At 64.7% G+C, this 187,088-nt stretch carries 174 protein-coding genes, 6 tRNA genes and 3 pseudogenes (1 of these 183 only partly in view); 104 read left to right on the top strand and 79 right to left on the bottom strand.

Annotated features, from left to right (window positions below; genetic code table 11):
• The first annotated feature begins 1,144 nt into the window (after nt 1–1,144).
• Nucleotides 1,145–1,294, top strand: a complete 150-nt coding sequence (locus L5014_RS07085; RefSeq protein ID WP_167066521.1) for a hypothetical protein — start codon at nt 1,145–1,147, stop codon at nt 1,292–1,294.
• Between the two features lie 351 nt (nt 1,295–1,645).
• Nucleotides 1,646–2,236: a chorismate mutase gene (locus L5014_RS07080; protein WP_274389264.1), complete on the top strand. Its 591-nt coding sequence runs from the start codon at nt 1,646–1,648 to the stop codon at nt 2,234–2,236.
• A 40-nt stretch (nt 2,237–2,276) separates the two neighbouring features.
• Here the strand turns inward: L5014_RS07080 and L5014_RS07075 are convergent, their stop codons facing one another.
• Both L5014_RS07075 and L5014_RS07070 read right to left on the bottom strand, forming a co-directional pair.
• Nucleotides 2,277–3,440 carry an exonuclease domain-containing protein gene (locus L5014_RS07075; RefSeq protein WP_238462854.1) on the bottom strand — a complete coding sequence of 388 codons (1,164 nt, stop codon included), beginning with the start codon at nt 3,438–3,440 and terminating at the stop codon, nt 2,277–2,279.
• A gap of 295 nt (nt 3,441–3,735) precedes the next feature.
• Nucleotides 3,736–3,939 carry a cold-shock protein gene (locus tag L5014_RS07070; protein WP_027817418.1) on the bottom strand — a complete coding sequence of 68 codons (204 nt, stop codon included), beginning with the start codon at nt 3,937–3,939 and terminating at the stop codon, nt 3,736–3,738.
• Between the two features lie 398 nt (nt 3,940–4,337).
• Between L5014_RS07070 and L5014_RS07065 the strand changes: the two genes are divergently transcribed.
• The gene (locus tag L5014_RS07065) at nt 4,338–4,547 is read left to right on the top strand and encodes a hypothetical protein (RefSeq protein WP_238462853.1); all 210 of its coding nucleotides are present in this window, start codon (nt 4,338–4,340) and stop codon (nt 4,545–4,547) included.
• Between the two features lie 542 nt (nt 4,548–5,089).
• Nucleotides 5,090–6,238, top strand: coding sequence for a porin (locus L5014_RS07060; protein ID WP_238462852.1), 1,149 nt, complete (start codon nt 5,090–5,092; stop codon nt 6,236–6,238).
• A 116-nt stretch (nt 6,239–6,354) separates the two neighbouring features.
• Here the strand turns inward: L5014_RS07060 and greB are convergent, their stop codons facing one another.
• Nucleotides 6,355–6,915, bottom strand: coding sequence for a transcription elongation factor GreB (gene greB / locus L5014_RS07055; protein WP_238462851.1), 561 nt, complete (start codon nt 6,913–6,915; stop codon nt 6,355–6,357).
• A gap of 172 nt (nt 6,916–7,087) precedes the next feature.
• On the opposite strand from greB, the gene L5014_RS07050 reads away from it, so the two are divergent.
• Both L5014_RS07050 and L5014_RS07045 read left to right on the top strand, forming a co-directional pair.
• Nucleotides 7,088–7,164: transfer RNA gene (locus L5014_RS07050), tRNA-Arg, on the top strand.
• A gap of 79 nt (nt 7,165–7,243) precedes the next feature.
• A tRNA-Arg gene (locus L5014_RS07045) sits at nt 7,244–7,320 on the top strand.
• A gap of 75 nt (nt 7,321–7,395) precedes the next feature.
• Here L5014_RS07045 and L5014_RS07040 read toward each other — a convergent pair.
• From L5014_RS07040 to L5014_RS07020, 5 genes are all read right to left on the bottom strand, one after another.
• Nucleotides 7,396–7,884, bottom strand: a complete 489-nt coding sequence (locus tag L5014_RS07040) for a phage protein NinX family protein (RefSeq protein ID WP_238462850.1) — start codon at nt 7,882–7,884, stop codon at nt 7,396–7,398.
• A 276-nt stretch (nt 7,885–8,160) separates the two neighbouring features.
• Nucleotides 8,161–10,527 (bottom strand): RelA/SpoT family protein, encoded by a 2,367-nt coding sequence (locus tag L5014_RS07035; RefSeq protein ID WP_238462849.1) that lies wholly within the window; start codon nt 10,525–10,527, stop codon nt 8,161–8,163.
• A 110-nt stretch (nt 10,528–10,637) separates the two neighbouring features.
• Nucleotides 10,638–10,841 (bottom strand): DNA-directed RNA polymerase subunit omega, encoded by a 204-nt coding sequence (gene rpoZ / locus L5014_RS07030; RefSeq protein ID WP_006400783.1) that lies wholly within the window; start codon nt 10,839–10,841, stop codon nt 10,638–10,640.
• Between the two features lie 40 nt (nt 10,842–10,881).
• The gene (gene gmk / locus L5014_RS07025; RefSeq protein WP_238462848.1) at nt 10,882–11,604 is read right to left on the bottom strand and encodes a guanylate kinase; all 723 of its coding nucleotides are present in this window, start codon (nt 11,602–11,604) and stop codon (nt 10,882–10,884) included.
• 95 nt (nt 11,605–11,699) lie between these two features.
• Nucleotides 11,700–12,638 carry a YicC/YloC family endoribonuclease gene (locus L5014_RS07020; RefSeq protein ID WP_238462847.1) on the bottom strand — a complete coding sequence of 313 codons (939 nt, stop codon included), beginning with the start codon at nt 12,636–12,638 and terminating at the stop codon, nt 11,700–11,702.
• A gap of 260 nt (nt 12,639–12,898) precedes the next feature.
• Here L5014_RS07020 and rph point away from each other — a divergent pair, with 260 nt between their 5' ends.
• The 8 genes from rph to L5014_RS06980 all read left to right on the top strand — a co-directional run bounded on the left by rph (nt 12,899) and on the right by L5014_RS06980 (nt 18,996).
• Entirely contained in the window at nt 12,899–13,639 is a 741-nt protein-coding gene (gene rph, locus L5014_RS07015; protein WP_238462846.1) for a ribonuclease PH, read from the top strand.
• Nucleotides 13,632–14,294 (top strand): RdgB/HAM1 family non-canonical purine NTP pyrophosphatase, encoded by a 663-nt coding sequence (gene rdgB / locus L5014_RS07010; RefSeq protein WP_238462845.1) that lies wholly within the window; start codon nt 13,632–13,634, stop codon nt 14,292–14,294. The genes rph and rdgB overlap by 8 nt, the downstream gene beginning before the upstream one ends.
• A 44-nt stretch (nt 14,295–14,338) precedes the next feature.
• Nucleotides 14,339–15,508: a radical SAM family heme chaperone HemW gene (gene hemW / locus L5014_RS07005; protein WP_274389282.1), complete on the top strand. Its 1,170-nt coding sequence runs from the start codon at nt 14,339–14,341 to the stop codon at nt 15,506–15,508.
• 65 nt (nt 15,509–15,573) lie between these two features.
• Nucleotides 15,574–15,663 (top strand) — tRNA-Ser (locus L5014_RS07000).
• A gap of 298 nt (nt 15,664–15,961) precedes the next feature.
• Complete coding sequence (locus tag L5014_RS06995; protein WP_238462843.1) at nt 15,962–16,174, top strand: hypothetical protein; 213 nt, start codon at nt 15,962–15,964, stop codon at nt 16,172–16,174.
• A 155-nt stretch (nt 16,175–16,329) separates the two neighbouring features.
• Nucleotides 16,330–16,866 (top strand): TonB C-terminal domain-containing protein, encoded by a 537-nt coding sequence (locus L5014_RS06990; protein ID WP_238462842.1) that lies wholly within the window; start codon nt 16,330–16,332, stop codon nt 16,864–16,866.
• 482 nt (nt 16,867–17,348) lie between these two features.
• Nucleotides 17,349–18,665, top strand: a complete 1,317-nt coding sequence (locus L5014_RS06985; RefSeq protein WP_238462841.1) for an MFS transporter — start codon at nt 17,349–17,351, stop codon at nt 18,663–18,665.
• 151 nt (nt 18,666–18,816) lie between these two features.
• Complete coding sequence (locus L5014_RS06980; RefSeq protein WP_238462840.1) at nt 18,817–18,996, top strand: hypothetical protein; 180 nt, start codon at nt 18,817–18,819, stop codon at nt 18,994–18,996.
• Between the two features lie 26 nt (nt 18,997–19,022).
• On the opposite strand, the gene L5014_RS38580 is transcribed toward L5014_RS06980, so the two are convergent.
• Nucleotides 19,023–19,148, bottom strand: coding sequence for a hypothetical protein (locus L5014_RS38580; protein WP_274389283.1), 126 nt, complete (start codon nt 19,146–19,148; stop codon nt 19,023–19,025).
• Between the two features lie 295 nt (nt 19,149–19,443).
• The gene (gene waaC, locus L5014_RS06975) at nt 19,444–20,451 is read right to left on the bottom strand and encodes a lipopolysaccharide heptosyltransferase I (RefSeq protein ID WP_238462839.1); all 1,008 of its coding nucleotides are present in this window, start codon (nt 20,449–20,451) and stop codon (nt 19,444–19,446) included.
• Nucleotides 20,452–20,696: 245 nt separating this feature from the next.
• Here waaC and L5014_RS06970 point away from each other — a divergent pair, with 245 nt between their 5' ends.
• Complete coding sequence (locus L5014_RS06970) at nt 20,697–22,178, top strand: chloride channel protein (protein WP_238462838.1); 1,482 nt, start codon at nt 20,697–20,699, stop codon at nt 22,176–22,178.
• A gap of 251 nt (nt 22,179–22,429) precedes the next feature.
• On the opposite strand, the gene L5014_RS06965 is transcribed toward L5014_RS06970, so the two are convergent.
• From L5014_RS06965 to map, 6 genes are all read right to left on the bottom strand, one after another.
• Nucleotides 22,430–22,744, bottom strand: a complete 315-nt coding sequence (locus L5014_RS06965) for a hypothetical protein (RefSeq protein WP_238462837.1) — start codon at nt 22,742–22,744, stop codon at nt 22,430–22,432.
• A 310-nt stretch (nt 22,745–23,054) separates the two neighbouring features.
• On the bottom strand, nt 23,055–23,309 hold the full coding sequence (gene minE / locus L5014_RS06960) for a cell division topological specificity factor MinE (protein WP_028215841.1): 255 nt from the start codon (nt 23,307–23,309) through the stop codon (nt 23,055–23,057).
• A gap of 14 nt (nt 23,310–23,323) precedes the next feature.
• On the bottom strand, nt 23,324–24,139 hold the full coding sequence (minD, locus tag L5014_RS06955) for a septum site-determining protein MinD (RefSeq protein WP_213293515.1): 816 nt from the start codon (nt 24,137–24,139) through the stop codon (nt 23,324–23,326).
• A gap of 86 nt (nt 24,140–24,225) precedes the next feature.
• Nucleotides 24,226–25,185, bottom strand: coding sequence for a septum site-determining protein MinC (minC, locus tag L5014_RS06950; protein ID WP_238462836.1), 960 nt, complete (start codon nt 25,183–25,185; stop codon nt 24,226–24,228).
• A 181-nt stretch (nt 25,186–25,366) separates the two neighbouring features.
• Nucleotides 25,367–25,903, bottom strand: coding sequence for a GNAT family N-acetyltransferase (locus L5014_RS06945; protein WP_238462835.1), 537 nt, complete (start codon nt 25,901–25,903; stop codon nt 25,367–25,369).
• A gap of 154 nt (nt 25,904–26,057) precedes the next feature.
• Nucleotides 26,058–26,843, bottom strand: coding sequence for a type I methionyl aminopeptidase (gene map, locus L5014_RS06940; protein ID WP_238462834.1), 786 nt, complete (start codon nt 26,841–26,843; stop codon nt 26,058–26,060).
• Nucleotides 26,844–27,045: 202 nt separating this feature from the next.
• On the opposite strand from map, the gene L5014_RS06935 reads away from it, so the two are divergent.
• Complete coding sequence (locus tag L5014_RS06935) at nt 27,046–27,864, top strand: hypothetical protein (RefSeq protein ID WP_238462833.1); 819 nt, start codon at nt 27,046–27,048, stop codon at nt 27,862–27,864.
• Between the two features lie 74 nt (nt 27,865–27,938).
• Here the strand turns inward: L5014_RS06935 and L5014_RS06930 are convergent.
• The 3 genes from L5014_RS06930 to L5014_RS06920 all read right to left on the bottom strand — a co-directional run bounded on the left by L5014_RS06930 (nt 27,939) and on the right by L5014_RS06920 (nt 30,905).
• Nucleotides 27,939–28,029 (bottom strand) — tRNA-Ser (locus L5014_RS06930).
• A 181-nt stretch (nt 28,030–28,210) separates the two neighbouring features.
• The gene (gene serS / locus L5014_RS06925; protein WP_238462832.1) at nt 28,211–29,503 is read right to left on the bottom strand and encodes a serine--tRNA ligase; all 1,293 of its coding nucleotides are present in this window, start codon (nt 29,501–29,503) and stop codon (nt 28,211–28,213) included.
• Between the two features lie 58 nt (nt 29,504–29,561).
• On the bottom strand, nt 29,562–30,905 hold the full coding sequence (locus tag L5014_RS06920) for a replication-associated recombination protein A (protein ID WP_238462831.1): 1,344 nt from the start codon (nt 30,903–30,905) through the stop codon (nt 29,562–29,564).
• Nucleotides 30,906–31,159: 254 nt separating this feature from the next.
• On the opposite strand from L5014_RS06920, the gene cytX reads away from it, so the two are divergent.
• Nucleotides 31,160–32,482, top strand: coding sequence for a putative hydroxymethylpyrimidine transporter CytX (gene cytX / locus L5014_RS06915; protein WP_238462830.1), 1,323 nt, complete (start codon nt 31,160–31,162; stop codon nt 32,480–32,482).
• A gap of 183 nt (nt 32,483–32,665) precedes the next feature.
• Here cytX and bioB read toward each other — a convergent pair whose 3' ends face one another.
• The 10 genes from bioB to L5014_RS06865 form a co-directional block, all read right to left on the bottom strand.
• Nucleotides 32,666–33,748, bottom strand: coding sequence for a biotin synthase BioB (gene bioB / locus L5014_RS06910; protein WP_238462829.1), 1,083 nt, complete (start codon nt 33,746–33,748; stop codon nt 32,666–32,668).
• Nucleotides 33,749–33,798: 50 nt separating this feature from the next.
• Nucleotides 33,799–34,533 carry a dethiobiotin synthase gene (gene bioD, locus L5014_RS06905; protein WP_238462828.1) on the bottom strand — a complete coding sequence of 245 codons (735 nt, stop codon included), beginning with the start codon at nt 34,531–34,533 and terminating at the stop codon, nt 33,799–33,801.
• Nucleotides 34,530–35,750 (bottom strand): 8-amino-7-oxononanoate synthase, encoded by a 1,221-nt coding sequence (bioF, locus tag L5014_RS06900; RefSeq protein ID WP_238462827.1) that lies wholly within the window; start codon nt 35,748–35,750, stop codon nt 34,530–34,532. The genes bioD and bioF overlap by 4 nt, the downstream gene beginning before the upstream one ends.
• On the bottom strand, nt 35,750–37,105 hold the full coding sequence (gene bioA, locus L5014_RS06895) for an adenosylmethionine--8-amino-7-oxononanoate transaminase (protein ID WP_238462826.1): 1,356 nt from the start codon (nt 37,103–37,105) through the stop codon (nt 35,750–35,752). Before bioA ends, bioF begins: the two co-directional genes overlap by 1 nt.
• Nucleotides 37,106–37,654: 549 nt before the next feature.
• The gene (locus tag L5014_RS06890; RefSeq protein WP_238462825.1) at nt 37,655–39,064 is read right to left on the bottom strand and encodes a dienelactone hydrolase family protein; all 1,410 of its coding nucleotides are present in this window, start codon (nt 39,062–39,064) and stop codon (nt 37,655–37,657) included.
• Nucleotides 39,065–39,627: 563 nt separating this feature from the next.
• The gene (locus L5014_RS06885) at nt 39,628–40,080 is read right to left on the bottom strand and encodes a YchJ family protein (protein WP_238462824.1); all 453 of its coding nucleotides are present in this window, start codon (nt 40,078–40,080) and stop codon (nt 39,628–39,630) included.
• Nucleotides 40,081–40,145: 65 nt separating this feature from the next.
• Nucleotides 40,146–40,823: an SDR family oxidoreductase gene (locus tag L5014_RS06880; RefSeq protein WP_238462823.1), complete on the bottom strand. Its 678-nt coding sequence runs from the start codon at nt 40,821–40,823 to the stop codon at nt 40,146–40,148.
• A 92-nt stretch (nt 40,824–40,915) separates the two neighbouring features.
• Nucleotides 40,916–42,109 carry an acetyl-CoA C-acetyltransferase gene (locus L5014_RS06875; RefSeq protein ID WP_238462822.1) on the bottom strand — a complete coding sequence of 398 codons (1,194 nt, stop codon included), beginning with the start codon at nt 42,107–42,109 and terminating at the stop codon, nt 40,916–40,918.
• Between the two features lie 58 nt (nt 42,110–42,167).
• Nucleotides 42,168–44,006, bottom strand: a complete 1,839-nt coding sequence (gene aceK, locus L5014_RS06870; RefSeq protein ID WP_238462821.1) for a bifunctional isocitrate dehydrogenase kinase/phosphatase — start codon at nt 44,004–44,006, stop codon at nt 42,168–42,170.
• A 51-nt stretch (nt 44,007–44,057) separates the two neighbouring features.
• Nucleotides 44,058–44,483, bottom strand: a complete 426-nt coding sequence (locus L5014_RS06865) for a MerR family transcriptional regulator (protein ID WP_238462820.1) — start codon at nt 44,481–44,483, stop codon at nt 44,058–44,060.
• A 228-nt stretch (nt 44,484–44,711) separates the two neighbouring features.
• Between L5014_RS06865 and L5014_RS06860 the strand changes: the two genes are divergently transcribed.
• On the top strand, nt 44,712–45,782 hold the full coding sequence (locus L5014_RS06860) for an MBL fold metallo-hydrolase (RefSeq protein ID WP_238462819.1): 1,071 nt from the start codon (nt 44,712–44,714) through the stop codon (nt 45,780–45,782).
• Between the two features lie 82 nt (nt 45,783–45,864).
• On the opposite strand, the gene lolA is transcribed toward L5014_RS06860, so the two are convergent.
• Both lolA and L5014_RS06850 read right to left on the bottom strand, forming a co-directional pair.
• A complete protein-coding gene (lolA, locus tag L5014_RS06855) occupies nt 45,865–46,575 on the bottom strand; it encodes an outer membrane lipoprotein chaperone LolA (protein ID WP_238462818.1) in 711 nt (236 codons plus the stop codon).
• A 64-nt stretch (nt 46,576–46,639) separates the two neighbouring features.
• Nucleotides 46,640–48,964, bottom strand: coding sequence for a DNA translocase FtsK (locus tag L5014_RS06850; protein WP_238462817.1), 2,325 nt, complete (start codon nt 48,962–48,964; stop codon nt 46,640–46,642).
• A 397-nt stretch (nt 48,965–49,361) separates the two neighbouring features.
• Here L5014_RS06850 and trxB point away from each other — a divergent pair, with 397 nt between their 5' ends.
• A complete protein-coding gene (gene trxB / locus L5014_RS06845; protein ID WP_238462816.1) occupies nt 49,362–50,354 on the top strand; it encodes a thioredoxin-disulfide reductase in 993 nt (330 codons plus the stop codon).
• A gap of 151 nt (nt 50,355–50,505) precedes the next feature.
• The gene (locus L5014_RS06840) at nt 50,506–51,270 is read left to right on the top strand and encodes a Smr/MutS family protein (protein ID WP_238462815.1); all 765 of its coding nucleotides are present in this window, start codon (nt 50,506–50,508) and stop codon (nt 51,268–51,270) included.
• Nucleotides 51,271–51,380: 110 nt separating this feature from the next.
• On the opposite strand, the gene L5014_RS06835 is transcribed toward L5014_RS06840, so the two are convergent.
• The 4 genes from L5014_RS06835 to L5014_RS06820 all read right to left on the bottom strand — a co-directional run bounded on the left by L5014_RS06835 (nt 51,381) and on the right by L5014_RS06820 (nt 55,699).
• Complete coding sequence (locus tag L5014_RS06835; RefSeq protein WP_238462814.1) at nt 51,381–52,499, bottom strand: ABC transporter ATP-binding protein; 1,119 nt, start codon at nt 52,497–52,499, stop codon at nt 51,381–51,383.
• Between the two features lie 25 nt (nt 52,500–52,524).
• Nucleotides 52,525–53,382, bottom strand: a complete 858-nt coding sequence (locus L5014_RS06830) for a carbohydrate ABC transporter permease (protein WP_238462813.1) — start codon at nt 53,380–53,382, stop codon at nt 52,525–52,527.
• Nucleotides 53,372–54,313: a carbohydrate ABC transporter permease gene (locus L5014_RS06825; protein ID WP_238462812.1), complete on the bottom strand. Its 942-nt coding sequence runs from the start codon at nt 54,311–54,313 to the stop codon at nt 53,372–53,374. The genes L5014_RS06830 and L5014_RS06825 overlap by 11 nt, the downstream gene beginning before the upstream one ends.
• A gap of 138 nt (nt 54,314–54,451) precedes the next feature.
• Nucleotides 54,452–55,699, bottom strand: coding sequence for an ABC transporter substrate-binding protein (locus L5014_RS06820; protein ID WP_238462811.1), 1,248 nt, complete (start codon nt 55,697–55,699; stop codon nt 54,452–54,454).
• Between the two features lie 564 nt (nt 55,700–56,263).
• Here L5014_RS06820 and zwf point away from each other — a divergent pair.
• The 3 genes from zwf (at nt 56,264) to L5014_RS06805 (ending at nt 60,399) form a co-directional block, all read left to right on the top strand.
• Nucleotides 56,264–57,730 (top strand): glucose-6-phosphate dehydrogenase, encoded by a 1,467-nt coding sequence (zwf, locus tag L5014_RS06815; protein ID WP_238462810.1) that lies wholly within the window; start codon nt 56,264–56,266, stop codon nt 57,728–57,730.
• A gap of 64 nt (nt 57,731–57,794) precedes the next feature.
• The gene (gene pgl, locus L5014_RS06810) at nt 57,795–58,496 is read left to right on the top strand and encodes a 6-phosphogluconolactonase (RefSeq protein ID WP_238462809.1); all 702 of its coding nucleotides are present in this window, start codon (nt 57,795–57,797) and stop codon (nt 58,494–58,496) included.
• On the top strand, nt 58,477–60,399 hold the full coding sequence (locus tag L5014_RS06805) for a bifunctional transcriptional regulator/glucokinase (RefSeq protein ID WP_238462808.1): 1,923 nt from the start codon (nt 58,477–58,479) through the stop codon (nt 60,397–60,399). The genes pgl and L5014_RS06805 overlap by 20 nt, the downstream gene beginning before the upstream one ends.
• A gap of 138 nt (nt 60,400–60,537) precedes the next feature.
• Here the strand turns inward: L5014_RS06805 and L5014_RS06800 are convergent, their stop codons facing one another.
• A complete protein-coding gene (locus L5014_RS06800; protein WP_238462807.1) occupies nt 60,538–61,773 on the bottom strand; it encodes a Bcr/CflA family multidrug efflux MFS transporter in 1,236 nt (411 codons plus the stop codon).
• Between the two features lie 301 nt (nt 61,774–62,074).
• Between L5014_RS06800 and L5014_RS06795 the strand changes: the two genes are divergently transcribed.
• From L5014_RS06795 to L5014_RS06770, 6 genes are all read left to right on the top strand, one after another.
• Nucleotides 62,075–62,578: a hypothetical protein gene (locus tag L5014_RS06795; protein ID WP_238462806.1), complete on the top strand. Its 504-nt coding sequence runs from the start codon at nt 62,075–62,077 to the stop codon at nt 62,576–62,578.
• A 304-nt stretch (nt 62,579–62,882) separates the two neighbouring features.
• Nucleotides 62,883–64,172 (top strand): glutamate-1-semialdehyde 2,1-aminomutase, encoded by a 1,290-nt coding sequence (hemL, locus tag L5014_RS06790; protein ID WP_238462805.1) that lies wholly within the window; start codon nt 62,883–62,885, stop codon nt 64,170–64,172.
• 108 nt (nt 64,173–64,280) lie between these two features.
• Entirely contained in the window at nt 64,281–65,441 is a 1,161-nt protein-coding gene (gene ribD, locus L5014_RS06785; RefSeq protein WP_238462804.1) for a bifunctional diaminohydroxyphosphoribosylaminopyrimidine deaminase/5-amino-6-(5-phosphoribosylamino)uracil reductase RibD, read from the top strand.
• Nucleotides 65,442–65,485: 44 nt separating this feature from the next.
• The gene (locus L5014_RS06780; protein ID WP_238462876.1) at nt 65,486–66,121 is read left to right on the top strand and encodes a riboflavin synthase; all 636 of its coding nucleotides are present in this window, start codon (nt 65,486–65,488) and stop codon (nt 66,119–66,121) included.
• Nucleotides 66,122–66,410: 289 nt separating this feature from the next.
• A complete protein-coding gene (locus L5014_RS06775; protein ID WP_238462803.1) occupies nt 66,411–67,511 on the top strand; it encodes an acyltransferase family protein in 1,101 nt (366 codons plus the stop codon).
• A gap of 334 nt (nt 67,512–67,845) precedes the next feature.
• Nucleotides 67,846–69,675: an ABC transporter ATP-binding protein gene (locus tag L5014_RS06770; protein ID WP_238462802.1), complete on the top strand. Its 1,830-nt coding sequence runs from the start codon at nt 67,846–67,848 to the stop codon at nt 69,673–69,675.
• A gap of 90 nt (nt 69,676–69,765) precedes the next feature.
• Here the strand turns inward: L5014_RS06770 and L5014_RS06765 are convergent, their stop codons facing one another.
• Both L5014_RS06765 and L5014_RS06760 read right to left on the bottom strand, forming a co-directional pair.
• Nucleotides 69,766–70,071 (bottom strand): HigA family addiction module antitoxin, encoded by a 306-nt coding sequence (locus tag L5014_RS06765; RefSeq protein ID WP_238462801.1) that lies wholly within the window; start codon nt 70,069–70,071, stop codon nt 69,766–69,768.
• 11 nt (nt 70,072–70,082) lie between these two features.
• Nucleotides 70,083–70,223, bottom strand: a pseudogene (locus L5014_RS06760) (type II toxin-antitoxin system RelE/ParE family toxin); the annotation flags it as partial.
• Between the two features lie 295 nt (nt 70,224–70,518).
• Between L5014_RS06760 and ribBA the strand changes: the two are divergent.
• The 4 genes from ribBA to L5014_RS06740 all read left to right on the top strand — a co-directional run bounded on the left by ribBA (nt 70,519) and on the right by L5014_RS06740 (nt 73,972).
• On the top strand, nt 70,519–71,679 hold the full coding sequence (gene ribBA / locus L5014_RS06755) for a bifunctional 3,4-dihydroxy-2-butanone-4-phosphate synthase/GTP cyclohydrolase II (RefSeq protein WP_238462800.1): 1,161 nt from the start codon (nt 70,519–70,521) through the stop codon (nt 71,677–71,679).
• Between the two features lie 54 nt (nt 71,680–71,733).
• Nucleotides 71,734–72,246 carry a 6,7-dimethyl-8-ribityllumazine synthase gene (gene ribH, locus L5014_RS06750; RefSeq protein WP_238462799.1) on the top strand — a complete coding sequence of 171 codons (513 nt, stop codon included), beginning with the start codon at nt 71,734–71,736 and terminating at the stop codon, nt 72,244–72,246.
• On the top strand, nt 72,243–72,677 hold the full coding sequence (gene nusB, locus L5014_RS06745; protein WP_238462798.1) for a transcription antitermination factor NusB: 435 nt from the start codon (nt 72,243–72,245) through the stop codon (nt 72,675–72,677). Before ribH ends, nusB begins: the two co-directional genes overlap by 4 nt.
• A gap of 101 nt (nt 72,678–72,778) precedes the next feature.
• Nucleotides 72,779–73,972 (top strand): pyridoxal phosphate-dependent aminotransferase, encoded by a 1,194-nt coding sequence (locus L5014_RS06740; protein WP_238462797.1) that lies wholly within the window; start codon nt 72,779–72,781, stop codon nt 73,970–73,972.
• Nucleotides 73,973–74,117: 145 nt separating this feature from the next.
• On the opposite strand, the gene L5014_RS06735 is transcribed toward L5014_RS06740, so the two are convergent.
• Nucleotides 74,118–75,341: a transglycosylase SLT domain-containing protein gene (locus L5014_RS06735; protein WP_238462796.1), complete on the bottom strand. Its 1,224-nt coding sequence runs from the start codon at nt 75,339–75,341 to the stop codon at nt 74,118–74,120.
• A 557-nt stretch (nt 75,342–75,898) separates the two neighbouring features.
• Here L5014_RS06735 and L5014_RS06730 point away from each other — a divergent pair.
• Together L5014_RS06730 and L5014_RS06725 are read left to right on the top strand one after the other, a co-directional pair.
• Nucleotides 75,899–77,512 carry a UbiD family decarboxylase gene (locus tag L5014_RS06730; protein WP_238462795.1) on the top strand — a complete coding sequence of 538 codons (1,614 nt, stop codon included), beginning with the start codon at nt 75,899–75,901 and terminating at the stop codon, nt 77,510–77,512.
• A gap of 130 nt (nt 77,513–77,642) precedes the next feature.
• A complete protein-coding gene (locus tag L5014_RS06725) occupies nt 77,643–79,115 on the top strand; it encodes an NAD-dependent succinate-semialdehyde dehydrogenase (RefSeq protein WP_238462794.1) in 1,473 nt (490 codons plus the stop codon).
• 162 nt (nt 79,116–79,277) lie between these two features.
• Here the strand turns inward: L5014_RS06725 and L5014_RS06720 are convergent, their stop codons facing one another.
• Nucleotides 79,278–79,586 carry a hypothetical protein gene (locus L5014_RS06720; RefSeq protein ID WP_238462793.1) on the bottom strand — a complete coding sequence of 103 codons (309 nt, stop codon included), beginning with the start codon at nt 79,584–79,586 and terminating at the stop codon, nt 79,278–79,280.
• A gap of 101 nt (nt 79,587–79,687) precedes the next feature.
• Between L5014_RS06720 and L5014_RS06715 the strand changes: the two genes are divergently transcribed.
• Nucleotides 79,688–79,918, top strand: a complete 231-nt coding sequence (locus tag L5014_RS06715; RefSeq protein WP_238462792.1) for a hypothetical protein — start codon at nt 79,688–79,690, stop codon at nt 79,916–79,918.
• 74 nt (nt 79,919–79,992) lie between these two features.
• Here L5014_RS06715 and L5014_RS06710 read toward each other — a convergent pair whose 3' ends face one another.
• A complete protein-coding gene (locus L5014_RS06710; RefSeq protein WP_238462791.1) occupies nt 79,993–80,154 on the bottom strand; it encodes a hypothetical protein in 162 nt (53 codons plus the stop codon).
• Between the two features lie 486 nt (nt 80,155–80,640).
• Between L5014_RS06710 and L5014_RS06705 the strand changes: the two genes are divergently transcribed.
• From L5014_RS06705 to trmB, 4 genes are all read left to right on the top strand, one after another.
• Nucleotides 80,641–80,961, top strand: a complete 321-nt coding sequence (locus L5014_RS06705) for an EthD family reductase (RefSeq protein ID WP_238462790.1) — start codon at nt 80,641–80,643, stop codon at nt 80,959–80,961.
• 84 nt (nt 80,962–81,045) lie between these two features.
• A complete protein-coding gene (locus L5014_RS06700) occupies nt 81,046–81,609 on the top strand; it encodes a YggT family protein (protein ID WP_238462789.1) in 564 nt (187 codons plus the stop codon).
• Nucleotides 81,610–81,688: 79 nt separating this feature from the next.
• A tRNA-Gly gene (locus tag L5014_RS06695) sits at nt 81,689–81,763 on the top strand.
• A 236-nt stretch (nt 81,764–81,999) separates the two neighbouring features.
• Nucleotides 82,000–82,818 (top strand): tRNA (guanosine(46)-N7)-methyltransferase TrmB, encoded by an 819-nt coding sequence (trmB, locus tag L5014_RS06690; RefSeq protein WP_238462788.1) that lies wholly within the window; start codon nt 82,000–82,002, stop codon nt 82,816–82,818.
• Between the two features lie 97 nt (nt 82,819–82,915).
• Here trmB and L5014_RS06685 read toward each other — a convergent pair whose 3' ends face one another.
• The 3 genes from L5014_RS06685 to L5014_RS06675 form a co-directional block, all read right to left on the bottom strand.
• Nucleotides 82,916–83,764, bottom strand: a complete 849-nt coding sequence (locus L5014_RS06685; RefSeq protein ID WP_238462787.1) for an undecaprenyl-diphosphate phosphatase — start codon at nt 83,762–83,764, stop codon at nt 82,916–82,918.
• A gap of 94 nt (nt 83,765–83,858) precedes the next feature.
• Nucleotides 83,859–84,374 carry a DUF1439 domain-containing protein gene (locus tag L5014_RS06680; protein WP_238462875.1) on the bottom strand — a complete coding sequence of 172 codons (516 nt, stop codon included), beginning with the start codon at nt 84,372–84,374 and terminating at the stop codon, nt 83,859–83,861.
• A 187-nt stretch (nt 84,375–84,561) separates the two neighbouring features.
• Nucleotides 84,562–84,849 (bottom strand): YkgJ family cysteine cluster protein, encoded by a 288-nt coding sequence (locus tag L5014_RS06675; protein WP_238462786.1) that lies wholly within the window; start codon nt 84,847–84,849, stop codon nt 84,562–84,564.
• Between the two features lie 233 nt (nt 84,850–85,082).
• Here L5014_RS06675 and hemN point away from each other — a divergent pair, with 233 nt between their 5' ends.
• The 6 genes from hemN to L5014_RS06645 all read left to right on the top strand — a co-directional run bounded on the left by hemN (nt 85,083) and on the right by L5014_RS06645 (nt 89,809).
• Nucleotides 85,083–86,468, top strand: coding sequence for an oxygen-independent coproporphyrinogen III oxidase (hemN, locus tag L5014_RS06670; RefSeq protein ID WP_238462785.1), 1,386 nt, complete (start codon nt 85,083–85,085; stop codon nt 86,466–86,468).
• Nucleotides 86,469–86,574: 106 nt separating this feature from the next.
• Nucleotides 86,575–86,659, top strand: a tRNA-Leu gene (locus tag L5014_RS06665).
• A 318-nt stretch (nt 86,660–86,977) separates the two neighbouring features.
• A complete protein-coding gene (locus L5014_RS06660; RefSeq protein ID WP_238462784.1) occupies nt 86,978–88,036 on the top strand; it encodes an integrase in 1,059 nt (352 codons plus the stop codon).
• 88 nt (nt 88,037–88,124) lie between these two features.
• Nucleotides 88,125–89,123 carry a hypothetical protein gene (locus L5014_RS06655; protein ID WP_238462783.1) on the top strand — a complete coding sequence of 333 codons (999 nt, stop codon included), beginning with the start codon at nt 88,125–88,127 and terminating at the stop codon, nt 89,121–89,123.
• A 134-nt stretch (nt 89,124–89,257) separates the two neighbouring features.
• Nucleotides 89,258–89,569 (top strand): hypothetical protein, encoded by a 312-nt coding sequence (locus tag L5014_RS06650; protein WP_238462782.1) that lies wholly within the window; start codon nt 89,258–89,260, stop codon nt 89,567–89,569.
• A 57-nt stretch (nt 89,570–89,626) separates the two neighbouring features.
• Complete coding sequence (locus tag L5014_RS06645) at nt 89,627–89,809, top strand: helix-turn-helix domain-containing protein (protein ID WP_238462781.1); 183 nt, start codon at nt 89,627–89,629, stop codon at nt 89,807–89,809.
• 44 nt (nt 89,810–89,853) lie between these two features.
• Here L5014_RS06645 and L5014_RS06640 read toward each other — a convergent pair whose 3' ends face one another.
• The gene (locus tag L5014_RS06640; protein ID WP_238462780.1) at nt 89,854–90,123 is read right to left on the bottom strand and encodes a hypothetical protein; all 270 of its coding nucleotides are present in this window, start codon (nt 90,121–90,123) and stop codon (nt 89,854–89,856) included.
• A gap of 379 nt (nt 90,124–90,502) precedes the next feature.
• Here L5014_RS06640 and L5014_RS06635 point away from each other — a divergent pair, with 379 nt between their 5' ends.
• From L5014_RS06635 to L5014_RS06565, 15 genes are all read left to right on the top strand, one after another.
• On the top strand, nt 90,503–90,778 hold the full coding sequence (locus L5014_RS06635) for an XRE family transcriptional regulator (RefSeq protein ID WP_238462779.1): 276 nt from the start codon (nt 90,503–90,505) through the stop codon (nt 90,776–90,778).
• Nucleotides 90,779–90,955: 177 nt separating this feature from the next.
• Nucleotides 90,956–91,177, top strand: a complete 222-nt coding sequence (locus tag L5014_RS06630; protein WP_238462778.1) for a hypothetical protein — start codon at nt 90,956–90,958, stop codon at nt 91,175–91,177.
• Nucleotides 91,170–91,388, top strand: coding sequence for a hypothetical protein (locus tag L5014_RS06625; RefSeq protein ID WP_238462777.1), 219 nt, complete (start codon nt 91,170–91,172; stop codon nt 91,386–91,388). Before L5014_RS06630 ends, L5014_RS06625 begins: the two co-directional genes overlap by 8 nt.
• On the top strand, nt 91,385–91,840 hold the full coding sequence (locus tag L5014_RS06620; RefSeq protein WP_238462776.1) for a hypothetical protein: 456 nt from the start codon (nt 91,385–91,387) through the stop codon (nt 91,838–91,840). Before L5014_RS06625 ends, L5014_RS06620 begins: the two co-directional genes overlap by 4 nt.
• Nucleotides 91,833–92,225, top strand: a complete 393-nt coding sequence (locus L5014_RS06615) for a hypothetical protein (RefSeq protein WP_238462775.1) — start codon at nt 91,833–91,835, stop codon at nt 92,223–92,225. The genes L5014_RS06620 and L5014_RS06615 overlap by 8 nt, the downstream gene beginning before the upstream one ends.
• Nucleotides 92,218–95,184, top strand: coding sequence for a DUF927 domain-containing protein (locus L5014_RS06610; protein WP_238462774.1), 2,967 nt, complete (start codon nt 92,218–92,220; stop codon nt 95,182–95,184). The genes L5014_RS06615 and L5014_RS06610 overlap by 8 nt, the downstream gene beginning before the upstream one ends.
• Before the next feature lie 288 nt (nt 95,185–95,472).
• Entirely contained in the window at nt 95,473–96,012 is a 540-nt protein-coding gene (locus tag L5014_RS06605) for a hypothetical protein (RefSeq protein ID WP_238462773.1), read from the top strand.
• Nucleotides 96,009–97,025, top strand: a complete 1,017-nt coding sequence (locus L5014_RS06600; RefSeq protein WP_238462772.1) for a hypothetical protein — start codon at nt 96,009–96,011, stop codon at nt 97,023–97,025. Before L5014_RS06605 ends, L5014_RS06600 begins: the two co-directional genes overlap by 4 nt.
• Nucleotides 97,022–97,396 (top strand): single-stranded DNA-binding protein, encoded by a 375-nt coding sequence (locus tag L5014_RS06595; RefSeq protein WP_238462771.1) that lies wholly within the window; start codon nt 97,022–97,024, stop codon nt 97,394–97,396. The genes L5014_RS06600 and L5014_RS06595 overlap by 4 nt, the downstream gene beginning before the upstream one ends.
• A 10-nt stretch (nt 97,397–97,406) precedes the next feature.
• Nucleotides 97,407–98,297, top strand: coding sequence for a baseplate hub protein (locus L5014_RS06590; protein WP_238462770.1), 891 nt, complete (start codon nt 97,407–97,409; stop codon nt 98,295–98,297).
• 51 nt (nt 98,298–98,348) lie between these two features.
• Nucleotides 98,349–100,385 (top strand): lytic transglycosylase domain-containing protein, encoded by a 2,037-nt coding sequence (locus L5014_RS06585; RefSeq protein ID WP_238462769.1) that lies wholly within the window; start codon nt 98,349–98,351, stop codon nt 100,383–100,385.
• A gap of 84 nt (nt 100,386–100,469) precedes the next feature.
• Complete coding sequence (locus L5014_RS06580) at nt 100,470–101,219, top strand: oxidoreductase (protein ID WP_238462768.1); 750 nt, start codon at nt 100,470–100,472, stop codon at nt 101,217–101,219.
• Nucleotides 101,220–101,303: 84 nt separating this feature from the next.
• The gene (locus L5014_RS06575; RefSeq protein ID WP_238462767.1) at nt 101,304–101,966 is read left to right on the top strand and encodes a DNA-binding protein; all 663 of its coding nucleotides are present in this window, start codon (nt 101,304–101,306) and stop codon (nt 101,964–101,966) included.
• 4 nt (nt 101,967–101,970) lie between these two features.
• Entirely contained in the window at nt 101,971–102,168 is a 198-nt protein-coding gene (locus L5014_RS06570; RefSeq protein ID WP_238462766.1) for a hypothetical protein, read from the top strand.
• Nucleotides 102,165–102,515, top strand: coding sequence for an HGGxSTG domain-containing protein (locus L5014_RS06565; RefSeq protein ID WP_238462765.1), 351 nt, complete (start codon nt 102,165–102,167; stop codon nt 102,513–102,515). The genes L5014_RS06570 and L5014_RS06565 overlap by 4 nt, the downstream gene beginning before the upstream one ends.
• A 330-nt stretch (nt 102,516–102,845) precedes the next feature.
• Here L5014_RS06565 and L5014_RS06560 read toward each other — a convergent pair whose 3' ends face one another.
• The 3 genes from L5014_RS06560 to L5014_RS06550 form a co-directional block, all read right to left on the bottom strand.
• Nucleotides 102,846–103,373 (bottom strand): hypothetical protein, encoded by a 528-nt coding sequence (locus tag L5014_RS06560; protein WP_238462764.1) that lies wholly within the window; start codon nt 103,371–103,373, stop codon nt 102,846–102,848.
• A 183-nt stretch (nt 103,374–103,556) separates the two neighbouring features.
• Nucleotides 103,557–103,940: a hypothetical protein gene (locus L5014_RS06555; protein WP_238462763.1), complete on the bottom strand. Its 384-nt coding sequence runs from the start codon at nt 103,938–103,940 to the stop codon at nt 103,557–103,559.
• A 13-nt stretch (nt 103,941–103,953) separates the two neighbouring features.
• Nucleotides 103,954–104,940, bottom strand: a complete 987-nt coding sequence (locus L5014_RS06550; RefSeq protein WP_238462762.1) for a hypothetical protein — start codon at nt 104,938–104,940, stop codon at nt 103,954–103,956.
• Nucleotides 104,941–105,613: 673 nt separating this feature from the next.
• Between L5014_RS06550 and L5014_RS06545 the strand changes: the two are divergent.
• Both L5014_RS06545 and L5014_RS06540 read left to right on the top strand, forming a co-directional pair.
• Nucleotides 105,614–105,953: pseudogene (locus L5014_RS06545) on the top strand (Arm DNA-binding domain-containing protein); the annotation flags it as partial.
• Between the two features lie 125 nt (nt 105,954–106,078).
• Nucleotides 106,079–106,426, top strand: coding sequence for a hypothetical protein (locus L5014_RS06540; RefSeq protein WP_238462761.1), 348 nt, complete (start codon nt 106,079–106,081; stop codon nt 106,424–106,426).
• 162 nt (nt 106,427–106,588) lie between these two features.
• Here L5014_RS06540 and L5014_RS06535 read toward each other — a convergent pair whose 3' ends face one another.
• The 4 genes from L5014_RS06535 to L5014_RS06520 all read right to left on the bottom strand — a co-directional run bounded on the left by L5014_RS06535 (nt 106,589) and on the right by L5014_RS06520 (nt 108,705).
• The gene (locus tag L5014_RS06535) at nt 106,589–106,801 is read right to left on the bottom strand and encodes a hypothetical protein (protein ID WP_238462760.1); all 213 of its coding nucleotides are present in this window, start codon (nt 106,799–106,801) and stop codon (nt 106,589–106,591) included.
• Nucleotides 106,798–107,163 (bottom strand): hypothetical protein, encoded by a 366-nt coding sequence (locus tag L5014_RS06530; protein ID WP_238462759.1) that lies wholly within the window; start codon nt 107,161–107,163, stop codon nt 106,798–106,800. The genes L5014_RS06535 and L5014_RS06530 overlap by 4 nt, the downstream gene beginning before the upstream one ends.
• 5 nt (nt 107,164–107,168) lie before the next feature.
• On the bottom strand, nt 107,169–108,158 hold the full coding sequence (locus L5014_RS06525; protein ID WP_238462758.1) for a hypothetical protein: 990 nt from the start codon (nt 108,156–108,158) through the stop codon (nt 107,169–107,171).
• A 334-nt stretch (nt 108,159–108,492) separates the two neighbouring features.
• The gene (locus tag L5014_RS06520; RefSeq protein WP_238462757.1) at nt 108,493–108,705 is read right to left on the bottom strand and encodes a hypothetical protein; all 213 of its coding nucleotides are present in this window, start codon (nt 108,703–108,705) and stop codon (nt 108,493–108,495) included.
• 214 nt (nt 108,706–108,919) lie between these two features.
• Here L5014_RS06520 and L5014_RS06515 point away from each other — a divergent pair, with 214 nt between their 5' ends.
• From L5014_RS06515 to L5014_RS06505, 3 genes are all read left to right on the top strand, one after another.
• A complete protein-coding gene (locus L5014_RS06515) occupies nt 108,920–109,252 on the top strand; it encodes a hypothetical protein (protein WP_238462756.1) in 333 nt (110 codons plus the stop codon).
• A gap of 261 nt (nt 109,253–109,513) precedes the next feature.
• The gene (locus tag L5014_RS06510; RefSeq protein ID WP_238462755.1) at nt 109,514–110,050 is read left to right on the top strand and encodes a hypothetical protein; all 537 of its coding nucleotides are present in this window, start codon (nt 109,514–109,516) and stop codon (nt 110,048–110,050) included.
• Nucleotides 110,051–110,193: 143 nt separating this feature from the next.
• Nucleotides 110,194–110,904, top strand: coding sequence for a hypothetical protein (locus L5014_RS06505; protein WP_238462754.1), 711 nt, complete (start codon nt 110,194–110,196; stop codon nt 110,902–110,904).
• A gap of 475 nt (nt 110,905–111,379) precedes the next feature.
• Here the strand turns inward: L5014_RS06505 and poxB are convergent, their stop codons facing one another.
• A complete protein-coding gene (poxB, locus tag L5014_RS06500; protein ID WP_238462753.1) occupies nt 111,380–113,098 on the bottom strand; it encodes a ubiquinone-dependent pyruvate dehydrogenase in 1,719 nt (572 codons plus the stop codon).
• Between the two features lie 275 nt (nt 113,099–113,373).
• On the opposite strand from poxB, the gene L5014_RS06495 reads away from it, so the two are divergent.
• Nucleotides 113,374–114,081 (top strand): pseudouridine synthase, encoded by a 708-nt coding sequence (locus tag L5014_RS06495; protein WP_238462752.1) that lies wholly within the window; start codon nt 113,374–113,376, stop codon nt 114,079–114,081.
• A 154-nt stretch (nt 114,082–114,235) separates the two neighbouring features.
• Nucleotides 114,236–114,424, top strand: a complete 189-nt coding sequence (locus L5014_RS06490) for a hypothetical protein (RefSeq protein WP_238462751.1) — start codon at nt 114,236–114,238, stop codon at nt 114,422–114,424.
• Between the two features lie 34 nt (nt 114,425–114,458).
• On the opposite strand, the gene L5014_RS06485 is transcribed toward L5014_RS06490, so the two are convergent.
• Nucleotides 114,459–115,520, bottom strand: a complete 1,062-nt coding sequence (locus tag L5014_RS06485) for an NAD-dependent epimerase/dehydratase family protein (RefSeq protein WP_238462750.1) — start codon at nt 115,518–115,520, stop codon at nt 114,459–114,461.
• 118 nt (nt 115,521–115,638) lie between these two features.
• On the opposite strand from L5014_RS06485, the gene L5014_RS06480 reads away from it, so the two are divergent.
• Together L5014_RS06480 and L5014_RS06475 are read left to right on the top strand one after the other, a co-directional pair.
• Nucleotides 115,639–116,670 carry a CDP-6-deoxy-delta-3,4-glucoseen reductase gene (locus L5014_RS06480; RefSeq protein WP_238462749.1) on the top strand — a complete coding sequence of 344 codons (1,032 nt, stop codon included), beginning with the start codon at nt 115,639–115,641 and terminating at the stop codon, nt 116,668–116,670.
• Between the two features lie 401 nt (nt 116,671–117,071).
• On the top strand, nt 117,072–118,256 hold the full coding sequence (locus L5014_RS06475; protein ID WP_238462748.1) for an acetylornithine transaminase: 1,185 nt from the start codon (nt 117,072–117,074) through the stop codon (nt 118,254–118,256).
• 110 nt (nt 118,257–118,366) lie between these two features.
• On the opposite strand, the gene L5014_RS06470 is transcribed toward L5014_RS06475, so the two are convergent.
• From L5014_RS06470 to L5014_RS06445, 6 genes are all read right to left on the bottom strand, one after another.
• The gene (locus L5014_RS06470; protein ID WP_238462747.1) at nt 118,367–119,083 is read right to left on the bottom strand and encodes an ABC transporter ATP-binding protein; all 717 of its coding nucleotides are present in this window, start codon (nt 119,081–119,083) and stop codon (nt 118,367–118,369) included.
• Nucleotides 119,083–119,859, bottom strand: a complete 777-nt coding sequence (locus tag L5014_RS06465; RefSeq protein ID WP_238462746.1) for an ABC transporter ATP-binding protein — start codon at nt 119,857–119,859, stop codon at nt 119,083–119,085. Before L5014_RS06465 ends, L5014_RS06470 begins: the two co-directional genes overlap by 1 nt.
• A 23-nt stretch (nt 119,860–119,882) precedes the next feature.
• Entirely contained in the window at nt 119,883–121,052 is a 1,170-nt protein-coding gene (locus L5014_RS06460; protein WP_238462745.1) for an ABC transporter permease subunit, read from the bottom strand.
• Nucleotides 121,053–121,067: 15 nt separating this feature from the next.
• Nucleotides 121,068–122,018, bottom strand: coding sequence for a branched-chain amino acid ABC transporter permease (locus tag L5014_RS06455; protein WP_238462744.1), 951 nt, complete (start codon nt 122,016–122,018; stop codon nt 121,068–121,070).
• 988 nt (nt 122,019–123,006) lie between these two features.
• Nucleotides 123,007–123,966 carry a 4-hydroxy-3-methylbut-2-enyl diphosphate reductase gene (ispH, locus tag L5014_RS06450; RefSeq protein WP_238462743.1) on the bottom strand — a complete coding sequence of 320 codons (960 nt, stop codon included), beginning with the start codon at nt 123,964–123,966 and terminating at the stop codon, nt 123,007–123,009.
• Nucleotides 123,967–123,971: 5 nt separating this feature from the next.
• Entirely contained in the window at nt 123,972–124,427 is a 456-nt protein-coding gene (locus L5014_RS06445) for an FKBP-type peptidyl-prolyl cis-trans isomerase (RefSeq protein WP_238462742.1), read from the bottom strand.
• A 161-nt stretch (nt 124,428–124,588) separates the two neighbouring features.
• Between L5014_RS06445 and radC the strand changes: the two genes are divergently transcribed.
• The 4 genes from radC (at nt 124,589) to nadB (ending at nt 127,888) form a co-directional block, all read left to right on the top strand.
• On the top strand, nt 124,589–125,392 hold the full coding sequence (radC, locus tag L5014_RS06440) for a RadC family protein (RefSeq protein WP_238462741.1): 804 nt from the start codon (nt 124,589–124,591) through the stop codon (nt 125,390–125,392).
• Between the two features lie 279 nt (nt 125,393–125,671).
• Nucleotides 125,672–125,905 carry a 50S ribosomal protein L28 gene (gene rpmB, locus L5014_RS06435; RefSeq protein WP_027794135.1) on the top strand — a complete coding sequence of 78 codons (234 nt, stop codon included), beginning with the start codon at nt 125,672–125,674 and terminating at the stop codon, nt 125,903–125,905.
• 10 nt (nt 125,906–125,915) lie between these two features.
• Nucleotides 125,916–126,083: a 50S ribosomal protein L33 gene (gene rpmG / locus L5014_RS06430; RefSeq protein ID WP_027817504.1), complete on the top strand. Its 168-nt coding sequence runs from the start codon at nt 125,916–125,918 to the stop codon at nt 126,081–126,083.
• 203 nt (nt 126,084–126,286) lie between these two features.
• A complete protein-coding gene (nadB, locus tag L5014_RS06425; RefSeq protein WP_238462740.1) occupies nt 126,287–127,888 on the top strand; it encodes an L-aspartate oxidase in 1,602 nt (533 codons plus the stop codon).
• Nucleotides 127,889–127,995: 107 nt separating this feature from the next.
• Here the strand turns inward: nadB and nadC are convergent, their stop codons facing one another.
• The 5 genes from nadC to purN form a co-directional block, all read right to left on the bottom strand.
• Entirely contained in the window at nt 127,996–128,910 is a 915-nt protein-coding gene (gene nadC / locus L5014_RS06420) for a carboxylating nicotinate-nucleotide diphosphorylase (RefSeq protein ID WP_238462739.1), read from the bottom strand.
• A complete protein-coding gene (gene nadA / locus L5014_RS06415; RefSeq protein ID WP_238462738.1) occupies nt 128,910–130,040 on the bottom strand; it encodes a quinolinate synthase NadA in 1,131 nt (376 codons plus the stop codon). The genes nadC and nadA overlap by 1 nt, the downstream gene beginning before the upstream one ends.
• A 276-nt stretch (nt 130,041–130,316) precedes the next feature.
• Entirely contained in the window at nt 130,317–131,513 is a 1,197-nt protein-coding gene (locus L5014_RS06410) for a DesA family fatty acid desaturase (protein ID WP_238462737.1), read from the bottom strand.
• A 515-nt stretch (nt 131,514–132,028) separates the two neighbouring features.
• On the bottom strand, nt 132,029–133,420 hold the full coding sequence (locus L5014_RS06405) for an RsmB/NOP family class I SAM-dependent RNA methyltransferase (RefSeq protein WP_238462736.1): 1,392 nt from the start codon (nt 133,418–133,420) through the stop codon (nt 132,029–132,031).
• Nucleotides 133,417–134,109, bottom strand: a complete 693-nt coding sequence (gene purN / locus L5014_RS06400; protein WP_238462735.1) for a phosphoribosylglycinamide formyltransferase — start codon at nt 134,107–134,109, stop codon at nt 133,417–133,419. The genes L5014_RS06405 and purN overlap by 4 nt, the downstream gene beginning before the upstream one ends.
• 176 nt (nt 134,110–134,285) lie before the next feature.
• Here purN and L5014_RS06395 point away from each other — a divergent pair, with 176 nt between their 5' ends.
• The 6 genes from L5014_RS06395 to dut all read left to right on the top strand — a co-directional run bounded on the left by L5014_RS06395 (nt 134,286) and on the right by dut (nt 141,654).
• A complete protein-coding gene (locus tag L5014_RS06395; protein ID WP_238462734.1) occupies nt 134,286–135,281 on the top strand; it encodes a bifunctional riboflavin kinase/FAD synthetase in 996 nt (331 codons plus the stop codon).
• Nucleotides 135,282–135,452: 171 nt separating this feature from the next.
• The gene (gene ileS, locus L5014_RS06390; RefSeq protein ID WP_238462733.1) at nt 135,453–138,305 is read left to right on the top strand and encodes an isoleucine--tRNA ligase; all 2,853 of its coding nucleotides are present in this window, start codon (nt 135,453–135,455) and stop codon (nt 138,303–138,305) included.
• Nucleotides 138,305–138,823, top strand: a complete 519-nt coding sequence (gene lspA, locus L5014_RS06385) for a signal peptidase II (RefSeq protein WP_238462732.1) — start codon at nt 138,305–138,307, stop codon at nt 138,821–138,823. Before ileS ends, lspA begins: the two co-directional genes overlap by 1 nt.
• 51 nt (nt 138,824–138,874) lie before the next feature.
• Complete coding sequence (gene coaBC / locus L5014_RS06380; RefSeq protein ID WP_274389259.1) at nt 138,875–140,104, top strand: bifunctional phosphopantothenoylcysteine decarboxylase/phosphopantothenate--cysteine ligase CoaBC; 1,230 nt, start codon at nt 138,875–138,877, stop codon at nt 140,102–140,104.
• A 67-nt stretch (nt 140,105–140,171) separates the two neighbouring features.
• Nucleotides 140,172–141,176, top strand: coding sequence for an LLM class flavin-dependent oxidoreductase (locus L5014_RS06375; protein WP_238462731.1), 1,005 nt, complete (start codon nt 140,172–140,174; stop codon nt 141,174–141,176).
• Between the two features lie 31 nt (nt 141,177–141,207).
• The gene (dut, locus tag L5014_RS06370) at nt 141,208–141,654 is read left to right on the top strand and encodes a dUTP diphosphatase (protein WP_238462730.1); all 447 of its coding nucleotides are present in this window, start codon (nt 141,208–141,210) and stop codon (nt 141,652–141,654) included.
• Between the two features lie 64 nt (nt 141,655–141,718).
• Here the strand turns inward: dut and L5014_RS06365 are convergent, their stop codons facing one another.
• The 3 genes from L5014_RS06365 to clpS form a co-directional block, all read right to left on the bottom strand.
• Entirely contained in the window at nt 141,719–143,131 is a 1,413-nt protein-coding gene (locus tag L5014_RS06365) for an amino acid permease (protein WP_238462729.1), read from the bottom strand.
• Between the two features lie 258 nt (nt 143,132–143,389).
• Entirely contained in the window at nt 143,390–145,681 is a 2,292-nt protein-coding gene (gene clpA / locus L5014_RS06360) for an ATP-dependent Clp protease ATP-binding subunit ClpA (RefSeq protein WP_238462728.1), read from the bottom strand.
• Nucleotides 145,678–145,992, bottom strand: coding sequence for an ATP-dependent Clp protease adapter ClpS (clpS, locus tag L5014_RS06355; protein ID WP_238462727.1), 315 nt, complete (start codon nt 145,990–145,992; stop codon nt 145,678–145,680). The genes clpA and clpS overlap by 4 nt, the downstream gene beginning before the upstream one ends.
• A gap of 664 nt (nt 145,993–146,656) precedes the next feature.
• Between clpS and cspD the strand changes: the two genes are divergently transcribed.
• Complete coding sequence (cspD, locus tag L5014_RS06350; protein WP_017776809.1) at nt 146,657–146,863, top strand: cold shock domain-containing protein CspD; 207 nt, start codon at nt 146,657–146,659, stop codon at nt 146,861–146,863.
• Nucleotides 146,864–146,921: 58 nt separating this feature from the next.
• Here the strand turns inward: cspD and L5014_RS06345 are convergent, their stop codons facing one another.
• On the bottom strand, nt 146,922–148,583 hold the full coding sequence (locus L5014_RS06345; protein WP_238462726.1) for a multicopper oxidase family protein: 1,662 nt from the start codon (nt 148,581–148,583) through the stop codon (nt 146,922–146,924).
• Between the two features lie 715 nt (nt 148,584–149,298).
• Here L5014_RS06345 and L5014_RS06340 point away from each other — a divergent pair.
• Nucleotides 149,299–149,880 carry a lipid-binding SYLF domain-containing protein gene (locus L5014_RS06340; protein WP_238462725.1) on the top strand — a complete coding sequence of 194 codons (582 nt, stop codon included), beginning with the start codon at nt 149,299–149,301 and terminating at the stop codon, nt 149,878–149,880.
• Between the two features lie 90 nt (nt 149,881–149,970).
• Here L5014_RS06340 and icd read toward each other — a convergent pair whose 3' ends face one another.
• On the bottom strand, nt 149,971–151,227 hold the full coding sequence (icd, locus tag L5014_RS06335; protein ID WP_238462724.1) for an NADP-dependent isocitrate dehydrogenase: 1,257 nt from the start codon (nt 151,225–151,227) through the stop codon (nt 149,971–149,973).
• A gap of 369 nt (nt 151,228–151,596) precedes the next feature.
• Here icd and L5014_RS06330 point away from each other — a divergent pair, with 369 nt between their 5' ends.
• The 5 genes from L5014_RS06330 (at nt 151,597) to L5014_RS06310 (ending at nt 156,678) form a co-directional block, all read left to right on the top strand.
• The gene (locus tag L5014_RS06330; RefSeq protein ID WP_238462723.1) at nt 151,597–152,193 is read left to right on the top strand and encodes a pseudouridine synthase; all 597 of its coding nucleotides are present in this window, start codon (nt 151,597–151,599) and stop codon (nt 152,191–152,193) included.
• Nucleotides 152,194–152,538: 345 nt separating this feature from the next.
• Nucleotides 152,539–152,748: a hypothetical protein gene (locus tag L5014_RS06325; RefSeq protein WP_238462722.1), complete on the top strand. Its 210-nt coding sequence runs from the start codon at nt 152,539–152,541 to the stop codon at nt 152,746–152,748.
• A gap of 210 nt (nt 152,749–152,958) precedes the next feature.
• On the top strand, nt 152,959–153,486 hold the full coding sequence (locus L5014_RS06320) for a DUF192 domain-containing protein (RefSeq protein ID WP_238462721.1): 528 nt from the start codon (nt 152,959–152,961) through the stop codon (nt 153,484–153,486).
• Between the two features lie 473 nt (nt 153,487–153,959).
• Nucleotides 153,960–156,068: an elongation factor G gene (fusA, locus tag L5014_RS06315; protein ID WP_238462720.1), complete on the top strand. Its 2,109-nt coding sequence runs from the start codon at nt 153,960–153,962 to the stop codon at nt 156,066–156,068.
• Nucleotides 156,069–156,156: 88 nt separating this feature from the next.
• Nucleotides 156,157–156,678, top strand: a complete 522-nt coding sequence (locus tag L5014_RS06310) for a cupin domain-containing protein (protein WP_238462719.1) — start codon at nt 156,157–156,159, stop codon at nt 156,676–156,678.
• Nucleotides 156,679–156,699: 21 nt separating this feature from the next.
• On the opposite strand, the gene L5014_RS06305 is transcribed toward L5014_RS06310, so the two are convergent.
• Together L5014_RS06305 and L5014_RS06300 are read right to left on the bottom strand one after the other, a co-directional pair.
• Entirely contained in the window at nt 156,700–157,788 is a 1,089-nt protein-coding gene (locus L5014_RS06305; protein ID WP_238462718.1) for a BsuBI/PstI family type II restriction endonuclease, read from the bottom strand.
• A complete protein-coding gene (locus tag L5014_RS06300) occupies nt 157,785–159,374 on the bottom strand; it encodes an HsdM family class I SAM-dependent methyltransferase (protein WP_238462717.1) in 1,590 nt (529 codons plus the stop codon). Before L5014_RS06300 ends, L5014_RS06305 begins: the two co-directional genes overlap by 4 nt.
• Before the next feature lie 388 nt (nt 159,375–159,762).
• On the opposite strand from L5014_RS06300, the pseudogene L5014_RS38985 reads away from it, so the two are divergent.
• The 6 genes and pseudogenes from L5014_RS38985 to L5014_RS06275 form a co-directional block, all read left to right on the top strand.
• A pseudogene (locus L5014_RS38985) lies at nt 159,763–160,245 on the top strand (DUF4917 family protein); the annotation flags it as partial.
• Nucleotides 160,246–160,421: 176 nt separating this feature from the next.
• Entirely contained in the window at nt 160,422–162,086 is a 1,665-nt protein-coding gene (locus L5014_RS06295; RefSeq protein WP_420800026.1) for an ABC transporter substrate-binding protein, read from the top strand.
• A gap of 139 nt (nt 162,087–162,225) precedes the next feature.
• The gene (locus tag L5014_RS06290) at nt 162,226–163,275 is read left to right on the top strand and encodes an ABC transporter permease (protein WP_238462715.1); all 1,050 of its coding nucleotides are present in this window, start codon (nt 162,226–162,228) and stop codon (nt 163,273–163,275) included.
• Between the two features lie 43 nt (nt 163,276–163,318).
• Entirely contained in the window at nt 163,319–164,185 is an 867-nt protein-coding gene (locus L5014_RS06285) for an ABC transporter permease (protein WP_238462873.1), read from the top strand.
• On the top strand, nt 164,182–166,497 hold the full coding sequence (locus tag L5014_RS06280; RefSeq protein WP_238462714.1) for a dipeptide ABC transporter ATP-binding protein: 2,316 nt from the start codon (nt 164,182–164,184) through the stop codon (nt 166,495–166,497). The genes L5014_RS06285 and L5014_RS06280 overlap by 4 nt, the downstream gene beginning before the upstream one ends.
• Nucleotides 166,498–167,064: 567 nt before the next feature.
• A complete protein-coding gene (locus tag L5014_RS06275; RefSeq protein ID WP_238462713.1) occupies nt 167,065–167,997 on the top strand; it encodes a hypothetical protein in 933 nt (310 codons plus the stop codon).
• 328 nt (nt 167,998–168,325) lie between these two features.
• Here the strand turns inward: L5014_RS06275 and L5014_RS06270 are convergent, their stop codons facing one another.
• Nucleotides 168,326–169,183: an aldo/keto reductase gene (locus tag L5014_RS06270; RefSeq protein ID WP_238462712.1), complete on the bottom strand. Its 858-nt coding sequence runs from the start codon at nt 169,181–169,183 to the stop codon at nt 168,326–168,328.
• A gap of 238 nt (nt 169,184–169,421) precedes the next feature.
• On the opposite strand from L5014_RS06270, the gene L5014_RS06265 reads away from it, so the two are divergent.
• Nucleotides 169,422–170,168, top strand: coding sequence for a GntR family transcriptional regulator (locus tag L5014_RS06265; RefSeq protein WP_238462711.1), 747 nt, complete (start codon nt 169,422–169,424; stop codon nt 170,166–170,168).
• Between the two features lie 7 nt (nt 170,169–170,175).
• Here L5014_RS06265 and L5014_RS06260 read toward each other — a convergent pair whose 3' ends face one another.
• Both L5014_RS06260 and L5014_RS06255 read right to left on the bottom strand, forming a co-directional pair.
• Complete coding sequence (locus L5014_RS06260; protein ID WP_238462710.1) at nt 170,176–171,768, bottom strand: CoA transferase; 1,593 nt, start codon at nt 171,766–171,768, stop codon at nt 170,176–170,178.
• 108 nt (nt 171,769–171,876) lie between these two features.
• Nucleotides 171,877–172,254 (bottom strand): DUF2917 domain-containing protein, encoded by a 378-nt coding sequence (locus tag L5014_RS06255; protein ID WP_238462709.1) that lies wholly within the window; start codon nt 172,252–172,254, stop codon nt 171,877–171,879.
• A 267-nt stretch (nt 172,255–172,521) separates the two neighbouring features.
• On the opposite strand from L5014_RS06255, the gene L5014_RS06250 reads away from it, so the two are divergent.
• From L5014_RS06250 to L5014_RS06240, 3 genes are all read left to right on the top strand, one after another.
• A complete protein-coding gene (locus L5014_RS06250; protein WP_238462708.1) occupies nt 172,522–173,976 on the top strand; it encodes an aminotransferase-like domain-containing protein in 1,455 nt (484 codons plus the stop codon).
• A 196-nt stretch (nt 173,977–174,172) separates the two neighbouring features.
• Nucleotides 174,173–175,558 (top strand): multidrug transporter subunit MdtD, encoded by a 1,386-nt coding sequence (mdtD, locus tag L5014_RS06245; protein WP_238462872.1) that lies wholly within the window; start codon nt 174,173–174,175, stop codon nt 175,556–175,558.
• Nucleotides 175,559–175,892: 334 nt separating this feature from the next.
• Nucleotides 175,893–177,161: an EAL domain-containing protein gene (locus L5014_RS06240; protein WP_238462707.1), complete on the top strand. Its 1,269-nt coding sequence runs from the start codon at nt 175,893–175,895 to the stop codon at nt 177,159–177,161.
• Nucleotides 177,162–177,231: 70 nt separating this feature from the next.
• Here the strand turns inward: L5014_RS06240 and L5014_RS06235 are convergent, their stop codons facing one another.
• Nucleotides 177,232–178,500 carry a sigma-70 family RNA polymerase sigma factor gene (locus tag L5014_RS06235; protein WP_238462706.1) on the bottom strand — a complete coding sequence of 423 codons (1,269 nt, stop codon included), beginning with the start codon at nt 178,498–178,500 and terminating at the stop codon, nt 177,232–177,234.
• 212 nt (nt 178,501–178,712) lie between these two features.
• Here L5014_RS06235 and clpP point away from each other — a divergent pair, with 212 nt between their 5' ends.
• Entirely contained in the window at nt 178,713–179,357 is a 645-nt protein-coding gene (gene clpP / locus L5014_RS06230) for an ATP-dependent Clp endopeptidase proteolytic subunit ClpP (RefSeq protein WP_238462705.1), read from the top strand.
• A gap of 66 nt (nt 179,358–179,423) precedes the next feature.
• Here clpP and L5014_RS06225 read toward each other — a convergent pair whose 3' ends face one another.
• Nucleotides 179,424–180,062, bottom strand: a complete 639-nt coding sequence (locus L5014_RS06225) for a TetR/AcrR family transcriptional regulator (protein ID WP_238462704.1) — start codon at nt 180,060–180,062, stop codon at nt 179,424–179,426.
• Between the two features lie 62 nt (nt 180,063–180,124).
• Between L5014_RS06225 and L5014_RS06220 the strand changes: the two genes are divergently transcribed.
• Nucleotides 180,125–180,700 carry an isochorismatase family protein gene (locus L5014_RS06220; RefSeq protein ID WP_238462703.1) on the top strand — a complete coding sequence of 192 codons (576 nt, stop codon included), beginning with the start codon at nt 180,125–180,127 and terminating at the stop codon, nt 180,698–180,700.
• Nucleotides 180,701–180,829: 129 nt separating this feature from the next.
• On the opposite strand, the gene sodB is transcribed toward L5014_RS06220, so the two are convergent.
• Together sodB and xseA are read right to left on the bottom strand one after the other, a co-directional pair.
• Nucleotides 180,830–181,408 carry a superoxide dismutase gene (gene sodB / locus L5014_RS06215; protein ID WP_238462702.1) on the bottom strand — a complete coding sequence of 193 codons (579 nt, stop codon included), beginning with the start codon at nt 181,406–181,408 and terminating at the stop codon, nt 180,830–180,832.
• A gap of 276 nt (nt 181,409–181,684) precedes the next feature.
• A complete protein-coding gene (gene xseA, locus L5014_RS06210) occupies nt 181,685–183,055 on the bottom strand; it encodes an exodeoxyribonuclease VII large subunit (protein WP_238462701.1) in 1,371 nt (456 codons plus the stop codon).
• Between the two features lie 615 nt (nt 183,056–183,670).
• On the opposite strand from xseA, the gene lpxK reads away from it, so the two are divergent.
• The 5 genes from lpxK to L5014_RS06185 all read left to right on the top strand — a co-directional run.
• Nucleotides 183,671–184,723, top strand: coding sequence for a tetraacyldisaccharide 4'-kinase (lpxK, locus tag L5014_RS06205; RefSeq protein ID WP_238462700.1), 1,053 nt, complete (start codon nt 183,671–183,673; stop codon nt 184,721–184,723).
• Nucleotides 184,704–184,952: a Trm112 family protein gene (locus L5014_RS06200; protein WP_238462699.1), complete on the top strand. Its 249-nt coding sequence runs from the start codon at nt 184,704–184,706 to the stop codon at nt 184,950–184,952. Before lpxK ends, L5014_RS06200 begins: the two co-directional genes overlap by 20 nt.
• Nucleotides 184,953–184,954: 2 nt before the next feature.
• Entirely contained in the window at nt 184,955–185,758 is an 804-nt protein-coding gene (kdsB, locus tag L5014_RS06195) for a 3-deoxy-manno-octulosonate cytidylyltransferase (RefSeq protein WP_238462698.1), read from the top strand.
• 181 nt (nt 185,759–185,939) lie between these two features.
• On the top strand, nt 185,940–186,602 hold the full coding sequence (gene adk / locus L5014_RS06190; protein WP_238462697.1) for an adenylate kinase: 663 nt from the start codon (nt 185,940–185,942) through the stop codon (nt 186,600–186,602).
• Between the two features lie 164 nt (nt 186,603–186,766).
• Nucleotides 186,767–187,088 carry the beginning of a 3-hydroxyacyl-CoA dehydrogenase gene (locus tag L5014_RS06185; protein ID WP_238462696.1) on the top strand. It continues 437 nt past the right edge of the window, so 322 of the gene's 759 nt are visible here — the first part of the coding sequence; its start codon is at nt 186,767–186,769; its stop codon lies off the right edge, out of view.

The raw sequence follows: 187,088 nt of genomic DNA, 5'->3' as shown, positions 1-187,088 counted from the left end.
CTCCTCGATGCTCAGCACGTCCTGCATGGGGTCTTCTCCGGGCAAAAGCCAGAGTAAACGCGTCATGGCGCGGGTTTACAACTTTTGTGACAGGCGTTTTTACATTTCATGCGATTGCCCTGACCACACCTCAGGCAATCCCTCACTTCTCGCGCAGAAAGTCGCTTAAGACGCGCAGCTTGGGCTGCAATTGCGCGCGCCCTGGCGTGTACAGGTAGAAGCCAGGAAACGACGGGCACCAATCTCGAAGCATGGGCACGAGGCGTCCGCTATCGAGCTGCGCGCGAACAGAAGCTCGTGATCGCCACCAAGCATTCGTACAACGCGCAAACGGGCAATCCCAACGCGGGGGGCAATCATCGCAAGCACCTGCTGCGCGCGCTCGAAGGCTCGCTCAAGCGCCTCGGCACCGATTAGTCGAAGAGTCGCTTGGCGCGCTCGACTTCACGCTCGCGCCCGAACTGGTCGCGTGCCTGGACGTGGCATCCGAGCCGGCACGCCCGTTCCCTTATTACGTGTTCGCGGACGGCCGTCAGGCGCGCATTCAAGGCGAGGCGAACGTGCGTGCGGTGCCGGTGAACCACCCATCTGCAGCATGTTCCGGCTCCGACGACGCAATCCTGACGGAAGAACAGGCTGCATCAATACGCCGCGCTTATACCCAATCATTTATGTGAGTGCTGACATTAACTCGCCGCAAAATGCAGACATATGACAGAGACCGATTCGGCAGAGACGAACGCTTACGCCGTTTTAATTCTGTTTAAGGTTCTGGGGTCAAGCTCGGGCGATAATTAACTGATATAGACAGGTAACGGAACGCAGTCGAGTACGCAGGGGGCGGCAAGCAACGAACGCCAAGCCTGCCGCGCCTGTGTGGCCACGACCGGCTAGCTGATAGGAATGCAAGATGCGTCGCGACAGTGACCGGCGATGCCACAGGCGCTCGCGAGCCCCAAATCCAGGCGACAAACGAACGGGCGCCAATGAAGCGTAGCTAAATAATTATATTCCGGCGCAGTTAATAAGTTGTCCCGATGTGCGAATAAAGCAACACGCACACTGGAAAAACTCCTTTGCGTTGGCAGGCACTAGCGTGATTGAAGGGCGGAGCCGGATAATTGCCTTACATAGGAGAAAGATCATGGACGCCAAACCACCAAGGATTCCGACCCCGGACCAAGTCTTCAGCCCGGATCCGGAACCGGTGGCCGTCGAGTTTCTCGGTGATGAATTGCCCGCTCACGTTCGGGCATTTCTCGACGAGCAACGCAAGGCACACGAACAGCAGTGACGGGGCAGCGCACCGGCGCTAGACGTACAAAACGAACGGCAGGCCCGAGCGGGTATCTCCGCACGTTTTTGCGCGCTTTCAATCGCACCATCGAAATGATGGCGCGGGTGTCCGGTTGCGTGCAAAACGACGAGGAGCCTCAATTCGCTTGACGCACGCGCGTTCGAGGAAACGCGCGTGCGGTTCGCGTATGGCACTGCGCAATCGCACCGACAATTCAGATCGCTTTCCGCCGAACTGAACTGCTTGCGGCAGCCCCTGCCGTTGCAGCGTTGACGAATAAGCCAGCAAGCGCTTCATAACCGGCTATCCTTCGCTTTTTCCTCTTCGGCCAGCCGGCCTGCTCTCTCAATGAAATCCGCTTTTCGCGCACTCGCGTCCTGTGCCGCCGCACTTCTCATCATGTTGCCGGCTGCCTCGGCACGCGCCGACGGCGACGACACGGCGCTCACCAACCTCGTCGCACTGGTTTCACAGCGTCTCTCGCTGGCAGAGCCCGTCGCACACTGGAAATGGATCAACCACAAACCGATCACGGATACGCCGCGCGAAAACGCGCTGCTCGCCGACGTCCAGAAGCGCGCCGCGGCCGCGGGCGTCGATCCGGTGTTCGCACGGACGTTCTTCCGCGATCAGATCGATGCGAGCACGCAGATGCAACAAGCGCTCTTCGCGGCCTGGCAGTCGTCACAGGCGCCCGCAGGTCCGGCACCCGATCTCGCGACCGTTACGCGCCCGCAACTCGACCGCCTCACGGCGCAGCTAATCATCGCACTTGCGCGCGTGCGACCCACGCGCGCGGCAGACGACTGTCCGGCACGCGTAGCGCGGGCAGTGGCGAACTGGAAAGAGTTGACGCGTTTCGACTCTGCGCGCACTAACGCCATGACGCGCGCGCTCGGCCATGTTTGCGAAGGCGGCGGCGCAAGCGGCACGGTTTAAACCCACCGGACGCCCGTCCCTCAAGGGACATTCGGGCCGTTCAGGCCAGATTCGTCAGCCCGTCGACGACCAGGTTCTGCAAGGGCAATACGCGCAAGCCCTTTTCGAGGCGGCTATGCAAGATGCGCCACGTCGAAAGTTCGAACGGCGCATCGGCAGCCGCCGACGCAGCAACGAGACTGGCCGCCTGCGTCGCGCTTGCGGCCGCACCGAGGTAGCACCAGCGATCGATCACGTGCAACACGGGCTGACCATGCGGGACATCGTGCTCCTCGACCAGCACGGCACCGTCGAACGGCCAGGGCGCGTCCTCCGGATCGTGCTTCGATACACGCGGCACGCGGTTGAACGATGGCCGCAATTGCGCGATCCATCGCGCCTCGACGAAAAGCGCCCCCAGTTCTCCCCCCGTCGCCTGCCATTCGACGCGCCGGATCTGCTGCGCCATGCGCTGCTCACGCGCCGAGCGACGCTCGCCTGACAGATGCGAGCGCACGCGCTGACGCACGCGGACACTGCGCCCGACATAAAGCGGTACGTCGCTTTCGCCGAAGAATGCGTAGACACCATGACCTGCCGGTGCGGTATCGATGAGATCGTCGGTGATATCGCCCGCGAGCCGGTGCCGGCGCGTGAGCCGCTCAACCTGCGCGGCAAGCATTTGCGCGGGCACGAGGCCCGGCAAGCGTTGCCAAAACTGCCAGAGCAGATCGGCGTCGGCGAGCGCGCGGTGACGATCGGCCGGCACGAGCGCGTGGCGCTCCACTAGTGCGTCCAGACCGTGACGCTTCTCGGCCGGAAACAGGGCCCGCGACAGGCGCACCGTGCACAGCACATCGGGGCTGAACGTCAAGCCGGCGCGCTCGAACTCGGCACGCAGAAAGCCGCGATCGAAACTGGCGTTATGCGCGATGAAGAGCTTGCCCGAAAGCCGCTCGAACAGCGCGGGCGCGATTTCGGCAAACGTGGGCGCTCCCCGCACCATTGCGTCGGTGATGCCGGTGAGCTGCTGAATAAAGGGCGGTATTGCCTGCTGAGGATCGACCAGCGAACTCCATCGCGTGGCCTGCCCATCCCTTACCTCGACAACCCCGACCTCGGTAATGCGGTGTTCGCCCACCGAACCGCCCGTCGTTTCGAGATCAACAAAAACCAGCGGGCCGTCGCCGGACGGAAGTTCGGCGTTCAAGAGGATGTCGGACATGGTGAAGCGGCAAGACGAGAATGAGAAAATCGCCCAAGTATGCACCGTTTGGGCAAATCGCGCAGAGGGTTTACGCTGTGTCGGGTTTACGCTGCATGGCTTTCCTGGCAGCGGGTTTTATCTGCACTAGCGGAGGGATTTTTGAATTGGGGTTTTCCCGCCAATCACATGAGTTTCACAAAGATCGCCCGATATTATTACGCGATTCTTTATACGCCGAAAATAAAAAAGCCCTGGGGTCACCAGGGCTACTAGCCACGGGGAGCAGACACACAGGCCCGCTCGCGCGCCGCGCTTACAGCGGCTGAATGTTCGCCGCTTGCTTGCCCTTCGGGCCGACCTTGACGTCGAACGAGACGCGCTGGTTCTCCTTCAGCGACTTGAAGCCTTCCGAACGAATCTCCGAGAAGTGCGCGAACAGGTCGTCGCCGCCGGCGTCGGACGTGATGAAGCCAAAGCCCTTTGCATCATTGAACCATTTGACAATACCGGTTTCCATCTTTCAGTTTCCCTAGAAATATAATGACGCGGGCGATACCCTCACGTCGAATGCCAACTGACTCACCTTTCTGCGTCCCGCAATGGATTTGAAGCTGAAAGGAAATTCAGAATGGTCGTTATACGGGGAACGTCAATCGACAGTCAAGCGATTTTTTTATAACCGCAATCCCATTTCAACGATAAGGCAGTGCGCGTCAAAAATCGTGCAAATATATATGCATGTGAAATGAATATGCGTGGTGTGGCTTTTTTACTGACCAATGGGAGAGTCGTCGCCGGATCGGGAAAAACTACTTGTCTGTAACAAAACGTGTCAAACGTAAGTGTTTTTACTGGTTGTTCGAGTAATACATTCAATCCATGATGAATACCGTTAGCGTGCAACGGGAGGCAACCATGCTGACGGCACTACGACGGTGGATTCATTGGCTCGTACAGATCGACGGCACCGATCCGGCAACCGGAACAACGGGCGACGTCGCGGCGTACGGTTCGTGGCACGGCGACCATTGGCACAACCTGCTGTGTTCCCCTATGGACGCCCGACACTATGTAATGGAAGACTGGAGCCTGCAGCCTGAGCCGCCGGAAGAGCCCACCAGATAAGCGCTACATGCGGGGTCCCGCACGCGGCAAGCGGAGTGCAGGCAAAAAAAGAGCGCGGTTATGAGCCGCGCTGACAAAGGTTTGGAGATCTTTTTCGTCAACGAAAAAGTCTGCTTCGAAAAGCAGCCATTACAGTATAGCCGCTGCGCCGCCGGGTCATTAACTTCACGGCGCACAATCATCTGTTACGTGAGCGACAATAATCACGATTGACCAGTTTGGCGTTGTTTTTTGCAATCAATTGGTGTAGCGATCGCACAACGCCGTTTGGTTGACACCCTACCCCGCCCAACCTGAATCCCGCTGAAAGCCCCAACCAGCAAGGCTTAACGCGAGCCTCAATATCATTTCGGATTTCGCAATACTTTATTGCGTGAATCGGAATACCCCCTTTCCGAGCACCCTCTCTACACTCTGCCTGTCCGGAAACCGCTTCGACGGATTAACGCGCCACGCGAGTATTGCCTCTCGCTGCCTTTCGCGTGGACGGTTTCCCAAACAGGGTTCAACGAAACCCACCTCTGTTCTCGGAGTTTACAAAGATGAAAAAGACTCTCATGGTCGCTGCCCTCACGGGCGTTTTTGCAACGGCTGCGCACGCGCAAAGCAGCGTTACGCTGTACGGCCTGGTCGACGCTGGCATCACCTACGCAAACAACTCCGGTGGCCACAGCCTCTGGAAGGCATCGAGCGGCACGGTCAACGGCAGCCGTTGGGGCCTGCGCGGTGCTGAGGACCTCGGCGGCGGCCTGAAGGCTATCTTCACGTTGGAAAACGGCTTCAACATCATGAACGGCACGGCTAGCCAGTCGGGTCGCATGTTCGGCCGTCAAGCGTTCGTCGGTCTGGCAAGCGACCAGTTTGGCGCGGTCACCCTCGGTCGCCAGTACGACTCCGTGGTCGACTACCTCGCTCCGCTGTCGAACACCGGCACGCAATACGGCGGCACGATCGCTGCTCACCCGTATGACAACGACAACCTGAACAACTCGGTTCGTCTGAACAACACGATCAAGTACTCGAGCGTCAACTACGCTGGTTTCAAGTTCGGCGGCACGTACTCGTTCTCGAACAGCAGCGAATTCGCGAACAACCGCGCATACAGCGTTGGCGCGTCGTACAACTGGGGTGGCCTGAACGTTGCGGCTGGCTACCTGCATATGAACAACGACGTCAACAACCTGCAACTGGGCTCGGCCAACTCGGGCGCGCAAACGGGTGAATACACGTTCGCAGCAGGCCGTCAAAGCACGTTCGGCGGCGGCGTGAACTACACGTTCGGTCCGGCAACGGCTGGCTTCGTCTATACGCAGACGCAACTGGGCAATGCAGTTCGCATCTCGCCGACGCAATCGGGCACTGCGGCTGGCCTCGGCTTCAACTCGGGCAGCGCACGCTTCCAGAACTTTGAAGGCAACGTCCGTTACGCTCTGACCCCGGCCCTGAGCCTGGCTGGCGCGTACACGTACACCCGCGCGAACTTCGGCGGCGGCGTGAACCCGAACTACAACACGGTCGCACTGCAGTCGGACTACGCACTGTCGAAGCGCACCGACGTCTACCTGCAAGGCGACTGGCAGCACGTGTCGTCGAACCAGGAACACATCGGCGCTTACCTGAACGGCGTGGGCTCGGCATCGACCCGTCAAGACCAGGTCGCTGTGACGGTTGGTATGCGTCACCGCTTCTAAGCAGCACCGCGCAGGCCTCACTGGCCTGCTGTGCAGCTGAAAAGGCGCCGCTTGCGGCGCCTTTTTTCATTTCTGCGCGGCGTTCAACGCACCCAACTTCGCGCCCTCGCTAGCCCTCACGCACCCGACGCGGGATAGCGCACGTCCAGCACGTCGACAGGTTCAGGCCCGGCAGGCGTATGCAGCGTCACCTGATCGCCGATCCTGGCCTTCAGGAGCGCGCGCGCAATCGGCGAGACCCAACTCACGTGGCCGTGGTCGAGATCGACCTCGTCGATCCCTACGATCGTGACCGTATGAGATTCACCGTCCTCGGTGCCGTAGTCGACGGTCGCGCCGAAGAACACCTGATCCACGCTTTCCTGGCGGCTGCTGTCCACCACCTCGGCCAGATCGAGCCGCTTGGTCAAGAAGCGGATGCGCCGGTCAATTTCGCGCAGCCTGCGCTTGCCGTAGATGTAATCGCCGTTCTCTGAGCGATCGCCGTTCGAGGCGGCCCACGAGACGAGCTTGACCACCTCGGGCCGCGCCTCGTCGATCAGATGCAGCAGCTCGCTGCGCATGCGCTCGTAGCCCGCGGGGGTGATGTAGTTCTTGGTTCCCGCAGGAATTTCGGGATGACCGGCTTCGAGATCATCGTCGTTGTCGGTCGATTCTTTGACAAATGCCTTGTTCATGATGGTTCGCTTCACTACACGTTGCTTGCGACTACCGCCCAGATGCGCAGCCCGGATTCGCAGCACAGATTAGGTTGACCCTTCTCTCAGGTTACACGAAGCGCGTCCGCAGACAAATCGCGATAAGGGCCTTCCCTTTTTTGAAAACGTTGCTATAATCTCACTTCTGCGTGCGGCTGTAGCTCAGTTGGATAGAGTACTTGGCTACGAACCAAGGGGTCGTGGGTTCGAATCCTGCCAGCCGCACCAACTTTTTCGAGTTTTGCTCAAGCAACATCAGTGCAAAATCTCAGGTAGTACATTGCAGTAAGTAGTATCGTTTTAGCGTGCGGCTGTAGCTCAGTTGGATAGAGTACTTGGCTACGAACCAAGGGGTCGTGGGTTCGAATCCTGCCAGCCGCACCACCTCTCGAAGGGCCTTCCTGAATCAGGAAGGCCCTTTGTTTTTCCAGCATCCTCTTTGTAGCGTCCATCAAGCGTCTAGCGCGGCGGCGCACCGATATCGCCAATCTGCGCATCCGGGCGCGGCACATCCTCCACATTGCCAATCGCACTCGGCTCCCCCACTGGCGCCATATTCGCGCCCAGCACGGCCTGCGGCTGACGCAGCACCTCCTCTACCGTATCGCCAAAGCGGCTCTTCACGAACGCACGCAGCAATGCCTCACGCGTTGTCGCGCCGCGCGCTTCGACTTTGCCATGCGCACCCTCGAACTGCGCCACGCAACGCGCCGGCTCGCCGGTATGCCCCTCGCTCAGTTCGAAACGCCGGGCGCGGTCGAGCACGACGCCAGCAGCCTCCCACGACGTGGACGGTTCAAAGCGCCCATCCCACGGTCGGCCACGGTCATTACCGCGCACCGCAACGGTTTCGCCGCTATCAGTGAAATAGATCTCCCGCACGAAGTCCGGCAGGCTGCGCGCCACCCAGTAATCGAGCGCGAGGCCGCTCAGGTCAGCTACGTTCATTGCGTGCCCTCGTTTCCGGTTGATAGCGGTTCGTAGGAGGTGCCAAAGGCGCAGCACACAGGGGCAACGCCGGACGGCCGCAGAAGATCGGGCCGGAAGGACAACCAAGCGACAACAAAGCGACAACAAAGCGACAACTAATCGACAACAATGCGAACGACACAAGCGAACGACACGGCAACCAGCGGCACAGCCCCGCAGAGCCGATGTACCGCCGCGTCAGGCAACGAGAGGGGCGATGCCGGGAGCAACCCGCTATAGGGGCCGCCCGTGCCGTCAATAGTCGGCGCGCTCGCGCTCGATGCGCATGCCACCCTCGTGGCGATGGTGCCCTTCGTCGCTGGGACGCTCGCGCGTGATGCGCATGACGTCCGGATTCGTGCGCACGCGACGCATGACGTTCGCGAGGTGCACGCGGTCGCTCACCTGGATCACGAAGCGCAGCATATTCGACTCCTGCGCGAGGTCGTCGTCCATGGCGATGTGCACGATGTTGGCGTCGGCGGACGTAATGTCGGCGGCCACGCGGGCGAACACGCCCTTCGTGTTCTTCACGAGCACCTTCACGGCGACGTCGAAGAGACGTCCCGGCTGCGGCGCCCACGCCACGTCGATCCAGCGACCCGGATCGCGCCGGTGTATGCGCTGTGCGACGCGGCAGTCGGTGGTATGGATCGCCATGCCCAGGCCGATGCCGATATAGCCCATGATGTCGTCGCCCGGAATCGGGCGGCAGCAGGCCGAGAGCTGCACCGACATGCCCTCGGTGCCGGTGATGACCACGGGCGGCGCTTGCGGCGCGCTCGGGTCGCGCGGCGGATGCTGGTTATCGTCGTCGTCGGCGTCCTGGCCGCTCATCAGCACTTCGATGCGCTTGGCCATGACCGCCGCCACGCGCCGGCCGAGGCCGATGTCGGCGAAGATCTCCTGACGATTCTTGTTGCCGGTCCACAGCACCAGCTTTTCCCACACTTCCGGCGTGACTTCCGCAAGCTGGTAGCCATAGCCCTTGAGCGCCTGATCGACGAGGCGCTCGCCAAGCTGCACCGACTCCGTGAGGCGCATCGTCTTCAGGTAGTGACGGATGGCCGAGCGCGCCTTGCCGGTGCGCACGAAGCCGAGCCACGCGGGATTCGGCTTGGAATACGGCGCGGTGATCACCTCGACGATGTCACCGCTCTTCAATTCCGTGCGCAGCGGCAGCAACTCGTTATTGATCTTCACGGCGACGCACTGGTTGCCCAGGTCGCTATGGATCGAATACGCGAAGTCGAGCGCCGTGGCGCTGCGCGGCAGCGCCATGATCTTCGACTTCGGCGTGAAGACGTAGACGGCATCCGGGAACAGGTCGATCTTGACGTGCTCCAGGAATTCGCTGGAGTCGCCCACCTCGCTCTGGATGTCGAGCAGCGACTTGAGCCACTGGTGCGCGCGCTTCTGGACGTCGTTGAGATCGGCGCCGCCGTTCTTGTAGAGCCAGTGCGCGGCCACGCCCGCTTCGGCGATCTCGTGCATCTTGCGCGTACGCACCTGGAACTCGATGGGCGCGCCGAACGGGCCCACCAGCGTGGTGTGCAGGGACTGATAGCCGTTCACCTTCGGAATGGCGATGTAGTCCTTGAACTTGCCCGGCACGGGCTTGTAGAGCGCATGCAGCGCGCCGATGCAGGTGTAGCACTCGAGCGGCGACTCGACCACCACGCGAAAACCGTACACATCGAGCACCTGCGAGAACGACAGCTGCTTGTCGCGCATCTTCTTGTAGATGCTGAAGATGGTTTTCTCGCGACCGGTGACTTCGGCATCGAGCTTCGCTTCGGCGATCGCACGCTGCACCGATTCCAGAATCTTGCTCACCACTTCGCGGCGATTGCCACGCGCGGCCTTGACCGCCTTTTCGAGCGTGGCGTAGCGATTCGGATTGAAGTTCGCGAAGCTCAGGTCCTGCAGTTCGCGATAGGTGTTGTTCAGGCCCAGGCGGTGCGCGATGGGCGCATAGATATCGATGGTCTCGCGCGCCACGCGGCGGCGCTTCTCGGGCGGCACCGCCCCGAGCGTGCGCATGTTGTGCAGCCGGTCGGCAAGCTTAACGAGAATCACGCGTACGTCGCGCGCCATCGCGAGCAGCATCTTGCGGAAGTTTTCCGCCTGCGCTTCCTCGCGATTGCGAAACTCCATCTTGTCGAGTTTCGAGAGACCGTCGACCAGTTCCGCGACCTTCGCGCCGAAGCGCTCGGCAAGCTCGGCCTTGGTCACACCCTGGTCTTCCATCACGTCGTGCAAAAGCGCGGCCTGGATCGACTGGGCATCGAGCTTCCAGCCGGCACAGATTTCCGCAACGGCGACGGGATGGGTGATATAGGGTTCGCCGCTCTGACGATATTGCCCGAGGTGGGCTTCGTCGCTGAAGTGAAACGCCGCTTTGACTTCCTTGATTTCCTCGGGTGTGAGGTAACCGGAAAGCGCTGCGGTCAGATTGGCGATGGAAACGACACCGTGCTTGCGAGGCTGCTCCGGTGTTGCGGTCGGCCCGAACAGATGGCGAAACGACTGTTCGAGGACCGCGTCGATGTAATTGCGCGCGGGGCTCGCAGTCTCGGCTTCCTGGTCCACCTCAGTGGCCGGCGAGGGCGTGGTGCTCATGTTCCCCTCCGTATCAGGTCAGGCGTTGACGGTTGCCGCGCGGCGCAAATTACATGACAAATGGGTACGACAAGGTACTGCCGGGTACAACGTAGTACGGCGAGGCGCCGTTAGACGGGCACCTTTTTCAGCATTTCCAGACCGACCTGGCCGGCCGCGATCTCGCGCAGCGCGACGACGGTAGGCTTGTCGCGGCTTTCGATCTTCGGCGTGTGGCCTTGGGCGAGCTGGCGTGCGCGATACGTTGCTGCGAGCGCCAGTTCGAAGCGGTTCGGAATTTGTTTCAGACAATCTTCGACGGTGATGCGGGCCATGTCGGGTTCCTTCTCATTCTCAGCAGGTTCTTATTCTACCTTATGTGCCCGATGCGCCGGGCTGCGGCTGGTGAATGCCGAGCTGCACGAAGAGCTCGGTATGCCGCGCGTATTGCGACGTGAAACGCTGACGCGTCGCGCTTACGATGTTACGCAGATCCTGCAGCGCGCGATCGAAGTTTTCGTTGATCACGACGTACTCCGCGTCGCTCGCGTGCGCCATCTCGCTACCCGCTGCAAGCAGGCGTCGCGTGATGACGTTGGGCTCGTCTTCGCCGCGCTTTCGCAGGCGCTCCGCGAGCGCGTCGAGCGACGGCGGCAAGATGAAGATTTCCACTGCATTGCGGAATTGCTTCTTCACCTGCTGCGCACCTTGCCAATCGATTTCGAGCAGGACGTCATGGCCGATTTTCATCTGCTCTTCGATCCACACGCGCGACGTGGCGTAGTAGTTGCCATGCACTTCCGCGCTTTCGAGAAACTCGCCCTCTGCGTGACGCGCGAGAAAATCGTCGACGGTCGTGAAGTGATAATGCTCGCCGTCGCGCTCCTTCGAGCGCGGTGCGCGCGTGGTGTACGAAATCGACAAACAGATCGCGCTGTCTTCTGCGAGCAGCGCGTTCACGAGCGTGGATTTGCCCGCGCCCGAGGGCGCCACCACCATGAAGAGATTGCCCGGATAGACGCCCGCGTACGGATTGCGCGGCTTCGTTTCGGCCTTGCCACCGCTATGGCCGCTGAGGCTGCTGGTCTGATCGGTCATGTTCGTTGCTTCCTGAATTGCTACTTTATTGCTGCCTGACTTCTACTTGAATTGCTACTTTTGCCGCGTTGTTTCAAACGCGCAGCGCGCTTTGTTTATTCGAGGTTCTGCACCTGCTCGCGCATCTGCTCGATGAGGAGCTTGAGCGTCATCGAGGCATCGGCGAGCTCCTTCGCTGCCGCCTTCGAACCGAGCGTATTCGCTTCGCGATTGAGCTCCTGCATCATGAAGTCCAGACGCTTGCCCACGCGCCCGCCCTTCTCGATCACGTGACGCGTTTCGGTCAGGTGCGCGGTGAGGCGCGAGAGTTCTTCGGCGATGTCGATGCGAATGCCGTACATCGTCACTTCCTGGCGGATGCGTTCGGAAATTTCCTCGCGCGAAACATTGCCGATGGCGCCGTTGCCGTTCGCGCTTTCGGGCGCGGCAATGCCGAACGCTTCCTGCAGCCGCTCGACGATCTTCTGCTGATGCTTGACGATCAGATCCGGCACGAGCGGCGTGATCTTCGCGACGATCGTTTCCATTTCCGTGACGTTCGCGAGCAGCACGTTGGCAAGCTGAGCGCCTTCGCGCGCACGCACATCGATCAGGTCGGCGATCGCCTGCTTGCCGCAGCCGAGCACCGCGTCGCGCAGCACGTCGGGCGCCACGCCGCTTTCCGCCAGCACGCCCGGCCAACGCAGGATCTCGCCGGTGCGCAAACGACCCGAATCGGGAAACGCTTCGAGCACGGCGCGCTCGAGCGTCGCAAGCTGTTCGAGCGCGTCGCAGTTAAGCGCGCCCGCGTTGGCGGCCTGCTCGCTGCGCTGGATGTTGATGCGGATATCGACCTTGCCGCGCGACAGCTTCGTCATCAGCATTTCGCGCAATGTGGGCTCGCACACGCGCACGTCTTCGGGCATACGGAAGTTCAGGTCGAGAAAACGCGAATTCACGGTGCGCAGTTCGACGGAGACACTGGCACCGCCCGTGCCCGATGCCGCTACGAGCTCGCGCGTGGCGCTGGCATAGCCGGTCATGCTGTAAATCATGGTTCGTCTCGCGATAAAGCCATGGCGGCGCGCCTCGTAAAAAGCGCGGGTCACGGCAAAGGAAATCGAGGCGCCCGGCGTGGACGCGTGCAGGCGATGACGCGGGGCGGAGAATCGCTATTATCCCATTTTTGGAAACGCCACTGCCGTGCGAGACCGGCACCCTGCTCGCCCGTCGGTGCGTACCCATCGTCCATCGCGCGAAGGCGGTAAAATTGCGGTTTCCCCTTCCTGTTTCGTGCCCTCGCGCACGCCCGACGATGACCCAATCCATCCAGCGCCCCTCCGGCCGCACCGCCGACCAGCTTCGCGACGTCCGCATCACCCGCCATTACACGAAGCACGCCGAAGGTTCGGTCCTCGTCGAATTCGGCGATACCAAGGTGCTGTGCACGGCGAGCGTCTCCGAAAGCGTGCCGCCGTTCCTGCGCGACAAGGGCCAGGGCTGGCTCACCGCCGAATACGGCATGCTGCCGCGCGCCACGCACACGCGCAGCGACCGCGAAGCCGCACGCGGCAAGCAAACGGGCCGCACCCAGGAAATCCAGCGCCTGATCGGCCGCGCGATGCGTGCCGTGTTCGACCTCGAATTGCTCGGCGCGCGCACCATCAACCTCGACTGCGACGTGCTGCAAGCCGACGGCGGCACGCGCACGGCGAGCATCACGGGCGCGTTCGTGGCAGCGCACGACGCGGTCACGAAGCTGCTCGCGACGGGCCGCATCGAGCGCTCGCCGATCACCGACTACGTGGCCGCGATCTCGGTGGGCGTCTACGAAGGGGTACCGGTGCTCGATCTCGACTATGCCGAAGACTCGGAATGCGACACCGACATGAACGTCGTCATGACGGGCTCGGGCGGCATGGTCGAAGTGCAAGGCACCGCCGAAGGCGCACCGTTCTCGCGCAACGAACTGAACGCGCTGCTGGACCTCGCGCAGGGCGGCATTGCCACGCTGATCGAAAAGCAAAAGGCCGCGCTGGAGATCACGCATGGCTAATTTGCCCGATACGGGTGCGGGCGTGCAGGGCGCCGCTGCGCCGGGCGTCGACACGCTCTCGCGCGTCGTGCTCGCCTCGAACAACGCGGGCAAGCTGCGCGAGTTCGCGGGGCTGCTGGGCGCGGCGGGCATCGAACTCGTGCCGCAAGGCGCCTTGAACGTGCCCGAAGCCGAAGAGCCGCACGTTACGTTCGTCGAGAACGCGCTCGCCAAGGCGCGCCATGCTGCGAAGCTCACGGGCCTGCCCGCCCTCGCCGACGATTCGGGCCTGTGCGTGCGCGCCTTGGGCGGTGCGCCCGGCGTCTATTCGGCGCGCTACGCCCAACTCGCGGGCGGCGAAAAGAGCGACGCAGCGAATAACGCGCTGCTGGTTGAAAACCTCAAGGCGCACGCCGACCACCGCGCCTACTACTACTGCGTGCTGGCACTCGTGCGCCACGCGGACGACCCCGAGCCGCTGATCGCCGAAGGCCGCTGGCACGGCGTCGTGCTCGATGCACCGCGCGGCGAAAACGGCTTCGGCTACGACCCGTACTTCTACATTCCGGGCCTCGAAGCCACGGCTGCCGAACTCGATCCGGCGCTGAAGAACGCCTCGAGCCATCGCGCCATCGCCTTGCGGCAACTGCTCGCGCGGCTGGAGGAGCTAGCGTGAGCCAGCAGCATCGCACCGGCATCGACGTGATCCAGTCGTTCACGATGCCCGGCAGCATCCGCCTGACCTCGCTGCCGCCACTCTCGCTTTACGTGCATTTCCCGTGGTGCGTGCGCAAGTGCCCGTACTGCGATTTCAACTCGCACGAATGGAAAGGCGAGCGCTTTCCCGAAGACGACTACCTCGACGCGCTGCGCGCCGACCTCGAACAGGCGCTGCCGCTCGTCTGGGGCCGCCAGGTGCACACGGTGTTCATCGGCGGGGGCACGCCCAGCCTGCTCTCGGCGGCGGGGCTCGATCGCCTGCTTTCCGACGTGCGCGCACTGCTGCCGCTCGACGCCGACGCCGAAATCACGCTCGAAGCGAACCCCGGAACCTTCGAAGCGGCAAAGTTCGCGCAGTTTCGCGCGAGCGGCGTGAACCGGCTTTCGGTGGGCATCCAGAGTTTCAACGAGACGCATCTGAAAGCGCTCGGACGCATTCACGACGCAACCCAAGCGCGTCATGCCGTGGAGGTGGCTGCGAACACGTTCGACAATTTCAATCTCGATCTGATGTTCGCGCTGCCGCAGCAGACGCTCGCCGAATGCCAGGCCGATGTCGAAACGGCGCTCTCGTTCGCGCCGCCACATCTGTCGCTCTATCACCTCACGCTCGAGCCGAACACGCTGTTCGCGAAGTTTCCGCCCGCCGTGCCCGACGACGACCTCTCGGCGGACATGCAAGAGTGGATCCACGCGCGCACGGCCGAGGCCGGCTATGGACGCTATGAGGTATCGGCCTATGCGCAGCCGAACCGGCAGAGCCGCCACAACCTCAACTACTGGCGTTTCGGCGATTACCTGGGCATTGGCGCAGGCGCGCACTCGAAACTCTCGTTCCCGAATCGCATCGTGCGCCAGATGCGCTACAAACATCCGGCCACGTTCATCGAAGAAGCGCGCGCGGGCAAGCCGGTCCAGGAAGAGCACGAAGTAAGCGCGCGCGACTTGCCGTTCGAATTCATGCTCAACGCGCTGCGGCTCGTGGAAGGCTTCCCGGTGCATCGCTTCATGGAACGCACGGGGCTGCCGATCACGACGATCGAACCCGCCTTGCGGGACGCGGAAAAGCGCGGCCTTATCATGCGCGACTACGAGAAGATCGCGCCTACCGAGCTGGGGCAACGGTTTCTCAACGATCTGCAGGAGATGTTTCTCAAAGAGCCCGTCTGACGCTCAAATCGAGATGATGGGGGACTGCCGGCGCGCGGACGTTTCGGGTTACAATGCGCGGCTCCGGAGGTGTGGCAGAGTGGTTGAATGCACCGGTCTTGAAAACCGGCGAAGGGGTAACCCTTCCGTGAGTTCGAATCTCACCGCCTCCGCCAGCAGAACTCTCCATCCAGCATCCGCCCCCTGCCCGTAGCAGCAACGTAGAGCAGCGCACCTGAAACGCTCGCTGCGGCACGCAGAAACAGCATCCCTGCTTTCCCCGCCATAATTCCCCGCCGAGTTGCACGGCCAATGCCACAGGCGCCTCGTGACGACACATCTCGGCTGCATCCTTGCTGCTATTTAAGGGTCGCATACCGATATCTTTGCCACATACCATGCCAGCTATATGGCAGATACCTAGGTACAAACCCTAGTAGTGCGGTACAATCCCGTCCATTAAGGGGATTTATCATGCCGCACCGTTTCCAATTGCTTGAAAAGTTCGCGTTTTCGATCGTCGTTCTGTTTGCCGTGATGTGCTCGAGCTACATCGCCTGGGAAAGCTCGCCCAATCTGCGCGACAACCTCCAGGTCGGCAAAGAGCTGTTCCTGAAGAGCGGTGAATACTCGTACGCCTGCGCCACCGTGGCCGCAGATCCGTGCGCACAGTTCCCGGTCGAATAAGCGCTCAACACGCCTCTCCCGCTGTCTGCCTCGCGCTGCCTCGTTCAAGGCAACCCTGAACGCACACCCGGACACGCCACGCGGGTGACTGCGGATTGAAACCCGGCTCGTTTCGACTAAGCTCGAATCTGGTTTCGCATCCGAGCCTGCTTGCCATGCTCATCCGCGTCCGCCCGCGCAGCGGCCTTGCAGCCGTGAGCGCCCTTAGCCGCACACCCGCCTGCGCGCGCCTGCTGCACTATCTCGGCCCATCCTTGCTGCTCGCCCTCGCGAGCGCCTGCACGATCACACCGCCGCCTCGCCCGCTCCTGGTCATCCCGCCCCAGGCCATCAACAGCGTGGCACTCGACGACTATCGCGCCGCCGTGGCGAAGCACATCGTCGAGCGTAATCCTTCCTACGTGCTGCACGGCAAGCCGCAGGCGATGCTGCGCTCGCTCGTGGTCATCTCCTTTACGGTCAACCGCGACGGACAAATCGTGAAGTCGTCGGTCTACCGCACCAATGGCGACTATGACACCGAAGCCACCGCGCTCGTCACGCTGCGCCATTCGGCGCCGTTGCCGCCGCCGCCAACACATCTGCTCAACTCGATCGGCCAGATCGAGCTATTCGAAGACTGGCTCTTCAACGACGACGGCAAATTCCAGTTGCGCACGCTCGCTTCGCCGCAGGCGCAGAGCTTCAACTAAATCGCCGTAGCACCGCCCGGCTTGCGAGTTCTCGCGTCCAGGCTTGCGGAGCCTTGCTGGGTGTCGCGAACGGTCGTTATAATTTTTCGCTACCCCCGCCGGCATTTGCCCGGCCTCGCACATGGTCTGGCGCCACCCGCGCCGCGCCAACGCGTAACCCGACCGCCGCCCGGTCACGTCTCGTGCCCACTTGCGCTTATCCGCGCGCGCCCGGCCGGTTCCCGCATCGTGCAGCCCCGGCGCAGCACGATGCATACTGATAAATCGTTGCCTGCGCAAAGATGCCGCCAAGGCATCCGCCAACGGCGAGGCGCTGCTGCCCTGAGACCGCTCAGCCACGCCGCCGGCCCGCCGGGCTTCGAGCCATGAACAAAAGACACCTGCGCCTCATGCAGAGGACGCTTGAGCCTCATGCGCCAAGAAGCGCAAGGTGCGCCTCTCAACGACAGCATCACGGCAGCACAACGACTGGAGACCCTTCGATGTCCACTTCTCCCATTTCGCCCGCGAGCGCCGATCAGGCCAACGCGGCGAAGCAGCAAAGCGCCGCGCGCGTGATCTTCGCGAGCTTCATCGGCACCGCGATCGAGTTCTACGACTTCTATGTGTACGCAACGGCCGCCGCGCTCGTAATCGGCCCCGTGTTCTTCCCACATGGCTCGGCCACGGCCCAGGCGCTCTCCGCGTTCGTGACATTCGGCATCGCGTTCGTCGCGCGGCCCATCGGCTCGTTCATCTTCGGCCACTTCGGCGACCGCATCGGCCGCAAATCCACGCTCGTCGCCTCGCTGCTCGTGATGGGTCTTTCCACCACGCTGATCGGCTTCGTGCCCGGCTACGACTCGATCGGCAGCCTCGCGCCGATCCTGCTGTGCGTGCTGCGCTTCGGCCAGGGCATCGGTCTTGGCGGCGAATGGGGCGGCGCGGCGCTGCTCGCAACCGAATACGCGCCGCAAGGCAAGCGCGGCTGGTTCGGCATGTTCCCGCAACTCGGGCCGTCGGTGGGCTTTCTGGCTTCGAACGGTCTCTTCTTCGGCCTCGCCTCCACGCTCTCCGACCAGCAGTTCCGCGACTGGGGCTGGCGCGTGCCGTTCATCGTCTCGGCAGTGCTTGTCGCGCTGGGCCTCTATGTGCGCCTGAAGATCGCCGAAACGCCCGCGTTCAAGGCCGCCATCGAGCGCGACGAGCGCGTGCGCGTGCCGGTTGCCGCGCTGCTCTCGAAGCACTGGTGGCCGACGCTGCTCGGCGCGCTCGCGATGGTGGTCTGCTACACGCTGTTCTACAACGCAACCGTGTTCTCGCTCTCGCACGGCGTGAGCGCCCTGCATATCCCGCGCCCGACCTTCCTCGGCATGCTGTGTATCGCCGTGGTGTTCATGGGCATCGCCACGCCGATTTCGGCCTGGCTTTCCGACCGCTTCGGCCGCAAGCCGGTGCTGATCGTCAGTTGCATCGCCGCCATCCTCTCGGGCTTCACGATGCAGCCGCTGCTCGGCAGCGGCTCGCTGCCGCTCGTGCTGCTCTTCCTCGTGATCGAGCTGTTCCTGATGGGCGCCACCTTCGCGCCGATGGGCGCCCTGCTGCCCGAGCTCTTCCCCACCAGCGTGCGATACACGGGCGCGGGTGTGGCGTACAACCTGGGCGGCATCCTGGGTGCATCGGTGGCGCCGTATATCGCGCAGGTGCTCGCGGCGCGCGGCGGCCTCTCGTGGGTCGGCGCCTATGTCTCGATCGCGGCATGCGTGAGCCTCTTCGGCGTGTTGTGCATGCGCGAGACGCGTCACACGTCGCTGACCTGAATCGTGCGCCGGGCCCTGTGCGCCCGGCAATGCAACTGCAACAAAAAAAGCGGAGTCCGCGAGGCGGATTCCGCTTTTTTGTTGCCGCAGACACCAGCGTGCCTATACTCGAATTGGCGAGGTCCGTATCCGTCTGCCAGGGAGGTCAACGATGAACCTGAATCTGAGCAACGCCGATATCGTGCTGATGATCGCACTCGCGCTGGGTATCTCACTCGTTCTGGCCTTCCGCCTGCGCACGGCGACCTGGCGCTCAGTCGTGCTGGAAGCGCTGGTTGCCAACGCTGCGGCAATCGCAGCGGTGGTCGCGGTCGAGCTGCTGCTCGCCTGAGCACACCGCCACGCTCCACGAGAGCCTCATCGATAGTAATAGCCGTGGTGGTAGCCTCCACCGTAATAGCCACCCGCCGGCACCACGACGCACCCGCCCAGCGCCGCTGCGAGAAATGCACCTGCAATCAGGGTACGCGTCAATCGTTTCACTTCGTTCTCCCGTCGAGTCAATGTCTGGTGTCCGGCCCCGTCCTGCATGGACCATGCGGGCTGCGGACGCTTTCGATTGAACACGACGGCGAACGTCTGAGGCGTTGCAATTTGTAAGAGGCCGTATGCCTGGTGTTACAGCCCGCACAACGTCTCGCAGGCGCACGCGCTGTCAGCGCGGCGCGCTGCAGGCAACGGCGACACTTTTAACAACTCTGTAATGGGGAAATGCGCCAGGGAAGTAGCGCCGGTGAAACGACACCGAAGCAACGGCGCCGCAAAAACAGCGCGTCAGTCAGGCCGCGGTAGCGAGCGGCCCCTTCGTCGCATCGCCGCCGTTACGCGCGGGATAGACGCGATCGACTGCATCGAGCGCGACCGCAACAGGCGGCACATGATGTCCATCGCCGATCGAAATCGAGCGGTTCGGCGCGCGCACACCAAGATGCTCCGCGTTGGTCGCAACGAAGATCATGACGGTCGGCTTGAGCAGCGCATGGCCGAGATGCACGAAGCCCGTGTCGGTGCCGACCACGAGCGCACTGTCTTCGATGCGCTGCGCGACTTGCAAGACTGTGAGACGCGGCAGCACCGTCGCGCCGGGCACGAGCGCGGCGATCTCGCGCGCCGTGGCGTGCTCGGCATCCGAGCCCCACGGCAATTCGATGCGCAGGCCGCGTGCCATGAGTGCGCGGCACAACTCGCCCCAATGCTCGACGGGCCACTTCTTCTCTTCCTTCGAGGTGGCGTGGAAGATCAGCGCCGTAGGCGCGTCGGGCGCGGGGAGCGCGTTGCCATCGCGCGGAATGCGCATCTGGAAATTGGGCGGCGTGTCGATCTTGTAGCCCAGCGCCTCGCCCGTGCTGATGCGCATGCCCAGCCACGCATCGCACTTCGGACGCGGGCCGAAGCGGCCGTTGTAGGCGAAGGCTGCACCGCGCTCGCCGAGATCCTGCGCGAGATAGCCGAAACGCCGCCGCCCGCGTGCGAGAAAGGCGATGATCGCGCTCTTGTAGACACCATGGATATCGATGATCGCGTCGTAGCGCTCGGCGCGCAGTTCGGCAATCGACGCCCAGATCGCCTTGAAGTCGCTCCAGCGGCGCGCCTTCTTGAAACGCCGCAGCGGCGCGTAGAGCGCACGGTCGACGCCGGCGTTCCAGCGCACGATATCGGCGAACAACTCGTCGGAGGCCCAGTCGACCTTCACGCCGGGAAATGCGCGTTGCACGTCGGCTACGACCGGAAGTGCCTCGACGATATCGCCGAGCGAGGTCACTTTGACAATCAAAACTCGTTTCATTGTGCTGCGGACCTGCGAAGTCCGATTTCCGTGATTTGCCTGAATTTTCCCGAGATTTTAGCGGAGCGGCACCGACTCAGCGGACAAATCTACGAGCGCGCATGCCATTCATCGGGCCCTCCTTTATGCGATCCGACACCCGAAGCCAGCTTGGGGGAAGCCCGATTCATCGCGCAGGTGAGTGCGGCACCCGCCTTCACGCCGCTACAATTGATCTTTTGCGCCCTGAATCGACCATGCGCACCGTGAACTCAGACCTCCTTTCGCTTCTCACACGACGCGCGCGCCGGCTGTGGCGGCAGTACGGTGTGCTCTGGCTCGGTGCGATCGCGGTCGGTCTCGTCGCGGTGCTCTACGCGCGCCTGATCGACTGGGGCTACAACGCCTTCCTGCGCGTGCAGCATGAGCACGTCTGGCTGCCGCTCATCGTCACGCCTGCCGTTGCGGCTGCCGCCGTATGGCTCACCCGCACCTTCTTTCGCGGTGCCGAAGGCAGTGGGATTCCGCAGGTGATCGCCACGCTGCACACGAAAACCGGCTCAGCGGGGACACGCCTGCTCACGCTCCGTATTCTCGCGGGCAAGATCGCCGTCTCGTTCCTCGCCATTCTGGGTGGCTTCACGATCGGCCGCGAAGGACCCACGGTGCAGGTTGGCGCGGCGTTGATGTTCAACATGCGCCGCTTCTACCCGCGCTCGAATGCGCTCATCGAGCGCAAGCTCGTGCTCGCCGGCGCGGCCGCGGGACTGTCCGCGGCGTTCAACACACCGCTCGCGGGCATCGTGTTCGCCATCGAAGAGCTCACGCGCAGCTTCGAGGCGCGCGCAAGCGGCGTGGTCATCACGTCGATCATCGTCGCCGGTGTGATTGCGCTCGGCCTGAACGGCAACTACACGTACTTCGGCACGATCCAGATCGGTGCGCACTTCCCCGACCTGCTCGCCGTGGCGGTGGTCATCACCGCGCTCATCACCGGCATCGCGGGTGGCGTTTTCGCCTGGTTGCTGATCAACACCCAACGCTGGATTCCCGCACCGCTGCGCAAGCTGCATGTCGAGCGCCCCATCGCGTTCGCCGCGCTGTGCGGGCTCGCTATCTCGCTGATCGGACTCGTCTCGGGCGGCACGACGTTCGGCAGCGGCTACGCCGAAGCGCGCGGCCTGCTCGATGGACGCGAGCATCTGTCGGTCGCGTATCCATTCCTCAAGATGGCGTCGATGGTCGGCTCCTACCTGCCGGGCATTCCGGGCGGTATCTTCGCCCCTTCACTGTCGATCGGCGCGGGCTTCGGCAACGTGCTGCACATGCTCTTCAGCAGCATGCAGTTACCGATGCTCATCGCGCTCGCCATGGTCGGCTATCTGGCGGCGGTCACGCAATCGCCCATCACTTCGTTCGTGATCGTCATGGAGATGATCGACGGCCACGCGCTCGTAATCTCGCTGATGGCCACCGCGCTGATCGCGAGCCGCGTCTCGCGCATTTTTGCGCCGCCGCTCTACGAAACGCTCTCGCTGCGCTACGCGCAACCGGCCATGACAGTGACGGCAGCAAGCGCAACGCACGCCGCGGATGCGCAAGCTGCCGCCCACGAGCCGCGAGCGGCCAACGACGCCAGCATCGCCGCCGATATGCGAATGACACAGATGATGCAGCAGGCACCGGATGCCACGCCTGAAAACGACAAGCCCGGCGACACTTCAGCGGACCAAACCGCAAACCGCTGAGGTGCGCCGGGCTTGTCACACCCAGCTTGTCACGCCATTGAATGGCACGTAGTGGCGTCAATAGATCACGACGGGCCCGGGCCGCATATACATGGGCCGCGCCGGCACGACGATGCAACCGGCCAGCGTGATCGCGAGGGCCGCGGCGGCAAGCAGTCTTTTGCTCATGGTGTTTTCCTGTCCCATCCTGTCCCATACGGAGCACTTATTCCGGCTCTATACAAAGCGGTCGTTAAGTGCGGGCGCGAATCTCAAGCCACCCAGCGACCTTCGACCCAGCGCCAGTTCGGACCGTGCGCGACCCAGTGCCCCGGCACCCAGTGATAGCCGATACGCTGGGCCTGCCAGTGACCCGCGATCCACACGTAGTGGCCGCGATCCCAGCGCCAGTGGCCCTGATCCCAGACATAGCCGACGCGCGGCGCGGGCACGACTTCGACGCGCACGGGCGGGGGCGCGCTCGGCGCGATGACGACGACTTCCGCGAACGCGGGCGCGGCGACGGCGCAAGCGCCCGCGACGACGATAGCGGCCTTGGCAACGAGCAGGCGGATGGCGTTGTTCATGTAAATCTCCCCTTCGAGTTGGACGCCGAGAGTGGCGTTACCCGATCAATGCGCGAGCACGCGCCTGCGCTGACAACGGCCGTGTTACCGCGAGGGGTGAAGTGAAACCGAATATTTCGGCAAGGGAAGCGGCGATGAAACGCCCATACGGAACGCGCGCATCATGCCCACATTGAGCACGCATTGAGCACGCTTGAGCGCTCATCAGGCGCGGGCGCGCAAATACACGCGCATGCACGCAACGCGATGGCGTTGCGGGGAAATATCGAGATGCGCGCGGCGCACAATTGCTCCGCGCGCGTCAGGTGCATCAGGCCTGCGGAATCTCGATCTTGACCTCGAGCACTTCAAGGTCGTCCTGACGTTCGAGGCTCACGCGGATATCGTCGTCGGAGATCTTTACGTACTTCGAGATCACCGCGACCAGTTCGCGTTGCAGGGCCGGCAGATAATCGGCGGGCGGATGACCGCCTGCACGCTCGTGAGCAATGATGAGCTGCAGGCGTTCCTTCGCTACCGAGGCGGACTTCTTCTTCTCGCCGAGAAAAAACGAAAGAAACGACATGACGTGCGCCTCCCTTACTTGCTACCGAAGAGGCGCTGCAGGAGCCCCGGCTTCTGGTAATCGGTGAAACGAAGCGTCTTGTCTTCGCCGAGAAAGCGCGACACCACGTCCTTGTACGACTCGGCGACATCGGTGCCGTCGAGATGGACTGCGGGCAGGCCCTGGTTCGATGCATGCAGCACCGCTTCCGATTCCGGGATCACGCCGATCAGCTCGATGCGCAGGATCTCCGAGATGTCGGAAAGCGAGAGCATTTCGCCTTCGCTCACGCGCTTGGGGTTGTAGCGCGTGATGAGCAGATGCTCCTTGATCGGATCCTTGCCTTCGATCGCACGCTTGGTCTTCGACGAAAGCATGCCGAGGATACGGTCCGAGTCGCGCACGGAGGACACTTCCGGATTCGTCACGATGAGCGCTTCGTCCGCGAAGTGCATTGCAAGCAGCGCGCCCGATTCAATGCCCGCCGGCGAATCGCAGATGATGTACTGGAAGTCCATCTTGCGCAGATCCTCGATCACCTTCTCCACGCCTTCCTTCGTGAGCGCGTCCTTGTCGCGCGTCTGCGAAGCCGGCAGGATGAAGAGGTTCTCGCACTTCTTGTCCTTGATGAGCGCCTGATTGAGGTTCGCCTCACCCTGGATCACATTGATCAGGTCGTACACGACGCGGCGCTCGCAACCCATGATGAGGTCGAGATTGCGCAGGCCCACGTCGAAGTCGATGACCGCGGTCTTGTGGCCACGCAACGCGAGGCCCGATGCGAAACTCGCGCTCGTGGTCGTTTTGCCGACGCCACCTTTGCCCGAAGTCACCACAATGATTTTTGCCATTCCCTTACCTTGCGTTCGTCAGTTTCTCAGTTTGGTCTCATCGCGTGCCGCTCACGCCCGCGTGTTGCTCACGCTCGAGCGGCAACTCAGGTGAGCCTCAACGGTTCGATCAAGAGTCTTTCTTCGTCGAGCCGGATTTGCGCCGGCTTGCCCTTCACCTCTTCGGCGAGCGGAACTTCAGCGGTACGGTAGATGCCCGCAATCGAAATGAGTTCCGCCTCGAGGCTCGTGCAGAAAATGCGTGCGTCGTGGTTGCCGTGCACGCCCGCGAGCGCGCGGCCACGCAACGGCGCGTAAATATGGATGTTGCCTTCGGCGATCACTTCCGCCCCGTTGGACACCATGCCGAGCACGACCAGATCGCCCTTCGCGTAGATGCGCTGGCCCGAGCGCAGCGGCCGGTCGATCACGAGCGTGGGCTCCGTGCTCGCCGAGCGCGCCACGGCGGCGCCCGCTTCGATTCCGGCGTCCGCCTCGGGAGCCTCCTGGGAGAAGAGTTCCGGCTGCACAGCGGCCGCGCTGGAGGCCGCCGCTGCGGCGCCGCCAGCGCTCGTGCTCGTGCCCGCGTCCGCACTTGCATTTGCAACCGCGCTGGCATCGGTGGACTGTGTGGGCGCGCCGGCCTTGGCAGCACCGGCAGCAGCAGCGACGCCGGCTTCGTGCGCAGCGGCCGAGCCGTTGGCGGACACATCGCCGCCCGGGCCGACTGCACCGATCGGGGCGACGCGCTTGTCGCGCGCTTCGAGGAATGGCAGGCCCGCTTCGGCGGCCCAGCCATGCTGTGCGGGCTGGGCGACCACGCCCATGGGGCGCATGCGCACGCTTTCGAGCAGGCGCGCGATTTCGGTCAGCGCCACCTGCTCGCCCACTGCGAGGCGCCGCAGGTCGATGGCTACCGTATCGTTGGCGAAGAATTCGGGCGTCGCCTCGAAACGCCGGGTAAGCTCGGCGCGCATCGCATCGAGTTCAGTCGTTTTGACCACGAACAGAAGCGTCTCGACTGAACCGCTCTTCAGTTCAAAATATGGCGATTTCCTGGGCGACATGGCGTTCGGCGAAAAATTTTGCGTATTTTACAGGCGTCGACGCACACGGCCATTATTTTTAATGGCTCAAAATGCGGCGACACAGGGAACGAGGCACAACGGCGGGGATGCCGGCGCATGACGTGCAGGCCGCACGTCATGGCGTAAAAGGCAAGGGAAAAGGTGCTGGAGCGGCACTCCGTTACTGGGCCGACAGGCTCTTGTGCGCGAGCGCGACGTCGCGTACGAGGAGCGTCTCCCACTGCTCGGGCGTTTGCGTGCTGCGAGCGTGGTCGCCCGTGGCGACGAATCCGAGCCGCTCGTAGAAGCGCATGGCGGTGACGTTGTTATCGGTCACCCAGGCGAAGACCTGCGTGGCGCCTTCGCTCAAGAGCCACTCGATGGCGGCGTTCAGGAGCAGCTCGCCGCCGCGCAGATGCCGCACGGCCGGCGCCACCCACAACGCGAACACGAACGCGCGGCGTGCCGGCGCGCTTTCGAAGTTCGCGCCGATCAGGCCGGCCGGATGACCCTCGGTATAGAGGATGAACGATGTAGCGGTATGCGAGTCAGCGTGACGAGCAGCCGCAGCGTCGAAAACGGCTACATCAGCGGACAGCGCGTCTTCAAGCGAGTCGCCGAACGCGTAAGGCGCGTCGCGCAGCGAAGCAGTTCGAAGCTCGCGGAGCACGGCACCCTGATCGGCAGCGATACGGCGAACGGTCAGTGACGGACTCATGCAGTCGTAAACCCCAATAAAGCACTAACGCGTAGCTTTAACCGAACTGGACGGAGAGTCAAATCCTTATTTAACAAAATTGCCCCGTACACACCACTCACGCGGGACTTGACAGGCCGACCGACGGGCCCCACAGGCAGACGCACCGCGGCCCTCACGGGGCTTCGTACGCGCCCGTGCCGTCCGGCCAGGGCGTGATGAGTTCGTAGCCTTCGTCGGTGACCGCCACCATGTGCTCCCATTGCGCGGAGAGCGAGCGGTCCTTCGTCACCACCGTCCAGCCGTCGCGCTGCACCGTCGTGCCGGCGCGGCCCGCGTTGACCATCGGCTCGATCGTGAAGACCATGCCCGGCTTCAGGCGCACGCCCTGGCCCGGCTGGCCGTAGTGCAGCACCTGCGGCTCTTCGTGATAGACCTTGCCGATACCGTGACCGCAGTACTCGCGCACGATCGAGAAGCCTTCGGCCTGGGCGCGCCGCTGAATCGCGTGGCCCACGTCGCCGAGCGTGGCGCCGGGTTTCACCTCTCGGATGCCGGCGAGCATCGCCTCGTAAGTCGTGTCGATGAGGCGGCGCCCGACCGTGCTCGGCGTGCCCACCGTGTACATACGGCTCGTGTCCCCGAAATAGCCGTCCTTGATCACGGCCACGTCGATGTTGATGATGTCGCCGTCCTTGAGGACCTCGTTGCGGTTCGGAATGCCGTGGCAGACCACTGAGTTGACCGAGGTGCAGATCGTCTTCGGAAAGCCGAGGTAGCCGACGTTCGCCGGCACCGCCTTGAGCGTGTTGACGATATAGTCATTGCAGATCGCGTCGAGGTCGTCGGTGGAGACGCCTGGCTTGACGTGCTCGCCGATCATGGCGAGTACGTCGGCGGCAAGCCGGCCGGAAATGCGCAGACGCGCGAGGTCGTCGGCGGATTTGTAGGTGATAGCCATCTGTGAACGATAGTGAGCGCGACGGCGCGCGGAGCGCCTCGCCGCAAATTCAAGGGAGCCGCGTCGAAAACGCCATTGTACCGGGGCGCAAGCGCCCTCCGGTCGGCGTCGATTCGGATACGTCCGATTGTCCGCGCACAAGCCACCCTTAAAAATGAGAAATATCTTACAACGACGTGAACAGAACGCCAGCCGCCATCCCATGCCCCAGTCCAGCCTCGCTCCCACCACAAACGTCGCGCCCAGCGCGCAATCGGACGCCGCACTCAACATTCTGATCGCGCTGCCCACCTACGACAATTCAGTGCATTTCGACTTCGCAATGGCGCTGGCCCGCCTGATGGAAACCTTCAAGGAGCGCGGCGTGCGCTTCGAGTACATCCACACGGCTTCGTCGCACATCATCCGCGCGCGTAACTTCTTCGCGAATTATTTCCTGAGCCACCCCGAATTCACGCATGTCCTGTTTCTCGACACGGACATGGACTTTTCGCGCGAAGCGGTCCCCCGCCTCATCGCCGGCAACAAGCCGGTGGCGGGCATCGCGTGCCCGTACCGGTTTTTCGACGTGGAAAAGAAGATCACGAGCGATGACGTGGGCCTCTCGCTACGCGAATGGCAGGAAAAGACGGTGGACTACAACACGGCGATTCGCACCGACGAGAAAGGCGGCAGCACGGTCAGCAACGGCTGGGTCGAGGTCAATCACATCGGCACGGGCATTTTCCTCATCCGCCGCGATGCGATCGAGGCGCTCGTGCCCGTCACACAACGCTACCGGCCGCCCGCGCAATACGCGCCTTACCTGCCCGATGGCCGCTTCTATGCCTTCTTCGACACCGTTGGCGAGAAAGGCGTCTATCTCTCGGAGGATCTGTCGTTCTGCCAGCGCGTGCGCGGCGTGGGGATGTCAGTGTGGGCACTCATCGACGAGCACATCGTGCATCACGGCCACTCGGCGATTTCGGGCACCTTCCTGCACTCGTTGGCGCGGCGTGGGCATACCGGAAAACAGGTATAGAAACAAGGATAGAGAGGCACAGCGCAAAAACAAAAACCCCCGCAGCCGTTAAGCATGCAGGGGTTTTCTGAATTTGGCGGAGAGGGTGGGATTCGAACCCACGGTACGGGGAAACCGTACGCCTGATTTCGAGTCAGGTACATTCGACCACTCTGCCACCTCTCCGGGGGTACTGCCGGGTATTGCTTTGCTTTACTGCTTCTCCGGTCTTGGTCGGCGACCAGAGAAGCGAAGATTATAGAACATATTCTGAGCTTTGCAAGCCCTCGTTTGAGAAAAATTTCGAGGGCAAGACATTCAGATGTCCCGGCCTGCCGGATGTGTGCCTACGGCGTTCAAGGGGCGTTCAGGCGATCGCCTCGAGCCGCGCGACGCCGCCCATGTACGGACGCAGCACCTCTGGCACCGTGACCGAACCATCCGCTTCCTGGTAGTTCTCGAGCACGGCAACCAGCGTGCGGCCAACCGCGAGACCCGAACCATTGAGCGTATGCACGAGCTCCGGCTTGCCCTGGGCGTTGCGGTAACGCGCCTGCATGCGGCGCGCCTGGAATGCCTCGGTGTTCGAGCAGCTCGAAATTTCGCGATACGTGTTCTGCGCCGGCAGCCACACTTCGAGGTCGTAGGTCTTGGAGGCCGAGAAACCCATGTCGCCCGTGCACAGTGTGATCACGCGGTACGGCAGGCCGAGCTTTTGCAGAATGGTTTCCGCGTGCACGACCATTTGCTCCAGCGCGTCGTAGGACGTTTCCGGTGCGACGATCTGGACCATCTCGACCTTGTCGAACTGATGCTGACGGATCATGCCGCGCGTGTCGCGGCCATACGATCCGGCCTCCGAGCGGAAGCACGGCGAATGCGCCGTGAGCTTGATGGGCAGCGCGCTGCCTTCGACGATGCTCTCGCGCACCGTGTTCGTGAGCGAGATTTCCGAGGTGGAGATCAGATATTGCGTGACCGTGTTCTCGGCGCCGCCCTTCTCCACGCGGAACATATCCTCGGCGAACTTGGGCAACTGGCCCGTGCCGTACAGGATTTCCGGATTCACGATGTAAGGCGTGTACGCTTCCGTGTAGCCATGCTTCAGCGTGTGCGTGTCGATCATGAACTGCGCGAGCGCGCGATGCAGGCGCGCGATCTGGCCGCGCAGCATCGTGAAGCGCGCGCCCGAGAGCTTCGCGCCGGTCTCGAAGTCGAGACCCAGCGGCGTGCCCACGTCGACGTGATCCTTCACTTCGAAGCTGAACTGGCGCGGCGTGCCCCAGCGGCGCACTTCCACGTTGTCCTTCTCGTCCTTGCCCGCGGGCACGCTCTCGTGCGGCAGATTCGGCACGCCGAGCAGCAGGTCGGAGAGCCTGGTCTGGATTTCGTCGAGCTTGGCGGCCGACGCTTTCATTTCGTCGCCGATACCGCCCACTTCGGCCATGACCGCCGAGGTATCTTCGCCGCGGCCCTTCATCGCGCCAATCTGCTTCGACAGGCTGTTGCGGCGCGCCTGCAGTTCTTCGGTGCGGGTCTGGATGGCGCGGCGTTCCGCTTCGAGCGCGGTGAACGCCGCGACGTCGAGGGTGTAGCCGCGGTCGGCGAGTCGCTTGGCGACGCCGTCGAGGTCTTTGCGCAGCAGCTGGATGTCGAGCATGGGATTGTGAGACGCAGTTTCGTTGTGTGAAGCGCCGATTTTAGCGCACCGGCGCGGGCTAGCCCTTGCGCTTGCGCTCGCGGATTTCGTCGCGCGGGTTGTCCCGATTCGCTTCGCGCCATTGCGCGTCGAGGTCGGCGAGGCGCGCGAGCTTCTCGCCGATCTTGCCTTCGAGCCCGCGCGGCGTGGGCTGATACCAGCGCGGCTCGCGCATGCCGTCGGGCAGATAGGTCTCGCCGGCCGCGTAGGCGTCGGGTTCGTCGTGCGCGTAGCGGTAGTCGTGGCCGTAGCCGAGCTCCTTCATGAGCTTGGTGGGCGCGTTGCGCAGATGGACGGGCACCGCGCGCGACTGGTCCTTGCCGACGAAGCGCCGCGCCTCGTTGTACGCCATGTAGCCCGCGTTCGATTTCGGCGCGACCGCGAGATAGATGACGGCCTGCGCGAGTGCCAGCTCGCCCTCGGGCGAGCCGAGACGCTCGTAAGTCTCCGAGGCGTCGAGCGTGATGCGCGCCGCGCGCGGGTCGGCGAGGCCGATGTCCTCCCACGCCATGCGCACGATGCGCCGCGCGAGATAGCGCGGATCGGCGCCGCCGTCGAGCATGCGGCAGAACCAGTAGAGCGCGCCGTCCGGGTTGCTGCCGCGCACCGACTTGTGCAACGCGCTGATCTGGTCGTAGAACGCGTCGCCGCCCTTGTCGAAGCGGCGCAGATTTTCGGCAAGCGCACTGCCGAGCAGTTCGCCGTCGATCTCGCGTTTCTTCTGCTGCGCGGCCGCACGCGCGACGATTTCGAGGTTGTTCAGCAGCTTGCGCCCGTCGCCGTCGGCCGAGCCGATCAGCGCTTTTTTCGCTTCGTCGGTGAAGGTCAGGCCGCCCAGCTCTTCGCTCGCGCGCGCGAGCAGCTCGCCCTGCTCTTCCTCGTCGAGGCTCTTGAGCACGTAAACCGCCGCGCGCGAAAGCAATGCGCTGTTCACCTCGAACGACGGATTCTCCGTCGTCGCGCCGATGAACACGAACAGCCCCGACTCCACGTGCGGCAAGAAGGCATCCTGCTGGCTCTTGTTGAACCGGTGGACTTCGTCGACGAACACGAGCGTCTGATGGCCGTGCGCGCGGTGCATCTGCGCCGTTTCGACGGCTTCGCGGATGTCCTTCACGCCCGAGAGCACGGCCGAGAGCGCGATGAACTGGGCGTGAAAGGCGTCGGCCATGAGGCGCGCGAGCGTGGTCTTGCCCACGCCGGGCGGCCCCCAGAGGATCATCGAATGCGCTTCGCCCGACTCGAAGGCGACGCGCAGCGGCTTGTTGGGCCCGAGCAGATGCTTCTGGCCGATGACTTCGTCGATCGAGCGCGGGCGCAGCCGCTCGGCGAGCGGAACGTTGGCACGGGTTTCTTCAAACATGACGTTTTCGCGATAATGTCGGCTTTTACGGGGCCGGGCCGGCTTCGAAGGCGTTGTTCGCGCCCCTGAAAGCGGCCGGCCGCGCCGGATGCAGTCGTGCATTATGACAGCCCGGGCGGCCGCGCGAGACGCGATACCCTGCGACCCGCACGCCGGCATGGCCGGAGCCTGGCCGGCACCAACGACGGCCGCCTCCGGATGGCCGCCCGGGAATACATCAGACAAAGCAAACGATACAGAGGAAAGCTTTTTCCATGACTCAAGACCCGCACGGTGCGGCCGGTGAAGCCGGTTCGACTTACGCGCCCAACGTGCCCGTGCCCCACGCGCGCCGCCAGTTCCGCACCGGCGACGCCTTCGCGCTCTGGTTCTCGCTCGGCATCGGCCTGCTGGTCGCCCAGGCGGGCGCCCTGCTGGTGCCAGGGCTCTCGCTGCCCCATGCGCTGAGCGCAATCGGCATCGGCAGCGTGATCGGCGTCGTGCTGCTCGCGCTCGCGGGCGTGATCGGCACCGACACGGGCCTCGCCGCCATGTCCTCGCTGCGCCCGACGCTCGGCATTCGCGGCGCGTCCGTGCCGGCCGTCATCAACATGGTGCAGCTCGTGGGCTGGGGCTCGTTCGAGATCATCGTGATGCGCGATTCCGCCGATGCGCTCGCCAAGCAGGCCTTCGGCCTCTCGGTGCCGCTCGTATGGACCTTGATCTTCGGCTTGCTCGCGACGCTGCTCGCCGTGAGCGGCCCGCTCTCGTTCGTGCGGCGCTTCCTGCGCAGCTGGGGCATCTGGCTGTTGCTCGCGGGCGCCGCATGGCTCACGTGGAGCCTGCTCGCGCAGCACGACATCGGCACGCTGATGAAGCGTCCCGGCACCGGCGAGATGCCGTTCGGCAGCGCGATCGACCTCGTGGTGGCGATGCCGCTTTCGTGGCTGCCGCTGATCGCCGACTACACACGCTTTGGCCGCCGCGCGGGCGAGACCTTCCGCGGCACGCTGTTCGGCTATGGCATCGCGAACCTGTGGTTCTATGCGCTCGGCGCGATCTACGGCCTCGCCGCGGGCGGCGGCGACGCGCTCCTCACCACGGCGCTCGCGAAGGCGGGCGGCGGCTTCGCACTGCTGCTCGTGCTGATCGACGAAATCGACAATGCCTTCGCCGACATCCACTCAGCCGCCGTCTCGACCGGCACATTCTGGACGCGCGGCAGCGTGCCGTGGCTCTCGGCGGCGTTCGGCGCGCTGTGTACGCTGATCGGCCTCGTCGTGCCGATGGCGCGCTACGAGAACTTCCTGCTCTTCATCGGCTCGGTGTTCGCACCGCTCTTTGGCGTCGTGCTCGCCGATCACTTCATCGTGCGCCGCCGGCGCATCGACGCGCATGCGCTCGCCGATCTGAGCGGCGCCTATGGTTACTCGGGCGGCTGGCATGTGACCGCGTTCATCGCGTGGGGCATCGGCTTCGGCGCGTATCAGGCGATCAATCAATGGCTGCCGAACCTGGGCGCAACGCTGCCCGCGCTCGTGGTCGGCGCGGTGTGCTATTTCGTGCTCGCGGGACGCCGGCGCGCGGCTTACGCTTAAGCGACGCACGCATCAAGCGACTCAAGCGACTCAAGCGACACATTAAGCGACACATCAAGCGGCGCACTGAGCGAATCATTGCGCGTCGCTTCAAATGAAAACGCCACGCATCACCGCGTGGCGTTTGTCCTTCAGCGGCGCGTGTCTAACGCGTCGCGCCTTTCACGGCACTCGTCAACAGGCTTATTCGCAGTGGCCGCAGCCGCCGTGCGCGTGATGTTCGTGATGCGCGTGCGGGGCGTGGGCTTCGGCCGGCAATGCCTGCGCCGCCTGCGCGCTAATGCCCAGACGCTGCAACAGCTTGCGGTCGGCCTCTGCCTGCGGGTTGCCCGTCGTCAGCAACTGGTCGCCGTAGAAGATCGAATTCGCGCCCGCCATGAAGCACAGCGCCTGCAGCGCGTCGTCCATCTGCTCGCGGCCCGCCGAGAGACGCACCATCGCCGTGGGCATGGTAATGCGCGCGACCGCAATCGTGCGCACGAACTCGAACGGATCGAGCGGCTCCGTGCCTTCGAGCGGCGTACCGCTCACCTGCACGAGATTGTTGATGGGCACCGACTCCGGATACGGCTCCATGTTCGCGAGCTGCGCGATCAGCCCCGCGCGCTCACGGCGCGACTCGCCCATGCCGACGATGCCGCCGCAGCACACGTTGATGCCCGCATCGCGCACGCGCTCGAGCGTCTCAAGGCGGTCCTCGTAAGTGCGTGTCGAGATGATCTGGCCATAGAACTCGGGCGACGTATCGAGGTTGTGGTTGTAGTAATCGAGGCCCGCGTCGGCGAGCGCCTTCGCCTGGTGCTCTTCGAGCATGCCGAGCGTGACGCAGGTTTCGAGACCCATCGACTTCACGCCGCGGATCATGTCCTTGATCGGCTCGAGATGGCGGTCCTTCGGATTGCGCCACGCCGCGCCCATGCAAAAGCGCGTCGCGCCGTTGGCCTTCGCCACGCGCGCGGCGTCGAGCACAGCGTCCACGTCCATGAGCTTGCTCGCGTCGAGGCCCGTGTCGTGATGCGACGACTGCGGGCAATACGCGCAATCCTCCTCGCAGCCGCCGGTCTTGATCGACAGGAGCGTGGAGAGCTGCACCGCATTCGCGTCGAAATGCTCGCGATGCACTTGCTGCGCGCGGAACATCAGGTCGTTGAACGGCAACTCGTAGAGCGCGGCGACATCGGCGACGCGCCAGCGCGCGGCGGCTTCGTCTTGTGCTTGCGGTGCGGGCTTCTTGAGCGCGGTGATGTCGATGTGGGCTTCGGTCATGGTGTCGGGGTCCTTCTTGACGGGGACAATGTAAGTTGGAATGCGCGTGCTCAGCACAACGGTGCAGGCGCGATAGCGCCAAGCCGTGCGAGCAGTGCGTCGATATTCAGGTGTTCGGCCGCTGCATCGGCGCGCGCGCCGGGCATATGCGGCACGACGCCGATGAGCGGCGCGCCGAACTGCGCGGCGAGACGCTCGCGCAACGCGTCGATGTTTTCTTCGGGAAAGGTCATGGCCGGGTCGACGCGGTTCGCGACCCAGCCGGCGATCGTGAGGCCCCGCGCGGCGATGGCCTCGGCGGTGAGCAGCGCATGGCTGATGCAGCCCAGCCGCATGCCCACGACGAGCACCACCGGCAGGTTCAGCGCAACGGCGAGATCCGCGGTGTCTTGCGTCGCCGTGAGCGGCACGCGAAAGCCGCCCACGCCTTCGACCACCACGGCGTCCGCGCGCTCGCACGCCTGACCGTGGCACTGGACGATGCGCGCCACGTCGAGCGTCACGCCTTCGAGCGCGGCGGCAATGTGCGGCGCAGCCGGCTCCTTGAGCAGGAACGGCGTGCGCATCTCGGGCGGCAGCAGCACGCTCGCGGCGGCATCGAGCTGATCGGCGTCTTCGTTATGCCACACGCCATCGCGCTCGTAGGCGCCGGCGGCGATGGGCTTCATCGCCGCCGCGCGCAGGCCCGCGTGCGCGAGGCCGCGCAACAGCGCCGCGCTCACGAAGGTCTTGCCGATTTCGGTATCGGTGCCCGTGACGAAGAGCGAAAGCTTCGTCGTACTCATCGTGCGCGCTCCGGCACCGGCTTTTGCGCTTGCTTTTGCTCTTCAACGCTCGCGCATTGCAGCGCCGTGTTCAGTCGATCGAGGTCGGCGTCCGAATGCGCAGCCGAGAGCGAAATACGCAGGCGCGAGGTGCCCGCGGGCACGGTCGGCGGACGAATCGCCGGCACCCACAGGCCATCGCGTTCGAGCGCGGCCTGCAGCGCGAGCGTGGCTTCGTTGGAGCCGATCACGAGCGGCTGTACGGCCGTGTGCGAGTCGACGGGCTGCCAGCAGGTTTCCTTGAGCATCGAGCGCGTGCGCCCGATCAGATGGTTCAGATGTGCGCGCCGCGCGTCGCCCTCCTCGCCCGCGATCACGCGCAGGCTCGCGGATACCGCGTGCGCGACCGCCGGCGACGAAGCCGTCGTGAAGATGTACGGCCGTGCGCGCTGCACGTGCCATTCGATCACGGTGTCGTGTGCGCAGATGAATGCGCCCGAGACGCCCGCCGCCTTGCCGAGCGTGCCGACCAGCACGAGGTGCGGCGAGCGCAGCGCGGCTTCGGCCAGTGCGCCGCGCCCTTGCGGGCCGAGCACGCCGAGGCCATGTGCATCGTCGACCACGAGCCATGCGCCATGCTTTTCGGCAAGCTCAACGAGACGCGCGAGCGGCGCGACATCGCCATCCATGCTGAACACCGTGTCGCTCACGATCACTTTCGCGCGTGCCTGCGACGCTTCGAGCATCGCGCTCAACGCGTTCATATCCGCGTGCGGATAGATCTGGATATCGGCACGCGAGAGCCGCGCGCCGTCGATTAGCGAGGCGTGGTTGAGCGCATCCGAAAAGATCGTCGCGTCGCGGCCCGCGAGCGCGGTGAGCACGGCGAGATTCGCCATGTAGCCGGTGCTGAAGTAGAGCGCGCGCGGTGCATCCACGAAACCGCCCGCGAACGCGGCGAGATCGTCTTCGAGCTGTGCGTGCGCGCGCGAGTGGCCGCCCAGCAGATGCGAGCCGCCGCTGCCCGCACCGTAGCGCTGCGCGCCTTCGGCCAGCGCCGCGACGAGTTGCGGATGCGCGGCGAGTCCGAGGTAATCGTTGCTCGCGAAACCAATGCTTTCGCGGCCGTCGACGACCATATGCGCGCTGCACGGCGAATCGATGGTGCGACGGCGGCGGCGCAGGCCTTGCGCATCGAGTTCGCGCAGGCCTTGTTCGAGCGTATTGAGCAGGTGCATCAGAGGTCCTCCGCGACGGTCGCGTCGAATGTCTCGCGCGTGCGCTCGGCCAGGTGTGCCTGCGTCTCGCGCTCGAGAATGTACGGCGGCATCACGTAGACCGTCGTGCCGATCGGGCGCAGCAACAACTCGCGCTGAAGCGCGTTTTCAAAGAAGCGGCGCGAGAACGTGCCTGCACGCCCGGCGTCTTCGATCGCCACGTCGAACGCGAGGATCGTGCCGCACTGGCGCAGGTTGCGCACGAGCGGATGTTGTTCGAGCGGCCTGAAGGCCTCGCGCAGTTGCTGCGATTTTTGTGCGTTCGCGGCGAGCACGTTGTCGCGCACGAAAAGGTCGAGCGTCGCGAGCGCCGCGCGGCAGGCGAGCGGATTGCCCGTGTACGAGTGCGAATGCAGGAAGCCGCGCGCGGTGTCGTCGTCGTAGAAGGCCGCGTAGATTTCGTCGCGCGAAAGCACGATCGAAAGCGGCAGGTAGCCGCCGCTGATGCCCTTCGAGAGCGTGAGCAGATCGGGCCAGATGCCGGCCTGCTCGCACGCGAAGAAGGTGCCGGTGCGGCCGCAGCCGACGGCGATCTCGTCTGCGATCAGATGCACGCGATAGCGGTCGCACAGCGCGCGCAGGCCCTGGAGATACGCGGGATCGTGCATCGCCATGCCCGCTGCACACTGCACGAGCGGCTCGACGATCAGTGCCGCGATGCGGCCGTCGCGTTCGGCGAACACACGCTCGACATCGGCGAGCGCGCGGCGCGCCACATCGGCGGCACTCTCGCCTTCACGCGCCGCGCGCGCATCGGGCGAGGCAACCACGTGTGCGTGAGTCAAAAGCGGATCGTAAGCATCCCTGAAGAGCTTCACGTCTGTCACGCCGAGCGCACCGATGGTCTCGCCGTGATAGCTGTTGGCGAGGCACACGAATTCGCGTTTGGTCGGAGCGCCCTGATTGCGCCACGCGTGAAAGCTCATCTTCAGCGCGATCTCGACCGCCGACGCGCCATCGGAAGCAAAAAACGCATGGCCGAGCGTGCCGCCGGTGAGTGCGCTCAAGCGCTCGGCGAGTTCGACGGCGGGCTCGTGCGTGCAGCCCGCAAGCATCACGTGTTCGAGCGTGTCGAGCTGCGCCTTGAGCGCGGCATTGATCGAAGGATTGGCGTGGCCGAACAGATTGACCCACCACGAGCTAATGGCGTCGAGATAGCGCCGGCCCTCGTGGTCGTAAAGCCACGGCCCTTCGCCGCGCGCGACGGCGACGAGCGGCAAGCGCTCGTGGTGCTTCATCTGGGTGCAAGGATGCCAGACGGCGCGCAGGCTGCGCGCGATCCAGGCTTCGTTGGCGAGGTTGGCATGCGACTTCAAATACGGCTCCCGATTCTGTCCTGCTGGTGTGCTGCTTGCGTCCGGTTTGTGTTCGGCTTGCGTCCAGCCAAGCAGCGGGTCCGAGATTAACGCGTTCAATCTCGCAATGCACTACCCCGAAAACGGCCACGGAAGGCCCGCCCATGCGAGGTTCGACGCGGTTCGAAACAGCTAGGCCCAGTTCCTTTGTGAAGACCCGAAATGCCCGTAGATAACGACGGCAAAGTGAAGCGCGCTTATGCAAAAAATCTGCGGGCGCGCACGCCGAAAAGGCCTGCCCCGATATCGCGCCCAGCGAATTTTTGGGGAGGCATCGAAGTAGAGGCTGACGTCGATCCTTGGCACGAAACGAATGCTTCGCGCTGGTCACGCGAATGAAGCCGATGAGCGGACGCACCGCGCGTGGACTCAAGCGCGAACGCAAAAGCGCAATGGCGACGGAAAAACGATGGGGGAATGGCTGCGCGAGTGAGCGCGCGTCTTTCTGCGTGGTGTAGATGCGAAAACCGCCGTTGCGCTCACACGCGCCGGCGGTTTCGGGTGCGCGGCTTAACGACTCGCCAGCGAGTGCGCGGTATCCGTATCGTCGGCGGCGGCAACGGTATGGCCGTCGTCGGCATTGTCGTTCTGTGCCGTGGCGGTGTTGTTCGACCACACCACGTTGCTATTCACCGCGTAGAGTCGGCACGGATCCGAGCTGTGCTTCTGGCAGTTCGCGATGGCGACGGCCATCGGGTTGTCGCCGCCTTCGGCCCACGACCAGGCGCCCGAATCGGACACCGCAAAGGCGCGGCTCGGATACTGCTTGAGGAAGTTGCGATAGCCGTCACGGCCCGACTGGTCGAGGAACGGCACCGCGCCCACCGAATCGATCGACGCGTAGCCGCTCGCGTGCGGTGCGGCCTGCGTCGCCACGCGGTATCCCACGGCCGTGGGCATGCCCTGGCTCGCGAGGAACGCCTCGACCTTGGGCCACCAGACCTGCACGCCGTCGCGGTCGCCCACGAGGCGGTGCGCGTCGTTCTTGTACGAACCGAAATCGATGAGCTTCGCGAGCGCGCCCGGCTGCGCCTCGCCCAGTTGCGCGGTATGGAACGCCGCGAACATCCGCGCGACGAGATCGGGCGTCCACACCGAATCGTTGTCGCCGTAGAGCCAGAGCGAGGCCACGCGAGCCTTCGCGCCGTAATCGCCGAATGCCTCGGTCAGGTTGTTCTGCCAGCCCGTGCAGGCGTCCTGGCGCAGACCGCCCGAGAAGTTGATGAGCGCGCGCACGCCGTGCGCCGCTTCGGTGCCGTAGGCCATGGTCGCGAGGCCGCCGTGCGAGGTGCCGGCGACGACGATATGGCTCGCGTCCACATACGGCTGCTTCGCCATGTAGTCGACCGCCGTGGCGATGTCGGCAGCCTGGCCAAGACCGTTGCTCGCCACATCGCAGCCGTCCTGCTGATAGCTGCCGCCCGAGCCCGCGAAGCCGCGGCGGTTCGGCGCGACGACCACATAGCCGCGGCGCACAAACTCGCGCGCGAACGACATCGGGTCGCTGCGCGACTGCATGCGGGGGTCGCCCTGAATCTTGCCGTGGTTGAACACCACCATCGGGAACGGGCCTGGGCCGTCCGGGCGGTAGACCGTGGTTTCGAGCGTGACGCTCGGATCGCCGGCCACGGGAATCTGGATGATCTGCGCGTTCATGTCGGCGCGCACGACGGGCAAATACCCATCGCCGAGCGCGATGCGCGGCACGTTTGCGCTGCCGAGGGGGCCGCTTGCGAACGGCGCGGTCACGCCTTGCGAAGCGTCGCGATGCGCGTTCGAATGCGTGGCGGCGAGCGACGATGCGGAAACCTGGGCGTTGGCCGCTGCTGCCGGATCGGGAAGCGTTGCTGCGTGGGCGACCGACAGCACACACGCCGTGCCGGCCACCGCCAATCCGGTAAGAAGCTTCCTGAACGCCATACGCAACACCCGCCTGCGAAAATCCTGCTGTAAATCTGCCTACCCAAGCAACTGCACGAGCAACTGCACGAGCACTACGTGAACGTCCCTGCCCCTTGCGGGCACAACAGCACACGGCGCGCCTGGCCGCGAAGCCTGGCGTAGCTGTACCCGTTGCTGCGGGGGAGAACACGGATCGGAACACCTCGCGGCGCCGACCTGCAATTTTTCAGATCCGCCGCCAGCGCTCGTCGTTGAATCGCCACGAAAAAACGTTTTTCAACATTTGTTTACATGGGACGGCGAGCACCGTGATTGCATCCTCGCACGACAATTAATTGTTGTGCAATTCAGGGGTAACCCGGCATAAGGCATGCCAACGAAGCGGCGGCCGCGCGTATACCTTGACGCACGGCGCATAGCGGGATTTCGTGGCAGTCGCAGTTAGCGAAGCAAAAAATTAATTCGGGGCGTTGCGTGTCGCGCGACGCTAACGACCCCGTTTTTTTGCATTAAGCGCTTGTTTGCAAAGGCGTTGTTTCAGACGTTACAGCAGCGGCGCGTAGTCGACACTAAACGCCTCCTCAACCTTCGAGGATGTCACCGTCGACGTAGCGCCAGCGGCCGTCGTCGCCGCGTGTGAAGCGACTCAGTTCGTGGAGGCGAAAGGCGCGCCCGCCGCTCTTGTGACGCGCGACGAATTCGACGCGCGCATGCGTCTCGTCGACGGGCTCGTGGCGCTTGACGGCGAGCCCGAGCCAGCGCGGCGCGCTGGGCGCATCCGGGTCGATGTCGAGATCGGCGGGACAGGTCTCGGCGGCCCAGGTCGCACGCAGGTAGTCGGCTTCCCCGAGCACGTAGGCCGTATAGCGTGAGCGCATCAGCTCGAGCGCCGTGGCGGGCAGCGCGCCGCCGTCGATAAAGTGGCCGCAGCAGTCGGCGAAGCGCGGGGGTTTTGCGCCCGATTTCAGATTGGGCGCGGCGCCGCCACAAGGGCATTCGAGCGGGCGCTCGAGGCGCGTGGATTCGGCAGTCATTGAATATCGATCCTTCTCCGGAGCTTTCGTGTGCCTTCAAACGGCGCATGATTATCCCGCAGCGCTCACCAGTCGAGTTCGGTGCCGTCGTACTGGAAAAAGCGCCCGTTAAAGACCTCGCGCGCAGCGGCCGCTTCGGCCACCACCTCGCGCATGCCGGCGACGCTCGCCGCCACGTCGATGGCCGCGTGCGAGCCGCCCATGTCGGTGCGCACCCAGCCCGGATGAAGCGCGACGCAGGTCGCGCGGCGCGTCTGCATCGAGGTGATCTTGATGACGTCGTTCACCGCCGCCTTGCTCGCGCGATAGAGCCAGCCCGTCGTGCCGGTCGTCTGCGTGATGCTGCCCATGCGGCTCGACAGCACGCCGAGCACGCCGCACGCCGCGTCGACGAGCGGCAGCAGGATCGGAATGAGCTGCATCGGGCCACGCACGTTGGTGTTCATGACGTACTCGAAGTCTTCGGCGGTGATGGTTTCGACGCCCTCGGTGCGCGGGCCGTAGACGCCCGACACGATGAGCGCCACGTCGAGCCGCTCGCCGTCGAGCTTCCAGCCGAGCGCGGCGATATCGTCGGGCCGCGCGATGTCGAGCGCAAATGTCTGGGCGCCGAGCGCGTTCAGCGCCGCGCGCGCCTCATCGGAGCGCGCCGTGGCCAGCACGCGCCAGCCGGCCTTCGCATACTGACGCGCGAACTCGAGGCCGAGGCCCCGCGACGCGCCCACGATCAACGCTGTTTTCATGTCGCCACCTTTCGTAGTGCCGCGGTTTGTTGCAGCGCCGCGTGCCTGCATTGCGAGGCGCCGCCTCCCTGCGGCGCCCGTCAATCGCAAGCCTACATGAGTTCGACGCCCATTGCGGTCGCCTCGCCGCCGCCGATGCACAGGGTCGCCACGCCACGCTTCAGGCCGCGTGCGCGCAGCGCGCCGATCAGCGTGACGAGAATGCGCGCGCCCGATGCGCCGATCGGGTGTCCCAGCGCGCACGCGCCGCCGTTCACGTTGACCTTCTCGTGCGGCAGATCGTGCTCCTTCATGGCCGCCATGGTGACCACGGCAAACGCCTCGTTGATCTCGTAGAGATCGACGTCGGCGGCCTTCCAGCCGGTCTTCTCGAAGAGCCTGGCGATCGCGCCCACGGGCGCGGTCGTGAACTTCGCGGGCTGCTGCGCGAAAGTCGAATGGCCGCTCACGCGCGCGAGCGGCTTGACGCCGAGGCGCTTCGCCGTGGATTCGCGCATCATCACGAGTGCCGCCGCGCCGTCCGAAATCGACGACGAGTTCGCGGCCGTCACCGTGCCCGTCTTGCTGAAGGCGGGCTTGAGCGTCGGAATCTTGTCGAGGTTGGCCTTGAACGGCTGCTCGTCGCGCTCGATCGTGGTCTCGCCCGCGCGCGAGGCCACCTTGACCGGCGCGATCTCCCAGGCGAACGAGCCGTCCTCGTTGGCACGCTTCGCGCGCTTGAGCGACTCGATCGCAAAGGCGTCCTGGCTCTCGCGCGAAAAGTGGAATTCGCCCGCGCACTCCTCGGCGAACGTGCCCATCAGGCGGCCCTTGTCATAGGCATCTTCGAGGCCGTCGAGGAACATGTGATCGAACACCTGGCCATGCCCCATGCGCATGCCCGCGCGTGCCTTCGGCAGCAGATACGGCGCGTTCGACATGCTCTCCATGCCGCCCGCGACGATCACCTCGGCGGAGCCCGCGAGCAGCATGTCGTGTGCGAACATCGCCGCGCGCATGCCCGAGCCGCACATCTTGTTCACCGTGGTCGCGCCCGCCGCGAGCGGCAGGCCCGCACCCAGCGCCGCCTGGCGTGCGGGCGCCTGGCCCTGGCCGGCGGGCAGCACGCAGCCCATCACCACTTCGTCGATCTGCTCGGGCTTGAGGCCCGCGCGCTCGACCGCTGCCGCAATCGCCGCTGCGCCCAGTTGCGGCGCGGCGAGTGTCGCGAAATCGCCCTGAAAGCCAGCCATCGGCGTGCGCGTCGCCGCCACGATCACAATCGAATCCTTCTGCGTCTCACTCATGTCCACTCTCCTTTTTCAGTCAATCGATGATGCGTTGTTCGTCATCCGCCGCGCTTTTTCAGGCGGCGCGCACGTTGGTCTCGTCGGTGTCATCGGCCTCATCAGCCTTATCAGCCTTATCGAGCGGCGCAAAGCACTCGGGATAGCGCGCGCTAAAGCGCACCTCAACGTCGTACGGGAAGCAGTCCGGCACCTCGCCCGCCAGCAGGCGCGCCTTGTTCTCCTGCCACAGCGCCGGATCGAAGAAGTCGGCGTGATGCTCGAGGAAATAGCGCCGCACGCGCGTGTCGCCGAGCAGGAACGTGCGAAACGTCTCCGGAAAAATGTCGCGCGGGCCCACGCTGTACCAGGGCTCGCTGGATAATTCGTCTTCCTCATGAACGGGCTCGGGCACTGCCCGCACGTTGCATTCGGTCAGATATTCGATTTCGTCGTAGTCGTAGAACACCACACGGCCGTGGCGCGTCACGCCGAAATTCTTGTAGAGCATGTCGCCCGGAAAGATATTCGCACGCATTAGATCCTTCACCGCGTTGCCGTATTCGCGGATGCCGTGCTCGACCTCTTCGTCGCTGCCGTTTTGCAGCCAGATATTGAGCGGGACCATGCGGCGCTCGATGTAGAGATGACGAATCACGAGATTGTCGCCCTCGTACTCGATCATCGAAGGCGCCAGCGTTTCGAGTTCGCGCACGAGCGCTTCGTCCAGGCGCGCGATGGGCAGCGCGACGCTCGAATATTCGAGCGTATCGGCCAGCCGCCCGAGACGGTCGTGGCGCTTCACGAGCTGATACTTCTCCTCCACCTGCTCGCGCGTGGTCTCCTTCGGCGCGGGAAAGCTATCCTTGATCACCTTGAACACGTACGGAAACGAAGGCAGCATGAACACGATCATCACCATGCCGCGAATGCCTGGCGCAGCGATGAACTGATCGCTCGAATGCGAGAGGTGGTGCAGCAGGTCGCGATAGAAAAGGTTTTTGCCCTGCTTCTGCAGCCCGAGCGACGTGTAGATCTCGCCTTTCGCCTTGCGCGGCATGATGGTGCGCAGGAATTCGACGTAGGCGGACGGCACCTCCATGTCCACGAGAAAGTACGAGTGCGAGAAGCTGAACAGGATCAGCAGTTGATCGGTGCGCAGCAGCACGGTATCGAGCGCGAGCTTGCCGTCGTCGGTGTGACGGATGGGCACCACGAACGGCGCGAGCAGGTCGCCGTTGATGATGCGCCCGACGATATACGCCGACTTGTTGCGAAAGAACAGCGACGCGAGCGTATGGATCTGAAAATTGGGCCTCGGCTCCACCACGCCAAAGGTATCGAGCATCGCGCGCATCACGCAATCCACATCGCGCCCAAGGTCCTCGAACGGCGTTTCGAGCTGAAAATTCGTGACGATGCGTGCGAGCGTCGCGGCAAGTCCGTCCTTGCCCGGGTAGTACGCGCGATAGGTGGGCTTGGCCGCGGGCTCGTCGTTCTCGATGTATTCGGTCGAGATCGCGGGCCGCACGAAGATGAAGTCGTTGTTGAAGTACGAGCGATGCAGGATCTTGCAGCACACCGAGTTGAAAAAGGTCTCCGCGCATTCGGGCTGCCGGTGCGTCGTTAGCAGACCGATGTAGTGCAGCTTGATCTGCTCCCAGACTTCGTCGTCGATGCTTTCCGCGTCGTACTCGTCTTCGAGCGCCACCACGCACTCGCGCACACGGTCGTCGTAAGAGGCGATGCGCTCGCGTGCGAGCTGCTGCAGACTGCGCCAGTCGCGCGCCTCGAAGCATTCGCGCGCGCGCGCGGCCGCCGCACAGAAGTTGCGGTAGTGATGGTTGAAACCTTCGAGCATCGTCTGCGCAACGTCGAAGCCGATCTGCGACGAAAGCAGTTTCGGGAAATGTCTCATGACGCATTCACCTCGGCTCGACGGCGTGACGCGAAGATGGGCAAGCGCCGGCTATTGATCGTCGGGCATCGCGAGCGGCGCAATCCGCTCGCCCGCCACGTTCTTCGCGAGCAGCGTGCGCGCCTGCGACTCGTATTGAGCGAGGTCTTCGAGCGTGGCGTCGAGATCGGCGCGCTGGCGCTCCAGTATCTCGCGATGGCGCACGACGGTGTCGAGGAACGCCTGAAGCTGCGGCTGCGTATCCGTGGGGGAGTCGTAGAGATCGAGCAGCGCGCGGATCTCGTTGAGCGTGAAGCCGAGGCGCTTGCCGCGCAGCGTGAGCTTCAGCCGCGTGCGGTCGCGCCCCGAAAACACGCGCTTGAGACCGCTCGCGCCTTCGCGGCTTGGCGCGAGCAGGCCTTGGTCCTCGTAGAAACGGATCGCGCGCGGCGTCACGTCGAATTCGCGGGCGAGCTCGGTAATCGTGTACTGGGTCATATCGGAGAGCGTGCCTCGCGCGAGCCGGGTTGGCCCGGCGGCTGGGCTATCGTTGGAGTCGACGTTTACGTTATCGTCAACTCAAAGGTTGCGCAACAGTCGGTTTGTTCCGCAGAACGGAACATTCTCCCGATTTCGCTGCAAGGATGCCGCAATGCAGCGACAATGACGTCAGACGGCGGCGCTGGCCGCTCTCAGCCCACCATAACGATGCGAGACGACACCCCAATGAACGCCCTCGAACACCAGCTCGACTATCCCTTCGCCGATACCCTGCCCGAACCCGGCCTCGCCTTCGAAGTCGCGCCCGGCGTGAAATGGCTGCGCATGCCGCTGCCCTTCGTGCTCGACCACATCAACCTCTGGCTGCTGCGCGATGAGATCGACGGCCAGCAAGGCTGGACCGTGGTTGACTGCGGTATCACCGACGATACGATCAAGGCGCGCTGGGAGCAGGTATTCGAGAGCCAGCTCGAAGGGCTGCCGGTGCTGCGTGTGCTCGTCACGCACTGCCATCCTGACCATATCGGCCTTGCGCACTGGATCTGCGCGGGCGGCGACAAAAAACGCTGGGACGTGCGCTTGTGGACGACGCTCGGCGAATACATGAGCGCGTGCGTGCTGGCCTCGGGTAACGGCTCGAACGCGGGCGGCGAAGGCGCGGCGCGCCATTTCGCGCGCCACGGCGTAACCGATGAGGCCTCGCTCGATCAACTGCGCAACCGCCGCAACTACTACGCGAACCTCGTGCCCGCACTGCCGCCGCAATACCGCCGCCTGCGCGAAGCCGACACGGTGGCGATCGGCGGCCGCGACTGGCGCGTTGTCACCGGTTACGGCCATTCGCCTGAGCATTGCGCGCTGCTGTGCGAATCGCTCGGCGTGCTGATCTCGGGCGACATGGTGCTGCCGCGCATCTCGACCAACGTCTCCGTGTTCGACATGGAGCCCGAAGGCAACCCGCTCGGCCTCTACCTCGAATCGCTCGGGCGCTACGAAGCCATGGCCGAGGACACGCTCGTGCTGCCCTCGCACGGCAAGCCGTTCCGCGGCGTGCGCACGCGCATCGGGCAACTGCGCGCGCACCACGATGCGCGCCTTGCCGAAGTGATGGAAGCTTGCGAACGCGCGCCACAAAGCGCCGCCGACATCGTGCCGCTGATGTTCAAGCGCGCGCTGGACATGCATCAGCTGACGTTCGCGATGGGCGAAGCGCTCGCGCACCTGCACCTGCTGTGGCTTACGGGCAAGCTCAAGCGCAAGATCGACGACAAGAGCGTGGTGCGCTTTTCGATCTGATTGCGCGGCGCCAATGGCGCCAATAGAAAAGGGGGCGGCCCAATCGAGCCGCCCCCTTTTTCGTTACATCACGCCGCGCGGATCAGTTCCCGCCGCCCGTGATCAGGTCGGCGCCCTTGGGCCGTACGAACTTGAAGGTCGAGGCCGGCAGCGACGGGTTCTTCTCGATGTTGGAGAACGTGAGCAGCGTCACGTTGCCGAACACGTCGTGCAGTTCCATCGCTTCGAGGTTGCCATTGCGAAAGCCGATGCCCACGCTCTTGAACTGCGTGTCCTTCGATTTCGGAATCAGCTCGAGCCAGTCGATGCCGTTCTTCACGCCCGCGTCGGAGAGCGTGAAATTCTTGTCCAGATCGTTGCTGCCGAACAGGATGGCCGCAGGGCTCGCGCCGAGCGCGCCGCCGAGCTTGCGCTCGGTGACCTGATTCAGATCCTTGTCGTAGACATAGAGATTGTCGCCGTCGGACTGGAGCTGCTGCTGATACGGCTTCTCATAGTTCCAGATGAACTTGCCCGGACGCGAGAACACGAACGTGCCGCTCGACGTCTTGGCGTTCGCCGTGGCCGTGGCGATGGCGTCGCTCGCGTTCTTCGCGTTCGTGGGCGCCTTGAGCTCGCGCTGCACGAAATTGCCGCGCGCGGCGTGCACCTGCGCGACGAACTGCTTCAGTTGATCGGTGCCGCTCGCATAGGCGTGCGACGCCATGACGAGCGACGCGCCAAGCGCCACAAAGATCGCGCGTCCCGCGCGGCTGAGCGTCAAACGGGTCTGTTGTCCAACCGGAAACTGCATCTGTCGTTCTCCAATAACTACAATGCCACCACCATGTGTGCCCGCGCCGACAATCAGCGCGAACTCATTCGGCCTCGCGCGTGGGCACGAGAATCTCGCGGTTGCCGCTCGAGGACATCGTCGAAACGAGCCCCGATTGCTCCATCTGTTCGAGCAGGCGCGCCGCGCGGTTATAGCCGATGCGCAGATGCCGCTGCACGAGCGAGATCGACGCGCGCCGGTTCTTGATGACCACCTCGACAGCCTGGTCGTAGAGCGGATCGGACTCGTCACCTGTACCTGAACCACCCCCGGCACCTGCCGAGCCTTCGTCGCCCTCGCCCGCCACGCCGCCTTCGAGGATGCCTTCGATATAGTTCGGCTCGCCCTGCTCCCTGAGCTTGTCGACCACGCGGTGCACTTCGTCGTCGGCGACGAACGCGCCGTGCACGCGCACCGGCAGCCCCGTGCCGGGCGGCAGGTAGAGCATGTCGCCCATGCCGAGCAGCGACTCGGCGCCCATCTGGTCGAGAATCGTGCGCGAGTCGATCTTCGACGAAACCTGGAACGCAATTCGCGTGGGCACATTGGCCTTGATGAGGCCGGTGATGACGTCCACCGAAGGCCGCTGCGTCGCGAGAATCAGGTGGATGCCGGCGGCGCGCGCCTTTTGCGCGATACGCGCGATCAGCTCTTCGACCTTCTTGCCGACCACCATCATCAGGTCCGCCAGTTCGTCGATCACCACGACGATATGCGGCAGCTTTTGCAGCGGTTCGGGATCGTCGGGCGTGAGGCTGAACGGATTCGGGATCTTTTCCTCGCGCTTGCCCGCTTCCTCGATCTTGTTGTTGTAGCCCGCAAGGTTGCGCACGCCCAGCTTGCTCATGAGCTTGTAGCGGCGCTCCATTTCGGCCACGGTCCAGTTCAGCGCGTTGCCGGCCTGGCGCATGTCGGTCACGACCGGGCAAAGCAGATGCGGAATGCCCTCGTAGACGCTCATTTCAAGCATCTTCGGGTCGATCAGGATCATGCGCACCTGCTCGGCGCTCGCCTTGTAGAGCAACGAGAGGATCATCGCGTTGATACCCACCGACTTGCCCGAGCCGGTCGTGCCGGCCACGAGCAGGTGCGGCATCTTCGCGAGATCGGCGCAAACCGGCTTGCCGCCGATGTCCTTGCCCAGACCCATGGTGAGCGCCGAAGATGCATCCGCGTAGACGGCCGAGCCGAGGATTTCGGAAAGGCGCACGGTCTGGCGGCGCTGGTTCGGCAGCTCCAGCGCCATGCAGTTCTTGCCGGGGATCGTCTCCACCACGCGGATCGAGACGAGCGAGAGCGAGCGCGCGAGGTCCTTCGCGAGGCCCACGATCTGGCTGCCCTTCACGCCGGTGGCGGGCTCGATCTCGTAGCGCGTGACGACCGGGCCCGGATACGCGGCCACCACGGCCACGTCCACGCCGAAGTCCTTGAGCTTCTTCTCGATCAGGCGCGAGGTGAACTCGAGCGTGTCGTCGGAAATCGTTTCCTGGGTCTTGGGCGCCGGGTCGAGCAGCGAGATGGGCGGCAAGGTGGAATCGCCCGGCAAGTCGGTAAAGAGCGGCACCTGGCGCTCCTTCTCCACGCGCTCCGAGCGCTGCGGCGTGACCACGGGCGGCACGATCGTGACCGGCTCGTGCTCCTCGATCTTCACGCGACCGCGCTCGACTTTGCCTTCGCGCTTGACCGCGGCGGCCTCGCCTAGCTTGCGGTCGCGGCCCGCTTCGCGGTGCAGCCTCGCCATCGTCACGGCGTTGATGATCGACTCGCCCACCCTTTCGGCCACGTTCAGCCACGAAAAACGGAAATACAGCGACAAGCCGATCGCGAGCGCCAGCAGCAGCGCGAGCGTGCCGCCCGTGAAACCCAGCGCGTTCGAGACGCCGCGCGCCACGGCCTCGCCCACCACGCCACCCGGCGCGCGCGGCAACTGCACCTTGAGCGACCACATGCGCAGCGCCTCGATGCCGTCGCAGGCGAGCAGCACGAGCACGAACGCGAAGCCCTCGGCCACCCAGCTATGGTCGCGCGGCTTCTCGTCGTCGTCTTCGGGGAGCGCCTCGTGGCGCGTGATGCGCTTGTAATTCTTCGAAATGTGGCGCGCGAGCAGCACGACCCACCAGTAGGCCGAAAGGCCGAACAGCAGCAGCAGGATGTCCGAGGTCCACGCGCCCACGCGCCCTGCCCAGTTCGAAATGTGGTCGACCTGCGCGGCGTGGGTCCAGCTCGGGTCACGGCGGCTATAGCTGATGAGCGCCATCAGCAGGAACACGCCCAGGGCGACCTGCAGGATCCAGCGGATTTCGGTGAAAAGACGCGACATGCGGTTCGGCAATGCCTGCGCCTGCGCGGAAAAGGGAGCTTTGGCCATTGAATCCTGGTGATTCTTGATGCTTGCGCGGTCCGGGCGCACTGCCGGGGGCTCCGGCAGACGGGCGCGGCCGCCGACGTCTGATCCGGGCTATTGTAAACGCGTTGTTTAGACCCCGGCTGCCCCGACGCTGTAAATGAGGGTAACTGGCAACGGCGCGCCGAAGCTATCGAATCGATGAGAAACCTCGATGGAGCGGCAAACGCCCTCGGCCTTTATAATTGCGGGCTGATGCCCAACTACATGCGTGTGCCCGGCCGCAATAACCGCACTAACACGGGCGGCCGCCTGCGGATCCCCCAACGGAGCAGGCACCCGGGCATGGCACTGCGCAGGCAATCGCGCAGCGCCATGCCCAGGAAACCGCGCCACGCAGCGCCTTCTACGGAACTCGATCATGTCCGCAACCAAACACGCCAAAGTCCTGATTCTCGGTTCCGGCCCCGCCGGCTACACGGCAGCCGTCTACGCGGCGCGTGCGAACCTCTCGCCGCTGCTCGTTACCGGCCTCGCCCAGGGCGGCCAGCTCATGACCACGACCGACGTGGAAAACTGGCCCGCCGACCCGAACGGCGTGCAGGGCCCGGAATTGATGCAGCGCTTTCTCGAGCACGCCGAGCGCTTCAACACGGAAATCGTGTTCGATCACATTCACACGGCCAAGCTCGATGAAAAGCCGATCCGCCTGATCGGCGACTCGGGCGAGTACACCTGCGACTCGCTGATCATCGCGACCGGCGCGTCGGCGCAATACCTCGGCCTGCCGAGCGAAGAACTCTTCATGGGCCGCGGCGTCTCCGCCTGCGCGACCTGCGACGGCTTCTTCTACCGCAACCAGCATGTGGCCGTGATCGGCGGCGGCAACACGGCCGTCGAGGAAGCGCTTTATCTCGCCGGCATCGCGAAGAAGGTCACGGTCATCCACCGCCGCGACAAGTTCCGCGCCGAGCCCATCCTGATCGACCGCCTGCTGGAGAAGGAAAAGGAAGGCATCGTCGAAATCAAGTGGGATCACGTGCTCGACGAAGTCAAGGGCAACGAAGGCGGCGTGAACGGCCTGCGCATCAAGAACGCGAAGACCGGCGAGACCACCGACCTCGACCTGCAAGGCGTGTTCGTGGCGATCGGCCACAAGCCGAACACCGACATCTTCGAAGGCCAGCTCCAGATGAAGAACGGCTACATCATCACGAACGGCGGCCTGAACGGCAACGCCACGGGCACGAGCATGCCGGGCGTGTTCGCGGCCGGCGACGTGCAGGACCACGTCTATCGCCAGGCCATTACGAGCGCCGGTACGGGCTGCATGGCCGCGCTCGACGCGCAGCGCTATCTCGAGACCGTCAGCGAGATCGGTGCGCACGTGATGAGCGCCGAAGCCGACCGCTGATCGACCTGCGCAAGCCCGACGCTGCGGGCTGCCGCGCGGCGTCCGGTGGCGCGCCGGCAAGCCGCCAAATAGCGCCATCGAGCTAGACGGCGCACTGCAAGAGGGCCGCGGCCAGCCAGCCGGCGGCCCTTTGCTTTTAAGCCTTTTCGCCATGCCCAAGAACGTGCCCCATCCGGGCGAGCCCAAGCGCCCCGCCCCTACGCGTCCCGCCGCGCCAAGCGTCGCGCCTGCTCCCGAACCCGGCAAAGCCGCCACAGGCTTCGCGGGCCTCGGCAGCCTGCGCGAAGCGCTCAAAACCCAAACGCGCCAGCGCGAACGCGAGCGCGTGGCCGCCCAGGCCGCACGCGTGGAAGCCGCCGCCGACAGCGACCTGTTTCGCCGCGAAATCGGCCAGATCGCGCCACTCAAGCAGCCGGCGCGCGCGCAGCCACGGCGCGAAGCGCCCGTGCCGCTGCCGCTGCAAACGCGGCTCGACGAGCAAGCCGTCCTGCACGAAGCGATTTCCGACGACTTCGACCCCGAAGCCTTTCTCGACACCGACGACACGCTCTATTACCACCGCCCAGGCGTGAGCGACGAAGTCGTCAAGAAGCTGCGGCGCGGCGCGTGGATCGTGCAGGCGCAGCTCGACCTGCACGGCATGCGCCGCGAGGAAGCGCGCGAAGCGTTGCAGGCGTTCATCCGCGAGGCGGGCAAGCGCGGGCTGCGCTGCGTGCGCGTGATTCACGGCAAGGGGCTCGGCTCCGTGGGCAAGGAACCGGTGCTCAAGGGCAAGGTGCGCGCGTGGCTCGTGCAGAAGGAAGAAGTGATCGCGTTCTGCCAGGCGCGGCCGCACGACGGCGGCGCGGGTGCCGTGCTCGTGCTGTTGCAGCCGCATACGCTCGGGCATGGGCAGCATCATCCGAATGTGCGCTAAGCACGGCCTTCAGTAAAAAACCCGTCGCTGCTCGCGCAGCGGCGGGTTTTTTATCACTTACCGCACCAGAAGCGCACCAGGAAAACCCGGCGCGAATCGATCAAAACCACTCAGGCGATCCGTGCTTCCGTCTTCGGATCGAACAGCACGGCCTTCGAGACGTCGAACAGCAGCTCCATGTTATTGAGCGGCTGCGGATTCGCGCCCGGATGCACGCGGCTCACGACGCGCTTGCCGTTGACCTGCGCGAACACCAGCGTGTCCGGGCCGGTCGGCTCGATCACGTCGACCTTCACGGTGTGGCGTTGCAGCTCGTGGCCGTGGCCGTCGTGCGAGCTGCGCGCGTCGGTGATGCGCTCCGGACGCAGGCCCAGCACGATGTCCCGGCCGATATGGCCGCGCAGCTTGTTGGTCTCGAACGGCAGGTTCAGCACGTTGCGCGCGACGCCAGTATCGAGCTCGAGGCCCACGCCCGAGCCCTGCTCCACCAGCTTGCCGTTGATGAAGTTCATCGGCGGCGCGCCGATGAAGCCGGCCACGAAGAGATTCGACGGCGAATCGTAGATCTCCTGCGGCGCGCCGAACTGCTGCACGATGCCGTCCTTCATCACGGCGATGCGGTCGCCGAGCGTCATCGCCTCGATCTGGTCGTGCGTCACGTAGACGATCGTCTTGCCCACGCGCTGATGCAGCAGCTTGATTTCCGAGCGCATCTCGATACGCAGCTTCGCGTCGAGGTTCGAGAGCGGCTCGTCGAACAGGAACATGATCGGATCGCGCGCGAGCGCGCGGCCCATCGCCACGCGCTGGCGCTGGCCGCCCGAAAGCTGGCCCGGCTTGCGCTCGAGCAGATGCTGGATCTGCAACATGCTCGAAACGCGGTCGACGATCTGCGTCTGCTCCGCCTTCGGCACCTTGCGGATGTTCAGGCCGAACGAGATGTTCTCGCGCACCGTCATCGACGGATAGAGCGCGTACGACTGGAACACCATCGCGATGTCGCGATCCTTCGGCGAGAGGTTGTTCACCACCTTGCCGTCCATGCAGATCTCGCCCTTGGTCACGGTCTCGAGACCGGCGATCATGTTCAGAAGCGTCGACTTCCCGCAGCCCGAGCCGCCCACCAGAATCAGGAACTGGCCGTCTTCGATGTCGATGTTCACGCCCTTGAGGACGGGCACCCCGTTCGGGTAGGTCTTGTAGACGTCGCGAATGGAAAGGCTTGCCATGCCAGGAATCCTTTAAAAATGGGTGTTAGCCCTTCACCGCGCCCGCCGTGAGGCCGCGCACGAAGTAGCGGCCGGCGATCACGTAGACGAGCAGCGTGGGCAGCGCGGCGATAATTGCGCCGGCCATGTCGACGTTGTATTCCTTCACGCCCGTGGACGTGTTCACGAGATTGTTCAGCGCCACAGTGATCGGCATTGAATCGACGCCCGAGAACACAATACCGAACAGGAAGTCGTTCCATATCTGCGTGAACTGCCAGATCAGGCACACCATGAAGATCGGCAGCGAGATGGGCATCATGATGCGCGTGAAGATCATGAAGAAGCCGGCGCCGTCGATGCGCGCGGCCTTCACGAGCTCGGCCGGCACGCTCACGTAGAAGTTGCGGAAGAACATCGTGGTGAACGCGATGCCGTACACGACGTGCACGAGCACCAGCCCGCCAATCGTGTTCGAGAGGCCGAAGAAGCCTTCGAGACGCGCCATCGGCAGCAGGATCGCCTGGAACGGGATGAAGCAACCCACCAGCAGCATCGTGAAGAGCGCGTCCGCGCCGCGAAAGCGCCAGTGCGTGAGCACGTAGCCGTTGAACGCGCCGATGATCGACGAGACCAGCACGGCCGGAATCACCATCTTCACCGAGTTCATGAAGAACGGCTGCATGCCGTCGCAGCGCACGCCGGTACAGGCGTGAGCCCAGGCCTTCACCCACGGCGCGAAGGTCGGGTCCGTCGGCAGCGTGAGCATGGTGCCCGTGTGGATCTGGTCGAGCGACTTGAACGACGTCGACAGCATCACGTAGAGCGGGAACAGGAAGTACAACGCGAACAGGATCAGCGCCGCGTAGACGAACACGCGGCTCACCTTCATCTTAGGCTGCATTGCGCGTGCTCCTCGATTCAAGGTACATGAGCGGCACGAGCACGGCCACCACCGTCGCGAGCATCATCATCGACGACGCTGCGCCGACGCCGAGCTGCCCGCGGTTGAACGAAAACGTGTACATGAAGATGGCCGGCAGCGACGACGACGTACCCGGACCACCGGCGGTCAGCGCAACGACGAGGTCGAAGGTCTTGATCGTGATGTGGCACAGAATCAGCAGCACCGAGAAAAACACTGGACGCATGCTCGGAATGACGATCTTGCGGTAGATCGTGGGCAGCGTCGCGCCGTCCACCTGGGCGGCCTTGAAGATTTCGCTATCCACACCGCGCAGGCCGGCGAGGAAGAGCGCCATGCAAAAGCCCGTGGACTGCCAGACCGCGGCGACCACGATGCAGAAAATGGCCTTGTCCGGGTCGTTGAGCCAGCCGAGCTGGAAGCTCGTCCAGCCGATGCTGTGCATCACCTGCTGGATGCCGAGATCGGGGTTGAAGATCCACTGCCACGCCGTGCCCGTGACGATGTACGAGAGCGCCATCGGATAGAGGAACACCGCGCGCAGCGCGCCTTCCTGACGAATCTGCTGGTCGAGCAGGATCGCGAGAAAGAGCCCGAGAAACACGCAGATGCCGATGAACGGGATGCCGAACCAGCCGAGATTCTGCGCCGAGGTCCACCAGACATCGTTGCTGAAAAGCTCGCTGTAGCGGTCCAGGCCCGCGAATTCGTAGCGCGGCATCAGTCGCGAATTCGAAAACGACAGATAGCCGGTGATGAGGATAAAGCCGTAGACAAACACGAGGCTGATCAGGATGCTGGGCGAAAGCACCAGCTTCGGGATCCAGCGGTCTGCGAGCGCCGCCATGGGCGACGCGCGGCGCGTGGCGGGCGGGGCCGCCTTGCTGTTGCCGCTAAGAGAAGCAGTCACTGCGCAACTCCTGGTACGGTGCGGAAAGTTACGGACTCCGCACGATATTGGGGTAGGTTTGACCCGTCATGCACGGAGTGTGCCGCACGCGGCACACTCCGCTTGTTTCATTACAACGACATCACAGACTGACTTCGCTTACTTGGTCTTGGCGGCCTTCGCGAGCGCTTCCACCGCGCTCTTCGAATCCTGGTTCGAGTTCATGAACTTCGTGACGACGTCGGTGATCGCACCGGCCGTCGCGTCCGCCTGGGCCATGCCGTGCGCGAGCGACGGCATATAGCCGCCGGCCTTGATCGCGGCCTGTTCATCAGCATACGACTGCTTGCCGCACGCGTCGAACTTGCTCATGTCCACGCCCAGGCGCACCGGGATCGAGCCCTTGTACAGGCTGAACTGTTCCTGGAAGGCCGGGCTCATGATGGTCTTCGCGAGCGCGACCTGGCCAGGCGTGGCCGCCTTCTGACCCTTCTGCTGGAAGAACACGAACGAGTCGACGTTGAACGTGTACGCCTTCGAGGTGCCCGGCACCGGCGCGCAAACGTAGTCCTTGCCAGGCACCTTCTTCGCGCCCTCGAACTCGCCCTTGGCCCAGTCGCCCATGAACTGCATGCCGGCCTTGCCGTTGATGACCATGGCCGTGGCGAGGTTCCAGTCGCGGCCCGTGCGGCCGTTATCCATATACGACTCAATCTTGCGGACTGTGTCGAACACGCCCACCATCTGCTGCGAAGTCAGCGTCTTCTGGTCGAGGTCGACGAGCGCCTTCTTGTAGAAGTCCGCGCCCTGCGAGAGCACCACGTCTTCCCAGAGCGTCAGGTCCTGCCAGGGCTGACCGCCCGCCGCAACAGGCTGGTAGCCCGCGGCCTTGAGCTTGTCGGCGAGCGCGAAGAACTCCGGCCACGTGGTCGGCGCCTTGCCGCCCACCTTGTCGAGCGCCGCCTTGTTGATCCACAGCCAGTTCACGCGGTGCACCGAGAACGGCGCGGCAACGTAGTGGCCGTCGGCGCGCATGATCTTGTCGATTTGCGGCGGCAGGTTGGCCTTCCAGTCGCCAGCGGCGGAATCGATCGGCACCAGCACGCCCTGCTCCGCCCACTCCTGGATCAGCGGGCCCTTGATCTGGGCTGCCGTGGGTGCGTTACCCGAGATCACCTGGGTCTTCAGTGCGGTCATGGCCGCCGCGCCCGCGCCACCGGCGACCGCGAAGTCCTTCCACACATAGCCCTGCTTCTGCATGTCGTCCTTGAGCACGCCGACAGCCTTCGACTCGCCGCCCGAGGTCCACCAGTGCAGCACTTCGAGGGACTCGGCTGCCTGCGCAGTCGCGACGCCGGCCATGAGACCTGCGGCGCACAGGGCGCCCATGATCGCTCGGAATTTCATTGCTTATCTCCTCCAGACACCTGATCAGTAAAAACAGTTGGCCCCTGATATCGCCAGGGTGCGGTGTGGTTAATACAGGCACAAAAACAGGCAAAACACTGGACGGACAGGCGCCGGAGTGCCGCGCGCACGTGTTCGTGCGCGGGCCGCGGGCCGGTGTCCGGCCGCTGGACGCTCAAGAGATGAGTGATTCGAAATGCAAAGACTGTCTCCTCTTTTGATTTTCTCCGGCCGCGCTCGCTGGAGCGACGCGCGGCCAGTCGAGGCGCCGGGCAGGTACATGGACGGATGCATTGTCCGTTAACATGAGGGGCGTTCCGCCCATCCGGGAAAAAGCCGGGAAAAGCATCTGCGGGATCGCTGCAAATCCACGCTGCGCCGCGCTTGCCTACGCTTTTTTCATCGAATGAACGTTACCTCTTGATTTGGATTGTAGTTAAACTACAATTCAGTGTCAAAAAAAATTTTATCGGACTACGGCCGCCCAGCGGAGCTCGATGGCGCATCCCGCGCGAGCCTCGTCGGAACTTGTTCCCGCGGCATTTCTGGACTGTGACGGAGACTATGCAAAGCCCTACCGATTCAGGTTTCACGTTCGTGCTCTTCGGCGCCACCGGCGACCTCTCGATGCGCAAGATCCTGCCGGCCTTGTTCGAGGCGCACCGCTCGGGCATGCTCGCCGCCTCGGGGAGAATCGTGGGCGTCGCGCGCCACGAGGAAGATCGCGATCAATACCTCCAATGGGTCAACGAGCACGTCAAGCCGCACGTCTCGAAGAACGGCCTGGACGAAAGCGCCTGGGCGAGCTTTCTCGAGCGCATCGTCTATGTGAAGCTCGACCTCTCGCGCGCCGAGGACTTCACCACGCTGCGCGACGGCATCGCGGCGCTGCCCGGCATCCGCGTGTTCTATCTGGCTACCGGCCCGTCCCTGTTCGTGCCGATCTGCCGCGCGCTCGCCTCGGTCGGCCTGAATCAGAACGCGCGCATCGTGCTGGAAAAGCCGCTTGGCTACGACCTCAAATCGTCCAATGCGATCAACGACGCCGTGGGCGAGATCTTCGCGGAAGAGCAGATCTACCGGATCGACCACTATCTCGGCAAGGAGCCGGTGCAGAACCTGCTTGCGCTGCGCTTCGGCAATGCGCTCTTCGAGCCGCTGTGGCGCCGCGAATGGGTCGAGAGCATCCAGATCACGATTGCGGAAGAACTGGGCGTCGAAGCGCGCGGCGACTTCTACGACAACACCGGCGCGCTGCGCGACATGGTGCAGAACCACCTGCTCCAGTTGCTCTCGATCGTCGCCATGGAGCCGCCGCATTCGATGGATTCGGACTCGGTGCGCGACGAGAAGCTGCGTGTGCTGCGCGCGCTCAAGCCCATCAATCCCGCCGATATCAGCAAGGTGGCCGTGCGCGGCCAGTACCATGCGGGCGTGATTCGCGGGCAACAGGTGCCGGGCTACGCCACCGAGCATGGCGTGAAGCCCGATAGCCGCACCGAGACCTTCGTCGCGCTCAATGTGGAGATCGAGAACTGGCGCTGGGCGGGCGTGCCCTTCTTCCTGCGCACGGGCAAGCGTCTGGCCGACCGCGTCGCGGAAATCGTCGTGAACTTCAGGCCCGTGCCGCATTCGGCGCTGGGGCCGACGGCGCTGCGGCCCGGCTCCAATCGTCTGGTGATCCGCCTGCAGCCCAACGAGAATATTCGTTTGTACTGTCTCGCCAAGCAGCCCGGCGAAGGCATGAATCTCTCGAGCGTTCATCTGGACCTCGCGTTCGACCAGTTCTTCCGCGAAGGCCAGATGGAGGCGTATCAGCGTCTGTTGCTCGACGTGATCAACGGCCGCCTCGCGCTCTTCGTGCGCCGCGACGAGCAGGAAGCCGCGTGGAAATGGGTCGAGCCGATCCTCAACGAATGGGCCGCATCGCCGCGCCCGCCCAAGCCGTATGCGGCGGGCACGTGGGGACCGGCGGCCTCCAGCGCGATGCTGGCGCAGCACGGCACTTGCTGGCTCGAAGAAGAGAATTGACCGGACCGATGAACACCCCCGCGAGCATCCCCGCGGATCGACAAAAAAGCAGCATGGAGGAGAAGTGATCGAGCTTCACGTATTCGACGACCCGCGCGTCCAATCCGACGCGCTGGCGCGAGCCGTGGGCGATGCGCTACATGCGTCGCTCACCGCTCTTGCAGCCGCGCCCGGCACCGGCGCGCGCCGTGCGACGCTCGCGGTTTCAGGCGGCACGAGCCCGCGTCCGTTTCTGGAAACCCTGTCGACGCACCGCTTCGACTGGGCGCACACCGACATCACGCTGGTGGACGATCGCTGGGTGAGCGAGACGGATTCGGCCAGCAACGCGCGCCTCGTGCACGAAACGCTGCTGAAGAACGAGGCGGCGCAGGCGCGCTTCCTGCCGCTCGTCGACGTCACGCAAGAACTCGACGCGCACGTGGCCGCGCTCAACGCCGATCCGCAGCGCCTCTTGCCCAATGTCGCGGTGCTCGGCATGGGCGAGGACGGCCACACGGCCTCGATCTTCGCCGACGCCCCCGAGTGGCACGAAGCCATCACCACGGCGCGCCCGTTCGTGGCCGTGCATCCGCAAGCGGCGCCGCACGCCCGCGTCTCGTGGTCGATGCAGGCGCTGCGCCAGATGGATCGCCTGTTCTTGCTGATCGCGGGCCAGCGCAAGCTCGACGTGCTGCAACAGGCCGCCGCGGCAGAACAGAACAACGCCATCTCGAAGCTGGCGAACGACAAGGGAGTGAGACTCGATGTCTACTGGTGCGCCTAACAAATCCGCGCCTGGCGCGGGCCAGCACGCCGACGGACCGAGGCTGCTCGCCGACATCGGCGGAACCAACGCGCGCTTCGCGCTGGAGACGCGCCCCGGCGAAATCGGCCAGGTGCGCGTCTATCCGTGCGCCGACTATCCGGGCGTCGCCCAGGTCATCCAGCAGTACCTGAAGGACACGAAGATCGGCCGCGTGAACCATGCGGCCATCGCCATCGCGAACCCGGTCGACGGCGACCAGGTGCGCATGACCAATCACGACTGGACCTTTTCGATCGAGGCCACGCGCCGCGCGCTCGGCTTCGACACGCTGCTGGTCGTCAACGACTTCACCGCACTCGCCATGGCGCTGCCCGGCTTGACCGACGTGCAGCGCACCCAGGTGGGCGGCGGCCAGCGCCGCCAGAACAGCGTGATCGGCCTGCTCGGGCCGGGCACGGGCCTCGGCGTCTCGGGCCTGATTCCCGCCGACGACCGCTGGATCGCGCTCGGCAGCGAAGGCGGCCACGCGAGCTTCGCGCCGCAGGACGAGCGCGAGGATATCGTGCTGCAGTTCGCGCGCAAGAAGTGGCCGCACGTGTCGTTCGAGCGCGTGTGCGCGGGCCCTGGCATCGAGCTGATCTATCGCGCGCTCGCCGCGCGCGACAAGAAGAAGCTGGCCGCGAACATCGACCCGGCCGAGATCGTCAAGCGCGCGCACGACGGCGAGGCGCTCGCCGTGGAAACCATCGAATGCTTCTGCGGCATTCTCGGCGGCTTCGCGGGCAACATCGCGATGACGCTCGGCTCGCTCGGCGGCATCTATATCGGCGGCGGCGTGGTGCCGCGTCTGGGCGAGCTGTTCGCGCGCTCGTCGTTTCGCCAGCGCTTCGAGGCCAAAGGCCGTTTCGACGCCTATCTCGCGAACGTCCCCACCTACGTCATCACCGCCGAGTATCCGGCGTTCCTCGGCGTCTCGGCGATCCTCGCGGAACAGCTCTCGAATCGCGCGGGCGGTGGATCTTCCGCCGTGTTCGAGCGCATCCGCCAGATGCGCGACGCGCTCACGCCCGCCGAGCGCCGCGTGGCCGACCTCGCGCTCAACCATCCGCGCTCGATCATCAACGACCCCATCGTCGACATCGCGCGCAAGGCCGACGTGAGCCAGCCCACGGTCATCCGCTTTTGCCGCTCGCTCGGCTGCCAGGGGCTCTCGGACTTCAAGCTCAAGCTCGCCACGGGCCTCACGGGCACGATTCCCGTGAGCCACAGCCAGGTGCATCTGGGCGACACTGCCACCGACTTCGGCGCGAAGGTGCTCGACAACACTGTCTCGGCCATTTTGCAGCTACGCGAACATCTGAACTTCGAGCACGTGGAAGAGGCCATCACGCTTCTCAACGGCGCGCGGCGCATCGAGTTCTACGGGCTCGGCAACTCGCATATCGTCGCGCAGGACGCGCACTACAAGTTCTTTCGCTTCGGTATCCCGACCATTGCCTACGGCGACCTGTACATGCAGGCGGCGTCCGCTGCGCTGCTCGGCAAGGGCGACGTGATCGTGGCCGTGTCGAAGTCGGGCCGCGCGCCCGAACTGCTGCGCGTGCTCGATGTGGCCATGCAGGCCGGCGCGAAGGTGATCGCGATCACGTCGAGCAACACGCCGCTCGCCAAGCGCGCGACCGTGGCGCTCGAAACCGATCACATCGAGATGCGCGAGTCGCAGCTTTCGATGATCTCGCGCATCCTGCATCTGCTGATGATCGACATCCTCGCGGTGGGCGTCGCGATCCGTCGCGCCTCGCCGGACGCGGATATGAGCAATGCAGTCGAAAAGGCCCGCGAGCATGCCGACGACGATGCCTCCGCCGTGCTCGACTGGCTGAGCCACGGTGCGTCTTCGTCGGCGCGTGCGAGTGACTGACGAGCGATTGACGAACAATTGACCCTGAGCGCGCGACGCAAACCAGCGGCGCGCGCACGGATGACGCAATGTAAAACGGGGACGCTTCGGCGTCCCGTTCGCTTTGGTGCCTGGCGATTTTGTGACTGGCGGCGGCGCTTACGCGTTCGACGCCGCCTGCTGCGCACCCGGCGCGGGCCGGCCGTGCCACTTCACGACGATACGGCGGCCGACCCAGGTGAGCGCGCCGCACGCGCCGATCGTGCAGCCCATGCCGAGCGGCGAGACGCCCGGAAACCAGCCAACCACGACGCTCGCGAACGCGCCCAGCCCGAGCTGTGTCGCGCCGAACACGGCCGCCGCCGCGCCGGCGTTCTTCGGATAGCGATACATCAGGTCGGTCGCGCAGTTCGCGCTGAGCAGGCCCACCACGCCCACCACGAAGAACAGGCCGGCCACGATCGACCACAGGCCGCCCCACCCCGTCACGCACACGAACGCGACGAAAAACGACGCGACGATGCTGACCGTCGAGGCCATCGACACCATGCGCAGCGTGCCCATGCTCCCGATGAAGCGCGTGTTGAGGAAATTGCCGAGCATGATGCCGAACACGTTCGCGCCGAAGAACAGGCCATAGTGCTGTGGCGAAACGTGGAAGTACTCGATATAGACGAACGGCGTAGCCGAGATATAGGTGAACATTGCCGCGAACGCCATGCCGCCGCACAGCATGTGGCCCCAGACGAGCGGGTCGCGCAACAGCCGCTCATACGCCATGAACGAGCGCAGCACGGCGCCGCTTTCGCGCTTCTCGGCGGGCCAGGTTTCGGGCACGCGCAACCACGCGGTAACGCCGCACGCCAGGCCGAACAGTGTGAGCGCGACGAACACGATGCGCCAACCCCCGAGCAGCAACAACTGCCCGCCGATGAGCGGCGCGAGCAGCGGGCCGATCGAGGTGACGATGGCAACCATCGAGAGCACCTTGGCAGCGTCGGACGGCTCGTGCGCGTCGCGCGCGATCGCCCGCGCGAGCACCGAGGCGGCTCCGGCGCCGAGCGCCTGCAAGAAGCGCACGAAGGTGAGCCCGCCTGCCGAGTACGAGAACCAGCAGCCGATGCTCGCGAGCGTGAAGAGCGCGATGCCACCGAGCAGCACGGGGCGGCGGCCGTAGGCATCGGAGAGCGGGCCGTAGAGCAGCATGCCGACCGAGAAGCCCGCCATGAAGCTCGTGAGCGTCATGGCGGCTGCGGCCGCGCTCACGCCGAACGACTGGGCGATGGCGGGCAGGCTCGGCAGGTACATGTCGGTGGCGAGCGGGCCACAGGCGGCGAGCGCGCCGAGCAACAGGATCAGCCGGCCATCGGGCCGGCGTCGCGGGGAATGGGACATGGGATCGACCAGGAGCGGACCGTAGCCGGGGGCGCGGTCTCGATTTTCTGGGCCGCTTCGGCATGGACCGATTGCGTCCCAGTTGCGATGCAAATGCGACGCGAAAAAGCGGCTACGTGGCCGGAGCATTGTACCCGAGGCTTAATTTTCGCTTTCGGCACACCGCAGGGCCGCACCTCACGCTCCGAGCGGCAGCGGCAATCGGGGATCCATGCGGCGGCCCATGCCGCTCCCCGCCCGCTTTGCGCTAAGCTGCGCCCTTTCTCGTCCTGCAACGCGCCACAAGGCGCGACCTTCGTTCATGAGCGCCTACCTGCTGATCTGGAGCCCCAAGAAGTGGCCCTGGCCCGAGTTGCCCGACTTCGCGCGCCGCGTGCAGGCAGGCGAGGCCGTCGCCGACACATGGGGCAGCGGCTTTGCGCGCGGCATCCTGCCAGGCGACCGCGTATTCCTGCATCGCGTCGCCGCCGAGCCGCGCGGGCTCTTCGGCTCCGGCTACGTGACGCGCGCGCCCTACGAGGTGCCCGACTCCACGTACAAGCGCGGCTACCGGCTGTGCATCGACTTCGTGTACGACTGGCTGGTCGACGCCAACGAAAACGTCGTCATTGCGCGCGACGCGCTGCGCGTCCATCCGTTTTCCGTGCAGACATGGGATGCGCAGAGTTCGGGCACCGTCATCAAGCCAATCGCCGAAGGCGCGCTGGAGAAACGCTGGGCCGAGCTGACCGGCCGGCGACCCATGCCAGCGGCGGTGGTTGCGGCGATGCACGCGGCCGATGCCGCCCGGGCGGCCGGTGCGTAATCGTGACAGTCGCGATACATAGTCGCATTACGACCCGACGATGCAGAACCGGCACCGCCTGCGCCTGGCGCTCCGACACCCTCGCCGGGCCGGCCGCCGGACGCGCGCCGTCCAGTGCCCCCACGGCCCATTCGGCGCGAGTCCGGTACAATTTCGGCATAAACGCCCCATCGCTGGCGCCTGGTCCGGCACCTCATCTGGCCGGCCCCGAGCCGCATGGGCCCGAGCGTCGGCGCATCAAGGCCCCGCCTGCTGCGCGCCTGTTCACGCCACCGCAAACACCACTCTCGCAGGTCCAGCACTCATGTCCAACACCTCGTCCACGAACCAGGCCCTCTTCGAACGCGCCCAGCGCACCATTCCGGGCGGCGTGAATTCGCCCGTGCGCGCGTTCCGCTCGGTCGGCGGCACGCCGCGCTTCATCGAACGCGCGCAAGGTGCGTACGTCTGGGACGCCGAAGGCAAGCGCTACATCGACTACATCGGCTCGTGGGGCCCGATGATCGTCGGCCACGTGCACCCCGAAGTGCTCGAAGCCGTGCAGCGCGTGCTCGCCAACGGCTTCTCGTTCGGCGCGCCCACGGAAGCCGAAATCGAGATCGCCGAGGAAATCTGCAAGATCGTGCCGTCGATGGAGCAGGTGCGCATGGTGTCGAGCGGCACCGAAGCCACCATGAGCGCGCTGCGCCTTGCACGCGGCTTCACGAAGCGCGAGCGCATCGTGAAGTTCGAGGGCTGCTACCACGGCCACGCCGACAGCCTGCTCGTGAAGGCGGGCTCCGGCCTGCTCACGTTCGGCAACCCCACTTCGGCGGGCGTGCCGGTGGACATCGCGAAGCACACGACAGTGCTCGAGTACAACAACGTCGCGGCGCTCGAAGAAGCGTTCAAGGCGTTCGGCGACGAGATCGCCGCCGTGATCGTCGAGCCGGTCGCGGGCAACATGAACCTCATAAAGGCCACGCCCGAGTTCATCGGCGCGCTGCGCAGCCTCACGGCGAAGCACGGCAGCGTGCTGATCTTCGACGAAGTGATGTGCGGCTTCCGTGTCGGCCTGCGCGGCGCGCAGGCGCTGTATGGCGTTCAGGCCGACCTGGTGTGTCTGGGCAAGGTGATCGGTGGCGGCATGCCGGCAGCGGCGTTCGGCGGCCGCCGCGAGATCATGGACCATCTCGCACCCAACGGCGCCGTCTATCAGGCGGGCACGCTCTCGGGCAACCCGATCGCCGTGGCGGCAGGCCTGAAGACGCTGCAGCTCATCCAGGCGCCGGGCTTCTACGAGAAGCTCACGGCACAGACCGCGCGTCTGGCGCAAGGTCTCTCGCAGGCCGCACGCGAAGCGAACGTGCCGTTCGTCGCGGATTCGGTCGGCGGCATGTTCGGCCTCTATTTCACAGACAAAGTGCCGGGCAGCTTCGCGGAAGTCACGAAGAGCGACGTGACGCGCTTTAACCGCTTCTTCCATCAGATGCTGGACGCGGGCGTGTACTTCGCACCTTCGGCCTACGAGGCGGGCTTCGTATCGAGCGCGCACGACGACGCGCTCATCGACGAGACCATTGCCGCTGCGCGCCGCGCGTTCGCCGAGCAGTAACGCGCACGCCAATCACGCTGCAGTCTGCTCGTAATCAGTCCGCAGTCAGCCGCAGGCGGGGCACCTGCCCCGCCTCCCTTACCCGATCCGCTCCGGAGCCAGCACGACATGTTTTCGCAAGCCGATTTCGCCCACATGGAGCGCGCGCTCGCCCTTGCGGTGCGCGGTCTGTACACGACCGATCCGAACCCGCGCGTCGGCTGCGTACTGGTGAAGGACGACGTGGTGATCGGCGAAGGCTTCACGCAGCCCGCCGGCCACGATCACGCCGAAATCCAGGCGATGAAGGACGCACGTGCGCGCGGCCACGAAGTGCGCGGCGCCACCGCCTACGTCACGCTCGAGCCGTGCAGCCATTTCGGCCGCACGCCGCCCTGCGCCAATGCGCTGATCGAAGCGAAGGTCGCGCGCGTGATCGCGGCCATGGAGGACCCGAACCCGCTCGTTTCGGGACGCGGCCTCGCGATACTGCGCGACGCGGGCATCGAAGTGCGCTGCGGCCTGCTCGCCAGCGAAGCGCGTGAGTTGAACATCGGCTTCGTCTCGCGCATGACGAGAAAGCGCCCTTGGGTGCGCATGAAGGTCGCCGCATCGCTAGACGGCCGCACCGGCCTGCCCTCGGGCGAAAGCCAGTGGATCACGGGCGAAGCCGCGCGCGCCGACGGCCATGCCTGGCGCGCACGCGCCTCGGCCATCCTCACGGGCATCGGCACCGTGAAGGAAGACGATCCGCGCATGACCGTGCGCGCGATCGACACGCCGCGCCAACCCAAACGCATTCTCATCGACAGCCGCCTCGACGCCTCGCCGCTCTCGCAGATCTTCGTGGGTGCGCCCACGCTCGTGTTCTGCGCCGCGCTCGACGACACCAATGCCGAGCGCGCCGAGACGCTGCGCGCGCGCGGCGCGGAGATCGTTGCGCTTGGCAACGAACACGGCAAGGTGGACCTGCCCGCCATGCTCGGCGAGCTGGCCGCGCGCGGCGTGAACGAATTGCACGTGGAAGCCGGCTACAAGCTCAATGGGTCGCTGTTGCGCGAAGGCTGCGTAGATGAACTACTCGTCTATCTCGCGCCCTCGCTGCTCGGCACGAACGCGCTCGGCATGTTCGACCTTGCCGCGCCCGCGAAGCTCGATGGGCGCATGCGACTCGCCTTCCATACGATCGATCGCATTGGCGAGGATTTGCGCATCCTCGCGCGCCTCGTGCACGATGGCTCGAATACGAACCTCGATGCGGATGCAACCGCGCAGGGAGACGCATCATGATTCTTTCGAACGAACTGAACGCACTGAACACAAAGGACAGCCAGATGTTTACCGGAATCGTCGCGGCCGTGGGCCGCATCGAATCGATCAAGCCGCTCGGCAGCGACGCCGACGCGGGTGTGCGCCTCACCGTCAACGCGGGCGGCCTCGACCTCGACGATGTGCAGCTTGGCGACAGCATCGCCATTCAGGGCGCATGCATGACCGTCATCGAAAGGTCGGCGACCCGCTTCGACGTGGACGTCTCGCGCGAGAGCCTGAACCGCACCGTGGGCCTTGCCGACACGGGCGAAGTGAACCTTGAAAAGGCGCTGCGCGCGCACGATCGCCTGGGCGGCCATATCGTGTCGGGCCATGTGGACGGCCTCGGCACCGTCACGCGCTTCGCGCCGGTGGGCGAATCGCACGAGCTGCGCGTTCTCGCGCCCGCCGAGATCGGCCGTTATCTCGCCTACAAGGGCTCGGTCACGGTCAACGGCGTGAGCCTGACCGTGAACTCCGTGGACGACCGCGCCGACGGCTGTGAATTCTCGATCAACCTGATCCCGCACACGGTCGAAGTGACCACGCTCAAGCACCTCGTGGCGGGCGCGAAGGTGAATCTCGAGATCGATTTGATTGCGCGGTATGTGGAGCGGATGCTCAGTGCATCTCCAGAGAGCGCTAAGCCGCTGAAATAGTCCGGTTTTTTAAAATCCATTGTCTACCGCCGCCTCCCGACCTCGCTAATTCGCGATTTGGCGGCGGTATTTCTGACCGTATGCGACCGTTTTCTGCGGTTGGTATTACCGTCAGGTCTCCAAAATTCGCTCTTCGGCCCATTCGACAGAGCCGGAATTTGCATGTCAGCCTCAGCTTCTCAGTTCCAGTCCAGGTATGCGGTTCATATGGTGCGGTGGAGAACACTGATCCCGCGCACTTAGGCATGAAATAGAGCCTTCGTCCTGCAATGATTCGGGAATAGAGAATATGCGCAGCGCATACAACGGGCCACATTTCATTGTCCTGGATGGGCTGCGCGGTGTCGCCGCTATCGCAGTGGTCTGCCTTCATGCCATTCAGCTAGTCGCCAATGGACAACCAGCCATTGAGGCTCGGGCCTTGGCGGTCGATTTTTTCTTCTGTTTAAGCGGATTCGTTGTTGCCCATGCCTACGGAAGCCGGCTCGATGCCGGCATGTCATTGGGCGAATTTGTGGCCAGGCGCGCGCTTCGGCTCTATCCACTGATCTTCCTGGGTGCTGCGCTTGGAGGAGGCGTGTTCGTCATGGGCACACTGCATCGCGGTGGCCTTGGCCTTGACGTTCTTGTCGAGGTGATGAGTGCCTTTCTGCTCATTCCAGCTGGCCTGTTCTTCGGACTTCAGGCTTACCCAGTAAGCAATCCTATGTGGTCGCTGTTCTTCGAATGCTTCGCCAACATCGTCTACGCAATGTTTCCGCGTCGCAGTCTCGCATTTCTTTACGTTCTTCTGATCGTCTCCGCTTTGGCGCTCGTGCAAGTCTCGTACAACTACAACGGCCTGGACGCTGTTGGTTTCAACGACTGGAACGCATTCGCGTTCGGTTTCGTGCGAGTCTGCTACCCCTTCCTGGCGGGCACCTTGATCTGCAGACTCCAGATCTATAAAAAGCTGCCTTCGATCCCTGCTGCCGTGGTAATTGCGATGTTAATCGCAACACTATCTATCGACATGCATCCCACCTGGGTCTATCACGCAGCGTGTTCCCTCCTCGTCTTCCCGGTCATTGTTGCCATCGGAGCCAATTCGCAGCCCATAGCGTTGCCCGGCGTGTTGACGTGGCTTGGCAATATCTCCTATCCGCTGTACCTGATACATCATCCGCTGCTGCGTATCGTCAAGCATATCGCCGTGCTGTCCGCCATGAGCCGGAATCATCCGCTCGCGACGACAGTCGTCTGCGTCGTTGCATCCTGCGCACTGGCGACGCTGGTATTGCACGTCTATGACGAGAAAATCAGGCGTTGGGCAATGTCCGTGTTTGGTCGCCGCCTTGGATATGCCTCCGTGTCCCCGAATACCGCGCCAGCGCAACTTCAGCATCACTGATAAAATCCGTCCCATTTCCCCCGCGCCCGCCCTTCGGCTGGCCGCGCATTTCCCACCCGAACCCAATGAAGGAGGCAAAGATGGCTGTAATCGCGATGGTCGCCGTCATGCCACCGGTTCGGGTGATGCCACACGTCACGCACGCCCCGCTTCCGGCACGCTGACCGCGTCCGCAGCACCGCACGGCGCGTTTTTGGCGGTTTTCTGGCCGCCGCGCCACTTTCCAGCGATTTCGAGGATTGACGTTCGGCATGAAGTGCCAGAACGCCCAGACCTCGTTTCCCGCTCACCGCATTCCTGAAGCGTCTTCGGGCCGCGCCCGAAGCATCTGTCCATGGCAGACCAAGACAAACAACTCGTTTCCGGCGGACAGACGTTCCGCCATGTTCTCGGCTTCACGTTCCGGCATTGGTCGCGCCAGCCGGGGCGTGTCGGCGCAGTTGCGCTCACCGCGCTGCTCGGCGCGCTCGCCGATGTGCTCACGCCGCACTACGCCGGCCATCTCGTCGACGCGCTCGCGCACGACGCCGCGAGCGGCAACGCCGCCGCCTGGCACGCCGCCGTAGTGGCGTTCTGGGCGCTGACGGCACTCGGGCTCACTGGCACGCTCATGCGCCAGGCCGCATTCCAGAACATCATCGTGCTCACGCTCAGGATGATGAGCGAGGTCGCGACGCACGCCTTTTACCGCGTGCAGCGCTTCTCCACCGACTGGCACGCGAACAGCTTCGCCGGCTCGACCGTGCGCAAGGTCACGCGCGGCATGTGGGCGCTCGACCTGCTCAACGACACGCTGCTCGTCGCCCTCTTTCCGTCGCTCGTGATGCTGGTCGGCTCGACCGTCCTGCTTGCGCTGCAATGGCACGTGATGGGCCTCGTGGTCGGGGTCGGCTCGGCGCTCTATCTGGCGATCACCGTCTCGCTCTCGCTTTTCTACGTCGCGCCTTCCGCGCGGCTTGCGAACCAGTGGGACACCAGGATGGGCGGCGCGCTCGCCGACGCCGTCTCGTGCAACGCCGTCGTCAAGGCCTTCGGCGCGGAGACGCGCGAAGAGGCGCGGCTCGCACGCGTGATCGCCAAGTGGGACAGCCGCACGCGTCGCACCTGGCGGCGCGGCACCTTCAACGGCGGCGTCCAGGGCGCGCTGCTGGTGGCCATGCAGGCAGCCATTCTCGGCGCGGCGCTCCTGCTATGGGCGCGCGGGCTCGCGAGCGTGGGCGACATCACCTTTGCGCTCACGCTCTTTTTCCTGCTCAAGGGTTATCTGCGCGACGTGGGCATGCACGTGCGCAACCTGCAGCGCTCGGTCAACGACATGGAAGAGCTCGTGATGCTCGAAGCCCAGCCGCCCGGCGTCGAAGACAAGGCGGACGCACCGCCCATCGTGATCGACCGTGGCGACATCCGCTTCGAGAACATGACGTTCCGCTACGGCGCGCACGAGCGGCCGCTCTACGCGAATCTTTCACTGCGTATCGCGCCAGGCGAGCGCGTGGGTCTCGTCGGCCATTCGGGCTCCGGCAAGACCACGCTCATCAAGCTGATCCAGCGCCTCTACGACGTGTCCGACGGCCGCATCACCATCGACGGCCAGGACATCGCGCAGATACAGCAGGCGTCGCTGCGCTCGCAGATTGCCATCGTGCAGCAGGAGCCGGTGCTGTTTCACCGCTCGCTTGCGGAGAACATCGCCTATGCGCGACCGGGCGCGACCCACGACGAGATCGTGCGCGCGGCGAAGCTCGCGAGCGCGCACGATTTCATCATGGCGCAGCCGAAGGGCTATGACACGCTCGTGGGTGAACGCGGCGTGAAGCTCTCAGGCGGCGAGCGCCAGCGCGTCGCGATTGCGCGCGCATTCCTCGCGAACGCGCCGATCCTGATCTTCGACGAAGCGACCTCGAGCCTCGACAGCGAAAGCGAAGTGCTGATCCAGCAGGCGATGGAGCGGCTGATGGAGGGCCGCACGACGGTCGTGGTCGCGCACCGGCTTTCGACCGTGCGCGCACTCGACCGGCTGCTGGTGCTGGAGCGCGGGCGCGTCGCGGAGGAAGGCACGCACGACGAGCTCGTGCGCCGCGAGAACGGGCTGTACCGGCGCCTGTTCGAGCGTCAGGCGCTGGGGCTCACAAAGGGACTCGCCGCCGATGGGGTCCTGCGCTGAACTTCCGGGGCACCGCAACCTCCGTGCAACCTGGGAGCAAGGATGCGGGCAAACCCGCGGGCAAAACGGCTGGCAAAACGGCGGCGGCGCTCAGGCCGCCGCCGCGCGTGCATGCGGCTGAATGTTCGCGAGTATGTCAGCGAGCGTCTCGCGCGCGATTTCGGTGTCGTAATGCGCCTGCAACTCCATCCAGCTATGCGCGTCTGTGCCGAAATAAACCGCGAGCCGCACTGCCGTGTCGGCGGTGATCGCGCGCTTGCCGAGCACGATCTCGTTGATGCGGCGCGGCGGTACGCCAATCGCCTTGGCGAGCGCGTACTGGCTGATGCCCATCGGCTTGAGCCAGTCTTCGTTCAGGACTTCTCCGGGTGTGGCGAGCGCGACCTCCCGTGCCATGGCCATGCTCCTCAGTGATAGTCGACGATGCGGACCTGCGAGGCCTCGCCGTGAGCGAAACAAAAGCAGATGCGCCACTGCGCATTGATGCGGATGCTGTACGCCCCCGCGAGGTCGCCGCTCAAAGGCTCCAGCCGGTTGCCGGGCGGCGCCCCGCAAAGAGCGAGGCGGTGTCCCGGCAGGCAAATGATGTAAACGACATGAATAGTAACGCCTTGCGTTAATAACGTCAACCGTTACTATTGTCGCGACGGCACCACGCAAGGGCTAGCTGGCCGTTCGGCCAACTCTCGTGCGCGCTCGATCCGCGCCGGGTCAGCAAATGCTCAACGCCGGCGGGCCTGCCTGGGCGTGCGCCAGCCTCAAAACTCCGCGCGCGCCCTCCGTTCTGGGCGACGCGCCCGCCCGCGTGGCGTAAAATGTGCGCTTTCCAGCCAGAATCCCACCATGACGCTCGCCTCCACCCTTGAAATCATCGCCGAGCTGAAAGCCGGCAAGATGGTGATCCTCGTCGACGAAGAAGACCGGGAAAACGAGGGCGACCTCGTCATCGCAGCAGAATTCGTCACGCCCGAAGCCATCAACTTCATGGCGAAGTACGGGCGCGGCCTGGTCTGCCTCACGCTCACACAGGAACGCTGCAAACTGCTCAACCTGCCGCTCATGACCTATCGCAACGGCACGCAGTACGGCACGGCGTTCACGGTGAGCATCGAGGCGGCCGAAGGCGTCACCACCGGCATCTCCGCCGCCGACCGCGCCCGCACGATCCAGACGGCCGTTGCGCACGACGCGCGCGCCGAGCACATCGTGCAGCCCGGCCACGTCTTCCCGATCATGGCGCAGCCTGGCGGCGTGCTCGTGCGCGCGGGCCACACCGAGGCGGGTTGCGACTTCACGGCGCTCGCGGGCCTCACGCCGGCGGCCGTGATCTGCGAGATCATCAAGGACGACGGCACGATGGCGCGCCTGCCCGATCTCATTGAGTTCTCCAAGGAGCACGGCATCAAGATCGGCACCATCGCCGACCTGATTCACTACCGCAGCCGCACCGAGTCGATCGTCGAGCGCGTGGCCGAGCGCACCATGCAGACCGCCCACGGCACGTTCCGCGCGATCATGTACGTCGACCACCCCACGCGCACGCCGCATATCGCCCTCGTGCGCGGCACGCCCACACCGGACAAGGACACGCCGGTGCGCGTGCACGAGCCGCTCTCGGTGCTCGATCTGCTGGAAACGGGCGCGTCCACGCACTCGTGGACACTCGACGCCGCCATGCGCGAGATCGCCGAGCGCGATCTCGGCGTGATCGTCATGCTCAACTGCGGCGACACCAAGGAACATCTGATCGACGTCTTCAAGGCGTTCGACCAGAAGGAGCGCGCGGAGGCGCTCGCCCGCCGGCCCGTGGACTTCAAGACCTACGGCATCGGCGCGCAGATCCTGCGCGAGCTCGGCGTGGGCCGCATGCAGGTGCTTTCCAAGCCGCGCCGCCTCGGCAGCATGTCGGGCTACGGTCTCGAAGTCACCGGCTTCGTGCCGATGCCTGGCAGCGAAGCTGAGGCACCGTGTCCGCCGGAAACGGCCGACCGCGCAGCGCATTAAGCCGCAGGCCCCACTTCACGCGTCACCACGCTCAACCGAACCTACGGACACCACATGGAAATCGGACAATACCAACCGAATCTCGACGGCGACGGACTACGCATCGGCATCGTTCAGTCGCGCTTTAACGAACCCGTCTGCAACGGCCTCGTCGACGCCTGCATCGAAGAACTCGAGCGCCTTGGCGTCACGGGCGAAGACGTGCTGCTCGTCACCGTGCCGGGCGCGCTGGAAATCCCGCTCGCGCTGCAAAAGCTCGCCGAAAGCGGCCAGTTCGATGCCCTGATCGCGCTCGGCGCGGTCGTGCGCGGCGAGACGTACCACTTCGAGCTCGTCTCCAACGAAAGCGGCGCGGGCATCTCGCGCATCGCGCTCGACTTCGGCGTGCCGGTCGCCAATGCGGTCCTCACGACCGAGAACGACGAGCAGGCCGTCGCGCGCATGACCGAGAAGGGTCGTGACGCCGCACGCGTCGCTGTCGAAATGGCGAACCTCACGGTCGCGCTGGAGCAGCTCGACGGTGGCGATGACGAAGAAGACGAGGAAGACGAAGAGGAACAGCAATGAAGAGCGCGCGCCGCCGCTCCCGCGAACTGGCCACGCAGGGCTTGTATCAGTGGCTGCTGTCGGGTGTGCCCGCCGGCGAGATCGACGCGCAATTGCGCGGTTCGCAGGGTTATGACAAGGCCGACCACGAGCATCTGGACGCCCTCCTGCACGGCGTGATCCGCGAATCGGGGGAACTCTCCGCCGCCATCGCGCCGTGTCTGGATCGTCCGATCGAGCAGCTCTCGCCCGTCGAGCGCGCGGTGCTGCTCGTGGCTACCTACGAGTTCAAGCACCACGTCGACATTCCGTATCGCGTCGTTATCAACGAAGCGGTCGAGCTCACGAAGACCTTCGGCGGCTCGGACGGCTACAAGTACGTGAACGGCGTGCTCGACAAGCTCGCGGCGCAACTGCGCCCCACCGAGGCTCAAGCCGCCCGCAAGTCGTAATCGTTGTCGTGGCGTTGTAGTGGTACAAGGCGCGCGAAGCCAGGCCATCGGCCCCCGGCTTCCCGCGCGCCGCATCGCCTGCAAGCACTGGAAACACCCGCATGAACACCGTTGCCGAACCGCTGCTGCGGCTTGCCGCGCGCGTCGACGAGATCCAGCCTTTCTACGTCATGGAACTGGCGAAGGAGGCCGCAAAACTCGAGCGCGCCGGACGCGACATTATCCATATGGGTATCGGCGAGCCGGACTTCACGGCGCCCGAGCCCGTCGTCGAGGCCGCCGCCGCTGCGCTGCGCCGCGGCGTCACGCAATACACGAGCGCACTCGGCATCCACGCGCTGCGCGAAGCGATTGCCGCGCATTACGAGCACGCGTACGGCCTCAAGGTCGATCCGGCGCGCATCGTCGTGACGGCCGGCGCCTCGGCAGCGCTGCTGCTCGCCTGCACGGCGCTCGTCGACCGCGACGACGAAGTGCTCATGCCCGACCCGTGCTATCCGTGCAACCGGCACTTCGTGGCCGCCGCGGAAGGCAAGCCGGTGCTCGTGCCGAGCGGCCCCGAAGCACGCTTCCAGCTCACCGCCGCAGACGTCGAGCGCCTGTGGACACCGCGCACGCGTGGAGTCCTGCTCGCCTCGCCGTCCAACCCCACCGGTACGTCGATCGAGCCCGACGAGCTCGGGCGCATCGTGAAGGCCGTGCGCGCACGCGGTGGCTTCACGATCATCGACGAGATCTATCAAGGCTTGAGCTACGACGCGCACCCCGTCTCTGCCCTCTCCTTCGGCGACGACGTGGTGACCGTGAACAGCTTCTCGAAGTACTTCAACATGACGGGCTGGCGTCTGGGCTGGCTCGTGGTGCCGCCCACCCTGGTCGGCGCGTTTGAAAAGCTTGCGCAAAACCTCTTCATCTGCGCGTCGGCGCTCGCGCAGCATGCGGCGCTCGCCTGCTTCGAGCCGCAAACGCTGGATATCTACGAAGCACGCCGGCTAGAGTTCAAGCGCCGCCGTGACTTCATCGCGCCCGCGCTCGAGTCGCTCGGCTTCACGGTGCCCGTGATGCCCGACGGCGCGTTCTACGTCTACGCGGACTGCACGAACGTCAATCACCCGGCCGCCGGCGACAGCGACGCGCTCACGCGCGCCATGCTGCACGACGCGGGCACGGTGATGGTGCCGGGCATGGACTTCGGCGTAGCCGCGCCGCACCAATACGTGCGCCTCTCTTATGCCACGGCCTACGAGCGGCTCGAAGAAGCCGTCGGGCGTCTGCGGACGCTGTTCAACCGCTGATTCCCGCTTTCGATCCCACTTTCGATCCCACTCTCCGTCTGCCGCTACATGCCGGCAGAAATGAAAAAAGGCACCGTCGGGTGCCTTTTTCGTATCGTTCGGTCTTTCCTGCTGGTCGGAGCCTGGGCGATACCTGACCGATATATTACGCGCCGAGCTCGGACTGGCTGTGCTTCTGGGCCGCCGTGCTGGCGCTGTTGCTTGCGTCATCCTGATCGGCTGCCGAATTCCCAGCTGCCGAGGACTTCTCCACCAGCGCATGCGCGTTGTCGAGCGTCACGTGCACACGCTTCTCGCCGCTGGTGCTCGCCACCTTCTGCACCGACGTGCTGGCCGTGGTCGTGACGGGCGCCTGCGGCGCGTTGATCGGCACATTGCGGCCGCGAGCCACGTCGCGCAGACGCCCACGCTCGGCCATGACCTTGGCGCCGTAGCCGCCGTCGTCCGGCGAGGTCGAGCCCACGTACAGGCGCAGGCCGCCCGGCAGCGAGCCGCCGCGTGCGATGCAGTCCTTCAGGACCAGCGCGCCAACCTTGATGTTCGCGAGCGGATCGAGCGCCGCGCTCTGGCCGCCGAAGTACTGGAACTTGTCCGAGTGGACCTTCGACATGACCTGCATGAGGCCTTGCGCGCCCACGCCGCTCTCGGCATACGGGTTGAAGCCCGACTCGATCGCCATGACCGCGAGCAGCAGCAGCGGATCGAGACCCACTTCACGGCCCGTGTCGAAGGCGGCTTTCACGAGTTCGCCGACTGGCTCCTGCGCCACGCGATAGCGGCGCGAGATAAAGGTGGCAACGAGCGCCTGTTCGCGTGCTGAAACCAGCACGCGGTCGTCGCGGGCGTCGGGCGTGATGCGCTGCGACGGGATCATGCGCGCCAGCGTACCGACGCTCGGCAGCGAGCGCGGATCGAGGCCATTGAGCGTGACCGCGTCGAGCGTGGCCATGCCGCCCTTGGAAACGCTGTTCGCGACGTGGTCCACGGTGCCGTTGGAGCCGGCGGGCGTCACGTTCGCGGCACGCGCGCCGGCCTCGGGAAGCAGCGCCGTGGGCAGCGCCGCAGCGTCGGTGGCGGCATTGCTGTCTTCGTTCGCCGCAACGCTGGGCGGCACGAACGAGGGCAGCGGATTGCCCTGCAGCAGACGCGCGGGGCCTGCCTGCACGGCAGCGGAAACAAAGGGCATCATGCGCGCAGCCACCGTGCCGCGCCACGAGGGCAGCAGCCAGATAGCGAGCGCAACCAGGACGGCGCAACCGCCCACAATGCTGAACAGGTGATGGCTCAGACGCGTGCCACGTCGCAGTAGCGCACGCAGCCCCGGAGCGAAACGCTCATCGGCGCGCCACCACGATAACCAGGTATTCATCTAACGGATCTCCCATGTTGCATGATCCAGCGACCGAAGTCGGCGCGAGGCCAATGGCCAATCGCGGGATCAAGACATCGCGCCCCCTGGCTGGTGCGGCAGCGATGTCGGGAAAACGGCAAGAACGCCGTAGGTGGAACTCCTTCCGAACTGCTGGGCACGCCTTGGGCGCGCGTGGGGAGTTCTCACGCGAACAGCCGGCGCAAAGCGGCGCCGGCGAAGACAACCAATCTAGACCGTGGGGAAACCGTGCAGGGGGTCGGCTAAACGGCGACGCGTTGCGTCTGAAGGACCGGGAAGGTGGTTAAAAATTGCAAGCCCTGCAACCAGTGTGGACGGATTCTAGCAGGCTCTAATAGATCGTCAACACTATAAAATGTCAAAACTATAACTATTTGTAATAATGAACGGTGTTCAATTCGGGCGAGCCCACGTGCTGTGAGCGTCTGCGGCCGGTGACCCAATATGACTGACAGCGTGTGTCAAGTAACACAGGTAAAATCGACAATCGACTTGCCTCTGCCCCCGCCGCGCGCTGCGGCTCCGACCCTATCCCGATGAAATACAAAGACTTGCGCGACTTCGTCGGTCGCCTGGAGACGATCGGCGAGTTGCGCCGCGTTCCGCAGACCGTCTCCCCGGTGCTCGAAATGACCGAGCTCTGCGACCGCGTGCTGCGCGCCGGCGGTCCCGCCCTGCTTTTCGAGAGCCGCGCGACCCATGCGTTCCCCGTGCTCGGCAATCTTTTTGGTACGCCGCGGCGCGTCGCGCTCGGCATGGGCATCGACGCCCCCGAGAGCGCCGGCGACGGCGCGGCGCTCGACTCGCTGCGCGACGTGGGGCGGCTGCTCTCCGCGCTGAAGGAACCCGAGCCGCCGCGCGGCCTGAAGGACGCAGGCAAGCTGCTCACGCTCGCCAAGGCCGTCTGGGACATGGCGCCCAAGACCGTGAACGCCCCGCCCTGCCAGGAGATCGTCTGGGAAGGCAATGACGTCGATCTCGCGAAGCTGCCGATCCAGACCTGCTGGCCCGGCGACGCCGGCCCGCTCATCACCTGGGGTCTCACGGTCACGCGCGGGCCCAACAAGACGCGCCAGAACCTGGGCATCTACCGCCAGCAGCTCATCGGGCGCAACAAGCTCATCATGCGCTGGCTCGCGCACCGCGGCGGCGCACTCGACTTTCGCGAATTCGCGCTGCAGAACCCTGGCAAACCTTACCCGGTCGCGGTCGTGCTCGGCGCCGACCCTGCGACCATCCTCGGCGCCGTCACGCCGGTGCCCGACACGCTCTCCGAGTACCAGTTCGCGGGGCTCCTGCGCGGCGGCCGTACCGAGCTCGCGAAGTGCATCACGCCCGGCGTCGACACGCTCCAGGTTCCCGCACGCGCGGAGATCGTGCTCGAAGGCTTCATCTATCCGCAAAACAGCGCGCAAAACAACGCGCAAACCAGTGCTCAGGACGGTGCGTCAGCCCCCGCGCCCGCAGGCGCGCCGCCGCGCCCTACCAAGGGTGCGAGCGCCGCATACGAGCACGCGCTCGAAGGCCCCTACGGTGACCACACCGGCTATTACAACGAGCAAGAGTGGTTTCCCGTCTTCACGGTCGAGCGCATCACCATGCGGCGCGACGCGATCTATCACTCTACGTATACAGGCAAGCCGCCCGATGAGCCGGCTGTGCTCGGTGTCGCGCTAAACGAAGTGTTCGTGCCGCTCCTGCAGAAGCAATTCCCGGAAATCACCGACTTCTATCTGCCGCCCGAAGGCTGCAGCTACCGCATGGCCATCGTGCAGATGAAGAAGAGCTATCCCGGGCACGCAAAACGCGTCATGTTCGGAGTCTGGAGCTTCCTGCGCCAGTTCATGTATACGAAGTTCATTGTCGTGGTCGACGACGACGTGAATATCCGCGACTGGAAGGAAGTGATCTGGGCGATCACCACACGCATCGATCCGGCGCGCGACACGGTACTCGTCGAAAATACGCCTATCGACTATCTCGATTTTGCGTCGCCGGTTGCGGGCCTCGGCTCGAAAATGGGCCTCGACGCCACCAACAAATGGCCCGGCGAAACGGACCGCGAATGGGGCCGCGCCATCGAGATGACCCAGGACGTGAAGACGCGCGTCGACCGGCTTTACGAAGAGCTTGGGCTCGGACGCGCTTGAGGATCGCGGGCTGCGCCCCTCGACGCTGTCCGCTGATCTGCTGCACCTCCGCGACGCCTTCGCGACGCCGCGCTCACCGCGATACGGCCCGCTTCGGGCCGCGCCGCTCACGCATTGAGGAGACACGAAGATGAGCCTGTCCGCATCCGAACGCCTGACGCAGCTGCAGGACCCCGCACTCTTCAAGACGCGCGCCTGGATCGACGGCGAATGGAGCGGCGGCGCGGCGACCTTCGCCGTGCTCGACCCCGCCGACAACACGGAAATCGCCCGCGTGCCCGACTTCGGCGCCGCCGAGGCGCACCGTGCGATCAACGCCGCGCACGCCGCTCTGCCCGCCTGGCGCGCAAAGACCGGCAAGGAGCGCGCCGCCGTGCTGCGCCGCTGGTACGACCTCGTGATCGAGCACGCCGACGACCTCGCCGCGATCATGACCGCCGAGCAAGGCAAGCCACTCGCCGAGGCGCGCGGCGAAGTGATCTATGGCGCGTCGTTTCTCGAATGGTTCGCCGAGGAAGCCAAGCGCGTGAACGGCGACGTGCTCGCGAGCCCGGCAAACGACCGCAAGCTCGTCGTGATCAAGCAGCCGATCGGCGTTTGCGTGTCGATTACGCCGTGGAATTTCCCGATCGCGATGATCACCCGCAAGGTCGCGCCCGCCATCGCCGCAGGCTGCACGATCGTCGTGAAGCCCGCCGAGCAGACGCCGCTGTGCGCGCTCGCGCTTGCCGAGCTCGCACAGCGCGCGGGCGTGCCCAAGGGCGTGTTCAACGTCGTTACCGCCGACTCGGTCAATTCGATCGAAGTAGGCAAAGCGTTCTGCGAGAGCGACATCGTGCGTCATCTCTCGTTCACGGGATCGACGCCGGTGGGCCGCATTCTCATGCAGCAATGCGCGCCGACGGTCAAGAAAATCGCGCTGGAGCTGGGCGGCCATGCGCCCTTCATCGTGTTCGACGATGCCGATATCGACGCCGCCGTGGAAGGCGCCATGATCTCGAAGTACCGCAACGCGGGCCAGACCTGCGTGTGCACGAACCGCTTCTACGTGCATGACAAGGTCTACGACGCGTTCGTCGAAAAGCTCGCCGCCGCCTCGCGCAAGATCAAGGTCGGCAACGGCTTCGAGACCGGTATCAACCAGGGACCGCTGATCGACGACGCCGCCGTTGCGAAAGTGACGCAGCATATCGGCGACGCCACGTCGAAAGGCGCGAAGCTCGTCATGGGCGGCAAGGTGCTGGAAGGCCGTTACGTCGAGCCGACCGTGCTCGCCGAAGTCACGCGCGACATGCTGATCGCGCGCGAAGAAACCTTCGGGCCGGTCGCCGCCGTGTTCCGCTTCAGCGACGAAGCCGAAGTGATCCGCCTCGCGAACGACACCGAGTTCGGCCTCGCCTCGTACTTCTATAGCCGCGACATCGGCCGCGTATGGCGCGTGGCCGAGGGGCTCGAGTACGGCATGGTCGGCATCAACACCGGACTCATCTCGAACGAGGTTGCGCCGTTTGGCGGCGTCAAGCAGTCGGGGCTCGGACGCGAAGGCTCGAAGTACGGCATCGACGAATATGTCGAGCTGAAGTACCTCTGCATGGGCGTCTGAGCGGGCTATTACGACCTGAACGCGCAGGCGTGCAGGACACGGGCGCATCGTCGTAATCCGCGCCTGAAAAGCAAACGGCGCAACGCGGCATGAGCCGGCGTTGCGCCGTTGCGGAAAACTTCGGGCGAGTGGCGCTGGGCCACCCGACATCATCGGTCGAGCCTAGCGGCGGTACCAGCCGTCGCGATAGCCGCGGTAGTAGCCATGATGGCGCCAGTACGGGCGGCCATAGTAGCCGTAGCCACCATAACCGCCCACGACTACTGCGGGCGGCGGTGCATAGACTACCGGCGGCGGCGCATAGACGACGGGCGGCGGCGGTGCGTAGACGACAGGCGGCGGTGCATAGACCGGATAGGCCGGCGCAACAGGAATGCCGATACCGATACCCACCGAAACGTGCGCCTCGGCTGCGCTGACGAGCCCCACACCCAGCACAGCAGCAACGATAAACGAAACGGTCTTTTTCACTTCTCTTCTCCTGGCAGCCGACGACGACGTCGCGCCACATAACGGGCCAAACCCACACATGCACTGTATCTAAAACGAAGGCCGTCCAAGGTTGCCATTTGTTGCAAATTGCAATCGCAGATGCGGGCTTCCTGGCGTTGAATCCAGCCGATGCCACAAACTTCCTTCTGAGTGACGCCCAAACCGCGATGTATCGAGCTTTGCAGACCGCCTTGGCAACTCATCCGGTCACAATTACCGACGGCATCGCGCCCCAGCCAAATGGGCCGGTAATGTTTCATTACAAATTGGCTGGGGCGGTGTATTCGCCAGCCAACAGCGCCCCATTCTGACCAGCCCGAAACAACAATGCCCGGTCCACGAACCGGGCATCGACGAGATGAAGTGCGAAGAACGAAGAGAGGCGCTATCCGACTTTCACGTAGGTGAATTCACGCGTGACGTTGGGCGGGACATACGCGCCGCTAATCTGCACGCGTGGCGTCAGACGCTTTCGCTGATCCCACCAGCGGCGACGCTGACAGGGCGTGAGAAACCGCAGATGCTTTCGGTAAGCGAAGATGCTCATGGTGACCTCCCGAATCGGACAACCGACAGGAAACAGCCCAATTGCACACAGCAACAACGAAACCGGAGCCATAGGGGTATTGTGCGCAGGTTTGCGAACAGCGGATGCGGTGTTGCGAGATAGCCGCAGGTGCGTGACATATGGCCCGGGACCTGTTAGTCATGCTGTCCGCATGTTGCGCGGGGGCGGACTTGCCGCCCAATCACAGCCCCCGACAGACCCCGCCGCCGTTCCTGGCATTCTTTTTAATCGGAGCACGCCCATTGCATCGGTACGTCGGCGAACATTTCGCGACGCCGGCCCTTGCATGAGCGCCTCGATTCACTTTAGCCGTTCGCCCGAAAAGCGCCCGGAATCCTGCGCGCACCGCGTGTGCAGCCGACCTTCTCGCGCCATTACTGGCAAGGCGTAAGCCGTGGTAATGTGGCAACGGCGCGCGCACCGACGGTACGCAGCGCACATCGGGATTCATCGACAGGAACGCCAATGATCAAGGTCAGCATCCTTTATCCTTACCGCGAAAACGGCAGATTCGACACCGAGTACTACGCCACGCGGCATATGCCGCTCGCCGCACGGCTTTTCGGCGACGCGCTAAAGGGCTGGTCGATCGACATCGGCATCAACGCGGGGCCGCCGGGCACGCCGCCGCCCTACGTCGCAGCCGGGCACTTCTTGTTCGAGACGCTGGACGATTTTTACACCGTGTTCAAGCAACATCAGAAGGTACTCGTCGACGACATTCCCAACTATACCGACAGCGGCAATGGCACGATCCTGGTCAGCGCGGTCAAGGTCTCCGTCTGATCCAGACTGATCTGTAATGGCAGGCCGCACGCTCGAAACCTGCCGCCACGCACCGTCAATTATCACAAGAAGGAAACAACACCGATGTTCGGCGATATCGCCCGCTTTCTGCTCAACACAATCTTCACGTTGTTCGGCGCCGCCCTGCTGCTGCGCGTCTGGCTGCAGTTCGTCCGCGTTCCGCCGTACAACCCGGTGACGCACGCCATCCAGCAGGTAACCAACTGGCTCGTGCTGCCGCTGCGCCGCGTGATTCCGGGCCTGCGCGGCATTGACATGGCGGGCGTCGTGGCGGCGCTGATCGCCGCCGTGGCTTTCGTGCTGCTGATGGTATGGCTTGCGGGCGTCGACCCGCTCGCCCTCTTGCCGACGCTTTTGATCGTCGCGGTGCTGACGGTCGTGAAGTGGGCACTCAATCTGCTGATCTGGCTGACGATCCTGATGGCGCTGCTCTCGTGGCTGAACCCGCAGTCGGCAGCGATGCCCGTGTTGTTCCAGCTCACAGCGCCGTTCCTGAATCCCATTCGGCGCATTCTGCCGAACCTCGGCGGGCTCGACCTCTCGCCGATTCTGCTGTTTGTGATCGTCCAGGTGCTGCTGATGGTCGTCACGCGTGTAGCGGTCTCGCTCACCCTGTTCGGAATTTGACGTCGGGCAGCGTCCCGCGGCAACGCGGGACGCACGCGATTGTGCAATCGGGCGAAATCCGCGTAAAATAGCGCGCTCTGCGGGTGTCGTATAATGGTTATTACCCCAGCTTCCCAAGCTGGAGACGTGGGTTCGATTCCCATCGCCCGCTCCACGAATTCACATCGCGGCGCCGTGCATCAATGCACGGCGCCGTAACATCCAGCCGGCCCGATTCGAGCGGCTGCGAACTGCAGTAATGCGCCTCGCAGCACCGCCAGCATCCCAGTGCGAATCGTTCTCCCGAAGCCGCACGGATGCCCCGAATGCCGCCGTCCCGGCGAAACGAATCGCCAGACCGGCAGTGCCCGACGCCGCGAAGCCCGCTGCCCTCACCTCCCATCCTCGAAGATGAATCACGATCCGAACGACGCAGCCCGCACTGGCTGCACGTCGCCCGCCACAGCGGACGACCACGCTGCGAACCCGTCGCAGGAAACGGCTGCTCCCAATGCCACGCCCCCCGAAGACGCACAGGCGAGCGCCGATGAAGGCCTGCACCACCGCCGCATCCGCAGCTTCGTGACACGCGCCGGGCGTGTCTCGACTGGCCAGCGCCGCGCGCTCGACGAACTCGGTCCGCGCTTCGTGGTGCCCTACGCGCCCGAGGCCGCTAACTGGGATGCCGTGTTCGAGCGGCACGCGCCGCGCGTGCTGGAGATCGGCTTCGGCATGGGCGCCAGCACCGCGGAGATCGCCGCGCTGCGCCCGGACGACGACTTTCTCGGCGTCGAGGTGCATGAGCCGGGCGTGGGCGCATTGCTCAAGCTGATCGGCGATCAGAACCTCACGAACATCCGCATCATTCAGCACGACGCGGTCGAAGTGCTCGAGCAGATGATCGCGCCCGCGAGCCTCGACGGCGTTCACATCTTCTTTCCTGACCCGTGGCACAAGGCGCGCCACCACAAGCGCCGGCTGATCCAGCCGAAGTTTGTCCAGTTGCTCATCTCGCGCATGAAGCCGGGTGCCTACCTGCACTGCGCAACCGACTGGCAGAACTACGCCGAACAGATGCTCGAGGTGCTAGGCGCCGAGCCCGCGCTCGAGAACACGGCCGCCGACTACGCGCCGCGCCCCGACTATCGTCCGGTGACCAAATTCGAGCGCCGCGGTCTGCGGCTCGGTCACGGCGTGTGGGACCTGGTGTTCAGGCGCCGCGCGGGCTAAAGCGTCCCAGCGGCGTTCACCCGGCAAAAACAAACGGGCGCCACGGCGCCCGTTTTGCATTCCGACGCCGCCGATTCGGGCGTCGACGCGTATCGCGTCACTGCCAGTCGAGCGCGCCGCCATAGCCGAACAGCAGGATCACGAGGCCGAATGCGATGCGATACCAGGCGAATGCCGTGAAATCGTGCGAGGCGATATAGCGCAACAGCCAGCGCACGCAGGCGAACGCGCTGATGAACGCGGCAACGAAGCCTACGCCGAAAAGCCCGAGCCAGTCGACCGAAAGCGTCTGCCAGGCTTTATGCATTTCATAAACGGTCGCACCGAAGATAATCGGGATTGCGAGAAAGAACGAGAACTCGGTGGCGACGCGCCGCTCGACGCCGAACAGCATCGCGCCGATGATGGTCGAGCCCGAGCGCGACATGCCGGGAATCAGCGCACAGCACTGTGCCAGGCCCACCTTGAAGGCATCGAGCAGCGAGATGTCGTCGAGCGAATTCACGCGCGCAGGCGGCGGCGTCTTGCCGGCCCCTACGCCCGCGCGCCGGCGCCCTTCCACCCACAAAATGATCAGGCCGCCCGCAACAAGCGCGAACGCAACGGGAACCGGTGCGAACAGCACCGACTTGATCGCCTTCTCGAACAGCAGGCCCAGCACCACGGCGGGAATCGTCGCAACGACGATGTTGAGCGCGAAGCGCCGCGCTTCGGGCCGCGTGGGCAGGCCGGCCACCACGGTGCCGATCTTGCGGCGGAACTCCCAGCACACGGCAAGGATGGCGCCCAGCTGGATGACCACGTCGAAAGTCTTTTCGTACTCGCCATCGAAGCCGAGCACGCTGCCCGCCACGATCAGGTGCCCGGTGCTCGAAACCGGCAGAAATTCCGTCAGCCCCTCGACAATGCCCAGAATCAGGGCCTTGCACGTCACAATCCAGTCCATCCCCACTCCCTTGCGGAAAAATTTGCGCCGGGGGGACCGTACGTCGCTTGCGTGCACGCCCGCCGACGGCTGCGCGCGGCGAGCATCCCGTCGCTTATTTCTCGACGATCTGCACGCGTATGCCGTTTGTAAGGATGGTGATTGTACCGGGTTCGTAATTGACACCGGCGAACTGGAGCTGATCCGGCTTGAACGTGTAAATGGGATAGTTGGCCAGCAACTGGGTAGCGGCCACCGCCGCGACGGCGTTCACCTGCTGCGCGTAGACGGCGGCGCTGCCCGCCATGTCGACGCTGTCCACCGTGGGCGATCTCAGGATGACCGAACGGCTCGGCGCATCGTAGGCAAGCTCGCTCGAAATCGTGAACGCGCCGCTCACCGGGTCCTGCATCAGCGGGCTTTCCAGATGTGCATCGACGCGCACGGCAACGCGGTTGCGATCCGGAAGCAAGGTGACGACCGGGTTCGTGAGCGTGACATCGAAAAGCTGCTGCGCCGAGCGGTGATACGGAAACTTGCGCTGCACCGCGCCCTGCACCTGCTGCTGCGAGAAGGTGTAGTGATCGGGGATGAAGGGAAAGATGCCGGACGCACAGGCGCCGAGCGACATGGCCGCGCAGGCCGCCGCACAGGCGGAGAGCACGAAAGCCCTTCGGGTGGCGCGAAGCGCGCCCGGGTTGCGCGAAGGGGAAGAGGCGCGCGTCGCGCGTCGGAACATGCGAAATCTCCTTAATGAGCAGCTCAGATACAACGGGGGCGACCAGGGAACGACGTTTCGGCTAGCGCCTGTTTAGCGCCTATGGCCTCGTGGCGGCTTCGAGGCGCTCGATCCAGACGAGCGCCTGCTCGCGCGAATCGCCGCACATCCCGGCCTGCGGCTGGAGACCCGAGCAACACGCGGGACGCAGCGGCGAGCCGAATATTTTGCACTGCAAGTCCTCATCTAGCTGCACGCAGCGCACTCCCGCAGGCTTGCCGTGCGGCATGCCGGGAATCGGGCTCGAAATGGACGGCGCGATACAGCACGCACCGCAACCGGGGCGGCATGCATGGCCAGACGCGGTAAGAGGGAAACCTGCACTCACAACTGCTTCCTGAAGCAAAACGGTTACTGATTCGAAAAAACGAGTCGCCAACCGGCACACGTGCGGACACGGCGGATGACTGTACGCATTGTGCCATCGCACGCTGCGACCTTTTTACACAAACAGCTTGGCCAATCGACTCTTACACTCAGCTAGTCAGGCGCTGTAAGACGCCCCGCTCAGGATGCCACGTGGCGCACCGCGGGTGCCGCGCCGCCCACCAGAGAATCCGCATGAGCGACACCGAACAGCTCTTTCGTCCCGATCTGCTCGCCAAATACGGCGCGAACGGCCCACGCTATACGTCTTATCCGACCGCACTACAGTTCCGCGACGATTTCGACCTCGATCATTACCGGCGCGCCGCATCCGATCCCGGCGCGGCGGAAACTGACCTCTCGCTGTACTTCCATATCCCCTTCTGCGACACCGTCTGCTTTTATTGCGGATGCAACAAGGTCGCGACAAAAAACCGCAAGCGTTCGAAGCCATACGTGCAACAACTCGTCCGCGAAATCGAACTGCAGGCGGCGCTTTTCGATACAAAGCGGCCAGTCTCGCAGTTGCACTGGGGCGGTGGCACGCCCACGTTTCTCTCGCTGGAGGAAATGAGCACGCTGATGGCCGCCACGCGCGAGCACTTCGCGCTGCGTCCTGACGGCGAAGGCGAATACTCGATCGAAATCGATCCGCGCGAGGCATCGGCGCAAACCATCGCGCATTTGCGCTCGCTCGGCTTCAACCGGCTGAGCCTCGGCGTTCAGGATTTCGATCCGGTGGTGCAGCGCGCGATCAACCGAGTCCAGCCGCTCGAACTCACCGTCGACGTCATGAACACGGCGCGCGCGAACGGCTTCGAGTCGATCAGCGTCGACCTCATTTACGGCTTGCCTCACCAGAGCGTCAGCAGCTTCAAGCGCACGCTCTATACGATCCTGCTGCTCGCGCCCGAGCGCATTTCGGTATTCGGCTACGCGCACATGCCGCAGCTCTTCAAGATGCAGCGGCAAATGGACGCCGCCACGCTGCCCTCGCCGGCCACACGGCTCGCGCTGCTGCAACTCGTGGTCGAACAGCTCACCGAGGCGGGCTACGTCTATATCGGCATGGATCACTTCGCGCTGCCCACCGACGAGCTTGCGCGCGCACAGGCGCAGCGCACGCTGCATCGTAATTTCCAGGGTTACAGCACACGCGCGCAATGCGATCTGATCGGCTTTGGCGCCTCGTCGATCGGCAAGGTCGGCGACGTCTACGCGCAAAACGCCAAGGACCTGCCGGGCTACGGCGCCGCCATCGATGCTGGCCGGCTTGCCGTGACGCGCGGCGTGCGCCTCAGCGCCGACGACCGTTTGCGCCGCGACATCATCACGGAGTTGATGTGCAATCTGGAGCTGCGCTTCGACGAATTCGAGGCGGCGTACGGCATACGCTTCCCGGCCGCGTTCGCGCCGGAGCTTGAGCGCCTGCGCACCTTCGAAGCCGACGGTCTCGTCGCCCGCCGTTCCGACCGGCTCGAAGTGCTGCCCGCCGGGCGCATGTTCGTGCGCAATATTGCGATGGTGTTCGACAGCTACCTCAGGACCCAAAAGGCCGAGCGCTTTTCGCACACGATTTGAGCGGGCCAGTCGCAGCCGCCGGCGCCGATAGTTGCCGCAGCCGCGATTTTGCGCCATAATCTCCGGCTACTTCGAGCGTCTGTCGTAAAAGCAGACGGCGAAACCTGCCTCGGTGGTGAAATTGGTAGACGCGCCGGACTCAAAATCCGGTTCCGAAAGGAGTGCCGGTTCGATTCCGGCCCGAGGCACCAGCAAAACATTCAAGCACTTAGCCCAGCCCTAACCGGCTGGGCTTTTTGCTTTCTGGGCTTCGCGGGACACTCCTGGGACACATCGCCAGAAGAATCCGCAACAACAGCAAGCCCCCCCTCTCTGGACGCCCACGCCTGTGGATAAGTGCTCGTTTTCGCCCCTTACTGTCCCGCAATTGTCCCATCCAAGCACGACACCACCCGATAACCCGCCACCATAAAGGATTTCAAACGACTAAAAACCGGATTATATGTCCCGTGTTGTGGTTTGCGCTCCATTATTCTATGCTTCTCTGCATTCCTTACAGGACGGATGCAATGGCAACGATCGAGAAGCGAACGGCAGACGGCAAGACAACCTACCGGGTGAAGATCCGCCTGCGTGGATACCCGTCAGAATCGGCCACGTTCGAGCGCATGTCCGATGCAAAGGCCTGGGCACAAAAGATCGAAAGCGACATGCGCGCCGGTCGCTACTTCGGCGAAGCCAAGCGCCACACGTTCGGCGAGCTGGCCGACAAATATCTCGCTGACCGCGAGACGATGCGCCTCCGGTCGTTCTCCGATCGAAAGCGGCAGGTCACATTCTGGCGGGGCGTTTTTGGCGACCACCTCCTCCACGATGTAACGCCCGCGCGGATCAGTACCGAGCGCGACAAACTCCTCGAGGAAGTCGACGCGGACGGCGAGCGCCGCCGCGACGGTCCCACCGTAACGCGCTATCTCGCAGCCCTGTCCGCGTGCCTGTCCTATGGCGTGGAATCACTGCAATGGCTCGAATCGAACCCGTGCCGGCGCATCAAGAAACCCTCAGAGAATCAGGGCCGCGTGCGCTTCCTTTCGGACGATGAGCGTGACAGGTTGTTAGCGGCGTGCCGTGCGAGCGCAGATCCACACCTGTTGCTCGCGGTCATCCTCTCCCTGACTACAGGCGCACGCCAAGGCGAGGTCATGGGGCTGCGATGGTCGCAAGTCGACTTTCAACGGCGAGTCATTACGCTGCACGAAACAAAGAACGGGGACCGGCGCGCCCTACCTCTGGCGGGAGAGGCATTCACGCTGCTGCTGGAACGCTCAAAGGTTAGGCCACTGCATGACGATCGCGTGTTTTTAATTGAGCGGCGCCAGCGGCCGTTCGCTGCAATCCGTCCAGCCTGGGAGGCCGCACTCGAAGCCGCCGGCGTGAAGGACTTCCACTGGCACGACATACGGCACACGGCCGCCTCGTATCTCACGATGGCCGGCGTATCGCCCACGGAGATAGCACGCGTCACCGGCCACCGCACCATGCAGATGCTTGCGCGCTACTCACACCTCTCCGACGAGCACGTTGTGAAGCTCGGCGACCTCTTGGCACAACGCATGGGGCTTAACTGAGATGGCGTATTGGAGCAGAAACAAAAAATACAGCGTGTGGGACCACGAAGCACGCTACTGGAACAGACTAGAAAACCTCGAAACCCTGATGGGCGATGCCTGGCGCTGCGAGTTTCCCAATCTGTGGGGGGTGGCCCAGCGCGCGCTCGACGTGCTCGCGCCCCGACGACGCACACTCGAGGCGATCGTGCTTATGGTCGAGAACGCCGAAGCGTTCGCCGAGGACTATTACAAGCGTGAGATAGACACCGAAATCGCACGGCTAAAGCGCATTCACGTTGCCGTGCACTCCGACCGCAGGCATGAACTATCCGAGGAGGACGAAGCTGATTACGTCGACTCGCAGGGAATGTTCGAACCGGCATCCAAGCTATGGGGTGATGACCTTGTATTCGTCGGCGAAAGGTCACGGGTGCCGAGCATCGCAAACCAAATGACATTCCTCGAAACGTTGCGCGAGTGCATTGGGCGCTACGAGATATCCGACGACGAAACCCTGATTGGGGCCACGGAGAACGAGTATTACGCGGCATGGGCATTGCGCAGAATCGCGGATGCCATCTCCCACATGAATTTCAAACCAACAGTTGACTACGCGACCGCGACCGCCAAGGACGCCTATGAGCGCGGGAGTGACGTGGCGGCGCTCCGATTCTGCGGGGCCAGTCGCCCCGTAATGGAGGGAGTCGATGCTGTTTGTCTCGCCGAAAATCTGAAGTTGTTGGACCGCATGAACAAGAAGTGGGAGAAGAAGCTCGTCACCGCGCAGGCTGACAACTCGCACGATATCGAGGTGGAGAGATCGGCGTGGGAGCAACGACTGACCGAAGAACGGCGAGCGCGCTCACTTAAAGCTTTGGAAATGAAAAAACTGTACGACCGGAAGGGCAAGCACGCCGCCAAGAAAGGCGCTTATGGATGGTGGAAGCGCTGGCAAGAAGCACCGGACATGTACGACAGCAAGACGGGGTTTGCCAGAGCCATGATGGACAAATGGCCCGCGCTGGAGAACCAGAAGAAGATCACCGATTGGTGCCGCAATTGGGAACGCGGCATCGACATACCTGACGATATGGAACCAGCCTGAGCACAGTTACCACCCTACTACGTTGAGTGCTCACCGTGCCGCGTTCCGGGGTTTTCGCGACGTCCGCACCTGAATAGCCTTCCTCACACCGATAACCGCCGAGAGAACTCGGCAACTTTCAGTGTGAGGAAGCGATGACCGAAACAACCCCGCAATCTTCCCTGCGCACCGTTCAGCAGTTCAGCGAGCGTCATCCCGCCTGGACTGAAGCGGCCCTGCGCAACCTGATCTTCAAGGCCGAGGCACGCGAATCAAGCCGCGGCACCATCCCCGGTAACGGCCTGATCGAGTGCGGCGCAATCGTCCGCATCGGCCGTAAGGTGCTGATCGACGAAGCGCCGTTCTTTGCGTGGGTTCGCGCGCAGGGCCAACCCGCCCACCCCAATCCGCCGACGGCGAAATCCTCGCGCAATAAGTCCGCCAGCAACGCCGCCAGGGCTGCATGATGACGGACCGCAACTCTGCCGCCAGCCAGCGCGATCGCCTATTACGCGCCCTCAAGCGTGGGCCGGTGGACACGCAGCACGCAGCACGCATCGCGTCAACTCGACATCATCCACCCTCCCCGCCGCGTGTTCGAGTTGCGCAAGCTCGGCCACCGCATCACCACCTCATGGACGTGGCGTGTCACCGAGGCCGGTGAGCGTCACCGCGTCGGCCTGTACGTGCTGGAGGGCAAAGCATGAACGGCCCTGCCTGCATCAAATTCAACCGCCAGCCGCTCGCCACTCTACTTCGCGTGGCCGGGCGGAATCTTGCCGTCCCAGTTGAACGGGTCGAGTCGACGCTTGGGGTCCGCGCACATTTCCATGAGCAAATCGGCGTTGCGATGATCTGCGAACAGCTTGAAACGCGGATCGTTGTATGCGAGGGCGGCAAGATTATCGTCACGCTGGACGGCTCCGGCGACCGGGGAGCCTACTTCATGGTTCGTCGCAATGAACTGCTGAAAAGTTATCGTGCCGCCGTAGTGCCCCATGCTAGCCGTCGCCAGCGTCATCACATCCCATTCGCACTGTCTCTGCGGACCGGGCGGCAAATCGCTCGCGACCGCGAACAGGGGAGCAGCAGCGGCACATATCGGAATCAAGCGGACAAGCTTTCTCATAGTTTCCTCGCCGGAAGTGGCTCAGCGAGTGTAAATGTCGCCACCGTATCTCCCCCGGCCGTCCTTGCTGATTTGACGAATATTGACGAATCGCAAAGCTTCGCCGCAACGCGATATTACGAAAAGACGACACCGGTGGCGCACTTGACGCTGGTACCCAAAGGGCCTACATTTGACTCAGAGGTTCGCGCACCCCGCGAGGACCGAGACTCCGAAAGGAAGACCCACATGAAGACCAATCTTCGTGCGTGCTCGCACGCGCCCAAAAAAAATGAGCCATTACACCCCTCCCTCGCCGGAGGACATGGAGCGCTTGAAACAAGAGCTTGGCAAGAGCAGCACCGAGATGGCCGAGCTGTTCGGCGTCACGACTGGCCGGCAATGGCGCAAGTACATGTCAACGGATTCGAGCAACACGCGCGACATGGGAATGCACATGCTGTTCTTCGCAATGGCCCGTCTGGAACTCGACTCACCGACGCTGGAACGCATCCTCGACAGGATGCGAGCGGCCGGCGCAACGATCGACCTGAACGCACCCGAGTAACCGCGTCAGCTGAACCCCACCGCGCCCGCGATCGTCGGGCGCGGCTCTCCCCCTTCGAATCCCTCATCGCCGACGCTCTGCGCGCGGCAGCCCTCGCACCGACCGACCGCGAAGCCCTCGACATTGCTGGCGGCGCGCTCGCGACGCTTGCGCAGCTCGCACGCGCGGAGGTGTGCCATGCGTAAGAACACGACCGCCACCGTCGATGCGATGAACGCCGAAATCGACCGCATCGGCTACGCACTGGCCAAGCAGGTTCCCGCGATGGAACGCGGCTTCACGATCCAGACGAGCTACGGCGATCTGCACATCGACGCCGAGGACGCGCCGCGCTTCGTGGCTCTCGCCCACTCCATTCTGCAAAAGCAGCTCAAGCGCGCCGAGGTGCAGCATGGATAACCGCCTGCAAGTGCTCGTCGCCGCACTGGACCCCGCCGAAATCATCCTCGCGCGCCTGCGCGCCCTCGCCACGCTGCTGTCTGTGGAGGAAGTCGCCGCAGCGTTCGCCGAACTCGACGTAACCGACCAGACGGCTCTGTTCGGCCTGTTCGAAAGCATCGCCGCCGACATCGGCGTCGCAATGGCACGCGATGCGGAGGTGCCGGCATGAAAACGACCCGCAAACCGTCCCCGGCCGCAACCGTGACGCCGCCGCCCGCGCCCACGATCACCCCGCCCCCCGCACCGAAGCGCGGCCCGGCCAACACGGCCAGCGTGCTCACCTTCTTCTGGAGCCAGTGCGATGCGTCCGCTATGTCGGCGGGCGATCTGGAATGGCTCGGCAATGCGTCCCTGCATGTACAGACGATGGCGAGCGGCCTGAGCGCGGCACTGAGTGGTTTCGGAAACCTTCTCAGCGCGAACCCGAACGGCGCGGAGGAAATCGGCGCACGCACGATGGAACAGGTTCTCTGGCGCGCAGCCGACACGCTCGACACCATCGCCGCGCTCGAATTCATCGCGAGCGAGGCGGAATTCGAGTTGCGCAGCCGCATCGCCCGTCGCCCGCATTCGCATTTGCAGGACGTTGAGCACTCCTCACAGGGGGCGAGCCATGCTTGAGCACGCCGCCCTCTTTGCCGAATGGCTCGACACCGCCGGCCGTCGCGAAATGGCAATCGTCTTATCGGCTTCGTGGCCGTACCGCTTCGCGCTCGCGGCCGATATCGAGCTGGTGACGGGCGCGAAGCTCGCCGCGCGCGGACCCGCTATCTTGCGCGTACTAGCAGCGGTATGTGACCGCCAGCACGCGCGCCTGCGTGGTAGCGACCACTCAACCGCCTACGCGCCGTGGGAACTGCTCGACATTCCCCCTGCGCTGCACATTGTCGCGCTGCGTTTCGATCCGCGCGCACTCGACGCGGGGCAGATCGAGCGCGACGGCGCGGCCATCCTGTTCGCGCTCAGACGTGAACTCGAACGTGCATGGGAGACCGCCCATGCGTAAGGACCGCATCAACCTCGACAGCGCCCTGAGCGAGATCGAACAGGCCGCACACGGCGCGGACGTGCTCGGCAAGCTCGCTGGCCATCAACTCGGCGCGCCGCCTCGAATCTGCACACCGTCTGCTCGGTGGCGGCGGGACAGGAATCGAAAGCGTGCAGCACGCGCCGGAGGCACAACCACAATGAGCGAGATCGTGGACGAACAGCAACGCATCGAGGCGGCGCTCGCCGCCATCCCGCCCAACCTCGAACGGGAACAGTGGTGGCGCATCGGCGCGGCGATCAAGCACGAGCTCGGCGACGCCGGGTTCGATGTGTTCGACGCGTGGAGCCGTGGCGCCGACTGCTACGTCGCAACTGACGCGCGCGACACATGGCGCTCGCTGACACCGGGCGGGGGCATCACCATCGCCACCCTGTACAGCATCGCGAAGCGTTACGGCTTCGATCCCAACGGCCAGGCGTGGCCCGCGCTCGATACCGAGGCGCACGCGCAGCGCCGGGCGGCACGCGAGGCGCAGACGAAGAAGGCTGCGGCAACGCGCCTGACGAAACAGCGTGAGGCCTCGACGCTGGCGCTGGCGGTATGGGAGAGGTCCACGCCCGCACGTGACGATCACCCCTACCTCATGCGCAAGGGGCTAACGGCCACGCCCATGCTGCGCGAGATCGTCGCGGCGAAGCTGCACAAGCTGCTCGGTTACGCGCCCAGGGCATCGGGCAAGGAACTGGCCGGCCGCGTGCTGGTGGCGCGCATCGAGCGCGCGGGCCAGCTTACGAGTCTGGAGTTGATCGACGGCGACGGGCACAAATCCGCCCTCGCTGGCGGTGCCAAGGCGGGCGGCTACTGGCTCGCGGCGCAGCCGACCGGACAGACGCAGCGCATTGCGATCGCCGAGGGCGTGGCAAGCGCGCAGACGCATCAACAGGTGTGCGACGGCGACACGGATGCGGCAATCGCCGCACTGTCCGCCGGCAACCTGCCGAGCGTCGCGCGCGCCGTGCGCGCCGCTTGGCCCGATGCCGCGATCCTCATTCACGGCGAGATCGGTAACGGCTCGGCGAAGGCACTAGAGGCTGCCCAGGCTGTGGGCGGCCTGCTCGCCATGCCCGACTTCGGCGACGAGCGGCCCGAAGGCGCGAGCGACATCAATGACCTGTTCGTGCTGCGCGGCCCGCAGGCCGTTCGCGATTGCGTCGCGGCGGCGCGCGATGTGGCGCAAGGCAACGCGGGCGAGCTGGCCGCCACATTTCCCGGCATCGAGGGCCGCCCCTGCTGGCGGGTCTATACCGACTGGAACGAGGTGGACAGCAAACGCATCAAGCCTGGCGTCTATTACCACGGCGTGAAGCTGCCGAAGGGCGACGCTGCCCCCGAGTTGACGGACCAGTGGGTGTGCAGTCCCCTGCACGTGCGCGCAATCACGCGCAGTCCGCAGGACGGCGATTACGGCCGCCTGCTCGAATACGTCTCGACGGCGGGCCGCTGGAAACAGTGGGCGATGCCCATGGCAATGCTGGCGGGCGATGGAAACGACGTGCGCGGCGTGCTGCTCTCCGAGGGCGTCATGTTCGACCTCAGAAACCGCGGCGGCATTCTCGACTACATCGCGGGCCAGCACCCGACAACCACGATGCGCGCCGCCAGCGTAACTGGCTGGCACGATGGCGCGTTCGTGCTGCCCCAGACGGTCATCGGCGCAGACGATATCTGGTTTCAGTCTACCGGGCGCGAGGCACCCTACGCGACAGCGGGCACGTTCGAGGGCTGGCGCGAGCTGGCCGCGCTCGCCAATGGGAACCCGCTGCTGATGTTCGCCATATCCACCTCGTTCGCGGGTCCGCTGCTCGGCCCGCTGAACATCGACGGCGGCGGCACGCACCTTTACGGCGATTCGTCGTGTGGCAAGACCACGGCGGCGCGCGCAGCGATCAGCGTGTGGGGCAGCCCGCGATTCGAGCGCAAATGGCGCGCTACTTCGAATGGTCTGGAGGGCTCGGCGGCGCTGCACTCCGACACGCTACTCGTGCTGGACGAGATCGGCGAGATCAAGCCTCAGGATCTCTATGAGACGGCCTACGCGCTTATCAACGGCATGGGCAAGACGCGCGCGAACCGTCACGGCGAAGCACGTCAGGCGGCGCGCTGGCGCGTGTTCCTGTTCTCCACGGGCGAGCTGACCGTGGCGGCACGCATGGCGGCGGGCGGCATCGAAGCAAAGGCGGGCCAGCTCGTCCGTATCCTCGACGTGCCTGTAACGGGCGCTTACGGCGTGTTCGAAACGCTGCACGGCCGCGCATCGGGCAGCGCACTATCCGACGAGATCCGCAACACGGCGGCCGCGCACTACGGCCATGCTGGCCCGCGCTTCGTTGAGGCGCTGATCCGCAATCAGGCGGACGGCCTTGAACTCGCCGACCTGCTTGCGCCGCTGATGGAGCGCTTCGGCGAACTCGGCGACCAGGAGCGGCGAGCCGCCCGCACGTTCGCGCTGTGCGCGCTTGCGGGCGAACTGGCAATTGAATGGGGCGTCGCGCCCTGGGCGAGCGGCGACCCCACGAACGCCGCGCTCCACGCGTTCCGTCTCTGGCGCAACCAGTGGGGCGCGACCGGCCGAAGCGCCGAGCACGCCGGCATCCTGCGCGCGGTGGCCGACTTCATCGACCGCCACGGCAGCGCGCGCTTCTCGAACATCGATGGCAGCGCGGATCTGATTCGCGAGCGCGCAGGCTGGTGGAAACAGGACGGCGACGAACGGCGGCTCTACCTGTTCACTTCGAGTGGGCTGCGCGAAGCGGCAAAGGGCTATGACCTGAACCGCGTGTTGCGCGCGATCGACGACGCCAACGCATTCGCCGACAAGGGCAAAGCGGAGGTCGCGAAGGTCACGCACACCCCAGAGGGCAAGAAGCGCCTGTATCACATCGTCGCCGACGCACTCAACGGAGGCGACAAGTGAACCACCCCATAGCAAATCATGGCGTAACTCACGTAACTGGCGTAACAGCCCCGTCTGACAAGGCTTCCGGCGGTTACGCCGGCACGTGCACCGGGCGTAACCGGCGTAACGCACACGATCCCGCTCGCGGCGCAGGTAACGCCAGTTACGTCACCCCACGCAGCGGCGTAACCGCGCAAACCCTTGCAGGACAAGGGCGTTACGCCTGTTACGCCAGTTACGTCACTCAATCACAGGGGCAATCCACATTTGGCAGTGAAGCCACCCCGCCAGCAACGGGAGGCCATCATGGCATTTGAACCCGGAACACAGCGCATCATCGCGTGGACGAAGGCCGGTTGTCCGCTGCCCGGCGAGGCGGCCTATGACACGTTCATGCGCGAGCACGGCGACCACGCAAGCACAGCAAGAGCGGCGCCGCACGCAGTCCAACACACGGCCGCTGATCCGGCGCAGGCCTCGGCATCAGGCGGGGCGCTACGCAGCCGTAGCGGCGGCCTCTATCTGCCCTGGGGGCCATACCTCTCTGCCGATGACGTGCACCACTTACGCGCCGATCTGGCCGGGATGCTGGAGGATCTGGCGACGCTTGAGGGGTGGCCGCGCGAGTTGCTGGACGATGTGATGGCGCGAGCCATGCGCGGGCCGCTCGCCGACCTGCTGCCGAACCTTCACTACTTCCGCGAGCGCCTGAAGGCGATGCGCGCACAGGTTGCCGCCCGCGATGAAGCGGCGCGGCACTCATGGCGCGCGAACGAGGATCTGACGGAGCGCGGCTACGCACAGACCACCGGGCGAGCCCATCGCCGCAAAGGCGGTGCGCGATGACGACGGGCCGACTCCCTCTGCTGCTGGCCGTTCTCGCAACGCTCACGGCGGCGTGCCTGTCTGTGCTGGCGGGCTGGCAACGTGGCGGCTGGCTGGCCGAGCGGGCGCTGTGGATCGCCATTGGCGTCGTGCTGGTGCTGGCGGCCCATCTGCTCCCCGCCCTGCTCCAGCATCGCGCCACGGTCCTGCGTGTCTGCGGCGGTGCGCTGTGGATCTGCTGTATGGCGGCAACGTGCTACGGCCACGCCGTGTTCTTCACGCTGGCGCAGCGCCACGCCGCCGAGGCCCGCACGGCGATCGTCATCCACGCGCCGCCAGTCTCGCCAGGTAGCGCACCGGCCACAGCGCGACCGCTCACGCAGATTGCCCACGAGCGGGCGGCGACCATCGCGCAGCTCGCGGCCGCACGCGCCCGCCGCTGCGCGTCTGGTTGCGCGACGCTGGACGCCCGACGCACGGCACTGGCCGCACGACTCGACGCGCTCGACACCGAAGCCGCTGAGGCTCGCCGCCAGGAAGCCGCGCAGGATCGCGCCGAAGCTGAACGCGACACCGCACGCGTCGATCCGGTTGCGGCGCCGCTCGCCGCCCTCCTCGGCATTCCGGCCACCCGCCTTGACCTGATAGCCGGCCTCGCCTACGCGGCGTTACTGGAGGGCGTCGCGTGCTTCTGCTGGCTGCTCGCATTCGCACCAGCGCGCCCGGCGCAGCAATCCCGGACCACCTTGCCTGTTGCCGCTACTGCGGCGGGTAACGAAGCCGGTATTGCCCCGCCCGTAGCCCCGGTCGCGGCGGCAGCCGCGCGAGTAGCGGAACCGGACGAGGCGCCCATTGCCGCCCCGGAGATTCGCGCCACCACCAACACTACCGCCGACATCGAGCGGATCACGCAGGGCGTGGCCGCCGGCGAGGTGCGCCCCACGGTCGCCGGGATTCGCCGGTTCCTGGGGTGCTCCCAAACCCGCGCCGTCGCACTGCGGCGGCAGCTCAACAACGAAGCGAGGATCGCATGATCGAAGGATTGATCGCCGGGAAGCTCTACGGCACCGCGCAAACACGAACTGGGCCGAGCGGCCGCGTATTCACGACCGCGAAGGTGCGCGCAGCCGCCAGCGACGGCGACACGCTGTTCGTCAACGTCATCACGTTTTCCGACTCGACGGCCGCGGCGCTACTCGCGCTCGAGGACGGCGACGCGGTAACGCTGGCGGGCACGCTCACGCCCAAGGTCTGGACGGACAAGCATGGCGAAGCGCGGCCCGCACTCGACATGAACGCGCACGCCATGCTGACCACCTATCACGTCCGACGCAAGCGCCGTGCAGCGCAGGGCGAGACAACGACGCCCGCCACGCCGGCCGGCGAATACGACGACGATCTTTGAGCGAGACGACATGGCCTTTGCTGAACGCATTCTCAACGTGCGGTATGACCTCGCACAAAGCGCTTTCCCTGATGGCTCGCACACGCTCAGCCTGCAAGGCCACCGTGTACAGGCGCAGATCGCTACGTTGTCCGCCGGATCGCTCGCATCCTATGTCCTCGCGCTGCGCGTGTACGGCATGAGAATGTCCGACATGGACGCTCTGTCGCAGTGGAACACCCTCGGCGCGCTGATCGGCGAGAACGAGATAACCCTCTCGGCCAGCTCGCCAGGCACATCGTTCAATGCCCTGCGCACGGTATTCAGCGGGACTATCTACGCCGCAGTGGTCGAGATCGAGGACAACGGCGAATCCGCCCTCGTCGTTTTCGCGCAAGGCGGTTTGTATGAGCGACTGGCGCCGAACGCGCCCAATACTTACCCCGGCGCGCAGGATGTGGCCAGCATCATCAGTGGCCTCGCGAAGCAGGCCGGGTTCACGTTCCAGAATCACGGCGTCACAGCCAAGATCGCAAATCAGTACCTGTGGGGCAGCGTGCTCGACCAGATCGAGCGCGTGGCCGAGGCCGCGCAGGTCGTGATGCTGATCGATAACGCTCGGACGGTGCACATTTGGCCGAACAGCCTTGTGCCGGACTTCGCCCAGATAGACCTCTCCGCCAACAACGGCCTGATCGGCTACCCGAAGTTTGTCGAACAGGGCATTCAGGTTCGCGCCGAATTCCGGCCGGATTTTCTCTACGGCCAGGTGGTCAATCTCAAGTCGGTCATCCCGCGCGCAAGCGGTTCGTGGCAGGTCGGCGCGATTACACATGAACTATCCACGATGACGCCCGGCGGCCCCTGGTTCTCCACTATGACCCTTGTGTCACAGGGTCTCAATCTGGCGCGGAAGAACTGATCCGCACCGCCCTCTCCGCATACGCGCCCCACTCTTACAGAGGACTACAAAATGGCGACAATCATTGACAGCCTGGTTGTGCTGCTCGGCCTAGACCCGAACGGCTATAAGCAAGGCGCAAAGGAGGCCGAGAAGGCCGGAAAGCAGCTCGCGACCTCGCAGGAGGTGGCGAACAAGAAAGTCACCGAATCGACAAAGAAGGCCTCCGCCGAACAGATCGCGCAGATGAAGAAGGCCGAGGACGCCGCGAAACAACTCGCCGAGGGCTACGGCAAGGCGCGCCTCGAACTGATCGGGATGGCAACTGGCGTGCTGACCTCAACGGGTCTCGGCGCCTTCATCACGAAAACCGTAGGCGGTCTGACGCAACTCAGCTACGCGTCAAAGAACCTCGGCATGGGTGCGCGCGAACTCGACGCGTGGCACCTCGCAGTGCAAAAGTTTGGCGGCACGGACGGCGACTTCGACAAGTTCGCCGCGAGGGTGAAGAAGTTCAAGGCCGACTACGAGCAGAATCGCCTTGAGCTGGAGGATCGCCAATTCGTTGCCACCCTTCATCAGCAGTTCCAAGTGAACCCGGACATGGTAAAGGCCGGTGACGTGAATGCGGTCATGCAGCAGATCGCGAAGTCTCAGCAGGGTTTGAGCCCGCTTAACTCATCCACGAACCTGCGCCGCCTCGGCATCGACGACTCAATGATTCGCCTGTTGCAGCAAGGGGCGGACGGTGTGCAAGCGCTCTACAACGAGGAATACCAACTCTCTCAGGTGACTGACGAGAACGCTGCGAAAGCTGCGAAGGCAGAGCAAACCTGGCGCCAGTTCCACAACACGCTGAGCGAGATTGGCGTGACGCTCGCCTCCGATATTGAGCCCGCGCTCGAGCAGGTGAACACCCTGCTCGACCGCTTCGGCACATGGTCCGCAGCCAATCCGCAAGCGGCGGCTGCAATCGGCATCGGTGGATCGGTAGCCACCGCAGCAGCGGGAAGCGCCGCAATCGCTGGCGCGGCTCGCGCGCTATTCGGAGGCGCGGGAGCGGCGGCGCGCGTGGGCGGCTCGGCAGCGCCAGTAGTCGCGGCCGGCACTGGCGGCTGGACGCTGGGCAGCTTCATGCGCCCGTACTACGACGAGTACGTCCGAAAGGTATCTGGTGGCGATCGTTGGTCGCTGAACGATTTTCTGACAGGTACCCATCGCCTTGCATTGAAAGACACTGGGGGCTACCGACAGGACGAACTCGACAGCGTAAAAACTGGTGGCGGCGCAAAGCTATCGGCGGACGCCCAACGCCGACTCGCCGCCGCACACGAGCTCAACGACGCGGCCAGGTCCCAACGCGTTGCCAGCAAGGCAATGGATGATTCGACCAGGGCGCAACGCGAATCGACAAAAGTGCTGCTCGATGTCGCAAAGGAATTCGCGAACGCACTATCGACGAATGCAGACGCTGCCGAGTCACATGCGGAAGCACCTCATGGCATCAACGGCCGAGTACGGGAATGGTCCACGAAGTTGGACTTCGCAGGGCTGGAGAAGCAATACGGCCTACCTGCCGGACTTCTTTCGTCTCTCGCCCAACAGGAGTCTGCGGGCAACGCGAAGGCCGTTTCTCGCGCTGGTGCCGCCGGTCTGTTCCAGTTCATGCCCGCCACCGCGCGCGAATATGGGATTGACCCGATGGACCCCGCTCAATCCTCGAAAGCTGCTGCACGCAAGATGGCAGGCCTGATGAAGCACTACCGTGGCGATCTCTCGATGGCACTGTCCGCGTACAACTGGGGCGAGGGCAACCTGGACCGCAAAGGCATGGCGCGCGCGCCCGCCGAAACGCTTGCCTACGCGCCGTCAATCATGGGGCGCATTGGGGGGCGCGGGATACCCTCGATGGCCTCGATGATCGAGGCAGCCACCCGAGCCCAATCGTCAACCTCGACCACGACGAACAACAACAGTTCTGAAACACACATAGGCCAGATCACAGTCGTCTCGCCCGACACAAGCGACGGCAAGAAGGTCGCCGCCGACATGAAAGACGCGATCAACCGTAATGGGCTGGTGCTTGGCGCTTCCTACGGCGTGAGTTGATCCGGCAACGCTCCGATCTCTATCGCTCCGGCGCACGCATCCCCGCCAGCAGAGGCTGGCGGGCAACCATTCAGAGGTTCACGCATGGCAACTTCAGGCAACGCCGCTGCAAGCGGCATCACACCCGGCGCAGTCGCCGGCGAATACGAGCGGCAGCGGCGCGTGGTCGCGCAGCTCCTCACGCGCTTGCGCACAACGTATCTGGCCAAGGTGGTGGCGGTCAGCAACGCGGGCACGGTTGCCAGTATCGGCACCGTCGATGTCCAGCCGATCGTTGGACAGCTCGACAACGCGGGTAACGTCATCGCCCACGGTACGATTCACGGCATCCCCTATCTTCGCGTGCAGGGCGGCGCGAATGCCGTCATCCTCGATCCGCAGGTGGGCGATATCGGGCTCGTGGCGGTGTGTGACCGTGACAGTTCGGCCGCACGCTCGAACCGCGAAGCGTCAGCTCCCGGCAGCCTGCGCAAGTTCGATATGTCGGACTCCGTGTACACGTTCTCGGTACTCTCGGACCCGCCACGCCAGTATGTCGTGCTTGCCGCAGACGGCATCGACATCGTGTCGCCGGCACGTATTCGCATGGCCGCGCCCACGATCATCTTGCAGGCCGACAACGAGATCGGCATCACGGCTGGCTCGCAGATCACGAACAGCGCGCCCGCGATCGCGCTCGACGGTGCACTGACACAGGGCGACGGGGCGCATGGCGGTGACGCACATATTGCGGGCACTCTGACCGCTGATCGCGACGTGATTGCTGCGGGAACGAGTCTGCACGACCACGATCACCGCGATTCGCAGGGCGGCACGACGAGCCCGCCGCTGTAACCGCGCAAACAAAAAGGCCGCCCCACGAAGGGCGGCCGAGCAAACAACCAATAGCGCCCATCATTTTACGTTGAGCGGAGCCCTATGGACGCCACCATTACGCAGCACGCCGCCAGCACGCGCCCCCCTGTTGCCAACTCGGAGCCGCGCTTTCGCGACGCATTCGATGCGGTACGCTTCGCGCTCTGCTATTCATCGCAGCAGTACGGCACGACGCCGCTTGCGAAATGCGTGGACGATACGCCGATCGGACGCGGCATGGGACTCGTTGGCATGGACGGCGCAGCGCAGGCCGGCGCGATACGGCGGCACATGGAAACGCTGCCCGAGTCGCACCTCGCGGTGCTGGTCGCGCGTGCCGCGCCTCATTCGCTGCCCTGCACCTGTGGAGCACCATGCTGTCTCGGCACGACACCCAATCCGGAACGGTGCGCAGCCGTTGAATGGCTGACCGACGCCGCGGCCGCCTACGCGTCGGGTCTCACCCATCGCCAAGCAAGGCGGGCCATCATCGAGAAGCTGTTCGGCGCCGGCGGAAGCCTCGCCGATATCGCGGCGCATTGCGATGTGCCCGTGCACACCATCAGCCGGAACAACACCGCGATCCGGCGATGGCTCGACGGCGACACAAAAGCCGGCGAGCCCGGAGCGACCCAGGCGGCATGGAACGCTATCGGGCGCAGGCTCGCGATGGCCGGCCTGATCGACGCGAACGCCACTGACGCGGCCCGAGCTGGACAGGCGTGAAACGATGGCCGGAATCTCGATTTGCGAATTCGCTCGCCGTGACGGCTGCTCGGACGGTGCCGTGCGCAAGGCAATCAAGGCAGGGCTGATCGCCGCGCTGCCCTTTGGTGGCTCGCCGCTGGCGTTCGAGCCCGCCCCCCTCTTCAATGGGCTACCCGAGGAGGAGCGCGCACTGGCCGCATGGCTGGCGGGCCAATCATGAACGGCGACGAGCGGCGACGGCTGAATGCTCACAATGCGGAGTGTGACCGTGTGCGCGCCGAGCGCGAGGCGATTGAGGCAGCAGCCTTCGAGCGCTGGCGGCGTGGTGGCTGCGACGGCCCGATACCGGCACCCGCGCTGCCCGATTACCCGCCCTTCCCTGACGATCTGCGCGGCCTGACGTGCGACGCGCGCACGCGTGCGGGAACGCCGTGCCGCCGGCTCGACCTGTACGCGAACGGGCGGTGCAAACTGCACGGCGGGCTCTCCACCGGCCCGCGCACTACCGAGGGCAAGGCGCGCGCAGCCCTCAATGGCCACGCGTCAAAGCGGAAGCAAAGCCTATGAGAGGTTCAGGAAAGTTAGGTTCGAAGGCCGAATAACCGCCCTGAAACGTCGTTCGCGGCCGACTGAAACGCACCTGCGACGAAAAAAACTCAGCAAATCCACGGCAGTGGTACGCGTTTCGATCACGGAAAAAACCATCGGCGCAAGGCGGCTCACGGCGGGCGCGAACTGCGTACTCATCATGGCGAAACCCTTACCGGACAAGGCTGAGACAGTGGTTCACACCGCCGTGGTACGCAGCACAGTACGCACGGAATCCGGGGGGTTTTTACCGTCTATAAAAAGGCGCGGCGACGGAAAAAACGGCAGGGCGCGGGGAGTTTTTTTCCTCTATAAAAAAAGGGCGATGAAGGAAAGAAACGCAGGGAGTGCCGACAGGGCAGGCCTTCCGGGCACGGCCTGCATACGGAAACGTGGGTACTGACGGAAGAAACCCTTGCACGCCGGCAACTGGCCAGCACGTTGCGCCGTCACGCCTGCAAGCCGAAAGCCTTGCTGGGCAGACATTTCGTGCGTTGTTAGTTTGAAACGCATCCGGCTCAACAGCGTCTCTTGCAGGGGGGCCGTCAATAAAAAGAGCGGTGGACGGAAATAACCGCCAGCCCCGGAAACCCCGACGCACCCGGCCAGCGCGCGATATGATCCGCCCCGCGACGCCCACCGGGCGACCGTTGACAATTCGCCCGCGCGGGGGCCGGTAATACCCGCGCACAGCAGCGTAACGAACTGACAGCCCGGAAAGACGGGCACAAAAAGCCGACTCGTGAACTGACCCCGCAAAGTTGGACAGTTTTCGGCTAGGGCCGCGAGGGTCGGCTTTTTTGTTTCAGTCGGCTGAATCTGGATCTGGCTCGCCATCGCCGTATTCGCCCGAAAGCAGCGCGGACAGTTCCTCCGGTCGCAGTCGTCGCATGGCGCTCTCGACCCTACGGTCATATCCCCGGTCATTGGGATCGTGCCCGGCGTGTGCCTTTCGGGCGTACTTCTGCGCGAAGCAGCCGAGTTCACCGGCAAGGCGCATCTTCTTTCGACTTGCAGTCATCAGGTTGTAGCGATTGCAGGCGATATCGGTTCTACTTCGAGCGAATCGAATTCGACCAATAGTTCCGCACCGAGTGTGGCCGAAAAAACAGCTATCGGCTTCGGCTCGCGGTTCACTTTTCCAAAGTATGACTTCTCTAGCGAATCCAGCGCGCGCTCGTATTCGCCAGAGTCGAAGTCGGTGAGTATCTTCGCTTCGTAAATGATGTTCTGAATCAAGAAATCATTTACCAGGCAGCGCGATGCCCCTTTGAAAACCACACGAGCGCGCTGTTTTCTGTCATCGAACATCAATAACAGTTCCACAAGCTCGGCTTTCATGTCTGCCGAGATACTCAGCAAATACCAATCGTGAAAAGAACCGTAATTCTTGATCGCATCCATCTAGTAAGTTCCGTTAGGGGTTCCAGGGGCTGAAGGGAACAACATCGTCACCGCCATCCCGGACGCCATTGCTCCAGTTGTGGGCGTGCGGTTGCAGGCCATTGTGGATGTGGTCGAAATCCAGATCCACAACGGGCTTTCCACCGTCGCCGTATAACCTCATTTGTCCGCTTCCCGGATTGGTGTACCAAGTTCCGGGGTCACCCAGATTGGGAGTTTTAGCAACGTCGAATGCATCACCGTCCGGCAAATCGTCGCTGTACTCGAACGGCTGCGCATCACCGAACGGCGTTGAATCGTCGCTCGCGCCGCTCGCGAAATCATTGTCGAGCGTGCCATCATCACCCGAGAGAGCATCGCCACCGAGCACGGCCCCCGCCGCAGTCTCGACCGCACCGAGCCAGTCAAACCCGCTGCCAGAACTGGCGACATTGCTGGCGGTCGCGGCAACCCTCGCAGCAGCCGGCACGTAGGGCGTCCTGTCGATAAAGTACCCATTCGCATCGAGCGGGACGAACTCGCCATTGCGTACCCCGTAGATGGTCGGCTTTGGATCGGGTGCCCGCTTCGGCCAGCTTTGCGGCGCATAGGACCGGCCAACCCGGCGGCTGCCCCGCCACGCCCGGTTAATAGCGGGTATGAGCGCACCATCGCGTACCGCATCGCGCAGGACGCGCGTCACGCCCTCACCATCGACCGGCGCAGACAGGCCCGAGATGCGAAGGTGTTCGCTGATAAACGCGACATAGGCGCTGAAGTCACTACAGCCACGCGCAGCGCGGCGACTGGTGCCTACCCGGAAGTACCGGTCAAAGTCCAGCCGGTCCTGCTCGATCTGTTCCTCACGCTCCTTGCGCGCCTTCTGGCGTTCATCGTAGGACAAGCTCCACCAAGAGGTGGGCTCATCCACGTCACGGGCAGGCACAAGCGAGCATTGCCAGTCGCTCGTTAGCGGCACATGCAGTGCGTTGTACGATTGCCCCCATTCTGGGAACGACATGTCTCCTCCGCATCGGTCTGAAGCGGGTATACCTAGCACGCTGGCCAGCCGCTGACCTTGCGCTACGTTGACCACCACGCGCTTGATGCGAAGTGCATGGGGAGCTTTGGGCGCCTTTGACACCACCGGAGATGACACACGCATTCGGCCGTAGGAAAACATGCGTACTGCAAACTGCATAGACCTCTCCCCCTTTGCCGCCAGGCACGCATCGCTGCTTGCAATTGCCCGTGCAACTCGGACGCGGCAAAGGCCCCGCAGCCGCACTGCACCGTGCGCCGGAGCGCGTGGGACACTCTTGGGACACTCGGCAGCAGAAACCGAGAATCACCGGCAAATGAGGAAAACAGCAAATTCTTGATTTATTTGATTTTTAATCATCCTGCCTGTTTCCATTTTCTCCGCATCTGCGACTCAAAATCCGGTTCCGAAAGGAGTGCCGGTTCGATTCCGGCCCGAGGCACCAGATACCTTCCAAACGTTCACAACGTTTGACCAGAGAGCCCCGCCAGATATAGTCTCGCGGGGTTTTTTGTTGCACACTACTCCCAGCTTTCACCAGTACCAACAACCCCCACGCGGGGTTTTTCCGGGGGTTGTACCGCATTCGCGAAACTCGGTGGTGAAAAAGACCCCCGAAAAGCCCCCTGCGGCCGTCGCACGGGGCACCCACGTGGCTCTCACCGATCTTGCGGTTCGCAATGCCAAGCCGGCAGAAAAGCAGCAGAAGCTGTTCGACGCTGGCGGCCTGTTCCTTCTCGTCACGCCCGCTGGCGGCAAACGCTGGGTGCTGAAATATCGGATCGGAGGCAAGGAAAAGAGCCTCGCGCTCGGCACCTATCCCGAGGTTTCGCTGGTCGAGGCGCGTAAGCGGCGCGACGCCGCGCGGGAAAAACTGGCGGCAGGCACTGATCCGGGCGAAGCCAAGAAAGCACGACAAGCGTGCGGCGAAGCTGGCGGCGGCCAACTCGTTCGAGACCGTCGCACTGGCATGGATGGACGAGCGGCGCCCGTACGTTGAGCCGCCGACGCAGGGCGTGAATCTGACGGAGCGCAGCTACCCGGAGCCCTGCCGAGCCCCGGTATCACAGCGGGCCGCCAGCGGCCGCCGACAACACACGAAGCAGGGAGGCAACCGATGATCGATGGCCTTATCAACTGCAAGCTGTACGGCACTGCGCAGCGACGCACCGGCCAGAGCAGGCGTGCATTTGTCACGGCGAAGGTTCGCGCAGCCAGCGACGGCGACACGCTGTTCGTCAACATCATCACGTTTTCCGACTCGACGAGCGCACCCCCTCCTCAATGCGCCACCCGCGGAGAAGCGCGCACTGGCCGCGTGGCTGGAAGGCCGATCATGAATGGCGACGAGCGGCAGCGGCTGAATGCTCACCATGCGGAGTGTGGCCGCGTGGGCGCCGAGCGCGCGGCGATCGAGGCGGCGGCCTTCGAGCGCTGGCGGCGTAGTACCGCAGTACTGGCATAACGGCAAAAGAAAGAAATACGATCAACGTGACGTCGCCGTTGCTCGCGGGGCTAGGTGTCTTCTGCACGTGCGGTATTACACGCAATTCGTCGAACCGCGAAAGTAGAAAACGTCGATCGATGGACACGAAAAAGCCGACTCGCGAGGGTCGGCTTTGGCGTTTCAATCGGGCGATTCTGCATTGGTGTTCGCGTCATCGCCGGACAACATCTCGGAAAGCTCGTCGGGTAATAGCCGCCTCATCGCCTTCGCAATCTTGTGGTCGGACTTCCGGTCATCGGGATCGAGCTCACCGGGGCGAGCTTTTCGGGCGTACTGTTGGACGAAGCAGCCGAGTTGGCCGTCCAGGCGAGCCCGCTTTCGATTCGTGCTCACTCCACTTCCTGCGCCACCACGGAATCGCACTCAATGGCAATCTCAGCGCCGAGCGTCGAATAGACGAACGCCAGTAGTGCGGCCTTCCTATGGCTGAGCCGCTCGCCACGCTCGAGCACGGCACTGGCGCGCGCATACTTCGAATCCGCTGGCGGGACGATGTGAATGCCGTAGACAATGTTCAGTAAGCCAAAGTGCTCGACCGAAACACAGGTCACGCCGCTGAATGTGATAGCGGCGCGTCTATTTCCAACATACAAGCCAAGCGTTAGTTCTCGCGGCTCGGCATTCGGACCAACGGTCACACTGTCCAGACACCAATCGTGGAAGTAGCCCCACGCTTTCAATCGTTCTTCTGACATATCGATTACCAAGGAAGCAGGGAGACCGGCGCGCCCTCGTCGCGGTTGTAGCCATCCCAGTTGTGCGCGTGCGGGTTAGGGTTGCCGTGATGCGCCTCGAGATCGAAGTCTGTGAGCGGGGTACCGTTCGCGCCGTATTGGCGCATTTGCGGCATCGTGCCGGGCATACTCGATATCCACGTCCCTGGCTCACCATTGAACGGCATACCTGCAATTTGCTCGCCGTCACCGCCCCGTATATCTGCACTGTACTCAAACGGCTGCGCATCGCCGAGTGGCGTTGAATCGTCGCCACTCGTCAAGCTATTGGCCATGCCCGGCGCACCGTCGCTATTGTCATCCGATCCTGAGTCGCCGCCGAGCAAAGCGCCCGCCGCTTCTTCGACCACGCCAAGCCAATCGGTCCCGCCGCCCGAGCTGGCGGCGCTGCTCGCGGTCGCAGCAACCCTGGCGGCAACCGGCACATATGGCGTGCGATCGATAAAGTATCCGTTGTCATCGAGCGGGACGAACTGGCCGTCACGCACGCCGTAGACGGTCGGCTTCGGGTCTGGCGTTCGCTTCGGCCAGCTTTGTGGCGCGTAGGATCGGTCTACCCGCCGGCTACCCCGCCATGCGCGGTCGATTGCCGGAACAAGCCGGCCATCCCGTACAGTGTCACGAAGGATGCGCGTCACGCCTTCGCCATCGACCGGCGCGGATATGCCCACGATGCCCAGGTGATCCCTGATAAACGCGGTATAGGCGCTGAAATCACTACAGGCGCGTGCGGCGCGGCGGCTGGTGGATACCCGGAACAGCCGGTCGAAATCCACCCGGTCGTGTTCGATCTGTTCTTCGCGCTCCTTGCGCTTTTTCTGGCGTTCGTCGTAGGGCAAGCTCCACCACGTAGTCGGTTCGTCCACGTCACGGGCCGGCACAAGCGAGCATTGCCAGTCGCTCGTCAGCGGCACGGACAGCGCATTGTATGAGCGTCCCCATTCGGGTAACGACATATCTCCTCCGCGTCGATGTGAAGGAGGTATACCTAGCACGCAGCAAGGCAGCAGACTTTGCGGTAGATAAGACTTCTGTGATTTGATGCGGAACGAATGCAGCCGGTGAAGCTTCGCGTAATTTTGCGTCCCGATGCCACTCAAACGCACCTTCGAGGAAAAAAACCGGCGTTTCAACGGCAGTGGTACGCGTTTCGATCACGGAAAAAACCATCGATGCGAGGCGGCTCACGACTGGCTCGCGATGCACACTCATCACCGCGAAACCCTCACCACACAAGGCGCGGCGACTGGTTTCCAATCGCGAGGTTGCCACGGAATCCGGGGTTACCGTCTATAAAAAGGCGCTGCGACGGCAATAAACGGCAACGCGCGGGGAGTTTTTTTCCTCTATAAAAAGGCGCGACTGGGGAAAGAAACGCGTCCACGAGCGGCGCGCATCGGTCCGCAAACCGAACATAGCGCCGAACGTGGACCAGAGTTTTTTCCGACTATAAATAAGGGCGGACGGGCGGAAGAAACTTTGTTCGGCGCGATCAATGTTCATGTTTGATTTCCGGGTGTTTTCAAAACGGGCGGAAGCCGCGCCATCCACAGTTCGAACGCCTCACCAGACGGGGCCGGACACTCGAATGTGCACAACGACGATGCGGGTCAGCAAACGCTCTCAAGCTGACGATTTCGTATTCTATGGAGGTCCAATGCGCGGCGGAATGAGATACGGCGCAGGCCGGCCAGGTACAAGAGCGAAAACGAGCGGCTTGCACTCGATCGACGTGCGCAGACTGCATCGTGAACACATGCTGCGGCCGGGGCTTGCCTACTGCTGGCAGTGGACGGACGAAGCCGGCAAGCCCATGTCGACGATTGGTATCCGCACGCACAATCGCGGGCTGATCTTCTCCTACGCTATCGGCGGCGAGCCCGTCAAACAGCGCGTCGATCTGCGCACAACGCCCTGCAACTACGGCGGATCGCGCGTCTGGTTCGAATGTCCAGCCTGTCGGCAGCGCGTGGCGATTCTCTTGTTTCGCGGTGGGTTGCGTGCCGCCGATGCCTCGGGCTCGCCTACCCGAGCCAATCCGATGGCCTGATTGATCGCCGTTGGCGCAGGCAGGGCAAGATCGAGGTCCGGCAAGCGAATGACGCGCGCCACGCGCCAGCGGCTGGGACGAGTTGGATCGAATCGCGGAGGCCCGTAATCTGGCGCTGATGGAAACTACACGCCGCCTGCTTGGCTGGCAACCACTTCCCACTCTCGTTACGCGCATACGCAAACCCTAGCAGATCGAGCGCTTGCGTATTTCACGTCGGATCGCTTATACGGAGAGGTCAGCAATCTAAGGACGCAAAACATGGGCGATCGATCCAAGGTTGAGCAATTGGCTGAACTCCAGAACGAGGCACAGCAACGGGAGGGATTGCTGTTAGGGCTCCATAGCGGACTGCTCGGATTCTCTGCCGCTTCGCTCCTGGCCCTCATCGCGGCCCAACCACATGGCCTCCTAACAACGGTCACGTGTTGCTCGCTAGTTTTGTCAACGATCGCCTTCGGGCTCGTTGTGCTCGAACGCATCCTTGTCCTTCATAAGGGAAGCGAACTACATATCGGTCACATCGTTCTCGCCGAGGACTTCTCCGGGCGCGCCATCATTGTCGGTGTTAGCGGACTGATAATTGGGTTTGCACTGCTGGTCGCGCACATTTCGATCGCCTGCACCGTGTTTTTCGCGGTTTGTTTGTTTTTCGCGGTTCGCTGGCACTCGCGTTTCAAAGCTCAGTTGGACAAGATACCGCCTGCTCAGGCTGTCATGCACTCGACTACGAGACGTGCGAATAGCTCTCACGGATCAAGTGAAGTTCCCCGAGGCGAGGCGGCACCACGCCAGTAAACGCTAGAATCGGCGCAGCCCAGACCACCAGACGCGGCCCGTAAACCCGTCGAGCCTTGCCAGGCGCAACGCTTGAGAAGAAGGCGACGCCGCGCATTGCCGAACTGGTCGATCTGACCTGAGCACTTTCTCCTGGATACCAAATGGCTCAGCGAGACGAAGCGTTCTTCTTTGAGCGGCTCATCCCACCGATGCTGAAGCATTTGCGGCAGATCGCAGGGCTGACGCAAGGCGAACACTCGGTCGACGACCTCAAAAGCGAAGCGTGGATCATCGCGAAAGAGATCAAGACGGAACGCGGCGGCACGGTCGAGCCCGAGGATGCAGATTTGCAGGAGACGGTTGTCGCGCGGCTGCACAAGCTGTTCGGTCGCTTTGTGAACCGTGCAATGCGCTTTGCAGTGCGGCTCGATCAGGAAGAACAAGACGATGACGGCAAATTCAGCAAAAATGCAGTGTCTGCCCGCCTCGAGGGTCCGCAATTCTACGAACCCGAGGTTGCGATGGAACTGGCGGAAGACGCAGCCGAAGTGGAGCGTGTGATTCATACCCGCTTCTCGGAGGCAGTCGCGTACTACCACGTGTTCGATCAGTTCGACGGCGATAGCGGCGCAATCGCCAGATATTTCGCCATCGCGCCGAAAACACTCAAGGTACGGCGCATACGGGTGGAAACTGTGGCTCGCCTTCAGCCGTCCGTGTTCGACGGCGTGACGAGCATTCCGCCGGATTTTCAGCCCCGCCCAGGCAGACTGCTTCGTAGGCGTGCCCCTGTTCGCTTCCGGCGCATCTGCGGTGCCACGCGGCCCGCGCAGTTGCACTTGTTCCTGCGATACGGCGCGGTATATCGGTAGGGCTAGCAACGGGTGCACGATGACGTCGCGCACCGAATGAGCCGGGACCTTCCCGGGCGTTTTTTTAACTCGCTTCGACGAATGAAAAATCACCACCTGGAAAGCCTGCGCCGCGCGGCGCGCGAGTACCACCGCAACCATCCATGGCGACTCAGACAGGGCTTGTTCGTTCCTCACATATATCCCGACGAGCAACAACCGGCTGTCGTGGTGGGACGATGTCGGCTTTGTTCTGAATGGAGATAACAGGCCAGCGGGCATCATATGGGGTTGTTTTGGGGGTTTTCTGAATGTACGAAATCACGACTCCCTTGTTCTTCAATGCTTTGTCACAGTTATTCCATTCCGGCCCGAGCACCAAAGAATATTCCGGCGATCTCCGCCGATTTGCAAAAACCCGCGACAGCACCAGGCTTCGCGGGTTTTTTGTTTCCGGCGCGCGGGAATGCCGCGGCATCCCTGCGGCATCCATCAGTCAGCGCAAGTTGGTCTGCGCGAGCTCCACCACTTCATCGCCTCGCCCGCTCAGCACCGCACGCAGCATGTAAAGGCTGAACCCTTTCGCCTGCGCCCACTGGAGCTTGGGCGGCATCGCCAGCTCGTGCCGGGTCGTCACCACGTCCACGAGCGCCGGGCCGTCATGCGCGAACGCCTCGCGCAACGCGTCGTCGAGCGCTTCCGACGTCTCCACGCGCACGCTGAAGAGCCCCGCGCCTTTTGCGATATCGGCGAAATTGGTCGCCACGAGATCGGTGCCTGTCTCCACGTAGCCACCCGCCTTCATCTCCATCGCGACGAACCCCAGCGAGCCGTTGTTCAGGACGACGATCTTGATCGGCAAGTCGAGCTGGCGCGCCGTGAGAATGTCGCCGAGCAACATTGAAAGGCCGCCATCGCCGGAGAGCGAAATCACCTGGCGCCCGACATGCGCAGCCTGAGCGCCGAGCGCCTGTGGCATCGCGTTCGCCATCGAGCCGTGGTTGAACGAGCCGTGCAGGCGGCGGCGCCCGTTCATCGTCAAGTAGCGCGCGGCCCAGAGCGTGGGCGTGCCGACGTCGACTGCGAAGATTGCGTCGTCGGCGGCAAGCGCGTCGATGCGCGAGGTCACGTATTGCGGATGCAGTGGCTTGCCTGCGGGCGCCGGGCGAGCAAGGTCGTCGAGTCCCTTGCGAGCATTCGCATAGTGCTCGCGCGCGCGTTCGAGGAAACGGCGATCGGTCTTGCGCGTGAGCCGCGGCGTGAGCGCGCGCAAGGTCTCGCGCACGTCGCCGATCAACCCGAGCGTGAGCGGCGCGCGCTTGCCAAGCGCCGCCGCGTTGAGGTCGATCTGCACGATATTCGCGTGTTCGGGATAGAAGTTGCGATACGGAAAATCGGTGCCGAGCATCACGAGCGTGTCGCACGACATCATCGCGTGGTAACCGGAGCTGAAGCCAATTAGCCCCGTCATGCCCACGTCGTATGGGTTATCCCATTCGACGTATTGCTTGCCCCGCAGCGCGTGCACGGTCGGCGCGCCGAGGGCGGCGGCGAACGCCACCACTTCGTCGTGTGCGCCCTTGCAGCCGCTGCCGCACAATAGCGTGACGGCCTCCGAGCGGTTGAGCAGGTCCGCCAGCCGGTCGATGTCCGTGGAAGCCGGCAGCGTCGCGGGCCGCGTGTGCTGCGCCCAGGCCGCCTCTTCCTCGGGGCCGTCGAGCAGCGCCACGTCGCCGGGCAGAACGATCACGGCCACGCCCTTCTTGTCGATGGCGGTGCGCAGCGCCGTGGCGAGAACGCGCGGAAACTGCGCCGCGTTGGTCACGAGTTCCACGTAATGGGCGCATTCGCGAAAGATATCGGTCGGGTGGGTTTCCTGAAAGTAGCCAAGGCCGATCTCCGTCGACGGAATGTGCGCGGCAATCGCCAGCACTGGTGTGTGATTGCGATGGCAGTCGTACAGGCCGTTGATGAGATGCAGGTTGCCGGGGCCGCAACTGCCCGCGCATACCGCCAGCCGGCCAGTTGCAGCGGCTTCCGCGCCCGCCGCGAACGCGGCGACTTCCTCGTGCCGCGTATGCATCCAGCGGATCGTGCCGAGCTTGCGCAGGCTTGCGGAAAGTCCGTTCAGACTGTCGCCGGTCACGCCCCAGATGCGTTCGACGCCCACCGCTTCGAGCGTTTTGGCCAGAAAGTCCGCGATCGTCTTCGCCATGCCGTTCTCCTCGTGAGCTGCCAGGCACTGCGCGCGACGCACGCATCGGCCGGGTCATCGCGTTACGTTACGCCATCCTCGCGTGGTGCGCCGTGAAGCATCTCAACCCGGACCCATATGGGGCACGAGTCATTATTCGCCAGCTCGGCGGCCCACCGGAAAGACGCGCCCGCGTCGTCGTTTCGAGCCCGCTTCGAGCACACTGGGGGCTCACGAACGGGCGGCACGCCGGCGTTCGCTAAAATGCAGCGGTTTATAGCCGTCGGCGTCCCGCCATGAATCTCGAAAGCATTCTCTTTACCCAAGGTTTCGGCACGCGCCGCCAGTGTCGTGGCCTGATCCTCGACGCGCGCGTGGCCGTCGCGGACGCACCCTGCACCGATCCGCTCGCCGACTTCGATACCGAAGGCCTGGTGTTCAGCGTCGACGGCGCGCCCTGGCCGTTTCACGCGCGCGCCTACCTCGCGCTGAACAAGCCCGTGGGCTACGAGTGCTCGCGCGACCCGCAGCATCATCTGAGCGTGTTTCATCTGCTGCCGCCGCAGTTCGTCGCGCGCAACGTGCAATGCGTGGGGCGCCTCGATCAGGACACGACCGGCCTGCTGCTCCTCTCCGACGACGGCCAGTTCGTGCACGCTTTCACTTCGCCCAAACGCAAGGTGCCCAAGATCTACGTGGCCACCACGCGCCATGCGCTCGACGAGACGCAGTTGCGCTCGCTGCGCGAAGGCGTCCTGCTGCACGGCGAACGCGAGCCCAGCGCCGCCGTGGCCGCGCACGCGCGCGGCGAGCACGAGCTCGAGCTGAGCGTGCTCGAAGGCAAGTACCACCAGGTCAAACGCATGGTTGCCGCGGCGGGCAATCGTGTGGAGGCGCTGCATCGCGAGCGCATCGGCGGCTTCGCGCTGCCTGCGGATCTCGCCCCGGGCGCATGGAAATGGCTCGATGCAGCCGCGCTCGGCGCGCTGCGCAACACGGGGTAAACCACGGCGCGCACCGCACAGGGCTGACCCAGTGTGCGCTCGCCCACCAGACGCGCCAAATTGACCCTGTTTGCGCCGCGCCGCAACATGCCCTTCCGGAGGTTCCGCTCTATACTCGTTTCAAGAACGATTACAAGTTGCAAGGAGGGGCATCATGATCATCAACGGGTCATTCGAAATCTCTTTCGTGTTGATGGCATTCATGGCGCTGGGGGCAATTCTGATCGGCGGCTTGCTGGCGTCGATGCATTTCCGGCATCAATACCATCCCAATCTGATCGGGGCGCTCATCGGGGCCCTGTTCTGCTTCCTCCTGCTCGAAGCGCTGCCGGCAATCACGTGAACGGCATGCTTGCGCCGCGCCGCCGGCCCAAGGCTTATGGGTGCGGCGGCAGCGTGCGCAAAAAGGCATCCACATCGGGATAGCGCAGGCGCGCGCGCAGTTCGCGCTTGAGCCGCGTGTTCGCGAGCCGGCGCGATTCCCGCATGAAAGAAAGCAGTGTCGGGTCGAGTTCCCGCTCGGCCTGCTTGCGTTCGACGCGCGGTGCGCGCGCGAGACCGAACGCGTCCGCCACGCGATCGAAATAGTCCCCCATCTTCAGCTCGCTGTCGTCGCTCGCGTGAATGACGCGCGCCGGACGCCCGTGCGTGGCCAGCCGCAGCAGGATGGCCGCGAGATCGTCGGCGTGGATATGGCTCGTGTAGACGTCGTCCGGCTCGATCAGTGCCGGCGTGCCCTTTTTCAGCCGCGCGAGCGGCAAGCGGTTCGCGGCGTAGATGCCGGGAATTCGGGCGATGGTCGCCCTGAGCGCGCCGCGTGCCGTCGCGCGCCGTAGTTGCTGTTCGGCCGCCACGCGCCGTTTCGCGCGCGCGTTGGCGGGCCTCACCGGGCGGGTTTCGTCGATGCGTGCGCCGCCGCAGTCGCCATAGACGCCCGTGGTGCTCGCGTAGACGAGCGTCGGACGCGCCGGGTGGGCGCGGGCGGTGGAGCGAATACGCTCGGGTACAATAGAGAATGCTTTCGGACGCGACGTGGACGGTAACGCAAGCCCTGGCGCATGTGCGAGCGCGCTCCGGGCCAGACGGCTCGACGCCCCGCTTCGGGCAGACCGCGCCACAGAACGCCGACGCGCCTTGAGCGTCGCAATCAGCCTGCGTGTGCGCAGGTCGTCGTCGCCGTCTTTGGCGGGCGGCGCGAGGTGCAGCACGACGCTCGCGAGCCCGGCGAGGCGCGCAAGGTGCGCACGCATGTCGAGGTCGCCGGCGACCGGCACCGCGCCCGCAGCGCGCAACGTGCCAGCCTGCTCCGGGCGGCGCGTGAGCGCGAAGATGCGCGGTCGGCCGTGCCGCGCCTGCAACTGGGCAACACAGCGCAAGCCGACGTCGCCGCAACCGACAATGAGGATGCGCGTACGGCGCAGGGTTCGTGTGGCAATCATGGTGGACCCATTTTAGCCGCCGGCACCGTCCGGCGACGGCCTGAACCGGCCGAAACAGGCTCATCCCCGGATTTCAGACTCACGTTTTTTCGATCACGCTTTCTCGACTTTCTCGAATATGGTCTTCAACGTAACGCTCAAGCAAAGCGGCCGGCAGTTCCAGGTCGAACCCGACGAACCCATTCTCAACGCGGCGCTGCGCCAGGGTATCGGCCTGCCGTATGGCTGCAAGAACGGTGCGTGCGGCTCGTGCAAGGGCACGGTCTGCAGCGGCGAAGTCGGGCAGCGCGCGCACGCCGCTTCGGCGCTCTCGAACGACGAGAAGACGCGCGGCATGGCCCTCTTTTGCTGCGCGACAGCACAAACCGACCTCGAAATCGACGTCCGCGAAGTAGCGGGCGTCGGTGACGTCCAGGTGCGCAAGCTGCCCACGCGCATCGCCGCGATCGAGCGCCGCGCCGATGACGTTGTCGTCCTGAAGCTGCAACTGCCCGCCAACGAGCGTCTGCAATACCTCGCGGGCCAGTACCTCGAATTCATCCTCAAGGACGGCACGCGCCGCAGCTACTCGATGGCCACCGCGCCGCACGAGGAAGGTCCGCTCGAACTGCACATCCGCCATATGCCGGGCGGCAAGTTCACCGACCACGTCTTCTCGCAGATGAAGGAGCGCGACATCCTGCGCTTCGAGGCGCCGCTCGGCACCTTCTTCCTGCGCGAGGATTCGGACAAGCCCATCGTGCTGCTCGCCTCGGGCACCGGCTTCGCTCCGCTCAAGGCGATCGTCGAGCACGCGGTCCACAAGAATCTGAACCGCCCGATGACGCTCTACTGGGGCGCGCGCCAGAAGAAGGACCTGTACCTGATGGATCTCGCCGAACAGTGGGCGAAGGACATCCCGAATTTCCGCTTCGTGCCGGTGCTCTCCGAGCCCGCCGCCGACGACAACTGGACGGGCCGCACGGGCTTCGTGCACCGCGCCGTGATCGAGGACCTGCCCGATCTCTCGGGCTATCAGGTCTACGCGTGCGGCGCGCCGGTGATGGTGGAGTCCGCGCAGCGCGACTTCTCACAGCATCACGGCCTGCCCGAGGACGAGTTCTACGCGGACTCGTTCACGAGCGCCGCGGACCTCGCGAATCCCGTTTGAACGGCGGGCGGGCAGGCAGCGTCGCCTGCCCTGTGTCATGTGTCGCGGCCGCCTTCGTGCGCCCCGGCGAACGGTGCCGGCCAACCGGCATGAAAAATTCTTCGGCCGATCGAAGCAAATCGGCACATTGACGGTTTACAGCGCCGCCGCCCTTGTCGTATTCTTGCGCCCATGAACTGCATCCTGTCCGCTCTCCGACGTCGCCGCTCGCCCCTTCCCCAGGGCCTGGCTTAGTTCGAGAACGCGCGTTGTGCACGGGTTGAATCCCCAACGGAATCCCCAACGCGCAGGTAAGTTCGAATCACGAAAGCCACGGCCAAGTCCGTGGCTTTTTGTTTGTCTGCCGATTTTGACGGCTTCTTTCCAACCCTTATTGCAGTCCCAGTGCGGAGCCCGTTGCCATGAATTTTTCCGAGTACCCGATCGAGTCGCTGATGTACATCACCAACCGGCCCGAAATCGTTTTCACGCATGGCAAGGGGTCGTGGTTGTACGACAACGAAGGCAAGCGATATCTGGACTTCATCCAGGGCTGGGCCGTCAACAGCCTCGGACACTGCAACGAAGGCATGATCGAGGCGATGGAAAAGCAGGCCCGCCTGCTCATCAACCCGTCGCCGGCGTTCTATAACGAGCCGATGGCGAAACTCGCGGGTCTTCTCACGGAGCACAGCTGCTTCGACAAGGTGTTCTTCGCCAACAGCGGCGCTGAAGCCAACGAAGGCGCCATCAAGCTCGCGCGCAAGTGGGGCAAGAAGTTCCGCGACGGCGCCTACGAGATCATCACGTTCGACCACAGCTTCCACGGCCGCACGCTCGCCACCATGTCGGCAAGCGGCAAGCCCGGCTGGGACACGATCTACGCGCCGCAGGTGCCGGGCTTCCCGAAGGCCGACTTGAACGACATCGCCTCGGTCGAGAAGCTCATCACGGGCAAGACCGTCGCGGTGATGCTCGAGCCGATCCAGGGCGAAGGCGGCGTGATTCCCGCCACGCGCGAGTTCATGCAGGAACTGCGCGCGCTCACGAAGAAGCACGGCATCTTGCTGATCGTCGATGAAGTTCAGAGCGGCTGCGGCCGCGCGGGCACCCTCTTCGCCTACGAGCTCTCGGGCATCGAGCCGGACATCATGACGCTAGGCAAGGGCATCGGCGGTGGCGTGCCGCTCGCGGCGCTGCTCGCGAAGAAGGAAGTCACCGTGTTCGAGGCGGGTGACCAGGGCGGCACGTACAACGGCAACCCGTTGATGACGGCTGCGGGCTATTCGGTGATCTCGCAACTGGTTGCGCCGGGCTTTCTCGAAGGCGTGCGCGCGCGCGGCCAGTATCTGCGCGAGAAGCTGCTGGAACTGTCGGCGGAGCGCGGCTTCCAGGGCGAGCGCGGCGAAGGTCTGCTGCGCGCGCTGCTGCTCGGCAAGGATATCGGTCCCGAGATCGTCGAAAAGGCGCGCGTCATGCAGCCGGACGGCCTGCTGCTCAACGCGGCGCGCCCGAACCTGCTGCGCTTCATGCCCGCGCTCAACGTGACGAACGAAGAAATCGACCAGATGATGGCGATGCTGCGCACGATCCTCGATTCGCTGTAAGCACGTAAAAGCGTACGACGAGGCGCCATAAAAAAAGCCGCATGGACTTCACGTCCATGCGGCTTTTGTTTTTCCGCAGTCACGCAGACCGCGGAAACTTATTTACCCACTTATTCACCGAGGTACGCCGCGCGCACCTTCGGATCGTCGAGCATCTGCTTCGCGTCGCCTTCCATCGTCACGAGACCCGAGTCCATCACGTAGCCCCGGTTCGCCGCCTGCAGCGCAAGTCGCGCGTTCTGCTCGACCAGCAGCACCGTGATGCCCTCGCCCGAGATCGTGCGCACCACCTCGAAGATCTTCTCCACCATGATCGGCGAGAGACCCATCGACGGCTCGTCCAGCAACAGAAGCTTCGGCTTGCTGATGATCGCGCGCGCCATTGCCAGCATCTGCTGCTCGCCGCCCGAGAGCGTGCCCGCAAGCTGCGACGCACGCTCTTTCAGGCGCGGGAAGAAGCCGAACATGCGATCGACGTCCTTCTGGATGCCATCCTTGTCGTTGCGCAGGTACGCGCCCATCTGCATGTTCTCGATGATCGACATGCGCGCGAAGATGCCACGGCCTTCCGGCACCATCGCGAGGCCGCGCTTCAGAAGCTCGTGCGCGGGCACGCCCTTGATCGACTGGCCCATGTACTCGATGTCGCCCGCCGAGTAAGGCTTCAGACCCGTGATCGCCTTCATGGTGGTGGTCTTGCCCGCACCGTTCGCGCCGATCAGCGTGACGAGTTCGCCCTGCGCGACCTCCATGTCCACGCCCTTCACAGCCTGAATGCCGCCGTAATTGACCTGCAGGCCCTTGATTTTCAGAACCGGTGTAGCCATCAGTGAACTCCTGCGCCCAGATATGCCTCGATCACCTTCGGATTCTTCTGCACGTCATGCGGCAGACCCTCGGCAATCACCTTCCCATAGTCGAGCACTGTCATGCGGTTGCACAGGCCCATCACCAGTTTCACGTCGTGCTCGATCAGCAGGATGGTCTTGCCATCGGCGCGGATCTTGTCGAGCAGGCGCGTGAGTTCCACCTTTTCGGTCGCGTTCATGCCGGCCGCCGGCTCGTCGAGCGCGAGCAGCTTCGGATCGGTCGCGAGTGCGCGCGCAATTTCCAGGCGGCGCTGGTGACCGTACGAAAGATTGCGCGAGGTGTAGTCGGCGTACTGCGCAATGCCCACGTATTCGAGCAGTTCGATCGCGCGCTCCTTGATCTCGCGCTCTTCCTTGCGCTCGGCCGGCGTCTGGAACACTGCTCCCAGCAAGCCGTGCTTCGTGCGCACGTGGCGGCCCACCATCACGTTTTCCAGCGCGGTCATGCCGCCAAAGAGGCGAATGTTCTGGAACGTGCGCGCGATGCCGGCCTTCGCCACCTGGTACACGGCGGTCGGCGTATAGGTGTCGCCGTCGAGCCGGAACTCGCCCGAGTCCGGCGTGTAAAGGCCCGTGATCACGTTGAAGAACGTGGTCTTGCCTGCGCCGTTCGGGCCGATCAGGCCGTAGATCGTGCCTGATTCGATTTCGAGGCCCACTTCCGAGAGTGCCTGCAGGCCGCCGAAGCGTTTGTTCACACCCTTCACGGACAAGCGGATTTGTTTGTCGCTCATAGTCTGTTCTCCCGTCCTGTCGTTTACGCGCGCACCGGCTTCTTGCTCGAGCGTTTCGCAATCTTCGCGATCTTGTCTTCATGCTTCGCCGCGGGCCAGAGGCCTTCCGAGCGGTAGAGCATGATGACGACCATCGCGAGACCGTAGAGCAACTGTCGGATGACTTCGGTATCGACGATCTGGTGGCCGAACAGCATGTGCTGCAGCGGGCCCATGGTCGAGCGGAGGAACTCGGGGAAGATCGAAAGCAGAACTGCGCCAAGAATCACGCCCGGAATGTGGCCCATACCGCCGAGCACCACGCAGGCCAGCACCACGACCGATTCCCAGAACGTGAACGATTCCGGCGAAACGAAGCCCTGGAACGCGCCGAACATCGCACCCGAGAGGCCGCCGAACGACGCGCCCATCGCGAACGCGAGCAGCTTCACGTTACGGGTGTTGATGCCCATGGCCTTGGCGGCGATTTCGTCTTCGCGGATCGCAGCCCATGCACGGCCGATGCGCGAGTGTTGCAGACGCGTACACACCCAGATGACGAACAGCGCGCAGAGCACGAACACGTAGTAGTAGCAGTACACCGCGGTGAACGTGAAGCCCAGGATCGTGTGCGGCTGCGAGAGGTCCATGCCCGCGACGTGCAGAGGCGCCACTCCGGTGATGCCCTGCGGCCCGTTGGTGATGTTCAGCGGACGGTCGAGGTTGTTCATGAAAATACGGACGATTTCCCCGAAGCCCAGCGTCACGATCGCAAGATAGTCGCCGCGCAGACGCAGGGTCGGCGCGCCGAGCACGATACCCGCAAAAGCAGCGAGCCCCGCCGCGACCGGCACGACGATCCAGTACGGCGTATGCAGGCCGTTCGGGAACATGTGCGCGATCCACTCGAACTGGGTCGTGAGGTGCGGCGAAGTCAGCAGCGCGGCAACATAGGCGCCCACCGCATAGAACGCGATATAGCCCAAGTCCAGCAGGCCGGCGAAGCCCACCACCACGTTCAGACCTAGCGCGAGCATCACATAGAGCATCGCGAAGTCCAGCACGCGCACCCAGTAATTGCCGCCCGCGGCGCCGACCACGAAGGGCAGCGAGGCAACGACGATGGCCGTCACGATACCTACCGTGAGGGTTTTCGTGGTGTTCTTCTCGGGGATGAGCGTCGTCGACGGCTCGATCGGTTGAATGGAAGTCATGTTTGCTACCCCCTCTTATGCGCGGTCCGCGACACGTTCGCCCAACAGCCCCGACGGACGGAACACGAGCACGATGATCAGCACGATGAACGCAAACACGTCCTGATAGTTACTGCCGAACACTCCGCCGGTCAGGCTGCCGATGTAGCCGGCGCCGAGCTGTTCGATCAGGCCGAGCAGCACCCCGCCCACCATGGCGCCGCCCAGGTTGCCGATACCGCCCAGCACCGCCGCGGTGAACGCCTTCATGCCGGGAATGAAGCCCATATAGAAGTGCGCGTTGCCGTATTCGGAGGCGATCATCACGCCGGCCAGCGCAGCAAGCGCCGAGCCGATCATGAAAGTGGCCGAGATCACGAAGTTCGGGTTCACGCCCATCAGGCTCGCATTGTTCGGGTTCTCCGCGATGGCACGCATCGCGCGGCCGAGCCTGGTCTTGTGCACGAGCAGCAGCAGCCCCGCCATCACGATGAACGCAACGGCGATGATCACAATCTCAGTGGGTGAGATCACCGCGCCGACGCCCGTGTCGGTCGCCTTGATCACGTTGATCGGATCGGTCGAGATCAGTTGCGGGAAGGCCAGCGGGTTGCGCGACCAGATCATCATCGCGAGCGTTTCGAGCAGAATCGACACGCCAATGGCGGTAATGAGCGGCGCGAGACGCGGTGCGCGCCGCAGCGGCCGGTAGGCGATTTTTTCGATCGCATACCCGACGAAAGCGCACACAATCGCCGCAATCACGAGCGCAATGCACAGCGTGGGGATGTTCCCGAGGCCCGGGAAGTGGTTATGCAGCACGTTGATCGCGGAAAGCGCAACCATCGCGCCCACCATGAGCACGTCGCCGTGCGCGAAGTTGATGATGCCCAGAATCCCGTACACCATCGTATAGCCCAGCGCGATGATGGCGTAGATGCTGCCAAGCACCAGCCCGTTCAGGATCTGCTGGATGAAAATATCCATTTAATGCTCCTTTGCCCGTGCGACCGGATTCGCGCTCGTCATCGGCCGGTGGGCGATGTTTTACGGAACCGCAACGACACTCTCGGGTACTGAAGTAAAAGACCGGTAAAGGTTGGCCACACCCGGTTCGCATTGCTGCTGTTTGCAGCGGCAGGCTCGCCGGAAGCGGATGCAAAAACGGCACCGTCGGATGGTTCGGTGCCGTCGGGTTCAACAACGACTACTGGCTGTCACGTCCGCAGCGACGCCTACGCGGCGGGCCTTGCGGCCAGCATTGCGTGCGTCATGCGTCATGACTCCCCGATTCGGCGCAACGATCATCGATGTAGCACTCATGCGCGCTTCGACACTGCGAACGAACCACGTCTGGTGCGTTGCAACCGCAGCCGCCGAAGACGCGGCAAAAGCAAACTCGACTTGCATTAATCAGGTCTCCTGCGCCTTCCGAAATGCTTGTCTGTAAGGCCTCGCAAGGACATCGGCCCCCAGAACGGGCGCATTGTAACGCCAATTATGCGACAGGCAATATTGTTGAACCGACAGGGTTTTCCTGCATTGCAACCATTTTTTGAAATGAGAAGGCGATCGAGGTTGCACCCAGGTTGCGCCTTATTTCAGTGCATCAGTTGCACCATAAACCTGCGACGCCTGCATCAAGTGTTGTTTTGATGGGGCGCTACGCCTTGCCGGGCGGGCATCGTCTGCGCCGCTGCGTACATTTAAGTGGATATTGAAATTTCGCACCAAGTCGGTGCGTGGGCAATCGGAGAAGGTTAAACCGGCCAACTACAAGGGTCACACCATGAAATTCGCCCCTGCCCTCTAGCGAAAACACTAATAAGACGAGGTCGGAGCAGCGTGGTTTACCTCACGCTTTTCGTGATACGCCCCTATTTAATGGCGCAGGATCCGCGCCGCTGCTTTCATCGGCCATAAAAAAGCGCGCCGTTGGCGCGCTCTTTTCCGGAACCGGAGATGAGACCCCGATTCAGCCCGGCTGCCCAAGACCGCGCGGCAGCGGAAATGCGATGCTCTCTTCGATGCCCTCAAGCGCGCGCACATTGCGCACGCCGAGGTCATGCAGACGCTCGATGATTCTTTGCGCGAGCGCCTCGGGTGCCGATGCGCCCGCAGTCAGGCCAATACGGCGCTTGCCTTCGAGCCAGCGCGGATCGATCTGGTCGGGCGCATCCACCATATAGGCGGGAATGCCGCGCTTTTCGGCCACTTCGCGCAGACGGTTCGAGTTGGAGCTGTTCGGGCTGCCCACGACGATCACGACGTCGCACTGCGGCGCCATGAACTTGACCGCGTCCTGGCGGTTCTGGGTGGCGTAGCAGATATCCTGCTTCTTGGGCTCGCGAATATCGGGAAAGCGCGCCTTGAGCGCGGCGATGATATCGGCGGCGTCGTCCACGGACAGCGTAGTTTGCGTGACGAACGCCACGCGCTGCGGATCGCGCAGCTCGAGGGCCTCCACGTCGGCGATATCCTCGACCAGATACATGCCCTCGCGCACCTGCCCCATCGTGCCTTCGACTTCCGGATGCCCCTTGTGGCCGATCATCACGATGTCGAGACCTTCGTCGCGCATCTTCGCCACTTCGACGTGCACCTTGGTCACGAGCGGGCAAGTCGCGTCGTAGACGCGCAGGCCGCGCGCCTCGGCGTCGGCGCGCACGGCCTTGGACACGCCGTGGGCACTGAAGATGACCGTATTGCCCGACGGCACTTCGTCGAGCTGCTCGATAAAGATCGCCCCTTTCTTGCGCAGGTCTTCGACGACGTAGGCGTTATGGACGATTTCGTGGCGTACATAAATGGGCGCGCCGTGGAGCTGGATGGCCCGCTCGACGATCTCGATGGCGCGGTCGACGCCGGCACAGAACCCGCGCGGCTGGGCGAGCAGGATTTCGGCTTCGGCGAGATGGGACGTGTCCGTGGTCATGGGCTTTAGAGGATTCCGATGATTTGCACTTCGAACGCAACGGCCTGGCCAGCGAGCGGATGGTTGAAATCGAACAGCGCGGAGGTCTCGTTCACCTCCTTGAGCACGCCGGCGTAACGATCGCCGTTGGGCGCGTTGAATTCGATGAGATCGCCGGGATTGAACGACTCGCCGATCATGGCGTTATCGCGCAGCGTCTTGAGCGAAACGCGCTGAATCAGATCGGGATTGCGCTGGCCGAAAGCCACGCCGGGTTCTAGCTGAAAGGTGGAGTGGTGCCCCACTTTCAGACCCATCAAAATGTTCTCCAACGGCGGCGAAAGCTGCCCGGCGCCCAGCAGCAGCGTGGCGGGACGGTCGACAAACGTGTTGACGATCTCGGTGCCATCGGCAAGCGAAAGCCGGTAGTTCAGCGTGACGTGGGAACCGGGTTTCACCTCGGAGATGTCGATGATGCTCATGCGGTACTCGTTTTCGTCTGTGCGCGAGCGCAACGCGTACGCGCGGGAGGCGCCCTCAAAGGGCCGGTCCGGCCGCCTTCCCGCGGTCGGAAAAACCCTATTGTAAGCCACATGGTTACCGGACGGCGGCCCGCACTCCCCGACCGGCACGAGGAGGTCGAATGCTCGAAATCGCCTGCAGCAAACCGCTTTGGCGCGACGGCGCCGCTCCCGGCGCGGACGGCGCGCCGCTCACCCTCGCGCGCGACGTGGCGCAAGCCACCCCGGTCGCTGCAGCCACGGGCGGCGAGCGCACGGGTACTGCGGCACGGCGCCGCGCAATGCCGCGCGAGCGCCTGCGCGAATCTGGTCCGGCTGCGCTCTCCGACCTCGAACTGGTCGCACTCCTGCTCGGCTCGGGACTGCGGGGCCATGACGTATTCGACGTCGCCAGGTCGCTGCTCGGCCATTTCGGCTCGCTGCGCGCCATGCTCGACGCACAGCGCGAGGAGTTCGAGGGCTTGCGCGGTATTGGCCCAGCCAAGGCCTCGACGCTCGTCGCGGTCCTCGAACTCGCCCGCCGCGCGCTCGCCGAGCAACTGGAAGAAAAACCGTTGATCGATTCGCCGGGCGCGGTCGAGGACTATCTTCGCCTGCTGATCGGCGGGCGAGGCTATGAAGTGTTCGTGTGTCTATTTCTCGACGTGCGGCACCGGCTGATCCGCACCGAAGAAAGTACGCGCGGCTCGCTCACGCGCATGGCGGTGTACCCTCGCGAAATCGTGCGGCGCGCCCTGATGCTCAATGCGGCGAGCCTGATCGTCGCGCACAATCATCCGTCGGGCGCGGTCCAGCCAAGCGCGAGCGACCGGCGCCTCACGCGGGTGCTGCGCGAAACGCTCGCGCTCGTGGAAGTGCAGCTCGTGGACCATCTGATCATCGGCACACAGGAGACGTTTTCGTTCGCCCAGCACGGCCTCGATTGATACGCCACCATCGGAACCCATTTTGCAAATCCTGCCGGCATGCGCCGTCGTCACCACACCAGCCGCAAATCGGTTTGATTTCCATGGCATTTTCCTGCTAGAATTCTAGTTTGCCTATTTCCAACCCTGTTCCGAAAGCCTATCGAGGCGTTCCAGGGGAAATATGGCCTGGGTTCGAGGTTGTCTCTCATCCATACGTGAGCGCTCTCCTTTCCGGCCATTTCTCGCCTGGGAAACTTAAGCGGCTCTCGAACTCAGAATTTCCGTAGGAGTGCACTCATGGCACGTGTATGCCAAGTCACTGGGAAAGCGCCGATGAGCGGCAACAACGTTTCCCACGCTAACAACAAGACCAAGCGCCGTTTCCTCCCGAATCTGCAAAACCGCCGTTTCTGGGTTGAAAGCGAAAACCGTTGGGTGCGTCTGCGCATCTCGAACGCAGGCCTGCGCCTGATCGACAAGAACGGCATCGATTCCGTGCTCGCAGACCTGCGCGCACGCGGCGAACTGTAAGGAGTAAATCATGGCCAAGGGCATCCGCGACAAGATCAAGCTCGAGTCGACCGCAGGCACGGGTCACTTCTACACGACCACGAAGAACAAGCGCAACATGCCGGAAAAAATGTCGATCAAGAAGTTCGACCCGGTTGTTCGCAAGCACGTCGAGTACAAGGAAACCAAGATCAAGTAATTGATCCGGTTTCGAGCCTGACGAAGACAGAAAAACCCCGCCTTTTGGCGGGGTTTTTCTTTTTGCGCCGCCTGACAAGACCTCACTCGGAGTATGCTTCCCGCTTCACCCGCCGCCCTTCATGCGCGCCGCCTTCGAAGGCGGCTCAGCGCGCCCCCAGGCGGCACGAAGCAGCAGGACAAGAGAGACGGAGAAGCAGGACCATGAATTTCGATGTAGCGATCGTCGGCAGCGGGCTGGCGGGACTGAGCGTCGCACTGAACCTCGCTGACACGCGCCGCGTGGTGCTGATCGCCAAGCGCGCGATGACCGAAGGCGCGAGCGACCGCGCGCAGGGCGGTATCGCCGCGGTGCTCGATTCGGCCGACAGCGTGGAAAACCATGTGGACGACACGCTCGTCGCCGGCGGCGGCCTGTGCGACGAGGCGGCCACGCGCTATATCGTCGAGCACGGCCGCGAGGCCATCGAATGGTTGATCGGCCAGGAGGTGCCGTTCACGAAAGACGCCGCCGCCGAACTCGGCTTCCATCTCACGCGTGAAGGCGGCCATAGCCACCGGCGCATCATCCACGCCGCCGACGCCACCGGCCATGCTGTCGTGCAGACGCTGCTCGAGCGCGCGCGCCAGCATCCGAACATCACGATCCTCGAAGATCACCAGGCAATCGACGTCATCACGTCCGACCGCCTCGGCCTGCCGGGCCGCCGCTGCCACGGACTCTACGCGCTCGACCTGAAAAACGACCGCACGGTGACGATCCAGGCGCCGCACACGGTGCTGGCCACCGGCGGCGCGGGCAAGGTCTACCTCTACACGACCAACCCCGACACGGCCACCGGAGACGGCATCGCCATGGCCTGGCGCGCGGGCTGCCGGGTCGCGAACATGGAGTTCATCCAGTTCCACCCCACCTGCCTGTTCCACCCGCACGCAAAGTCCTTCCTGATTTCCGAAGCCGTGCGCGGCGAAGGCGGCGTGCTGCGCCTGCCCGACGGCACGCGCTTCATGCCCGCGCACGACACGCGCGCGGAACTCGCGCCGCGAGACATCGTCGCGCGCGCGATCGACTTCGAGATCAAGAAGCACGGCATCGACTGCGTGCATCTCGACATCAGCCATCAACCGGCCGCGTTTCTCGAAGAGCACTTTCCGACGATCCTCGCGCGCTGCCGCGAATTCGGCATCGACATCACGAAGGAGCCGATCCCCGTCGTGCCCGCCGCGCACTACACCTGTGGCGGCGTCGTCACCGACCTCGCCGGCCGCACCGATCTCGCCGGGCTCTACGCAGTCGGCGAGACGTCGTACACGGGTCTGCACGGCGCCAACCGGCTTGCCAGCAACTCGCTGCTCGAATGTCTCGTGATCGGCCGCTCCGCCGCCGAGGCGATCGAGACCGAAGGCTTCGGTGCAGGCGCGCACGCCCCGCTGCCCGACTGGGACGAAAGCCGCGTCTCCGATTCCGACGAGGAAGTCGTGGTCGCCCACAATTGGGACGAACTGCGCCGCCTCATGTGGAACTACGTGGGCATCGTGCGCACGGACAAGCGCCTCGAGCGCGCCCAGCATCGCATCGCGCTCCTGCGCGACGAGATCCTCGAGTACTACGCGAACTTCCGCGTGACGCGCGATCTGCTGGAGCTGCGCAATCTGGTCGACGTGGCGTCGCTGATCGTCGAGAGCGCGCGCTCGCGCCGCGAGAGCCGCGGCCTGCACTACAGCCGCGACTGGCCGAACTCGCTGCCCAAGGCACTGCCCACCGTGCTCTCGCCGGAACGCGTGCGCAATCGCACCTTGTCGTAAGGCCAGCGCGCGACGGCGCACAAAACGCCATCGTCCCAGCAAAAAGGCCGCCTCTCGCGAGGCGGCCTTTGTTCATTCGGCGCCTGAAACGCAGCGCTATCAGACGATCAGACGATCCGCATCGAGTAATCGGTCGCCCGAACGTCCTTGGTCAGCGCGCCGATCGAGACGCGATCCACGCCCGTTTCCGCAATCGTGCGCACCGTATCGAAGTTGACGCCGCCCGAGACTTCGAGCACCGCGCGCCCCGCCGTGCGTTTGACCGCTTCACGCATCATCTCGAACGAGAAGTTGTCGAGCAGCACCGACTTCGCGCCATGCTCCAGGGCCGCATCGAGCTGTTCGAGCGTCTCGACTTCGATCTGGATCGGCACACCGGCATTCAGCGCGATCGCCGCGTCCATCGCTGCGCCGACACCGCCGGCCGCCGCGATATGGTTTTCCTTGATCAGAATGCCGTCGTAAAGCGCGAGACGCTGGTTGGCACCACCGCCCACGCGCACCGCGTACTTCTGCGCGAGGCGCAGGCCCGGCAGCGTCTTGCGCGTGTCGAGAATGCGCGTCTGCGTGTGCGCGATCATGTCGACGTAGCGGCGCGTCACGCTCGCCATGCCCGAAAGCAGTTGCAGAAAATTCATCGCGTTGCGCTCGGCCGTGAGGAGCGAGCGCGCCGGCCCGCGCAGCGAGCAAACGATGGTATCCGCCGCCATGCGCTCGCCTTCGCGATAGTGCCAGCGCACCTCGATGCGCGAGTCGACGCGCTTCATCACGCCGTCAAACCACAGCACGCCGCACAGCACCGCGTCCTCGCGCACGATGATGCGCGCATCGCGCACTTCGTCCTCGGGTACGAGACGCCCCGTCTGGTCGACGGGTCCGACGTCTTCCTCGAGCGCATCCGCGACGTTGCGTGCGATCGCGGCATCGAACACCGCACCGTACTGCGCGCGCACTTCGTCGAGCACGGGCGCAACAGCTTCCGCGGCGCGCAACGCGCGCGCGCCCTCCTTCAGGTTTGTCATTACGCCGCTCCCACCTGCGAGAACAGCGCGGTGTCGCGCGCGAGGTCACCGCTCGCCTGCACGCGGCGCTTGTGCTCTGCCGCGAATGCGAGCATGCGGTCGATCGACACGCGTGCGCGAACGCCCAGCGACGCATCGACAAGAATCTCGTTGTGGCCGCGCTCGAGCACGTCGGCGAGATTCGTGAGGCCGTTCATGGCCATCCACGGGCAATGCGCGCAGCTCTTGCAAGTCGCGCTGTTGCCGGCCGTGGGCGCCTCGATGAACGTCTTGCCCGGCGCCGCGAGCCGCATCTTGTGCAGGATGCCGAGATCGGTCGCGACGATAAAACGCTGCGCGTCGAGCTTCACTGCCGCGTCGATCAGTTGCGAGGTCGAGCCGACCACGTCCGCCAGCGCAACCACGGCTTCCGGCGATTCGGGGTGCACGAGCACCTTGGCATCGGGATATTCGGCGCGCAGCAGATCGAGCTCGATGCCCTTGAACTCGTCGTGCACGAGGCACGAGCCCTGCCACAGCAGCATGTCGGCGCCGGTCTTCTTCTGGATATAGCTGCCCAGATGGCGGTCCGGCGCCCAGAGGATCTTCTCGCCCTTCGCATGGAGGTGAGCGACGATCTCGAGACCGATCGAAGAAGTCACCATCCAGTCCGCGCGCGCCTTCACGGCGGCGCTGGTGTTCGCATAGACCACCACGGTGCGATCGGGATGCGCGTCGCAGAACGCGGAGAATTCATCGACGGGGCAGCCGAGATCGAGTGAGCAAGTCGCGTCGAGGTCCGGCATCAGGATGCGCTTGTTGGGGCTCAGGATCTTGGCGGTCTCGCCCATGAAGCGCACGCCCGCCACGACGAGCGTCTGCGCTTCGTGATCGCGGCCGAAGCGCGCCATCTCGAGTGAATCGGCCACGCAGCCGCCGGTCTCGTCCGCTAGCTCCTGCAATTCAGGATCGACGTAATAGTGCGCGACGAGCACTGCCTTCTCGCGCTTGAGCAATGCGCGAATGCGCTCCTTCAATGCAACGCGCTCCGCTGCGCCGGGTGCGTCGGGCACCTTCGCCCACGCTTGTCCGACGCCGCAGACGGCACCCTGCGGCCGGTCATATTCGACCTTCCTGATTGCCTGACTCATGATCTCCTCTGTTGGCCGGAGTTGGAGCAAAGCTCCCTACTCTGGCCCCATGCACTAGTTGCAACCCTGCCGATCACCACGGCTCCAGACCGGTGCATAACACCAGCTTTTCCGCGGCCCCAAAAGAAAAACCCCGCCAGCGCGGGGTTTTGTGACGTACCTGAATTCTAATGGATTTTTTCGAGACTCACGCAGCGCGCATTGGGCACCGCGAAGCGGCGAATTTGCAAAACCCGCGCAAACCCGGCGAGAAGCTATCGAAAAAACCGCGAAGAATCAGGCGTAGCGGCGCAGACGCGACGCAAATTCCTGAAGTGCCTTGATACCGCTTTGCTCGGCACGATGGCACCAATCCTGGAGCTGCGTAAGCAGTTGTTCGCGCGAGGCGCTCGAACGCTCCCAGATTGCCGCGAGTTCGTTGCGCAACTCAATGTACGTGCGCAGCTTCTGGCTGTTCGCGAAGATCTGCGGCAACTGGCGCTTCTGCGGCTCGTTCAGGCTGGCTTCTTCCTTGTCGAACCAATTGCGCGCGCCACGCATGACCTTGTACTTCTCGCGCTCGCCCACTTCCTTCAGATGCGCGAGCTCCTGGCGATACGCCTGCTTCACGGCCTTCGCGTAACGCGCCATCACCTCATAGCGGTTCGAGAGCACGGCCTGGAGCGTCTCGTGGTCGGGCACGAGCTTGCCCTTGGTGAGACGCGGCGTGGGCGCGACCTTCTTGACCTTGGCAAGACCCACTGCCTGCATGATGCGGATGTACATCCAGCCGATATCGAACTCGTACCACTTGTTCGAGAGCTTCGCGGAAGTCGCGAAGGTGTGGTGGTTGTTGTGCAGTTCCTCGCCGCCGATGATGATGCCGAACGGGATAAGGTTCGTGCTCGCATCCGACGAATTGAAGTTGCGATAGCCCCAGAAGTGGCCAAGGCCGTTCACGACGCCGGCGGCCCAGAACGGGATCCACGCCATCTGCACGGCCCACACCGAAAGTCCGACCACGCCGAACAGCGCGACGTCGATCACCATCATGATGCTCACGCCGAGGATCGGGAAGCGCGTGTAGACGTTGCGCTCCATCCAGTCGTTGGGCGTGCCGTGGCTGAAGCGGCGCAGCGTTTCTTCGTTCTTCGCTTCGGCGCGGTAAAGCTCGGCGCCTTCGAGCAGCACCTTCCAGAGGCCGCGCGTTTGCGGGCTGTGCGGGTCTTCTTCGGTCTCGCACTTGGCGTGGTGCTTGCGGTGAATGGCCGCCCACTGACCCGTGAGCATGCCCGTGGTCATCCACAGCCAGAAACGGAAGAAGTGGCTGGCGATGGGATGCAGATCGAGCGCGCGATGCGCCTGGCAGCGGTGCAGGTACACCGTCACGCCGATGATCGTGATGTGGGTAACCACGGCCACGAACAGCAGGATCTGCCACCACGAGAAATGCAGCACCCCGTGGGCAAGGAAATCAAGCAGGGAATTCAACAAGGTTTTTACCCGCGAAACGAGGCGCACCGGCCTTTCGGCCCTGCGCCAATGTCAAGAAAATGAAAGCGACCAGGAGGGGTTGGACGGCATTCTACTAGAACCGTTCCAAGTGGTTGTAACAAATAGAGATTTTTTTCCCAAATGACGGCGGAGTCAATCTCCGTCCGTATTTTTGAGGCGGTTTGCCACACCCGCTCGGGTCTTTTCTGTGCCTTCGAATACGTCTTCGAACCCCATTAGCCTCTAGCGCCATTCAGCTAACAGGATCGCAGCTACGCCTTAACATGACCTTAAGTGATCAGGGCACCGGATCGGGCGCGTGCGCCGGATGACCGATAGCCGCATGGCGCGCTGCGCCGGCGGAGCTATGCGCCCCGGCCCTGAATTCTGCACTCGCTGATGGTGTCGCGAATACGCAACGTCGTAAAAAAGACCCCCGATGAAGGAGCCCAATGCGACGCGGGGCCGTCCGGCTTCCACCGGACGGCCCCGAGCGATTGGTCACAACCGCTTGCTTATTCCAGTGCCGCGTCCGGCTCGTCGGCCTCGGACTGCTGCGCCTTTGCGATGGCGTCGGCGGTTTCGGTTTCGGCGGCAGCCTCGTCCGGCGTCGTGACGGCGCCAGTCTTCTTCGCCTTCGGTTGCGCTTCGCCGCGGCGCTCCAGCACGGCGGCAAAGAAGCCGTCCGTGGCGTGGCGGTGCGGCCACATCGACAGGTACTCGCCGGTGTCGAGGTCCACGCGCTGATCTGCCAGCGCCTCGCGTGCGTTCACCAGCACGAAGTCGGGATGGGCTTCGAGGAACTGCTTCACGACCGCTTCGTTCTCGGCTTCCAGAATGCTGCAGGTCGCGTAGACGAGGCGGCCGCCGCGCTTGAGCAGGCGCGCCGCGCTCGTGAGAATCGAAAGCTGCTTGGGCGCAAGCTCGGCGAGCGACTCCGGCGACTGGCGCCATTTGAGGTCGGGGTTGCGGCGCAGGGTGCCAAGCCCCGAGCACGGCGCATCCACGAGGACGCGGTCGATCTTGCCGATCAGGCGCTTGATCTTGGCGTCATGCTCGCTGTCGATCAGCACGGGATTCACGTTCGACAAGCCGCTGCGCGCAAGGCGCGGCTTGAGCTTGGCGAGGCGCCGCTCGGAAATGTCGAACGCATAGAGACGGCCCGTCGAGCGCATCATCGCGCCAAGCGCCAGCGTCTTGCCGCCCGCGCCCGCGCAGAAGTCGACCACCATCTCGCCGCGGCGCGGCGCGACGAGCGAGCACAGCAGCTGGCTGCCCTCGTCCTGCACCTCGAACCAGCCTTCCTTGAACGCGTCGAGCCTGGCGAGCGCGGGCTTGCCCGTCACGCGCACGCCGAACGGCGCGAACGGCGTTTCGCCGGCTTCGATGCCGACTGCGGCCAGCGCGCGCAGCAGCTCGTCGCGGCTCGCCTTGATCGGGTTCGCGCGCAGGTCGAGCGGCGCCGGGTAGTTCAGCGCGGCGGCCAGTTGCGCGAGCTCGGCGGCCTCGAAACGCGTTTCCAGCGCCTTTACGATCCACTCGGGCAAATTGAGCTGCACGCGCTGCGGCAGGCTAACCGGATCGATCTTCGCGACGTGCTCGAGCCAGGTTGCCTCGGCGTCGGAAACGAACGGGCGGATGGCCGAGCGCCCCGCGGTCGCCATCAGGCCGAGCAGCGTGAGGCGCCGCGTCGGGCTGCCCGTGCCGCTCTCGGCCAGGTGCGCGAACTCCATGCGCCGGCGCAGCACGGCGAACACCGCCTCGGCAATCACGCCACGCTCGGCATGGCCGAGCTTCGGGTGCTCGCGGAAGAAGCGGCTCGTCACCGCATCGGCGGGGCCAGTGAACTTGAGTACGTCGGCAAGCAACGTCTCGGTCTGTCCGATCAGGAAACCATGCAGCCTCATGCGCCCTCCCCGGCGTGTGTTTGTGCACTTGCTTGTGTGTTTTCTTGCACGTCGGCCTCGTCAGGGAAGAGCCACTGCGCCTCGGGCGGCGTGAGCGTCACGCGCTCGCCGTCGAGCGCGAGGCGCCCTTCGACGAACCAGCGCACCGCACGCGGATAAATCACGTGTTCGGTCTTGAGCACGCGCGCGGCGAGCGCCGCGGCGTCGTCGCCCGTGCGCACGGGCACGACCGATTGCATCACGATCGGACCATGATCGAGCGTCGGAGTGACAAAATGGACCGTGGCGCCATGCACGCGGCAGCCCGCGTCGATCGCTTTTTCGTGCGTTTTCAAGCCAGGAAAGCTCGGCAGCAGCGACGGATGGATATTGAGCATGCGACCCGAATAACGCTGCACGAAGCCCTCGGTCAGCACGCGCATGAAGCCCGCGAGCACGACGAGGTCCGGCGTGAAGCCGTCTATTACCTGGGCGAGCGCCGAGTCGAAGGCGGCACGGTCCGGATACTGGCGGTGGTCGACGACCGCCGTGGCAATGCCATGCGACGCCGCGAACGCGAGGCCCGCGGCGTCGGGACGGTTGGCAATCACGGCGGCGACGCGCGCCGGCCAGGCTTCCTGCGCGCATGCGCGCACGATGGCCTCCATGTTGCTGCCCCGCCCGGAAATCAGAATGACGAGATTTTTCATCCGCGGATTTTATCATCGGGGAAGGCGTCCGACGCTCGCGCGGCGGCGATCGTCGTCCCGTGCGTTTATAATCTCCTGTTTAGTCGCGGCCGTGGCCGCATAACCGGTCTTGATCGGCGCGCATGGCTCGCGCGCACTTTTCCAGGTTCCCTCAGGTTCCTCCAGGTTCCGCTATCGTGAGAGTCTTCCGCGGTCTTCCCAACGCCGAAAGTCGCGCGCCCTGCGCGCTCACCATCGGCAACTTCGACGGTGTCCACCGCGGGCATCAGGCGTTGCTCGCGCGCGTGCGCGCTGCCGCAGACGCGCGCGGCCTGCCCGTCTGCGTGATGACCTTCGAGCCGCATCCGCGCGAGTTCTTCAACCCGGCCAGCGCCCCGCCGCGCATCGCCATGCTGCGCGACAAGCTCGAAGCGCTGCGCGAGAACGGCGTGGACCGCGTCGTGGTCGAGCACTTCAACCACACGTTTGCGAGCCAGTCGCCCGACGCGTTCGTCGAGCGCATCATCGTGGGCGGCCTGCATGCGCGCTGGATGATGATCGGCGACGACTTCCGCTACGGCGCCAGACGCGCGGGCGACTTCGCCTCGCTGCAGGTCGCGGGCGCCGAGCACGGTTTCGAAGTCGAGCAGATGGCCACCGTAGCCGATCCGTCGGGCGTGCGCATCTCCAGCTCCGCCGTGCGCACACAACTCGCGGCGGGCGACCTCGACGCGGCGCGCGCCTCGCTTGGCCGCGGCTACGAGATCAGCGGGCATGTCACGCACGGCCTGAAGCTCGGCCGCGACCTCGGCTTTCCCACGCTGAACCTGCCGATCGGCCACAAGCGACCGGCGCTCAAGGGCATCTTCGTCGTGCAGGTGCACGGTATCGCCGACCATCCGCTGCCCGGCGTCGCGAGCCTCGGCCTGCGCCCGACGGTGGACGACTCGGGCCGCGTGCTGCTCGAAGTCCATTTGCTCGACTGGCACGGCGACGCCTACGGCAAGCTCGTGCGCGTCGAATTCCTCAAGAAGTTGCGCGACGAGGAGAAGTTCGCCGACCTCGAAACGCTCACCGCCGCGATTGCGCGCGACGTGGCGAACACCCGCGCGTGGTTCGCCGCCGCGGGCATCGATGTAACCGGCAGCCGCTCCACCGGCTTCGCCACCTCGGCCACCGACCGAATTAGGTAAGCCGCGGCCCGCGCGCGTGTCTTGTCCTGCAAGGCGAGACCACGGCACGCACGGGCCGCTCCGCCCGCGAGGCGCCGCAACTTCGGCAGTGTGCGGCGCCCGAGGCGACGGTTGCGCGGCATGGCCGCAATGCTGACGCCGAGCATCCCCCGAATTCCACGTGATCTCACCATGAGCGACAAGAAAGCATCCTCCGGCAAAGCCGCGCAGAAGTCCGAATCGAAGTACCCCGTCAATCTTCTGGACACCCCGTTCCCGATGCGTGGCGACCTGCCCAAGCGCGAGCCGCAATGGGTCAAGGAGTGGGAAGAGCAAGGCATCTACAAGAAGATCCGCGAGGCCTCGAAGGGCCGCAAGAAGTTCATCCTGCACGACGGCCCGCCGTATGCAAACGGCGACATCCACCTCGGCCACGCGGTCAACAAGATCCTCAAGGACATGATCGTCAAGGCGCGCAATCTCGCGGGCTACGACGCGGTCTACGTGCCGGGCTGGGACTGTCACGGCATGCCGATCGAGATCCAGATCGAGAAGCAGTTCGGCAAGTCGCTGCCTGCCCAGGAAGTGATGAAGAAGGCGCGCGAGTACGCGGCCGGCCAGATCGAGACGCAAAAGGCCGGCTTCAAGCGCCTGGGCGTGCTCGGCGACTGGGACAACCCGTACAAGACCATGAACTTCGTGAACGAGGCGAACGAGATTCGCGCGCTCGCGAAGATCATCGAGAAGGGCTACGTGTTCCGGGGCCTGAAGCCCGTGAACTGGTGCTTCGACTGCGGCTCGGCGCTGGCCGAGGCCGAGGTCGAGTACAAGGACAAGACCGATCCGACCATCGACGTGCTGTTCCCGTTCGCGCAACCCGAGCAGACGGCAAAGGCGTTCGGCCTCGCCGCCCTGCCCCGCGAGGAAGGCGGCATCGTGATCTGGACCACCACGCCGTGGACCATCCCGTCGAACCAGGCGCTCAACGTGCATCCGGAGATCGCCTACGCGCTCGTGGACACCGAGCGCGGCTTGCTGATTCTCGCGCAAGAGCGCGTTGAAGACTGCATGAAGGACTTCGGCCTGACCGGCACGATCGTCGCCACCACGCCGGGCGAGAAGCTCGCGAACCTGCGCTTCCATCACCCGCTCGCCGCGGCGCATCCGGGCTTCAAGCGCACTTCGCCCATCTATCTGGGCGACTATGTCACGACCGACACCGGCACGGGCATCGTGCACTCGGCGCCCGCCTACGGCGTGGAAGACTTCGTGTCGTGCAAGTCGCACGGCATGGCCGACTCGGACATCATCAGCCCGGTGATGGGCGATGGCCGCTACATCGAATCGCTGCCGCTCTTCGGCGGCCTCACGATCTGGGCCGCGAACCCGAAGATCGTCGATGCGCTCGACGCCGCCGGCACCCTGCTGCGCAGCGAAAAGTACCTGCACAGCTACATGCACTGCTGGCGCCACAAGACGCCCATCATCTACCGCGCCACCTCGCAGTGGTTCGCGGGCATGGACGTCACCCCGAAGGAAGGCGGCAAGACGCTGCGCGAAACGGCGCTCGAAGGCATCGAGGCGACGGCGTTCTACCCGTCGTGGGGCAAGCAGCGCCTCTACTCGATGATCGCGAACCGCCCCGACTGGACGCTCTCGCGCCAGCGCCAATGGGGCGTGCCGATGGCGTTCTTCGTGCACAAGGAAACCGGCGAGCTGCATCCGCGCACGCTGGAGCTGCTCGAAGAAGTCGCCAGGCGCGTGGAGAAGGAAGGCATCGAGGCGTGGCAGACGCTCGACCCGCGCGAATTGATCGGTGACGACGCCAATATGTACGAGAAGAACCGCGACACGCTCGACGTGTGGTTCGACTCGGGCACGACGCACTGGCACGTGCTGCGCGGCTCGCACAAGGACGACCTCCAGTTCCCGGCCGACCTCTATCTCGAAGGCTCGGACCAGCACCGCGGCTGGTTCCATTCGTCGCTGCTCACGGCTTCGATGCTCGACGGCCGCCCGCCGTACAACGCGCTGCTCACGCACGGCTTCACCGTCGACGGCGAAGGCCGCAAGATGTCGAAGTCGCTCGGCAACGGCGTCGATCCGCATGAAGTCGCGAACCGCCTGGGCGCGGAAATCATCCGTCTGTGGATCGCCTCGACCGACTACTCGGGCGAACTGGCGATCTCGGAAGAGATTCTCAAGCGCGTGACGGAAGGCTATCGCCGCATCCGTAACACGCTGCGCTTCCTGCTTTCGAACCTCTCGGACTTCGACTTCGAGAAGCACGCGCTGCCCGCCGATCAGTGGCTCGAAATCGACCGCTACGCCGTCGCGCTCACGCACACGCTGCAAAGCGACGTGCTGTCCCACTACGACCGTTACGAGTTCCACCCGGTCGTGGCGAAGCTCCAGACATTCTGCTCGGAAGACATGGGCGGCTTCTATCTGGACGTGCTCAAGGACCGCCTGTACACGAGCGCGCCGGATTCGGCCGCGCGCCGTGCCGCGCAGACCGCGCTGCACCACATCACGCACAGCCTGCTGCGCATCCTTGCGCCGTTCCTCTCGTTCACGGCCGAGGAAGCCTGGAAGGTGTTCCAGCCGAACACCACGACCATCTTTACCGAGACGTTCCACGCGTTCCCGGACATCGCGCAGGCTCCCGAGCTAATCGCCAAGTGGACGCTCCTGCGCGAAGTGCGCGGCAACGTGACGAAGGCGCTCGAAGAGGCCCGCGTGGCGAACCAGATCGGCTCGTCGCTGCAAGCCGAAGTGCGCATTCTGGCAAGCGGCGCGCGTTACGACGCACTGGCGACGCTGGGCGAGGACCTCAAGTTCGTGCTGATCACCTCGGCGGCCGAAGTCGTGAAGGTCGAAAGCGAAGCCGACGAAGGCGTCGAAGTCGTCACGTCGAAGTACCTCAAGTGCGAGCGTTGCTGGCACTACCGTGAAGACGTTGGCACGAACGCCGAGCACCCGGGCCTGTGCGGCCGCTGCGTGGTCAATCTGTTCGGCCACGGCGAAGCGCGGAGCGCGGCATAATGGCCAAGACGACCCTGCCGAAACAGTCGAAGTCGAACGGCGCGCGCGGCACGCTCGCGCCGTGGCTCGGCATCGCGGTGATCGTGATCCTCGCCGACCAGCTCACGAAGATCGCCATCGCCAAGGTGTTCAGCTACGGCGAAGGCCGCGTGATCACGCCGTTCTTCAACCTCGTGCTGGTCTACAACAAGGGCGCGGCGTTCAGCTTCCTCGCCGCGGCGGGCGGCTGGCAGCGCTGGGCGTTCACGGCGCTCGGCGTGGTCGCGGCCATCGTGATCTGCTACCTGCTCAAGCGCCACGCAGGGCAACGCCTCTTTTGCACCGCACTGGCGCTGATACTCGGCGGCGCGCTCGGCAACGTGCTCGACCGCCTGATGTACGGCCATGTGATCGACTTCCTCGACTTCCACCTGGGTTCGTCGCACTGGCCGGCGTTCAACGTTGCCGATAGCGCAATCACCGTTGGCGCCATCCTGCTGGTGTTCGACGAATTGCGGCGCGTGCGCAGCTCGCGCTGAGCGCGTCCATCGCACGTCCATTGCGCGTCTCGGAGAGACAGGAGACCTGATTTGAACACCTCCGCTGCAAACCCGGGCGAGCTGACCGGACGCCACCTCGTGCTCGGCATGACGGGTGGCATCGCCTGCTACAAGATCGCCGAGCTCACGCGCCTGCTGACCAAGGCCGGCGCGACGGTGCAGATCGTGATGACCGAAGCGGCCACGCAGTTCATCACGCCGGTCACGATGCAGGCGCTCTCGGGCCGCCCCGTCTACACGAGCCAGTGGGACGGCCGCATGCCCAACAACATGGCGCACATCGACCTCTCGCGCGAGGCGGACGCCATCGTCGTCGCGCCCGCCTCCACCGACTTCCTTGCGAAGCTCGCGCACGGTTTCGCTGACGACCTGCTCTCCACGATGTGCGTCGCGCGCGACTGCCCGCTGCTGGTCGTGCCGGCCATGAACCGGCAGATGTGGAACAACCCGGCCACCCAGCGCAACGTCGCGCAACTGCGCGCGGACGGCGTTGAGACGCTCGGCCCCGATTCCGGCCCGCAGGCTTGCGGCGAAGTCGGCGACGGGCGCATGCTGGAGCCGGAAGCCATTTACGAGGCCATCGTCGCGTTCTTCGCGCCCAAGCTGCTTGCGGGCCGCAAGCTCCTGATCACGGCTGGACCGACCTTCGAGCCGCTCGACCCGGTGCGCGGCATCACGAACCGCTCGAGCGGCAAAATGGGCTTCGCGCTCGCGCGCGCGGCGCAGCAGGCCGGCGCCGAGGTGCATCTGGTCGCGGGCCCGGTCGCGCTGCCCACGCCGTGGGGCGTCTGGCGCGAAGACGTGCAGACCGCGCAGCAAATGTACGACGCGGTGATGCGCGAGGCACCTGATGCCGATGTTTTCATCGGCGTGGCCGCGGTGGCCGACTGGCGCGTCGATCACGTCGCCGAGCACAAGATCAAGAAGACCGCCGGGCAGCGCATGCCGACGTTCAGCTTCGTCGAGAACCCCGACATTCTGGCGTCGGTTGCGGCCATGCCGAATCCGCCGTACTGCGTGGGCTTCGCGGCCGAAAGCGGCGACCTCGAGGTGCACGGCGAAGAAAAGCGCGCGCGCAAGAAGGTGCCGCTGCTAATCGGCAATCTCGGCCCGCTCACCTTCGGCCAGGACGACAACGAAGTCGTGCTGTTCGAAGCTGCCGGCCGCACGCCGCTGCCGCGCGCGGCCAAGCAGGCGCTCGCGCAGACGCTGATCGCCGAAATCGCGCGGCGTCTGCCGGACCCGGGCATCATCTCGTGACGCGCGCGCCGGCGCCCTCGGGCGCTGACGCGCAGCGCCGCGAACGAAGTGAAGGAGCAGTACTGCCATGACACTGCTTTCGGTGCTGGACCAGTCGCCCGTGATCGCCGGGCACACCGCGGCGGACGCCATCGCCGCCACCGTCGAACTCGCACAGCTCGCCGACGACCTCGGCTACACGCGCTACTGGTGCGCCGAGCACCACGGCCTGCTGGGCGTGTGCAACCCCGCCCCAGAAGTCATGCTCGCGCACCTGGGCAGCGTGACCAAACGCATCCGCATCGGCTCGGGCGGCATCATGCTGCCCTACTACAGCCCGTTCAAGGTCGCCGAGCAGTTCATGATGCTCGAAGCGCTGTTCCCGGGGCGCGTCGATCTCGGCGTGGGCCGCGCGCCGGGCGGCGACATGCGCACCGCGCAGGCCGTCGCGGCGGGTGCCTACAATCGCGGCGACCAGTTCACGCAGCAGGTGCAGGATCTCGTCGGCCTGATGGACGGCACGCTCGCCACCGACCACCTTGCGCACGGCGTCGCATTGCAGCCGCAGATCGCCACGCGCCCGCAGCTCTGGGTGCTGGGCTCGAGCGACTTCGGCGGCGCGCTCGCCGCGCAACTCGGGCTGCGTTTCTCGTTCGCGCATTTCATTAACGCGCACTTCGGGCACCTGGTGGCCAACACCTACCGCGACACCTTCCTGCCCGGCCACGAGCAGAAGCCGTACCTCGCGTGCGCGGTGTTCGCGATCTGCGCCGACACCGAAGCCGAAGCCGCCGACCTCGAAAAAGCCGTCGACTTGCGCCGGGTGCAGATGGCCTATGGCCTGAACGCACCCATTCCGAGCCTCGAACAGGGCCGCGCACAGGAATACGGCGAGCGCGAGCAGGTCGTGATCGATCGCGAAAAACCGCGCAGCATCATCGGCACGCCCGAGAGCGTCACCGAGCGCCTGCACGCGCTCAAGGACAGCTTTCGCGCCGATGAACTCATCGTGCTGACCGTCGCAGGCAGCTACGCGGCACGCCTGCGCTCTTACGAACTTCTCGCAGAGGCCTTCCAGTTGCCTCGAAGCTGACTAACCCTGACCCCGATCGAATCGGAGCCTCATGAAAATCGACATCAAGATCCTGAACGAACGCATGCGCGACCAGCTGCCCCACTACGCGACGCCGGGCAGCGCGGGCCTCGACCTGCGCGCCTGCATCGAAACGCCGCTCACGCTCGAGCCCGGCGAAACGAAGCTCGTGCCGACCGGCCTCGCGATCCATCTGGCCGATCCGGGCTACGCGGCGCTGATCCTGCCGCGCTCGGGCCTCGGCCACAAGCACGGCATCGTGCTCGGCAACCTCGTCGGCCTGATCGACTCCGACTACCAGGGCGAGCTGATGATCTCCACCTGGAACCGCGGCCACACCACTTTCACGCTCAATCCGATGGAGCGCCTCGCACAACTCGTGATCGTGCCGGTCGTTCAGGCGCAGTTCAATCTCGTCGACGATTTCGACGCGAGCGAGCGCGGCACGGGCGGCTTCGGCAGCACGGGCAAGCACTGAGCCTCACGCACCCGTTCAGCACTCGCAGGAACCAAAAAGCACGCCGCGGCGTGCTTTTTTGCGTTCAGGGCGACCCTTGGATCTGCGCCGCAGGGTGCCGCCGGCGATACCACAGCGCGTACACCACCACGAGCACCGCCAGGAACGCCAGCCCATATGCAAGCGTCATGCGGAATTCGCGTGTGAACGCGGTGCCGACCAGGATGCCTAGCATTAGCAGCGCGCCCAGCACGCTCATGAACGGAAAGCCCCACATACGGAATTCGAGCGGCGCACTCCCATCGCTCCCGCGCTGCACGCGGAAGAAAATCTGCGTCACGAAAATCATGAACCACGTGAACATCGCGCCGAACATCGCAATCGACATCATCAGCGTGAACGCCGCCTGCGGCCAGAGCGCGTTGAGCACGGCCGCCACGGCGATGCCGATGGTCGAGAGCGAGAGCGCCGCCGTCGGCACGCCGTTGGGCGTGAGCCGCCCGAACGCCGCCGGCGCGTAGCCCGCGCGCGAGAGGCTGAACATCATGCGCGTGGTGATATAGAGCTGGCTGTTCATGGCCGAGAGCGCGGCCACGAGCACGATGAAGTTGATCGCGCCCGCCGCGTACGGCACGCCGGTTTCGGCCATCACCCTCACGAAGGGGCTTTCGTTGCCGCCCGCCTCGGTCCAGGGGACGATGGCGAGCATGAGCGCGAGCGTGAGCAGGTAGAACAGCACGAGGCGCAGCACCGTGGCGCGGAACGCGCGCGTGACCGCACGGGCCGGATCCCTGGCTTCCGCCGCGGCAACCGCGATGGTTTCCACGCCCAGATAGCTGAAAAGCGAAACGATCGTGCCCACCCAGACGCCCCACCAGCCCTTGGGCAGCAGCCCGCCGTGCGACGTGTAGTTCGCGAACCCCACGCCCGAGCCGGCGGGCGCGCGCCACACGAACCAGGCGCCCAGCACGATGAACGCGACGATGGCCGCAATCTTGAGGCTGGAAAAGAGATACTCGATGGTGCCGTAGGCCCGCACGCTCATGGCGTTCACGACGATCAGCGCCGCCGAGAACCCGACGATCCAGTAGAGCCCCGGCACCTGCGGGAACCAGAACTTCATGTAGATGGCGATGGCCGCGACTTCGGTGCCCACGGCCAGCACATAGGCGGACCAGTAAGCGTAGCGCACGACGAAGCCGGCGAGCGGACCGATATAGTGCTCGGCATACGCGCCGAACGATCCCGAGGTCGGATGCGCGACGGTCATCTCGGCAAGCGCGCCCATCAGCAACAAGGCGATCAGCGCGCCGATGGCATAGGACACGAGCACGCCCGGCCCGGCAAAACCGATGGCGAAGCCGCTGCCGAGAAAGAGCCCGGTGCCCACCGCGCCGCCGATGGCGATCATTGTCATCTGGCCCGCGGACAAGCCTTGGCGCAGCCCCTGCTCGCGCTCGACGATGGAGTCGAACGCGCCCGATTTACGTGGTACCACTCTTACACCCCTGCTTTGCGCAAACGCACTGAAGCGCTGCGCATCGTGAAAACGCCAACGGCGAGATAAACGCCTATTTTACTTTGCGGCGCCTCATTCACCTTGACACCCGGGCATCGGGTCATGACGCGGACGACGCAATTATTTCGGATTCCTGCTTTTCATACCCAAAATAAAACGGCGTAGCCCGTGATGAGCTACGCCGTTGTGCCTTGAAACTTGCGCGCGCTTCGCGCCGCCGCAGTTATTCCACGGCAGTTATTCCACTTCCACCGCTTCCGGATTACGCGGCGCCGGCTGCGCGTCGAACGTGAGCTGGATCTTGTCCTCGTCGTCCACGTCCACGGTCACGCGGCCGCCGTTCATGAGCTTGCCGAACAGCAGTTCGTCGGCGAGCGCACGGCGGATCGTGTCCTGGATCAGGCGTTGCATCGGCCGCGCGCCCATGAGCGGGTCGAAACCGTGCTTGGCCAGATGCTTGCGCAGCGCATCGGTGAAGAGCGCGTCGACCTTCTTCTCATGCAACTGGTCTTCCAGTTGCATGAGGAACTTGTCGACCACGCGCATGATGATTTCCTCATCGAGCGCACGGAAGCTGATCGTCTGATCGAGCCGGTTGCGGAACTCGGGCGTGAACAGCCGCTTGATATCGGCCATTTCGTCGCCCTGCTCGCGCCGGGTCGTGAAACCGATCGTCGACTTGTTCATCGTGTCGGCGCCCGCGTTCGTCGTCATGATGATAATGACGTTGCGGAAGTCCGCCTTGCGGCCGTTGTTGTCGGTCAGCGTGCCATGGTCCATCACCTGCAGCAGCACGTTGAAGATGTCCGGGTGCGCCTTCTCGATTTCGTCGAGCAGCAGCACGCAGTGCGGCTTCTTCGTGACGGCCTCGGTCAGCAGGCCACCCTGATCGAACCCCACATAGCCCGGCGGCGCGCCGATCAGACGGCTCACCGCATGGCGCTCCATGTACTCCGACATGTCGAAGCGGATCAGCTCGATGCCGAGCGTGAACGCGAGCTGACGCGCCACTTCGGTCTTGCCGACGCCGGTCGGGCCGGAGAACAGGAACGAGCCGATCGGCTTGTCGGTCTTGCCCAGACCCGCGCGCGCCATCTTGATCGAAGCCGAAAGCGCGTCGATGGCGGGATCCTGGCCGAACACGACAGCTTTCAGATCGCGGTCGAGCGTCTGGAGCTTGCTGCGGTCGTCCTGCGACACGCTTTGCGCCGGCACGCGCGCGATCTTCGAGATGATCTCTTCGATCTCGCTCTTGCCGATGGTCTTTTTCTGCTTCGACTTCGGCAGGATGCGCTGCGCCGCGCCCGCTTCGTCGATCACGTCGATCGCCTTGTCGGGCAAATGACGGTCGGTGATGAAGCGCGCGGAAAGCTCGGCCGCCGCGTTCAGCGCGCCCGACGAATACTTCACGCCGTGGTGCTCTTCGAAGCGCGACTTCAGGCCGCGCAGAATCGCCACCGTCTGCTCGACGGTAGGCTCGACCACGTCGATCTTCTGGAAGCGCCGCGAGAGCGCCGCGTCCTTTTCGAAGATGCCGCGGTATTCCGTGAACGTGGTCGCGCCGATGCACTTGAGCGTGCCCGACGAAAGCGCCGGCTTGAGCAGATTCGAAGCATCGAGCGTGCCGCCCGAGGCAGCGCCCGCGCCGATCAGCGTATGAATCTCGTCGATGAAGAGAATCGCGTGCGGACGCTCCTTGAGCTCCTTGAGCACCGTCTTCAGACGCTGTTCGAAGTCGCCGCGATATTTCGTGCCTGCCAGCAACGCGCCCATGTCGAGCGAGTAGACCTGTGCGTCCGCGAGAATGTCCGGCACTTCGCCGCGCGTGATGCGCCAGGCGAGGCCTTCCGCGATGGCGGTCTTGCCCACGCCGGCTTCACCCACGAGCAGCGGATTGTTCTTGCGGCGGCGGCACAGCACCTGCACCACGCGTTCGACCTCGAGCTCGCGCCCGATCAGCGGATCGATGCGCCCGTCCTTCGCCATCTGGTTCAGATTCTGCGTGAACTGGGCGAGCGGGGTTTCCTTCTGGCCTGCCGCGTCTTCGGCTTCGGCATTCGCGTCGCTGGCCTTGGCGGCTTCGCCGCTACCGGTCTTCGCGATACCGTGCGAAATGAAATTCACCACGTCCAGACGCGTGACACCCTGCTGTTGCAGGTAGTACACCGCGTGCGAGTCCTTTTCGCCGAAGATCGCGACCAGCACGTTCGCGCCCGTCACTTCCTTCTTGCCGTTGGAAGTGGACTGAACGTGCATGATCGCGCGCTGGATCACGCGCTGGAACCCAAGCGTCGGCTGCGTATCGACGTCGTCCGTGCCGGGAACCGTAGGGGTGTTGTCGTGAATAAAGTTGCGCAGGTTCTGTCGCAGGTCTTCGATATTCGCGGCGCACGCTCGCAGCACCTCCGCCGCTGTTGGGTTATCCAACAGCGCCAGCAAAAGATGCTCGACCGTGATGAACTCATGCCGCGCTTGACGTGCTTCCATGAACGCCATGTGCAGGCTGACTTCCAGTTCCTGGGCAATCATGCTTCCTCCATCACACACTGCAGCGGGTGCCCCGCTTGCCGCGCGTGGGTAACGACTTGCTCAACCTTGGTCGACGCGATGTCCCGCGTATAGACCCCACAAACGCCCCTGCCCTCGCGATGCACCTTCAACATGATCTGTGTTGCGGTCTCGCGATCCTTATTGAAATATTCCTGCACGATCATCACGACGAATTCCATCGGCGTGTAGTCGTCATTCATCAGCACGACCTTGTACATGGAGGGCGGTTTGACCTTTTGCTCCTGCCGCTCCACTACGGTTGAATCCTGCTTGTCCGGGATAATCGCCATACACCCATTCTAAACAACTCGGACAGGCCCGCAATCCTGCCGAAACCCGACCGGCCGTCCGGTGAACCGGGCCGCCGCACCGTGCGGACAATCCCGGCGCAGCCCCCCTTTTTCCGGACTCGATCAGTCTCGCCCAACGCGTACTTCAAACCGTACTTTCGTGGGCGCCCGGCTGCGGGGGCCGGTTCGAACCATACCGCCAGCAGCTTTCGGGCCACCGTTGAATCGAGTATCGCACAACCTGCGCGCCCACGTGGCCAGCTACTGTCGGCCTCCGCACGCACACCGTCGGATTCCGTGCTGCAGTGCATCCCATGTGAGTCGATTATGCGACTTTTCAAGACAGCTCGCGTCACTGCGACCGGATAAAAAACGAACCCGATGAGTGCACCGGCAACCGGCTGCGATTTCCGCCTCGCGCAGCCGCAAGAAAAGCCGGAAAAACCCTGGAAATGCGTTCTTTACAACGCGTCAGATGGCGTCTCAAAATATTCTTGACAGCAGAATAAAGAGCCCCAACAATCAAGCTGGCACTTTTTTCAACCGCCTTTATTTTCGAAAAAATGCCGTTGGTGAGCTTGTGAGGAGGGGGCGCTCGCAACATGCGATCGTTTAGCTTTTCGAACTGCTCTTGGTAGTGACATGAGTTACAGGGGAAGTTGGTATGGCAACCGGTACGGTTAAGTGGTTCAACGACGCGAAGGGTTTTGGCTTCATCACGCCGGACGAAGGCGGTGAGGATCTGTTTGCTCATTTTTCGGCCATCCAGATGAATGGCTTCAAGACCCTCAAAGAAGGTCAGAAGGTGAGCTTCGAGGTCGTGCAAGGCCCGAAGGGTAAACAGGCATCGAACATTCAGGCTGCAGCCTGATCTGTTCGGTACCCGTACCTGAGAAACCCGGCTTCGGCCGGGTTTCTTTTTTGGGGCGCTAGATCACGCGCAGCGTGCCCATCATGCCGAGGTCCTCGTGCTCGAGGATGTGGCAATGGAACATGCGCTCGCCCGCAGCGTGCTGCACGGTCGCGATGTGCACGCTTTCTCCCGGTTTTACGTTGACGGTATCGCGCCATGCGAGATACGGCTCGTCCACGCGCGTGGCGCCCGTCGTTCCCGTAGTTGTGCCCGTAGTTGTGCCCGTAGTTGTGCCCGTCGTTGTGCCCGTCTCGCGCGCGATCACCTGAAACTGCGTACCGTGCAGATGGAACGGATGATCCATGTCCGTGCGGTTCGCAATCGTCCAGTGCTCGACCTCGCCGCGGCGGCTCGTGAACGTGATGCGTTCGGGATCGTAGGTCTCGCCGTTGATCATGAATTGCATGCCGTGTGGCATACCCGATCTTGATGCGCCTGGCTGGTGCATCGCATGCATGTCCATGGCTTCGCTGAACACCACCGATTTTTGCGCGAGCGCTGCCACGGCCGCGCCACGCGGCAGCAATGGTGCGATCGGACGCAGTTGCGCGGGCAATGCCGGCGCCTCGCCCTGCGGCGCGAATCGCACCTGAGCTAGCGCGATCGACGGCGCAGGCGGCAAGCTGCCGTGTGACATCGCCATCTTGCGCCGGTCGTACTGCGCGGCAATCAGGCGCGCGCTCGACGCGCCCTGCCCCGCGCGCACGATCAGCTCGGCGCGCTCGCCCGGCGCGAGCAACAGCGAGGTCACGCCCTCGCGTGGCGCGGCGAGCAGGCCGCCATCGGTACCGACCAGCGCGAAAGCGCGGCCATCGTCGAACGCGAGCTGCACATAACGCGCGTTGCAGCCGTTCCAGACGCGCCAGCGCTCGTCGCGCACGACTTCGATGCGCGGCTCACGCGCGCCGTTCACGAGCACGAACTGGCCCTCGCGGCCATTCATCCAGTCCATCATGCCGTTCGCGGGAATCGTGCCGTCGGCGGCCAGCTTGAGGTCGGAGACGAATACATGGCGCTCCGGCCACGCGGCAAGCGGATCATTCGCGGCACGCACGATGATCGGGCCCGCGAGCCCGCGAAACACCTGCTCGGACGAGAGCATGTGCGGGTGCGGGTGATACCAGTAGGTGCCGGCGCTGCCCTCGGGCAGTGTGAACCGGTAGACGCGCTCGGCGCCGGGCGCCACGAGGTTCATGGGATTGCCGTCCTGATCGGGCGGCACCGGCAGACCGTGCCAGTGAATCGTGGACGGCTGCGGCAGTCGGTTGACGAAGCGGATTTCGACGGTGTCGCCTTCGCGCACGTCGATCAACGGGCCGATCACGGGGCCGGCGCCATTGGCCTTGTCACTCGCATCGTCCGCATCGCCCGCGTCGTATTGCCAGAAGGTGGTCGCCGGCTGACCGGCGAGCAACGGCCGCGCCACGGGCCGGGCGATCAGCGTCGCGCGAAAATGCCCCGCTTCGCGGCTCTCGTTCGCCAGCGTGCGCAACATCGCCAGCGGCGCGCCGGCGGGCAAGGCGTCAGGCGCCGCGAGCGGCGCCTGCGCGTGCATCATGGCGCCCATGTCCGCCATGCCGGACATCGCATGCCCGCGCTGCTGGGCCAAGACCGGGCGCGCAAACAGCGATGCCGCGGCGGCGCTCAGCGCGCCGGACAAAAAAGTTCTGCGTTTCATCGATGAATTCCTCAAACACACCTGACGACGCGACGCGCAAAGACAGCGCGCCGCGCGTACGGCCTTTGGCTTCGCATGCGTCACACCGCACGACGAAGCCCCTCGGGCATGCATCGGGCCGCCCCCGCATCATGAGACGAAGGAGTGCCCGCGTTCAGACGATGGGAGGCGGTAGCGGAGGCGCGTGGGTGATGCCCGCGCGCAGTGCGGCGGCAGGAGCAAAGCGTGGGGAATGCCTTGGCACGCCCGCAGCGACGCGCGTGCCGCCAGGCGGTGCGGCGCAATGCGCGCAGCAGCCAGTAGCACAGCCACTCGCGTGGCCGGCACAACCGCTATGCGGGCTTGCATGCTCCATGACGCCGCAATGAGCGTTTGCCGCGACTTCGTGCGCGGCAAACGAGACCGGCGATGGGACCGCGCCTCGTTGCACGGGCTCGCATGCGCTGGCGCCGCTCATGGCAAAGAGCGCGAACAGGCCAGCGAGGAGGAGACGGCACAGGAACGTCATGCGAAACAAGACAGCAAATGAGCGCAATTGATGCGCGTCATGATAGCGCACAGTCGGCCTCGTAATGCGCCCCAGATCGCACTGCATGCCGTGAGTACAACAAAGAAATATGCAGGACTGCTCGATAAGATCTGCGCCGTCTCGCCCGCGCCCGGAAACGGAATGCCCTGACGAGCGCCATCCAAACAAAAACGGAGCGTCACTACCATGTCTCTCAGACCCCTGCGCATCGCCGCGCTGCTTTCCGCGCTGCTCGTTGCCGCCTGCTCGACCACGGTCTCCAACACCGCCTCGCCCGCCAGCGAAGCAACTGCGCGCGCGCAGCTCGAACAGGCGGCGCGTGCAGCCCTGGGCAAGCTCTATTTGAACTCGAAGAATGCGACGGAACTCAGCACCAATGCCGCGGGCATTCTGGTCTTTCCAAGCGTCGTGAAGGCGGGCTTGTTGATCGGCGGAGAAGGCGGCAAGGGCGTGTTGTTCTCGGCTGACGGTGCGAAGGTACTGGGCTATTACAGCGTCGCGGCGGTGTCGTGCTGCCTGCAAGTGGGCGCACAGGACTATTCGGAAGCCATGATCCTGATGACACCGGAAGCAATTCAAGGCCTTAACAAGGCCGATGGCTGGGCAGTCGGCATGGGCCCGACCGTCGTCGTCTCCAATTCGGGCGCGGCCAAGGACATCACGACCACCACCGAGAAGGCGGATGTCTATGCATTCATCTATGGGCAGTCCGGCCTGATGGCGGGCCTAGGCGTACAAGGGCAAAAGATTACGCGACTCGTCGACTAAGAATTCATCGTGCTTGAAAGCAGATAATTCCGAAGCAAAAAACCCCGGCAGCCTTTTCGGTCGCCGGGGTATTCGTGTACATCGACTGCATCACATATTGTCGATCATCACCTGGCCGAAGGCCGAGCAGGACACTTGCGTCGCGCCTTCCATGAGCCGCGCGAAATCGTAGGTCACGCGCTTCTGCAGAATCGACTTCTCCATCGAAGCGATGATGAGATCCGCCGCCTCCGTCCAGCCGAGGTGGCGCAGCATCATTTCAGCGGAAAGAATCTCCGAGCCCGGATTCACATAATCCTTGCCTGCGTACTTCGGCGCCGTGCCGTGCGTGGCTTCGAACATCGCCACCGAATCCGACATGTTCGCGCCCGGTGCAATGCCGATGCCGCCCACTTGCGCGGCCAGCGCGTCCGAGATGTAGTCGCCGTTCAGATTCAGCGTGGCGATCACGTCGTATTCGGCCGGGCGCAGCAGGATCTGCTGTAGGAAAGCATCGGCGATCACGTCCTTGATCACGATGTCGCCGCCCGTCTTCGGGTTCTTGACCTTCATCCAGGGGCCGCCGTCGATGAGTTCCGCCGCGAACTCCTTCTGCGCGAGCGCATAGCCGTAGTCGCGGAACGCGCCCTCGGTGAACTTCATGATGTTGCCCTTGTGCACGAGCGTCACCGAACGGCGCTCGTTGTCGATCGCGTACTGGATCGCTTTGCGCACGAGACGCTCCGTACCTTCGCGCGAGACCGGCTTGATGCCGAGACCCGAGCTGTCCGGGAAGCGGATCTTGGAGACGCCCATCTCTTCGCGCAGGAACTTGATGATCTTCTTCGCGCCTTCCGATTCCGCCGGCCACTCGATACCCGCGTAGATGTCTTCCGAGTTCTCGCGGAAGATCACCATGTTGACCTTCTCAGGTGCGCGCACCGGCGACGGCACGCCCTTGAAGTACTGCACCGGACGCAGACACACATAGAGGTCGAGCTGCTGGCGCAGCGCCACGTTCAGCGAGCGGATGCCGCCGCCCACCGGCGTCGTGAGCGGGCCCTTGATCGACACGACATAGTCCTTCACGACCTCAAGCGTCTCGTCGGGCAGCCACACATCAGGGCCATATACGCGCGTGGCCTTTTCGCCCGCGTAGATCTCCATCCAGTGAATCTTGCGCTTGCCCGCGTAGGCTTTCTGGACCGCCGCGTCGACCACCTTGAGCATGACCGGAGTAATGTCGACGCCGGTACCGTCGCCCTCGATATACGGGATGATCGGCTGATCGGAGACATTGAGCGAAAAATCCGGATTGACGGTGATCTTTTCACCGCTGGCCGGGACCTTAATGTGCTGATACGGCATGATCAACTCCAGTAGGGGGATCGGTCTGTCGACCGCGAAGAGAATCGAAAAACAGTATGTGCTTGACGGCAGGCCGGCTGTGTGCGGCGGCACCAGGGTCTGGTCGTTATTCTAGCCCACGCCCCGAGCGCTCGGGCCGTCGGCTCCGCGGCGCGTTCATACTGCGCTGCAACGCGCAGGTGGCGGTGACGGCCTCACAGCCCGATGCCGGTTCGCGCCCGCCGCCCAACGCGCATGTTTTGCGCATGTTTTATGTCTTATATAAGACTCACCACTCAACGTGGCGCGTTATGCATTAATATCGCGGCGCACCCTGATTTCCACTTTTCATTTTTCGTCGGCACGCTTGCCCCTTTTGCCCTCTTCGTCATGCGCTTGATCGCTCTCAACAAACCGTTCGGCACGATTTGCCAGTTCTCGCCGCACGAAACGCGCCAGTCGCTTGCGGACTGGGTCAAGACGCCGGGCGTCTATCCAGCCGGCCGTCTCGATGCGGACAGCGAAGGCCTGCTGCTGCTCACCGACGACGGCGCGCTGCAATCGCGTATTGCCGAACCGCGGCGCAAGCTCGTGAAGCGTTACTGGGCACAGGTCGAAGGCGCGCCCGGTGACGCCGCGCTCGCGGCGCTCGAGCGCGGCGTCGATCTCGGCGATTTCGTGACGCAGCCCTGCCGCGCCAAAAAAATCGCCGATGCCGACACCGATCTCCTGTGGCCGCGCACACCGCCCATTCGCTATCGCGCGGCGATTCCGACCACGTGGATCGAACTCGCCATCAGCGAGGGCAAGAACCGCCAGGTACGGCGCATGACCGCGGCGGTGGGATTTCCCACGCTGCGTCTCGTGCGCGTGGCAATCGGTTCGCTCGATATTTTTTCTCTGGGACTCGTCCCCGGCGCGAGTGTCGAGGTCCCCACCGATGCCCCCTGGCGCCGCGCGACACCCACGCGTGCCGCGCACAAGTGACTGTTGCGCAAGCACTTTTCGCTCGTTCGCGCCTTGTTGCATGCGCCGCGTATCGGCGTGTTGCCGTGCAAATCTGGCGCAAGACGAAGCAAATAAATATTTCGCGTCAACCGGTTCGCGAAACCATGCGTTATTTCACGCAGATGCCGCCCGAAGCTATCCGGCATTCAGCCTTCCGGGTCCTCGTGTAGCAATGCACGGTCCCGACCGCTGACAGATATGGTCGCGAATTTGTTCCGAATTTGTCGATCGTGACTGTCAACCGAAAGGTGGATGGCACGTTTACCGACCTGACTCCAATAACCGGGTCACTTGGTTAATTAACTCAAGCTGAGGATTCACAACATGAACAAACTGATCGCTGCTCTGGTCGCTGGCCTCTTCGCAACGGCTGCATTCGCACAAGCTTCGGCTCCGGAAGCTGCTGCTCCGGCATCGGCAGCTCCGGCTGCTGCTGCTTCGGCACCGGCTCACAAGGCTACGCACAAGAAGTCGCACAAGAAGTCGCACAAGAAGGCAGCTAAGGCTGAAGCCGCTTCGGCAGCTTCGGAGTAAGCTCGCTGAAAGACGCATCGAAGAACGGCGCATCGCGCCGATCTTCACCGCGGTTGAAAGGCAGAGTGTCGCAAGGCGCTCTGCCTTTTTGTTTTTGCATTGCCCATCAAGCGTTGAACGCGCTGCGGCCACGAGGTCGCTGCACGTTTTGACCCGCGTTGACGTACTCGCGTAACATGCGCGGATTATTCTCAAGCAAGGAGCCTACTCGTGCGATTTTCCCTGCGCCCGCTCATCGCGCGTTGCACGCTCGCCGTCGCTTTGCCGCTCGCCGTGGTCGGCACCATCGCGGCCCTCACGTTCACGACGGCCGCCACCAGCAGCGTCGCGCATGCCCAGCAGATGCCGCCCGGCGCCAAGCAGCCCGGCGACTTTCCGCACGTGAAACTCACGGCAGGCATGTTCGTCATCGACGCCGCCGTGGCCGCCAATGACGCCGACCGCGAGCAAGGCCTCATGTATCGCACGCAGCTCGCGCCGAACGAAGGCATGCTGTTCGCATTCGGCGAGAACGCCGTGCACTGCTTCTGGATGAAGAACACGCTGATCCCGCTGTCGATCGCGTTCATGCGCGCTGACGGCACGATCACGGACATCGACGAAATGCAGGCCGAAACCACCAATAACCACTGCCCGCGCAATAACGGCACCTACGCGCTCGAAATGAGCAAGGGCTGGTTCACGACGAAGGGCATCAAGCCCGGCATGAAGATGCAAGGCCTGCCGCCGCTGCAGTAGGCGCTCAGGTTCGTCGGGCCAGGTTCGTCGCTCAGGTTCGTCGCTCAGGTTCGTCGCTCAGGTTCGTCGCTCAGGTTCGTCGCTCAGGTTCGTCGCTCAGGTTCGTCGCTCAGGTTCGTCGCTCAGGTTCGTCGCTCAGGTTCGTTCGACCTGGCACGTTCGATCTGGCGTCGTCAGCCCACCGATACACACACGAGCCGGCCCCCGCAGTCCGCGGCGCCGGTTTTTTTGCGCCCGCGCCCGCGTCTCGCCACACCACGACGCCTTGGGCGAGCGGCCTTTTCGGGCTCTGACACCCGTTCAGCAAAAGCGCCGCGCAAGCGCTATCCTAGTAATCCGCCGCGCGGCGCGCGCCTGCTCAAAGCACGCTGCAACACCCCGAGCACGCCGCCGCGCGGACCGCCGGACCGCGCGCAGGCCGCGCCGCGCGCCGCCCGGCACTTTCCATGGCGCGTTATTCCAAGGAGATCACCGTGCCTCGCAAGACTCCCATCGAGCGCTATCGCAACATCGGGATCAGCGCTCACATCGATGCCGGCAAAACCACGACGACCGAGCGCATCCTCTTCTACACCGGCGTGAATCACAAGCTGGGCGAGGTTCACGACGGCGCGGCGACCATGGACTGGATGGAGCAGGAACAGGAACGCGGCATCACCATCACATCGGCCGCGACCACCGCGTTCTGGAAGGGCATGGCCGGCAACTACCCCGAGCATCGCATCAACATCATCGACACCCCGGGGCACGTCGACTTCACCATCGAAGTCGAGCGCTCCATGCGCGTGCTCGACGGCGCCTGCATGGTGTACGACTCCGTGGGCGGCGTGCAGCCGCAATCGGAAACCGTGTGGCGCCAGGCGAACAAGTACAAGGTGCCGCGCATTGCGTTCGTCAACAAGATGGACCGCGTCGGTGCGGATTTCTTCCGCGTGCAGCGGCAGATCGGCGAGCGCCTGAAGGGCCTGGCCGTGCCCATCCAGATTCCGGTGGGCGCCGAAGACCACTTCCAGGGCGTGGTCGATCTCGTGAAGATGAAGGCGATCGTCTGGGACGACGAGAGCCAGGGCGTGAAGTTCGAGTACGAGGACATTCCCGCCAATCTCATCGAGCTTGCGCACGCGTGGCGCGAAAAAATGGTCGAAGCCGCCGCCGAAGCCGACGAAACGCTGCTCGATAAGTACCTCCACGACCACGAGAGCCTGACCGAGGAAGAGATCAAGTCCGGGCTGCGCAAGCGCACGATCGCCAACGAGATCGTGCCGATGCTCTGCGGCAGCGCGTTCAAGAACAAGGGCGTGCAGGCGATGCTCGACGCCGTGATCGACTATCTGCCCTCGCCCGTGGACGTGCCCGCGATTCTCGGCCACGACCTCCACGACCAGGAGATCGAGCGTCACCCGAGCGACGACGAGCCGTTTTCCGCGCTCGCGTTCAAGATCATGACCGACCCGTTCGTCGGCCAGTTGATCTTCTTCCGCGTTTATTCGGGCGTGGTGAATTCGGGCGACACGGTGCTCAACGCCACCAAGGACAAGAAGGAGCGCCTCGGGCGCATCCTGCAGATGCACGCGAACGAGCGCAAGGAAATCAAGGAGGTGCGCGCGGGCGACATCGCGGCGGCCGTGGGCCTGAAGGAAGCGACGACGGGCGACACGCTCTGCGATCCGGCGCATGCCATCGTGCTCGAAAAGATGATCTTCCCCGAGCCCGTGATCTCGCAGGCCGTCGAGCCGAAGACCAAGGCCGACCAGGAGAAGATGGGCATCGCGCTCAATCGGCTCGCGCAGGAAGACCCGTCGTTCCGCGTGCAAACCGACGAGGAATCCGGCCAGACCATCATCTCGGGCATGGGCGAGCTGCACCTCGAAATTCTCGTCGATCGCATGAGGCGCGAATTCAACGTCGAAGCAACCGTCGGCAAGCCGCAGGTGGCGTATCGCGAGACCGTGAAGCACAAGGTCGAAGATGTCGAAGGCAAGTTCGTCAAGCAATCGGGCGGGCGCGGGCAATACGGCCACGCGGTCATTACGCTCGAGCCGCAGCCGCCGGGCAAGGGCTACGAATTCGTCGACGCCATCAAGGGCGGCGTGATTCCGCGCGAGTTCATTCCGGCCGTCGACAAGGGCATTCAGGAGACGCTCAAGGCCGGCGTGCTCGCGGGCTATCCCGTGGTCGACACGAAGGTGACGCTCACGTTCGGCTCGTACCACGACGTGGACTCCAACGAGAATGCGTTCCGCATGGCCGGCTCGATGGCCTTCAAGGAAGCGATGCGCAAGGCCAAGCCGATCCTGCTCGAACCGATGATGGCCGTCGAAGTCGAGACGCCCGAGGACTTCATGGGCAACGTGATGGGCGACCTCTCCAGCCGGCGCGGCATCGTGCAGGGCATGGAGGACATCGCGGGCGGCGGCGGCAAGATCGTGCGCGCCGAGGTGCCGCTCTCGGAGATGTTCGGCTACTCCACGTCGCTGCGCTCGCTCACGCAGGGCCGCGCCACTTACACGATGGAGTTCAAGCACTACGCCGAAACGCCGCAAAACGTGGCCGAGGCGGTCATCAGCTCGAAGAAGCAATAGGACGCTCGCCGCGCCTCGTCTGCACGCGAGGCGCGGGGCTCGAAGCCCGTCCCGTCTGGGGCGGGCTTTTTTCACTGGAGACATCTCGATGAGTCACGACCACGATCACGACCATGCGCACGATCCCGGGCACGATCACGAGCACACACCCGACTGGCGCGAGAACGGCGTCAAGGTGATTCGCGGCGACCAGCTCGACACGAACACGGCGCAAACGCCCGGCATGAACCGGGCCGCCGCGATCAACGCGGCGCGCGTGGGCGCACAAAAGATCTGGGCCGGCACCGTGACGATCCATCCGAACGCGAAGACGGGCGCGCATCATCACGGTGCGCTCGAAAGCGTGATTTACGTGGTGCGCGGCCACGCGCGCATGCGCTGGGGCGAGCACCTCGAGTTCACCGCGCAAGCGGGCCCCGGCGACTTCATCTTCGTGCCGCCCTACGTGCCGCACCAGGAGATCAACGCGAGTACCGACGATCCACTCGAATGCGTGCTCGTGCGCAGCGACAACGAAGCCGTGGTCGTGAACCTGAACATCGACGCCGTCGAAGCGCCGGAAACGGTCTACTGGGTCGATCCGATTCATCGCCATCCGCACGAGCATTGAGACGCTATCGGGAGAGGGATGCTACTCGAATGCTCCATCGGACAACTTCCGTGCGTTGCCCGCCCACAATTCCATAATGTGCTCCGGCTCGGAAGCGCACCAGGCATACGAGCCCCATGCCAGTTCGGAAATGCTCTTGCGGAACGGTTGCCCCGAACGATCAAGGTACGCCGTCAGAAACGCAAGATGGCGCTCATCAAAGCCCGCTTCGAGCGCCATCGTCGTCAGAGCAACCTTGCGCTCTCGGTTGATCGGACCGTCCGACGCCACCACTTCGGTGAAAACGACCAACATGTCTGTGCCACCTGGGTCTGCACCCAGATCGACCAAAATGATGTCCGGCAATGCTTTGCTCGCATCGATTTTCAGTCCAAGCGCATTGGCAAGCTCTTCGTCACGTGCGACCACCTTGTTGCCCGACTCCGACAACCAAAGGACGGTCGGCTGCTTCAGAAACCGTGGCGCAAAAACTTCGATGACCGCCCTCGCTATCACGCTCGACGGTCCCGGCTTCAGCGAACGGATTTCGCCGTTGGGGAACGTGACGGATACCGCGTCCTTGGCAGCGGTGGCACCTTGCTTCATCAGGCGAAGACGCGACATGGCAGCCTTCGAAAGATGCGCAGCCTGCCACGCGGTGATGGCACTGTCGAGTGCGTCGCCAGTCAGGGCGGGGGCGAACAACTCAGCAAATCCAGCGTTCAATGCGTACTTTGGCTTGGATGAAGTGGTTGGCACGCCGCTGCGCTCGATGATAGCCCGGCAAGGAATGAAGCCCGTCCGGATCGTTTCGTCTCGAACGGGTTCCCGACTGTTGGCCGCATACCAGGCATCTGGTGGGCGTATCTTCTTCGTCGACATGGAGTTGGCGATCCAAGCCCGTCGGCTGTCCTCGTCGGTCTTTGCCGCCTGTTCGTCATTCATGTCAGTGACCTGACTCGGACGTATCCATTCGTCGCCACCTTCCACTGCGCCGGCGTAGAACATCACGTAGATGGTGCGCGCGGCCATTTCTCGGACGACGTAATTTCGGTGTTCGGTTCCGTCTGGAAAGATGTGCGGCAGACGCTCGACAATGATGGCAAGTGGTGGTATGGCGCAAAGCGTCACTGTTGACTGACTCCGTAAAAGCCGGCAACGATACACTCGATGTGTTGCTTCGATGCGCCCGTGTCAATTTCTTCTTCTAAAGCGGCCATTTGCTCAATGGTTGGCAAAGGCAATGCATTCAACTCGTACGCCGACACTGCCACGCTTCCACTGATACAACGGAACGCGCGGTCGACCGCTTCCGTGTTCAGCAGTGCGTTGATCGTCTCGGGTCTGACATGCGCCAACCCAAGAGCGGGGGCTAAAACCATGTTGACGTGGTTTTCCACGACTGCGCCACCCATCTTGTCCAGGAATTGCTGTGGCAAAACCACAGCCAGCAAACGACGGTTTTGCTCTTTCGAGGTCGTCCGTTGCACCAAGACGCACGACTTCCTCGTGATCAGGTGTGGTTGATCGTTGTGAACGTGGATGAATGGCACGTGGTTACGCCGGTCCGCGCTGAAACCGAAGCCTTTAGGTGTCACCGACTCAGCCCATATGATCGGTAACGTGTCGTTGGCTGCTTCGGTACGGAGTTGCGGTTTGTGCCGGTTCCAAACGAGCGGACCGGTCGACACCGTATAACCGAGGTCCGCCAAGCGGGTCGGCATCGCCGCGATGGCATTCAGGAACGATGCGTCGGCCGTGGTTCGCGGCAGCAACCAAGGATCGCCACCGGTCGTCGGTGTAACCCTCCCGATGCGTTCGACCTTGGCGGCGTTCAACCCCTTCGGCACTACCACCGACACCACCGGCTGCTCGTCATGGGCCTTGCGGGTATACGCGGTCAGCAGCGTCTCCTGGAGCACGTCGTCGAACACATTATCGCGGTCCGCAACAAAGTCGAACGCGACGGGCTTCATCTCGTCAGTGAGGAGCTGACGGAGCGCCTTAAAGTATTGGCCGCCGAGAAACGAGGTGGGCGTCAGGTAAGCCACTACGCCGTCGGGTTTCGCCAGACGCATTGCCAAGTCAGTGAAGAGCCCATACAGGTTCGCATGACCGTACAGCGACCGGGCATAGTGATTACGCATAGATTCATCCAGCGTTACCCGCCCGTACGGCGGATTGCCGATCACTAGATCGAACGTCCCAACGTCCGAGGACCGTAGCGCGTCGGCGACGGTCACAACATCGGGAAGCCGACGCTTGGCAGCAATGCACAGGGGCATCAGAGCGGCTTCCAGAAGAACCCTGGTCATCCAGGCGGCAAACGGGTCAATCTCGATCCCTCGCAACCGCTTCGCGATCCGCCGGAAGGTCCACTCGGGCGAAGCACCCTCATCACGCTGCCACATACGGAGCGCGACCGGCGCGAGAAACGCTCCGCCGCCACACGCCGGATCGATGGCGGTGCCGTGCGTGAAATCGAACCCTGCCTGTTCTGCCAAGTCGAGCAGACGAGTGACCAGCGGAGGCGGCGTGTAATACGCGCCCAGTTCAGAGCGCAGCGCCGTCGGCAGCATGACGGTATAAATAGAACCGATCAGATACCCCGCGTCCTCAACCGGAAATTCCGCAATGAGAGTGCCCGCATCCTGGGCCGTACGCTGAACATCAATGGTCAGAGACAATGCCACCAAAGGTACCGGACGAACCTTCATTGTGGTCTTGTGCCGTTGGCACAACGCTGCCCAATAACTGACGATGACAGCGGCGCAAAACGCGCGGGCATGAGAAAGCCGAGTCTTTTCGGTCGCGCGGGACTCTGCATACCCCCGCGCCATTGCTTTGCATGCGGCATACCGCATAAGCGGATCGACGGCAGGGTCTATCCACGTGGCTCGGGCTGGCTTGGTCATTGATGGCGTTGTTGATGGGGCGGCGCGTGCTCCCGATTGTATCGCGTCGGGGCGCCGAGGCGCGCGCGCGGCTGTTGCTCCAGCACAACCGCCGCACTGCCGGAGCAGCCACTACCTCTCAACGCTCTATCGAAAAGTGCTGCTGTCGCAACGCAAATCACTGATGGTCCACAGCTGAGGTTTTGGCGATCACGACATCCATGTGTTGCAGCGTATGGCCCGGTGTGGCGTCCAGCGTGTTGCCATCTCTGGCTTTCAGAAGAGATCAGCGTATTGCAACAGAGAGTATCAGGTCATCACCGACAATCTAGGTCCGTACGTTCGCATTGAGTTCTCCGACAGTGAAAATGGCAGTTGTTGGAACGTTGGAACCGTAACAGTTGATAGCGAACGACGAAGCGCGAGCCTCGACAGCTCGCCTGAATCGGTGCCTTTGGCTCGTCCGCTCGTCCGCTCGCACGAACGCCGCGCGCCGCCACGCACTAAGCCGCCCTGCTCGCGCGCAATCCGGTACGCCCCCGACACAACCCACCGACGCCCCTGTCGCCGAACATGGCCGAAAACGCGTAAACTGAACGCGATTCGTCGTCTGCCGTACCGCATGCCACCGTCGCGGCCGCTTCCATTGCGGCCGCGCCCCTCCACGGAACCGCACGGAAGCCCGCGCCGATGAAACGTCTGAAGTTCAAGCCGCCCCGCCCGACCTCGCGTTCACCGTTCTCTGAGCAAGCGTCGCAGTCCTCGCCGCAAGCGCCTCGGCCACCTCAGTCGCCAAGCCTGCCAAACGCTTCGGCCTTGGCCCAATCTGACAAAGCGCCCCCCTCGCCGGTCGCGCGCGCCTTCGACGCGCTGCGCCACGACGCCGGCGCTTACGGCAACCATGCCATCGACGAATTCATCGCCGGCCGGTTCACGCGCCGCGAGTTGCTGCGATACGCCGGTGTGCTCGGGCTTTCGAGTCTCGCACTCGCGGGCGGCCTCGTCGCGCCCCACGGCGCGCGCGCCCAAAGCACAGCAGGCACGCCAGGCACGGCAGGCACGCCCGGCGCGGGCAAACCGGGCAGCCAGACCATCCGCGTCGCGCACCTGATGCCGGCGGGTGCGGTCGACCCGCTCACCGTGACCGACGCGGGCGCGCTCTGCCTCCTGAACCAGACCGGCGAATTCCTCGCCAACGACGACGCCAACGGCCATCTGCAACCGTCGCTCGCGCTCTCGTGGCAGCCCAACGCGAAGGCCGACGTCTGGACCTTCAAGCTGCGTCCCGGCGTGAAATTCCACGACGGCCAGCCGTTCGGCGCGAAGGACGTGGTGGCCACGTTCGACCGTCTCGCCGATCCGGCGAGCGGCTCGGCGGCGCTCTCGGTGCTCAAGGGCGTGCTCTCGAAGGGCGGCACGAAGATGGTCGACGAACACACCGTCGCGTTCCATCTCGACGCACCCAACGGCAACTTCCCCTACACCGTTTCTTCGGACAACTACAACGCCGTGATGTTGCCCGCGAATTACGCGGGCAATTACGAAAAGAGCTTTATCGGCACCGGGCCGTTCAAGCTGGAGCGCTACGAGACGCGGCGCGGCGCGAGCTTCGTGCGCAACGATGCCTACTGGGGCGAGAAGGCACTCCCCGAGCGCGTGCAGTTCGCGTTCTACGCCGACGAACAGGCGCAGATCCTCGCGCTGCAAGGCCATCAAGCCGATGTGATGGGCACCTTCACCGTGCAGGGCGGCATCGGCATCCTGAACAATCCCGACTTCAAGGTGACAGGCGTGCGCTCGAGCGCGCATCGCCAGATCCACATGCGCACCGACGTGCCCACGTTCAAGGACAAGCGCGTGCGCCAGGCGCTCGCGCTCGCGCTCGATCGCGACGTGATGGTGCGCGGGCTCTTCAAGGGCCGCGCCGTGGTGGGCAACGACAGCCCGTTCGCGCCCGCCTTCCTGTCGACGGCCACCACGGTGCCGCAACGCAAGATCGATCTTGCGAAGGCGCGCCAGTTGCTCGCGCAGGCCGGCGTCGCCAATGGCTTCGACATCACGCTCACGACCGAGAAGTACATGGAGATTCCCGATCTCGCCGTAGTCGTGCAGAACGCGGCGAAGGCGATTGGCGTGCGCATCGCGCTGAAGGTGGAGAGCCAGTCGCAGTACTACGGCGCGGGCACCTACGGCAAATCGGACTGGCTCGACGCGCCGCTCGGGATCACCGACTATGGTCATCGCGGCGTGCCGAATGTGTTCCTCAACGCGCCGCTCACCAGCGGCGGCACGTGGAATGCGGCGCACTTTCGCAACGCGCAGTACGACAAGCTGGTCGCGCAGTTCGCGGCAACGCTCGACGTGGCGGCGCAAAAGCAGGTGGCCGCGCAAATCGAAACGCTGCTGCTCGATGAAACGCCGGTGATCATTCCGTACTTCTACGACCAGCTGATCGCGCAGCGCACCGCGCTTTCGGGCGTACGCTTCACGGCGCTCGCGCAGCTCTACTTCGACCGCGCCACGCTCGCGGTATAAGCGGTATAAGCGGCATAAGCGGTGCAAGCGCGTCGGAAGCGGCGGCCATGCGGCGGCGTAGCGTAGCGACCCTGCGACCCGCGCCGCCCGACGCTACGCTCGACAGCCTGGCGCCTGTAATGCGTGCATCTGGAGTCCGATGGCCACACCGCTGACGAGACCGCCCTCGATCGATCCACACGATCCACACCCGCCGCCCGGCGCCCGCTCCGTGGGTGCGGCCCGCGGCACGGGCGCGGCGCGCTTTCTCGCACAGCGCGCCTTGTGGGCGCTGTTCACGCTCTGGCTGCTTTCCGTGCTGGTGTTCGCGGGCGGCCAGTTGCTGCCGGGCGACATCGGGCGCGCGGTGCTCGGCCCCCTCGCCGACGCGCGCGCCGTGGCGGCGCTCAACCACCAGCTCGGCGCGGACCGCCCGCTGCTGGACCAGTACGTCAGATGGATCGGCCATGCGTTGCGCGGCGACTTCGGCACCTCGTGGACCTTCCGCCAGCCCGTCGCGCCGCTGGTGGGCGACGCGCTCCTGCAATCCGCGAAGCTCGGGCTGCTCGCGTTCGTCGTGGTCGTGCCGCTCGGCATCGGCGGTGGCGTGTGGGCCGCATTGCACGGCGGACGCTGGCTCGACCGGCTCATCAGCACGCTGGGCCTGTGCGCGAGCGCGGTGCCGGAATTCGTCTCGTCGATCGCGCTCATCCTCGTGTTCGGCATCTGGCTACGCTGGCTGCCGATCGAAGCCGTGGCGCCGCCGGGCGCCAGTCTGCTCGAGACGCTGCGCCATCTCGTGCTGCCGGTGCTGCCGCTCGTGTTCGTGTTCTTCGGCTATCTCGCGCGTATCGCGCGCGCGGGGATGCTCGATGCGCTCGAAGCCGACTACACCCGCACCGCGATCCTCAAGGGCCTGCCGCGCCGCGTCGTGATCGTGCGTCACGTGCTGCGCAATGCGCTCCTGCCGAGCGTGACGGTGGCGGCCACGCAGCTTGGCTATCTGATCGGCGGGCTCGTGGTGGTCGAGTCGCTGTTCCGCTACCCCGGCATCGGCTCGCTCATCTACAACGCGGCGAAGGCAAAGGACTTTCCGCTGCTCGAAGCCGGCGTACTCACGGTAGGCCTCGTCTACACGGTTGCGAATCTCGCCGCCGACCTGCTGCACGCGCTGTTCGATCCGCGGCTGCGCGCTCAAAAGGGTTCTTGACGGGCGCATGGGGAGGCGCATGAACCATACGGTATCCGAATCGATGAACGACCCGCTCTCGCACGGAGCCGAAGCCGGCGCGCCGCCCTTCGTGGACACGCTGCGCCTGCTGCTGCGCTCGCCCGCGTTCGTGCTGGGCGCGCTGATCGTGCTCGCATGGGTCGTCTGCGCCCTCGCGGGCGCCTGGATCGCGCCCTACGACGCCTATGCGTCCGACCCGCTCAGCTCGCTCTCGCCGCCCGATCACGCGCACTGGTGCGGCACCGATCAGCTCGGCCGCGACATCTGCTCGCGCGTGATCGTGGGCGCGCGCGACATTCTCACGATCGCACCGCTCGCCACCTTGACGGGCACGCTCGCGGGCACGGCGCTCGGCCTCCTGACCGGCTACGTCGAAGGCTGGGCCGGCACGCTCGTCGCGCGCGCGCTCGACGCCGTGCTCGCGCTGCCCCTCGTGATCGTCGCGCTGCTCGTGCTCGCCGCCGTGGGCGCGTCGAATCTCGCCGTCGTGCTGGTGATCGGCATCACCTTCGCGCCGCTCGTCGCGCGCACGGTGCGCGCCGCCGTGCTCGCCGAGCGCCACCTCGATTACGTGGCCGCCGCGCGGCTGCGCGGCGAGCGCGCGCACTACGTGATGTTCGCCGAGATCCTGCCGAACGTCTGGCCGCCAATCGTTGTGGAAGCAACGGTGCGTCTCGGCTACGCGATCTTCGCGGTGGCCACCCTTTCGTTTCTCGGTTTCGGCATCCAGCCGCCTTCGGCCGACTGGGGCCTCGCCCTCGCCGAGTCGTACACGCTGCTCGCGGGCGGCGCATGGTGGACGGTGGCGTTCGACGCGCTCGCGATCGCCTCGCTCGTCGTGGCGGTCAATCTGATCGCCGATAGCCTGCATGAGGTGCTCGGCTCATGAGCCACTCGCGCCCAGGCCTCGCCACCTTCAGCATACCGCGCACCGACGACGCGCTCGCGCTGGTCGGCCTCACCGTGGCCTACCGCGTGCGCGGCAAGGACCGCGACGTGCTCACCGACATCTCGCTGCGCATCGAGCGCGGCGAAGCGTACGGGCTCGTCGGCGAGTCGGGTTGCGGCAAGTCGACGGTCGCGCTCGCCGTGCTGCGCTATCTCGCGCACAACGGCCGCGTGAAGGCGGGGCGCATCGCCATCGCGGGCGAGGACGTGCTCGCGCTCGATCGCGAAGGGCTGCGCATGCTGCGCGCCCACACGGTGTCGATGGTCTATCAGGACCCGGCGAGCGCGCTGAATCCGACGCTCACGATCGCCCGGCAGTTGAGCGAAGCATTCGAAGCCGCAGGCGCGGACCCCGCCGACGCACTCAGGCAGTCGCACGCCATGCTCGAGCGCGTGCGCATCGCCGACCCCGCGCGGGTAATGGCGAGCTGGCCGCATCAGCTCTCGGGCGGCATGCAACAGCGCGTGGTCATCGCGATGGCGCTCGCGTCGAACCCGACGCTGCTGATCCTCGACGAACCCACCACGGGCCTCGACGCCACCGTCGAAGCCGAAGTGCTCGCGCTCGTCGCGCAACTGCGCGCGGAACTCGGCATGGCGGTGCTGCTCATCAGCCACGATCTGGCCGTGATCCGCAGGATGTGCGAGCGCGTGGGCGTGCTCTACGCGGGACGGCTCGTGGAAGAAGGCGCCACGCGCGACGTGTTCGCGCGGGCGCGCCATCCGTACACGGTAGGTCTGCTGCGCTGCCTGCCAGCGCCGGGCCGCAACAAGGCGCACGGCGGGCTCGACACGATCCCCGGCGAGTTGCCCGCGCCGGGCACGCTCACGCACGGCTGTGTCTACGCACCGCGCTGCCGCCTCGCCGATGCGCGTTGCCGCGAGCACGCGCCGCCGCCCCATCGCATGGAAGCGGCGCACGGCGAGCAGATGTCGCGTTGCCACTATCACGAGCGGGCCATCGAATTGCCTGTTGCTGACGTCGCTGACCTGGCCGATACGAGTGCTAATGCACAGACAATTGCGCCGCCAGCCGCACAATCGAACCCGCAGACAAACGAACAAGCTGAAGAAACGGCATGTGGGCGCGACGCATCAGCGGCGAAGGTGGTGCTGCGCGCAGCGAATATCTCGCGCACGTTTGGCCGTGGCGCGCACGCACTGCGCGTGCTCGACGACGTTTCGCTCGAGTTGCGCGCGGGGGAAACGCTCGGCCTCGTCGGCGAGTCGGGCAGCGGCAAGACGACGCTCGCGAAGCTTCTGCTCGGGCTCCATGCCGCCGACCCGGGCGGCACTGTCGAGCTTGACGCAAGGCCCCTCGCCGCGCGCCTCGCGCAGCGCGATGCCCAGCAGTTGCAGGCGTTGCGCATCGTGTTCCAGCATCCCGACGCCTCGCTCAATCGCGCGCTGCCGGTGAGGCGTCTCGTGGGTCGCGCGCTCGCCCAGGCACGGCGCGGCTGCGCCAGCGATGTGTCGAATATAAGGTCGGACACAAGGTCGGACGAAAAAGCGCACGAGCAAGCGCACAAGGAAGCGCACAAGGAAGCGCACGAAAAAGCGGGCGAACGAGCCGATGAAAGCACCGAAGCGCATCGCACGGCGCGCGTCGCCGCGCTGCTCGAAGCCGTGCGCGTGCCGGTGCGCTACCTCGCGGCCCGCGCACGGCAGCTCTCGGGCGGCCTCAAGCAGCGCGTGGCGATCGCGCAGGCGTTCGCGGGCGAGCCGCGCGTGGTGATCTGCGACGAACCCACCTCGGCGCTGGATGTCTCGGTGCAGGCCGCGATCCTGAATCTGCTGGCACGCCTGCAGCGCGAGCGCGGCGTGAGCTATCTGTTCATCTCGCACGACCTCGACGTGGTGCGCTATCTCGCGGACCGCGTCATGGTGCTCTACTCGGGCCGTGTGCTGGAGAGCGGTCCCGCCAACGCCGTGCTCAACGGCCCATGCCATCCGTATACCGAAACGCTGCTCAATCCCGGCATGCTCTCGCACGATACATCCGCGAGCGACGCCCGGGCCGCCACATCCGCGAGCGGCATGCCGCGCAGCGCCGCCGGTAGCGGTAGTGGTAGTGGTAGCGCTGCGGGCTGCATCTTCAGCGCGCGTTGCCCGCGCAAGCTCGGCGCGATCTGCGACGAAGCAGCGCCGCCCTTCGACGCGGACGCCGACGGCCATCGCATCCGCTGCCACATCCCGCCCGAGCAACTGCGCGAACTTCAAGCCGCTGCGGACCTGGCGCAGACCCATTCCTGAGCCGCGCGAACGTCAGGCGAAATTCGTTGCGTTGTCCAGTTTTGCAACACGAATCGCCGTGCGTAAAGCATGCGTTTCATGGTCGAAACGTTTTGAGTGAATTTTCCTGTATCGAGTTGGTAGGGAAAATGTTAAGTCCGCTTCGCACGGACTTCCCGGACCGATGGCATAAAACTCGCTAGTCGGGACCAGGCATCTGGTCGTCGTCCATCGGGGTGAAGTTGGCGTGAAATCGGCGCAAAGGCGATGTGAAGCGCGCGGTCCGTCACGCCGGACGAACGGGTGGCCAGCTGCACGATGCACCTGCTTTCTGCCGCCCTCTAACGGACTGCGACAATCGGCAAGGACTCCTTCCTGAACTGGCCAGCCGTTGCGAAACCGTCCAGGTGCCATGTGTACCGCCCGCGCAGGCGAGGCTGTGCGATACCGCACGGCATGAAGCGCGCGTCGGCGCGAAGCGGTTTTGGCCTGACGGGGAACGGTGCCTGCGTATCAGCGATGCAGCGCCGGACACAAGGCGCAAGAGAAGCGAAGCGGATACACGCTATCGCTTCCCGGGAGGAAGCAATGAAGAAAACAATTTTTCATCTGCACTGCTACGGGATTGGCCGGGGACTCGCAATCGTTGCAATCGGCACGGCAGGCGCAAGTCTGTTCCTGTCAGCCGTCGGCGCACAGGCCGCCGACAACGCAACGGCGCCAAGCTGGGTGATCGTCGCCGACGCCGCGCTGCCTGCGAGCGGCGCGGCTGGCATGGCTGGCGCCGGCATGGCGACCGAAGGCGCGTCGCCGGGAACGCCGCTCTCACCAACGTCGACTTCGTCGGACACCCACTCCGGAAACGCAGCAGGCGCGGACACGGCTACCGCGGACTCCGCCAGCGCGGCAGCCGATGCCGCATTCGTATTCGAGCGGAGAAACTGCTACGCGGGCTCTAGCGGCAACTGCGGCCGCGGCGGAGGCAGCGGCAACGGGCCATCGTCGAGTTCCGCGAGCGCCGGGGGCCCGGGGGGCACCGGCTCCGGAAGCGGCTCCGGTTCGGGAAGTGGCTCTGGTTCAGGCTCTGGTTCGGGTTCGGGCCACGGCACTTCGGGCGTCGGCGGCGCGACCAGCGGCTCGAGCAACTCGGGCGGTGGCAGCAACGGCGGTGGCGGCAGCAACGGCGGCGGCGGCAGCAATGGCGGCGGTGGCAGCAACGGCGGCGGCGGCGGCAACGGCGGCGGCGGCAGCAACGGCGGCGGTGGCAGCAATGGCGGCGGCAGCAATGGCGGCGGCGGTCACGGCTGCGGTTGTGGTGGCGCTCATGGCGGGCCGTCAGGTGGTCCGTCAGGTGGACCATCGGGTGGCTTCGGTGGCGGGTTCGGAGGCGGCTTTGGCGGCGGCCAGGGCGGTGGCTTCGGCGGCTTTGGTGGAGGATTCGGCAAGGGGGGACCGTCGGGCGGCCCGGGCGGCGGGTACGGCGGCGGCTCCGGTGGCGGCAAAGGCGGCGGTAGCCATTGAAATCGCACGGCGGTGCGACCATGCCGCCGCAACCACCCCGAATTGACGCGACGGCCGGTCGCGTCATTCCAGGCAGCAACGGCGGCGGTATCTTGGTCCCCCGGCCGGGCGCCGCCGCCGGTGGCCGGAAGCCGGTTTGGCACGAAGCCGGTTTCGCGCGCCGGCGCCCCGGTGCACGCCTCGGGTCACAACGCTCCCCTGACGCCCCATTCGCTCCATTCGCCCGAGCGCCTTTCCCGGGCCGGGAAAAGGACAACCCGACAACCCGACAACCCGACAAACACGCAGCAGTGCGCGTCCCCCGCCCTCCCGCAACCTCTCCCTCGCGCTACAGCATCTCCAGCGGCCGCTTGTTGCGCGGCGGCTTGAAATAAGCATCCAGCACCGCGTGGTCCTCGGCGCTCAGCACGAGGTCGAGCGCCGCGCGATTGTCGCGGATGTGATCGACACGTCCCGCCTTCGGAACCGTGCAGACATTCGGCTGGCGCAGCACCCACGCTAGCGCCACCTGATAAATCGACACGCCATACCGCGACGCGATGTCGTCGAGCGGCGAGCGTCTCGGCAGGCGCGCATGATCGACGGGGCTGTACGCCATCAGCGGCATGCCGTGCGCGTCGCTCCAGGGCAGGAGGTCGTATTCAGGGCCGCGCCGCGCGACGTTGTAGAGAATCTGGTTGATTGCGCAGGCGTCGCCGCCCGGGACCTCGAAGAGCTCCTCCATGTCCTCGGTGTCGAAGTTGCTCACGCCCCAGTAGCGGATCTTGCCCGCGCGCACGAGCGCCTCGAACCCTTGCACCGTTTCCTCGAGCGGCACGCCACCGCGCCAGTGCAGCAGATACAGATCGAGCCGGTCGGTGTTCAGGCGCTTCAGGCTCGCCTCGCAAGCGCGCTCGACACCGCGCCGGCTCGCATTGTGCGGATACACCTTGCTCACGAGAAACACGTCCTCGCGCAATCCTTGCAGCGCTTCTCCGACGAGCGTTTCAGTCGCGCCGTCGCCGTACATTTCGGCGGTGTCGATGAGCGTCATGCCGAGGGCGACGCCTTCGCGCAGCGCGGCGATTTCGTCGGCGCGACGCGAGTCGTGGTTCCCCCGGCGCTCACCCATCTCCCACGTGCCCTGCCCGAGCTTCGCGATGCGTTCGCCGCCGGGCAGCGCGATAGTGGCGATATCAGTTGTCATCTAGTCTCCTGTCGACTGGCGCAAGTGCTTCAATCGCTTCAATCGCTTCATTCAATACTCGCGCCAGTCTCATGCAGAGACCCTTGCCTTCCGGTCTCATGCGAATCTGCGCTTGCAGCGAACGGCCAGTGTATCGCCTGGCGTGGCGCCGGGCCATGCGTCGACGAGTAAGTCCATCATTTCCGCGCCTCGCCGCCTATGACATAAAATTGCCGTTCGCCTCTCACGCCTGCCTCCCATGAACGCCTCCACGGAAGACCGCTGGCGCGGCCTGCGCCCGGACCCGGACAACGACACGCCGCTCTATTTGCAGCTCGCGCGCAAGCTGACCGATGCGATTCACGAAAACCGCTGGTCCGCCGGCGAAGCGCTGCCCTCCGAGCGCGTGCTCGCCGACGCGCTCGGCGTCTCGCGCATCACCGCGCGCAAGGCCATCGCGCTGCTGGTCGAGCAAGGCATGATCCGCCGCACCCAGGGTGCGGGCAGCTTCATCACGCCGCGCTATGAAGATCCGCTATCGCGTCTCACGAGCTTCAGCGAGATGCTGCGCCAGCGCGGCTTCACGCCCAGCTCGCGCTGGCTCTCGCGCGAGATCCAGCCCGCGAGCCGCGACGAGGTGATCCGGCTCGGCCTGTCGCCCGCCGCCGCCGTGACGCGCCTGAAGCGTCTGCGTCTGGCCGACGGCATCGTCATGGCCGTGGAGAACTCGACCTTCCCCGCCGCGCTGATCCCCGATCCAACCGCCATCGGCGATTCGCTCTACAGCTTTCTCGAGCAGCGCGGCCTCGCGATCGTGCGCGCGCTGCAACACTTTCGCGCGGTGAACGCGAGCGAGGAAATCGCACGGCAGATGAGCATCGCACCGAACGAAGCGCTGCTGCTCATCACGCGCGTGGGCTATACCGCCGATCAACGCGCCATCGAGCTGACCGATACGTACTGCCGCAACGACTACTACGACTTCGTTGCCGAGTTGCGCAAATAAGGAACGCTCACGCAGGCCACTGCGGCGCATCGGTCCCGATCGGCACGCTTGAGCGCGCATAGAACGCCGGCGTGCGTTCGAGCCGCTCGGCGGGCGCCACGGCGCGCACGCGTCCAAACGGCGTATCGCGCTCCTCGAAGCAATCTGCCAGGTCTTGTGCGCGCAGGTCGGGCGCGCGCTGGCCGTCCGCGAGCATGCCCATCGTCTGCAGCCAGTGTCCCGTCTGCGCGAGCGATACGCGCACGTGCCAGCTTCCGCCCTCCTGTGCGCGTCGCGCGAGCGCGACCATCGCAGCGAACGCGGCAAGATAGCCGGTCGCATGATCGAGCGCCTGGCACAGCAGCGGACGCGGTGTATCGAACGATTTTCCGGCTGAGGATTTACCGGCTGAGGCATCGGCTTGTGCGGCTTGTGCGGCTTGTGCGGCTTGTGCGGCTTGTGCGGCTTGTGCGGCTTGTGCGGCTTGTGCGGCTTGCGCGGCCGGCATGACGCCGCCGTGGGCCGCCGCCACGCTCTCGGCCCAAACGATCCCGCTCGCCGACTGCACGAGGCTGTCGAAGCCGCGTCGCTCGCGCCACGGCCCGCGATGCGAGTACGCGCAGATCGACACGCACACGATACCGGGCCGCTCGCGCGCCAGCGCCTCGGGCGCAAAGCCGTGCGCCGCCAGCGCGCCGGGCCGATAGCCTTGCAGGAACACATCCGTGTCGTGCACAAGCGCGTGCAGTTGGGCGCGGTCCGCGGCCTCGCGCAAATCGAGCGTGGCCGAGCGCTTGCCGCGCCCGTTGTCGATCACGAGCGGCGCAATGTTGGGCAGATGCGGGCCGTTGACGAGCAGCACATCGGCGCCGTGATGCGCGAGCACGCGCCCCGCCACCGGCCCCGCGATGATGCGGGTGAGGTCGAGCACACGCACGCCTTCGAGCGGCCTCGCACCGGGCCGCTGCGCGGGCGTGCGGCCATCGCGGCTATCGCGGCCATCGTCGCCAGCACCACCCTCGTCGCCTTCGCCGATACGTTCGATCTCGAAGAGCGGCAAGCCCGCCACGGCCTGCGCCTGTTCGAGCGCAGCCCATTCGCGCGGCGTGCGCACGAGCGCCGCGCACAGCCCCGCCTGCGCGAGCGCCTCATCCAGCGCGGCGCCATCCCAGTGCGTGCGGATCGCGCGCGCGACGTCGTCACGACTCTCGCCGCAGCCGAGCACGCGCAGGATGCCGCACAGATGGTGCGCGAAGTTCGCATGCAGCTGTATCCAGCGGCCGTCGCGCGTTTCGAAGTAGCCCGTCACGGGATGACGCAATTCGAATGGCGCGCCGCCGTCGACGCTCAGATAGCGCTCGCTGCGAAACGCCGCGAGCGCGCGGCGCACGTCGATGCCCACGCGCTGCTCGGGTCCGCCGCGCAGCCGGTGAAAACGCGCCGCCGCCAGTCCCGCCGCACCGATGCTCGCCACCGCCAGCGTGCCGACGCGAAACACCGAAGGCAAGCCGGGATCGCCGCCTTCGATGTCGACCGAGTCGAGCGCCGCCAGGTGGTCTTCAGCGCTGTCGTGGGGATGGGCCAGCATCCAGAGATACTCGAGCGCGTCGCGTGGTGTCATGGCGTGCGTCCTGTCGGCTTGGGGAAGATGCGACAAGCGTAAGAGTGCGCTCAACCCGCTGCGTGCTCAACCCGCTTCGAACCGCTTCGAACCGCTTCAACCCGCGCTTCAACCCGCTGCGTGCGCACCCCATTGCAACCGCGCCGAGCACTCGCGCACCGCCTGGGCGAGCCATCCCACGAACCCTCCCGCCCTGTGCGCATGCGGCAACGCCGCCGGCGCCGCCTGCATGCCGCGCACCTCGCTTGCCGAGGCCCCGCCCAGCGCGAGCATGAATCGTGCGCCCTCGCGCCCCGTGCTCAGATAGACGCGCGCGCCGGCGGGAAGACGAATCGATTCGCCGGTACGCAGCCAGTAGTCGCCCGCGTCGCCGCCGAGCGTGAGCCAAAGCTCGCCCTCGCTCACGTGTAGTTGCATTGCCTGCGCGAGCCGCCAGGTCTCAGCGGGCTCGCCGTGCTCCAGTTCGAAAATACGGATTTCGCGCATTGCCGTGCTCCTTGCCGATGACTTGCGGCCGATGACTTGCGGCCGGTGCAGTGCCGCCACCAACGCACGTCAAATCGCGTGCAATGGTGTCTTGAAGGGCCTTCCCGGTTGGAGCATTATTGCCGTCAGCGTGAGACGATCACATGCACAGTTCCGAACAGTTCATACGGAACTGTGCAGTCGAAAAACCGGACACTTGATCACGCCATAAACGATTTCCAGGCAATCCCGGCCGCCCCCAAGCCGCCCGGACCTAGCGAGGCCCGCATGAAACTCGAACTCGACCGCGCCAGCCGCGTCCCGCTCACCGACCAGATCGTCGCCGGCGTGCAGACCTGGATCCGCTCGCGCGCCGCCCACCCGGGCGCGCGCCTGCCTTCGATCCGTCAGTTCGCCACCGACTACCGCATCAGCCGCTTTCCCGTGATCGAGGCCTACGACCGGCTGGTTTCGCTCGGCTATCTCGACTCGCGTCACGGCTCGGGCTTTTACGTGAGCGAGCACGCGCGCCTGGGGCTCTCCGGCATGGGCACCTGCGACCTCTCGAACGCCGCCGACGAATCGGGCCATCTGCTCAGCCAGCTCAACCGGCCCGGCGAAACGCTGCAGCTCGACAGCGGTTCGATCCCGCAGGCGTGGCGCGACATCGACGCGATCGGCCAGGCAATCCGCCACGTCTCGCGCACCGATCCGTCGAGTCTCGTCGATTACGGCTCGCCGCTTGGCGACGCCACACTGCGCGAGCATCTGCGCAACCGGCTCGCGCCGCTCGGCATTGCCGCCGACGCCCAGCAGATCCTCATCACCGAAGGCGCGAGCGAGGGCCTCGACCTGCTGATGCGCTACATGCTCAAGCCCGGCGACACCGTGTTCGTGGAAGATCCGGGCTACTACAATTTGTACGGACTACTGAAGCTGCACGGCGTGCGGCTCGTCGGCGTCACGCGCACGGCGAGCGGGCCCGACCTCGAGCATCTGCATGCGCTGCTCGCGCAGCATCGCCCGCGTGCGTTCTTCATCAACACCGTGTTCCACAACCCGACCGGCTCCATCGTCTCGCCGCCCGTCGCGTTCCGCCTGCTGCAGCTCGCGCGCGAGCACAGCTTCACCATCGTCGAGGACGACATCTACGCCGATTTCCAGGCGGACCCCACCGACCGGCTCGCGGCGCTCGACCAGTTCGAGCACGTGATCTACGTGGGCGGGCTCTCGAAGACGCTCTCTTCGTCGCTGCGCATCGGCTATGTGGTCGCGAATCCGGAGATCGTGCGCGATCTCGCCTCGATCAAGGCGCTCACGAGCATCAGCGGCTCGCGCTTCACGCAGGCCGTGGTGGCCACCCTCCTCGAGCGCGGCGCGTACCGCAAGTATCTGGAGCGGCTGCGCCGGCGCCTGACTGAAGCGCTCGGCACCGCCTCGCGCACGCTCGAAGATCACGGCTGGGAACTGTTCGCGGGGCCGCTCGCCGGGCCCGCCGCGGCGCAGGGCAGCGCGCGCACTTATGCGCAAAGCGGCGGCAAGTTCATCTGGGCGCGCGTGCCCCATGTGGACGATTCGGCGCGGCTCGTACCCTGCGGCGAGCCATTCGGCGTGAGCGCGTCGCCGGGCAGCCACTTCCGGCCCCACGGCGAGCCGAGCCCGTGGCTACGCATCAACGTGGCGTTCGCGCTGGACCCGCGCGCGCAGGCGTTTTTCGCGGCGGCGGCACGCGTTCCGGGGTAATCCCGGCCCACGCACAGCCACAGCCAACAGCCAACAGCCCAAATCGCAATGCGCCGCGCGGCAGCAGCAGCACGCCGTCGCGCGGGGTTCACTACAATGGCGGCTGCCAGCCACCGCCTGCGCGCCTTTTCCCATGCCCGAATACGCCGTCTCGTCGAGCCCGACACCCACGCCCTCCGCCCGCAAGCTGTCCGTGATGCTGTGGCTCGTCGCCACGGGCTTCTTCATGCAGACGCTCGATTCGACCATCGTCAACACGGCGCTGCCCGCGATGGCCACGAGCCTCGGCGAATTGCCGTTGCGCATGCAATCGGTCGTGATCGCCTACTCGCTGACGATGGCCGTGATGATCCCCGTCTCTGGCTGGCTCGCCGACAAGCTCGGCACGCGGCGCGTGTTTCTCGGCGCGATCCTCGTCTTCACGGTCGGCTCGCTCTTGTGCGCGAGCGCGCACACGCTCAACCAGCTCGTGCTTGCGCGCATCGTGCAGGGCGTGGGCGGCGCGATGCTGCTGCCCGTGGGGCGCCTCGCCGTGCTGCGCACGTTTCCCGCCGAGCGCTATCTGCCCGCGCTCTCGTTCGTGGCGATTCCGGGGCTGATCGGCCCGCTCATCGGCCCGACGCTCGGCGGCTGGCTCGTGCAGATCGCCTCGTGGCACTGGATTTTTCTGATCAACGTGCCGGTGGGCGTGGTGGGCTGCATCGCCACTGCCATCTTCATGCCCGACAGCCGCAACCCCGATACGCCGAAGTTCGACGTGCCGGGCTACCTGCTGCTCGTCACGGGCATGCTGACGATTTCGCTTGCGCTCGACGGCCGCGCCGAGCTCGGCATTCCTCAGGCGACCGTGCTCGTGATGCTGATCGTCTCGCTCGCGGCATTCGTGGCCTACGGGCTGCACGCGGCACGCACGCCACGGCCGATCTTCTCGCTCGATCTTTTCAAGATTCACACGTTCTGCGTGGGGCTGCTCGGCAACCTGTTCGCGCGCATCGGCAGCGGCGCGATGCCCTACCTGATTCCGCTGCTTCTGCAAGTCGCGCTCGGCTACACGCCTTTCGAGGCGGGCCTCATGATGCTGCCGGTGGCCGCCGCGGGCATGTTCTCCAAACGCCTCGTCACGTATCTCATCACGCGCCACGGCTACCGGCGCGTGCTCACGACCAACACGGTGCTGGTGGGCCTCATGATGGCGAGCTTCACGCTCTCGACGCCGGCCGAGCCGTTGTGGCTGCGCATCGTGCAACTGGCCGTGTTCGGCAGCGTGAACTCCATGCAGTTCACCGCGATGAACACGCTCACGCTCAAGGACCTCGGCATGGGCGGCGCGAGCAGCGGCAACAGCCTCTTCTCACTCGTGCAGATGCTCTCGATGAGCCTCGGCGTGACGGTCGCGGGCGCGCTGCTCACGACCTTCACCGGCTTGATCCATCACGCGACGGGCTCGAGCGTGATTCCGGCGTTCCACGCGACCTTCGTGTGCGTGGGGATCATCACTGCGGCCTCGTCGTGGATCTTCGCCCAGCTCTCCGACGACGTGCGCCGCACCGCGAAGAAGACCGATCCGTCGGAACGCGCCTGAAACAGCGGGCGCGCCATGGCGCGCATGCGGTGGCGGCCGCTGTCACGCGGCGTCACGTTGCGTCACGCCACGCCCGACGCCCCCAACCGCGACAAGCCTCGACAAGCCGCCCCGCACTGCAACGGTGCATGGCGCGACCCACACGGTGCGCGCTAGCAGCGCCAAGGCGCCACACGAGTGCCGGCCGTCCCCGCACACGATCTCGAAATAGCCGATATCCCGCACGCATGGCCCGATCCGCCGTGTGTCTGGGTGCGCATACTTTTTGCAAGGCTATCCTGTAATGTAAACTTGAGACTTCGCGCGCGGCCTGTCGTGCGCGCCACCCAGCTCCATGACCAGCATGATCGATCTCGATCCCCCCGGCTTTCAGTCGCGCCCCGTGGCGGGCGAAGAAGGCGCGCGACGCACCGTGCTCTACGGCGGATACACCGTGTTCAGCGTGTTCCAGCCGGTGTTCTCGGTCGCCCACCGCCGCGCGATCGGCTACCACGCCTCGCTGCGCGCGCATGACGAGCATGGCGAGCAGGTGCCCTCGCAGGAAGTCTTCACACAGGCCGCGCGCCGCGGCGACCTGCTCGAGCTGGGCCGCCTCGCGGAATCGCTGCATCTGGGCAACTTCAACGCCTTCGACTCGCACGACGAATGGCTCTTCCTGAGCCTGCACCCCGCCGCGCTCATGGACACGAGCTATGGCGACGCCCTGCTCGCCGGCATCAAGGCGCTCGGGCTGCAGCCGCAGCGCGTGGTGCTGGAAGTCTCGGAGCAGGCGGGCGGCGAGACTTCGCGCTTCGCGGAGATCATCGACGCATTGCGCAAGGCGGGCTTCGTGATCGCGCTCGACGGCTTTGGCGCCAAGCATTCGAACATCGACCGCGTATGGCATCTGCGGCCCGATATCGTCACGCTCGATCGCAGCCTGCTCGCCCAGGCGAGCCGCCATGCGCACATCGAGCGCGTGCTGCCCGGGCTCGTCTCGATGCTGCACGAGTCCGGCCAACTGGTGCTGGTGGGCGGCCTCTCGACCGAGCGCGACGCGCTGATCGCGCTGGAAAGCAATGCCGACTTCGTGCAGGGCGCGTACTTCGCGCGCCCCGACGTGGAGCCCGTCCCGCCCGCGACCGCCGCGCGTCTGATGGACGATCTTTCCGCGCGCCTGCGCGAGCGCGTGAGCGCGCGGGAGCGGACCCAGTGCGCGCGCCTCTCGCCCTATGTGAAGGCGCTCGAAGCGGCGGCGGCGCAGCTCGCCGCGGGCGCAAGCATGGGCGATGCCACGCTGCCGCTGCTCGGCCTCGCCGAGACGGCGCGCAGCTTCTTGCTGGACGCCTCGGGCCGCCAGATCGGCGACAACGTGCTGCCCGACGGCCGCGCGTCGCAGCGCGCCAAGCGTTTCGGGCCGCTCCTGCATTCCCAGGGGGCAAGCTGGGAGCGCCGGCCCTATTTCATCGGGGCGATGAAGGCGCCCGGCAGCGTGCAGTTCACGCCGCCCTATCTCTCGATCAACGAGGCGCACCTCTGCGTGACCGCCTCGATCGCCGCGCAAACGGCGCATGGCCTGCAAGTGCTGTGCGTCGATATCAACTGGGACGCGGCTTCGCGTTGATCGCGCATTGATCGCGCGGTGATCCCGCGCCAAGTCACGGCTGAACCCAGGCTCAGGCGGGCACGAGCGATCAATCGAGTTGCGCGAGCAACACGGGTGCGGATTCGGGGGATGGCATCCATGATGCCGAGGCTGAAATCGTTGCTTGCGTGACCTGCACCGATACGCCGAGCGCGCCGCCGCTCGCTACTGCTCGGGCGATCTGCGCGAGCAGTGCGCGCACCGCCCGGCCTCCGAACGCCCGGTTGGCCGCCTGCAAGGCGCTCCCGCCCGCGGTCGCGGCCACGCAGACTACCGGCAAAGCGCGTCCATCGACGGCTACGCCTACGTGCAGCCACGCGGCCAGTTCGCCGTCCTCCGCCACCAGCGCGATGCCCGGCTCGCCGTCGAGCGCGAGCATCTCGGCACACAAGCCACGTACCGGCGCATGCGCGACGCCCGACGCCGCCACGGTTCCAGTGCGCGGCACCGCTGCGCTCGCCGCCGCACTCGCCGCTGCACTCACCGTCGTACTCGCCACCACCAGCGCCGTCGCGGTCACGCCCAGCAGGTCCATCAAGCCCGCGCGGTCCTGCGCATGGAGCACCTCGCGCAGCCGCTCCACGGCGAGTGCGTGCTGCGCCGCGTCGGCGGGCGCCACGGACTTGGCCGCCGGTTCGCGCACCAGCCGTACGCGCGCGCGATGCACGATCTGGCGGCAATGCACCGGCGTGCAACCGGTGAGCGCGGCAATCTCGGCGTAATCGCAGTCGAACGCCTCGCGCAGCACGAAAACGGCCTGCTCGAGTGGCCCGAGCCGCTCGAGCAGCATCAGCAACCCGTCCGCGAGGCGCGCGGCGCGCAGGCCTCCCTCCTCCGCCGACGGCGCGATACCGTCGAGCCACGGCACAGCGCCGGGTGCTTCGCGTTCGCCCGCGCGCTCGCGGCGCTGCTTGCGCAGGCGGTCGATCGCGAGGCGCACCGTAGCCGTCGCGAGCCACGCTTGCGGCACGCGCACCGCCTGCACGTCGGCCTCGCGCCAGCGGAACCACGCGTCCTGCACGACGTCCTCCGCCTCGGCGCGGCTGCCTAGCACGCGCACGGCCAATGCCAGCAGCCGCGCGCGCTCCTTGTCGAAGACGGCGGCGCGGCGGCCTTCGCTCCATGCGCCGCTTTGCGCGCCGCTTTGCACGTCGCTTTGCACGTCCGAAGACGCTGCAAGCGCCATCGTGCTGCACCGAGCCTCGCGCACGCCATCCCGCGGCACTCCGGCGCTCGCCTGCGCGGCATCGCGTCCGTCCTGCACGCCCTGCCCGTCCGATATGTCCCGCACGTCAATTTCGTCGATCACCTGGGTCATTCGCTTCGCTCCTCTTCGCTGGCGCCTCATGCGCCCTCGCCGCGCCGGTCTTTCGCGGACAGCCCTCGCCGCCTCTGCCCGCAAGACGACCGCCGGCGCGCCGATGTGACAACGTCGCGCAAAAAAATTGTCGTCACACGCGACACGCGGCGAGCGTCTTGGGGGCGCGGCACCGTTGTGCCGCGCCCGACCACCCGAACGCGAGGAATTTCATGCATCCCACCGCCGACCATCATGCGGCAATCGCGCCGCGCGCGCTCAATTTCGTGCCCACCGTCATCGAAACCTCAGGCCGCGGCGAGCGCGCCTACGACATCTACTCGCGCCTCTTGCGCGAGCGCATCGTGTTTCTGGTCGGGCCAGTGACCGAGCAGACGGCGAGCATCATCGTCGCGCAGTTGCTCTTTCTCGAAGCCGAGAATCCGGAGAAAGACATCAGCCTCTATATCAATTCGCCGGGCGGCTCGGTCTACGACGGTCTCGCGATCCACGACACGATGCAGTTCGTGAAGCCCGACGTCTCCACGCTTTGCACGGGCTTTGCAGCGAGCATGGGCTCGTTTCTGCTCGCCGCCGGAGCGCACGGCAAACGTTTTGCACTCCCTAACGCACGGATCATGATTCATCAGCCCTCGGGCGGCAGCCAGGGCACCGCCGCCGATGTCGAGCTTCAGGCGCGCGAAGTGCTTTATCAGCGCGAGCGTCTGAATGCGATGCTCGCCGCGCACACGGGCCGTAACGTCGAGCAGATCGCGCACGACACCGACCGCGATCACTTCATGTCGGCCGAGGCGGCTGCGGAATATGGACTGATCGACCGCGTGCTCGCGTCGCGCGACGAAGCGTTGCCGCGCTGAGGGCGCGCGACGTCGCGCTACCAGGGCAACGCTGCGCGAGATGAGGCGTAAACGTATGCTTGAGGCTCACGCAAGCCGCACGGCGAGCCAGGCGGCCAACACGCCCTTGTACTCGGTGACCAGCAGCGTGCGCTCCTTCGGCTTCGCGCTCGCATAGAGCAGATTGAGGCTCTTGACGACCTGCAGCATGACCTCGGCGACGCGATACGCCTCGTCGGCCGTGAGCGCCACGTTGTAGCGCCTGAACAGCGTGGCGAAACGCTGACGCAGTTTGTTGCGCGCCGCTTCGTCGCGACGAAAGCCCAGCGAGACGGAAAGCAGCGGCAGATACGCGGGATACGCATCCATCAGCTCGACCATCATGTCGAGCAACCGTTCGGCGAGTTGCGCGGGCGGCAACTCGCCGCCGCTTGCCTGCGCCTCGATGAGCGCGCTCCAGCGCGCATCCATTTCGTCGCCATATTGCTGGCGCAAGGCGAGCGCGAGCGCGTCCTTGTTCGGGAAATACTGGTACGCCGCGCCAATCGACACGCCGGCCTGCTGCGCGATCTGCGTCATCGTGGCCCCTTCGAAGCCGCGCTCGGCAAAGGCTTGCGCAGCCGCTTCAAGCAGGGCATCGAGCGTGCGCGCGGCGCGTTGCTGGCGCGGCACGCGGCGCCGGGCTTCATTCGGCACGGCTTTGCGCCGCAGCGGTGCGACCGCCATATCTGAGGCCTCCCTCACATTAAGGTATGATATGTGAGGCCATCCTCACATATTGGTGAACCATGACGCAAGCCCTTTCTCTCGATCCGAGCAAGACCGCGCTCGTGATGATCGATCTTCAGCACGGCATCGTGAGCCGCCCTGTCGCGCCCCATGCCGGCACGCAGGTGGTCGCCAACGCAAAGACCCTCGCCGATGCGCTGCGCGCCAAAGGCGGCACCATCGTCTGGGTGCGCGCGCTGCTCAACGACATCCTCGCGATGCCCGCCGACGCCCCCACGCGCGCACCCGACGCGCCGGCAGCACCGGCCATCGCTTCCGAGCTCGTGCCCGAGATTGGCGCGCAAGCCAGCGACGTCGTCGTGTCGAAGCGCCAGTGGGGCGCGTTCTACGGCACCGACCTCGAGCAGCAGTTGCGCCGCCGCGGTATCGACACCATCGTGATCGGCGGCATCGCGACCAACTTCGGCGTGGAGTCCACCGCGCGCGCGGCCTTCGACCAGGGCTTCAAGCTTGTCTTCGTCGAAGACGCCACCTCGGGTCTGAACGAAGACATGCATCGTTTCACATTCGAAAAGCTGTTCCGTCACATGGGGCACGTGCGCTCGACGCAGGACACGCTCGGCGCGTTCGCGTAAAAGGCGCTTCAAACAGGCGCCGCAAACCCGACACAAACAAAAAGCCCTCGATTCGCATCGAGGGCTTTCTTTTCTTTCATGCGCCATTCAAACCGAACGGCGCAGAAACGAAACTGGGCGGACTGCGCTTTACGCGAAGTTCTTCGCAGCGAAGTCCCAGTTTGCGATGTTCCAGAACGCTTCGACGAACTTCGGACGTGCGTTGCGGTAGTCGATGTAGTAAGCGTGTTCCCACACGTCGATCGTGAGCAGCGGCTTGGCATCGGTCGTGAGCGGCGTAGCGGCGTTGCTGGTCGACACGATGTCGAGCGAGCCGTCCGCCTTCTTCACGAGCCACGTCCAGCCCGAGCCGAAGTTACCGACTGCAGCCTTCGTGAAGGCTTCCTTGAATGCGTCGAAGGAGCCCCACTTCGCGTTGATCGCGTCGCCGAGCGCGCCCGACGGAGCGCCACCACCTTGCGGCGAGAGGCTGTTCCAGAAGAACGTGTGATTCCAGATCTGGGCCGCGTTGTTGAACACGCCACCCGACGACTTCTTGACGATCTCTTCGAGCGAGAGCTTCTCGAACTCGGTGCCCGGGATCAGGTTGTTCAGATTCGTGACGTAAGCCTGGTGGTGCTTGCCGTAATGGAACTCAAGCGTCTCTTCCGACATGGTCGGAGCAAGAGCGTTCTTCGCGAACGGCAGCGGCGGGAGCGTAAATGACATGATGCGGTTCCTTCGTCGTGTTATGGGGAGTTCTGCGTGATAACCGGCATGGAGCACTCGATTGTAGGCGAGTTGGAATAACCCCGCAAACGCGTGGACATTATGCCGATCATCGGTTACGCAGGGCTTTTGCGCCGCGATTCCGCAGCGATTCCATAGCGATTACGCGAGCTTTTCAGCAAGCGCCGCGCCCGCTGCGAGCGGGCCTCCAACACAGCGTGGGGAGATGGAGCAAGGCGCATCAATGACGTCCACCTGGACGCCCCGCGCCCCCGTTCAGAAGCCTTCCGGGAGTCTTGGCTGCACGTCGGCGAGCGCGACGTCCGCGCTGCCCTGCGCGAGATGCACGGTCAGGCGCTTGCCCGGCTTGAGCGCGCCCGGAGAGCGCACGGCCGCGCCGCTTTGCGTGTCTAGCAGCGCCGCGTAGCCGCGCTCGAAGGTGCGCTGCGGGCTCAGCACTTCGAGGCGCGCCGCCAGCCCGGAAACGCGCGCCGTTTCGCGCTCGCGCCCCCGCGCGAAGGCGGCATCGAGGCGCCGCGAAAGCGACTCCACCTGCGCGCGCTGCGCCGAAGCGTCGGGCCGCACGCGCTGCCAGCGCATCTGCACGACGTTGAATTGCGCGCGCGCCTGCGCGGTCGCGCGCGTGCCCGCTGAAGCGAGCCGGATCGCCAGTTGGCGCAGATGCGTGCGCTGCTGCGAGAGCCGCTCCCCCGGCGAAACGAGGCGTCGCGCGAGCCAGTCGAGCTGCTGTGCGCGGCGCTCCATCAAACGGCCGAAGCCCCGCGCGAGTGCGGCGTGACGCTGGTCCAGCTCGCGCAGGAGCAGCACGCGTTGCGGGCTCACGAGCTCGGCGGCGGCGGTGGGCGTCGGCGCGCGCATGTCGGCGGCGAAATCGGCGATCGTGAAATCGGTCTCGTGACCCACGCCGCTCACCACGGGAATCGCGCTCGCCGCGATGGCACGCGCAAGCGTCTCGTCGTTGAACGACCAGAGGTCCTCGATCGAGCCGCCGCCACGGCACAGCACGATCACGTCCACTTCCGCACGGGCGTTCGCGGCATCGAGCATGGCCGTAAGCTTTTCCGCCGATCCCGCGCCCTGCACCGGCGCCGGATAGACGATCACGGGCACGTGCGGCGCGCGGCGGCACAGCGTCGTGAGCACGTCGCGCAGTGCAGCCGCCTGCATCGACGTAATCACGCCGATCGCGCGCGGATGCGTGGGCAAATCGCGCTTGCGCTCCGGGTCGAAGAGCCCTTCGGCTTCCAGTTGCGCCTTCAGGCGCAAGAACGCCTCGAAAAGCCGCCCCTGGCCCGTGCGCCGGATCGCCTCGACGTTCAACTGCACCTCGCCGCGCGGCTCGTACATCGTCACGAGCGCGCGCACCTCGATGCGGTCGCCCTCGCGCGGCGTGAACTCGGCATATTGCGCGCGGCCGCGGAACATCACGCAGCGCATTTGCGCCTGTGCGTCCTTGATCGAGAAGTACCAATGCCCGCTCGCGGCGCGCGTGAAATTCGAGACCTCACCCGAAATCCACGCGAGCGGGAACGAACGTTCGAGCATCGAGGCAATCGCGCGATTGAGCGCCGAAACCGGGACGACGACGTCGCCGCCGGGCGCGGAGGAAAAGCGGTCGGAATTCATGGACAGAGCGTTGGTGAACAATGGGCCGAAAGCAGGCCGAAAACGGGCCGGAAATAGCCCGGACAGACGATAGACGTTCGGGGGGCGGCAGTCCAGCAGGAAACGCTCCCATACGACAAGACGCTGCAAGGTGTCCACATCGACTCTGTCATGTGACAAATTTGATGCAAGTCCATAAAAAACACTGGAAAATCTCGCTATCCCATTGATTTAAATGACGCTTTTATCCCAATAACGAAACATCATACCGATGAGATCGGCCATGAGCGGGCTTTTGCGGTCAGCCAAGCCCTACTTCTCCACAAAGTTATCCACAGCCGTCCGGTTCACCGACAGAGCAGGCAAATCCTTCCGACTTTCACTCGGTCGAGTGGCCGCGTGGCCGCTTAGCTTGCCGCCCGGCGCTCACCCGCGCTAGAGTGCCGGGTCCACGACGGCCCGTTCGCGACGCGATGTGACACGACCGCGCGCCGTCCTTGCTATCCCTGCGGCGCCTTTGCCCAACGCTTCGCCGCTCGTCTCGAACTGGAGAACCGCTCCGATGTCCGTTCTGTCCGTCAGCCTCCGGTGCCCTTCGTACTTTTCGTACGCAAGGTCCGCGCACGGCACACGCCGATGAGCGGTCCGATCGCCGATTTCAAGGCGCGCGCCGAAGCAGGCCTTGCGCGCGAGTGGCAGCAGCGCGGCCCGCTCGCCTGGGCGCTCGCGCCGCTCGCCGCCGTGTTCGCCGCTGTGAGCGGCGCGCGTCGCGCGGCCTTTGCGGCTGGCTGGCTCAAATCGGTGCGCGTGGGCCCACCGGTCGTGGTGGTGGGTAACGTGACAGTGGGCGGCACCGGCAAGACGCCCACGGTGATCGCGCTCGTCGAGGCGCTGCGCGCCGCCGGCTTCACGCCCGGCGTCGTTTCGCGCGGCTACGGCGCGAAAGTGCCGCGCCCCACGCCGGTGACAGCGGCCACGCCCGCCCGCGCTTGCGGCGACGAGCCCCTGCTCATCGCGCGCCGCACCGGCGTGCCAGTCTGGGTCTCGCCCGATCGCGTCGCGGCGGCGCAGGCACTGTGCGCGGCGCATCGCGACGTCGACGTGATCGTGAGCGACGACGGCCTGCAGCACTACCGCCTCGCGCGCGACGTCGAGCTCGTGGTGTTCGATCACCGGCTCGGCGGCAACGGCTTTCTGCTGCCCGCCGGACCGCTGCGCGAGCCGCTCTCGCGGCGACGCGACGCGACGCTCGTCAACAATCCGTTCGAGCGCACGCTGCCCGACTGGCCTGACACCTTCGCGCTCAAGCTCGAGCCTGGCGAAGCCTGGCACCTCGCGAATCCCGCCCTGCGCCGGCCGCTCACGCAGTTCGCGGCGCAAGGCGCGCCTGGCCAACCGCCGCAGCACATCGTGGCGGCGGCGGGAATCGGCTCGCCGGAACGTTTTTTCGCGACCCTGCGCGCGGCCGGCCTCGCGCCCCAGACGCTCGCGCTGCCCGACCATTACGACTACGCGACCAACCCGTTTAGCGGGGTCGCCGCCGACGTCATCCTGGTCACCGAAAAAGATGCCGTAAAATTGGGGGCCTGGAACGACGCGCGCATCTGGGTCGTCCCCGTTGAAGCCGCGCTCGATCATCGCCTCATTACTCTGGTTGTGGAGAAACTCCGTGGACGCCCGTCTGCTTGAAATCCTGGTCTGCCCGATCTGCAAGGGTCCGCTCAGCTACGACCGCGCCGCGCAGGAACTGATCTGTAGCGCCGACAAGCTCGCCTATCCGATCCGCGACGGCATTCCCGTCATGCTTGTCGACGAAGCGCGCCAGACCGTCGAAGGCACGCCCGTCGATCCTAACGGCCCATCAGGCCCGTCAGGCTCCTCGGGCCCGTCCAGCCCCTCCGGCTCGAGCGGCGCCTGAGCATGGCCGCGCCCGCGCAGCCTTTCGTCGCTGTCGTACCGGCACGCCTCGCGTCCACCCGGCTGCCCGACAAGCCGCTCGCCGACATCGGCGGCAAGCCGATGGTCGTGCGCGTAGCCGAGCGCGCCCGCGCCTCGGGCGCCCAGCAGGTGCTGGTCGCCTCGGACGCCCAGAGCGTGCTCGACGCCGCGCGCGAGCATGGCTTCGAAGCCGTCTTGACACGCGCCGATCACCCCTCGGGCACCGACCGCCTGGCCGAAGTGGCCGAGCACTTTGGCTGGAATGACGAATTGATTGTTGTCAATGTCCAAGGTGACGAACCGCTGATCGATCCCGCATTGGTGTGCGACGTGGCGTCGCACCTTGCCGCGCACCCCGAGTGCGCAATCGCCACGGCGGCGCACCCCATCACCGCTCCCGACGAGATCCTGAATCCGAACGTGGTGAAGGTCGTGCTGGACGCACGCGGCGTCGCGCTCTACTTCTCGCGCGCCCCCATTCCCTGGGCGCGCGACGCCTGGCAACCGCACTGGTCGCCGGCCCGCCTCGATCTGGCCGCCATGCCCGCCCCGCCGGCTCCGGCGACCGTCTACCGGCATATTGGCCTGTATGCGTATCGGGCGAAATTCCTGCGCAGCTACCCCACGCTCACTCACTCGCCGATCGAACAGGTCGAAGCGCTCGAACAACTGCGCGCGATGTGGCACGGCGAGCGCATCGCAGTGCTCGTCACCGCCGAGGCGCCGGCACCCGGCGTCGACACGCCCGCCGACCTCGCCCGCGTGCAAGCGTTATTCCGGCCTTAATAGCGGCCGTGGGCCAAAAAACCCATGGCATAATCGGTTGTTTGCGCGAGCCGTCGAAGCCTTTGTGCGTGGGGATTTCCCCCCGACCTGGCCTGCTGGAGGAGACGCACGACGCCGCCGATGCCGCCCGTGAGGGCCGCCGCCGCGCCGCAAGAATTCACATAGATCGGAGAAAGTTGAAATGCGTTTGATCCTGTTGGGCGCCCCCGGTGCGGGCAAGGGAACCCAGGCAAACTTCATCAAGGAGAAGTTCGGCATTCCACAAATCTCGACGGGCGACATGCTGCGCGCGGCCGTCAAGGCGGGCACGCCGCTCGGCGTCGAGGCCAAGCGCTACATGGACGCGGGCGAGCTCGTGCCCGACACGCTCATCATCAACCTCGTAAAGGAACGCCTGCAGGAACCCGACTGCAAGAACGGCTACCTGTTCGACGGCTTTCCGCGCACCCTGCCGCAGGCCGAAGCCATGAAGCAGGCCGGCGTGGCCATCGACTACGTGCTCGAGATCGACGTGCCGTTCGACGAGATCATCGTGCGCATGAGCGGCCGCCGCATGCACCCGGCATCGGGCCGCACCTACCACGTGAAGTTCAATCCGCCGAAGCAGGACATGGTCGACGACGTGACGGGCGAGCCGCTCGTCCAGCGCGACGACGACAAGGAAGAGACCGTGCGCAAGCGTCTCGACGTGTACGTCGCGCAAACCAAGCCGCTCATCGCCTACTACAGCGACTGGGCCAAGCGCGGCGAGGAAAACGGCATGAAAGCGCCGCAATACCGCGCAATCGCGGGCCTCGGCAGCGTGGAAGAAATCCGCAACCGCGCATTCGACGCGCTCAAGTAAGACGTCTTTTGCCGGCCGCGCCGGGCGATCCCCGGCGTGAACGCCGGCCTCCCCGTTCGGCCGGTCCTCGTCCTTCTGCTCCTCTTGGCCGTTGAGTCGCGGACTGACCCGTCACGGGGTCACGCCGCAAGAAATTACCCATCGAGCAGCAAGGAGGAAGACAGATGCAAATCCGCGACAACGTATTCCTGATCACCGGCGGCGCGTCGGGCCTCGGCGCCGCCAGCGCGCGGCTCATCGCGGCCGAAGGCGGCAAGGTCGTGCTCGCCGACCTCAACGAGGAAGCGGGCAACACGCTCGCGAAAGAACTCGGCGGCACCTTCGTGAAGTGCAACGTCGCGAGCGAGGAAGACGGCGCGCGCGCCGTGGCCGCCGCCACTGCGGCAGGCACCTTGCGCGGCCTCGTGAACTGCGCCGGCATCGCACCTGCGATCAAGACCGTCGGCAAGGACGGCCCGCACCCGCTCGACGCGTTCAGCAAGACCA

It is taken from the genome of Paraburkholderia tagetis (assembly GCF_022213065.1).
Lineage (GTDB): Bacteria > Pseudomonadota > Gammaproteobacteria > Burkholderiales > Burkholderiaceae > Paraburkholderia > Paraburkholderia tagetis.
The sequence above is the reverse complement of the archived record's forward strand: the minus strand, read 5'-3'. Positions and strand labels throughout refer to the sequence as shown.

Bases quoted from the DNA above. Each gene is read 5' to 3' on its own strand.
- L5014_RS06405 (WP_238462736.1), bottom strand. From the start codon at position 133,420: ATGAGGCTGCATGGTTTCCTGATCGGACAGACCGAGACGTTGCTTGCC.
- purN (WP_238462735.1), bottom strand. From the start codon at position 134,109: ATGAAAAATCTCGTCATTCTGATTTCCGGGCGGGGCAGCAACATGGAG.
- L5014_RS06860 (WP_238462819.1), top strand. From the start codon at position 44,712: ATGAACGCCCTCGAACACCAGCTCGACTATCCCTTCGCCGATACCCTG.
- gmk (WP_238462848.1), bottom strand. From the start codon at position 11,604: ATGACCGATCAGACCAGCAGCCTCAGCGGCCATAGCGGTGGCAAGGCC.
- trmB (WP_238462788.1), top strand. From the start codon at position 82,000: ATGAATCACGATCCGAACGACGCAGCCCGCACTGGCTGCACGTCGCCC.
- L5014_RS06560 (WP_238462764.1), bottom strand. From the start codon at position 103,373: ATGGCGAGCCAGATCCAGATTCAGCCGACTGAAACAAAAAAGCCGACC.
- L5014_RS06620 (WP_238462776.1), top strand. From the start codon at position 91,385: ATGAAAACGACCCGCAAACCGTCCCCGGCCGCAACCGTGACGCCGCCG.
- L5014_RS06835 (WP_238462814.1), bottom strand. From the start codon at position 52,499: ATGGCAAGCCTTTCCATTCGCGACGTCTACAAGACCTACCCGAACGGG.
- L5014_RS07075 (WP_238462854.1), bottom strand. From the start codon at position 3,440: ATGTCCGACATCCTCTTGAACGCCGAACTTCCGTCCGGCGACGGCCCG.
- L5014_RS06735 (WP_238462796.1), bottom strand. From the start codon at position 75,341: ATGAATACCTGGTTATCGTGGTGGCGCGCCGATGAGCGTTTCGCTCCG.
- L5014_RS06740 (WP_238462797.1), top strand. From the start codon at position 72,779: ATGAACACCGTTGCCGAACCGCTGCTGCGGCTTGCCGCGCGCGTCGAC.
- L5014_RS06830 (WP_238462813.1), bottom strand. From the start codon at position 53,382: ATGCAGCCTAAGATGAAGGTGAGCCGCGTGTTCGTCTACGCGGCGCTG.
- lspA (WP_238462732.1), top strand. From the start codon at position 138,305: ATGGCCAAGACGACCCTGCCGAAACAGTCGAAGTCGAACGGCGCGCGC.
- L5014_RS06460 (WP_238462745.1), bottom strand. From the start codon at position 121,052: ATGACTTCCATTCAACCGATCGAGCCGTCGACGACGCTCATCCCCGAG.
- bioB (WP_238462829.1), bottom strand. From the start codon at position 33,748: ATGACCGAAGCCCACATCGACATCACCGCGCTCAAGAAGCCCGCACCG.
- clpA (WP_238462728.1), bottom strand. From the start codon at position 145,681: ATGATTGCCCAGGAACTGGAAGTCAGCCTGCACATGGCGTTCATGGAA.
- L5014_RS06890 (WP_238462825.1), bottom strand. From the start codon at position 39,064: ATGGCGTTCAGGAAGCTTCTTACCGGATTGGCGGTGGCCGGCACGGCG.
- L5014_RS06240 (WP_238462707.1), top strand. From the start codon at position 175,893: ATGACCAGCATGATCGATCTCGATCCCCCCGGCTTTCAGTCGCGCCCC.
- L5014_RS06570 (WP_238462766.1), top strand. From the start codon at position 101,971: ATGGCCGGAATCTCGATTTGCGAATTCGCTCGCCGTGACGGCTGCTCG.
- L5014_RS07070 (WP_027817418.1), bottom strand. From the start codon at position 3,939: ATGGAAACCGGTATTGTCAAATGGTTCAATGATGCAAAGGGCTTTGGC.
- L5014_RS06530 (WP_238462759.1), bottom strand. From the start codon at position 107,163: ATGTCAGAAGAACGATTGAAAGCGTGGGGCTACTTCCACGATTGGTGT.
- L5014_RS06550 (WP_238462762.1), bottom strand. From the start codon at position 104,940: ATGTCGTTCCCAGAATGGGGGCAATCGTACAACGCACTGCATGTGCCG.
- nadB (WP_238462740.1), top strand. From the start codon at position 126,287: ATGAATTTCGATGTAGCGATCGTCGGCAGCGGGCTGGCGGGACTGAGC.
- dut (WP_238462730.1), top strand. From the start codon at position 141,208: ATGAAAATCGACATCAAGATCCTGAACGAACGCATGCGCGACCAGCTG.
- L5014_RS06770 (WP_238462802.1), top strand. From the start codon at position 67,846: ATGGCAGACCAAGACAAACAACTCGTTTCCGGCGGACAGACGTTCCGC.
- xseA (WP_238462701.1), bottom strand. From the start codon at position 183,055: ATGAATTCCGACCGCTTTTCCTCCGCGCCCGGCGGCGACGTCGTCGTC.
- L5014_RS06590 (WP_238462770.1), top strand. From the start codon at position 97,407: ATGGCCTTTGCTGAACGCATTCTCAACGTGCGGTATGACCTCGCACAA.
- hemN (WP_238462785.1), top strand. From the start codon at position 85,083: ATGAGCGACACCGAACAGCTCTTTCGTCCCGATCTGCTCGCCAAATAC.
- trxB (WP_238462816.1), top strand. From the start codon at position 49,362: ATGTCCGCAACCAAACACGCCAAAGTCCTGATTCTCGGTTCCGGCCCC.
- L5014_RS06985 (WP_238462841.1), top strand. From the start codon at position 17,349: ATGTCCACTTCTCCCATTTCGCCCGCGAGCGCCGATCAGGCCAACGCG.
- bioD (WP_238462828.1), bottom strand. From the start codon at position 34,533: ATGAGTACGACGAAGCTTTCGCTCTTCGTCACGGGCACCGATACCGAA.
- L5014_RS06525 (WP_238462758.1), bottom strand. From the start codon at position 108,158: ATGTCGTTACCCGAATGGGGACGCTCATACAATGCGCTGTCCGTGCCG.
- hemL (WP_238462805.1), top strand. From the start codon at position 62,883: ATGTCCAACACCTCGTCCACGAACCAGGCCCTCTTCGAACGCGCCCAG.
- lolA (WP_238462818.1), bottom strand. From the start codon at position 46,575: ATGCAGTTTCCGGTTGGACAACAGACCCGTTTGACGCTCAGCCGCGCG.
- L5014_RS06780 (WP_238462876.1), top strand. From the start codon at position 65,486: ATGTTTACCGGAATCGTCGCGGCCGTGGGCCGCATCGAATCGATCAAG.
- L5014_RS06290 (WP_238462715.1), top strand. From the start codon at position 162,226: ATGGCCACACCGCTGACGAGACCGCCCTCGATCGATCCACACGATCCA.
- L5014_RS06610 (WP_238462774.1), top strand. From the start codon at position 92,218: ATGCGTAAGGACCGCATCAACCTCGACAGCGCCCTGAGCGAGATCGAA.
- L5014_RS06495 (WP_238462752.1), top strand. From the start codon at position 113,374: ATGAATCTCGAAAGCATTCTCTTTACCCAAGGTTTCGGCACGCGCCGC.
- L5014_RS07080 (WP_274389264.1), top strand. From the start codon at position 1,646: ATGAAATCCGCTTTTCGCGCACTCGCGTCCTGTGCCGCCGCACTTCTC.
- sodB (WP_238462702.1), bottom strand. From the start codon at position 181,408: ATGTCATTTACGCTCCCGCCGCTGCCGTTCGCGAAGAACGCTCTTGCT.
- ispH (WP_238462743.1), bottom strand. From the start codon at position 123,966: ATGACCACGGACACGTCCCATCTCGCCGAAGCCGAAATCCTGCTCGCC.
- L5014_RS06615 (WP_238462775.1), top strand. From the start codon at position 91,833: ATGCTTGAGCACGCCGCCCTCTTTGCCGAATGGCTCGACACCGCCGGC.
- waaC (WP_238462839.1), bottom strand. From the start codon at position 20,451: ATGAAACGAGTTTTGATTGTCAAAGTGACCTCGCTCGGCGATATCGTC.
- L5014_RS06920 (WP_238462831.1), bottom strand. From the start codon at position 30,905: ATGTTTGAAGAAACCCGTGCCAACGTTCCGCTCGCCGAGCGGCTGCGC.
- L5014_RS06330 (WP_238462723.1), top strand. From the start codon at position 151,597: ATGCGCTTGATCGCTCTCAACAAACCGTTCGGCACGATTTGCCAGTTC.
- serS (WP_238462832.1), bottom strand. From the start codon at position 29,503: ATGCTCGACATCCAGCTGCTGCGCAAAGACCTCGACGGCGTCGCCAAG.
- L5014_RS06710 (WP_238462791.1), bottom strand. From the start codon at position 80,154: ATGAGCATCTTCGCTTACCGAAAGCATCTGCGGTTTCTCACGCCCTGT.
- L5014_RS06265 (WP_238462711.1), top strand. From the start codon at position 169,422: ATGAACGCCTCCACGGAAGACCGCTGGCGCGGCCTGCGCCCGGACCCG.
- L5014_RS06600 (WP_238462772.1), top strand. From the start codon at position 96,009: ATGACGACGGGCCGACTCCCTCTGCTGCTGGCCGTTCTCGCAACGCTC.
- L5014_RS06635 (WP_238462779.1), top strand. From the start codon at position 90,503: ATGAGCCATTACACCCCTCCCTCGCCGGAGGACATGGAGCGCTTGAAA.
- L5014_RS07060 (WP_238462852.1), top strand. From the start codon at position 5,090: ATGAAAAAGACTCTCATGGTCGCTGCCCTCACGGGCGTTTTTGCAACG.
- L5014_RS06270 (WP_238462712.1), bottom strand. From the start codon at position 169,183: ATGACAACTGATATCGCCACTATCGCGCTGCCCGGCGGCGAACGCATC.
- L5014_RS06795 (WP_238462806.1), top strand. From the start codon at position 62,075: ATGAGCGCCTACCTGCTGATCTGGAGCCCCAAGAAGTGGCCCTGGCCC.
- L5014_RS06375 (WP_238462731.1), top strand. From the start codon at position 140,172: ATGACACTGCTTTCGGTGCTGGACCAGTCGCCCGTGATCGCCGGGCAC.
- L5014_RS06980 (WP_238462840.1), top strand. From the start codon at position 18,817: ATGAACCTGAATCTGAGCAACGCCGATATCGTGCTGATGATCGCACTC.
- L5014_RS06965 (WP_238462837.1), bottom strand. From the start codon at position 22,744: ATGAACAACGCCATCCGCCTGCTCGTTGCCAAGGCCGCTATCGTCGTC.
- kdsB (WP_238462698.1), top strand. From the start codon at position 184,955: ATGGCCGCGCCCGCGCAGCCTTTCGTCGCTGTCGTACCGGCACGCCTC.
- L5014_RS06995 (WP_238462843.1), top strand. From the start codon at position 15,962: ATGCCGCACCGTTTCCAATTGCTTGAAAAGTTCGCGTTTTCGATCGTC.
- L5014_RS06280 (WP_238462714.1), top strand. From the start codon at position 164,182: ATGAGCCACTCGCGCCCAGGCCTCGCCACCTTCAGCATACCGCGCACC.
- L5014_RS06655 (WP_238462783.1), top strand. From the start codon at position 88,125: ATGGGCGATGCCTGGCGCTGCGAGTTTCCCAATCTGTGGGGGGTGGCC.
- ribD (WP_238462804.1), top strand. From the start codon at position 64,281: ATGTTTTCGCAAGCCGATTTCGCCCACATGGAGCGCGCGCTCGCCCTT.
- L5014_RS06605 (WP_238462773.1), top strand. From the start codon at position 95,473: ATGGCATTTGAACCCGGAACACAGCGCATCATCGCGTGGACGAAGGCC.
- L5014_RS06585 (WP_238462769.1), top strand. From the start codon at position 98,349: ATGGCGACAATCATTGACAGCCTGGTTGTGCTGCTCGGCCTAGACCCG.
- L5014_RS06650 (WP_238462782.1), top strand. From the start codon at position 89,258: ATGACCGAAACAACCCCGCAATCTTCCCTGCGCACCGTTCAGCAGTTC.
- L5014_RS06580 (WP_238462768.1), top strand. From the start codon at position 100,470: ATGGCAACTTCAGGCAACGCCGCTGCAAGCGGCATCACACCCGGCGCA.
- L5014_RS06885 (WP_238462824.1), bottom strand. From the start codon at position 40,080: ATGACTGCCGAATCCACGCGCCTCGAGCGCCCGCTCGAATGCCCTTGT.
- L5014_RS06475 (WP_238462748.1), top strand. From the start codon at position 117,072: ATGAATTTTTCCGAGTACCCGATCGAGTCGCTGATGTACATCACCAAC.
- L5014_RS06445 (WP_238462742.1), bottom strand. From the start codon at position 124,427: ATGAGCATCATCGACATCTCCGAGGTGAAACCCGGTTCCCACGTCACG.
- icd (WP_238462724.1), bottom strand. From the start codon at position 151,227: ATGCCGTATCAGCACATTAAGGTCCCGGCCAGCGGTGAAAAGATCACC.
- rpmB (WP_027794135.1), top strand. From the start codon at position 125,672: ATGGCACGTGTATGCCAAGTCACTGGGAAAGCGCCGATGAGCGGCAAC.
- L5014_RS06250 (WP_238462708.1), top strand. From the start codon at position 172,522: ATGAAACTCGAACTCGACCGCGCCAGCCGCGTCCCGCTCACCGACCAG.
- hemW (WP_274389282.1), top strand. From the start codon at position 14,339: ATGCCCGGCAGCATCCGCCTGACCTCGCTGCCGCCACTCTCGCTTTAC.
- L5014_RS06480 (WP_238462749.1), top strand. From the start codon at position 115,639: ATGGTCTTCAACGTAACGCTCAAGCAAAGCGGCCGGCAGTTCCAGGTC.
- L5014_RS06505 (WP_238462754.1), top strand. From the start codon at position 110,194: ATGGCTCAGCGAGACGAAGCGTTCTTCTTTGAGCGGCTCATCCCACCG.
- nadA (WP_238462738.1), bottom strand. From the start codon at position 130,040: ATGAGTCAGGCAATCAGGAAGGTCGAATATGACCGGCCGCAGGGTGCC.
- L5014_RS06485 (WP_238462750.1), bottom strand. From the start codon at position 115,520: ATGATTGCCACACGAACCCTGCGCCGTACGCGCATCCTCATTGTCGGT.
- zwf (WP_238462810.1), top strand. From the start codon at position 56,264: ATGCAAAGCCCTACCGATTCAGGTTTCACGTTCGTGCTCTTCGGCGCC.
- nusB (WP_238462798.1), top strand. From the start codon at position 72,243: ATGAAGAGCGCGCGCCGCCGCTCCCGCGAACTGGCCACGCAGGGCTTG.
- L5014_RS06595 (WP_238462771.1), top strand. From the start codon at position 97,022: ATGATCGAAGGATTGATCGCCGGGAAGCTCTACGGCACCGCGCAAACA.
- lpxK (WP_238462700.1), top strand. From the start codon at position 183,671: ATGAGCGGTCCGATCGCCGATTTCAAGGCGCGCGCCGAAGCAGGCCTT.
- L5014_RS06225 (WP_238462704.1), bottom strand. From the start codon at position 180,062: ATGGCGGTCGCACCGCTGCGGCGCAAAGCCGTGCCGAATGAAGCCCGG.
- L5014_RS06875 (WP_238462822.1), bottom strand. From the start codon at position 42,109: ATGAGTGAGACGCAGAAGGATTCGATTGTGATCGTGGCGGCGACGCGC.
- L5014_RS06935 (WP_238462833.1), top strand. From the start codon at position 27,046: ATGCCCCAGTCCAGCCTCGCTCCCACCACAAACGTCGCGCCCAGCGCG.
- L5014_RS07085 (WP_167066521.1), top strand. From the start codon at position 1,145: ATGGACGCCAAACCACCAAGGATTCCGACCCCGGACCAAGTCTTCAGC.
- minE (WP_028215841.1), bottom strand. From the start codon at position 23,309: ATGTCGTTTCTTTCGTTTTTTCTCGGCGAGAAGAAGAAGTCCGCCTCG.
- greB (WP_238462851.1), bottom strand. From the start codon at position 6,915: ATGAACAAGGCATTTGTCAAAGAATCGACCGACAACGACGATGATCTC.
- L5014_RS07035 (WP_238462849.1), bottom strand. From the start codon at position 10,527: ATGAGCACCACGCCCTCGCCGGCCACTGAGGTGGACCAGGAAGCCGAG.
- L5014_RS07040 (WP_238462850.1), bottom strand. From the start codon at position 7,884: ATGAACGTAGCTGACCTGAGCGGCCTCGCGCTCGATTACTGGGTGGCG.
- L5014_RS06540 (WP_238462761.1), top strand. From the start codon at position 106,079: ATGATCGATGGCCTTATCAACTGCAAGCTGTACGGCACTGCGCAGCGA.
- L5014_RS06840 (WP_238462815.1), top strand. From the start codon at position 50,506: ATGCCCAAGAACGTGCCCCATCCGGGCGAGCCCAAGCGCCCCGCCCCT.
- L5014_RS06705 (WP_238462790.1), top strand. From the start codon at position 80,641: ATGATCAAGGTCAGCATCCTTTATCCTTACCGCGAAAACGGCAGATTC.
- L5014_RS06945 (WP_238462835.1), bottom strand. From the start codon at position 25,903: ATGAGTCCGTCACTGACCGTTCGCCGTATCGCTGCCGATCAGGGTGCC.
- L5014_RS06685 (WP_238462787.1), bottom strand. From the start codon at position 83,764: ATGGACTGGATTGTGACGTGCAAGGCCCTGATTCTGGGCATTGTCGAG.
- aceK (WP_238462821.1), bottom strand. From the start codon at position 44,006: ATGAGACATTTCCCGAAACTGCTTTCGTCGCAGATCGGCTTCGACGTT.
- L5014_RS06275 (WP_238462713.1), top strand. From the start codon at position 167,065: ATGAAGAAAACAATTTTTCATCTGCACTGCTACGGGATTGGCCGGGGA.
- bioF (WP_238462827.1), bottom strand. From the start codon at position 35,750: ATGCACCTGCTCAATACGCTCGAACAAGGCCTGCGCGAACTCGATGCG.
- ribBA (WP_238462800.1), top strand. From the start codon at position 70,519: ATGACGCTCGCCTCCACCCTTGAAATCATCGCCGAGCTGAAAGCCGGC.
- clpP (WP_238462705.1), top strand. From the start codon at position 178,713: ATGCATCCCACCGCCGACCATCATGCGGCAATCGCGCCGCGCGCGCTC.
- adk (WP_238462697.1), top strand. From the start codon at position 185,940: ATGCGTTTGATCCTGTTGGGCGCCCCCGGTGCGGGCAAGGGAACCCAG.
- L5014_RS06765 (WP_238462801.1), bottom strand. From the start codon at position 70,071: ATGGCACGGGAGGTCGCGCTCGCCACACCCGGAGAAGTCCTGAACGAA.
- L5014_RS06285 (WP_238462873.1), top strand. From the start codon at position 163,319: ATGAACGACCCGCTCTCGCACGGAGCCGAAGCCGGCGCGCCGCCCTTC.
- clpS (WP_238462727.1), bottom strand. From the start codon at position 145,992: ATGGCGATTATCCCGGACAAGCAGGATTCAACCGTAGTGGAGCGGCAG.
- L5014_RS06235 (WP_238462706.1), bottom strand. From the start codon at position 178,500: ATGACCCAGGTGATCGACGAAATTGACGTGCGGGACATATCGGACGGG.
- L5014_RS07020 (WP_238462847.1), bottom strand. From the start codon at position 12,638: ATGATTTACAGCATGACCGGCTATGCCAGCGCCACGCGCGAGCTCGTA.
- L5014_RS06255 (WP_238462709.1), bottom strand. From the start codon at position 172,254: ATGCGCGAAATCCGTATTTTCGAACTGGAGCACGGCGAGCCCGCTGAG.
- L5014_RS06775 (WP_238462803.1), top strand. From the start codon at position 66,411: ATGCGCAGCGCATACAACGGGCCACATTTCATTGTCCTGGATGGGCTG.
- L5014_RS06455 (WP_238462744.1), bottom strand. From the start codon at position 122,018: ATGGATATTTTCATCCAGCAGATCCTGAACGGGCTGGTGCTTGGCAGC.
- L5014_RS06565 (WP_238462765.1), top strand. From the start codon at position 102,165: ATGAACGGCGACGAGCGGCGACGGCTGAATGCTCACAATGCGGAGTGT.
- L5014_RS06730 (WP_238462795.1), top strand. From the start codon at position 75,899: ATGAAATACAAAGACTTGCGCGACTTCGTCGGTCGCCTGGAGACGATC.
- rpoZ (WP_006400783.1), bottom strand. From the start codon at position 10,841: ATGGCCCGCATCACCGTCGAAGATTGTCTGAAACAAATTCCGAACCGC.
- map (WP_238462834.1), bottom strand. From the start codon at position 26,843: ATGGCTATCACCTACAAATCCGCCGACGACCTCGCGCGTCTGCGCATT.
- L5014_RS06520 (WP_238462757.1), bottom strand. From the start codon at position 108,705: ATGAACATTGATCGCGCCGAACAAAGTTTCTTCCGCCCGTCCGCCCTT.
- L5014_RS06340 (WP_238462725.1), top strand. From the start codon at position 149,299: ATGTCTCTCAGACCCCTGCGCATCGCCGCGCTGCTTTCCGCGCTGCTC.
- L5014_RS06800 (WP_238462807.1), bottom strand. From the start codon at position 61,773: ATGTCCCATTCCCCGCGACGCCGGCCCGATGGCCGGCTGATCCTGTTG.
- L5014_RS06310 (WP_238462719.1), top strand. From the start codon at position 156,157: ATGAGTCACGACCACGATCACGACCATGCGCACGATCCCGGGCACGAT.
- L5014_RS06625 (WP_238462777.1), top strand. From the start codon at position 91,170: ATGGATAACCGCCTGCAAGTGCTCGTCGCCGCACTGGACCCCGCCGAA.
- L5014_RS06630 (WP_238462778.1), top strand. From the start codon at position 90,956: ATGCGTAAGAACACGACCGCCACCGTCGATGCGATGAACGCCGAAATC.
- L5014_RS06220 (WP_238462703.1), top strand. From the start codon at position 180,125: ATGACGCAAGCCCTTTCTCTCGATCCGAGCAAGACCGCGCTCGTGATG.
- L5014_RS06990 (WP_238462842.1), top strand. From the start codon at position 16,330: ATGCTCATCCGCGTCCGCCCGCGCAGCGGCCTTGCAGCCGTGAGCGCC.
- ileS (WP_238462733.1), top strand. From the start codon at position 135,453: ATGAGCGACAAGAAAGCATCCTCCGGCAAAGCCGCGCAGAAGTCCGAA.
- L5014_RS06660 (WP_238462784.1), top strand. From the start codon at position 86,978: ATGGCAACGATCGAGAAGCGAACGGCAGACGGCAAGACAACCTACCGG.
- L5014_RS06700 (WP_238462789.1), top strand. From the start codon at position 81,046: ATGTTCGGCGATATCGCCCGCTTTCTGCTCAACACAATCTTCACGTTG.
- minD (WP_213293515.1), bottom strand. From the start codon at position 24,139: ATGGCAAAAATCATTGTGGTGACTTCGGGCAAAGGTGGCGTCGGCAAA.
- L5014_RS06575 (WP_238462767.1), top strand. From the start codon at position 101,304: ATGGACGCCACCATTACGCAGCACGCCGCCAGCACGCGCCCCCCTGTT.
- rdgB (WP_238462845.1), top strand. From the start codon at position 13,632: ATGGCTAATTTGCCCGATACGGGTGCGGGCGTGCAGGGCGCCGCTGCG.
- minC (WP_238462836.1), bottom strand. From the start codon at position 25,185: ATGTCGCCCAGGAAATCGCCATATTTTGAACTGAAGAGCGGTTCAGTC.
- L5014_RS06865 (WP_238462820.1), bottom strand. From the start codon at position 44,483: ATGACCCAGTACACGATTACCGAGCTCGCCCGCGAATTCGACGTGACG.
- L5014_RS06260 (WP_238462710.1), bottom strand. From the start codon at position 171,768: ATGACACCACGCGACGCGCTCGAGTATCTCTGGATGCTGGCCCATCCC.
- L5014_RS06820 (WP_238462811.1), bottom strand. From the start codon at position 55,699: ATGAAATTCCGAGCGATCATGGGCGCCCTGTGCGCCGCAGGTCTCATG.
- L5014_RS06345 (WP_238462726.1), bottom strand. From the start codon at position 148,583: ATGAAACGCAGAACTTTTTTGTCCGGCGCGCTGAGCGCCGCCGCGGCA.
- L5014_RS06325 (WP_238462722.1), top strand. From the start codon at position 152,539: ATGAACAAACTGATCGCTGCTCTGGTCGCTGGCCTCTTCGCAACGGCT.
- L5014_RS06470 (WP_238462747.1), bottom strand. From the start codon at position 119,083: ATGGCTACACCGGTTCTGAAAATCAAGGGCCTGCAGGTCAATTACGGC.
- L5014_RS06510 (WP_238462755.1), top strand. From the start codon at position 109,514: ATGGGCGATCGATCCAAGGTTGAGCAATTGGCTGAACTCCAGAACGAG.
- rph (WP_238462846.1), top strand. From the start codon at position 12,899: ATGACCCAATCCATCCAGCGCCCCTCCGGCCGCACCGCCGACCAGCTT.
- cspD (WP_017776809.1), top strand. From the start codon at position 146,657: ATGGCAACCGGTACGGTTAAGTGGTTCAACGACGCGAAGGGTTTTGGC.
- L5014_RS06805 (WP_238462808.1), top strand. From the start codon at position 58,477: ATGTCTACTGGTGCGCCTAACAAATCCGCGCCTGGCGCGGGCCAGCAC.
- L5014_RS06465 (WP_238462746.1), bottom strand. From the start codon at position 119,859: ATGAGCGACAAACAAATCCGCTTGTCCGTGAAGGGTGTGAACAAACGC.
- nadC (WP_238462739.1), bottom strand. From the start codon at position 128,910: ATGACAAACCTGAAGGAGGGCGCGCGCGCGTTGCGCGCCGCGGAAGCT.
- L5014_RS06640 (WP_238462780.1), bottom strand. From the start codon at position 90,123: ATGACGCTGGCGACGGCTAGCATGGGGCACTACGGCGGCACGATAACT.
- poxB (WP_238462753.1), bottom strand. From the start codon at position 113,098: ATGGCGAAGACGATCGCGGACTTTCTGGCCAAAACGCTCGAAGCGGTG.
- ribH (WP_238462799.1), top strand. From the start codon at position 71,734: ATGGAAATCGGACAATACCAACCGAATCTCGACGGCGACGGACTACGC.
- cytX (WP_238462830.1), top strand. From the start codon at position 31,160: ATGACTCAAGACCCGCACGGTGCGGCCGGTGAAGCCGGTTCGACTTAC.
- rpmG (WP_027817504.1), top strand. From the start codon at position 125,916: ATGGCCAAGGGCATCCGCGACAAGATCAAGCTCGAGTCGACCGCAGGC.
- L5014_RS07065 (WP_238462853.1), top strand. From the start codon at position 4,338: ATGCTGACGGCACTACGACGGTGGATTCATTGGCTCGTACAGATCGAC.
- L5014_RS06725 (WP_238462794.1), top strand. From the start codon at position 77,643: ATGAGCCTGTCCGCATCCGAACGCCTGACGCAGCTGCAGGACCCCGCA.
- L5014_RS06300 (WP_238462717.1), bottom strand. From the start codon at position 159,374: ATGAAGGTTCGTCCGGTACCTTTGGTGGCATTGTCTCTGACCATTGAT.
- radC (WP_238462741.1), top strand. From the start codon at position 124,589: ATGCTCGAAATCGCCTGCAGCAAACCGCTTTGGCGCGACGGCGCCGCT.
- L5014_RS06490 (WP_238462751.1), top strand. From the start codon at position 114,236: ATGATCATCAACGGGTCATTCGAAATCTCTTTCGTGTTGATGGCATTC.
- L5014_RS06850 (WP_238462817.1), bottom strand. From the start codon at position 48,964: ATGGCCAAAGCTCCCTTTTCCGCGCAGGCGCAGGCATTGCCGAACCGC.
- L5014_RS06880 (WP_238462823.1), bottom strand. From the start codon at position 40,823: ATGAAAACAGCGTTGATCGTGGGCGCGTCGCGGGGCCTCGGCCTCGAG.
- mdtD (WP_238462872.1), top strand. From the start codon at position 174,173: ATGCTGTGGCTCGTCGCCACGGGCTTCTTCATGCAGACGCTCGATTCG.
- L5014_RS06680 (WP_238462875.1), bottom strand. From the start codon at position 84,374: ATGTCGCTCGGCGCCTGTGCGTCCGGCATCTTTCCCTTCATCCCCGAT.
- L5014_RS06555 (WP_238462763.1), bottom strand. From the start codon at position 103,940: ATGGATGCGATCAAGAATTACGGTTCTTTTCACGATTGGTATTTGCTG.